Below are 225,845 nucleotides of genomic sequence, written 5' to 3'. Positions count from 1 at the left end.
TTCGTAGATTAGCGATGGCAGGCACAAGTTTCTGTATACCTCTCCGGTGCAGGATTAGACGCGGGGCCGCTAGTTGAGTTCAAATTACAACCTTTATTGCAGGCATCAACGCCGCGCGCAGGCTTTGCGCTAACAGCAGATGCGTGCCGCGGCCCCCGCTACGATAATTGGATCGGTCCCAATCGACCCATTGGCGAGGAGAACGCGATGTCCACCCGTACCCTGAACCTGGACGACACGCTGTATCGCTACCTGCTCGATGCGTCGCTGCGCGAGCATCCGGCGCTGGCCGAGCTGCGCGAGTTCAACCGTACCCATCCGCAGGCGTCGATGCAGATCGCACCGGAACAGGGCCAGTTCATGGCGCTGCTGGTGCGGCTGATCGGCGCGCGCCGCACCATCGAGGTCGGCGTCTTCACCGGCTACAGCGCGCTGGCGACAGCGCTGGCGCTGCCACCGGACGGCTGCCTGATCGGCTGCGACGTCAGCCGCGAATTCACGGACGTGGCGCGCGGCTTCTGGGAAAAGGCGGGCGTGGCGCACAAGATCGATCTGCGCATTGCGCCAGCGGCGGACACGCTCGACGACCTGATCGCCAACGGCGAGGCGGGCCGCTTCGACTTCGCCTTCATCGATGCCGACAAGGGCGGCTACGACGTCTACTACGAGCGCTGCCTGGCGCTGCTGCGCACGGGCGGGCTGATCGCGGTCGACAATGTCCTATGGGGCGGCGCGGTGGCGCGGCCCGCGCAGGATGCGGACACGGCCGCGCTCCAGGCGTTCAATCGCAAGCTGCATGCCGATGAGCGCGTCGACTTGTCGCTGGTGCCGATCGCGGATGGATTGATGCTGGCGCGCAAGCGCTGAACGGTCGCATGGGGAAGCGCGGGGACAGGTTGAATGCCCCGCTGCGATCGGGCACATTTGACATCGTTCAAGGATTTGTCATGGGCGCCGCCAGATAATGAAATGTACCGGCTGCCGCAGCACCGGCTGCCGCAGGAGTCGCGGGCGGCTGCGCCGGCCCGCTTGTTTCGCATGTCCCATCCATCCGACGGCAGGCTCCACGACAAGGAGGCGCAATGCGGTATTTCATTACCGGAGCGACCGGCTTCATCGGCAAACGGCTCGTCAGGAAATTGCTCGAGCGCGAGGGCAGCGAAGTGTATTTCCTGATGCGCGAGGCCAGCGCGGACAAACTGCCCGCCCTGCTTGCGTTCTGGAATCCGCAACGGGCCAGCGCGATTCCGGTGCGCGGCGACGTGCGCGCCCCCGGCCTTGGCATCGATGCCCGCGAGGCAGCCGCGCTCGCCGGCGGGATCGACCACTTCTTTCATCTGGCGGCGATCTATGACCTGAAGGCCGCCCCCGAGGCACAGATCGTCACCAACGTCGACGGCACGCGCCATGCGGTGGAACTGGCCAATGCGCTGCAGGTGAAGCATTTTCACCACGTGAGCTCGATTGCCGCCGCCGGCCTGTACGAGGGCATGTTTCGCGAAGACATGTTCGACGAAGCCGAGCATCTCGATCATCCGTATTTCTCCACCAAGCATGCGTCCGAAAAAATCGTGCGCACCGCCTGCGCCGTGCCGTGGACCGTGTACCGGCCCGGCATGGTGGTGGGCGACTCCCGCACCGGCGAAATGGACAAGATCGACGGCCCGTACTACTTCTTCAAACCGATACAGCGCCTGCGCCGCCTTTTGCCGCAATGGATGCCGGCCATCGGCATCGAGGGCGGGCGCATCAATCTCGTGCCGGTCGACTATGTGGTCGATGCGATGTGCCATATCGCGCACCAGCCGCGCGCCGGCGGTGAATGCTTTCACCTGACCGATCCGGCGCCGCTGCGGGTGGGCACTGTGCTCGACATCTTTGCGCGCTCGGCGCACGCACCTGCGCTCAGCTTGCGCATCAATGCCGCGCTGTTCGGGTTCGTGCCTGATGCCGTGGCGAAGGGCGTGATGGCCATGAAGCCGGTGCGCCGTTTGAAGGATGCGCTGATGCGCGACTTCGGCTTACCGGATGGCATCCTGCAGTTCGCGAATTATCCGACCCGCTTCGACAACCGCGAGGCCGCCAGGGCGCTCGAAGGCAGCGGCATTGCCTGCCCGCGCCTGGAGCAATACGCCGACCGGCTGTGGGATTACTGGGAGCGCAACCTCGATCCCGAATTGTTCGTCGACCGCAGCCTGCGCGGGCAGGTCGAGGGCAAGACGGTGCTGGTGACCGGCGGCTCCTCCGGCATCGGGCTGGCCACCGCCCGCAAGCTGGCCGAGGCCGGCGCCATCACGCTCATCTGCGGGCGCGACGCGGGCAAGCTCGCCGCCGCCCGGGAGACGATCCGGGCGCGCGGCCACGACGTGCTCACCTACCAGGTCAACCTGGCCGACGCTGCCGATTGCGAGCGCTTCGTGCAGACGCTCATCGCCAATCACGATGGCGTCGACATCCTGATCAACAATGCCGGGCGTTCGATCCGCAGGCCGATCGAGGCCAGCTTCGACCGGCTGCACGATTTTGAGCGCACCATGCAGCTGAATTATTTCGGCGCGTTGCGGATGACGATGGGACTGCTGCCGAAGATGATGGAGCGGCGCGCGGGACAGGTGATCAACATCTCGTCGATCGGCGTGCTGACCAATGCGCCGCGCTTTTCGGCCTACGTGGCGTCGAAGGCGGCGCTCGACGCATGGACGCTGTGCGCCGCCTCCGAATTCGCCGATGTCGGCATCAAGTTCACCACCATTAACATGCCGCTGGTGCGCACGCCGATGATCGCGCCTACCGGCATCTACCGCGACGTGCCGACGCTGTCGCCGGACGAGGCTGCCGATCTCGTGGTGCGCGCCATTGTCGACAAGCCGGTGCGCATTGCGACCCGTATCGGGCTGGCAGGTCAAGGGCTGCATACGGTGATGCCGCATGCGGCCCAGATCATCTTGAACACCGCGTTTCGCATGTTCGCGGACATGGAGCCGGCAGCCAAGGAAGGCGAGAAAGCGGCGCCCCCGCTGTCGGCGGAGCAGCGCGCCATGCAGCAGCTGTTGCGCGGCGTGCATTTTTAGCGGCGCGCATGCGCAGGAGCGCTCTTCGTGTCGTAAGCGCCGCGAACGCTTCGAGCCGAAGCGCGTGACGTCAACCACTCAACCCGGAATGCCATGCAACCCAGCCTGAAACCGTCACCGACAACACTGCGGAGCGCGATGATGAGCGTGATGTCCAGCGAGAGGGAGCCTCTGTCCTACATCGACGCCGCGTGGTTGCGCATGGACCGGCCCACCAACCTGATGATGATTTGCGGCATGCTGATGTTCGAGCAGCGGCTCGACCTGCGCCGCGTCAGGGACGTGATCGCCACGCGCATGCTGTGCTTTCACCGCTTCCGCCAGCGTGTGGTCGAGCATGGCGGCGAGCCATTCTGGGAAAACGACGCCGGATTCGATCTCGACTGGCACGTGCGCCACGTCGCGCTGCCGCGCACCGCGCGTGCGCTGGAGGAGGCGGTCAGCGACTTGGTCAGCACCCCGCTCGACCGCAGCAAGCCGATGTGGCAGTTCCACCTGATTGACGACCTGCACGGCGGCAGCGCGCTGGTGCTGCGCATTCATCATTGCTACGCCGATGGCTTCGCGCTGATCCACGTGCTTTCCAGTATGACCGATGCCGACCCCATGCTGCCGCATGACACGGCTGGCGACGTCGGCGCCGAGGACGCGCCGCGCGCGGCTTGGGAGCGCATTCTCGGGCCGGCCTCGGAAGCGGTGGGGGATGTGCTGCGCTCGGCCCAGTCGCTGGCCGGCATCGGCCGGCAATTGCTCGCCAATCCGCTGCAGCTCGCCGGCTATGCCCGCACCGGCATTGACCTGGCGCGCGAGGCAGCCTATATCGCCGCGATGAAGCCGGATTCGCCGACGCGCTTCAAGGGGGCGCTCGGCGTGATGAAGCGGGCAGCGTGGGCTGAGCCGCTGTCGCTGTTCGAGGTCAAGGCGATCGCCGAAGCGTACGCCTGTTCCGTCAATGACGTTCTGCTCGCCTGCGTCACCGGCGCACTGCGCAGCTATCTGTTGGAGCGCGGCGACACCGTCGATGACACCGACATGCGTGCGCTTGTGCCGGTCAACATGCGTCCGCCCGGGCCGCTCGTCGATCTGGGCAATCATTTCGGCATGGTGTTCCTGAACCTGCCGCTCGGCGTCGAGGACAGGACCGAGCGCGTGTTCGCGGTGAAACAGCGCATGGACGAGCTCAAGCACTCACAACAGCCCACCGTGGCGCTGGGCATCCTGATGAGCATGGGCATGGTGCCGGAAGTAATCAAGGAAAGGACGCTGGAAGCACTCGCGGCCAATGCCAGCGCCGTTGTCACCAATGTGCGCGGCGCGCCGGACGCGCGCTATTTCGCTGGCAGGCGCATCGCGCGCCAGGTGTTCTGGGTGCCGCAGTCGGGCGGCATCGGCATGGGCATCAGCATCCTGAGCTACGACGGCAAGGTTGATTTCGGTGTGATGACCGACGCGCGGCGCGTGCCCGACCCGGAGGCGATCGTCAGGCGTTTCGCCGCCGAATTCGAAGCGCTGCTGATCGGCGCCCTGCTGATGCCCTGGCCGCGGCATACAGCCGTTCCGCAGTCGCGCCGCGGCCGGCAAGGCGCGCGCCCCGATTAGCCGGGCGGAGCCGGGACGCGGCAGGCGCGGCCCGGCATGAAGCGTCAGCTGTGCAGTGTCTTTCCGTGCGTTGATGCCGCGCGCTGATGCGCAGGATGGTGGTTTGCCGCGTGGGGAAGCACCGTGCCGAGCACCTCGCCCGCGCTCTCGCTTGCGCCGATCAGGACTTCCTTGACCGTTTTCACCGCCATGCTGCCAATCCGGCCCGCTTCTTCGATGGCTCCCTCGGTGGCGCGCGCCGCCGCCTGCCCGACATTGCCGCCGGTTTCGGCCACGCCTTCGATGATGCCGTTCACCGCGCGCTTGGCGACCAGGCCGATATCGGCGCCGATCCCGGCCGCCTGATGAATCACCGAACGCACTGTTTCCGAGCCGGCGCCGATGACGTCGCCGCCGACTTCGTGCACACCCATCACGATGCCCTTGGCCACGCTCTTGGTGCTCATGGTCAGGCCGGTGCCGACCTGTTCTGCCGCACCGATGGCGCCTTCGACCACTTCGTGTATCACTTTCGTCAGCTGGGTCGCCGCGCCTCCGCCGGTCTTGAGTGCGTCGGAAACCGTGCTTTTGACGAGAACCACGATATCGGCCTCGATGCTGTTGAGCCCGGCAAGACGCCCGGCGATGCCTTCCTGGATGTTGTGCGCCGCATAGCCTTTCTGCCCCGCCTGTCCGTTTCCGGAGACGGTCGATACTTCCGTTGCTGCCTCGTTCTTGTGCGCGCTGCTTTCCCTGGTGTGTTTGGTCGTCATGTCGATTCCTTCATGTCGTATGTGGAAAGGCGCCAGTTGCCGGATGCGGAATCATTGCGCATCGTCGGCGTGGCTGGCGGCGGAGAAACGGAGTGAAGTGCGCCCGTCGATTGGTGCGGCGCACTCATACTCTCTTCTTCCGCGCCGCCGAAATCTTTGATCCAGGTCATCCGCGCCGGAATCAGTGCAGGGCGCGTTCGACATGCTTGATGGCTATGACGAATCCATGGGCAGCCAAGATAGGCGCGCTCTGATGGAGCGCAATGCAGAATGAGCGTGCGCGGTGCATCGTCTCTTCAGCAGAAACAGCAACGTTGGCGCATCGATATGAAACACGGATTCGACTTCGACTAACCGGACGGAAAAGAGTTATGACGAAAAAACTGCACGACGCGACACAAATCCAGGAAGTTGATTTCAAGGATGCCGTGCGCAATTCCGCACAACAGATCTGGCAAGCCGGACTGGGGGCTTTTTCCATCGCGCGCGACGAGGGCAGCGGCCTGCTCGCCAGGCTGATGAAGGAAGGCGCCAGCCTGCAAACGCGCACGCAGCGATTGGCCGGGCAAACAATTTCGGGCGCGATCGCCAGGATGAGCGAGACTCTCGGCAGGCAGACAGCCGTGCCGCTGGGGAAAATGGAAGAAGTGTTCGAGGAGCGTTTCACGCGCACGCTGCGCAATCTTGGCGTGCCGACCCAGGACGATCTGAAGGCCCTGACAGAGGAAATCGATGGCCTGTGCCAGTCGGTGACGGCCTTGTCGAACGCTGGCGCGCGCGGAAGGAGGACGGCCGCCAGGGGTAAGGAAAAAACTGTGAAGAGCGCCATGCGCAAATCGGCGGCCGGAAGCCGCGCCTGAGATATACCCGCGCTCCCCGGCGTACAATGGCACCCTTGCGCCAGGGGAGAATTTGTGAGCATCGATCTAGACACACCACAGCAGGCGGGCATTGCCGCGCAGGCAGCCACGCACGCGGTCGCCCGGAACGATGAGCCGCCGTTCTTCGCCGTGTCCCTCTTCAAGCTCGCCCTCATGTCCGTGTGCACCGCGGGCTTTTATGAACTGTACTGGTACTACCGGAACTGGCAGCGGATCAAGCAGCGCGAGGGCAGCCGCATCATGCCGTTCTGGCGCGCGTTTTTCTCCTTTTTCTTTTGTTACCAGTGCATTGCCAGGATCCGCGATCTTGGTAATGCCCGCGGCATGCCGATGCGCGCGCCGGCCGGCTTGCTGGCCGCGGGCTGGATCGTCACGACCATGCTGTGGAAGCTGCCCGACCCGTATTGGTGGGCATCGTCGCTGGCGGTGATCTTCCTGCTGCCGGCGCAGGCGCATGCCAACCGCCTCAATGCCGCCGCTTGCCCCGGGCATGAGCGCAACGCGCGCCTGAGCGCGTGGAACTGGCTGGTCGTGGCGCTCGGCGGCAGCTTCACGCTCCTCGCGCTGATCGGCACCTTCGTGCCTGAATAGGCGGTTGCCGGCCATCCTGTTGTATTTGAACCAAACGCGCGCGCCTAAGTAAGCGCCTATTGCACGCCCTCAAACCATCGCCGGTATGACGCGGCAAGATGGTCCATACGTGAATGTGCAATGGGCCGCAATGTCAGGAACCGCAATCAATTTCATGCTGCCGCGCCTGCGCGCGGCGACCGCCTGCGCGGCGCTGTCGCTGCTGCCGGCGGTGGCCGCCGCGTTCGGCTTCGACGATGTCGCCGCCAGAGCCCGCCAGCTGGCCGCCTCCTCCTACAAGGCGCCGCCGAAGAACATTCCGAAGAAGCTTGCCAGTCTCAGCTACGACCAGTACCGCGACATCCGTTTCGAGCGCGACAAGACATACTGGCGCAACGCGAAGCTGCCGTTCGAGCTGGCGTTCTTCCACCAGGGGATGGCGTTCGACAGCCCGGTCAAGATCCACGAAGTCGCCGGCAAGAGCGTGCGCGAAATCCGCTTCGATCCGAAATCCTTCCACTACGGCGCCAACGACCTCCATGCGAAGGACCTTGCCGGGCTGGGCTTTGCCGGCTTTCGCGTGCATTATCCGGTCAACACGCCGAAATACAAGGACGAGGTCCTGGTGTTCCTGGGCGCGAGCTATTTCCGCGCCATCGGCAAGGGCCAGGCCTACGGCTTGTCGGCACGCGGACTGGCGGTCGACACCGCGCTCAATTCCGGCGAGGAGTTTCCGCAATTCGTCGAGTTCTGGATCGAGCGGCCGGGCGCGACGGCAAAGGAGCTGACGGTATACGCGCTGCTCGATTCGCGCCGCGTCACCGGCGCCTACCGCTTCACGCTCAAGCCCGGCGCGGACACTGCCATGGATGTGACGGCGCGGCTCTACCTGCGCGAAAACGTCGCCAAGCTCGGCATCGCGCCGCTCACCAGCATGTATTTCTTCGGCGAGAACCAGCGCGCGCAGGTCGAGGATTATCGGCCGGAAGTGCACGACTCGGACGGCTTGTCGATTCAGTCCGGCTCCGGCGAATGGATCTGGCGCCCGCTGGTGAACCCGCGGCGCCTGCTGGTGACTTCGTTTGCGCTGACCAATCCGCTCGGCTTCGGGCTGATGCAGCGTGACAGGCGCTTCGGCAGCTACGAAGACCTGGAGGCGCATTACGAAGCGCGCCCCAGCGCCTGGGTCGAGCCCCAAGGAGACTGGGGGGCGGGACGGGTCGAGCTGGTCCAGATTCCGACGCCCGACGAAACCAATGACAACGTCGTCGCGTTCTGGGTCCCGGATACGCCTCCCAAGCCGGGGCAGCCCTACGATATCGCCTACCGGCTGTTGTGGCAGAAGGATGCCGAGCGGCGCCCGCCGCTGGCGTGGGCGACGCAGACGCGGCGCGGCCACGGCTGGCTGCGCAAGGCCGACGACAGCATCGCGCTGTCGGTCGACTTCGAGGGGCCGGCGCTGAAAAAGCTGCCCGACGATGCGCGCGTCGAGGCGGTCGTCAGCGCCGACGCCAACGCCCGGATCATCGAGGTGAATGCCTTCCGCAACCCCGCCGGCGGCGGCTGGCGCATGACGACGCGGCTGGCGCGCAACGATGACCGGAAACCGGTCGAATTGCGCGGTTACCTACGCAGTGCCAACAACACCCTGTCAGAAACGTGGAGCTACATCTTGCCCCCGGAGTGAGGCGCGCGCCGGCCGAAACGCACGCCCCCGAGGCGCTGTGCGAACGTTACCTGGGCCGACTGCCGCTATCGCCGCATGAACGCCGCGCACTCGCTGGAAGCATCGCGCCGCGCGCCGGTTTTGCCGCGCTGCACCGCGCGCTGGCCGGCGCACAGGCCGCGCATGCGACGAATGCCGACGCCGTTCACGCGTCGGTGCAAGCGCGCCTGCAGCTGGCATATCGCGCGCCCCGGACCGCTGCACAATCAGGTTCTCAGCCCGGTAATGTCCAGCGCCTGGTGGCCAGGCAGGATGGGAACACACCGCTGCCGTTTGCGCCGCCCGTCAACCGGGCGTCGATGGTGCCGCAGCCCTGGGGCGCGCTCAATCCGCTCGCGCGTTGGCTGCGGGCCGGCGGCAATGAGCGGCGAGCTGCGCGCGCGGGCGATGCGCCCGGCCCGCAGGGAGCATCGCCTCACAACGGCAATCTCCGGCGCGTCGCGCTGCTTGCGCTGATGCTCGCGCAAACCGGGATCGCGGCTTATTTCATGCGCGAGGTGTTGCCCTATCAGGGCGCGACGGCGGCCGAGGCGGCCATGCTGGTGCTCTTCGCGCTGCTGTTCTGCTGGGTGTCCGCCGGGTTCTGGACCGCGTTGGCGGGATTTATGGCGCTGGTGCGCGGCGACGACCGCTATCTCATCTCGCGCGCTCGCAATGACCGGGCGCCGATCGATCCGGGCGCGCGCACTGCGATCGTGATGCCGATCTGTAACGAGGACGTGGGGCGGGTGATGGCTGGCCTGCGCGCCACCTACGAATCGCTGCAGCGCAGCGGCGAGCTGGCGCGTTTCGACTTCTTCGTGCTCAGCGACAGCGGCAGCAGCGATATCCGCGCCGCCGAACTGGCGGCATGGGCCGGCCTGTGTCGCGCTGTCGGCGGTTTCGGCCGCATCTTCTACCGGCACCGCAAGCGCCGCGTCAAGCGCAAGAGCGGCAACATCGACGACTTTTGCCGGCGCTGGGGCAAGAACTATCGCTACATGATCGTGCTCGACGCCGACAGCGTTATGAGCGGCGCCTGCCTGGCCACGCTGGTGCGGCTGATGGAAGCCAACCCGGACGCCGGCATCATCCAGACCGCGCCGCGCGCCGCTGGCCGCGACACCCTGTATGCGCGCATCCAGCAGTTCGCCACGCGCCTGTACGGGCCGCTCTTCACGGCCGGACTGCATTTCTGGCAGCTGGGCGAGTCGCATTACTGGGGGCATAACGCGATCATCCGAGTCGCGCCCTTCATGCGCCACTGCGCGTTGTCGCCGCTGCCGGGGCGCGGCGCGCTGGCTGGCGAGATCCTGTCGCACGACTTCGTCGAAGCGGCGCTGATGCGTCGCGCCGGCTGGGGCGTGTGGATCGCCTACGACCTCGACGGCAGCTACGAGGAAATGCCGCCCAACCTGCTCGACGAACTCAAGCGCGACCGGCGCTGGTGCCATGGCAACCTGATGAATTTCCGGCTGTTCGCCGCCCGCGGCATGCACCCGGTGCATCGCGCCGTGTTCGTCACCGGCGTGATGGCATACCTGTCGGCGCCCTTGTGGTTCCTGTTCCTGGCGCTGTCGACCGGCCTGCTGGCGTTGCACACGTTGGTCGAGCCGCAGTATTTCGTCGAACCGCGCCAGCTGTTCCCCATCTGGCCGCAATGGCATCCGGAAAAGGCGCTGGCGCTTTTTTCCGCCACCGCCACGCTCCTGTTCCTGCCCAAGATACTGAGCGTGCTGCTGGCCTGCCGCGACGGCGCGCGCCAGTTCGGCGGGTGCGCTCGCGTGGTCGCCGGGGCTTTGCTCGAAATGCTGGTGTCGATGTTGATGGCGCCGGTGCGCATGCTGTTCCACACCCGCTTCGTGGCGGCCGCCTTTCTCGGCTGGGCCCTGCACTGGAAATCGCCGCCGCGCGCCGATTCGGAAACCACCTGGCGCGAAGCGTGCGGCAAGCACGGCCTGCACACGCTGCTGGGGCTGGCATGGGGCGGCACGGTGTACTGGCTCAACCCGTCGTTTCTTCCCTGGCTTTTGCCGATCGCGGGCGCGCTGGCACTGTCGGTGCCGCTGTCGGTGTTGTCGAGCCGGGTGTCGCTGGGGCGGCGCCTGCGACGCGCCGGGCTGTTCGTGACGCCCGAAGAAAGCGCACCGCCGCCGGAGTTGCGGGCGTGCGGCGAGCATCAGCGTGCGGCCGGCGAGCTGCCCGGCTTCATCGACGCGGTGGTCGATCCGGTCGTCAACGCGCTGGCCTGCGCGGCGGCCATGGCGCGCCCCGGGCTGCCGCCGGTGTTGCGGGCCGCGCGGGAGGCGCTGGCTCGCACGGCGCTGCGTGCCGGGCCGGACGCGCTCGACGAGAAGCAGAAGGCGGCGCTGCTGGACGACCCGTTGCTGTTATCGCAGCTGCACCATGACGTGTGGACCTGCGCCTATGCTCACGAGCGCTATCGCGTTGCGCAAGAAAAAGCTTGAAGCGCGAAAAGACGCGTTCGATTCCCGGGCACGCTCCTTGCAGGTCTAGCGTGGCATGAAGGAAGGCAGTGTCGATGAAAAACAGGCAGGCTCTGGCCAGATGGGTGCTGGCGGCATTGCGCAGGGCGGGGTGGGCGCCTGCGGGGCTGTTCGGCTTTTATCTGATCGCTTCGCTCGTATTCAACGCCTACCCCTTGTACTGGTGGCTCGACAGCGCGACACACTTCAGCGGCGGGGCGGCGCTGTCGTACTTCCTGCTCGACCTGTTCGACAGCGCGGACGATGTCATTGGCCATATACCGCGGCCGATCCGCATGACGCTGGTGTTTTCCTGCGTCGGTTTGGCCGCGATCTGCTGGGAGTTTTACGAGTTTCTTAGTGACTATTTTTTCGGCACGACCATGCAGTGGGGACTGGCGGATACCATGTCCGACCTGTTCTTCGGCTTGCTCGGCAGCGCCGCTTTCCTGGTGCAGCAACGATTGCGCGGGGTGTTCTCCCGCTTTGGGAAGCGCGCCGACGCAAGCAAGCGCGAGGCGCGCTGATCTTGCATGCAATCATGGCTACGCTTGCGCAAGCCGGCACACGCAGTCTTGTAGCGGAAGTGATCCGACCGTCAAGGTCAAAAACTTCAGGGATGCATGAAAACTATTCACGTATGCGGCCGGCGCCGGCCATGCAAAATCGATGGCACGCCGTTCGTGCGGTGACATGACAAGAACGTGCGCCGGCTTGACCGTGATCGGGCCGGACAAGACAACGAAGAGGACAAGTGATGTATTCGAAGCAAATTCTGACGCTGGATGAAGTGAAGGCAGTGGTTGCGGCAGCGGAAGCCGAGGCGAAGCGCAACGGCTGGGCGGTGACGATCGCGGTGGTGGACGATGGCGGCCATCTTCTTTCGCTGCAACGGCTCGACAACGCAGCGCCGATTTCCGCCAGCATTGCCGCTGCCAAGGCCCGCACCGCCGCGCTGGCCCGGCGCGAAACCAAGTTTCATGAAGACATGATCAACAATGGCCGCTTTGCATTCGTCACGGCGCCGGATGTGGAAGGCCTGCTGGAAGGCGGCGTGCCGATCCTGCATGAGGGCGCGTGCCTGGGCGCCGTCGGCGTATCCGGCGTGAAGGCGTCCGAAGACGCGCAAGTCGCCAAAGCGGGGATCGCGGCGCTGGGACTGTGAGGATGCGCAGGCATGGCCTGCGTCATCCCGTCATCATAGATGTCGCTGGCGTCAGTGGCGCGGGGAGAATTTCTCGGCGAGCTGGCGCAATTTCTCTGCGTGCTGGCGCTCGGCCTTGAGCGCTTCCTGCTGCGCCTTTTTCTGTTCCGCCGCTTTCTTGAATCGCGCCCGCAGAGTTTCTGCCGCATGGGTGCGATGGGTGTCGTCGACGTCGCCGGCGGGCGTGCCATCCAGGTTGAATCTGGAGACGGCTTTTTCCATCGATTTCAGATAGCGCGATGAACCGGTGTGAAGGCCGAGCGCGATCCGCAAGGTCTTTTTGTTCACGTCCGGCATCTGCGCAAGAAGCTGCTTGTCGATCCCGATGGCAAGCGGCTTGTTTTCGCGGAAGACCGGAAAATTCTCTTGAATCTGTTTCAGCAGCGCGCGCGCGGCATCGACTGCGTTAGAGGCGGTGGCAGGCATAGTCATTGACAATGATAGGAAGATAAAGCTCGCAGGGGCGGAAGAATACCACGATGGCGCCCTCCGCTTCGCCCGGAAATGGAATGGGGGCTTCGGTTTTGTCGGCAGCGCGTGCAAAATACACGGCATCGGCGCACAGGCCGGACTTTTTGCCGAGGGAGGAAGAATGACGAGATATCTTGTGTTCGCGCTTGCCGTGTTGAGCGCAGTTTCCGCCACTGCAGTGCCCGCTGCCTGGTACAAGTGGCGCAGCAAGCTCAACGGCACGGTCGTCTGTGCCCAGGTCATGCAGGGGGAATGGGAAAAAGCAGACGGTCCATTCAGGGACGCGCGCTGCGAAAGGCCGGGGCTGCCCGGCAGATGAACGCTGCGGCGGGAAAGCGCTGCGCCTTTCCGCCGCGTGCAGACGTTGGGCTTACTTCTCGACGAACGCGCGTTCGATCACGTAGTGGCCCGGATGGCTCATGTTGCCTTCCTTGAAGCCGAAGCTTTCCAGCACGGCGACCGTATCCTTCAGCATTGCCGGGCTGCCGCACAACATGAAGCGGTCGTTTTCCAGGTCCGGTTCCGGCAGGCCGAGTTCCTCGAACAGTTTGCGGCTTTCGATCAGGGTCGGGATGCGGCCCTGGTTCTTGAACGGCTCGCGCGTCACGGTCGGGAAATAGGCCAGCTTGTCGGACACCATCTCGCCGAAGAATTCATTGTTCGGCAAATCGGTGATGCGCTCCTGGTACGCCAGTTCGTGGATCTGGCGGCAGCCGTGCACCAGCACCACCTTCTCGAATTTTTCGTAGACGTCCGGGTCCTGGATGATGCTCATGAACGGTGCCAGGCCGGTGCCGGTGCCGAGCAGGTACAGGCGCTTGGCCGGCAGCAGGTTTTGCGTGAGCAGGGTGCCGGATGCCTTGCGGCCGACCAGGATGGTGTCGCCCGGCTGGATGTTCTGCAGGCGCGAGGTCAGCGGACCATCCTGCACCTTGATGCTCAGGAATTCGAGGTTTTCTTCGTAGTGAGGGCTTACCATGCTGTATGCGCGCATCAGCGGCTTGCCGTCGACCTGCAGGCCGATCATGGCAAACTGGCCGCTCTGGTAACGGAAGCTGGTGTCGCGCGTCGTCGTGAAGGAAAACAGGCGGTCGGTCCAGTGATGCACCGTCAACACCTTGGCTTCAAACATATTACTCATGGTTCGCCTTTCAGAAGCTAAAAGAATATTTCAAATAGATGATTATTTTAAAGCCTTCGGCACAGCGCGTCGCGGGCAACGCTGGGAGGTGTTGCTCCCATTATCAAAGCGTCAATTCTGTCCGAATGCGAGCTGATACAGGTATCAATGCCGCACAGATGCCCGTCGCTGAAAAACATACGCAGGCCGATATCGCTGATCGGCTCGATGCGGAATAACGCAACCGTGTTCCTCGTCGGCTTGCTGCTGTGGCGCCGGATTTCGCATTCGGCGCAGCGGCAGGACTAGCGCAAGGATTGGTGCGTTAATGTCGCGTGCTCGTCTCCCCCGCATCAGCCTGAGCGTGCGGGAAGCGGTATGCAGCGTGATTTCCGACGGCCACACCGGGATACCAGCGTGGCGAGGGCGGCTCAAACCCTGAACTATAGCAGAGTACGTTCCGAACTCCACGCGGTACCTGGCGCGGCATATATATATTTTGGCGATATGCTAATGCCGGCGGCGTCGGCGCTGCGGCCATGCCATTACCGGGTTTTGCCATGAAATGAAAAAGGCCGCCTGCCTCGCCGGCAGACGGCCTTCGACACATCCCGGGCAGCCTTAATTACTTTCCAGGAAAGTCCGCAGCCGGTCCGCGCGCGAGGCGTGGCGCAGCTTGTTCATCGCCTTCGATTCGATCTGGCGGATGCGCTCGCGGGTGACGTCGAACTGCTTGCCGACTTCTTCCAGCGTGGCGTCGCTCGCCATGTCGATCCCGTAGCGCATGCGCAGCACCTTCGCTTCGCGCGCCGGCAGCGAGTCCAGCACATCCTTGATCACGTTGCGCATCGATGCGTGCAGCGCGGCGTCGGCTGGCGACAGCGTGGAGCTGTCCTCGATGAAGTCGCCCAGCTGCGAGTCGCCGTCGTCGCCCATCGGCGTATCCATCGACACCGGCTCCTTGGCGATCTTCAGGATTTCGCGCACCTTCTTTTCCGGCATGTCCATCTTCTTCGCCAGCATCGCGGCGTCCGGCTCGGAACCGGTCTCCATCAGGATCTGGCGCGAGATGCGGTTCATCTTGTTGATCGTTTCGATCATGTGCACTGGCACGCGGATGGTGCGCGCCTGGTCGGCGATGGCGCGCGTGATGGCCTGGCGGATCCACCAGGTCGCATAGGTCGAGAACTTGTAGCCGCGGCGGTATTCGAACTTGTCCACCGCCTTGAGCAAGCCGATATTGCCTTCCTGGATCAGGTCGAGGAACTGCAGGCCGCGGTTGACGTACTTCTTCGCGATCGAAATTACCAGGCGCAGGTTGGCTTCCACCATCTCGCGCTTGGCGTTGCGCGCCTTCATCTCGCCGGTCGTCATCTGCTTGTTGATCTTGCGCAGTTCTGCCAGCGGCAGCGCCACGCGCGCCTGCAGGTCGCCCAGCCGCTTCTGGTATTCCTTCACCGCCGGGATGTGGCGGCGCAGCGTGACGGCATAGGCCTTGTCGCTGTCGGCTTCGGCATCGACCCAGGCCAGGTTGGTCTCGTTGCCCGGGAAAACCTTGATGAAATGCTCGCGCGGCATGCCGCACTTGTTGACCGCGATATCGAGGATCTGGCGTTCCAGGCGGCGCACTTCCTCGACCTGGGAGCGCAGCATGTCGCACAGCTTTTCCACCATCTTGGCGGTAAAGCGCATGCCGAGCAGGTCGGCGGTGATCGTCTGTTGCGCTTCGCGGTAGGCGTTGGAATGCGTGCCTTCCTGTTCGGCCACGGCGCGCATCTTGTCGAAATGCGCCGCGATCAGCGCGAAGCGCTCCAGCGCGGTCTTCTGCAGCTGCGCCAGCTGCTCTTCCGACAGGCTGGCCGCGCCGCTGCCGGACGTGCTGTCGTCTTCCTCGTCGTCGGCGGCGTCTTCGTCCAGTTCCTCGTCGTCTTCCTCGTCGTCGGCGGCGCTGGCGACAACGGCCGCCTCATCCGGCGTGGTCGGGTCGACCAGACCGTCGACCACGTCGTCGATGCGGATTTCGTCCTTCCTGATGCGCTCGACCTGCGCCAGGATTTCCTCGATCGCGGCCGGGCAGGCGGACACCGCCTGCATCATGTCGGTGAAGCCGGCTTCGATGCGCTGCGCGATCTCGATTTCGCCCTGGCGGGTCAACAGCGGCACGGTCGCCATCTCGCGCATGTACATGCGCACCGGATCGGTGGTGCGGCCGAAGTCGGCGTCCACGCTGGACAGCGCGGTGTTGACGGCCGCTTCCGCGTCGTCGTCGCTGACCGCCACCACGTTATCGGACAGCAGCAGCGTCTCGGCATCGGGCGCCTGGTCGTACACGGCGATGCCCATGTCGGACAGCGTGGCGATGATGCTGTCGAGCGTTTCCTGGCTGGTCGAGTCGTCCGGCAAGTGGTCGTGGATCTCGGCGTGGGTCAAAAAGCCGCGCTCCTTGCCGGCCTTGACCAGCGCCATGATCTGCTTGCGCCGCACTTCCATGTCTTCCGCGCTCATGCTGGCGCTCGTGGTCTTGCGCGCGCGCGAAGCCGCCGTCATTTCGGCGCGCTCCACCGCGTTGACCGCGGCCAGCTCGTCGTGTTCCGGCTGGTATTCGGACGGGCGGCGACCGCGCCGGCCCGGCACTTTCACCGCCGGCAGGGTGTAGCCGGAAGTGTCGATCTCGGCCGCTGTCGTGGCCGGTTCGGCGGCCGGCTTGTCCTGGCGCGGCGCGGCCTTGGTCCTGGCCGGTGTCGTTGCCGCGGGCGCTGCGGACGCCGCCGGTGCGGCCGGCGGCGCAATGCGCTCGGCCGCCGGCTTGGCCACGGTCCTGGGCACCGCTTTGCGTACCACCACGACTTTCGGCTTGGCCGCGTCGGGCGCAGCGGGTTCGCCACCGGCCGTCACGTTGCCGGTCGCCGGAAGCTCGGGCGCGGCCGTTTCCTTGGCGGGCGACAGCAGGCGCGAGCGCTTGGTGACGACGGTCACCTTGGTCGGAGGTTGCAGCGCATCGGCGGCGTGTTCGATGGTACGCGCCATGCCGGGCTCGACCGGCGTCGCCTCCGGCTTGGCAGTCTTTGCGGTTAGTGTCAGCGTTTTAACGGGTTTGGTCATTGCTTCAATCAATACAAGATGCGACGCACTGCATGAAGCCATGACAGCCATGCGACTTCAGCGGCGCAGCGGGCGCCATGCTGTTACTGGTGCGTCGGTCTTACTTGCTGGGGGTAATAATGTTGATCAATATCGAGGCAAATCTTGTGCTGTCACGGGATGAAGACATCCGGCAGCAGCAGCCCTGTATCCATGTCCATTGCGGCCAGCAGAGCAGGGGCGCGTATTATATATTGCTCTTTGCAAAAAGACTTGCGCGCCACATCAATGTCTCGCTTTACAACAGACGGCCGGCCGTCGGCAGGCTCGGCGGCTTCGGGCGATAATGCCGGATGCTGTGTTGTCACGTTCAATCAATGAAGGAAAGTATGAGCAAAAAGCCATCACGTACACTGACATTCAAGTGCCGCAAATGTTCGAAGCCGGTGACGGTATTTCTGCAAAAAGTCTCCGCCTGTTCCCATATCCAGCCGTATCAAGGCATCTGCGCCTGCGGCGAAGTGATGCGCCACGCCACCGGGCAAAAGGATGCGGTCGAATCGTATCTCGCTTCCGACGGCGACTGGTCGCACCACCATCATTGAATCGGCCGGGCATCGAGAGTTCAACATGAATGACAATCATTTTTCCGCGGATGACTGGCGGCGACTGCTGCGCCACATTGGCGAGGACCCGCAGCGCCAGGGTTTGCAGGATACGCCGGAGCGCGTCGATCGCGCCTGGAAGCACTGGACGTCCGGTTACGGCCAGGACCCGGCCGAGATCCTGAAAGTGTTCGAGGACGGCGCCGAAAAATACAATGAACTGATCGTGGTGCGCGGCATCCCGGTCTACAGTCATTGCGAGCATCACCTCGCGCCATTCTTCGGCAGCGCCACAGTCGGCTACACGCCGAACGGACGCATCGTCGGCCTGTCCAAGCTGACCCGGCTGGTGGAATGCTTTTCCAAGCGGCTGCAGGTGCAGGAACGGCTCACGATCCAGATCGCCGAAGCGCTCATGACGCATCTGCAGCCGCTGTCGGTCGGCGTGGTGATCCGCTGCCGCCACATGTGCATGGAAAGCCGCGGCATCCGCACGCCGGGACAGGAAACGGTCACCTCGGCGCTGCTGGGCGAGATGCAAACCAATTTCCCGCTGCGCACCGAATTCCTCGCGTTAGCAAGAGAGAAAGACTAGCCGGAGTCGATGTTGCATTCGGCGCACTGACGCGTCGCAGTTGCGCGACTTGTTGACATCACAGACCTTGTTGTGTGGAGGCATGGTTTCCATCAATTAAGATGAATCATGCAGGCGGCATCGGCCGCATACTCCAAGTGCCGCGACGCGGCATTCGCTTCCATTGAAAGGCGGGCAACATGGGCTGGTTTTCGCAAAGCCAAGAAAAATCGCTGCTGGGCCAGCTTCTGGTCAGGCAGAAGCTGATCTCCGAAGAACAACTGGCGCAAGCCATTGCGCAGCAGCGCAAGACCGGCCAGCGCCTGGGCGACATTCTCGCCGAGTGGAACCTTCTTACCCAGCACCACATCGAGCGTGCGCTGCGCAAGCAGCGCCAGCTGCGCCTGGCCGCCGCGCTCGTGACCGCCTTGGTCGCGCCGATCGAGGCGCTGGCAGTCGCGCCCGCCCCGGCCGCGCCGGTCAGCGTGCAAACCGCCGGGCAGGAGGGGCGCGGCGGCTTGCTGGCGCTGAGCGAGGACGATCTCGGTGAAATTGCGGCGCAGGGGCTCGACGACAGCCTGCTGCATCAGGTCCGGTCGAAAGACGGGGGCGTCAAGACGCTCGGAAAGCTGGTCACCGCGATGAATCCGGTGCTGGATTTCCTGGAAGCGGATACCACGATCAAGGACGTGGCGTACGATCCTGCCCGCGCCAGGACGACGGTCAATCCGGACGGCTCGATCACCTTGTCCATGCCCAGTTCGATCGGTGAAATCAATTTCGACAATATCCGCGTCAAGGGCGACACTTCCGGCGCGAGCTTCGGCAGCATTTCCATCAAGGCAATCGACTTCACCGGCACTACGCTGACAGTCGCCGCGCACAAATCCTCCAGATAGATCGAAGTCAAACGTCATGCCTCCCGCAGACGCACAATAAGAGCCTGATCGAAAGCAGGACTGCTCTGCGTAGGAGGTCGCCATGGACCAGGCAACAAGGGATTTCGTACAACGCATCATCGAGCACGCCAGGGATTTGACCCTGGCAACAATCCGGCCGGATGGATACCCGCAGGCCACCACGGTCAGCTACGCCAACGACGGATTGACCATCTACATCGGCATCGGCAAGAACAGCCAGAAGGCGAACAACATCCGCCATTGCAACAAGGTGTCGCTCACGATCAATGAGGACTACGAGGACTGGAACCAGATCAAGGGCGTGTCGATGGGCGCAACCGCCGAGATCCTGACCGATTCCGAAGAAATCAAACGTGCGACCGAGTGCATGCTCAAGCGCTACCCGCACATCTCCGAATGGGCACAGTCCGACGCCGCTTCCGATATCGTCCTGTTGAAGATCACGCCGCAGGTGATCTCGGTGCTCAATTATGAAAAAGGGTTCGGCCACACTGATCTGGTGACGGCGCCGTGACGGCAGCTGGCCGGATGACGCAGCATCTTCACGAGGGCATCGCACATGCATGAGCTGGAAGTGGACGTGGCCGTCATCGGCGCCGGCAGCGCCGGCCTGACCGCGTACAAGGCGGCGCGCTCGCACCACGACAAGCGCGTGGTGCTGATCGAAGGCGGCCCCTACGGCACTACCTGCGCGCGCGTGGGCTGCATGCCCAGCAAGCTGCTGATTGCTGCGGCCGAAGCGGCCCATGGCATGAGCGCGGCGCCGGCGTTCGGCGTATTCCCCGGCGCGGTGCGCGTCGACGGGCGCGCGGTCATGGCGCGGCTGCGCGCGGAGCGCGACCGCTTCGTCGATTATGTGGTCGCCGGCGTCGACCGCATCGACCCCGCCGACCTGCTGCGCGGCAGCGCGCGCTTCCTCGATGCCGCGCGCCTGCAGGTCGGTGAGCACACCCTCGTGCATGCGCGCAGCGTGGTGATCGCGACCGGCTCCAGCCCGCACGTGCCGCCCAAACTGGGCGCGGCGGGCGAGCTGCTGGTGGTCAACGACGACGTCTTCGCATGGGACGATCTGCCCGAGTCGGTCGCGGTGGTCGGCACCGGCATCATCGGGCTCGAAATCGGGCAGGCGCTGCAGCGGCTGGGCGTGCGCGTGACGCTGTTCGGGCGCGGCGGCAAGGTCGCGCAGCTGGCCGATCCCGCCGTGCTCGCCGCCGCAGTCGGCGCATTCCGGCAAGAGCTCGACCTGCGCCTGGACACGGAATTGCTCGACGTGCGGCGCGACGGCGGGCAGGTGACGATCCGCTCGCGCGGCGCCGACGGCAGCGAGCGCAGCGACTCGTTTTCATTGCTGCTGGCGGCGGCCGGGCGCGTGCCCAATCTGCGCCCGCTGTGCCTCGAGCGCACCGGCATTGCGCTCGACACGCGCGGGTTGCCGCTGTTCGATGCGCATACCATGCAGTGTTGCGACAGCACTATTTTCATCGCCGGCGACGCGGACAACGAAAGGCCGCTGCTGCACGAGGCGATCGACCAGGGGCGCATCGCGGGCGACAACGCGGCGCGCTATCCCGATGTGCGCCCGGGCCTGCGCCGCACGCCGCTGGCCATCGTCTTTACCGACCCGCAGATCGCCAGCGTCGGCCAGGGCTGGCGCAGCCTGCGGCCGGGCAGCTTCGCGGTGGGCTCGGTGTCGTTCGACAACCAGGGCCGCAGCCGGGTGATGCGGCAGAACCGCGGGTTGCTGCGGCTGTACGCCGAGCACGGTTCGGGGCGCCTGCTGGGCGCCGAAATGGCCGGGCCGCGCGCCGAGCACCTGGCGCACCTGCTGGCCTGGGCCTGCCAGAGCGGCATGACGGTCGAGCAGATGCTGCAGATGCCGTTCTACCATCCGGTGATCGAGGAGGGATTGCGCAGCGCGCTGCACGATGCGCAGGACAAGCTGTTGAAGGGTGAGCCGGAAATCGAGCACTGCACCGACTGCACGCCGGGCATGTGACGCCGCACTGCGGCCAGGATGAGGGGCGCCGGTCCCGCCGGCGCATCAAACCGGCCGTGAGGGCCGTGATCAGGCCGTGATCAGGCCGACCAGATGTTGCCGCGCAACGTCGAACTCGCGCCGCAGGCCGGCAAGGAGCACTCCGGCGCCATCCAGCGTACCCTCGCGTCCGAGCCGTTCCAGCTCCATGCAGTGCTTGCGCATGCGCTGCGCGCCGAGATTTTCTATGCTCGACAGGAAACGGTGGGCCGCCGACACCAGGTCTTCGGCGCTGTTGGCGGCAAGCGCATTGCCGATGTTTTCCAGGTGCTTGGGCGAGTCGTTGATGAATAGCCGCACGATATCCGCCAGCAGCGTCGGATTGTTTTCATCCTGCAGCTCCACCAGCTGGTCGATGCGGCGGCGGTCGATGATGACGTCGTGTTCGCCGTCCTCGCTGGCAGCCGCCCCGGCCACGGAGGTCAGCACGTTGCGGATGTCTTCCAGCTCCACCGGCTTGGAGACGTAGGCATTCATGCCGGCGGCCAGGCATTTCTCGCGGTCGCCGGGCATCGCGTTGGCGGTCATCGCGATCACCCGCGGCGGGCCGTCGCCAAAACGCGCGCGCAGGCGGCGCGTGGCTTCCAGCCCGTCCATCTCCGGCATCTGCACATCCATCAATACGACGTCGTAATTCTGCCGTTCCAGCGCATCGAGCACCTCGACGCCGCTGGCCACCACGTCGGCGCGGTAGCCCAGGTGCGCCAGCAGCTGCTGCACCACTTTCTGGTTCACGGTGTTGTCTTCGGCCACCAGGATGGTGAGCGGCAGGGTTTCGGCCAGCTTGCCGGCGGGCGTGCGGATGGCTTGCGCCTGGCGCGGCTCGATCTGCATGGCGTGCAGCAGCGCGTCGAACAGCGCGGTCGGCTTGATCGGCTTGTTCAGGTAGGCGGAAAACTGGATCTTCGTCATCTGCACGTCGCGCGGCCGGGTCGCTACCGAGGTCAGCATGATCAGCGGCAGCGCCTGCGGGTCGCGGTACTTGCGGATTTCCAGCGCCAGCCCGAGGCCGTCCATTTCCGGCATGCTCATGTCGAGGATGGCGACGTCGAACGCGTGGCCGTGGCGCACGAAATCCATCGCTTCGATCGCCGAGGCCGCGGCGGACGGCACCATGCCCCACAGCAGCGCCTGTTTCACCAGGATGCGGCGGTTGGTGCTGTTGTCGTCCACGATCAGCACGCGCTTGCCGGCCAGCGCCGACGAGCGCTCCTGCAGGAAAGTGTGCGCCCACTGCGAGCCGGAGGCATCGGCCTGGATCGTGAAGTGGAAGGTCGAGCCGCTGCCGACGGTGCTGTCGACCCACATGGACCCGCCCATGACTTCGGCCAGGCGCTTGGAAATGGCCAACCCCAGGCCGGTGCCGCCGTACTTGCGGGTGGTCGACGCGTCGACCTGGGTGAACACCTGGAACAGTTCGGACAGCCGCTCCTGCGGAATGCCGATGCCGGTGTCGCGCACCGAGAACTGGATTTCGTGGCGCGGCTCGGCCAGTGCCGAGGCGGATACCGACACCACGACTTCGCCGTGATGGGTGAACTTGATGGCGTTGGACAGCAGGTTGACCAGGATCTGGCGCAGCCGGGTCACGTCGCCCACCAGCGAGGCCGGCACGCTGTCGTCGATGAAGTAGGCGAGGTTGATGTTTTTTTCGGAAGCGTCCGAGGCCAGCAGGTCGAGCGACTCTTCCACGCAGCGGCGCAGGTCGAACGGCTGGCGCTCGATGTCGAGCTTGCCGACCTCGATCTTGGAGTAGTCGAGAATGTCGTTGATGATGGTCAGCAGCACTTCGCTGGAGGCGCGGATGGTTTCCGCGTAATCGCGCTGCTCTTCGTCGATATGCGTGTTGAGCAACAGGCTGGTCATGCCGATGACGGCGTTGAGCGGCGTGCGGATTTCATGGCTCATGTTGGCCAGGAACATGCTCTTGGCCTGCATCGCCGCTTCCGCCTTTTCCTTGGCCTCGTGCAGCTCGCGCTCGTACGCCTTGCGCGCGGAGATGTCGCGCAGGATCACGGTATGGATCACGCCGCCGTCGACGGCGAGCCTGGAAATCGATGCTTCCGCCGGAAATTCGGAGCCGTCCTTGCGGATGGCGAAGATGGAGCGGCGCTCGGCCATCTTGCGCGCGTACTGTCCGGAGCGGTCGAAGCTGTCGATATGCTTGCCGTGGTCCGCGTGATAGCGCGGCGGCAGCAGCACATTCAGGTGCTGGCCGATCGCTTCCTGCTCGCTCCAGCCGAATACCCGCTCCGCGCCCTGGTTGAACAGGATGATGCGCTGCTTGCCGTCGACGCAGATGATCGCATCGTCAGCAATGCTGAGGATGCCATTCAGTTGCGCGGTGGTGAGGTTGGCGTTGGTCATGGGCGGGCGACGGACTATCAACTATTCCTCCGGCGTTTTCTCCAAAGGACAACAAGTCTCCATGTTATCCGGTTTTCAGCCGTCTTGTTTAGTACGTGCGCACAATGTGCATGTTATTGACACCGGCGTTGCGAGTGTGCTGAATTGATGTCATTTTATTCATAATCCGGGCTTTCTTCAAAATCGGCGCGTCGGCTGGCCATGTAGGCTTGCGGCGTGCTCGCGTATGGCAATCTCGATCGCGGCGCAGTAAGATCGAAAGACCGAGCCTGCCGGCGCACGCCGCCGGGGTATTGTTTTCCTGTTATAGCTTCCTTGTCTGGATCATGGACGAAATTAGCGCGCTGACGGTCATGTTCATCGAGCCCAGCACCAATGTGCGGACCAGTCTGCACAACATCTTCACGCAATGCGGGATCACGCACATCGAGCACGTGATGCGGGCTTCCACCGCCATCGGCATACTGCAGAAAAGGCCGTATGACATCATCCTGTGCGAATACGACCTGTGCGAAGGGCAGGACGGCCAGCAGTTGCTGGAAGACTTGCGCCGGCACCGCCTGCTGCCGCTGACCACCCTGTTCATGATGGTGACCGCCGAGCGCGGGCAGGGCAAGGTGATCAGCACCCTGGAACTGGCGCCGAACGAGTATCTGCTGAAGCCGTTTACCGCCCAGTCGCTGCTCGAGCGCGTGGGGCGCGCGCTGGAAAAGCGCGCGTTGTTCATGCCGGTCTACCGCGCCATGGAACATGGCGACCTGCTGCAGGCGATCGCCCGCTGCGAGCAGGGTGAACTCACGTCGCGGCGCCATGCGCTCGACTTTCGCTTCATGCGCGCCGGCCTGTACCTGCAGCAGGGCCGGCCGGCGCAGGCCGAAGCACTGTATGAAGAACTGTCCCGGACCAAGGCCGCCGAGTGGGGGCTGCTCGGCCTGGCCAAATCCTTGCACATGCAGCGGCGCCACGGCGAAGCCGAGGCGATCCTGACCGCGCTGCTGCAGGAAAACGGCAAGCTGTGGGAAGCCTATGACTGCCTGGCCCGGGTGCACGAGGCCGCCGGCCGCCTGGCGCAGGCCAAGCAGGTGCTGGCGGACGCTGTGGCGCTGGCGCCGCACACCGTGCGCCGGTTGCGCAAGCTCGGCCGGCTGGCGCTGGAAATCGGCGACGTCGACACGGCGCTGTCGGCATTCCAGGAGGTGGCGGGCAAGATACGCCATTCCCGCTTCCGCGATCCGGAAGACTATGTGCATCTGGTGCAGGCCCTGCTCGGAAAAGGGCGCGTGCATGAAGCCGGCGCGGTGGTGCACGAACTCGGCAAGTCCTTGAGCGACTTCAGGAAGACCGAGGCCTGCGGCGCCATCTCGTCGGCACTGATCCATGAGCACAACAGCGAAACCGAGCGCGCGCTGGAGCGCCTGGCGGAAGCGGTCGCGGCCTGCCAGGACAACGCCGGCTTGTCGAACGAGGTGAAGATGGTGCTGGCGCAAAGCTGCCTGAACAACGGCATGGAGGACGACGCATCCATGCTCATGCTGGACGTGATGAACAATGCCGCCGACGACCTTTCCATGGCGCGCGCCGTCGGCGCGCTCGAACGCGCCGGCCGCCAGGACCTGAGCCAAAGCCTGGCGCAGCAAAGCCGCCAGCAGGCGGCCGAACTCGCCGCGTCGTGCGAGGCGAAGATCGCGCAAGGCGATTACCAGGGCGCGGCGGAGCTCATGACGCGCGCCGCGCAAAAGATGGCGGACAATCCGGGCGTGGCGCTCAATGCCGCCGCCGCCGTGCTTGCCTGCATCGACCATGCCGGCTGGGACGACGAGCTGGGCGCGCAGGCGCACCGGCATATCGAAAACGCGCGCCGCCTGGACCCGGGTCTTCCAGGCCTGGGCGAACTGTCGGACCGCTATCGGGCGACGCTGAAGAAATTCAGCATCCCGTTCGAACACATGAGTGCGAAATCGCACATCCGCGCGTGGGGCGGCTTTTCGCAGTGACGGCGCCATGCGGCGCCTTCACGCCCACAAGTTCACCAGCGGACCCGCTTCCTCGATCAGGAATGCCTTGAACGCCTGCGCCGCCGGCGACAGCCGCTTCGACTGCAGGTGCGTCACATGCCAGTGGCGCAGCAGCGGCAAGCCCTCGATATCGAGCAGCGTCAGGTGGCCGGCCGCGAGCTCGTGGCGCACCGTGCGCAGCGACAGGAAACCGAGCCCCATGCCGGCCATGACCGCCTGCTTGATGGTTTCGTTGCTCGGCATTTCCATCACGACCGGCGGCGCGATGCCGTGCTCCTCGAACAGGTTTTCCATGCTGTGGCGCGTGCCCGATCCCTTTTCGCGCACCACGAATTCCTGGTCCGCCAGGATGGCGAGCGGCGCGCGCCGGCGGCGCGACAGCGGATGCTCCGGCGCGCTCACCACGCCGAGCGGATTGGTGGCGAAGGGCGTCGCGCTGCATTCGATATTGGCCGGCGCGCGCCCCATGATGACGAGGTCGACCTCGTTACGCGCGAGCATGCCGCTGATGATGTCGCGGTTGTGAATGTGCAGCGCGACCTCGATGCCGGGGAAGCGCTTGCGGAAGTTCACCAGCAGCATCGGCACGAAGTATTTCGCGGTGCTCACGATCGCCAGTTCGATGCGGCCCTTCTTCATCCCGACCCGCTGCGCCATCGCATCGTCCAGCTCCCTGAACTGCGCCATCGCCGCGCCCGCATAGCGGCGGAACTCCTCGCCGGCGTCGGTCAGGCGGATGCGCCGGCCGGCCTGTTCGAACAGCGCCACGCCGACCGCCTCTTCCAGCAGCCGCAGCTGCATCGATACCGCCGGCTGCGTCACATGCAGCTTTTCGGCGGCGCGCGACACCGACTGCTCGCGCGCGAGCATCAAGAAGATATCCAGCTGGCGAAGCGTGTATCTGCGCATCAACGTATAAGCCGCGGCTGATGAAAGCGAAATGAATCCTGATTGGACCTGATGGAGCTGCACTTATATAGTGAAACGCATCGGTTATCAAATTATTAACGCCAGGCATTGGCCTGAATCAGGAGAACGGGATGGGGCGCAACGACATTCATGAGCTGGCACAGGTCACCGATGCCAGGAAACGCTACGCGGCGGGCGTGCTGAAGTATGCCCAGATGGGCTACTGGGACGGCGACTACGCGCCCAAGGATACCGACATCCTGGCGGTGTTCCGCATCACGCCGCAGGATGGCGTGGAGCCGATCGAGGCCGCCGCCGCCGTGGCCGGCGAATCCTCCACCGCAACGTGGACCGTGGTATGGACCGACCGCCTGACCGCATGCGACATGTACCGCGCCAAGGCCTACCGGGTCGAGCCGGTGCCGAACAATCCCGGCCAGTATTTCGCCTACATCGCCTACGACCTGTCGCTGTTCGAGGAAGGCTCGATCACGAACGTGGCCGCCTCCATCATCGGCAACGTATTCGGCTTCAAGCCGCTGAAGGCGCTGCGCCTCGAAGACATGCGGTTTCCGGTCGCTTATGTCAAAACCTTCGCTGGCCCGCCTACCGGCATCATCGTCGAGCGCGAGCGGCTCGACAAGTTCGGCCGTCCCTTGCTCGGCGCGACCACCAAGCCCAAGCTCGGACTGTCCGGCCGCAACTACGGGCGCGTGGTGTACGAGGGCCTGAAGGGCGGGCTGGACTTCATGAAGGATGACGAGAACATCAATTCGCAGCCGTTCATGCACTGGCGCGACCGCTTCCTGTTCGTGATGGACGCGGTCAACAAGGCCTCGGCCGCAACAGGCGAGGTCAAGGGCAGCTACCTGAACGTCACCGCCGGCACCATGGAAGAGATGTACCGGCGCGCCGAGTTCGCCAAGGAGCTCGGCTCCGTCATCGTCATGATCGACCTGGTGGTCGGCTACACCGCGATCCAGTCGATGTCGCACTGGTGCCGCCAGAACGACATGATCCTGCACCTGCATCGCGCCGGGCACAGCACCTACACCCGCCAGAAGACGCACGGCGTGTCGTTTCGCGTGATCGCGAAATGGATGCGGCTGGCCGGCGTCGACCATATCCACGCCGGCACCGCAGTCGGCAAGCTGGAAGGCGACCCGCTGACGGTGCAGGGCTATTACAACGTCTGCCGCGATGCGCGGACTACGGTGGACCTGACGCGCGGCATCTACTTCGACCAGGACTGGGCGGCGCTGCGCAAGGTGATGCCGGTGGCGTCCGGCGGCATCCATGCCGGCCAGATGCACCAGTTGCTCGACCTGTTCGGCGACGACGTGGTGCTGCAGTTCGGCGGCGGCACCATCGGCCATCCGCAGGGCATCCAGGCCGGCGCCACCGCCAACCGCGTCGCGCTGGAAGCGATGGTGCTGGCGCGTAACGAAGGGCGCGACATCAAGGCCGAGGGGCCGCAGATCCTGCGCGACGCCGCCAAGTGGTGCAGTCCGCTGCAGGCCGCGCTCGATACCTGGGGCGAGGTCACGTTCAACTACACCTCGACCGACACCTCGGACTTCGTGCCCACGCCATCCGTCGCCTGAACCATACCAAGAGGACACCATGCGCATTACACAAGGCACCTTTTCCTTTTTGCCCGACCTGACCGACGAACAGATCGCCAAGCAGCTTCAATATTGCCTGGACAAGGGCTGGGCGGTCGGCATCGAATACAGCGACGACCCGCATCCGCGCAACACGTACTGGGACATGTTCGGCAACCCGATGTTCGACTTGCGCGACGCCGCCGGGATCATGATGGAGATCAGGAACTGCCGCCAGACTTTCCCCAACCATTACATCCGCGTCACCGCATTCGATGCCACGCATACGGTGGAGTCGGTGGTGCTGTCGTTCATCGTGCAGCGGCCGCGGGACGAGCCGGGGTTCAGGCTGGCGCGGCAGGAGGCGGCGGGGCGCACGCTGCGCTACGGCATGGAAAGCTATGCCGTGAACCGGGCGCCGGAAGGAGCGCGTTACTGAATTGCTGATGAACAGAGAGCGAACTTATGCAGCCGACATCCGATAACCCCGTCGCCGACCGCCTCGCCAGCTCCGGCGTCACCGAGCTGCTGGCGCAGCTCGACCGCGAGCTGATCGGGCTGGCGCCGGTCAAGGCGCGCATCCGCGACATCGCCGCGCTGCTGCTGGTGGACAAGCTGCGCGCCGAGCGCGGCTATGCGGCCGGCGCGCCCAGCCTGCACATGTGCTTCACGGGCAATCCCGGCACCGGCAAGACGACGGTGGCCATGCGCATGGCGGAAATCCTGCATCGCCTCGGTTATGTGCGCAAGGGGCAGTTGATCGCGGTCACGCGCGACGACCTGGTCGGCCAGTACATCGGCCACACCGCGCCCAAGACCAAGGAGGTGCTGAAGAAGGCGATGGGCGGCGTGCTGTTCATCGACGAGGCCTATTACCTGTACCGGCCAGAGAACGAGCGCGACTACGGCCAGGAAGCGATCGAGATCCTGCTGCAGGTGATGGAAAACAACCGCGAAGACCTGGTCGTGATCCTGGCCGGCTACAAGGACCGCATGGACCGCTTCTTCGAATCCAACCCCGGCATGTCCTCGCGCATTGCGCACCACATCGATTTTCCCGACTACCGGCGCGACGAACTGGCGCAGATCGCCGGACTGATGCTGGCCGAGATGCAGTATCGCTTCGACGACGCTGCCGCGGGCGTGTTTTCCGATTACCTGGAACGGCGCATGCGGCTGCCGCACTTCGCCAACGCGCGCAGCGTGCGCAATGCGCTCGACCGCGCGCGATTGCGCCATGCGTCGCGCCTGCTGGCCGAACGGGGCGCGGTCGATGACGATGCGCTGATCACGATCACCGCCGCCGACCTGCTCGCCAGCCGGGTGTTTCATCCTTCAACCGACCAATCCCTGACGCAGGAGGCTGCATGTTGCGAGCCCTGATATTCGATGTCGACGGCACGCTTGCCGATACCGAGGACGCGCACCGCCGCGCCTTCAACGCCGCGTTCGAGGAAGCCGGCCTGGACTGGCACTGGGACGAGGACATGTACACCCGTCTGCTGCAGGTGGCAGGCGGCAAGGAGCGCATCGCGCACTACTGGCGCATGCGCCATCCGGGCGCGGAATTGAATGGCAGGATCAGGGCGACGCTGGACGCGGTGCACGCGATCAAGACGAAGCACTACGAAGCGCGCGTGGGCGGCGGCAAGCTGCCGCTGCGTCCCGGCATGGAAAGACTGATCGACGAAGCGTATGCCGCCGGCATGCCGCTGGCGATCGCCAGCACCACCACGCCGGTCAACATCGACGCCCTGCTGCGCACGCCGCTCGGGGCCGACTGGCGCAAGTACTTTGTTGCGGTCTGCGACGCCGGCGTGGTGCCGAACAAGAAGCCGGCGCCGGACGTCTATTTCGCGGTGCTCGATGCGCTCGACGTGCCCGCCGCCGACTGCCTCGCGTTCGAGGATTCCGAGAACGGCTTGCGGGCCGCCATGGCCGCCGGTGTGCCGACCCTGGTCACGCCCACCGCCTATACCGCGATGCAGTCGTTCGACGGCGCGCTGCTGGTGCTGCCGCACCTGGGCGACCCCGACCAGCCGATGGCGCAGCGACTGCCCGGCACCGACCAGCGCTGGGCCGACCTGCCGGCATTGCGGCGCTGGCACGAGGGCGTGCTGTTCGAGGTGAGCTGAGCGTCTGCGGACCCGGGCAGGCGGATGCAGGGTGATGAAGACAAAACAACAATACCGATGGAGACGACGCCATGACTTCCGAGATACGGGTCACGCTGACCCAGTTCCTGATCGAGTCGCGCAGGCAGCACCCGCACGCCACCGGCGAATTCAACAGCCTGCTGCTCAACATCGCGCTGGTGTGCAAGCGCATCGCGCGCAAGGTGGCCGCCGGCGCCCTGCACGGCGCGCCGGGGGAAGCGCGCAAGACGCTCGGCGCGGCCAGCGGCGACATGTTCATCGAGGGGAACAACTGGGGCGGCAACCTGGCTGGCATGGCATCGGAAGAGATGGCGGCGCCGTACCAGATTCCGCGCTGTCATCCGCGCGGGCGCTACCTGCTGGTGTTCGATGCGCTCGACGGCGCGTCCAATATCGATGTCAACCTGTCTGTCGGCAGCATCTTTTCGGTGCTGCGCGCGCCCGACGCAGCGTCCAGCGACAGCACCAGCATCGTGACCGAGCAGGATTTCCTGCAGCCGGGAGCGCAGCAGGTCGCGGCTGGCTACGCGATCTACGGCCCGGCCACGATGCTGGTGCTGTCGGTGGGCGCCGGCGTGCACGGCTTCACCCTGTGCCCGCAGATGGGCGAATTCATGCTGACCCACCCGGGCTTGTCGATCCCGCCGGATACGTGCGAATTCGCGATCAATGCCTCCAACAGTCGCTTCTGGGAAGAGCCGGTCAAGCGCTATGTCAACGAGTGCATGGCAGGCAAGAGCGGGCGGCGCGGCATGGATTTCAACATGCGCTGGATCGCCTCGATGGTGGCCGAGGCGCACCGCATCCTGATGCGCGGCGGCGTCTTCCTGTATCCGCGCGACACCAGGGACGCGGCCATGCCGGGGCGCGTGCGCCTGCTGTACGAAGCCAATCCGATCGCCTTCCTGGTCGAGCAGGCCGGCGGGCGCGCCTCCACCGGCCGCCAGCCGGTGATGACGGTGCGACCCGAATCGCTGGGCCAGCGCGTCGGCCTGGTGTTCGGTTCGCGTCACGAGGTGGAGCGGATCGAGCGCTATCACCACACGTCGGCGGACGACTTGCCCAATCCGCTGTTCCGGGAGCGCAGCCTGTTTCGCACCGCCGTCTGACGAAAGAGCCCCATGTCCGAACGCTACCCCATCATCGCCATCACCGGTTCTTCCGGTGCCGGCACCACGTCGGTGACCCACACCTTCGAAAACATTTTCCGCCGCGAGAAGGTGACGGCCGCCATTATCGAAGGCGACAGCTTCCACCGCTACGACCGGCAGGAAATGAAGCTGCGCCAGGCCGAGGCGGAAAAAGCTGGCAACAAGAATTTCAGCCACTTCGGTCCCGACAACAACCTGTTCCACGAGTTGGAAGAACTGTTTCGCAGCTATGCGGAAAGCGGCAACGGGCGTTGCCGGAAATACCTGCACGACACCGAGGAAGCCGCGCCCTACGACCAGGACCCCGGCACTTTCACCCCGTGGGAAGACTTGCCGCAGGAGACCGACCTGCTGTTCTACGAAGGCTTGCACGGCGCGGTGGTGCATGGCGATATCAACATCGCGCAGTACCCGGACCTGCTGATCGGCGTGGTGCCGGTGATTAACCTGGAATGGATACAGAAGCTGTGGCGCGACAAGGCCAAGCGCGGCTATTCGACCGAGGCGGTGACCGACACCATCCTGCGCCGCATGCCGGATTATGTGAACTACATCTGCCCGCAGTTCACGCACACCCACGTCAACTTCCAGCGCGTGCCCTGCGTCGACACGTCCAACCCGTTCATCGCGCGCGACATCCCGGCGCCGGATGAAAGTTTCGTCGTGATCCGCTTCGCCAATCCCAAGGGGATCGATTTCCCGTACCTGTTGAACATGATTAACGATTCCTTCATGTCGCGCGCCAACACCATCGTCGTCCCGGGCGGGAAGATGGAACTCGCCATGCAGCTGATCTTTACACCGTTCATCTGGCGCATGATGGAGCGCAAGAAGCGGGCATTCTCTGCTTACTAGGAAACTCACGGACGATTTGGTGCCCTAAAGGCAGTGATCCTGTTCCTCGATTTCGACGGCGTATTGCATCCGTTTCACCGGCCGCAAGGCGCGCTGACGCGCCTGCCGGATTTCGAGCGCGTGATGCGCGACTATCCTGAGGTCGACATCGTGATTTCGAGTTCTTGGCGCGAGGGCTATACCCTGGCGGAGTTGCGGGGATTTTTCTCGGACGATATCGCTGCGCGCATCATCGACGTGACGCCGGTATTGCCGGCCGCCGGCCCCCTGTGTGTGCGGGAAGCTGAAATCGATGCATGGCGCAGCCTGCGCGGCCGCAGCACGGAGCCGTGGGTGGCGATCGACGATTGCGCATTGTTTTTCTCTCCCGGATGTGCCAATCTCATCCTGGTCGATCCCGCCCTCGGCTTTAACGCCGCCACCGAGCGCGCCTTGCGGGAGCGGCTGTCTTCCCACCCGTTCGCAGATACATGAAGAAACGAATCGTCGGCTTTCATCTGGACGATGAACAGCACTGGGTCGCCGAACTCGAATGCGGGCACAACCAGCACGTGCGGCATAACCCGCCCTGGACCAACCGTCCCTGGGTGATTTCGCCCGAGGGCCGCGCCAGGACGCTGGGCATGGAGCTGAACTGCAAGAAATGCGACGCCGGCGCGCCGCGCGACTGGAACTAGTTATTGGAACGAGTTATTGCGCCGGTTCCTTCCCGCCGCTGTCGCCGGGCGCGCTGGCGGCGGCCTCGGCCAGGTAGTGGTCGACCAGCGCGAAGAAACGGTCGTAGAACTGCACGGTCGGAATCGTTTCGCTGCCCACCTTGGCCAGCGAATCCTCGCTCGAGCCGAACGGCAGCGACAGCGAGCCCAGCGCGCTCACGCCGAGGCTGGCCGAATTGGACTGCTTCTTGACCACGTACTTGTCCTGCACCGCGTTGACGAACGCGGTCGCATCTGCGCCGTTTTCCCCGTCGGGCGCGCACACCACGTGAAACTCGATGACCACGTGCACGTCCATGCTCGGCTGGAAGTTCTTGTAGCCATCCACCTGTTCCGGCTGGCGCTTGCTGATCACGTAACCCTGGCTGAGCAGGGTGCGGCGCGCCGCTTCGCAGGTGGCGGCGGCCGACGCGTGGTAAGTGCGCGAAAACGTGTCGACCGTGTTGAACTCTTCATGCTGGTACACGGAAGCTTTTTTCGAGGTGGCGCAGCCGGAAAGCAGGCCCATCAGCACCATGCACAGGGCGGACGAACGGAGGAAAAACTGCCGCATCTTGTTTTGTCGTGAAAATTTGCCGGGAATGCGTGCCGTGGCAGCGCGAGGGCATTGGACCGTGGCGCTGTCGATGAAGTTGCATTAGGTAAAACATAAGGATACCTCAGAATCTGATTGGCGCCTTTGGGCAGCCTTGCCGCCGGCAAGCCGAACAGGCCCTAGCGCGCGTCCTCGACCAGGCGCAGCCGGTCGTCGAAACGCCACAGGCGTCGGATTTCGATCACGTCGTACCTGCGCCGCAGATCCGGCGGGAAGGCGTCGTGCCGCTCGAATGCCTGGATGATCCGGCGCACGGCGGCGTCGATTTCCGGCGCGCCAGCGCGTTCGATGGAAACGCTTTCGACGCTGCCGTCGCTGCGAAGGGCGACGGTGACCACGGATTCGCCGCGCAGCCGGCCCGGCGCGAACGCGCCGTCGGCGCGGTTGCCGTTATGCTCGACGGCCTGGCGCCAGCCGTCGATATACATTTGCAGCACGATATCGTCCGGGGCGCTGCCGAAGATGGACCGCCGGCGCGGCTGCTGCGGCGTGCCGGCCAGTTCGCTGGCTTCGCGCGCGTCGAGGCGGGTCAGGTCGATTTTTCTGTCCCGCTGGACTTGCATGGCAGCCATGTTGTCGTCGGAGAGCAGGAGCGGGCCATTGTCGGTTTCCTCAGGTGCGCCGCTGTTGCCCGATGAGGCGGTTTCCGGCGCCGGCGCTCGGGAGACGGGCGCTTGCCTGGGCGGCACCGCCGTGGCCTGCGCTGTTTCCGCGCGTACGGCCGACCCGTTGCCGGCTGCGGCAGCCTGCGCTGCCTGATCTCCCTGCTGGCGCTGCGCCTGCGCGGCGGCTTGCCTTGCCGCTTCATCGGCCTGCCTGCGTGCAGCCTGCTCTTGCGCGGCGCGTGCGGCTTGCTCCGCTTGCTGCCGTTGTGCCTCAAGTTCGCGGGCGCGCCGCGCGCTTTCCTCCGCCGCCAGCTGTTGCTCGCGCCGCAGCGCTTCTTCCTGCTGACGCTGCAGCGCTTGCCGGCGCGCTTCCTGCTCCAGCGCCAGGCGGTGCGCGGCTTCTTCTTCCCGCTGTTGCGCCTCCAGTTGCTGCGCATGCCGGATGGCTTCCTGTTCCTGCCGGCGCGCTTGCTCCTCCAACGCCAGCCGCCTTGCCTCTTCGTCCCGGCGTTGCAGCTCCAGTTGCTGCGTGCGCAGGAAGTCTTCTTCCTGACGGCGGCGTTCGTGTGCTTCAGCCTGGCGGCGCGCGTCCTCTTCCATCGCCTGGCGGCGTGCCGCGTCTTCCTGCCGCCGCGCGTTTTCTTCCGCCAGCCTGGCTTCTTCCCGCTGCCGGGCCATCAGGGCCGCCTCTTCTTCCTGCCGTTGCGCGGCCTGCTGGAGCGCGCGTTCCTCGGCCTGCCTGTTCGCTTCTTGTTCCATGGCGAGGCGTTGCGCGTCTTCCGCCTGCTGGCGCGCTTCCCTCTGTGCCTCCTCCTGCTGCGCGGCCAGCAGGGCGGCGCGTTCTTCGGCTTGCCGGAGGGCTTCTGCGTCTGGCCGCGCGGAAGCGTCTTCGCTGGCGAGCGGTTCGCTTGCGATGGGCGGCTCGTTAGCGGCCTGCGGCTCGCGTTCTTCCGGGAGCGGCATGGCGAATGTTTCCTGCCGCGGTAGGGCTTGCGCGATGACGGGCGGCTTGGGCCTGGCGTGCGCCGGCTTGCGCCGATGACGGCGCCGCTGGGCGACTTTCACGTCGGCGCGCGGCACTGGCTTGCCGGCGGGCTGGGCCGGCACGGGTGTCGCCATCGGCGGCACTGGTGGTGCCGCCGACTCAGGTGGGGGCAGGAGCTTCAGGGCTGGCGCGGTATCCGGCGGCGGGGGAAAGCGGGGTGGCGCGACGGGTGCCGCCAAGGCGTCGTTTGCCGGCGGGGCGGAAGGCGCAGGGAGCGCTTCGCTTGCCGGCGCGGGCGCGGGAGCTGACGCAGGCGGGGGACTGCGGCTGGTATCGGTCAGCCGCACTTGCAATTGCGGTGCCTGCGCCCGCCGCTCATTCCAGGGTAGTTCCAGTCCGGGTAGCCCCAGGCCGGGAATGCCGAAGCGCAGCGACAGGAGAAAGGCATGAAACAGGAGGGACAGTCCCAGCGCCAGCGCGAGGCGCGAGCGGGGCGGGTCGGCAGGCGGCGCGCCCGCGCGGATTGGCAGGAAGGCATCGTTCGGGGTCATCGGCAACCGCTGCGCTGGCCGGCGCTCATGCCATCGAAGCAGTGCTCAATTCGCCGAGGCACGGCGGGCGAGGTTTGACGGCGGCGAATCGGGATGCGGTTTCCCCCATGTTAGCTCCGTGGAAAGATGGACGTGCATGCGCGGCGCGCGACGGGCCGCATCAAGCTACCGTACCGAGCGGGGAAGCTTCATTCATTGTGAATGCGCAAACTGTGCGTTAGCGCGAGCCGGCGGACTGCCGGCTGGTTGCGGTACTTGAGGCGGAGGGCTGCTCAAGTACCGTGCATGTCAGCAATGACTTGCTGAAGTCAGGCGAGAGGAAAGAAGGGCGGTCAGGTTTCAGGATGCCGCGCGCAGAAAATCCGGCGTCAGCACTTTGGCCGATCCAGCCTGGATGGCATCGTTGGACAACATTTTTTTGGGAGAGACTTGCTTGCTGCGCACTCTTCTTGAAAAAGCGGTGATGAATGCCGCGTATCCATCCGATCCCGGGCGGATGCCCAGCTGTGCTGCCTTCACGACACCTGCTTCGATTGAGTCTTCCAAATCGTAGGCCTGGTCGCCCAGGTCCCAGGCTGACTCGTTGCGGTGTTCAAACTTCGGTTGCATGGTATTTCCTAACTACATGGATAAAATTCAACGCTCTCAGACATCTAATCAGACAATGGCGTCTGAGAACAAACTTTACCTCGGCGCATACGCCCATTCAATGATTGCTCGCAACAATGCAGAAAATGTCAGGGCCATACAACACGTCACGGTCATGGCAATTGCGTGCTTGCTAATAACATGCAGGGACATACACTAAAACAATGAAAGATTTTCCATCTCCTCCCGCGAGAAACGTCCTTGGCGAACCGCTGGTTCCCTGTTCTTTCGATCCGTTGACCGGCTTTTTCCGCGACGGCTGTTGCAAGACCACTACCGACGACGTCGGCACGCATGTCATCTGTGCGATCATGACCGAGGAATTTCTCGAATTCAGTCTGCGCCAAGGCAATGACCTGAGCACGCCGGTGCCGGAACTGGGATTTCCAGGCCTGAAGCCTGGCGACCAATGGTGCCTGTGCGTGTTGCGCTGGAGCGAGGCATATCTGGCTGGCGTGGCGCCTGATGTCGTTTTGGAAAGCACGAATTACAGCGCGCTGGACAGCCTGCCGCTGGAAGCCTTGCTGCGTTTCGATCACCGCCGGCGCAGCGCCGGATAAATCGCGGTAAATTTTTCAAGATGATTATTGCAACCCACTCCGGAAAGTTTCACGCGGATGATGTATGGGCGGTGACCGTGCTGGACATCCTCTTTCCCGGCTGCGAACTGATCCGCACGCGCGACCCGGAAAAAATCCGGCAAGCCGATTTCGCCGTCGACGTCGGCGGCATCTGGGACCAGCAGACCGGGCGCTTCGACCATCACCAGAAAGGCTTTAGCGGCACGCGCGAATCCGGCGTCGTGTATGCCAGCGCCGGACTGGTGTGGAAGGCCCACGGCGCGCGCTGCGTGGCGCAACTCGCGCACACGCATGCCGGGCACGCGCTGGCGGAAGAGACCGCGCAGCAGATGGCCTACGCCATCGACGCCGACCTGGTGCAGTACATGGACATGGCCGACACCGGCGCGGCCAAGAGCGCGCCGGGCGGCTATGGCTTGTCGGCGCTGATCTCCGGCTTCAATCCGACCTGGCTCGACGAGCAGCAGGCCGGCGGCGCAGCCGCCGCCGAGGACATGCGGCTGCGCCAGTTCCGCCGCGCGATGGCCTTCATGGCCGACATCCTGGTCAACGCGGTCAAGTTCCGCGTCGGCGGCCTGCTCGCCGTGCAGCAGGTGCGGCAAGCGGAACTGCTGGAGGGCGGGCGGGTGCTGTACCTGCCGAATGCCTCGCTGCCGTGGTCGTCGGTGGTGCGCAACGAAATGCCGGACGTGTTGTTCGTGCTTAGCCATAATCTCGCCGAAGACCGCTACATGGTGCACACCGTGCCCGCCGCCGCCGACAGCTTCAAGGCGCGCAAGGACTTGCCGGCCGCCTGGGCCGGCTTGCAGGGTGCGGAACTGGCCGCCGCCACCGGCGTGCCGGATGCCGGCTTTTGCCACAACGGGCGCTTCATCGCCGCCGCAAAGTCGTTCGCGGGCGCGCTGGCGATGGCCCGGCTGGCGCTCGCGGACAACGCCTGATCCTGCACGGCAAGTGCGCCGCGCGGAAAACACCGCGTGCCGCACAACATCGATCCATCCCGATGAAACCGCCGCCCTGGACGGATGTCAGAGACACTCCGGCGGCCGGTAGTCCAGTGGCCGCCCCCGGTTTCGCGGAGGATTACCATGAAGACATTGGAAGGCAAGCGCGGGCTGGTGGTCGGCATCGCCAACGACCAAAGCATCGCGTACGGCTGTGCGAAGGCATTCCGGGACGCCGGCGCCGAACTGGCCCTCACCTACCTGAACGACAAGGCGCGGCGCTACGTGCAGCCGCTGGCCGAGCAGCTGAAAAGTGCGCTGTTGCTGCCGTGCGACGTGCGCGAGCCGGGGCAGCTGGAAGCCGTGTTCGAGCGCATCGCCGGCGAATGGGGGCAGCTCGATTTCCTGCTGCATTCGATCGCCTATGCCCCGACCGAAGACTTGCACCGGCGCCTGGTGGAGAGTTCGCAGGAAGGCTTCGCGCTGGCGATGGACGTGTCCTGCCATTCCTTCATCCGCATGGCGCGCATGGCGGAGCCGCTGATGAAGAATGGCGGCTGCCTGTTGACCGTCACGTTCTACGGGTCGGAGAAGGTGGTGGAAAACTACAACCTGATGGGACCGGTCAAGGCCGCGCTCGAAAGCAGCGTGCGCTACATGGCGGCGGAGCTGGGCGACAAGGGCATCCGCGTGCATGCGCTGTCGCCGGGGCCGCTGAAGACGCGTGCCGCCTCGGGTATCGGGCGCTTCGACGAATTGCTCGACAATGCGCGCACGCGCGCGCCGGAACGCATGCTCGCGGGCATCGATGACGTCGGCAACGTGGCCGCCTTTCTGGTAGGCGACGGCGCGCGCCTGTTGACCGGCAATGTCGAGTATATCGACGGCGGCTATCACATCATGGGGTGACGCCGTGCTGCCATAGCGAGGCGCAGGTGCGGAGCAAGGGCGGGCCAGGCGTCGCCCGCGCCGTCAATGGAGCCGGGTGCCCGGGGACACCATCTTCCCCGGGTGACCCCGGTTTTCGCGGTACCACTGCTCGAAGGCGTCGCCCGACATCGGCATGCCAAAGTAGTAGCCTTGCGCCTGCGTGCAGCCATGCGCGCGGACGTAGTCGAGCGCGCTTTCGGTTTCGACGCCTTCGGCCACCACTTCCAGCTCCAGCGTGCGGCCAAGCGCGATCATGGCATTGGTCACCGCGCGGCTGACCGAATCTTTCTCCAGGGGGGAAACGAACGACTTGTCGATCTTGACCTTGTTCAGCGGCAGGCGCGCCAGATAGGCCAGGCTCGAATGCCCGGTGCCGAAATCGTCCAGCAGGATTTTCACGCCGAGCGCCTGCAGGCGGGACAGCACTTGCACTGCGTGGGTCACATCGTCCATCACCGCCGTTTCGGTCAATTCGACCTGCAAGGCATGCGTGTCGATGCCGTGCTCGCGTATCGTGCGCTCGAACCGGTCCGCGAAATCCCGGTCGCGGAATTCCACCACCGACACGTTCACTGCGATCGGAATCATGGGCAAGCCGTGTGCGAGCCATCTCTTGTGCTGCCGCGCCGCTTCGGCCAGCAGCCAGCGCCCGATCGGATTGATCATGCCGGTGGCTTCGGCCACCGGGACGAAGCGCTCCGGGCCGACATCGGTGTCGCTGCAGCGCAGCAGCGCCTCGACGCTGACCACGGCGCCGGTTTCCACGTCCAGCACCGGCTGGTAGTAGAGATGCAACGTCTCGTCGCGTAACGCGCTTTTCAACTGCGCTTCGATGCGGCTTTGCAGCTGGGTCGCTGCGGAATACTCCGACGAATAAAACTGGAAGTTGTTGCGGCCGGCCTGCTTGGCCTGGTACATCGCCAGGTCGGCATGGCTGATCAGCGTATCGATGTCCTGGCCGTCGTTGGGAAAGATGCTGATGCCGATCGACGCCGACAATGACAGCGCCAGTTCGCCGATCAGGTACGGCTCGTCGACGCGGGCGATGATCTGGCGCGCAATATCGGCGGCGGCCGCCTCGTTCCTGATTTCCTGCAGCAGCACGACGAATTCGTCGCCGCCGAGGCGGATCACGATGTCCTCGGTACGCAAGCGCTCGGCGAGCCGGCGGGCCACGTCCTGCAAGACCGCATCGCCGGTCTCATGATCGTGGGTGTCATTGATCGGCTTGAACCGGTCCAGGTCGAGGAACAGCACCGCGGCGCGCTGGCCGGTGCGCCTGTTGTGCGGCAACATATGGTTAGCATACTCGAACAGCATGGCGCGGTTGGGAAGCCCCGTCAGCGGGTCATGCAGCGAGGCGTGGCGTATCATCTCTTCCGCCCGCTTGCGGTCGGTGATGTCGGCGAAGACGATCGCCAGGCGGCGGCTGTTCGCTCCGCCAAGCCGGGTGGCCGATACGGCCAGCCAGCGGTCGGGCGATTTGATCGGCATCTCGAACTGCGCCGCTTCCCCGGTGCGCAGGACCCGTTCGCAATGCTCGTGCCAGATGGCGTCGACGTCGGGCATCAGTTCGTTCATGGTGCGCCCGCGCGGATCGCCGAGCGTGGTGTAGCGGTCGAACGCCGGATTGGTTTCGATGAAGCGCAGGTCGGCGATCTTCCCTTCCGCGGTCAAGATCGCTTCCATGATGAGGAAGGCTTCGCTCATCGAATCGAACAGCGCGCGCAGGCGCTCCTCGGAATCGCGCAGGGCGTCTTCGGCGCGCCTGCGCTCGGTAATGTCGCGAAACAGTATGGCCACCCGGCGCAGCGCGGGATGGTGGATGCGGAAGGCGTAGACCTCCCACCAGCGGCCCAGCGGCGTCGAATAATTCTCGAAACGGGCTGGCTCTCCTGTGAGCGCGACGTGTCCATATATGTCGAACCAGTGCTGTTCGTGGTCGGGGACAATGTCTCGTACCCAGCGGCCGACGGCGTTATGGATGCCGGTCTCGCGCTCGAAGGCCGGGCTGACTTCCAGGAAGCGGTAATCCACCGGCTTTTGCTCCGCATCGAATGCCATCTCGATCGTGCAGAAGCCCTGGTCGATCGCGTTGAACAGCGCAAGATAGCGTTCCTGCGCCTCGCGCAGTTTCGCCCCGGTCTTGGCACGCTCCGCCGTTTCCCAGATACGTTCGGCCAGGTCCGCAACCAGGGCGACCTCGTCGGCGGTCCATGCACGCGCGGCAGCCGTCTGTACGCCCAGGATGGCCGCCAGCTTGCCTTGCTTGATCAGCGGCACGCCGATGGTGCCGATGCAATAGATCGATGCATACGCTTGCTTCTCGGCCGGTGAGAACCTGGGATCGGCCTGGGTATCCGTGCAGATCAGCGGCAGGCCGGAGCGATAGGCGTCAAATACCCACTGGCCAAACTTGGGTACGGGAAAATTTTCTGGAGGCATGTGTGGCACGTCCCGCTCGAAGTTCCCGACGAATTCATAATGATCGTCCTTGAGCGGCGAGTAGAAGACGCGGTTGGCGTGCAGATGCTCGCCGAGCAGGCGGGCGCCCGCATTCTCGATCTCGGCCGGATCGTCGAGTCCTCGCAGGGCATCCACCACGCGCACGCGAAAGGCGTCACGGGCAGCCGCCGCCCGCAACGCGGCTTCGGCGCGCGATGCTTCCACCGCCATCCAGGTGCGCTCGGCGGTGTCCTGCGCCACCAGGACCTCTTCGGTGCGCCAGTGATGCGGCTTGGCACGGTGCAGGGCCAGCACCACCCGCAACGGGCCGGAGGGCGGCAGCGGCACCAGCAGCTCGGCGCGCACGCCGATGCTGTCGTAGGCTGCGGCGTGATTGCCGGTGCGGCGATCCAGCACGACATCGTCGATCGCCGTCACCGTCCCGCAGCGCAATGCGGCGATCATTTCGGGGCCGAAATCATCCATGGTATTTTTCGTGCCGGCCATACTGGCGACCCCCTCGGCAGTCCAATCGCGACGAATGAAGGCAGTGCCGTCGGAGAGGTCGACTTCGGCATACAGAACGCGCGAGACGCCGAGCCGCCGGCCAAGCAAGTCGATTGCCGCCGCGACGACATCGTCCGGCGACCCCGTCTTGCGCAACCGGTTCACGAGTTCGAGTTCGAAAGACTGGCGCTGCCCGGTCACGACTTGCTGAGTGGTTTCGATGATCGGATTAAAGACGCCGGCCACCTTTCCCTCATCGTCCCGGATGGGCAGCAGGGAATAGGTGAACCAGACCTTTTCACTGCCGTGGCGGCGTATCCGGAAAGGCATATTGATATGGAAGACCGGCTTGCCGTCCCACACCTGCTGCATTGCCGGCTCAAAATCCTGCCTGGCCTCCGGCCAGACTTCCCAGAATGGACGGGTCAGCGCCGAGGGATGCCTGTCCGCAAGTACTTCGATGAAGGCGTCGTTATAAAAGAAGCGAAGATCCGCGCCCCAGGCCAGGGAAGTCGGCTGGCTGGAATCGAGCATGAGCTGAATGGCGGTCTTGAGCGCGCTCGGCCATGAGTTTGGATTCCCAAGGGGAAACGTCGACCAGTCATGCGCGAGCAAAAGCGCCCGCACCTTGCCTTCACCGGCAAGGAAATCATATTGTTCAGGCGCCGAGGATCTTTGTGATGCATGCATCGGGCGAGGCCAATGAGTCAGTGTTACAGTCTGACCTATTGGCCGCGCAAAGATTCCTGTGCTTCTCCGCAAGCGTTACTACTGAATTGGCGGATGCGCTGCTTGCCCCCGGCGTTGCCGGTGCCGATGCCCTTCCTCAGTCCGCGCCCAGCCCGCGCACCAGTTGCGCGAGGACCTGATCGAAGCGTGCCGCGACCCGGTCACACCATGCGCGGTCGGCGCCTGCAAAGGCGGCCTTCATCTTGCGGCGCGCCCGCTCGCGCTCCGGCGGCGGCAGGCGGTGCGCGTTATTGTGATACCAGTGATCGGTGCGCAGGGCATTGAGCACGGCCAGCGGCGCGCAGGTGCCGAACTCCAGCCCGAGCGCGTAACTCTGCCCGCCGACGGCATGGTCGAATGCCGCCGTCAGATCGCCTTTCAGGGCCGCGCTGACCGAGTCGCCGCCGGCCATCGACCGGATGCCGCCGTCGAACCAGCGCGCCATCTTCCTGAAGTCGGCCGCGTCCGGGGGCAGGTAGCTGATGAGTTCGCCAGCGCCGCGCTTTCCCAGCCCGGTATGCAGGTCGAGCAGAAGGGCGCGCCGCCGGCCGCGGGCGAACGTGTTTACGATCTCTTCCCACACCAGGCGGCTGCGGGCCGGCGCCGCGCCGCCGAAGAACAGGCCGTCCGGATAGGCGTATTGCCCCGCCGTGATGGCGGCCTGCAGCGTCTTGCGGCGCGTGCGCGTGAGCGCGTGCGACAGCAGGCGGATTTCATTCCACCAGCCGCGCGGCAACGGCCGGAACCGGGTAAGCAGCAGGTCGTGGTAGGCCGCGTAGGCGGCGCCGGCCTCGCGCGTAACGGGAAAGTCGACGAAATTGCGGTTCAGGTCGATGCCTTCCGGCGTGACGCGCCGGTCGTGAAAAAATCCCCATGGATTGACCGCGTGCACCAGCAGATAGGCGAACCCGGAGCGGGCATGGCGCGCGGGATAGTCTTGCATGAAACGGAACTGGCAGGCCGCGCCCGCGTAGCCTTCCACGCCGTGCGTGCCGCTGGCGATGACGACCAGCACCGGCGCATCGGCCGCGCCGAGATAGGCGGTATCGGTAAATAGAGGCGGCGTGGCGCCTTGGGCCTCGTCGTGACGGAAGGCGCGCAGGTCGGCTCCGATGCGCGCGCCGAGTTCCCGGAAACGGTCGCGCGACTCCAGGTAGCTGCCGGGCAGCGACAGCGCAGGGGCATTTTCCGTGCGTGACGCCGCTTGCGGCGCGCCCGCCTCATCCATACGGCTTGGTATTGCTTTCGACGATGACTTCTGCCGCCGACAGATAGCCCTCGATCGGATCGACCGACTGCTCCCGGGCATCTCCGTGATGCTCGCGCGCCAGTTCCGGCGAGATGCGCTCCAGCAGGTCGAGCGGCAGCGATTCGGCGCAGGCTTCCACCGTCATGAACAGCGGATGCGACGATGGCGGATCGGCGCGCCGGATGTCGTCGGCCAGCGGCGCGAAGCGCTGGCGCGCCAGCTCCATCAGCGAGGCGCGCATGCGCGCCGCACTCGGATTCCACAGCGCGGTGTCGGCAAGGCTGGCATGGTCGATGACCGGGATTTCCTCGCTGGCGTTGCCGGCCCTGGCCAGCTTGAACGGATCGAAGCCGGCGCGCAGCGAATGCGCGAGAAAGCGTTCGTGGAATTCGGTATGCGGCACGCCGTCCAGCGCCAGTGCATGGAAGGAGGGACCGCAGCATTCGTTGTAGGCATGCGCGCCGTCCCTGGCCAAGGCTTCCAGCCGGGACCAGTCGAAGGCATCCGGCGCGTTTTCCCACTGTTCTTGCAAATCGGTAAAAGCGCCGATCAACCGGTTGATTTCGTCGGGGTCGTGGGAAGTCATGATGTGCGCCTGTTGCAGACTAAAACTGCTTTGGCGCTTTTGATGGCAAAACGTTCAGCGCCGCGATGACAGGATGATGCCGCCCACGATCAGCGCAAACGCCGCCGCGTGGTATGCATGCGGCAATTCCCCGAGAAACGCGGACGACAGCAGCGCAGCGAACAGCGGCGTCAGGTTGCTGAAGAAGGCGGCGATGTTCGGCCCGACGCGCTGCACGCCGGCGCCCCAGCAGCGAAAGGCGATCACCGCCGGCCCGGCCGCGACATACAGCAGCGCGGCCCCCAGCGGCCAGCTCCAGTGGATCCGCGCATCGGTCAGGGCCCACTCGCCGGCCGCGAACGCGCCCGACCACAGCACGCCGAAGGCGACCTGCGCCAGCAGGAAAGCGGCCCAGTTGGCGCGCAGAGCCGCCGGGTCCTTGTTCGGCCGCGCCAGCAGCCAGCTGTAGACCGACCAGGCGATGGTGGCGAGGATCATGAACAGGTCGCCCGGCACCAGGCGCAGCGCCAGCAATTGATGCCAGTCGCCGCGCGACAGCACCAGCAGCACGCCGGCGATCGACAGCGCCGCGCCGGCCACCTGGGTGCGCGACACGGACGCGCCAAAGAACAGGCGTCCGATCGCCAGCATCCACACCGGCATGCTGGCCGCCACCAGGGTCACGTTGATCGGCGTCGAGCTTTGCAGCGCCAGGTATTGCAGCGCGTTATACAAGCCGATGCCGAGCAGCCCCAGCAGCGCGAAGCGGCGGCGATACGTCCACAAGCCGCTGCCGGGACGAAAGACTGAGCCGGCCAGCGGCAGCAGGATCAGGAAGGCGATGGCCCAGCGCAGGAAGTTCAGCGTAATCGGCGGCACCAGCGCATGCACCATACGGCCGACGACGGCATTTCCCGCCCACAGCAGGGGAGGGATGACGAGCATCACAGCGGTGGAGAACGTGAGTTTGCGGGTCATGGATGGGGCCGGATGCCGTATACGTCTGCACGAATTCAAGAGAGCTTAAGAGGATACATAATTTCTGCATTGCACGTGACTGGCGGCCCCGGCCCAAACCCCCAGATCGCCGACAACGATGGCAAGGAAATTCTGTGCGCCATCCTGTACAAACCATCATGGTCATGCCTGGGAAGGCAGAGAAGTAGCGGCGCCGCACGGGAACGGCGATGGTTATTGCTTCCGATATCCATGCGTCAAATCAATTTACGTTGCGGCAAGTGCGTGGTAAAGTCGCGCGCTGTCTTGACCACCTACTGTTCCGCGCGCGACATGCATCTGCCTGACGCCCGGTTCTGACCATTCCATCTCCGCGCAACTGCCTGTACTTGTTTCCCGCTGAAAGGCGCCGCCCTCGTTTGCGCGGACACGCCTGCCGCTTTTCCCATTTATCTGCGAATATCATGAGTCAACACCCGCACAAACCGAGCCGCGACGGATTCACTTCCAGTTTCGGCGTTCTCGCCGCGACCCTGGGGTCGGCGGTCGGGCTCGGCAACATCTGGAAATTCCCCTATCTCACGGGCGCCAACGGCGGCGCCGGATTTTTGCTGGTGTACGTCCTGGCGACGCTGCTGGTCGGCTTGCCGGTGATGATCGCGGAAATCACGCTGGGCCGGCACGTCAAGGCCAATCCGGTCACGGCGCTGATCGCGCTGGCGCCGCCCAGGCAGCCATGGTGGCTGATCGGGGCGGCGGGCATGCTGGCGTCCTTCCTGATCATGTCGTTCTATTCCGAAGTCGTGGCCTGGGTGTTCGCCTATGTCTTCAAGGCGATCGGCGGCTCCATCCTGAGCAGCGACCGCAAGGTGACCGAAGCCGCCTTCGGCGCGCTCATCAGCGATCCGCTGCAATCCCTACTGTGGCAGTGGCTGGTCCTCGTCTGCATGGGCGGCATCCTGCTGCTCGGGGTGACCAAGGGTATCGAGGCCCTGACCAAGAAGCTGATGCCGCTGCTGTTCCTGCTCCTGCTGCTGTTGTGCGGCGTGAGCCTGTCGCTGGAAAAGGCCGCGCAAGGGCTGGCATTCCTGTTCCACCCGGATTTCGGCAAGATGACGGGGGCCGTGGTGCTGACCGCGCTCGGGCTGGCGTTCTTCAAGCTGTCGATCGGCATGGGCACGATGATGACCTATGGCAGCTATTTCCGGGACGACCAGAACATTCCGGTGACCACCTTCCGCGTCATGAGCGCCGACCTGTGCGTGTCGCTGCTGGCGGGCGTGGCGATTTTTCCGGCGGTATTCACCTTCGGCTTCGAGCCCGCGGCCGGGCCGGCGCTGGTGTTCATCACGATTCCCGCGGTGTTTTCGCAAATCCCGATGGGACAGGCGCTGATGGTGGTGTTTTTCGTCCTGGCCGCCATTGCGGCCACCGGCGCGATGCTCTCCCTGCTGGAGGTGCCGGTGCTGATCATCCACGAGCGCTTCGGCCTGACGCGCCCCAAGGCCGTGATGCTGACGCTCGCGCTGCTGGCTGTCATGGGCTCGACATGCGCGCTCACGAACAGCACGCTGGCGAACTTTAAATTGTTCGGCCTCAACATGTTCGACCTGTTCGATTTCGTGTCCTCGAACGTGATCCTGCCGGCCGGCGGGATTTTCGTGGCCCTGTTTGTCGGCTGGGTCTGGGGTTTCGACAGGTTCCGGACGGCGCTCTCGAACCGCGGACAACTGCACAACGAAGGACTTGCCCGCGCGGTATTCTTTTTGTTGCGTTACATCTCGCCGCTCCTGATACTGGCCGTGATGCTCAAAGGGCTGAACCTGTTCTGAGCGGGCCAGTGCGTAGCGTGGCGTGGGCTGAAAAATGAAAAGCCCGCGCACGCTGCGCGGGCTTGGTGGAGCGCTGTGGCTGCCTGAACTTACTTGGCGGGCGCGGAAGCCGTCTTTTCGGCGGCTGCAGGTTCGGCCTTGGCGGTCTTGCCCGCGTCGGCTGCTTTCGCCTGCTTATCCTTCTTCACGGCGTGCTTTGCCTGCTTCTTGGCGTGAACCTTCTTGTGTACCTTGGCCGGCTTGGCGGCTTCCGTTGCGGCGGGCGCGCTGGCGGCGGCTGCGCCGGCGGGAGCCGGAGTCGAAGCCGGGGCCTGTGCGTTGGCGAAACCGGCGATGGCGAACAGGGCTGCAATCAGGATGCTCTTTTTCATCTGGTACTCTCTTTCGGCGTTAAGGAAGACAAGGGAAACGTTCCCTTGTTATCTCCATTAACGGGCCGGGCCGGGCAATGATGACGGCGCTTACAGAATGTTGCAATTAGGTATAGACCGCCCGGAAGCGCCCTTGATGCCGGCGCTGCCGGACGCGGATAAAAAAACAGCCCGCGTGCGCGGGCTGTGGATGATGGCGTGCCGGTTCATCCGCGCCAGCGGGCGCTATTGAACAGCCGCAAGATCAACAGCAGCACGATGGCACCGATGGTGGCCGTAATGATGCTTCCCAATGTGCCGCCCCCCGCGCTCCAGCCCATGCGGCCAAACAGCCAGCCGCCGATATACGAGCCGATGACGCCGACGATCAGATCGCCCAGCAAGCCGAATGGCCCGCCGACAATCATGCTTGCCAGCCAGCCGGCGATCAAGCCGATGAACAAAAACCACAGCAGACTCATAGAACCTCCGGATATAAACGACTGTGACCGTTTGACAAGCTTTCTGGCGAACTGGTTCGAGCGATCTGCGCATTTGGCCGTTCGGACTTTCTTTACGTCTAAGCCCTGAGTTTTTCTCCGCCAAACGACTCGCGCAAGAAATCGATGAACAGGCGTACACGTGCCGGTACATAGCGACGCGATGGCCGTACGGCAAAAAGACCGGAGGAGGGCGGACTATACGTCGCCATCACTTGTCGCAGGCGGCCATCAGCGAGGGCATCTTCGACCACGAAGCGCGGCAGCAAGGTGATGCCCATTCCGCCAATGGCGCATTCTTTTAAAGCTTCGGCATTGTTCACCGACAGCAGGCTCTTGATCTCGGCGGCTTCGGCCGGGTCTTCGAAGAGAAATCCCCATTCGTCGCGCAGGCTCAGCAGGCTGTAATGCAAGCAGTAATGCTGCTTAAGCTCCTCCGGGGTGCGCGGTTCGCCATGCTTGTCCAGATAGCCGGGAGCGGCGCATAACACGCGCGCGATCGAGTCGATGCGCACCGCGACCAGCGACGAATCCGGCAAGGCCGTGCCGATGCGAATGGCGACATCGATCGCCTCGCCATGCAGATCGGTATAGCGGTCCTCCAGAAGCAACTGGACCTTGAGCGCCGGATGCCGCCGCATGAATTCCGGCAGCACCGGCGCGACCCGCTCGATGCCGAAACTCAAGGGCGCGGCCACCCGCATGATCCCCGTGGCGGCTTCCCGTCCAATACGCACCCGCTCCTCGGCTTCGCCTAGCAGTTGCATGACATTGACGACATCTTCGTAGAAGCGCCGCCCCGCTTCCGTGATGTCGATGCGGCGCGTGGTCCGGTTGATCAGCTGGCTGCCCAGGGCTTGCTCAAGCATGGCGATGCGCCGGCTGATGGCAGCGGTGCTGGCGTCCAGCTGTTCCGCGGCACGCACGAAGCTGCCGGTTTCGACGACGGCGACGAAGGCGCGCAGGGAGATGAGATCGTATTGTTCCACTTTGCGTAATTATGTTTCACGGAAAAGCTTATTTATTACGCCAGTTTAAACATTTAATCTAGCCCCATCAACTCAGTGGAGCACGAACAAATGGCCTTGCAATACCGACAAATCGATGGCGCTTCCTTGCATTACCTGCCTGCCAGTGATCGGCACCCGGCGGACACGTACTTCCATTTCTCATTCGCCAATTACTACAACCCGGAGAACATCAACTTCGGGGTGCTGCGCGTGCTCAATGACGATGGCGTGGTGCCGCACGGCGGCTTCGACAAGCACCCGCACCGCAACATGGAAATCGTCAGCTACGTCGTCAGCGGCAAGCTGACCCACTGGGACAGCGCCACCGATGTCGAAGACACGCTGGAGCGCGGCCATGTGCAGACGGTGAGCGCCGGAGCCGGCGTATGGCATTCGGAACTGAACAAGCATGACGAAGCGTGCCGTTTCCTGCAGATCTGGATCCTGCCGCCGGCCAACGGTCTGCCGGTCCGCTACGAAAACCATAAATTCGACGCATCGGATCGCCTGAACAAGCTGCTGCACATCGTCGGCAATCCTGCCAGCCGGGAGGACGCGCCGCTGCATCTGAACCAGGACGTCAATTTCTACGTGTCGGAAATGACCGATCTGGCGGCGCGGGTGTCCTTCTCGCTGAAAGCGGGCCGGCAGGCGTACATCAACAACTTTGAAGGCGCGGTGGACATCGACGGCGTCGCCACGCTGCACGAGCGCGATGCGCTGGAAATCATCGGCCCGGCGGAACTGACGTTTTCCCTCGCGGACAAGAGTGCGCACTTCATCATCATCGAAATGGCCGAGACTCGGGAACAGCACTGATTTGCGCTCCCAACGACAGGAGGAAAGCTCATGAAAAAGCACTACACCGGCCCTGCAAAGGCGCTGCACTGGCTCACCGCCGCGTTGATCCTTACCGCGTTTCCGCTGGGCGTCTACATGCATGACCTGAAGCTGAGCCCGGCCAAACTGCAGCTGTACTCGTATCACAAATGGATCGGCATGACGGCGCTGCTGATCGCGATCGTGCGCATCGCCTGGCGTTTCGCCAAGGGCGCGCCGGCGCCGCTGCCCGCACCCGCATGGCAGCACAAGGTGGCATCGCTGACGCACGGCCTGCTGTACGCGCTGATGTTCGCGGTGCCGCTGTCGGGCTGGCTGATGAGTTCGGCCAAGGGTTTTCCGGTCGTGTATCTCGGCGTACTGCCGCTGCCTGACCTGGTGGCCAAGAACGCGGAGCTGGGCGACCTCCTGAAAGAAATCCACGAGCTGTTGAATTTCGGCCTGATAACGCTGGTTAGCCTGCACTTGGCGGCGGCGCTCAAGCACCACTTCATCGACCGCGACGAAACGCTGGTGCGCATGTCGCCCCTGCCCAGCACCGCAAAGTAAGAAAGGACATTTCCATGAAACGCTTGATTCTCCCCGTGCTCGGCCTCGCCGCCTTCGCTGCCCATGCAATGCAGTTCAGCGATGTGCAGCCGGCCGGCAGCCAGATTACCTTCGTCTCCAAACAGATGGGCGTGCCGGTGGAAGGCCGCTTCGGCAAGTTCGCCGCGCAGGTCGCCTTCGATCCGGCCAGGCCGGAAACGAGCAAGGCACGCATCGACGTCGACCTCGCCAGCATCGATGCCGGCTCGGCCGACGCCAACAAGGAAGTGCGCGGCAAGAGCTGGTTCAACACCGCGAGCTATCCGACCGCCAGCTTTGTCTCCGGCAGCGTCAAGCCGCTGGGCGGCAACCGTTACGAGGTGCGCGGCCAGCTGAGCATGAAAGGCCGGACCAAGGACACCGTGGCCGTGTTCAATCTGAAACAGGACGGAAAGTCCGCCGTCTTCGAAGGGGCCTTCCCCTTCAAACGCAGTGAATTCGGGGTCGGCGAAGGCGCCTGGGCTGACCCGAGCGTCGTCGCCGACGACGTGCAGGTGCGCTTTCGCCTGCTTGCCAACGCCAAATGATTTTTGACCGCTTCTCAAGGAAACCATCATGAAAAAACTCGCACTGATCGCCATCGCTTCCGCATTCTCGGCTTCCGCCTTCGCCACGCCGGAAACCTTCACGATCGACAATACCCACACCTTCCCGCGCTTCGAGTACAACCATTTCGGCTACTCCACGCAGCTTTCCCGCTTCGACAAGACCACCGGCACCGTGGTGTTCGACCAGGCCGCCAGGACCGGCTCGGTGGATGTCACGATCGACATGAAGTCGGTCAGCACCGGCTCGCCGCTGTTCAACGAGCATATCCAGGGCGAGGATTTCCTCGATACCGGCAAGTACCCGACCGCCACCTTCAAGTCGACCAAGGTGGTGTTCAACGGCGACAAGCCGAGCAAGGTCGAAGGCAACCTGACCATCAAGGGCGTCACCAAGCCCGTCACGCTCAATGTCACGTCCTTCCACTCGATGGAGCATCCGATCGTGAAGAAGACCGCCATCGGCGCCAACGCCACGACGACGATCAAGCGTTCCGAGTTCAACGCCGGCAAATACGCGCCCTACGTCGGCGACGATGTGACCCTGACCATCGCGCTCGAAGCGATCAAGCAATAAGCATCCCCGAACGCGGCGGGTGTTCGCATCGCCTGCCGCCGGCGTGAATTGAATGCCGGCCGCTCGTCGCGGCTGGCAAGGAGAAGGAAGTGAGCGTCTATCTGCAAAATGGCGAGTGGCATCCAGGCTGGTATGACACGCGCGCCACGCACGGCGAGTTCCTGCGGCCCGCTGCGGTCTTTCGCGACTGGATCACGGCCGACGGTTCCAGCGGCTACCCGGCGCAGCCGGGACGCTATCACCTCTATGTCTCCCTGGCCTGCCCGTGGGCGCACCGGACCCTGATCGTGCGCGCGCTCAAGCGGCTCGAAGCCGTGGTGTCGGTGTCGATCGTCGAGCCGGTCATGTCGGAGCAGGGCTGGTGCTTCAGCGACACCCTGCCGGACCACGTCAATGGCTTTTCTTTCCTGCACCAGCTCTATACCGCCACGCAGCCCGACTATTCGGGCCGGATTTCGGTTCCGGTGTTGTGGGACAAGGTGCGCAATCGCATCGTGAACAACGAGTCGTCGGAAATCATCCGCATGCTCAACGGAGCGTTCAACCAATTCGGCGACGCGTCATTTGATCTCTGCCCGGAAGCATTGCGTGTCGAGATCGATGCGCTAAATGATTTCATTTACGAAAACATCAACAACGGCGTCTATCGCTGCGGCTTTGCCTCGACCCAGGCCAGCTACGAAAACGCGTTCCACAAGCTGTTCGCGGCGCTGGACCAGATCGAAGCATGGCTGGCCAACAGCCGCTATCTGGTGGGCGACCAGATCACGGAGGCGGACTGGCGTCTCTTTACCACGCTGGCGCGGTTCGACGCGGTCTACTACAGCCATTTCAAGTGCAGCCGCAACCGCATCGAAGATTTTCCGCACCTGTCGCGCTACCTGCGCGAGCTCTATCTCGTGCCGGGCATCGCGTCGACGGTCGATATCGACCATATCAAGCGCCACTACTTTATGAGCCATCCGCACATCAACCCGACCGGCATCGTGCCCGTCGGGCCGCGACTGAAATTCTGCGCCGACGCCGGCGCGCTTTGAAGAGAAATCATGAATACGTTTATCCGCCTGCACAGACTCCTAGCCCTTCTCGCGCTGGCCGCGAGTGTCGTTGCGTTTGCCTCACGCGCGCAGGCGCAGGAAGCGCCGGACGCGCTGGTCAAGCGCATCAGCCAGGACGTCATGGACGCCATCAAGGCCGACAAGGAACTGCAAGCCGGACACTACCGCCGCGTTCAGGAACTGGTGGAAAGCCGCATCCTGCCCTACGTCGATTTCGAGCGGACGACCGCCCTGGCCGTCGGCAGGTTCTGGCGCGAAGCCACGCCGGAACAGCGCACCCAGCTCACGAATGAATTCCGCAGCCTGCTCGTGCATACCTATTCGGGCGCGCTCTCCCAGGTCAGGGACCAGAAAATCGAGTTCAAGCCGCTGCGCGCCGATCCCGCCGACACGGAGGTGGAAGTGCGCTCGCAAGTCGTGCAGCCACGCAGCGAACCGGTACCGATGAACTACCGGCTCATCCGCACGGCAAACGGCTGGAAGATCTATGATGTCAACATCCTCGGCGCGTGGCTGATCGAAACCTACAAGGGGAACTTCGCCACGGAAGTGGCGCGCGGCGGGATCGATGGCTTGATTCGGACACTGGCGGAAAAAAACCGCAAGCTTGCCGACGGCAGCATGCGCGCGAAGAAGAACGCCGGCTAGCAAGGACAGGCGAGACCAGGGCGGGCACATCCATGCATCTCATTCTTCATCTGATCGAGCAGTACGGCGTACTCGTCGTGTTCGTCAATGTGCTGGTCGAGCAGCTCGGTGCGCCGCTGCCCGCCTATCCGACCTTGATTATTACCGGAGCGATGTTCGATCGCGGGCAGTATTCCGCGCCGCTGCTGCTGGCTACCGCCGTCCTGGCGGCGCTCGTCGCGGATTTTGTCTGGTATCGGGCCGGCAAGCGCTTTGGCAGGAAAGTGATGGCGGCGCTTTGCCGCATTTCCCTGTCGCCCGATTCATGCGTGCGGCAAACGGAATCGATTTATCGCCGGTGGGGCGCATCCTCGCTCCTGGTGGCGAAGTTCATTCCCGGTTTCGCCTCGATTGCCAGCGCGCTGGCCGGGACGACCAACACGCGGCCGGCGGTCTTCATTATGTTCGATTGCCTTGGCGCCGCCCTCTGGGCCGGCTCGGCCATCCTGCTCGGCTCGCTATTCAGCACGACCGTCGAGGACTTGCTGGCCACGCTCGAACAACTGGGCAAATGGGGCGCGTTTCTGCTGGTCCTGGCCCTGGCCGCCTTCGTCGCCAACAAGTGGTGGCAGCGCCGGCGCTTTCTCCATTCCCTGCGCATGGCGCGCATCTCGGTCGACGAGCTGGAGCGCCTGCGCCTGCAAGGCATCGCGCCGGTCATCGTCGACGTCCGCTCGGCGGACCTGCAGCAAACCGGCCGCATTCCGGGCGCGGTGGCGATTCCGGGCGACGGCATCGATACCTTCGCGCTCGATATTTCGCCGGACCAGGAAGTGATCCTGTATTGCGCCTGTCCGAACGAAGCGTCGGCCGCGGTCGTGGCCAAGCAATTGATGCAGAAGGGGTACAAGCGCGTGCGCCCGCTGGCCGGCGGCATCGAGGCGTGGATCGCGGCCGGGCACATCCTCGAACTGTAGCGCTGACCGGATCACGACCATGCGAGCTTCAACCGACATACCGTATTTCTTCAACCAGATGCCTTTGGCATATCTGGCCATTTAACCCACCAGGGAGATCCTCATGGCGAAAGTCCTCGTCCTCTACTATTCCACTTACGGTCATATTGAAACCATGGCGCAAGCCGTGGCTGATGGCGCGCGCTCGACCGGCGCCACCGTCGACGTCAAGCGCGTCCCGGAAACCGTCCCGCAGGACATTGCCAAGTCGGCGCACTTCAAGCTCGAGCAGGCCGCTCCGCTGGCCAGCGTCGCCGACCTCGAAAACTACGACGCGATCATCGTCGGCTGCCCGACCCGCTTTGGCCGCATGCCGTCGCAAATGGCCAGCTTCCTCGATCAGGCCGGCGGCCTGTGGGCGCGCGGCGCGCTGAACGGCAAGGTCGGCGGCGCATTCACGTCCACCGCGACCCAGCACGGCGGCCAGGAAGTCACGCTGTTCTCGCTCATTACCAATCTGCTTCACTTCGGGATGACGATTGTCGGCTTGCCTTACAGCTATCAGGGACAGATGACGCTGGATGAAGTGGCCGGCGGCAGCCCTTACGGCGCGACGACGATTGCCGGCGGACAGGGACAGCGCGCGCCCAGCGCGAACGAACTGGACGGCGCGCGTTTTCAGGGCAAGCTGATTGCCGAGACGGCAAACAAGCTGTTCCGGTAAGGGCAGAACGGCACATCGGTATCCGCTGCGGCGTATGCCAAGATGCAATACGTTGCCGATAACGGCTTTACGCGACCGGCGTAAAGCCGTTTTTCTTTTTTGCACGCATGTGCCCGCGCTACCACTTGGCAATCGCGAGCAGCTTCACCGAAGCGCTGCGCTCTGCCGGTATCTCGTTGACCAGGCGCCGGAACAGTACCAGCCGATCCGCAAAATCGGCGTCAGCCATCGATGAATTTTTCGCGCGCAGGAACCTTTTGCGGCATGTTGATACATATGTCATACAAGGCGTGTCGAACGGAGGGCATATGGCAACCAAAGTGCAAGTGGTGTTCTACAGCATGTACGGTCATATTTACAAGATGGCGGAGGCGGTGGCGGCCGGCGCCCGGGAAGTGAGCGATGTCGACGTGCAGCTATACCAGGTGCCGGAACTCGTGCCGGACGACGTGCTGGAAAAGAGCGGAGCGAAAGCGGCGCGCGCGGCCTTCGCGCAGGTGCCTTTCATCAAGCCGGAACAGCTGATGGAGGCCGACGCCATCATCTTCGGCACGCCTACGCGATTTGGCAACATGGCGGCGCAAATGCGCAATTTCCTCGACCAGACCGGCTCCTTGTGGATGAACGGCAGCCTGATCGGCAAGGTCGGCAGCGTCTTTACCAGCACCGCCAGCCAGCATGGCGGGCAGGAAACCACGATCACCAGTTTTCATACCACGCTGCTGCACCAGGGCATGATCGTCGTCGGCGCGCCATATTCCGAACAGCGCCTGCTCAACATGGATGCACTCAGCGGCGGCACGCCTTACGGCGCCACCACCATCACCGGCGGCGACGGCTCGCGCCAGCCGAGCGAGAACGAGCTGGCGATCGCGCGTTTCCAGGGCCGCCATGTCACGCAGATCGCCAAGAAACTGGCGATGGCGTCGCGCTAGGCCGTGAACCAGCCGGACAGCGCCCTCGACGTGCTCGTCGTGCCGCGCACGCGCGACCTGGGCGACGGCTTCGAAGTGCGGCGCGCCTTGCCCAGCGTCGAGCGCCGCATGGTCGGGCCCTTCGTTTTCCTCGACCAGATGGGGCCGCACGTCTTCACGGCGGGCAGCGGCCTGGACGTGCGCCCGCATCCGCACATCGGGCTGGCCACGCTGACCTATCTGTTCGACGGCGAAATCCTGCACCGCGACAGCCTGGGCAGCGTGCAGCCGATACGACCCGGCGAAGTGAACTGGATGACGGCCGGGCGCGGCATCGTGCATTCGGAACGCACCGCGCCGCAGATGCGCCAGCACGAATCATCCTTGTTCGGACTGCAGTGCTGGGTGGCGCTGCCGCGCGCGCAGGAAGAAACCGATCCGGACTTCGTCCATGTCGGGGCGGAGCAATTGCCGCTGGAAGCGGGCGAGGGCGTGGCCGCGCGCATCGTCGCCGGCAGCTATTTCGGGCGCCGCTCGCCGGTGCCGGCGCTGTCGGACATGGTGTTCGCCGATATCACGCTGCAGCCCGGTGCGACGGTGGCGTTGCCGCCCGAATACGACGAGCAGGCGGTGTACGTGGCGCAAGGACAGGTCGCTTGCGGCGCCGATGGCGTGTTCGACGCGGGCCGCCTGCTGGTGCTCAAGCCCGGCGCCGGCATCGCCTTGCAGGCAGCCGGCGGCACAGCCGCGCGCGTGGTGCTGGTGGGCGGCGAGCCGATGGACGGGCCGCGCTACCTTACCTGGAATTTCGTGTCGAGCTCGCCCGACCGCATCGAGCAGGCCAAGGACGACTGGCGGCAGCAGCGCTTCGCGATGGTGCCGGGCGAGAGCGAATTCATTCCCTTGCCCGACCTGCCGGGCAGGCCGGTGCATTATCCGTAAGCGCAGCGGCTTGCGGCTCGGCAAAAATTCTCATCCGGTCCGGCGCCGCCGATCCCTGGTACTGGTCCTTGATCAACTGCGCTCCCTTTTCGCCGATCATGATGCTGGGCGCGCAGGTGTTGCCGCCGACGAGAGTCGGCATGATGGAGGCATCGACCACGCGCAGGCCCGCAATGCCGCGCACGCGCAGCTGCGGGTCGACGACCGCCATCTCGTCGATGCCCATCTTGCAGCTGCCGACCGGGTGATAGTTGGTGTCGGCGCGCTCGCGCACGATGTCGCGCAGCTCGTCGTCCGTCCTGGCGTGCCCGGTATAGCGTTCCGCGCCGCGATAGCGGTCCAGCAGGGGCGAGGCAATGATCTGGCGGGCGATCTTGATGCCCTTGACGAACAATTCCAGGTCGTCCGGATGCCCGAGAAAGTTCGGATCGATCAGCGGCGCGTCGGCGGGATTGGCGCTGGCCAGCCCGACCCTGCCGATGCTCCTGGGGCGCAGCACCGTGACGATCACGCAAAAGCCGCGCACCATCACTTTCTTGCGGCCGTGGTCGTTGGTGATGCCGCGCGAAATCTCGATCTGCAGGTCCGGTGCCGGCAGCTCCGGCGCGCTTTTCAGAAAGCCGTTCACCTCGGCGAAATTGCTGGTCCAGATGCCGCGCCGCTCGCGGCGATAGGGCAGGATGCCCTTCAGTAGCGCCGCGCCGGTGGCGGGCCCCGTTGCGATCAGGTCGGGGTGGCTGGCCCGGTAATTGAGGTTGATGTCGAGATGGTCCTGCAGGTTGCGCCCCACGCCGGGCAGGTGATGCAGCACGGGGATGCCGTGCCGGCGCAGTTCCTCGCTATCGCCTATGCCGGACAGCATCAGCAACTGCGGCGACTGGAACGCGCCGGCACACACGACCACTTCCCTGCGCGCCCGGATCGTATGCGTTTTCCCGCCCTGGCGGTATTCCACGCCCACCGCGCGCCTGCCCTCGAACAGGATGCGCGTGGTGCAGGCATTCGTCTCCACCCGCAGGTTGCGGCGCGACAGATTGGGCGTGATGAACGCCTTGGCTGCGCTGCAGCGTTCGCCATTCTTTTGCATCACCTGGGTGTAGCCGATGCCTTCCTGCTGCGCGCCGTTGAAGTCGTGCGTATGCCGGAACCCCGCCTGCACGGCAGCGTCGATGCAGAGCTGGAAAAACGGCGACGGCGAGCGCAGATACGAGACATGCAGCGGCCCGTCATTGCCGTGATAGTCGGTGCGCAGGTCCGCGTTGTTTTCCGATTTGCGGAAATACGGCAGCACTTCGTCGTATGACCAGCCTGCATTGCCGAGCGCGGCCCAGTGATCGTAGTCGCGGCGATGGCCGCGCACATACATCATCGCGTTGATCGAGGAACTGCCGCCGAGCGTCTTGCCGCGCGGCTGATAGCCGCGCCGGCCGTTGAGCCCCGGCTGCGGCACGGTTTCGAAGGCCCAGTTGAACGCCCTGGTCGGCACCGTGAAGGCGAAGCCCAGCGGCACCTGGATGCGCCAGCTGTCGTCGCGCTTGCCGGCTTCGAGCAGGCATACGCTGACATTCGGATCCTCAGTCAGCCGCCCGGCCAGCGCGCAGCCGGCCGCACCCGCGCCCACGACGATGAAGTCTGCCTCTTGCATCTTGTCTCCTCTTGCCCGGCGATTTTTGTTTTATCGAGACAGTCACTGTAGCCAAATTCCATCCGTTTTACCTGACAAGGAAATGGAACCGCATACCTTGATCAAGGATATGGCTCGGGGTTACGTGGAGCATGCGCGCCTGAGCATGTTCGACATCGCCATGCTGCTCGGTTATACCGAACAGAGTGCGTTCACCCGCAGCTTCCGCCGGTGGGCCGGCAAGGCCCCCAGCCAGTACCGGCGCGTCAGGAGTTCTTCCCGCCGTTCCTTCGCTTCAGGATTTCGTTGCGCAGGCTCTCGAACTGCGCGCGCGTCTGGCTGGCGATGACTTGCGGGCCGATCGCCGGCGGCACCCAGACCGCCGGCACCGATTCGCTGTGATAGAGGATGCGCGTGCCGCCGCTGTCCGCCACCAGCCGGGTGGTCGCGTCGCCGGCCTTCAAGGTGCCGGCCACGGCATGCGAGCGGATTTCGCTGTCTTGCGTGAGCTCGATGTCGCGCACCGATTCGAACGGGAACGTCAGAGGCCCATACGAGACGTTGCCCTTCTGTTCGACGCGCACGCGGCCGCCGCTTCTCTCGACGATCTTGCTGGAGACGAGATTGGGGAAGAACTGCGCCATGTGGTCGTAGTCGGTGAGCACATCCCAGGCGTCGCGCGGCGGCGCCTGCACCGACATGCTCACGTCGACCAGCACCCGGTCGCCGCTTTTGCGCACATCGACGGTAATGTCGTCGTCCGGCGCGGTCGCGGCCATGGCCTGAAGAGCGCTGAACAAGAGCGCAATGGCGAAGAAATGGCGATGTCGTTTTTTCATGTCGTGCTCTGCTTCATACCTTGTTGCGTCGCTTGGACTGCTTGCCGGCAAAAATGTTGCACATCAAAACGATTTCCGGAACAACAAGAAAACGCTAATTACATGGAAATATCCGCTTAATTTACACGATTGGTTTGTCGGTGATCTCCGGTACATTGTTAAAATATTTCCTTAAAACAACTCTTAGAGCAACTTTACCGGGACGCAAGGGGCAGGCAGATGGAACATGACAAGTATTCCCAGATTGAAACGCTGACATTCCTCGAAGCCGGCGGCTTGCCGGTCACCGGCACGCTGATCGAGCAAATCGTCCACCTGCTCAATTCCAGCACCGTCTTTTCCGACATCATCATCCACCAGAACAGCCCGATCATGCTGCGCCAGCCGAAGCGCCTGGTGGCGGTGTCGGACACGCCGATCACGCGCGAGGAACTGGAAGAGTTCTTCGATGTGATCGAGCCCGACTGGGCCGACAAGATCCGGGACCGCGCGTTCGACCGTTCCAAGGACTTGCACAGCGCGCGCATCCGCGCCAACTGCTTTTCATTCCAGGGCAACAAGCGCCTGGGCTGCGTGATCCGCCGCTTTCCCACCGAACCGATCGCGCTCGACAGGATCGGCCTGCGCCCCTGCGCGCAGGATTTCGCCCGGCTCGACAATGGCCTGGTGCTCTTGATCGGCGACACCTGCCAGGGCAAGTCGACCACCATCGCGTCGCTGCTGGACCAGATCAACAAGAGCCGCTCCGGCCACATCATCACCATCGAAGATCCGGTGGAGACGCTCATCCCGCAGCGCAAGTGCATCGTCACGCAGCGCGAGGTCGGCATCGACGGCGACGTGGAAAGCTATTACCTGGGCGCGCTCGACGCCTTGCGCGAGCGGCCCGACGTGATCCTGATCGGCGAGATCCGCGACGCCGAAACGGCGCAGGAAACGCTGGCGCTGGCCGAATCCGGGCCGCTGGTGTTCGCCACGCTGCACGCGCGCTCCACCGAGCTCGGCCTGCAAAAGCTGCTGCGCCTTTTGGGCAATTCGGACGCGCAGGCACAGGCATTGTCGAACTGCCTGCGCGGCGTCATTTGCCAGGCGCTGCTGCCTTCGCAAAAGGATAATGCCTATCACCTGGCGAGCGAGTGCCTGACGGTCAATCCCGACGTCGCGCACCTGATCGAGACCCGCAACATCGGCGCCATTCGGCCGCTGCTGGAAAAGCTGGGCAAGGATGCGCAGTCCGGCTGCCACACGATGAACGATGAGCTCGCGGCGCTGCTGCGGGCAAAGAAAGTGAGCTTTGACGACGCGCGCCGGGCGACCACGGACCGGCTGAAGTTCGCGGAGATATTCGGCCAGACCGCGTAGCGCCGGACACGCGTTCAAGCGCCTGGCGGCCCGCTCATCCGGGCCGGCTCACAGCCGGCGTCATCTTTTCCGCGACTCCCTTTCCCTCGCCTGGGCATGGTGCAAGGCCATGCGTTTCTCTTTGGCGTTTTGCCAAAGATGTGCAGTGTCGGAAACTTTTACAGTTTCTTTAAGACAACGATTGATGGCTCGCAAAATATTGTTTGCATTCAAATAGTTACCAAAAATGAAAGATGCTGGCACTCAAAATGCTTTGATGTAACTGCGGTGCATGTATTGGCAGCAAACATCATCAAAACAAGAGACGAGGTATCAATGAAGAGTGCAACGTTACTGGGCTTGGGCGCATTGGCGCTGGCCCTGTCGGGCAGCGCCATGGCGGCGCCTTTCATCAACGGCGGCTTCGAGGATGGCAATACGAACGGCTGGGTGACCGGCGGCGCCGATCGCGGCGGCATATCCAACACCTCGCTCAACCCCGACAATGCCTTGCCGGGCGGTTCGTTGTACACGGGAGATTCGACCCGCTCGGCGATCATCGGCGCCGGCAGCGTCGATCCCGTTCTCGGATCGCTCCTGGGCAGCACGGTCTACAGCGGCAATTATTCGTATCGTATCGAGGATACCCGCTCCGGCGGCTATGCCTCGGCCATCAGCCAGCATGTGCAGAACTATACCGACGGCAGCATCTTCTTTGCCTGGAAGGCCGTGCTTGAAAACGGCGGCCACGACGAAAGCGAATCGGCGTTGTTCAAGGTCGTTCTGCGCGACGATACCACCGACACCGTGCTCATCAGCCGCGACTATGACGCGGGCCTGACCGGGGGCGGCGTGGACAGCCGCTTCTCGTCGTCCGGCGACCTGTTCTACACGCCGCTGTGGCAGATCGAGCAGCTCACGATCGACGCCGCGCTTTCCGGCCATGACTTCACGCTGTCGCTGCTGGCGGCGGATTGCGAGTGGAGCGGCCATACCGGCTATGCCTATCTCGACGGCTTCGGCGCCGTATTGCCGCCGTCGGGCAGGGTGCCCCTGCCCGGCACGCTGGCGCTCATGAGCCTGGGTCTGGCCGGCTTGGGCGCGATGCGCAAGCGCCGACAGCCCTGAGGCGCGTTCCGGGAATGCGGTCCGGCCGATGCGGTGTCGCCGCATCGGCTTTTTTATTCCACCTTGCCGTCGATCCAGTTCACCTTCGCGAACTTGCGATAAAAGAGTTCCGGCATCGGCACCACCTTCTTGCTGCGGTAGTTGAAGAATACGAAACCGGATTTCGCCATCGCCACCAGCGCGCCATCGCGCGGACGGGTGATGCGGAAGGTGATGTCGCCGCCATACTTGTTAAAGTCCATCACGCCGACCTCGAACAGCAGCTGGTCGCGCGCATGCGCCTCGGTGCGGTAGGTGGTGGCCAAGTCGGTGACGATGATGCCGGTGCCGTCGCCTTGCGTTTCCTCGATGCCGAACTCGAACAGGAAGCGCGCCCGTGCCTCCGAAATCATCGAAATCATAGAGTCGTTGCCGAGGTGGTTGGCGCCGTTGATGTCGGTCACGCGCACCGTGAGCTGGGTGGAATAGAGGTATTGGTCTTCGGGGAATTCAAGTTTCAGGCGGGCCATGGAAAATCTCGTGAGGTAAGCGCCGCGCGGCGCGGCGTGCGGGATTGTACCCGCCGCACGGCCATTAGAGGATGTGGTGAACCAGGGCAGGGGCGTTCGAACCCTAGAGGCGGGCGTCCTTCTTGAATTGCCTGGTCGCCGCGACCATCGCCACGAAGGCCTTGGTGCAGGGCGTGCCGTTGCCCAGCATCGCTTGCGCCTGTTCGTACTCGCCCAGGTTGATTTGCCGTACGACTTTTTCCAGCTCGGCATGAAAAGCGTCATGCGCTTCGACGCAGGGCGTATAGCTTTTCACCAGCGGGAACTTGCTTTCCGCTTCACCGTGCAGCCAGTTGCCGAGCGCACAGGCGTCGACCCTGGCGACGCCCTTGGCGTCGAGCTGATATTTGCCGGTGATCGCGGCGAGGAGCTTCGGCCTGATTTCTCCCTCCTTGGCCAGCGCTTCTTCCAGATTCATGTTGCCCTCGATATGACTTCGCGCGCTCCGCCTTCGGCTGGGCGCAGCGATGATGCAGGTTGAATAAATTTGCCTTGCGGCAAGCAAATCATCATAGCAGGCTCGTCGGCGAATGTAAGCCATGCCGACAATTCGAATGGCGATGCCCGGCATTGGAGCGCGCGGCGGTGGCCGAGCAAGGCTGTTTGCATTTTAAGACGACTGGTCATATAATTTTTCCATGGCACGCACTCCCGGAAAAACCGCTATCCCCACCCAGCTCATCGCCGCCGGCCGCGAGCTGTTTTCGCAGCAAGGCTACAACGCCACCGGCATCCAGCAGATCACTGACCTGGCGGGTGTGCCGAAGGGGTCGTTCTATAACCATTTCGACAGCAAGGAGGCGTTCGCCGCTGCCATCATCGACCAGTACGCCGAGCAGGTGGGGCAAAGCTGGGACGCCATGATGAGCGCGGCGCCGCCGCAACCGCTGGCGGCGATCGCCTATGCCTTCGATCAGATGATCGCGCACCACGAGCGCGCGCCCTGCTGGAAGGGCTGCCTGATCGGGAACTTCGCCGCCGAGATGGCCGAGTCCAGCGACCTGTGCCGCCAGCGCCTCGCCGCAGCCATGGCTGGCTGGCGCGCCAACCTGGCGGACCTGATGCGCGCCGCCCAGGAGGCGGGCGAGGTGCGCCGCGACATGGATGCCGCCGTGCTGGCCGCCCTCATGTGGGACGTGTGGGAAGGCGCGCTGCTGCGCATGAAGATCGAGCAGTCGGTGGCGTCCCTGCGCGAAAGCGTCGGCCTCATGCTGAACCAATTCCTTCGCCCGGCGTGATTGCCGGCCTTTTCCATCACTTCAACCGTGAGTCAAGCAACAACATGAGCAAACAGACCGAACCATTCCTCGCAGATGCCCTGTTCCAGCCAGTCAAATTGGGTCCGCTGGAGTTGAAGAACCGCATCGTCATGGCGCCGATGACGCGCAACCGCGCCGACCAGGGCAACGTGCCGGCCGAAATGACGATCGAGTATTACGCGCAGCGCGCATCGGTCGGGCTGATCATCGCCGAAGCGACCCAGGTGTCCGACACGGCGCAAGGCTACGCCAGCACCCCGGGCTTGCATACGCCGCAACAGATCGCGGAGTGGAAGAAAGTGACCGACGAAGTGCACCGCCGCGGCGGCAAGATCTTCGTGCAGCTGTGGCATACCGGCCGCATGTCGCATACCGCCTTCCAGCCCCACGGGCAGGCGCCGGTGGCGCCGTCGGCCATCGCCGCCCAGGCCAAGACCTATATCCCCGGCGTCGGCTATGCCGATACCTCGGTGCCGCGCGCGCTGGAGACCGACGAGATCGCCGGCGTGGTCGATGACTTCCGCACCGCCGCCGCCAACGCGATCAAGGCAGGCTTCGACGGCGTCGAAATCCACGGCGCCCACGGCTACCTGATCGATGCCTTCCTGCGCGACGGCTCCAACAAGCGGGTCGACCGCTACGGCGGCAGCATCGAGAACCGCGCCCGCTTCCTGCTGGAAGTGATGCAGGCCGTGGTCGGCGAGATCGGCGCCGAGCGCACCGGCATCCGCATTTCTCCCGTCTCGCCGGTAAACGACTCGTCGGAATCCGCGCCGCAGCCGCTGTTCGAGTACGTCGTGCGCGAGCTCGAAAAGCTGCATCCGGTCTTCATCCACGTGGTGGAAGGGCACACGGGCGGTCCGCGCGACAACGCGCCGTTCGATTACGAAGCCTTGCGCCGCCTGTATTCCGGCGTCTGGATGGTGAACAACGGCTACACCAAGGAGATGGCGATCGATGCGATCACCAGCGGCCGCGCCGACCTGGTGTCCTTCGGCCGCCCGCTGATCAGCAATCCCGACCTGGTGCGCCGCTTCCGCGAGAATGCGCCGCTCAATCCGCTGTTCGAGGATGCACCGCTGTACGGCGGTGTCGGTCCGCACGGCTACATCGACTATCCGGCACTGCCGGACTGAGCGAGCGGCGCGCCGGCCGCGCCCACCATGCCCGCCGCCCCGGGAAAACCGTGTCCATGGACACGGTTTTTTTTCGCCGGTCAGCAGCACCCCGGGCGGCGTCAAATCGTGCCGTCCGATTTCCAATTGTCGGGAAAACGCCTTTTCATTTCGAGAAAAACCTACTGCGCGTCATGGCGGCTGGAATTGCCATATGGAATGATGAAGCCTTTCCGATTGCTTGGCAGAGCATGGCATTGCTCTTGCTCTCGATAAACTTCAACTTGCCCCGAAGCCGAAGGGTATCGAATTTTTCTATTGAGGAAATGTAATGAATGCGTGGATGATTAGCGCAGCGATTGTCGTATTCGCCGTATTGACCCTGACTGCCCTGTTTTTCTTTGTCGTGACGCGCGGCGCGCTGGTAGTGCGCGCCATGGCGCCCGGCGTGCCGTCCGAAAGCGCGCATGTCTATCCGGTCTATTCCAACATGCGGCTCATCAAGGCCGTCGACTTCCAGCCGATTATCTCGGCCATCCTGCTGTTCCAGTACCGCCGCCTGGTCTCGAAGATCGTCGCCGACATCCGCCAGATGGACTTGAGAAACAAGAAGCTGCTGATCACGTCCTGCGCCTTCGGCAACGTCATTCCGCGCGTCGTGAAAGCGGCGGTGCAAAGCGGCGCCGAGCGCGTCATCATCGCCGACCTGATCGCCAACGAACTCGACCACGCCAAGGGCAAGCTCGCCGCCTACGCCGACAAGGTGGAGTACGTCGAGGAAAACGCCACCTGCATGCAGCAGGGCGACGGCGCCGTCGCCGCCAACGTCATCTTCTTCCTGCTGCACGAGCTGCCGCACCACCTGAAAGGGCAGGCGCTCAACGAGGCCGGACGCCTGCTCGAACCGGGCGGCAAGCTGTTCGTCGCCGAATTCCACCGTCCCAGCGTGCGCGTGCTGCGCGCGCTGAGCTGGGCCTACTTCAAGGTGTTCGAGCCGCTGGGCCTGGCGCTGTGGGATACCCACGATCCCGTCAGCCACCTGGAAAAAAACGGCAACTGGCGCTGCGAACGCAGCACTTACTTCTTCGGCAATTTCCAGATCATCTCCGCGACCAAGCTGTAAGTCCCGGTTTCCGTTCCGCCACCGATCGCCGCCGCGGCGGTCGGCGCCGGCATGCGCCAGTTTGCGCGCGCCTGGCATGCCTTTTCCGCTCCCGGTGTAGGATGTTGCCCACGCCCGGCATTATCCGGACGCGGTGCCGCCATCCGCTTCCTGCCGCCGGCGAACCAGGATGGAGACCATGCAGATGAAACCGCGCATCACCGTCATTACCCTCGGCGTCGACGACCTGGAGCGCGCGCTGCGCTTCTACCGCGACGGCCTCGGCCTGTCCACGCAAGGCATCGTCGGGCAAGAATTCGCCCACGGTGCCGTCGCCTTTTTCGACTTGCAGGCCGGCGTGAAGCTCGCGCTCTGGCAGCGCGCCAGCATTGCGCACGACACCGGCCTGGCGCAATCGCCCCCGAGTGCCACCGACCTGACTCTCGGCCACAACGTTGCGTCCAGGGAGGACGTTGACGGCGTGATGCGGCAGGCGCAAAGCGCCGGCGCCGTCATCGTCAAGCCGGCGCACGACACCTTCTGGGGCGGCTACGCCGGCTATTTCCAGGACCCCGACGGGCACGTGTGGGAAGTCGCATGGAATCCGCAATGGGCAGAACCGCAATGAGGCGCCCGCTCGCCCTGGCCGCGCTGATCGCGGTCACGATGATCGCGTTCGCCGGCAATTCCCTGCTGTGCCGCGCCGCGCTCAGGCACACCGCCATCGACGCGGCCAGCTTCACCACGATCCGCATCGCATCCGGCGCGCTCATGCTCTGGCTCCTGGTGCGCCTGCGCGGCGCGCGCCTGGCTGGGCATGGCAGCTGGCGGTCGGCCTTGGCGCTGTTTGCGTATGCCGCCGGCTTTTCCTATGCCTACCTCAGCCTGCCGGCCGGCACCGGCGCGCTGCTGCTGTTCGGCGCGGTCCAGGCCACCATGATCGGCTACGGCATCTGGAGCGGCGAGCGCCTGCGCGCCTTGCAGCTGCTGGGCCTGCTGCTGGCGCTCGGCGGGCTGGTCGGCCTCTTGCTGCCGGGTCTGGCGGCGCCGCCGCTGCAGGGCGCGCTGCTGATGCTGGCCGCCGGCGTCGCCTGGGGCATCTATTCGCTGCGCGGCAAAGGCGCGGGCGATCCGACCGCTGTCACGGCCGGCAATTTTTGCCGCGCGACGCTGCTTGCAGTTGCGCTCAGCCTCGCCATGGCGGGCGGCGCCCGGCTGGATGCGGCCGGCGCCGGTTATGCCGTCGCCTCCGGGGCGCTGACCTCGGGCCTCGGTTATGCGCTGTGGTACGCCGTGCTGCCGGCGCTGCGGGCGACGACGGCATCGACCTTGCAGCTCAGCGTACCGGTCATCGCCGCGCTGGGCGGCATCCTGTTCCTCGGCGAGCCCGTCACGCTGCGCATCGTGCTGGCGGCGGTGGCGATTCTGGGAGGAATCGCGCTGGTCATCCTGAACCGGCATCCATGACCTCGCTTCATCCTGCCCGCCGCCTGGTCTGCGCCCGCTGTCGCCGGGCGCAGCCGGCTTGCATCTGCCGCTGGGTGACGCCGGTGACGCATGCGGTCGAGGTGCTGGTGTTGCAGCATCCGCTGGAAGCCGGCCACGCCAAGGGCAGCGCGCCGCTGCTGCACCTGAGCCTGCCGCATAGCCGGATTGCCGTCGGCGAAACGTTCGACGAACAGGAGTTAAAGGCGCTGCTGCACGCGCCATTTGCGCAAGCGGCCGACCCGCATGCCCAGTCACGGCAGGCGATCCTGCTTTACCCCGACACGCCGGCGGGCGCCGCGCTGATGCCGTCGCCGCCCCTGGCTGGCGTGGCGCTGGATAATCCCGGCCGGCTGCGGCTGGTGGTGCTGGACGGCACCTGGCGCAAGAGCCGCAAAATGCTCTATGCCAATCCGCTGCTGCAAACGCTGCCGCGTCTGGCCCTGCATGACGCGCCGGCCTCGCGCTACCTGATCCGCAAGGCGCATGGCGCGCACCAGTTGTCCACGCTGGAAGCGGCATGTTACGCGCTGGTGCAGCTGGAAAGGGACGAGGCGAAATACCAGCCCCTGCTGGAGGCATTCAACGGCTTCGTGACGCAGCAGCTGGCTTTCCGCCCGCCGGCGCCGGCTCCGCACAGCTGCTAAGCTGAAGAGCGAACGCATTTTCCGCAACAGCGAGGAGGCCAACATGGCGATGAACAATGTCTATGCCGCGACCGAACCGGAACGCGCCCAAATCGATGGGCTCGCGGGTCCTGCCGTGCTCGAATTCGGCGCGCCCTGGTGCGGCTTCTGCCTGGCCGCGCAACCGCTGCTGACGGACGCCTTCGCCGCCCATCCGCAGGTGCAGCACATCAAGGTCGAGGATGGCAGGGGACGTCCGCTGGGCCGCTCCTACCGGGTCAAGCTGTGGCCCACGCTGATTTTCCTGGACAACGGCAAGGAAGTCGCCCGTCTGGTGCGCCCGGAGGACGCGCGCGCCATTCGCGAAGCGCTGGCGCAGATCGACCACGCCCGCTGAACGCAGTGCTCTTTCTCCTCTTCCTGGCGCCGGCAAGGTGGCATTGACCTTGCGGTGCCAGTTTCGATGTCACAAGCATAAACTTGAGAACCAACAAGATTTCTTGCTTGATACCTCGCTACTGTGACAAAGGTTAAGCCCACCGCTGCCTTCGATGGCGGTCGGCTTGATCCCCCACAGCAAAAACAATCCGAAAAGAGGAGACAAGCATGCACCGTTCATCTGGCCGCCGGCTGGCGGCCACCCTGCTATTGTCGTGCCTGCCGCTGGCGGCGCTGGCCGACGGCGTCAGCGTCAAGTTCGACCTGTCCGACCCGGCAGCCAGCCCGTTCCCGTCCAACCGCTTCACGGTGGCGGACTGGTCGCACAACACCTACCGCCGCGTCAACCTGCCCAAGCCCGATTGCGCGGTGCGTCCGAGCGACTGCGCCGACATCGACGTGATCAACACGCTCGACGGCTTTTCGACACAGCCGCGCATCACGATCCCGTTTACCGGCGATATCGACGTGGGCAGCGTCAACAGCGACACGATCTTCCTGCTGAACCTGGGCGACACCCTGACGCAGGCCGGCGCCGGCCAGAAAATCGGCATCAACCAGGTGCTGTGGGATCCGCAAACCCGGACGCTGGCCGTCGAGTCGGACGCCTTGCTCAACGAGCATTCGCGCTATTTGCTGGTCGTTACCGACGGCGTGCGCGATGCGAGCGGCAAGCCGATCAAGTCGCACGGCCTGGGCGACATGTTCGGCGCCGGGCAAAGCCGCGACAGCAGCGAGTACCTGCGCGAGCTGCGCGATGCGGCAAGTACGCGTCATGCCGGCAAGTACCACCTGGTGGCGGCCAGCCTGTTTACCACGCAAAGCATCAGCGCCGACTTGTATAAGATCATGCGCCGGATCAAGCAAAGCACGCCGGCGCCGGCCAGCTTCATGGTCGGCAGCAGCGCCGGCAACACGGTGCGCGCCGTGTTCCCGCTGCCCGGCATCACCGGCATGCAGTTCAACCGGCAGAATAAAGCCGCGCCCATACTCACGTCATCGGCTTTGCCGCTGGCGGCGCTGCACGTGGTCCCGGGCGCGGTCGGGCAAATCGCCTACGGGAGCTTCACATCTCCCGATTACCAGACCTCGGGCAAGTTCATCCCCGCCACCGGCACGCTGACCGGCCAGCCGCAGCAGCAGGGCAGCAATGCATTGATGTTCCAGCTGTTCGTTCCCGCCGGCGCCAAGCCGGCCGCCGGCTGGCCGGTGGCGATCTTCGGCCACGGCTTCACCGACAGCATGTACGGCGCGCCGTGGGCGGTCGCCTCGGTGCTCGCCTCGCGCGGCATCGCCACGCTGTCGATCAACGTGGTCGGCCACGGCGGCGGCGCGCTCGGCACGCTCACCGTGCAGCGCGCCACAGGCGAGCCGGTCACGATCAGCGCCGGCGGGCGCGGCATCGACCAGGACGGCAACGGCGTCATCGATTCGACCGAGGGCGTCAACGCCGCGCCGCCGCGCACCATCATCAGCAATCGCGACGGCCTGCGCCAGACCGTGATCGACATCATGCAGCTGGTGCGCGAAGTCGAGGTCGGCATGGACATCGACGGCGACGGCACGGCCGACCTCGATGCGCAGCGCATCTACTATGCGGGCCAGTCGTTCGGCGGCATCTACGGCACCATCCTGCTCGGCGTCGAACCCAACCTCAAGGCCGGCGTGCCGAACGTGGCGGGCGGTTCGATCGCGGAAGTGGCGCGGCTCGGCGGATTCCGTCCGCTGACCGGCTTTGCGCTGGCCACGCGCGTGCCGTCGCTGATCAACGTCGCCGATGCAAGCGGCATCGCGTTCAACGAGAACATCCCGTTGCGCAACCAGCCGCCGGTCGTCAACAACGTGCCCGGCGCAATGGCCATCGCCGAGCTGCTGGATCGCAACGAGTGGGTGCAGCAGGCGGGCAATCCGGTGGCGTACGCCCCCTTCATCCGCAAGCAGCCGCTGCCGGGCAATGCGGCCAAGCCGGTGCTGTTCCAGTTCGCCAGGGGCGACGGCACCGTGCCCAACCCGACCACGACCGCCATTCTGCGCGCCGGCGATCTGGCGGCCAATGCCGCGCTGTTCCGCAACGACCTGGCGGTCGCCGCGAACCCGGGCGTGCCGAAGAATCCGCACACCTTCCTGACCAACATCGGCGTCCCGGCCGCGGCGCCGTACGCGGTGGGTGCGCAGCAGCAGATGGCGGTGTTCCTCGCATCCGGCGGCGCCACGGTGATCGACCCGGACGGCGCCGGGCCGTTCTTCGAGGTGCCGGTCAATCCGCCGCTGCCGGAAGGGCTCAACTACCTGCCCTGACGACGGGGTGAAATGAACAAGGGCACGCGCAGCGTGCCCTTGTTACGTGCGCCGTTCGACGGCCGCGCTCAGGCCGTCGTATTGACGATATTGCCGGAGGATGTCACGCCCGGCAGATCGTTTTGCAGCGCCTGCAGGAACTTGTTCAGTGTCGCATTGCCGTTGCTCGCGCCGAGCGCGCTCAGCAAGCTGCTGAAGCTTTGCTGCAGCGACGACGGCGTGGAGTTCGTGGAGTCGCTGCTCGTGCTGTCGCTGCTCGATGACGACAGCTTCTGGATCAGGCTTTGCAGGTCGGACTGGATATTGCCCGGGCCGCCGTGATGATGGTGCCCGCCCTGCACTTGCGCGACGTCGCCGTTGCCGCTGTCCTGGCTGCCGTCGGCAGCTGTCTTCGACTCGCTTTGCGCATGCAGCGCGCCGATCAGGTTATGCATGAAGGCGCCGAACGCTTGCGCAATCGATTGCGAGTCAGCCGATGCGGTAGACGCGGTCGAAGAGGTGGAGGAGTCGGACGAAGATGACGTGCCGGTCGACGATGATGAACCGTCGCTCGAACTCTGGCCGGTCGCGCCGATATCGGACAGCGCCTGCATGATTGCATCGGCAAGTCCGCCTCCGGGTGGCGGTCCCGGCGGGCGGTTGCCCTGCACGTCGCCCGTTTCGCACTGGCCGCTGGCGCCGCTGGCCTGCTTCACGCCGCTGGTCTGGTTAAGCTGAAACACCGATAGCAGCGAACTGGAAATTCCACTAATTGTTGTCATGTTGACCTCCCTGATGATGGCTGTCCAAGGCCGCACATGCTGCCTTGCTGATGGAAATAACGTCGGCATGGCGGCCAGCCTGGTGCCGGAAGACGTAAAAGGTAAAGAAACGTTAAGCCCGCGCTGTTCAGTTCTCCCTAGCGCGCGCAACCTATTGTCGAGGCGCCGGGGGTAAAAGCCGGTAAAGGGAAGGTAAATTTGCGTAAAGAAGCCCTGTGCCGCCGCATGGCGCCTGCGTGCTCCGCTATCATTCGAGCGGATACGGGCAAGAAGGAATGTTCTGCAATGGCGAAAGTGTTATTGATCGACGACGACGCGGAACTGGTGGAACTGCTGAAGGAATATCTGGAACAGGACGGCTTCGAGGTCGCCGCCGCGCATGACGGCGAAACCGGCCTTGCGCATGCGCTGACCGGCGCCTTCGAGATCGCGGTCATGGACGTCATGATGCCGAGAATGAACGGTGTCGAGACCTTGCGCCAGCTGCGCGCGAAGAGTCCCCTGCCGGTGCTGATGCTCACGGCACGGGGCGACGACACCGACCGCATCCTGGGACTGGAGCTCGGCGCCGACGATTACGTGCCCAAGCCCTGCACGCCGCGCGAGCTGAGCGCGCGCATCCGCGCCATCCTGCGCCGCACCCAGGCGGCGGCCGGGCAGGTCGCGCCGCAACACCTGGCGGTGGGCGCGTTGCAGATGTGGCCGCAGCAGCGCCGCGCGCAATGGGAGGGCGCGCCGCTGGAATTGACGAGCACCGAGTTCAACCTGCTGGAAGTATTGGCGCGCAATGCCGGGCGGCCGGTCAGCAAGAACGAGCTGTCGGAAAAGGGGCTGGGCCGGCCGCTGGCGCGCTTCGACCGCAACATCGACGTCCACCTGAGCAGCCTGCGCCACAAGCTGGGAACGCTCGAGGACGGCCGCTCCTGCATCCAGACCGTGCATCGGCAGGGCTACCAGTTCATCAGGGAATAAGGTGTCATGAACTCACCCTCCATGGGCCGTCTGTTCTGGAAATTCTTCCTCTCCATCTGGGCCGCGCAATGCCTGGCGGTGCTGGCCATCAGCGCCAGCTTCTGGATCAAGGAACGCAGCCACGCGCGCCACGCCGAGGAATTCGACATGAGCCCGCCGGCCGCCATGATGCTCGACTCGGCGTCCGCCACCCTGCGCTTCGGAGGCACGCCCGCGCTGCAGGACCTGCTGCGTCAGGCGCACGGCAACCGGGTGTATGCGATCGACCAGCGCGGCAACGACATACTGAACCGCTTCGTGGATCGCGCGCTGCTGGATCATGCGCACCAGCTGATCGAGCAGGCCGATGGCCGGGCCCACGCGGTGCGCGTCGCCTTCGCCGCCGACGGCACGCGCTATCTGCTGTTCGTCCCGTGGAAGGAAAGATCCTTCGGCCCGGGCGGACCGCCGCCCGATTACCGCCGGCCGCCGCGCGACACGCTGCACTTTCCGACGATACCGATGCTGTTCACGATCCTGGCGAGCCTGGGCTCGGCGCTGCTGCTGGCCTGGTATTTCTCGAAGCCGATCAAGAGCCTGCGCGCCGCCTTCGATGCGGTGGCGTCCGGCGACCTGGATGCGCGGGTGGCGCCGGCGATGGGCAAGCGGCGCGACGAGCTGGCCGAACTGGGGCGCGACTTCGACCGCATGGCGGACCGCCTGCACAAGCTGGTGGACGGCCAGCGCCGCCTGCTGCATGACGTTTCGCACGAGCTGCGTTCGCCGCTGGCGAGGCTGCAGGCCGCCATCGGACTGGCGCGCCAACGGCCGGAACGCATCGACGCGTCGCTCGAACGCATCGAGCGGGAAAGCGTGCGCATGGACGGCCTGGTGGGCGAGCTGCTCACGCTGTCGCGCCTGGAAGCTGGCGTGGTGGGCTCCACCGAGGAAAGCGTGAACCTCGGCGAGCTGGTGGCCGACATCGTCGACGATGCGCGTTTCGAGGTGGAGCACGAGGGCAAGAACGTCGAGCTGGTGGACGGCGGACTTGCGATCGTCGCCGGCTATCCGGAGCTGCTGCACCGCGCGATAGAAAACGTGGTGCGCAACGCGGTCAAGCATACGGCCAGGGGTGGCGTCGTCGGCGTCGCGGTCCAATCGGATGCGGCTGCCGGATGGGCGCATGTCGTGGTGCGCGACCAGGGGCCGGGCGTGCCGGACGCGGAACTCGACAAGATCTTCCAGCCGTTTTTCCGCAGCATCCACCCGGGGAAGAATACCGACGGCTACGGGCTCGGGCTGGCGATCGCCAAGCGCGTGGTCGAGGCGCACCAGGGCCGCGTCAGCGCCAGCAATCAGAGCAATCAGGAAATGGGCGGCCTGTGCGTCGCCATCTCGCTGCCGCTGCAGCGCGAGCGCCACGAGCCGGCCGCCGGCCGGTGACACGCGGCAGCGCCATGAAAAAAGCCGCGCATCGCACGATGCGCGGCGAACCCCGTCAATGGGCACGGAGGGAGAAGTCGCTGGCGCGGGAAGGGGCCGCGCCGGGATGATTGTGCCGCGCGCGGCGGTGAAACCGCGTTAACGAGATGTAAATCCGGGTAAAGGCTGCTCCTGCATGCCGCCCGATTCCCGACCTCGGCGCTGTTTCGCGGCGCGCCTTACAATGCTCCGGGCGATGGCGATTTTGCCTTGGCCCGCATTCCATTCACTCGGACGACTCTGCCTTATGCCTATCTGGAAAAAAGAAAGAAGCCTGGAAGACCTGCAGAACTGGAACAGGAACACCGCCGCCGAGCGCCTCGGCATCGAATTCAGCGCCATCGGCGACGACTGGCTGGCCGCGCGCATGCCGGTCGATGCGCGCACCGTGCAGCCGTTCGGCATCCTGCACGGCGGCGCGTCGGTGCTGCTGGCGGAAACGGTGGGCAGTTGCGCCGCCAACCTGTGCGTCGATGAAGAACAGTCGTATTGCGTCGGCCTGGACATCAACGCCAACCATGTGCGCGGCGCGCGTGCCGGCTGGGTGACCGCCACCGCGCGGCCGTTTCACCTGGGGCGCACCACCCAGGTATGGGACATCCGGATCGTGGACGACGCCGGCCAGCCGATCTGCATCTCGCGCCTGACCATGGCGGTGGTCGACCGCCAGCGCTGATCAGAGCCGGTCGAGCGTGGCGCGATCCGGCTCGCCGCCGAAGTACTTGCGCAGGCAGGCATCGAAAGCGGAGTCGCCGCCCTCGGCTTGCGCGAACAGCGTCATCGACGAGTGGAATTTGAGATCGTCGGGATAGGGGAAGATGGCATCCGCCGAACGCCCCTCCAACGCCGCCACGATGGCGCTGCACTCGCGCAGCCGGGGGCCGAGCACCGGATGCGCCAGATAGGCGCGGGCTTCGTCCAGCGAAGAAATGGCGTAGCGCTGTGCCATCGCGCTGTGGCCCAGGCCCGCGATCTGCGGGAAGATGAACCACATCCAGTGGCTGCGCTTGCGGCCCGCGCGCAATTCGGCGCGGACGTCGTCGTACACCGGCTGCTGCGCATCGACGAAACGTTGCAGGTGGTACTGGTCGTGCATGACCTTGCCCCTCGAACTCTGTTTGAAAATTGCCGCGCGAACCGCTTTTCGCTCGCCAGGTCTTCAAACCGGCGCTCAGCTCGACAGCGGTCCTTTGCCCAGCACGCGCAGCAGCACTTCCTTGCCGTGCAAGCCCAGCTGCCGCTCCAGCTGTTCCCGGGCGAGATGCTCGGTGCCTTGCGGGCCGCTGGTGATGCGCTTGCCGGAAGACCGTTCGGTGATCGCCCAGCCGCCGCGCTTGTCGTACAGCCATGCATGCAGGATGAATTGCAATTCATCGAAGCCGGGCACGGCGATTTCCTCGCCCAGCAATTCCTGCGGCTGGCCGAACTCGTTTTGAATCAGAAATTTTTCCATCGTCACGTGCTCAAGAGCGTGTTTTTGCTTGGAGCCGGCCCGGCGGGGAAATGGTTCCCGCCGGGCCGGGGAGGGCAGGATTAAAACTCTTCCCAGTCGTCTTCCGCGCGGGTGCGCAATGCGGGCACCGGTTTCGGGCGGGCGGCCAGCGCCTTGCGTCCGGCGGCAGCCTGCGGCACGCGGCGCGCGGCCGGTTGTGCGGCGGCCGGTGCGACCGATGCTTTGGCCGCAGCCGTCGCGGTTGTCGCGCCGTCTTCGATCGAAAACACGCTCACCACGCGCGCCAGTTCTTCCGCCTGTTCCTGCAGGGAGCCAGCTGCCGCTGCCGCCTGTTCCACCAGCGCCGCGTTTTGCTGCGTGACCTGGTCCATCTGGGCAATGGCGAGGTTGACCTGTTCGATGCCGGCGCTTTGCTCCTGGCCGGCGGCCATGATCTCGCTCATGATGTCGGTCACGCGTTTGACGCTGTCGACGATTTCATTCATGGTGAAGCCGGCCTGGTTGACCAGCGCGCTGCCGGCGTCGACCTTTTCCACCGAATCGTCGATCAGCGCCTTGATTTCCCTGGCCGCCGCCGCGCTGCGCTGCGCGAGGTTGCGCACTTCGCCCGCCACCACCGCGAAGCCTCGGCCCTGTTCGCCGGCGCGCGCGGCTTCCACCGCGGCGTTCAACGCGAGGATGTTGGTCTGGAACGCGATGCCGTCGATGACGCCGATGATGTCGACGATCTTCTTCGACGAGTTGTTGATCGAGTCCATGGTTTCCACCACCTGCGCCACCACGTCGCCGCCCTTGACGGCGATGTCGGAGGCGGACACGGCGAGCTGATTCGCCTGGCGCGCATTGTCGGCGTTTTGCTTCACGGTGGCGGTCAGTTCTTCCATCGACTGCGCGGTCGTCGCCAGCGAGCTGGCCTGCTGCTCGGTGCGCGACGACAGATCCATGTTGCCGGCGGCGATTTCGCTCGACCCGGTGACGATGTTGTCGGTGCCGCGCCGTACTTGGGTGACGATGGTGGCGATACTATCGCGCATCGTCTTGACCGAATGCAGCAGGCTGGCGCTGTCGCCGGCACGCAGGTCGATGTGCGTGCTCAAGTCGCCTTGCGCGATGCGGCGCGTGATCTTCGCGGTGATATCCGGTTCGCCGCCCATCTGCCGGCGCATGCCGATGGCGATGACCATGCCGAAGCCGTACATGAGCGCGAGCAGCGCCAGCGCGGCGATGCCGAACACGAGCATGCGCGTATTGAGCGTTTCCTGCACCGAGTCCATGTACACGCCCGAACCGAGCACCCAGCCCCAGGGCGCGAAGCCCTGGATGTAGGCGACCTTTTCCGAGGGCTCCTCCTTGCCCGGCTTGGGCCAGCGGTATTCGAGGAAGCCTTCGCCTTTCTTGCCGATGTCCGCCATCTGGGCGAACAGCGGGCGGCCGTCGGGTTCCTTCTTGTCGGATAGATCGGAGCCTTCGAGCGCCGGTTGCATCGGATGCATCAGCATCACCGGCTTGAAGTCGTTGACCCAGAAATAGTCGTTGCCGTTGAAGCGCATGCCGCGCAGCGCCGCCAGCGCGTTTTTCTGTGCCTCCGCTTCCGGCATGGCGCCCTTGGCCGCCAGGTCGTGATAGTAGGTGATTACGCCGTAAGCGGTGGCGACCGCCTGGCGCACGTTGTTCTGCCGTTCTTTGAGGATCAATGTGCGTTCCGAGACAAGAACGATCGCGGTCATCACGACAATGCCGAGCATCGCGCTGAGGATGAGCAGCGTGACCTTTTTGGCCATGCTGAGAGATTGAATCAGGTTGATCATGCTTGTTTTCTTGCTAAGGTGGGCGAATACGGAGGCGTCGGGACGGCAAGCCAGGCGTGCTGGATGCCGGCCGCAACACCGCTATTACGGTTGGCGGCGGGGCGCACTTTATACAGGCGCGAAAAAATTTTCCGGGCAATGCCAGATGTGCAACGAATGCGCCGATGCCTGCGCCGGCAGTCTTGATGGTTTGCTATTTAGCCGAGGTTGCTGCAGGCCGCCAAAATTATTGCAACTCACCCCACAAGATTGCAACTGGCTTGTCGGCGGAAGTATTCGGGCTCGGGAATGGGGAATCTATCTGATCGGATCGTGCTGTCATCTTCCCTCAGATGCCCTGGCCCCTGTCGACGCAGTCGAGATGATTTGGGCTTGCGGCCCGGTCCCGCACATATTGTTCAAATTCAGGTAAAGGCAATGGGCGACCAAACAGATATCCCTGATAGAAGTAACAGCCCGCAGCGGAGAGGGCATCACGCTGTGCGTGAGTTTCCACCCCTTCTGCAATGACGGAAAGGCTCATGCTGTCTGCCAGGGCGACAATCGTCCTGGCAATGGCGGCGTCGTTGCTATCAATCAGGATATCCCTGACAAAACTACGGTCGATTTTGAGTTGGTCCAGCGGTAATCGCTTCAAGTAGGCAAGCGACGAATAACCGGTACCGAAATCGTCCAGCGAAAAACTGACGCCCTTGGCTTTCAGCGTCCCCATTTTGGTAATGACGCCTTCGATATCATCGACCAGGAGGCTCTCCGTGAGCTCGAGCTTGAGCCGGTGCGGATTGGCGCCGCTTTTTTCAATCACCGATAGCACCTGCTCCACGAAGTCGGGGCGGCGGAATTGGCGCGCACTGACGTTGACTGCGAGGGTGAGATGCGCGGTCGCCGCATGGCTAGCCCAGATGGAGAGCTGTCGGCACGCCATCTGCAACACGCAGGTACCAATGTGCTGGATCAGCCCGGTTTCCTCGGCTAGCGGGATGAATTCGCCCGGCGCGATCAATCCCCGCGTCGGGTGCTGCCAACGTACCAGCGCCTCGGCGCCCGTCACCTCGCCGCCCCTGCCGACCTGGACCTGGTAGTAAAGAGAAAATTGGCTTTCTTGCACGGCGAGGCGCAAGTCGTTTTCAAGGGCGGCACGTTGTGCGATCGAGGCTTGCATCTCCGGGTTAAAAAAGCGCAGGGTATTGCGCCCCGCCGCCTTTGCCTGGTACATCGCCAAATCGGCCTGTTTCAACAAATCCTCGACGCTGCCCTGGTGGTCCGAAAACAAGGTAACGCCAATACTCGCCGCGCTCGGATAGGCCCCCTCCTTCAGTTGAAAGGTCTGGTTGAAGGCGCCGAGGATATGTTCGCCCACGATTTCGGCCTGTTTGGCCGCTTCTACCGAGCACTCGCTCAAGTTCTCCAGCATCACCACAAATTCGTCGCCGCCCAGCCGGGCAACGGTGTCTCCCTGGCGTGCGCCGTGGAGCAAACGCTGTGCGACTTGTTGTAGCAACTGGTCGCCGACATCATGGCCCAGCGTATCATTGAGCATCTTGAAGTTATCCAGGTCAATGAACAGCAGGGCACCGTTCCGATGCGTACGCGTGCATGTGGCCAATGCCTGCTTTAGCCTGTCGAGCAGCAAACGGCGATTGGGGAGTTGTGTGAGCGGGTCATAGAAGGCGAGATTGCGAATGGCGTCTTCGGCCTCCTTGCGCGACGTCATGTCCGTCATCGTTCCGACGAAGTGCGTCAACGCATGCGAAGCGTTGTATACCGCGGTAATCGTCAGCCACAATGGATATTTCTCGCCATTTTTCCGGCGGTGCCAGAGGTCGCCTTGCCAGGTGCCGGTTTGGAGAATGCTTTCCTTTATCGCGGTATAGAATGCCGCGTTATCCGAATCCGAGCGCAGCGGCTGCGGCGTTTGGCCGACCGCTTCGGCGCTCGCATAGCCCGTGATTTCAGAGAACGCCCGGTTGACGCGCAAGATGACCCCTTTGGGGTCGGTAATGAACATCCCTTCCTGTGCTTCAAACGCGATCGCGGCAATTCGCAAGTCGATTTCGGCATGTTTACGGTCGGTGATATCGGCAATCACGCCCACCAGCCCGGTTTTTTCTCCGTGGGCATCGTAGAAGCGTTTCCCGGTCAAGGTGCCCCAGAATGTGGTCTGGTCTGCGCGATAGTAAAGGCGCTCCACCTCCGTCGACGCAAGGTTGCTGCTTAATAGATCAAGCATCCTTTGCCGCGCGATGTCCCGCTCTTCCGGGTGTACCAGGGCGACATATTCATTGCCCACCAAGGCATCGAGCGGCATCGCAAACATCTCCGCCATGCGCCGGTTGGCGTGGGTGATGCGCCCTTCCAAATCGACCAGGAAGATCGCCACACTCGAGGTGTCCAGAATCTGCGTGAGCATGGCTTCCCGCGCCGCAAGCTCCGTATTGGCGCGCACCAGCGCTTCAGTGCGCGCGCCAACCGTGTCCTCCAGGGCTCTGTTGATGGCGGCTAACTGTTCTGCGGACTGCGTTTGCCTCAGGCGGTCTAATCCACTATCGGCCAGCATGCTGGCGAGTGTCGCATAGAGGCGGATTACCGATTCGACATGCTCCCTGGACTGGACCGGCACCTTGGAAATCGCGTCCAAGTAGCGCGCCTCATCAAACCCGAATTGTCGTGCCTGATTGCGAAAGAAGTCGAGATCCGGCGCGTCGGTCAGGAATTGGCCGGTAAACACGTTGGCGACATGCTGCCCGTCCACGACAATCGGGGCTGCCGCGTCGACCAGTCCGTTTAGGCACCGATATATAGCGAACGGCATCCCCCGCGTCATATTTCCGGCAAGTAAAGTATCACTTTCCGTACAGCGCTTGCAGGTTTGCGTATGCACGCGATGGAATTTGACGCAGGCGTCCTGCCATCCAGCGTGCGCAATGATCACACCGTCGGTGTCAATTACCGCATTGGCAATCCCAATGATCTGGTGAAAGTTCTCCATGAGACTCTGCAGCTTTGGGATATCGACAAGGTCAGAGTATTTAATGCGTTCGGTCGTGCTCATGGATGGGGCGGCCTTTTGCGGTGGCGACAACGGCATCGCGTAAGTTGATGCCCGCAGTCATTTTACCTGAGCAGGGATGCCGCTTTGCACAGGAATGTGACGTGCAAAGTACTCCGGAAAACCACACCATGTGGACGATATTGATGCATGGCTGGTGCAACAAATCCGAAGCAAACGCCTTTAATGCGCTCCCTGCCTTTGGGCCACATAAAGCAGGCCGGGTACGACTCTTTTTTACTAGTCGATAATGATTAATCGTCATGGGCAACTGACCATGAGAAAGCGAACCCTCTGATCTTGGTGTTGTCCTATTCTCCACGGCGACATTTTGCCCCGGCAAATACGAGGTGGTTTGATGGATCAGCAGGCAGCGGGGCAGCATCCTGAGCGACGCCTATCAGATGCCGAGGCGGAAAAGGCCGCCGGCGCCTACCCACTTGCAACATCTGTGCTGCAAAACAGCAATGACTTGGTCGCGGCAGTGGATTCGGAGCTGCGCTTTGTCGCTCTGAATGCACCTTTTCGGCGCGAATTTGAATTGATTTTCGGCATTCCGGTGCAATCCGGTCAGCGATTGGGCGATATCCTCGCGCACTTGACCAACGACCGAGAAAGGGCGGCCGCCTTATGCCGACGGGCTTTAGCTGGCGAGTCGTTTCGGGTGGTTGAAGACTTTGGCGACGACAAACTGCTGAGAAAAAGTTACGAGCTAGCCTTTACCCCCATCTTCGATACCTATCACCAGCCAGTCTACGCCGCGCTTGTCATTCGTGATCTGACGATGAGCCGGGGCACTGAACGGCGCTTTGGGGCATTGCTGGAGACCGCCCCCGATGCGACGATCATCATGCGTTCGGATGGCACGATTGATCTGGCCAATGCGCATGCCGAACGCATGTTCGGATATGGCCGCCACAAGATGCTGGGGCTTCCGGTGGAAAGACTGATTCCGGAACGGTTTCGGGCACGCCATATCGCGCAACGCCATCAGTTTGCACTTCGCCCCGGAAACAGGCCGATGGGTAGCGGACGGACCGACTTGCTCGGCATTCGTGCCGATGGTTCGGAGTTTCCAGTCGAGATCAGCTTGAATTCACTCGATGTGGACGGCGAACCCATGGTGGTTGCCGCCATCCGTGACATGACGGTGCGTCAACGTGCCGAAGACCAGTTGCGCATGCTTTCAGCAGAACTGGAGCGGCGCGTGGCAGAGCGTACCGCCGAACTTGAACATGCGCACAAGACGTTCAAGACAACTTTCGAGCAGGCATCGGTCGGCATCGCCCATGTCGGCCTCGACGGGAAATGGATTCAGGTCAATCAAAATCTGTGCGACCTCGTTGGTTATGCCAAGGATGAAATGGCATTTCTTACATTTCAGGACATTACGCATCCGGACGACCTGGATGCGGACCTGAAGTTGATGTTTCAACTGCTGGCCGGGGAAATTTCGACTTATGCAATGGACAAGCGCTACGTGCGTAAGAACGGCGAGATTGTTTGGATTAATCTCAACGTGTCTCTCGTGCGGGACGGGCGCGGCGCGCCGGAGTATTTCATCTCGATAGTAAAGGACATCGGCGACCGCAAGCTTGCCGAGGCCGAGCTACAGAAAAACAAGGACGATCTTGAACTGGCTGTTTCAGCTACCGGGGTCGGCATTTTCGACTTTTATCCACAAACCGGGGAAGTGAACTGGAGCGCGGAGGTCAAGCGGCAGTATGGACTGGCACTGGACGCGCACATCGATTACCGCACTGTACTGTCCGGGATACATCCGGATGATCGGGCGCTGGTCGAAGCCGCGCTGCAACAGGCGATGCAGGATCCGGCGCATAGCTGTTTCGAAGTGGAGCATCGCATTATTCGGTTCGATGACAAACTGGAGCGGTGGCTTCAGGTGCGCGGCCAGTTTCTTTTCGATGGCGGCAGGCCATGGAGGTGCATCGGAACCTCGCTCGACGTCACGGAAAAAAACAGGCGGAAGAGGCGCTGCGGGAAAGCGAGCGCCATCTCAGGCTGATCTTCGACGCCACGCCGATCGGGATGGTCAGGCGAGCGGTCACCGGCGAAATCCGGGAGGCCAATGCCGCATTCCTGCGCCTGATCGGATACAGCCGTGATGATCTTCTCTCCGGGAGGCTCCGCTGGGATCGGTTAACGGCGCCCGAATATTTGGCGGTGGACCGAGAAGCGATGAGGCAAGCACTGCGGCAGGGGATTTCTGACATGTTTGAAAAGGAATACCTGCGCGCCAACGGCGAACGGGTACCCGTCCTGGTGGCATTCGCCAGCACTGGCGGCGTCAGTGACCTGGTGGGGTTTGTTCTCGACATCAGCGAACGCAAGCAAGCAGAAGAACGCATTCGGCAGGCGGCATTGCACGACCCCTTGACTGGATTGCCCAATCGCGGCTTGCTCGTCGACTGTGCCAAGCGCTTCTTCGCCCGCGCCAAACGCGCCAACTGTCACAGCGCCGTCTTGTTTGTCGACCTTGACCGCTTCAAGCCCATTAACGACAACTATGGTCACGAAGCGGGAGATGAAGTCCTGCGCGAGGTAGCCAGGCGTATTACCCGTTGCACGCGTGCCGACGACATGGCATTCCGGCTGGGCGGCGACGAATTCCTGTTACTGCTGCCGGAAATCGATAACGATGCCAACGCCGGCGAGGTGGCGCGTCACATGGCGGCCTGCGTGAACCGACCCTATCATGTCAACGGTCTTGAATTATCCATTTCCGCATCTGTGGGGATCAGCATCTACCCGCGTGACGGAGAGGAACTCGACATCCTCGTCAACAACGCCGATGCGGCGATGTACCAGGCAAAGCAAGCCGGACGTAACGGCATTCAGTTCTACTCTCAAGAATTGGCCGCAGAGTCGAAGTTGCAATCCCGCCTCGAAGAGCAAGTCAGGGCGGCGCTGGCCCATGACACGTTTGAACTGTTCTATCAGCCGGTGATTGACATGCGTACGTCTCACCTGATCGGCGTCGAGGCGCTGGTGCGCTGGCCGCATGCCGACATCGGCCCGGACCGGTTTGTGCCGATCGCGGAATCGACCGGCCAAATCAACCGGCTTGGCGAATGGGTGATTGTCGAGGCCTGCCGCCAACACAAAAAGTGGCTCGAACGGGGGCTGCCTGCGATTCCGATTGCAGTCAATGTGTCGGCTGTTCAACTACGCAACCATGACTTCGCGGAGCAGTTTGCCAACGTGATAGTGGATTGCGGGTTGAATATGGCTGCATTGCAGGTCGAAGTTACAGAAACCGCGCTCATGGAAAACCTTGACCGAGCGATCGAGGTCTTGATGCAATTGCGGCGGCTGGGCGTTAAGATCGCCTTGGACGATTTCGGTACCGGATATTCCAGCCTGAACTATCTGTCGCGGCTGCCGATCAATAAGATTAAGGTCGACAAATCGTTCGTGCAACGGCTTGGCCATGATACTGCCAGCCAGGCAATCACACAGGCAATCATCGCCCTGGGACGTTCGTTGAAGCTGGAAGTGGTGGCCGAGGGAATCGAGTCGGAAGCGACATTGCAATACCTGCGCAAGCAAGGGTGCAGCCATGCTCAGGGATACCATGTGTGCAAGCCGGTCGATGCCGAGACATTCGAGGCGTGGTATCAGGGGAACAGGACGACGTACGTGCATTAGCCGTGCATTGTCCTTGGAAACAGGCAGAGCGGCGGGAGCGGCAAGAACGCGCATGCAAAAGAAGCCGGGCCAAATAAATCCTGAATGTCTATTCCAGCGCTTTGCAGCAGCCGTGACGGACTACGCCACCGCCCGCACCGCCAGTTCGACGAAGGAATCGGCCAGGGCGGAGCGGTGGGTGTAATTCCTCGCGAGCATCAGCTGCGTTTTCGCCGCACGGTCCGCCAGCGGCAGGTAGCTCACGCCCTTGATGCGGATGGCGTTGAACGATTCGGGCAGGATGGCGATGCCGCAGCCGGATGCGACCAGGCCGATGATGGTCGACCCTTCGCGCGCCTGTTGCGCGATCTTCGGTTCGAAGCCCGCCTCGCGGCATAGCCGCAACACCAGCGACTGCACGCCGGTGCCGGCATCGGCGGAAAACATCACGAACGGCTGGTCGGCCAGCTCCTTGATGGCGACCGAGGTGCGCTTCATCAGCGCATGCCCGCTGGGCGCGACCAGCATCAGCGGGTCGTGCCGAAGCGGCGTGAGCGACACGTCGCGCGACAGCGACGCTTCCGGCGGGCGCAGGAAGCCGAGGTCGATGCGCTGCTCCCGGATCGCCTCCACCTGGCGCAGCGTCGGCATTTCCGCCAGTGACAGCGTCACGCGCGGGAACGCCTTGCGGTAGGCGTTGACCGCCTTGTTGAAGGCGGCGGTCAGCGGCGTCGACGAGGTGTAGCCGATGCGCAGCTCGCCGACTTCGCCCCGCTCGGCGCGGCGCGCCGTTTCCACCGCCTGTTCGGACAGCGCCAGGATGCGCCGCGCATCGTCCAGGAACAGGCGTCCGGCTTCCGTCAGCTTCACCCAGCGCCGCGTGCGCTCCAGCAGCCGCACGCCAAGCTCTTCCTCCAGCAGCTGGATCTGCTGGCTCAAGGGCGGCTGCCCGATATGCAGGCGCTCGGCGGCGCGGCTGAAATGCAGCTCCTCGGCGACGGCGACGAAGTAGCGCAGGCGGCGCAATTCCATTTTCTGTTATCTCGTTTCGATATAAAAACATCGACAAAGATATATTGGACTGAATAACTGCGCAAGCCTACCATGAGTTCTGTAACCCATCGGGCATCCATACCATGTCTACCTGTTCACCCGCGGCCGTAGCCGCATTGGCGGCGGCGCAAGATACGAAGAGCCATCTCAGGAACGCGAATCGCGCCGTCTTCCTTGGCGGCTTCGCGACCTTTGCGATGCTCAACTGCGTGCAACCCTTGCTGCCCCTGTTTACGGCCGAATTCCATGTGTCTCCGATGCACAGCAGCTGGGCGATGTCGATTTCCACGATCGCGCTGGCGGTGTGCCTGCTGCTGTCGAGCGTGATGTCCGACCGCCTCGGCCGCACCGCGACCATGACCGTCGCCCTGTTCGTTTCGGCTATCGCCACCATCGCCTGCGCCGCCGTCGGCGGCTTCGGGCAGCTGCTGGCGCTGCGCGGCATCCTCGGCGTCGCCCTGGCGGGCCTGCCGGCCGTCGCCATGGCCTACCTGACCGAGGAAGTCGAGGCGAAGTCGCTCGGCGCGGCCATGGGGCAGTACATCGCGGGGGCGGCGCTGGGCGGGATGCTGGGGCGGGTGGCCGCGTCCGTCTTGGCCGATCATTTTTCCTGGCGCGCGGCGATGGCCGTCATCGGCGTGGTCGCCTTGCTGATGGCATTCGAATTCCGGCGCAGGTTGCCGCCGTCGCGCAACTTCCGCCCGCGCGACATCGACTTTCCGGGAGCTGCTGCGGCGGCCGTGCGCCACCTGCAGGACGAGGGGCTGCCCAAGCTGTTCATGATCGCCTTCCTGATGATGGGCGCGTTTGTCGCCGTCTACAACTATCTCGGATTCCGTCTGCTCGATCCGCGCTTCGGCCTGAGCCAGACGGTGTTGAGCTTCATCTTCACGCTGTACGTGGTCGGCATGTTCAGTTCGGTGGCGATGGGCAAGCTGGCCGACCGCCTGGGGCGCCGGCAGGTACTGTGGATGGCGGTGGCGACGACGCTGGCGGGGCTGTTGCTGACGCTGGCCGACAGCCTGCTGGTGATCCTTCCCGGCCTCGCGCTGTTCACGTTCGGTTTTTTCGGCGCGCATTCGATTGCCAGTAGCTGGGTTGGCCGGCGCGCCACCGAATACCGCTCGCTCGCCTCGGCCATCTACCTGTTTTGCTATTACCTCGGCGGCAGCCTGATCGGACCGCTCGGCGGCGCGCTGTGGGAAGTCGACGGCTGGACCGGCATCGTCATCGTGCTGTCGGTGTGCATCGGCTTCTGCCTGCTGCTGGCCCTGAGTCTGCGGCGGCTGCCCCTGAAGACGTAGCAGGCAGTGATTTACCGCCGCCGCAGCGGATCAAGCAGGTGGCGCAGCGCATTGTGGTCCAGTTCATACATCAGCTCCAGCAGCCTGCCCAGCTCGCCCGCCGGGAAGCCTTCGCGCGCGAACCAGCCGAGATAATGGCCGGGCAAGTCGGCCAGCAGGCGGCCCTTGTACTTCCCAAAGGGCATTTCGCGCGTGACCAGCAATTCCAGGTGTTCGGGCCTCATGCTCGCATTCACCCGCGCAGATCGGCCACCGGATCGCGGCCGAATGAATCGCTCAACAGGTAATCCACCAGGCGCGCGGCGCCGTCGTCCGGCGCGGTGAGCGCGCCATCGCGCTTGAGCGCGTCGAAGCGCTCGCGCAGCGGGAACTGTTCCAGCGAGCTGGCGCGTATCTCGGCCTGCATGCCGGTGTCGATCACGCCCGGCGCCAGGCTGCAGATGCGCAGCGCATCGTTTTTGTCCAGCACCACCGCGCGCGCATGGTGGTCCAGCGCCGCCTTGGTGGCGCAATACACGCTCCAGCCGGGATAGGCATTGCGGCCCGCGCCGCTCGACACATGCAGGATGCGCCGCTCGCTGGCGCTTGCGGCCGTCGCCAGGGCGGCCGCAAGCATCATGGGCGCCGCCACGTTCAGGGCGACGGCGCGCGCAATCGCCGCCGGCTCCTGCATCGCCAGCGGGCCGACCGGCTGCACCGTGCCGGCATTGTTAATGAGAAGGACGGTATCGCAGTCGGCAACGAAGGCGCGCAACGCGTCGCCGGCCAGCCAGCGCGTGACGGCGGAGGTATCGGTCAGGTCGAGCTCGACTTGCCGCAGCGCCGCGCCGAAGCGGCTTTCCAGTTCCCGGTTGATGCCGCGCGCCAGTCCCAGCACGGGGATGCCGCGCGCCAGGAGTTGCGCCGCGACGGCCGCGCCCAAGCCACGGGTATGTCCGGTGAGTAGTGCTTTCATCATCCAGCCTCGTCAGGGTTGTGCATCGTATCGCGTGCATTGTACGTCCCGCATTCGGGAAAAATTCCGGTTTTCGGTAGCGATTCCCGGCTCGGCCAATAAATACGGGGGTGTGCGGGCAAGACTTTGTTGGAATTTTGCTTGAATGAAAGCGTTGATTACGCGAAACATGAGCGGAACGCTATATACTTGGCATCTGGCAACAGTTGCCAAATTCGCTTTTTAAAGGAGATGTAATGAACAAGGCAGAAATGATCGACAAAATCGCTGCAGACCACGAAGTCAGCAAGGTGAAAGCCAAGGAAATCGTGGAGCAGGTGTTCGGCTTTGTCGGTGCGGATCTGAAAAAGGAAGGCCGCTTCGCCTTCCCGGGCCTGGGCACGTTCACCGTCGCTCAGCGCGCAGCACGCTCCGGTCGCAACCCGGCCACGGGCGAAACCATCAAGATCAAGGCGTCCAAGAACGTGCGTTTCAAGGCAGCGCCGGCACTGAAAGACCTCGTCGCGAAAGTGAAGGTCAAGTAAGCGCATTTCCGGGAACGGCGTGCGCCGTTCCCGATTCCCCCCGATCCGGCGCATCAGGCGCGGATCGCACCGTCTTCCCCTGATCTCTTGCACTAAAGTCCGTCGGAAGATGTCGGTTTAACTCTTTGATTCTTCTAGTTACGAAGATGTCTTGCAGTTTGTAGTAAAGTCCGTCGGAGAGCCGCACTGAAAAAGCAAGGCACGCTCTCCAGAACGGTTGTCGTCGCTGTGACAGGAATACTTCGGTAACCGGACATGCTGGGCAAACCGTTGAATAGCAGCAATCGACCCAAAGCGGAAGTAGATGTTTCCCAAAAGCGATCGTTTAACGATGGCGGACCTGCGTACTGAGCACGTGGCCCTGAATGTGATGCACCGTGTGGTGGCGCGCACAGTCAACTGACAGCAGCGACAATAACAACCACGTCCATTACAACAACTTGCCTCTGCCGGCGATGTTCATTTCTTTCCTTCAAATCGGCGCCGGGCGGCTGCATGAAGCCCACCCGGAATGCCGTGGCGTTAGCTCGCCTTGCTGACCATGTAATCGATTGCCGCCTTGACTTCGTTGTCCTTGAGCGCAGCGTTGCCGCCCTTGGGTGGCATCATCTTGTAGCCACCAAGTGCGTGGGTGTACAGCGTGTCCTTGCCTTGCTTGATGCGCGGTGCCCATGCGGCCTTGTCACCGAATTTCGGTGCGCCGAGCACACCAGTGCCGTGGCAAGAGGCGCAGTTGGCTGTGAAAATTTTCTCGCCCAGCGCGAGATCGGCGGCGGAGGCCGATGCGGCGGAGGCGGCTCCTAGGATTGCGGCCGTCATCAATGGCAGGAACTTCGATGCGTTCATGTTTCTTTTCCTTTGCTACATGGTTAAAAAATTGACTGCAAAAAAATGGCATGGAATGGTCAATGCGACGGATGGTCCTGTGCCCCATCCGCGCAGCCAGGACGCTATGCTATCCATATTCGACTTGTTTCCGTTCGATCTAGCAGCGAGCACTTTGACATTGCAAAGTGGAAAATCATATCACAGCATGATATGCGTGTAAGCAATGTTTTTATCAATACGGATATGAAGAAAACAACGCCATCTCGTCCGGCAAAAATAAAGTCCGATCTCTATCGGAATTTCGCTATCAGTTGCGTCGCTTTTTGCGCTTAAGTGAAAGTGCAACGAAAGCAGAGGGCCTCACGCCATTGCAGTACCTGTTGATGCTACATGTGCGCGGCTTCCCTAGCCGCGACTGAGCCAGGGTCGGCGAGCTGGCGGAACGTCTTCGTCGATGCCGCCGCTAAAGACGTAGACGCCAGCGGCCTTAGCTTCATGGATCACGGCGTGCGCGTCGCGGCTTACCGCGTCCCACTCGCCATCGGGTACTACCATCGCCGCGCTGGGGAAAGAGATCAGGTACTTGGCCATGAAGCTTCATCTTTAGGATTGATGGTTGGAAACGCGTGAGCGGCCTGACTTATTGGATACCCAGTTAAGCAGTTGTCTGGGTTCCTCTGTATGGTATGCCGACGTCTGAACACTCTTCCATGGTACATCTGCTCGCTGCCTGGATGTGCTTCCCGTGATGACCAGTCTGCGTCTGGTTCCAGCCGGCCGGTCCTCGGCTGCGGGGCAGCGAGAACGACCCAAAGCGGACATCTCCTTAGGCCAGTAGGAATCTTTCAATACGGAGAAAGCGGGAAATAATGATAGCCATTCCCCCTTTACTGCACATCTTCCTTAATCTTGCGCTCCATTTCTGGGCTTATTTCGGTGGAGCGGGCGGGAAGCGTTGTCTTTCCTCGTTCACCATTGCGCGCAATGTCATCAAGGAGCAGTTTCATCTCAGCTATCTCTCGGACCTGAGATTCGATTATTCCGTCCGCCAACTTACGAACGCGGGGGTCACTAATGCTCGCCTTCCGTGCGTTGTTAATAGCTATTGAGTGATGGGGAATCATGGACTTCATGAAGCCTACGTCACTAATTAGCGTTTGGCTTCTGTTCATGGAAAGAAGGGTGATGCCGACAACCGCAGCCACGATGAGAACAACGATTTTGATTAGATTTCCTTTGTACATCGACCACATGAAACTCAGCATCACAATGGTCATGACACATCCCATCACTAATGATGCAACCAGCCGATTCATACTGAACGTTGCGTGATCAAGTGAATAGATTAACTGGTACATCAAGAAGAACATGATGACGACCGAGGTTACGATCATCGCTGCAAATTTACCCCAGCTCATGCCCATATCATGTTCTTGCTGATCCATCATCGCTCCTAATGTGAGTTCTTCACCTCAGAGGAATTGAGCCAGCAATAGTTCCAAAACATTAACGTGAATACTACGCAGCAATCTTTGGCTATTCAGTATGGTTTTGGTCCATCATGCAACGGTACTTCTACGTCGATGGGCGTCTCCTTCTGGCCGGTTGTTGCGCTTCTAAGGCGCAACGTCGATGCCTGCTTTACGCAGCCAAGCGGGCGCTTGAGGCGCCGACCACTTTGCATTCGAAAGTCGGGATGGCGAGACCATCGCACAATGCATCGACAGACTTTAGCGATTGCAGCCCATTTGCGACGGACTTTAAAAAATCCGACAGACTTTATTACTCGACGTCCCCCCTCCCGCCTAACCGAAATACCGACGCACGCGCTCTTCCAGCAGGCGCCGCGCATCTTCCTCGCTGCACCGCTCCAGGCAATTGAACACGTCGCGCGCAATCGGGCGGAATGCCGCCATGATGGCCGGATCGAAATGGGTCCCGGTATCCTTTTCCAGGATCGACATGGCCACCTCAAACGTCATCGGTTCCTTGTAGGGGCGCCGTGAGCAGAGCGCGTCGAACACGTCCGCGACGGCGAATATGCGCGCGGCCAGCGGGATGGCGTCGCCCGCCAGTCCGCGCGGATAGCCGGTACCATCCCATTTTTCATGATGGGAGGAGACGACTGCCCGCGCATCGTCGAGCCAGCCGATGCCGCCGACGATTTCCTCGCCCTGCGTCACATGCGTGTGCATGCGTTCGAGTTCTGCGGCGTCGAGTCCGCCGGGCTTGCGCAGGATTGCATCGGGAATGCTGATCTTGCCTATGTCGTGCAGAAAGCTGCCCACGATCAGGGACTGCATCGACTGGTCCGGCAAGCCGAAGCGTTCGGCGATGCGCGCGGCAATCCACGCGACCCGGAAGTTGTGCGCGCCGGTTTCGGAGTCGCGCTTGGCGATGGCGCGGCCGAGCGCCTCCATCATCGAAATGTGCGAATCGAGGATTTCGCGCGCCTTGCGCGCATTGTCGGCCGACAGGTGCACCACGACCGGATAGATGGCCGCGCCGCACAGCAGCGACGCGAGGCTGACCATCAGCGCGGCGCGCAGCGCATTGGCCAGCATCTGATCGCGCTGCCATGCCGGGATGACCCGCACGCCCTCAAAATACCCGGTGACCTCGCCGCCGCCGGATTTGCGCAGCGGCACGAAAACGCGCAGCACCCAGCGGCCGTCATTCAGCTTCAGGCTCTGGTAAGAGGGGGCGCCGTAATCGGGGCGTACGTGCTGCGGAAGCTGCGCCTCGACCGCCAGGCCTTCGGCGGTCATCGACAGCGCCAGCTTGTCGCCGCGCCGGTTGTAGATTTCGGCAATGTCGAACAGGCCGCCGGCCAAGGTGGCGGCAGCCTGGCTAGCGCGTGCGCCGGCATCCGGGCCGCCCAGTTCGACGGCGCCGAAATGATGCAGGAGCCGGCCCGATTCCTCCAGCGCCAGCGACACCGTGTCTTCCTCCGCGGTTTTCTGCGCGACGATCCAGGCCAGCGGGCTGGCCACGGCCGCCAGCAGCATGCTGACGATGGCGATCCGGACGGCGGTGCGCTTGTTGAATGCATTCATGCTTGTTCCGGCGCGTGTGGATAGCATGATAACGCTGAGCGCGGCAATCCGGCGATCCGGCGATCCGGCGGCATGCTGCACGATGGCTTTTGAGCACGACGTATCGCCTTGAATTCGGCGTGCTCGGCCGCCACTGCGCAGAATTCCAGTGAGCAGTTTTATTGCGTGGAGCAGGAATGCAGCAAAGCGTGCGTGAGGCTGCATGCCATCTTCGCGTGATGCTTTCCTGCATGAACGCAGAGGCGGCACAAAACATTGAGTTCACGCAGCGCTCACACCGGATTCCAGGCAATTGCAGCGATACCGAGACGCAGCGGACACGACAGGAATCGCGCATACCGATCAGGCGCTTGCGGTTTCCTGCGGATGAGTGAAAAAAGCATTGCGTGGGGCGCTCGGGAAACTCCTACTGCCGCCATTCGAGCGCTCTGCCCGTGCGAACTTCGCGCCGGGCGGTATGGGCAGCCGAGCCTGCCGCCAGGGCAGCGCTCGTCGAGCAGGCCGAAGATTACAGGGCCGGGATTAGCACCTTGTCGATCACGTGCACCACGCCATTGCTCGCCCGTACATCGGTGGCGACGATCTTCGCCGGCGTGCCGGTCGTGTCGCTGATGGTGGGCGGCGTGCCCGCGTTGATCACGATTGCCTGCGACGCGAGCGTCTGGATCGGCGCGCCAAACGGGATTTGCGACGCGAGGACTTGCCGGCCGAGCGCGTGATAGGTCAGCACGGTAGCCAGTTGCTGCGGCGTCAGGCCGGTCGGCGCGGCGGAGAAGGCCGCGTTGGTCGGCGCAAACACCGTGAACGGACCCGGACCGGAAAGGGTGTCCTGCAGGTTGGCGCTGACGACGGCGCCGGCCAGCGACGACAGCTGCGGATTGACCCGCGCCATCTGCACGATGTTCAGCACTCCAGGCGGCACCAGTACCTTGTCGATCACGTGGATCACGCCGTTGCCCGCTGCGACATCCGTTGCCGTCACATTCGCCGCCGTCAGCGCGGCGTCCGTGAGCGTCACGCCCGAGGGGCCGCTGCCGACCGTAACGGCGGCCGGCGCGCCGTCGAATTCATACAGCGTCGGCTGGGCCGGCTGCGCGGCGCGTAGCGCGGCCGCGTTCCTGGCAGCCGGAAGCACGTGGTAAGACAGGATGCTCTTAAGGGTGGCTGCAGGCAGCGCATCGACCATGGCGGCGGCGCTGGCAAAGCCGAGGCTGGTCGCGAGCCTGCCGAATGCGTCGTCGGTCGGCGCGAACACCGTCAGGCTGGCATTGGGATCGGCCAAGGCGCTTGCGAGGTCGGCCTTGGCTGCGGCTGCCAGCAGGGCGGTGAATCCGTTCGCGCCAGCGACCTTGTCGAGCGTGGGGGAAGCGCCGGCGGCCGGCGCGCTGGTCGCCGCCGGCGTGGCAGCCGTCACATTGTCCTCGCTGCCGCCGCAGGCGGACATCAGGGTGGCGGCCATAAAGATGCAGAAAAGCTTCACGAGTTTCATGGCAATCTCCTTGCAAAAGTGGCGGCCTGTTCAGGGCGGAGTGGAGGCGGCCGCCAGTCACTGAAGCATAGGAAGCGGGGTACAGCGCTATTTGATATTTCTCAAATGAGAAATCAGTTTGTCCATGACAAATGTGGATTGTAGGAGGCAGGAAATTACCTGTGGCGATGCCGTCTGCGCAACCGGAGCGCGACACAAAAAAGAAATGCCCGGCGCAAATGCGCCGGGCATTTCTCTATCTTTCCCGCTTCAGGAACGGGATAGCTTGCTGGCGCTGTAGAGCGCGTATAACGCGCTGAACCCGACCAGCGTATAGACCGCGCGCGACAGTGCGCTCATGTCGCCGAACAGCGCCGCTACCAGATCGGTGCCGAACAGTCCGACCAATCCCCAATTGATGCCGCCGACGACGAGCAGCGTCAGCGCGATCCAGTCCGCCGCGCCGAGACGGTTCGCCCGGGCCGGATGCGATGCGATGCGCCGGTCCGGCATGCGCCGCCGTTCCGGAATGTGGGTGTCTACTGTGCTTGCCATGATTGCCTCCTTGTGCCGTTGCAAAGACTGCGCACCGCTATTGCGCCCAGAATAGAAAGAAGCGCCGGTTTGCCGCTGCGCAGGTAAAGACACTGACCGCAATTAAGCGCGAACGTTCGACAAAACTGCGCATTTTGTCATGGACAAAGTCGACCTATAATGCATGAGGAGAAACGCGATCATACACTTCGGAAACCGAACGAAGCTGAGTGAAAAGAAATGCCGATACCCTCGCCTGACGCCTTGAACATCAGTGCCGTAGAACGGGAAACGGGACTGTCGAAAGACACCTTGCGCATGTGGGAGCGCAGGTACAACTTTCCCTTGCCGCAGCGCGATGCGCTCGGCGAGCGGCTGTACCTGCCCGAGCAGGTCGACAAGCTGCGCATGATCAAAAAGCTGATGGACCTCGGCCATCGGCCCGGCCGGCTGGTCGCCGCCGATATCGGCACGCTGCGCGCGATGGCGCAGCAGCGCCCCAAGGAGAGCGAGGAGAGCGGCTTGCGCGACGAGCGCGAAGACCTGCTGCACTATATCGCGCTGTGCAAGGCGCACCGGACGCAGGAAATGCAGCGGGAATTGACGCAATGCCTGCTGCGGATGGGGATGTTCCGTTTTGTTGTCGAGGTGCTCGCTCCGCTGACCGTGATGGTCGGCGACTACTGGGCCGGTGGGCAGCTGGCCGTCTTCGAGGAACATCTTTACACCGAGACGGTGCAGTTCGTCATGCGTAACGCGATTGGCGCGATCCCGGCAGCCGATGGCGCGGCGGTCCGTCCCCGTATCCTGCTGACCACCATTCCGCAGGAGTTGCACGGGATCGGCCTGCTGATGTCCGAAGCGATATTCGCGCTCGAAGGCGCCCGCTGCATCTCATTGGGCGTGCAAACGCCCGTCTCGGAAATCGTGCAGGCGGCGAAGGCGCAGGCCGCCGATATCGTGGCGCTGTCGTTTTCGGCTGCCGCCAGGCCAGCGCACGTGTTGCAGGCGCTGGCCGACCTGCGCGCGGCATTGCCGCCGGCAGTGGAAATCTGGACCGGCGGGCGCTGCGCGGTCCTCGCGCGCCGGCCGCCGGCCAACGTCCGGGTTCTGGAACTGCATGAAGCCCCGGGAGCGCTGACGCAATGGCGCAGAGGCCGCCTGGCGGGAACCTGACGTTCGCGCCTGGGGCCGCCTCAGCCCTGACCGCCGGAAGCGGCGCGCTCCATGGTGCTGTCGCCGTAGGGCGCGGCGCGAAATTCCGGCAACTGTTCCGCCTGTTCGGAGAATGCCTGCAGCGCCGGGAAGGACGCTGCGTCGAGCGCATCGGGCAGCATTTTCCGCGTGAAATGCCAGGCCACAGCCGTGCTGATGCCAGCCTGGTCGATCTCCGTGCTCGTTGCCGCCAGCGGACGGGCGCGCAGCTCCGCTTCCAGCGCCTCATAGGCCGCCATCAGCTGACCCTGCACCCGTTGCAGCCACGGCTCATGCAGCTTTTCGGCAGGCCGCAGGTTGTGCTCGTACACGATCTGCACGCTCTTTTCGCAGGCCGCCAACGCCAGGCCGATGACGCGCAACGCATGCCGGCGCTCGTCCGGATGGCGCGGCATGAGCGACTTGCGCGGCGCGGCCAGCGCTTCCGCATAGTCGAGGATCAGCGTGGAATCCATCAGCACGGTGCCGTCGTCGCACACCAGGGTCGGTGCCTTGACCACCGGGTTGATTTGCCGGAACTGGTCGAAGGTGCGGAATACCGAAATCGAGCGGTGTTCGAAAGGGATGCCGAGCAATTGCAGCGACACCGCCACGCGGCGGACATAGGGGGAATCGAGCATGCCGATGAGTTGCATGAGGTCTCCTGAAAGCGAATGGATCGATCAGCCGGGGCGCACCGGGCTGGCGGCGGCTTCTCCCACGACCGTGGTCCACGGGCGCACGCGCCAGGCGGTGATCAGGCCGTGCTTCACGTAGGGATCGGCAGCGGCAAAAGCTTCGGCGGCGGCCGGCGAATCGCCCTGGAACAGCAGCACCGCGCCGTCGAAGTTGTCCGACAGCGCACCGGCCAGCACCAGTTCGCCGCGCGCCTGGGCCTGCCACGCGAGTGCCAGATGCTCGTCGCGGAATTGCGCGCGCCGCTCGAGGTAATCCGGGGCGCAGTCGTAGCAAAGCAGATAGTGCATCGCAGTCTCCTTTCAACCAATAACAGGGATTAAAGATTCTTCATCCAGCCCAGCCCTTCAAGCGTACCCTTGGCCGGGCGGTATTCGCAGCCGAGCCAGCCATCGTAGCCGAGTTCGTCGAGCAGGCGGAACAGATAGCGGTAATTGACTTCGCCGGTGTCGGGCTCGTGCCGCTCGGGCACGCCGGCGATCTGGATATGGCCGACATGCGGCAGGTAGCGCCGCAGCTTCATCGCGATATCGCCCTCGACGATCTGCACATGGTAGAGATCCATCTGCACCTTCAGGTTGGCGGCGCCCACTGCTTCGCGGATCGCGTGTGCGTCGGCCTGGGTGTTGAGGAAATAGCCCGGCATGTCGCGCCGGTTGATCGGCTCGATCAGGACCGTGATGCCGAACTTCGCCGCTTCGGCGCAGGCATGGCGCAGGTTGTCGATGAAGGTGGCGAGGTGCTGCGCGGCGTCGGCATCGGGCGGCAGCAGGCCGGCCATCGCGTGCAGGCGCGGCGTGCCGAGCGCCTGCGCATAGGCGAGCGCGGTGGCGACTCCGGCGCGGAACTCGGCCTGGCGGCCGGGCAGCGAAGCCAGCCCGCGCTCGCCCGCCGCCCAGTCGCCCGGCGGCATGTTGAACAGCACGTTTTGCAGCCGGTGCGCCTGCAGTTGCGCAGCGATTTCCTCGGGCGCATGGTCGTAGGGGAAGAGGAACTCGACCGCCTCGAATCCGGCTTGTGCGGCGGCCGCGAAGCGCTGCAGGAAGGGCACTTCGTTGAACATCATCGTCAGGTTGGCGGCGAATTTCGGCACGGCGTTTTCCTTTGCTGTTGAACGTGGTTTCCGTTACTGATGTACTCTTGCTTTTTTGCGGGATGGCCCGCAAACGTACGGATTGAAACGTTTCATTTTGCCATGGCTGATATTTTGCCGATTGACGAAGACCCGCGTCCGATGCCGCCGGAAATGCCCGGCGATGACGAATGCTGCCGCAGCGGGTGCGATCCCTGCATCTTTGATTGGTATGCGCAGGAGATGGAGAGATACCGCGCCGAGTTGCAGGCGTGGGAGGCGCGGCATGCCGGCGGCAAGGCCGCCGCCGGCGCTTAGAGGGTATTTGCAGCCGACGCGCGGCGCGCGCAAGACCGCTGTGGACTACAGCTTCGCCGCCAGCTCCGCCCCTTCGCGGATGGCGCGCTTGGCATCCAGTTCCGCGGCCAGCGCCGCGCCGCCGATCAGGTGGAAGCGCGGCCCGCTGCCCTGTTCCTTGGGCATGAGCTCGGTCAGCGATTCCTGCCCCGCGCAGATCACCACGTTGTCGACTTCCAGCAGGCGCGGCTCGCCGTTGACCGTGACATGCAGGCCGGCGTCGTCGATCTTGCGGTATTCCACGCCGCCGATCATCTTGACGCCCTTGCGCTGCAGCGTGGCGCGGTGCACCCAGCCGGAAGTCTTGCCCAGGCCCGCACCCAGCTTGCCGACCTTGCGCTGCAAGAGATACACCTCGCGCACCGGCCGTTCCGGCGTCGGCTCGACCAGCCCGCCGCCGGTCGTCGCATTCAGGTCCACGCCCCATTCGCCCAGCCAGTGATTCAACGGCACCGGCAGCGGCACGTGCGGGTCGTGCAGCAGGAATTCGCTGATATCGAAGCCGATGCCGCCGGCGCCGATCACCGCCACGCGTTTGCCGACCGGCGCATTGCGCTGCAGGACATCCAGGTACGACAGCACTTTCGGATGGTCGACGCCGTCGATCTTCGGCGTGCGCGGCACGATGCCGGTGGCGACGATCACTTCATCGAAGCCCTGCTGCAGCAGTTCGTCGCGCGTGACCTTCTTGCCCAGCACCAGTTCGACGCCGGTGACTTCCAGGCGCCGCTTGAAATAGCGCAGCGTCTCGGCGAATTCTTCCTTGCCGGGGACGCGCATGGCGAAATTGAATTGCCCGCCGATGCGATCGCTGGCCTCGAACAGCGTGACGCGGTGGCCGCGTTCGGCGGCGACGGTCGCCGCCGACAGGCCGGCCGGGCCCGCGCCGACGACCGCGATGCGGCGGCGCTGCGCGGCCTTGACGTACACCAGTTCGGTTTCATGGCCGGCGCGCGGATTGACCAGGCAGGAGGCGCGCTTGTTGGAGAAGGTGTGGTCCAGGCAGGCCTGGTTGCAGGAGATGCACGTGTTGATCTCGTCGGCGCGGCCGGCGGCGGCCTTGTTCACGAATTCCGGGTCGGCCAGGAAGGGGCGCGCCATCGATACCATGTCGGCGTCGCCGGAAGCGATGATGTCTTCTGCTTCGGCTGGCATGTTGATGCGGTTCGATGCCACCACCGGGATCGAGATCTCGCGGCGCAGGCGTCCGGCCAGGCTGCGGAACGCGGCGCGCGGCACCGAGGTGACGATGGTCGGCACGCGCGCTTCGTGCCAGCCGATGCCGGTGTTGATGATGTTTACTCCCGCCTGTTCCAGCGCCCTGGCGACCGCCACCACGTCGTCCCAGGTATTGCCGCCCTCGACCAGGTCCAGCAGCGAATGGCGGTACATGATGATGAATTTCTCGCCGACAGTTTTGCGCACGCGCCTGACGATTTCCACCGGCAGGCGCATGCGGTTTTCGATGGTCCCGCCCCAGCGGTCGGTGCGCTGGTTGGTGCGCGCGCACAGGAACTGGTTGAGCAGGTAGCCTTCGCTGCCCATGATCTCGATGCCGTCGTAGCCGGCCTGCTTGGCCAGCTTGGCGCAGCGCGCGTAGTCGCGGATGGTTTGCTCGATGCCGGCTTCGTCGAGTTCCTTCGGCTTGAACTTGGAGATCGGCGACTTGACCGCTGAGGCCGAGACAACGAACGGCTGGTAGCCGTAGCGGCCGGCGTGCAGGATCTGCATGACGATCTTGCCGCCTTCCTGGTGCACCGCATCGGTGACGAGGCGATGATTGAAGGTATCGAAAATATTGCTCACCGTGCCGCCGAGCGGCAACAGCCAGCCCTGGCGATTGGGCGAGATGCCGCCGGTGACGATCAGGCCGACGCCGCCTTTGGCACGCTCGCGGAAATAGGCCGCCAGCTTCGGGTAATTGTAGAAACGGTCTTCCAGGCCGGTGTGCATCGAGCCCATGATGACGCGGTTCTTCAGGGTGGTGAAACCGAGATCGAGCGGTGCGAGCAGGCGCGGGTAGGTCTGGGTAGTCATGGGTCTCCGTGTGGTCGGTGATGGGCGGCGCACGGCGCCTGAGTCGATCCAGTCTACCGGATGTTGCATTTGGTTCAGTAGTGGCTATCCACTAAACGTTATCAATCATGCATGTCATCCGACTCGGTTTGATCGGCCACAGACATGCGCGTGTTTTCGCCGTCGCCGCCGCAATGTTTGGCCAGGGCTTGGTCTAATCACGTTCGAGAGATGAGCGATCTCCGGACCGGAAAATATCCGCGCTGACAGCGCACAGGAGGAATCACGATGAAACGCACAGCATCGGCCGTCTGGACCGGCGGCCTCAAGGATGGCAAGGGCAGCCTCTCCAGCCAGAGCGGCGTGCTCAAGGATACGCCGTATGGCTTTCGCATGCGCTTCGAGGACGAGCCGGGAACCAACCCGGAGGAATTGATCGCGGCGGCGCACGCCGGCTGCTTCACCATGGCGCTATCGGCGCAGCTGGGCGAGGCGGGCATGGTGGCGGAGCGCCTGAGTACGGAAGCGGCAGTGACTTTGGAGAAGAAAGACGATGGATTTTCGATTACGGCGATTCATCTGGCTCTGGCTGCGAAAATTCCTGGCGCAGACCGTCAGGCGTTCGATGCGGCGGTCGACAAGGCGAAAACGGGCTGCCCGGTGTCCAAGCTCCTTAATGCGCAGATCACGCTCGACGCCAAGCTGGAAAGCTAGGCTGCCGCCGGGCGACGACGGATCGCAGAAGGCGGCGGCCCTGCCGCTTCCTCCCCGCATTTTCCGTTTTCAGGCGTGAATGCGCTCAGTCGGCGGACTTGAGCAGATCGCCGTATTCCGGATGCTTGCCAATGTAGCCGGCCATGAATTCGCACACCGGGACCACTTTCTTTTGCCGGGTCCGGATGTCGTCCAGCGCCTGCCTGGCCAGGGCCGAGCCATAGCCTTTGCCGCCGTGTTCGGGGCTGACTTCGGTGTGGATCAGGACGACGGCGTCGTTCTCCTGGCGGTAGTCGGCGAACGCGACGACCTGGCCGGCGTCGACCAGTTCGTAGCGCTGCTTGTCGGTATTGTTCTGGAGCGTGGCGCGATTCATATTTTTTCCGGAGCGGGGTTGGCGGGATGGGAACCCGTTATTGTAGCGATGAATGCGTGACCCGGCCGGATGCCGGCGCGCCGGCGCCCGCTCACACAATCCGCTTCACACGGTCACGCCGCCGCTCGGCCCGGCCGAGCTGCATTCCGCATGTTCGCAGGGGCATTGCTCGCTTTGCTCTTCCGGATTCGCATGCGCGCGTTTGCATTCTTCCGAGCAATAGCGCTGGCCGGCGGGGACGGCGCAGGGGCAACTCGGCAGCGCGCATTTGTCTTCAGCCTGTTTCGTGGGCATGGCGTTCTCCTTGCAGGGATGGCATCGGTCCGACCGGTACACCTTACGCCGTACGCCGCGGCCGGCTCTGAGCTATGGCAAGTCAATCACCTGCCAGGTAATGGTTCCTGGTCTTCCTTCGGATAACATGGCAAGCACAAGATAAAAATTCCGAGGAGACGTTACATGCAAAGCACCGAAACCACCGCCTACCGCATCTGCCCGCTGTGCGAAGCCTGCTGCGGGCTGGAACTGAAAATCAGCGACAACAAGGTCGTCAGCATTCGCGGCCACGACGCCGATGTGTTCAGCCGCGGCTATATCTGCCCCAAGGGCGCGGCGCTGAAAGACTTGCACGAGGACCCGGATCGCCTGCGCACGCCGTTGATCAAGCGCGACGGCCGCTTCGTCGAGGCGAGCTGGGACGAGGCGTTCGCCGAAATCGCGCGCCGCCTGCCGCCCATCGTGCGGGAACATGGCAGCGACGCCGCCGCGCTGGTGGTCGGCAACCCGGCGGTGCACAAGATCGGCCTGATCAATTACGTGCCGCGCCTGGCGAAGGCGCTCGGCACGCGCAACATCTTTACGGCATCGACGCTCGACCAGATGCCCAAGCAGCTGTCGGCCGGCCTGATGTTCGGCCACTGGCTGAGCATTCCGGTGCCGGACATCGAGCGCTGCGATTACTTGCTCGTGCTCGGCGCCAACCCGATGGTGTCCAACGGCAGCCTGTGGACGGTGCCGGATTTCCGCGGCAAGGCCAAGGCCATGCGCGCGCGCGGCGGGCGCCTCGTGGTGATCGATCCGCGCCGCAGCGAAACGGCGGCGGTGGCTGACGAACACCATTTCATCCGCCCCGGCGCCGACGTGTTCCTGCTGCTCGGGCTGGTGCATGCGCTGTTCGACGAACGGCTGGTGCGCCCGGGGCGGCTCGCGGAACATGTGAACGGGCTCGATGCGTTGCGCGACGCGGTGCAGGCGTTCGCGCCGGAACGCGTGGCGCCGCGCTGCGGCTTCGAGGCGGCCACCATCCGCCGGCTGGCGCGCGAGCTGGCCGCCGCGCCGCGGGCGGCGGTGTACGGCCGCATCGGCACCTGCACTCAGGAATACGGCACGCTGTGCAGCTGGCTGGTCGACGCGCTCAATGTCTTGACCGGCAATCTCGACCGCGAAGGCGGCGCGATGTTTCCCAAGGCGGCGGCATTTGCCGCCAACACCGTGGGCAAGCCCGGCAGCGGGCGCGGCATCGTCACCGGACGGCGCAAGAGCCGCGTGTCGGGCGCGCCGGAAGTGCTGGGGGAATTGCCGATGGGTTGCCTGGCCGAAGAAATCGAAACGCCCGGCGCCGGGCAGGTAAGGGCGCTCATTTCGGTTGCCGGCAATCCGGTGCTGTCGGCGCCCAACGGCGAGCGCCTCGCCGCCGCGCTTGATGCGCTCGACTTCATGGTCAGCGTCGACATCTATCTCAACGAAACGACGCGCCACGCCGACGTGATCCTGCCCGGCTCGTCGCCGCTGGAGGATGCGCACTACGACACGGCCTTTCCGCAGTTTTCTTACCGTAACCATGCGCGCTACAGCAGGGCGGTGCTGGCGCGTGCGCCGGGCCAGCCGCCCGAGTGGCAAATTCTTTTGCGCCTGGCCGCCATCGCGCAAGGGCTGGGCGCAGAAGCGGATGTGCTGGCGCTGGATGACGCCCTGTTCGCCGAGGATGTGCGGCGCACCGCGGGCGAGCATGCCGGCGCGATCCTGGCGGCGCTGGCGCACCTGAAGGGGCCGGAACGACAGCTCGACTATGCGCTGCGGCTGGGGCCGTACGGCGACCTGTTCGGGCAAAAGCCGGACGGTCTCAACCTGGCGAAGCTGAAGGCGGCTCCCGGCGGCATCGACCTCGGTCCCTTGCAGCCGCGCATTCCGGAAGCTTTGCGCACCGTGTCGGGCAAGATCGAGCTGGCGCCGGCCATGCTGCTGGACGACTTGCAGCGGGTGGCGGTAGCCCTGGCGCAACCGGCGCCGGGACTAGTTGTCGTCGGCCGCCGGCAGGTGCGCTCGTGCAATAGCTGGATGCACAACCTGCCTGTCCTTGCCAAGGGGCCGTTCCGCTGCACGGCGCTGGTCCATCCGGACGATGCGCAGCGGCTCGGATTGCAGGAAGGCGGCATGGCGCGCCTTGCCGGCGGCGGACGGACGCTGGAGGTGCAGGTGCAGCTCAGCGATGAAATGATGCCGGGCGTGGTGAGCCTGCCGCATGGCTGGGGACACGACAAGCCGGGAACGCGCATGACGCTGGCCGCCGAGCGGCCGGGCGCCAACCTGAACGTGTTGCTGGACGAAACCCTGCGCGATCCCTTGTCGGGCAATGCCGTGCTCAGCGGCATTCCAGTGGAGATGCAAGCGATCAACTGACGCTGGAAATTGTCCCGCCGCCGGGAACCAATCGTTGATTAGCGATCAATGGGATATACAACAACAAGGAATCCCCGATGCCAGAACGAATTCTTGGCGGGACAAAAGTCCTCGCGCTGATCGCCGACCCGGCGGCGCAGGCGCGCTCTCCCGGGCTGGCGAATGGCTTGCTGCACCGGCGCGAGCCGTTCGGGCCGTTCGCGCTGTTGCCGATGCAAGTGTCGTATGCGGCGCTGGCCGATGTTCTGGCCGGCTTGCGCCAGATCCGCGACTTCGCCGGCGCGATCGTATCGATGCCGCACAAGGTCCATATCGTGCCGCTGCTCGATGAAATCACGCCGCAAGCGCAACAGGTCGACGCGGTAAATGTCATCCGAAAATCGGACGACGGCAGGCTGACCGGCACCGTCCTCGATGGCGAAGGATTCGTCGGCGGCCTGAAGCGCAGCGGGCACCGCATCGAAGGCGCGTCCTGCCTGCTGGTCGGCGCCGGCGGCGCCGCCTCGGCGATCGCGTTTGCTCTCGCCAAGTACGGCTGCGCCTCGCTGCGCATCGTCAACCGCACCGCAGCCAAGGCGATCTCCCTTGCCTCGCGTATCCGTCACGTCTTCCCGCAGGTAGAGGTGCAGTCCGGCATAGCGGCCGAGGGCGAGTTCGACCTGGCGATCAACGGCACGTCGTTGGGCATGGATGCGAACGATCCGCTGCCGATCCCGGAAGCGGTCGTGTCCCGCTCGGCGGTCGTGGCCGACTGCGTGATCGCGCCGGAGATGACCCGGCTGCTGGAAACGGCGAAGGGCCACGGCTGCGCGATCCAGAGCGGAGCGCCGATGCTGGCGGCGCAGATGGACATGATGCTGGAGTTTATGGGCGTCGAGTGAGGCGAGGACAGCAGCGATTGCGGTGACGTCAGCGTTGCGCCAGCAAGTGCACGAAGCGCTGCGCGAACTCCTGTTCGCCGCCGGCCTGCTGCTGTACCTGCGCGCCACGAGGGCGGCGGATGCGATTGGAAAATGGGCGTTGTGGGCGCTGGCGGCGTTTCTGGTAGCGATCCAGGCATCCGACGCCGTCGGCCCGCCGCCGCCCAGCGTCGGCGCCCTGGCCTGGGTCGCGCAGGCGCAATGGCTGCTGGTGCTGTGGGGCTATTGGATCGACCGGCACCGGCTGCCGGTCCGTCACTCGCTCAGTGACGCTTGACGACGATGACCGTGCCGCCGCGGTCGAGGTCGCGTATGTCCACGGTCCCGACGGTGGCGCCGGTCGAGTCCCGTATCGTCGTGCTGCGGTTGACGTTCTCGTGCGGAATGCGGATCACCGTCACGCCATTGGTATCGCTGATAACGCCGGGAGTGGTCGGGTTGAAGATCATGCTGGTGAACCTGATCTGCATGTCCAGCACCGCCAGCAGGGGGGATAACGGCGGATTGAGCAGGGTCGCCAGATCGCCGAGCATCGACACGGCGTTGCCGCCCGCCGCAAACTTGGACTCGTGGTCGAACAGGCGATCCGACGCCACCTGCGGCATGATGAAACCCTGCGCCGACACCTGCGACAGCTCCGGGTCGGTCATGCGGTGAAATACGTCTTGCCATGCGTGGGCCGGTGCGGCGACCGCCGGCGCGTAAATGAACAGCGGGGCGAGCAGGCTGCCGGCGAGCAGTGCGGCCGGCAGTCGGTAAGGCGACTTCTTATAGCATTGTTGTAGCCATCCCATAATATCTCCATCGGTGAAGAATCATGTCTGCGCTCTAACGTCGCTATGAGCTCCCTGGCTTGGCGAATCGGGAAAGGTGCGTGGGGATTGCGGCCGCGCGCAATATGCGGTCGTCGATTGGACAGGGTTCGATCGGCAAGAAATCCCGCTATCGCAAGAATGCATTCATAGTATTGCGCTACATCGAATTCCTCGGGGAACTCGCGCAAGGGATCGATGCTGTCGAATGACTGCAATGCAAAACCCGCACGGGCCAGCGCACTCGGCGCACACAGCGCACATCGTGCCGGCTTCGGGCTTACAATCATCCATCACCGTCCTGCGCCGATGGACACTTCCCCGGAAGGTGCGAACACGCCATGACCATTCACCTCAAGCGCGCCTATGATGCGCCCGCACCCGGCGACGGCACGCGGATTCTCGTGGACCGCCTGTGGCCGAGGGGCGTCGCCAAGGCCGAGGCGCACATCGATCTCTGGCTCAAGGAAGTCGCGCCCAGCGCGGCGCTGCGCAAGTGGTTCGGGCACGATCCGCAAAAATGGGACGAGTTCCGGGAGCGTTACCGCGCCGAACTCGCGCAGAATCCCGAGCCCGTCGCGCAACTGCTCGCGCTGGCACGCAAGGGCGTCATCACGCTCGTCTACAGCGCGAAGGATACGGAGCACAACGATGCGGTCGTGCTCAAGGCCTACCTCGAACATGTGAAAAAGCACGGCTAGCCGCCAGACATGCGTCATGGTCCCGTCGTCGCACGGCATGACGCCATTCCCGTTCTTCAAACGATCGCTTTCATGAAGCGGTTTAGCTTGGGCTATCTGCACGAAGCCAACACGCTAAAGGCAGCCGCCATGACAGTAACGACAGCGCCCAACGCATAGCGACCAGAATAGCCTTCTACGTTCTTGTTAAAAAGAAACGTTTCCGAATTACAATTCCTATGACCACCGCAGACAATGGCGGTTCAGTCCACCACGCTTATCTGCCGCCTCGGCTTGGGCGGATATGACTCGCAAGTCCCGGATTGTTTAACCGTCGAAGCAACCCAGAAAGGAAACTTAAATTGATCGCTAAATTCGCACCGTGCGTTACCGTGGCAGTAGCCTCGCTGTTAGCCACGCAGATTGCATATGCAGGGGATTTCAACGTCGCCTGTTCGTATAAGAACGACAATCTCCAGAGGTGCGCTTCTGTGATAGCCGATATTGTTACGGATAAATTCATCGCGAAATTTCCTGCAACTAAATATCAAATCTTTGTTCACTCCAACATCATGAGTTTTACTAACGGTGGCTATTCGGCGTATGCAATTGCAGGAGTCGTCCCTAAGAATTCCGGCCAATTCCCTATGAATAGGTTTGCCAACACAAACATCAATGGCACCGACAAGAAGTTCAGCGCTGTGGAACTCGCCAACTACGAGTTGGAGACCTACCGTTCTGCAGTAAAGAGCCTGATGGAACAGTGCGAGATATCGCCGAGCTGCGATGTCTATATCCCGAGAGAGACGAAATAGGGCGTAATAGGTTTAAGTAAAACAGCCCAATGAATCATTCCGCCGGGGCTGTCAGAAACACAGCGAGAACAGGGGCAGGTCTTGCAACCCGACATACGTGTGATTGCAAGACCTGCCCCTGTTTTCTCACTACTTGCTTGCCGCAAGACGAATGCCAAGGAAAAAAATATGTGGGGTCAGACTCGATTTAATGATTAATCGAGTCTGACCCCACATACCTTGGGAATGGGTGATTGCCCGCTGAGCGAAAGCGGGGCGGACTAAGAATATGTGGCTCTTTCGAACATGGAAGGAGAAGCGGCAATTCTGGCCGCGATAGCGACTGGCGAGTTGGCATACAAAATTTATGATCGCGAATGAATGTAAAGGGTGTGGTCTAACGCGTAGTTCCACTCCGACGCGCGAGTGCACCAGCGGACACAGCCGTTAATTTTTCCTTCAACGATAGGGGGATCTATGCTCTCCAGATTCGTTATTGCAATATCGCTGTTCTGGGCAACCACTCTTTCGTTTGCTCAAGAACGTAATGTCGATGTGGTTGACAAAGTGATCGCCGGCTTGTTTGAGAAACAAAGCGGAAAATTCCTTTGCCTATCGCAAAATGAGTCGCATGCAGCGATCCGCGCCACGGTGATGAAAAGCTTGAAAGGCGTCGACCTCAACCTCAGGGACAAGGCTACGGAAGACACCATTTCGAAGGTAATTTACACCAAGTTCCCATGTCCTTTCTCGCCCGATCGGCCAGAGTTGCGGCCGGCGAAAACTGCCGACGTCACAGGAGCCTGGCTGTTTCCTGAAGCATCTCAACGATACCGGTACGGCCCGAAATCCCCATTATGGGAGTCCCGAGCGGGCCTTCCTCCAATCAGATGCGAGGGAATTTTCTATGGCCCAAACGGCAGAATGGCACTCGATCAAGCCGTCGGGGATGCTGCCTGCCCCACCTTCGAGAAATTGAAGAAAATGGAAGCCCAGGCCAAGGGGGAGGCATGGTCCCTTATCCGGGATGGCCGCATGCGAGTAGGCAGAACTGACGCCCCCAATGATTTTGAGGAATGGGACATCTTTGTCGTCAAGACGAATTTTGATTTTTCTGGAACGAAGTTTCGTAAGGGCGACCTGGTCGAGTACCGCAGGCGTGAAAAAGGTAATGAATTCAATGTGGCGACGATGTTTCGCCACCTGCAGAAAATGCCATAAAGATTAACTTCCTGTTCAACGCCAGCATGCCAGCGTGCGAATCAATGCGGCGACGATCGTCTGCTTTCTGGAGCGGCGCACTTCCGGTCCGGGGCGTACTGAAGCGGGTGTGTGCCGTCCAGAAATGACTGCTCGGCACCAGCTACCTGTCATTCGAATTCATGTGGGAGACTACCGAGACCGGCCATCAGTAGCTCTTCGGTTCAACAACTTGGCGCCTCATTGCATATATTCGCCTACTTGGCGCGCCATCGGTCGGTCGATAGGAGAGTCGACACCACGTCCGCCCTTGTTCAGCACGTGGACATATATCATTGTTGTTGACACATCCGCATGCCCCAGAAGCTCCTGCACGGTCCTGATGTCATATCCTGCTTCTAGCAGATGGGTGGCGAAACTATGCCGTAGGGTATGCGTGGAAGCCGGTTTCGTCAGCTTGGCCGCGATGACCGCCTGCTTGATCGCGCGTTGAATGGTTTGCTCGTATACGTGATGCCGCCGGACGACACCACTGCGCGGGTCGGTCGATTCGTGATCGGACGGGAAAACCCAGAACCATCCCCATTGGGTTCCTGCTGCCGGGTACTTACGCTCCAGTGCGCCAGGCAGCATGACTCTATTCCGTTTATTTAGTCGATCCTCTTCATAGAGCAATTTGGCTTGGGCAATTTGTTCACGAAGCGGTGCAACTAATGCCAGCGGCAACATCGTGATGCGATCCTTGCCTCCCTTTCCCTGTCGCACAATAATCTCTCGCCGCTGGAAGTCAACGTCCTTCACCCGCAACTGAGCGCACTCCATCAGGCGCATTCCCGTGCCGTATAACAGTCGGGCAATCAAGCCATAGACGCCGGACATTTGGGCAAAGATCATTTCCACTTCCTGCCGGGTCAGGACCGTCGGCCGCCTGGCCGGCTTCTTGGGGCGGCTGATGCCGTCAATCCACGGCAACTCGATCTTCAACAGCTTCTTGTAGAGAAAGAGCAATACACAGAGCGCCTGGGTATAGGTAGCACCGGCGACCTTGCGTTCATTGAACAGGTACGACATGAAGGCCTGGATTTCCGGTGCACCCATATCCATGGGATGGCGCAGGCCATGAAAGCGGATATACCATCGCGCCCAATAGACGTAAGCACGTTCAGTGCGGACACTATAATGACTGTCACGAATGCAACGACGCAGCTGATCAAGCAACTTTGGCGGCTGTGATGGAGCAAGAGTGGATGTGACGTCTTTCACGATTATTTATTACTGTTTATTTATACAGTATCGTGCCAAACGCAGGACCGGCGCGGCTTGCGAGGGATCAAACCAAAATGCTTATCAGCCTGTGTTCATGCTTATCAGCTCACCCTGTCCGTATAAGTACCAGTTGGGCGCCATGAAACCCGAGCGCGTTCTTACCGTTAACGATTACTACGACGGTCCCCGTCTAGGCATTGCCGAGGTAAACGGTATCCCGCATATCTACGAGGCCGAGTTCGACCACAGCACCGACGAATATGGAGATACCTATTTTGTTTCCCCAGTGAGCGATGAACTTCTCGCGCTTGTTCTTGAAGACTGGGCTATCTGGCTACGCTGGAATGCGGCCTACAAGCGCAATGAAGTAACTATTGAATCGCATCCGGCGCTTCCCCACGAACGTGCCCGTCATGAGCAACTCAAGACAGCAATTGGCAACCGTATCAGGAGTGATCCCAATAACCGTGCCTATTTGAGGGCACGTTTTGGCTACGTCGCAGCGCAAGGAGATTGGGATGGAACAACCGTGGAGTGGAGGAAACCATGACGCCCAACAATTCGGTCCAGGGGACAGTCGGCCAGCTACGCTGTCCGCCTGCCCCTGACCTCCGTCGTTAAACCACCCATTGAAACTGCCATGTCAGCCATTCGTCGAATAGAGCTACCGCCAGAGGCCTCGCTCCACCGCTATAGACAGAATGGTTCGTACACCGACTGCTATCACATGGATGTGCCTCGCATTGTCTCCTTCAAAGAGTACGTTGCGACGTTTTACACCACCCCATTATTCAAGGTGGAAAGGTACATCCTTGCGCTACTGGCGAGCAGACCATCTTCCGATGCGGGAGCGCTGGAGCTAGCCAGTGGCACGTCATCTAACTTTGCAGTGTGGAGCGTGGAGGATCGCAAGCCCGACCAACTGTTGTTGCGCGATTTTCTTGGCCGCACGCGGTCCTGGCTCATGGCGGCACCACTTGGCGCACGAGCGACCCGGCTCTATTTCGGCTCAGCGGTCGTGCCGTTGTCTCGTTCTTCCGAAGGCGCAGCGTCTTTCGGCTTTGCCTTCCACGCTTTTCATGGTTTTCACCACTTCTACACGAAGGCGTTAATGAGCGCCGCCCGATCAAGGTTGGCGGCGACGTCAAGCGAGCGTCGTTAAACAAAGCGTTGAATGGCCGCTTCCCGGCTTGTCGAAAGACAATCGCTATTCCTGCTTCGGCGGCAATTCGGTCGGCTTGACCTCGACCGGCGCCACGCCTTGTTCATCCATGTCGAGCTGCCTGGCTACCTTGGGAGAGACGTCGACGATGCGGCCATCCACGTAGGGGCCTCGGTCCCTGATTTCGACGTGGGCGCTTTTGCCGTTTTCCAGGTTGGTGACCTTGGCCTTGGTTCCTAATGGCAAAGTTTTGCTGGCGGCGATGTTGGCATCCGGATTCATCGGCGTGCCGTCCGCCATCTTCTTGCCGGCAAGCTTGTGACTGTAATAGGAAGCCTTGCCCTTGCGCGTCTTGCCCGAGCGGTCGGTGGCTGGTGTGGCGGCCTTTTTCGCTTGCTGCTTCTGGGGTTGCGGCGCTTCGGCGGCGAGGGCGTTTGCAGCGATGCAGCAGGAACACAGCAGCGCCAGCGGGAGGATGTTTCGCATCGACATATTCATTTTCTTTGGCGTACTGATGCAGGGAAAGTTGCGCCGGAAAATGCTTGCGCGTTGCAAGAGCGAGGAAGCAGCCGGCGCATCCATTCGACGCCGGCGCGGGTAGATAAGTTTCTAAAATTCCAAGCGGACCGCTGGTGGCGCCGCCTGGGCTTCTACGCGGTCAGCCGTCGTTCGCTGCCCTTCGGGCCGATTTCGTGCACCAGCACGCCCGCGCCTTCGGGGGCGGCGCTGCGCCAGGCTGCGGCCTCGATGGCGCGGCTGGCGTCCTGGTAGCCCTGGTCCCAGCGCCACTGGATCGAGCCCTTCGAGAAATTCAAGTCTTTCGACGCCATCTGCCAGTCGCGCCCGGCATAGGCCAGGCGCACGATGTGCATGGTGGTGTCGACGCCGACCTTGTCGAGCTCCTGGCGTTCTTCCGCGCTCAACTGGTCGTCGGGCACCTTGGCGCGCAGCATGCGTACCAGCCGCCGCAGCTTGTGTCCGCGCAGGTAGGCGTCGATGTGCCGCCGCGACCGCGACGCGTACAGCACGTCCTTCTGGCGCGTGTGCACCTGTTCGATGCTGACCGGCTCCGGCCCTTCCGCGCTCCACAGGTCGACCATGAAGCAGATCGTGTCGACGTGCGGTTCGTCGGCCAGCACCGATTCCAGCGGCGTGTTCGAATACAGGCCGCCGTCCCAGTACAGCTCGCCATCGATGCGCACCGGCGGAAAGCCGGGCGGCAGGGCGCCGCTGGCCATGACGTGCCGGATGTCGATCGGGTGGTGCGCGGTGTCGAAATTCTCCAGGCGGCCGCAGGTGACGCGGATCGCGCTCACCGTCAGCCGCACGCCGCTCGTCCGGTTCAGGCACTCCAGGTCGACCAGGCGCGTGAGCGTCGCTTCCAGCGCGGTCGTGTCGTAAAAACTGGCGTCTTCCGGCGGCACCACCAGGCCGGCGGCGAACGGATTCATCCAGCGCAGCGCATAGAAGCCCGGCACGCCGCGCGCCACCGAGTCGAGCGTGGTCAGCCAGGTGTTGAAGCGCCGCGCCGCGTCCGGTACCTGGTGCATGTCGAGCAGGTCGCTGTGCGCGATCGTGTCCCAGAATTCCTTCAGGCGCGGCAGGCGCTTGTCGCGTTCGTTGCCCGCGATGATGGCGCCGTTGATCGCGCCGATCGAGGTGCCCACCACCCAGTCCGGCGTCAGCCCGTGCTCGTGCATGGCCTGGTACACGCCGGCCTGATAGGCGCCGAGCGCGCCGCCCCCCTGCAGCACCAGCGCCACGCGCGGGCGCGGTGTGACTGTCAACGTCGATTTCGCATTCATTGGTTCGCCATTGCTCGTGGTTTTGTGAGGTAGGCAGGTGCAAGCCGCGATTGGTTCCCGTCGCCGCGGCATGCGCGCCGCAATTGCCCGGGGACGATGCCGCGCGCACATTGTCAAGGATTTGACATTCACGGCGGCGAGGGCGGGCGCACAATGGTGTTGCGCCGCAGTAAAGCATATTTCTAGTGCGCACCTATAATCGAATTCCACCTATAAAAACAGCAGAGACAATGAACACCACGCACTTTCCCCATTGGCCCGCCGGGCTGCCGTATGCCATCAGCACGCCCGACACGAGCGTGTATGCGAACCTGGATATTTCCGCGCGCCGTTATCCGGACCGGCCCGCGATCATTTTCTACGATACCGTGCTGAGCTATGCGCAGGCGCACGCGGAGGTGCTGGCGCTGGCCGGCTATCTGCAGAACGCGTGCGGCGTGAAGCGCGGCGACCGCGTGCTGCTGAACATGCAGAACAGCCCGCAATTCATCATCGCCTACTACGCCATCCTGCGCGCCGACGCGATGGTGGTACCGGTCAATCCGATGCTGATGACCGACGAGCTGCGCCACTACATCGACGACAGCGGCGCCAAGGTGGCGATCGTGTCGCAGGAAATCTTCGCGCGCACCGCCCCGCTGGTCGGCACCACCGGCCTGGCGCACGCGATCGTGGCGACCTATTCCGACTACGCAACGGCTGAAACCGACCTGGCCGTGCCGGATTTCGTGCGCGCCCCGCGCGAGGTGCCGGCCATGCCCGGCGTGGTGGCGTGGCGCGATGCGCTCGGCCAGAAGCAGGCGCCGCGCGCGCACGAGGCCGGCCCCGATGACCTGGCCTGCATGCCATACACCTCGGGCACCACCGGCAAGCCGAAGGGCTGCGTGCATACGCACCGCTCGGTGATGTTCAACGCGGTGGCCAGCCCGACCTGGTCGGCGCCGGTGGTGCCGGACCATGTCACGCTGGCGGTGCTGCCGTTCTTCCACGTCACCGGCATGCAGTCGGTGATGAACGCGATGATCTACTGCGGCGGCGCCATCGTCGTGCTGCCGCGCTGGGACCGCGACGCGGCCGGGCAGTTGATCACGCGCTACAAGGTCACCACCTGGACCCTGATCCCGACCATGATGATCGATTTCCTGTCCAACCCGCGCCTGCCGGAATACGACATCTCCGGGCTGCGCCGCGTGTCCGGCGGCGGCGCGGCGATGCCGGCGGCGATCGCGCAAAAGATGCTGGAGCTGACCGGACAGACCTACATGGAAGGCTACGGCCTGTCGGAGACGATGGCGGCCACCCACATCAATCCGCCGCAGCGCATGAAGCAGCAGTGCCTGGGCATCCCGGAACTGAACGTCGATTCGCGCATCGTCGATCCGGTCACCTTCCAGGAACTGCCGCAGGGCGAGGTGGGCGAAATCTGGATCCACGGCCCGCAAGTGTTCCAGGGCTACTGGAACGATCCGCAAAAGACCGCCGAGGCCTTCGCCGAGCTCGACGGCAAGCGCTTCTTCCGTTCCGGCGACCTGGGCTACATGGACGAGGACGGATTCTTCTTTTTCACCGACCGCTTGAAGCGCATGATCAACGCCTCCGGCTTCAAGGTGTGGCCGGCCGAGGTGGAATCGACGATGTACCAGCATCCGGCGGTGCAGGAATGCTGCATCATCGCCGCGCGCGATCCGTATCGCGGCGAAACGGTGAAGGCGGTGATCGTCAGGCGCCCCGGCGCCGACGCCTCCGAGGAAGAGATCATGCGATGGGCGCATGAAAAGATGGCCGCCTACAAGGTGCCGAAGCAGGTGGAATTCGTCGACGCGCTGCCGAAGTCGGCCACCGGCAAGGTGATGTGGCGCGCGCTGCAGGAGAAGGAGTTGGCGAAATAGCCAGATACGATCTTCTTTAAAAAGGCAGGGCGCGGGCCCTGCTTTTTTTTGCGTGCGCCACTGTGTCAGCTTTTAGCACCGCTGTCCCATATTGCACCAGTGCGCCGCGGAGCGGCCCGCGCACGGCGCTCGAAATCCAGTGGCACGCTCCTTGCCTCGACGTGGTGACCCAATTCACTAAAACGTTAAGGAGGCAACATGAAAATCTCTCTCACCCTGTGCTCGCTGGCCGTCGTGCTGTCCGCTGCCGCGATGCATGCTCCGCCCGCCGCCGCGCACGGCGACGTCACGCCCCAGCCGGTCGACACCAAGTCCCTGCCGCAGCTGGGCGAAGGCTGGCGCGACGAGAACCCGTTCCGCGGCAATACGGAAGCCATCCGCATCGGCAGTTCCGCTTTCAACCAGAACTGCGCGCGCTGCCACGGCATCGAGGCGATCTCCGGCGGCATCGCGCCCGACCTGCGCAAGCTCGACCGCGACTGCATGGGCCAGAAGAATGAAACGAAGCGCCAGGACTGCTTCAAGGAGATCGACCAGTATTTCCTGACGTCGGCCCGGCACGGCAAGGTGCGCAACGGCGCGGTCTACATGCCGCCGTTCGAAGGCACGCTGAGCCAGGAAGCGATGTGGTCGATCAAGGCTTACCTGGAAACGCGGCGCGAGACGAAGTAAGCGCCGCATGCAGGGAAGGCGGCGCGGGATGCACGCCCGCGTCCCTGCCGCGCCGGCAAAGACCGCGCGCCGCCGAACCTTCTGAATAAACCAACAATACCGGAGACAACCATGAAACCCTTTCCCAGGCGCTCGCTGCTGCTTTCGCTCTTCTGCGCCCTGAGCCTGTGCGCGCAGGCCGCCTTCGCCGACCTCGACCAGCTGCGCCACGCCGGCGTGCTCAAGGTGGCCGTCTACAACGACATGCAGCCCTTCTCCGGCAAGAGCGGCGGCATCGACGTCGATTTGGCCAATGCCTTGGCCAAGAAGCTCGGGCTGCGCGTGAACCTGCTGCCGTTCGACGCCGGCGAAAGCCTGAACGACGATTTGCGCAACATGGTGTGGAAGGGCCACTACCTCGGCTACGGCCCGGCCGACGTGATGATGCATGTCCCGGTCGACAAGGCGCTGATGGCCGAAAACAGGAAGGTGTCGATCTTCGCCCCGTACTACCGCGACCGCGTGCGCCTGGTGCGCAATGCGCAGGCGATCCCCGAGTGCGCAGCGGCCGACTGCCTGGTCGGCAAGCGGGTCGGCGCCGAGAAGGTGTCGATCGCCGCCATGGTGCTGCTGGGCGAGCAGGACGGCAAGCTGCGCGACAGCGTGAAAATCTACGACACCGCTGCCGCCGCGCTGGCCGCGCTGAAGGCCGGCGAGCTCGACGCGGTGCTGGCCAACCAGTCGGAGATCGAGTCGGCGCTGCGCGGCGACCCCGGCTATCCGCTGTCGGACCTGTTCTTTGCGCGCCTGCCGCGCCAGGGATGGGTGGTCGGGATGGCGGTGCGGCAGGACGACGTCGAGCTGGCGCGGGCGCTGCAGAGCGCCGTCAACGAACTGGAAGCCTCCGGCGAGATGGCGCAGATTTTCGCAAGGTACGGCGTGCGGCAGGTAAAACCCTGAGCCTGCTTCACGTGCCGCAAGGCCTGCCCGGCGCATCGCCCGGCAGGCCTTTTGTTATTTGCGCCGTGTTGCTGCAGTTTGGAGCAGCGTCCGCCGAACTGCGCAAAAACATGACAGCTGCCGGCGCCATGCTGAACGCCGTGTGGCGCAGGGATGCGCCAAACGGCTTGCGCACGGGCGCTGCATGCCAATCCATGCCGATGGAAGCGACATGGCACGCCTATTGCGAAGGACAGGCTGTTCCGTCAACGCACGGAACATCCCCATCCCCTATTTGACCATCGGAGGCCGACATGACATTCGCACAGGACAGTACAACCGGCGGCAGGGCGACGGCCGCAGCACGCTGACCTAGACCGCAGCGGGACAGATATGGCACACACGACACCGTCCAGAGTGGTGGCCACCGAGGCCGCCGTTCAACTGATCGATACCTTGATGCGGGTCTACGGCCCGCTGATCTTTTTCCAGTCCGGGGACTGCGCCGAAGGCGGCTCGCCGATGTGTTATCCGGCGGGCGAATTCAGCATCGGGCAGTCCGATGTCTGCCTCGGCGTGTTGCACGGATCGGCGTTTTATGTCGGACGCGACGACGCCGAGTATTGGCTGCATACGCAGCTGATCGTCGACGTCCTCGATGGCGCCGGCGGCATGTTTTCGCTGGAGAACGGAACCGGGAAAAGGTTTTTCGTCCGGACCCGGCCGTTCTCCGACGAGGAGTGCGAACGGCTGGCGCGGCAGGCGGCGCGCGAGTGCGTGCGCCAGTAGTTTGAGCATTCTTTCACTACAACAAGGAGGAGCAATGAAAACGAAGAAATCCAATCCGATCCGATGGTCCGTGCTGGCGGCGCTGGTTGTCGCCGGCGGCGCGCAGGCGGCCGGCGTCACCGACGCGATGATCGAGGGCGACGCCAGGAGCGGTAAAGAGGTGCTGAGCTGGGGCATGGGCCAGCAGGGCCAGCGCTTTTCGCCGCTGACCCAGATCAACGCCAAGACCGTCTCGCGCCTGGTGCCGGCGTGGTCTTTCTCGTTCGGCGGTGAAAAGCAGCGCGGCCAGGAGTCGCAGCCGCTGATCCACGACGGCGTCATGTTCGTCACTGCGTCTTACTCGCGCATCTACGCGCTCGACGTCAAGACCGGCCAGAAGCTGTGGAAGTACGAGCACCGCCTGCCGGAAGCGATCATGCCCTGCTGCGACGTGGTCAACCGCGGCGCCGCGCTGTACGACAACCTCGTCATCTTCGCCACGCTCGACGCCCAGCTGGTCGCGCTCGACCAGAAGACCGGCGAGGTGGTGTGGAAGGAAAAGATCGACGACTACAAGGCCGGCTACTCGAACACCGCCGCGCCCTTGATCGCCAAGGGCTTGCTGCTGACCGGCGTGTCCGGTGGCGAGTTCGGCATCGTCGGCCGCGTCGAGGCGCGCAACCCGCGCACCGGCGAACTGGTGTGGATGCGCCCGATGGTGGAAGGCCACATGGGCTACAAGTACGACAAGGACGGCAAGCAGATCGAGAACGGCATCACCGGCACCACCAACAAGACCTGGCCGGGCGAGCTGTGGAAGACCGGCGGCGCGGCCACCTGGCTGGGCGGCACCTACGACCCGAGCACCGGCCTGGCCTACTTCGGCACCGGCAACCCGGCGCCGTGGAACAGCCACCTGCGCCCCGGCGACAACCTGTATTCCTCGTCGACGGTGGCGCTCGACGTCGAGACCGGCCAGATCAAGTGGCATTACCAGACCACCCCGCACGACGGCTGGGACTTCGACGGCGTCAATGAATTCGTCACGTTCGACATGAACGGCAAGCGCATGGGCGGCAAGGCCGACCGCAACGGCTTCTTCTACGTGATCGACGCGAAGAACGGCAAGCTGGAAAACGCCTTCCCGTTCGTGCGCAAGATCACCTGGGCCACCAGCATCGATCTCAAGACCGGCCGCCCGAACTACTCGCCGACCGGCCGCCCGGGCGACCCGACCAAGGGCAGCGACGGCAAGAAGGGCGAATCGGTGTTCTCCGCGCCGTCCTTCCTTGGCGGGAAGAACCAGATGCCGATGGCCTACAGCCCGAAGACGCAGATGTTCTACGTGCCGGCCAACGAGTGGGGCATGGAAATCTGGAACGAGCCGATCAGCTACAAGAAGGGCGCGGCCTACCTCGGCGCCGGCTTCACCATCAAGCCGCTGCATGAGGATTACATCGGCGCGCTGCGCGCGATCGACCCGAAGAGCGGCAAGATCGTGTGGGAAGCGAAGAACAATGCGCCGCTGTGGGGCGGCGTGATGACCACCGCCGGCGACCTGGTGTTCTACGGCACGCCGGAAGGCTACCTGAAAGCGCTCGACGCCAAGACGGGCAAGGAATTGTGGAAGTTCCAGACCGGCTCCGGCGTGGTTGCGCCCCCGATCACCTGGCAGGAAAACGGCACGCAATACGTGGCGGTGGTATCCGGCTGGGGCGGCGCGGTGCCGCTGTGGGGCGGCGAAGTCGCCAAGCGCGTGAACTTCCTGGAGCAGGGCGGTTCGGTCTGGGTGTTCAAGCTGTCATCAATTTAAGTTTCAGGGGCCTTGTCTCCCCCTCCATCTCGCGGAACGCGGATCGTCTTCCACTGCTTTCGTTGAGATCTTTGGGCCGGCGGTGCAAATCGCCGGCCTTTTTTATTGGTGAACGGGCTGGTGCGGGGGCGCGTTCTTGGGGGCGGCCGGACTTGTTCAGCACGGCCTGCAAGCAAGCGTGGAAAATTTTTGATGAGGCAATCGACGCATCTACGCTTCGTAGAATGCGGAAGGAAAAGCGCCTGGGCGCATGAAGTTGATGGGGCTGGGCTAGTGCGGGTACTGGGGTGATACGCAGGTGAAGTGCAAATCCGATACCACAGGGCACGATGCAGACATGACGGCCGGCTGTAATAGACCGTTCTTCAGTCATTGCCAAGCCTCAGTGAATGACAGATTCCGACCCAAACGCGCCATTGCCAGCCCCTAAAAGCGGCCATTCGCCTGCAGAGTCAATGAGAAGCCTTATATTGACTACGGAACCGAGGTCGATTCACTTTTGCAGATTAGCTTTAAATCAATGGACGTGCTTGTAGATGCCCGGACGCTTATTGCAGATGTGCTCGGTCGGCGTTTTCGCGGTACCGGCGGCTTTACTCGGTGAAAAAGACTGACCGTGGACACACCATCATATGCATCACTTAAGCGGTCCTTTTCAATTCCAGAAGTACCTTTTGCTCAATGAAATCGGCAAACACCTGTTTGCCGGTTCTGCCGCCATATTTCTTCGCAACCCGATTCCACCAAGGCATCCCTGCATGGGGTACGTGCCCACATAGTACGTTCCGCAAATTCAAAAAATTCGGCACTTCAAATTTTTTTGCATTTCGGTACGCGAGCGAACTGCAGAAAATGACGATATCAGGACTAATCGCGTGGACCACTGCTCGGAAAACCTCGTTCGCCACCTGCGCGTCTTGTTGGTGAACCTGAATGGAGTCTCCGTTAGTATCGGCCGGCCGTTGAAAGTAATTCATGAATGCTACTTCCGTGAAGGCATTGGCTGGACAAGGGGAAAATAGACTGCTGGTACGCAATGCGCTATCGATGTTCCGGTAGAGAATTGCTTCTTTTTTTCGCCACTTGTTTTTGATGCCATTGGAAATAATGTCTCGCGTCCAAAAACCTTTTGAGGTTTCAGTATCCACCCCGGCATACCATTTAGCTGGATCTAGGTGAAACTTAAATTCCCGCCCTACATAATGACTCTCAGCCACCAGCAATACTTTGCAACTCTGGAAGGGTAACCATTTCCTATCCAGGGACGCATTCGATCATAGCGACGATAGTGCTCAATTTTGTCTAAAAGATGGTCGTATTCGAGGGTATGCAAATTGGGATCAGTGCTCATACATGTAACTCAGCTTCGTTCACATGTGATTGCACCATCTGAGTCAGTGTTTGGACCGCGTTTCGAAAAACATCGACCATAGGCTTATCCCCATGACTTTTCTCGAAATCGGCAAGATCGACCACCAATGTCGGGAGGTCCAAGCTGTTCAAGTCTTGGACAGCCTGCTGCGCAATCCTACGTCGTTCTCCCTCGATACTGAATGGAGCAGTTGCTGCGACGACTACAGGGATACTGCGCTCTTTCATCCGCTTGGCAAGAACTGCCGCAGATACTGTGCCAGTTACTCCTCCAAGGCCAACGACGAGAATGAGACACTCAGGTTTTCCAATTGCGGCTTCCAATTCCGGCAGGGATTCCTCGACTGCTTTGCGCACTATCGAAGGATTGAACGCCCTCTGCGCCGCCCCGTTCGTGGCCCCCAGAGCAATACATTGGAAATTCTCATACTTAGAAAGCGCTTTGACGTCCGTATTCGCCAGCACGATTTCTGTATTTAGTGGTACGTACATCTGGGTCGCCATAGATGAGCCTGCTCCGCCCAGTCCTAAAATCATCACATTTCCCATGCTCTCCCCGCAGAGTTATATCTACATTCTAGCGCTATGCAGGTTCAGTCTCCCCTGCATTGATCTGCCACCCAAAATTAGCAACGTCGGCTTTTGGCGGTCATCGGGCTACGTCGACAGGCCGGTATTGGCCGGGACCAGATGGTGCCTCTCTCGCCTCAAGTGTCTGATTCCCGGCAAATTACAGACCAAAGTGCTTGGTGTCCCACTGACTACGTGGCGAACCTCAACCATTGAGCCCTGGTACCCGTGTCGATCATCTGGCAGGCGCGGCACCTGCTGCTGCCGGTTCCACGCCTGCGGTATCTCTTCTATCTTTATCAAGGGAACCGCCGCCACCACGCTAGTGACGCGACGAGGCAGGCACGCTAAAAAAGATACATCGTCACCCGATCATCGACATTAGCGAGCTGCGTTGGCTGCTTAAAGCTCAGTATCCGGCGCGCACCGTTGAAACGCTTCTTCCAGTAAGCCAGGTCCAACGCATCCACGCGCACCTTCGCGCCCGAGCGGGGCGCGTGGATGAACTTGTTGCCGCCTAAGTAGATACCGACGTGGGAAAACGCACGCCGCAATGTGTTGAAGAACACCAGGTCGCCCGGTTGCAGCTGGTCGATGTCAACTTTCTCTCCCACCCGACTGATCTCAGCCGCGGTGCGCGGCAGCTCCTGCGCTGCCGTGTCGTGGAAGACGTAGTCCACCAGGCCGCTACAGTCAAAGCCGCGCCCCGGAGACGTGCCGCCGAAGCGATATTTGCTTCCTACTAGGGCGAGGGCGCGCGCCGTGATCTCATGCGTCGGCCCGCTCATGTCAGCGGCAGGTTGCGCGGTGCTGGCCCCGGAAGAGGACAGATCGGCACTGTGCGCGCTGGCGACCAGACAGCAGGCAAGGAGAAAAGTGACGCTACGCATGGGTGTTCCCGGGATGCTCTGATGGTTCGTAAATCTTGGAAGCATTGGAGCGTAGTGGAAACCGTGTTATTGCGTCAAAACCAATAAGGTAAGGATTTGTTTCCATGCATGAAACGGCCGACGCCCAGCGGGAACCAAACGGGTCTGGTGGCCAACGTCCGTCGATGCCGGCTCGATGCGTTGGGCATCCACCCATTCACTCGTCGGCTTCAGTGGCGCGGTGCAGCCCTAGCCCCGGCCGGGTGTTCCGGCCTGCGCCAACCCAAGGCATATCTTTCTTTTGAAAGGCGGTTCATCCGCTTATTGAGGAACAGTCCACTCATGGCCGGTAGTGCCTGGAAGGCACGCTTGAGGAGACGGCAGCTATCGGCTGCCTTTCAGACGACCACTAGAGCGGGATGAAGGAGAACTGCCGACCCAAATCGGCCGGTCGGCCTTAACGATAGCGGTCATTCTCGGCTCGATTCAACATCTGAATCTGGCCGCATTTTCTGCGCCATTTCTATGCCGTCGTCACGACTGCGGGTCGAACCCGAAGACACGCAGCTCCTGGTCGCAGCGGCAAGCCGTCGCGAAGCGCGTGGCCCACGCGACGGCTTCCTCGCGCGAGGGCAGTTCGAGCACGGTGAAGCCGCCATTGAGCGGGGGAGCCCACGGGTAGCCGCCCTCGGCGACCGTGCCGTCGGCCGAAACAAGCGCGGGCGGAACGTCTTCGTCGATGCCGCCGCTAAAGACGTAGACGCCAGCGGCCTTAGCTTCATGGATCACGGCGTGCGCGTCGCGGCTTACCGCGTCCCACTCGCCATCGGGTACTACCATCGCCGCGCTGGGGAAAGAGATCAGGTACTTGGCCATGAAGCTTCATCTTTAGGATTGATGGTTGGAAACGCGTGAGCGGCCTGACTTATTGGATACCCAGTTAAGCAGTTGTCTGGGTTCCTCTGTATGGTATGCCGACGTCCGAACACTCTTCCATGGTACATCTGCTTGCGGCCGATCTCGCTGCCTGGATGTGCTTCCCGTGATGACCAGTCTGCGTCTGGTTCCAGCCGGCCGGTCCTCGGCTGCGGGGCAGCGAGAACGACCCAAAGCCGCCTCCCGGCAAGTGGGGAAGCTGCCGTTCAATGTAGCTAGCGCTGACCGACACGCTTGCGTGGCAGCGTCGAGCGGCAGGTTAAAGTGTTTCATCACCACTTCCCAGTGAGTTGAATTAAGCGAAGGAATACGACCACTGCCGCCTGCAGCGCATCCGCAATTTGCAGGAAACGCAGTCCGCCGTGCACGGCCAATCGCGGCTACCAAGTTGGCAAATCATCATCTTGCATAGATTTCAACTGGGACATTTTGTCTCGATGTATGGAATTTGCTTTTAAGTAGAATGCCTCAGAACGTGCAGCAGGATCATACTTGCATGGCTTTTCGCTGACGTTTCAGATGGTTTGAACAAAAAAGAAGCTGTTGAAGCAGCGTTTTGAGGTAATGCTCTTCACGATAGATAGTGCCAAGTAATAGCCTGGAAATACTCAAAATCATGGATTGGTTCCCTATAGTCGCCGGTACGTTCAAGGTTCTCGCGTTAGGCACGGGCATGTTCTTCGCCATCAAGTGGCATTACGATCAAGGACCGAAGGAGATGGACAAGCGCGCGTTGCTACGCGCGGGCGGCAAGGTGGCCGCAGTCTTCATGCTATCGCTCCTGGGCCTGGTGCTCGTCACCTTCGTCCTTGCCAGAAGGCTCGGTTTGGACTTGACCTTCCCTTAATGGAAAGAATAGTCGGCCGATATCCAGTGATGCGGCAGCCACTCCCCGATGCAGCTATTGGGCAGCGTCGGCAGGCGGGGCAGAGCGGAGCGGGTCTGCTCGGTGGCATTGGATTTAGATGTCTATCTTTATTACGAACCTTGCGTTCGTCGGACAACCAGAACTTGTCACTTCATCGAAGATGGCAATCTTCCTCGCGCCGCTGACAGCAGGGGGCAGGCTACCTTTGGCTCCAGGCATTCGGGAAACCGCTTGCTTCAGATGACGAAGTCGAAGCCATGGATTTCGAACAGCAATCTTGACGTGGGGTAGCTGTCCGCTTTCGGCCGTCTATCGTCTTTCCTTGCCATCTTTCTTCGTCGATCTGCTTGCTGAACGTAACCGGACACCGAAGACCTGCCTGCAAAATTGCTCTCGCCCATTGCAGGCAATCAACACGTCCCTATGACGAGGGAGTACAGTCTCCTCTCTCGCTGGTATTCGCGCCCTCGATAGAGCGGGCAACAGATCACGAAGCCGCGGGTAATTCAGGGAAAGTTTCGTTGTGCAACACATTAATTACATCTACACTGAGCAGCGTCGACGTCGTGGAGGATAAGGTATGTCATTGAAAAATCTGATGGTTCACCTGGATCAAAGCGAGCGTACTTCTTGCAGGCTGGCTTTGGCCGTATCGCTTGCGCGCATGCACCAAGCGCGCCTGGTTGGGGTGTTTGGGCAGCTGGCGCAATCGCAGAGCGTAGGCGTGGTGTCCTCTTGGCCCACCCCGGAATACGCCGCCGCCGCAGAGGCGAGCAAGGCTGCATTTGAGGCAGCCGCGGCCGGCTTGCCGCAGGCCGAGTGGCACGACATTAATCGCGGCAGCGAAGCTGAAGTGGTGCGACGGATGACAGATTGGGCGCGCCACGCCGACCTTGTCATCATGGGGCAGAATGACGACAAGATCAGCCCTAGTGTTCCTGCCGATCTGACCGAAGAAGTCGTGCTTAATGCCGGACGCCCCGTACTGATTATCCCTTACATCGGCAAGTTCACCGAAGTCGGCAAACGCCCGCTCGTTGCATGGAGCAATGTGCGTGAGGCGGCCCGTGCACTCAACGACGCACTGCCATTGATGGAAGGGTGTGAAAAGGCGACCGTCATGTCGTTTGCCACCAACGCGGAAGAGGGACGCAGCGCATGCGATCATGTCATTCGCCATCTGGCCTGCCACGATATCCAAGCCCAATCGCAAGTCATGCTGGTCACTGACATCGGCATCATGGACATGCTGCTCAACGCAACCACCGACCTTGCGACAGACCTGCTCGTCATGGGCGCCCAGGGACATATCGGATTGCCGTTTATGAGTCGCGGCGCTGGAACCCGCTACATACTCAGGCACATGACCGTACCAGTGCTCATGTCCAATTAAGCGTTTGAGTTCGTCGGGGGAACAGAGATTTCAAGGCAGCTGTTCCCATCCGACGCAAGCAGGCGTGAGAGGTCGCACTGCTTGCCCGCCGGGTAGTTTCCGGGGGCGCGATGGACTGCATCGTCCACTTCGATTCCGAGGTGCATGGTGTGCACTAAACCGGCGGCTGCTCACCATCCATCTGCGATTGTGAATCAAGGAGCGGAGCCAGCGCCCCGTTATTTTGCTTTCGCCTTGCGATCAGGCGTGGAAGAATCCACGGTGGTAGCTTAACAGGCGGCGTGCGATCGTTGCTTCCTGTACGCGCTGGGCACGCGGCGAAAGATGCTGCTCGGCCTCTGCCCGCAGGGCGGCTTTCTCTTTCATTAAGAAATAGCAGCGCAGGCCGACGCCGGCAACGGCGACGCCGAGGGACAAAAATTCGAGATATTCCATGGCGGGCTCCAAATCATTGATACGTTGGAAACCAGAATACGGACTTCCGGGCAGCAATGCCAATTCAAAGCTGGGATAGCCAACATTTCCTCGGTGAATATCTGTATGTGAGGTAGGGGACAGCCTTCAGTGATTGCAAGACCGGCTTTACGCACAGATAAAAATAGGGGGCACGGGTTGGATGTGTAGAGAGCAGTAAGCCTGCCTAAGGCTTGGCCAGTCCGGCGCGAAACTGAAGGTAGTCGGCCGCGACTTTCTCGTCGCGTTCTATCATCGGCAAGTGGCCGACGTTGGGCAGGATAATCACTTGCGAGCGTGGCAGCAGTTTATGCAGGATCGCGGCGCTGTCAACATGCAGCGCGCGATCTTGCTCACCCCATACGATCAGGGTCGGCGTTTGCAGTCCCGCGACACGCTTTTCGAGCGTATTGTCATTCTTGGTTTGCTCAAAAATACGCGCATGCAAATCGTAATTGACGATGCTTTCCTGCGCGATCACGTTCTTCACAAAGCGCGGAATATAGGGCGGATCGCTCATCACGAAGCTGAACAGGCGCGCAAACTCTTCCTCGTTTTTCGGCAGCAGCGTGTTTTTCCCGCTGCGCTGCATGCTTTTTGCCAGGTCGCCGGGCGGGGCGCTCCACACGCCAGCCGGTGCCAGCAGCCACAGGCTGCCGACTTGATCCGGATAAAGCGATGCATAGGTCAGCGCGATCTGCCCGCCCATCGAGCTGCCGCCCAGGTGCAGCTGCTTGATGCCGAGAGCCTGTGCCAGCGCATGCAGATTGCCGGCTTGCGAAAGGGCCGTATAGTCGGCTTGTGGCGGGTGCGACGATTCGCCAAAACCGATCTGGTCCGGCACGATCACGTGGTAGCGGGGCGTCAGGTGGCGCGCCACGCGCGTGAAGTTATCCTTGTCCGCGCCAAAGCCGTGCAACAGCATCAGCGGCTCGCCTTGCCCGCCTTCGAGATAAACGTAGTGCAAACCGTTGGGCAAGTCGATTTCCTTGCGGACCATGCCGGAACGGGAGCGGTCGAGGTCGAGCAGAATGGCGGTGGCGCGTTCCGGTGCGAAGTGGGTGAAGGCGAACACGCAGGCCATGAACGCGGTCAAGGCCACTAGAGTAAATTTCAGTATGCGCATGTGACAGTTCCTGTAAGCGAAATTATCGATGTAATGGAGGGTGTTGAGTGGCGGCCATTCTGGTCAGGTCTTGTAATCCACTATATGCGTGATTGCAAGACCTTATCCCGTCCTCTGCTCTGGCGCGCGGAGTGAAGACGATCAGCAAGATACCCCGGATGGTTTCAACGTCGGCGGTGTGCTCGACCAACAAGTTGAACTACCTAAAATTGACTTCATCGGATTGTTTCTGAATTCACCCGCCTTTGTGCTTCATATTCGTTCCTCACTTGGCGCTTGCAGTCGTATTTTTGTTGGCCGTCGTATTTATCGCACTGACGCTCGGCCTGATATTGAAATGACTTATTCACTTCATTTGTGGCCTCACTTAGGGTTTGAAGACGAACACTACCGCAAGCAGCCAAAAGATGCAGGCAGCAAGGAAATAGAAAAAGAATGCGTGATTTCATGAAGCGTGCTTTCAGAAAAGATGGAGCAACCAGAAATGATGAAACGAAGCGGATGTCATGACGCAGCCCAACATTGAAATTCAGTGGCCGCCGAAGGCGATTTGCTGGAATGATGGGATGGGCCTCATCGCCTAGAAACGAAGGTCAAAATAGAACAGCGGAACCTCCTGCTTTCGCATTCGATGCAGTGTCCACACTGTGTATCCAGAGAGTAAGGCAGACATGAGGTGCGGATTTCCTCCTGCCAATTCATACTGGTCGATGTCATTCCCAGCATAACCATCGACTCCTCGAATCTTCGTGTAGTAGTGCGTTACGTGAATCAAATTTGAAATCACGGATGTGCCAAGAATCGCCTGTGCATACGGTGAACCACGAAGCCCTTTGTGCTGCAGCACAAGCTCCCCTGCCAGGTTTGCTGCGGCGAGGCCAGAGATTGCGACAAGTCTCTCCTGGCCTTGAGTGAGGGGGGGAGCGAAATTGCCTGAGGTCTGTCCACTGAAGATCGTTCCGCGTCGCGGCACTTCAATGGTGATGTCGGATGCGCCCAGGGCTTTGTAGACCATCGCGTGGCCTGCTTCATGGATGTAGATGCTGCTGTAGATGCCGGCGACAGATTCGAGTGCATTCAAAATGTCTTGCTCCAGAGCGAAGGCACTGCACGGAAGAAGCAGAAGAAGTGGGAGAAGTATGCGTCGCATTAACTGATTTTTTGGGGGTAATTGTTATTTCTACGGACAGGATTCGCCGTTATGTACGGCACTCTGCCGTTACGCGCGGCGACCGACTCACCGCGACAGCCTGTTTCGCTCAAAAGAAATGCCGATATGAAACCTCCCAAGCCTTGCGTAAAGGTGAAGCGCCGTAATCACTGAACAAATCGCCACTATCGACCTGACATTGCCAGGTGATTTCATCGTGCGTCCAACGGTAGCGGAGCTCAATCCAGGAAAGGCGACTGTGATCATCACTGTTGCGGCGGACCATCGCCGCCAGATCAAGATGGTTGACCAGCATGTCCTGCCAAGTCGCATAGAAGAACGCTGCATGGCGTGTCGGCATTTCCTGCGCCGATTGCGCAAACTGGCGATAACGGACGTAGGCTGGCAGTGACACCCTCGGCAGTGCATCCCACTGCGCCTTTTCAAGGCCGGCGCCGTTGTACTGATATTCAAAGGTCAGTGAGAGTTTGTGGCTGGTGGTGTAGGTCAGGCCGGTCGCAATGCGGTTGCGGAATGCCTTGTCCCCGTCTTGACCCAAGGCTTGCGCCAGCAGCAGCGGACTGCGTCCGCCTGACCATTCGAAATAGGCCACCGTCGCGTCATTGATCAGCTTGGTCAGATTCATGCCGAACTGCGGCGAGGCACCCTGATTCTTGTACAGCAGCCACTGCGGGTGCAGATCTTCGCTGATCCGCTTGCTGAAGATCAGCAGGCCGCGGTCGCGCTGATTGGTCGCTCCCCAGTCGGGCAGGTAAGCAGGGGAACTGGGAGGATCGCTCAATGCGGGGGAATACAGCGCCGTCAGCGAGGCGCCGTCCCACAGCATCTGCCCGCGCAGCATTGCGCTGCCCTGACGGTTTTTCTTGATGATGGTCGGATCGACCGACACAGGCGAGCGCAATGCGCCTTCGCGGAAGAAGTCGGTCGGGTTGTAGCCGAAAGCTACGCCGGAATACTGATTGACGTAGCCAAGATCGACGATAACGTCGTTGCGCTGCTGCCAGCTGAGGTACGCTTCCTTCAGCGTGTTAATCGATTTTCGCTGCTCGAACCGATGCTGCCAGCCGACGTCGACCCGGTCGGCCAGCATGGCGCGCAGTCCGGACGCCAGCGTCGCGTCGGCCTGCAAGTCGACCGACAGGCGCTGGGTGGAGCGATCCTCTTCGGCGAGCGCGGTGTTACGAATTTGCGCGTGTGCAGCCGCCCCCTCAACAAACAACTGCCAGACCCGTGCGCTCTCGGCTGCCTGATGCGCGCTGCCGGGCAGCGACAAGGCTGCCTCATCCGGGTCTTCCGCCCAGGATGCGCCGGCCAGCAGCGCCAGCGCCAACGCGAATGCCGGCCGCACGGCTATTCAGGCTTGAAGCGCGGCAGATAGTCGCGCTGCAGCCAAGCCTCGGGCACCTCTCGCTCTGCCCAATTGGTAAAGCGCAGCACCGTTACCCACTGCGGATCCAGGCCGTCGATGATCACGGTTTCGGTCGGCCGCTCGGCTCCCAACTGCTTTTCGTACTGGCGGTAATAGGCGGTTTTCAGCAGCCGATTGCTTTCGCTGTAGAAGCGGGACTTGACCGGGCGATTGCTGGAGGTGTCGATCCACACTTCGATGTGGTAATAGGTCACGTCCGGCTTGATCGCCTCGAGCGCCAGCTTGTGGCAGTTCCGCTTCTGCCGGTCGCCGTCCAGCACCTCCTCTTCGCCCACCAGCGTGGCACGATAATCCTTGGCGAGATTGAAGGTGACGACGTCGCCGTTCGCCGCCTGGCCAAGCAGGCGCTGCTGCGGTGAAATCCGGATGCTGGCCTTGTTGGCCGGATCGTAGAACCACAGGTCGTTGCCCGACTTTAGCATCAGCTTGTTGGCGTCCCGCGCCGGGGCGACGAAGCGGATCAGGCTGCGAAACTGACCGCTGTCCTTGTCCGCCTTTGAATACACGGCGAGCGTACTGACGTCGGTCTGCTTGCCGTTGCGGTACTCGGTCAGCGTCGTCGTCAAACCGAACGGATGATCGGGATTGCGGACGGCGTCGCTGGCCGCAAGGATTTCCTGCGCGCCGGGTTTGGCACATGCGGTGCCGGTACTGAATCCCCAAACCGCAAACAAGACAGCGCTTATAAATTGCCGCTTTTTCATATCGCGTTATTCCCTTGGATGGTCTGAATCAAGGAGAGTGGAGCTCTATACGTGGCGCAACGCATCGACGATGTTGAGCTTTGCAGCACGGTTGGCCGGCCACCAGGCGGAAATGACGGTCACGATGGCCAGGCTGATCGCCGTGCCAAACATCAGCTTGTTGTCGCCCCATACCCGCACCATGACCGGGTATTCGTACGAATACCCGGGCGGCGCCCAGGTCATGCCGCTGTGATTGATCACATAAGCAATCGGCAAGGCGATGGCGATACCCGATACCGCGCCGATCAGTCCCAGCAGCACACCTTCGCAGACGAACAGGCTGCGGATGCCGCCGCGCCGCTGGCCGATGGCGCGCAGGGTGCCGATTTCGGTCGTGCGCTCGACCACCGCCATGCTCATCGTGTTACCGACCGTGAACAGCACGATCACGTAGATCAGGATCGAGATGAAGCCGAATATCGAGTCGAAGAACTGGATGACCTGCTTGTAGATCGGCGTCAGCGTTTCGTAGTCCAGGATTTCGAGCGGCATGCCCTTGAACTCGGTTGCAAGCAATCGTTCGAGGCGCGCTCTCGCGGCTGGAATCTGCGCAGTATGAGCCAGCTGGAGCTGGATCGCCGTTACCTGCGGGGCGGCGCCGCCGAAGACCAGGCGCTGCGCCTGGTCCAGATGCATGACGATCAGCGAGTCGTCGATTTCCTTGACGCCCCAGTTTTCCGCCCGTGCGACGTTCAGTCCGGTGACGTTGGGCGCACCGCGCACGTTCGCCGCCAGCAGTTCGATATGGGTGGCGTCGGCACGCGGCGCATTGGCCTGTTCGAGCGCCGACAAGACCGCGATGTCAGCCGGCGCGTCAGGCGCGTTGCCGCTCACGCTGCCGGAAGCGCCAACCTCTTCCGCCGACGGGCAGTCCTTGAGCTTCAGCGGCGCGCACATTTGCAGCAGCCGTGCGACGCCGGTGCCGATGACCGCCGAATCGGACGGCGTGCCGGCCAGAGCAATCGGGGGCGCATAACTCAAGCTGCCGTAATCGTCCCACTTGCGCATCTTGTTCTGGTCGTCCGCCATCACGCCGGCAGCGACAACTCCTTTCGATACGCCATTCGAGAAATTACCCGCAATGCCATTCAGCCGCAGGCTAGGTGTAACAACCACCAGCATCGGCTGCAATACCGGGTCCTTCTTTACCGCATCGATGATGCGCTGATAATCCGAAATGCCGTAAGCCACCGGATTACCGCTGCCATACAGGAAATAGCCTTTGTGCTGAATCTGCAGATGGCCGTGGTATTGCACGTAACCGGTCTGGGTAGCGAGAATCGCGTTACGCGCATAGCCGCCGAAGATCAGCATCGACACCAACCCAACCACCATCGCCGACAAGGTCGTCAACGAGCGACGCCGATTGCGCAATAAATTGCGCAGTGCGAGTGAAAATACCATCATGCAAACCTTTCCGGCGCCGCCGCGCGCCGCTCGATACCCGTGATGCGGCCGTCACGAATAAACACTGCATCGTCGGCCTCTGCCAACACCTTGGGATCGTGGGAGGAAAAGACGAACGACACCTTGTGCTCATGCTGCATCTTGCGCATCAAGGCAATGATGGCCGCGCCGGTCTCACTGTCGAGGTTGGCAGTCGGCTCGTCAGCCAGCACCAGCTGCGGCGACGTAGCCAGCGCGCGCGCAATAGCCACACGCTGCCGCTGGCCGCCGGAAAGCTGCCCGGGCCGGTTGCCAGCCTTGTTCGCCAACCCCACTGCGTCCAGCAAAGCCATCGCGCGCTGCTTGCGCTCCCGTGCCGGTATCTTGGCCAATAGCAGCGGGTATTCGACGTTTTCATATGCCGTCAATACCGGCAACAGATTGAAGTTCTGGAAAATGAAACCGAGATGGCGCACGCGGAAATCGGACAATTCATTATCCGACATGGCATTGACCGAACGCGCACCAAGAATGATCTCGCCGGCATCAGGGCGATCGATGCAGCCGATCATATTCAGCAAGGTAGTCTTGCCACTACCGGATGCCCCGGAGATGACCGTAAAGCAGTTAGGACGGATGTCGAGATTGACGCCTGCCAGGGCCGGCACGGTGATCGCACCCATGCTGTAGGACTTATTAACCTGCTTGAGAATAACTGAACTCACGATTCTCCTTTCAACATGGCGCTTGAGACATAACTCAACCTGTTTTACAGGTATGGCTTCTTGCCCAAAAATTGTCATTTACGCCCATATCTTCGTGGACAAACAGTTTTGCCTATAGAACAATTGCGACATGTTCCTACTTAGTTTGATTGCCAAACAGCCAATCAACCAGATTGTCGTGAACGAAATTCAAACATTGCCTAACGCTCAATTACCCGCTTCGCATCCGGATTCCCGCCCCTCCACGGCATTTTTCCTGCCGCGCGTATCGCTATCCGGTTGTGTACTCGGTGTCGTTATACGGGACACGCGTCACCTCACACTTACCGACGCCCAGCGCTACAACTATTTCCCGGCAACCCCGATGTGCACACTCACCTGGTTCTTCGAGGGATGCGGGAACATGGTCGAGCCGCCGCAAGAGGGGGCGCCCGGAGCAATGCTGCCGAATCTGATATTCAGCGGCCCCTTCCAGACTCCGCCGGTAAGCTGGAATCCGGGGCCGGTGCATGTAATGATGCTGGTGCTGTATCCGGAAGCGGTGACCGCTCTGACAGGACGCGACATGAGTGCCTATCTTGATCAGACGGTGCCGGCCGAAGAGGTGCTTGATTCCAGGTGGCTCGAGTTATGCGAAGACGTATTTCGCGCGCCAAGCGATGCCGACCGTTTCGCGCTGATTCAAGAGCGGCTCGACGCTTGGTGGCAGTCGGTTCGACCGGCAGGAGCTCCGGCCGGTAATCTGATGGAAGACTGGTTCCGCGCCATCACGCTGCGGGCGGCAACCTCCGGTTTTGGCCGGAGCGTTCGTCAAGTGGAACGGCGAATCCGGGCGTGGACAGGGCAAACGCATCGTGAACTTCAGCACCTGATTCGGATTGAACGCTTGTATTTCAATGCGCTATCGGCGCGTGAGGAAGGCAAGATCGACTGGGCCGGAATGGCGGATGACGCCGGTTTCTCGGACCAATCGCACATGAGCCGTCAGTTGCGCCGTCTTACCGGATTCCCGCCTGCACAGATTATGCGATTGATTGAAGAAGACGAGGCATTCTGGCCCTATCGGGTACTGGCGGAACGACGGTCGTCTTTTAGCAAGGCCATCTCCGGCGCCTCGAAACATTCAGCCCACAATTGACCGCTTTCTGGGATTAATCAGTAGCGATGACCGTCTGCAAACAGCCGGATGAACCTAATCGAAGTTTATGAGGCGCCGGCAGCTTTACGCGCAGTTGCCGACCTTCGCCTGCTGGCCATGAACTGGAGCAGTCGACCCAAATCGGCCGGTCGGCCTTGCCGATAGCGGTCATTCGCAGTGCAATTCAACGCCGAGCTAACCGGCCCGCAAATCAGCCGCGAAGCGGCAGCTTTTGTTGCGTGTCTGGGTTCAGCGTCAAGTTGTATGTTATTTCTACGGACAAAGTGGCTTCCCTCTTTTCTCGTCTGGCTGTTGAAGGAGCACCGCGACCAGCTTCTCATCAATTTTAGAAGCGGTTTCGATGCGATCCTCCGGCAATTCCTTCCAGTTATCGTCCAAAAAGCGCGTGTGAGTACACAAAACAACTTCGATAGAACGGCCATCTTTCAGCGACTTCGCCTGAATCGTGTAAGGACCAATCCTTGCACCACCCAGATTTTTGAAATGCTCGCCAAGGCGCACTTCTGCATAAGCTGAATCAGAGAGCTTCAGCGTAGAAGTCAAAAATTCCCTCACGTCAGGTTGCTGCTTCAGCAAAGCATCCAATTCCTCGCTGCCCAAGGTGCCTCCCGCTAAGGCAGGACGGATTAGCGTCGCAAGAAGCAATATGCAATTGAGCGAGTACCGGAGCATGGCCGTTACATACGACTTCAAATAGGTAGGAAAAAATTTCTGTGTAACCTGGCATGCCATCCGCCTATCCCGGCTTGCCGGTTTGCCTGAATCCCTTGCCACGTCTGCCTTGCGGCCGCATACTGTATATCCATACAGAAACCCATTCCAAGCCACCAAAGCTGCTCGACCAGGTAAGAAGTTGCATTCGTGACTAGCATTACAGCTTACGTACCGAGGAGGCCCATGTCTACTGGATCCGATGGTATATCCGGTTCCATGCAATGAAACATCCCATGGACATGGGGGGATGACATCAAGCGCTTCCTGTCGTACCTGACCAATGAGCGCCAGGTCAGTGTCTCCACCCATAAGCAGGCGTTGTGTGCATTGCTGTTTCTGTACAAGCAGGTGCTGCAGACCGACTTTCCATGGATGGATGACATCTACCGCCTCAGCCGGCCGCCACGTCTGCCGACTGTACTGACGCCGTGGGAAGTGTCCGCCGTCTTCGACGAAATGAAGGGGCCGCATGCACTGATGGCGCGTCTGATGTATGGCACCGGCATGCGCCTGATGGAGTGCATGAGCTTGCGGGTCAAGGATATCGATTTCGGTCGGCGGGAAATCCTCATGCGGGAGAGGAAGGGGCGCAAGGATCGCGTGACTATGTTGCCGATTGCGCTGGCGGGACCGTTACGCGAACAAATCGAGTATGCCAAGGAGCTCTACAGCGCAGATCGCGCGGATGGTCGGCCGGGAGTGATGCTGCCTGATGCGCTCGAGCGCAAATACCCGAAGGCCGGGGCGCAATGGGGCTGGTTTTGGGTATTCCTCTCCGATCACGAATCGACCGATGCTCCGGCGTTGTGCGACGTCATCACATGTACGAGCAGACGTTCCAGCGAGCAGTCAAGCGTGCAGCAGAAGCAGCCAGGCTGACGAAGCGAGTGACGTCCCACACTTTCCGCCATTCGTTTGCCACGCACTTGCTGGAATCGGGATATGACATCCGGACGGTGCAGGAACTGCTTGGACACAGCGACGTGTCGACCACGATGATTTACTTACATGTGCTGAATCGTGGTGGACGGGGCGTTGTTTCGCCTATCGACAACATGAAGTAGCCAGCTTGGGCGAACGACCGCTTTGGAGCTTTACAACGCAGGGGGAAATGACCACTTATAGCCGATGGCGCCTGCGGAACCGCACGATAGCTGCCCTAGCTATCGTGCGATTTGCTGCTCCACAATCGTCGTCGGCTAACATCAAACTTCCCGCTGCTCGGCAATTTCAAGCGCATCGTCCACTTCGATTCCGAGGTACCTGGTCTGGGCTGCTGCCGGATCAGTGAGGCCATAGCATATATGGCAACTAAACTTGATCTGGATCATGGATGGAAGAAGATTGATTTATATCATTACGACCTGTGATCTCCTTGATCTCGCTAGCGCGGCTGCCACAATCACCGCGACTGCCGGAGGTAATACGCCCAACCTCACATTCCTCCTTGGGCGCTCTACTACCATTAGAGAAAGCAATGCGCACCAACCTGCCAGTTACTCAGCGTGAAGTCGAGATAAGCGACGGTGCCATGCTGGTTTCGACCACCGACGCCCAAGGCCGCATCACCCACGCCAATGCCGTTTTCGTTGCTGTCAGCGGCTACGACTATGACGAACTGCTAGGGCAGCCACACAACCTGGTGCGCCATCCCGACGTGCCGCCAGAAGCGTTCCGCGACATGTGGTCCACGATCGGCCGCGGCCGCCCCTGGTCGGGTGTGGTGAAGAACCGCTGCAAAAACGGTGACCACTACTGGGTGCTGGCAAATGTGACCCCGGTGGTCCGTAACGGCAAAAATGTCGGCTATATTTCGGTACGGACCAAGCCTACTCGCGCGCAGATCGCCGAGGCCGAAGTCCTGTACCAGCAACTCCGCAGTCCCGGAAATGGCGGGCCACGCCTGCGCCTGCATGCCGGCGGCGTACGCAAGGTGGGCTGGCGCGACTGGCCCCAGCGCGTGTTCCGCCTGTCGCTGACCCAACGCATGGCCGTGGCGCTGGGCCTGTGGCTATCGGCCCTGCTGGCCAGCCACCTGGCCGCAGCCGGCACGACCTTCGGGCCGGTGCTCGACGCCGCCGTACTGCTGCTGGGCGCAGCCGGTGTGCTCAGCTGGTTCCACTGGGTCGTGGCCGAGCCCCTGAAGCACTGTACCAATCTGGCTGCGCGCATCGCCGGCTGCAATCTGGAGGGCGACATATCCGCCGACATGCGCCACCCGATCGGCAAGCTGATCCGAAACATTCGCCTGATTAATCTGAACATGCAGGCGATCGTCGAAGATGTGCGCGCGGAAGTGTCGAGCATCACGGCAGCCGCCGAGGAAATTGACCAGGGCAGCAACCACTTGGCCGAGCACTCGGAAGAACAGTCGTCCAGCGTGGAGCGGACCGCGTCGGCCATGGAAGAGATCACCTCGGTGGTGCAGCAAACAGCCGGCGCGGCGCGGCAGGTGGAAAACAATACGCAGGAAGTCAGTCGCACGGCCAGTACCGGCGGCGCCTCGGTGGCAGACCTGGTGAAGACCATGAAATCGATTAACGACGCGTCAGGGCGGGTGACTGAAGTCATCAAGGTGATCGAGAGCATTGCCTTCCAAACCAACATCCTCGCGCTGAATGCGGCGGTGGAGGCGGCGCGGGCGGGCGAAATGGGCAAGGGCTTTGCCGTGGTTGCCGGTGAAGTGCGCGTCCTGGCCAACCGCAGCGCCGAATCGGCCAAAGAGATTCGCGCCTTGATCACGACCTCCAGCGATCAGGTCGACCAAGGTTCGCACCATGTCCACTCGGCCGCAGAGATCATCAACTCTATGGTGCGCTCCGTATCGGACGTAACCACCCTGGTGCAGGAGATTACGCACGCGGCCAACGAGCAATCGATGGGCGTGAGCGAGGTCAATCGCGCCATCAGCGACATCGAACGCACCACCCAGCAAAACGCCGCCTTGGCTCAGCAAAACGCCACCACCAGCAAACGTCTTAAACAACAGGCCGGTACGCTGCACCGTGCGGTACAGATCTTCCGCCGCTGATCGCTGCCTCCTGGCATCCGATCCCAAGCCCCGCTCAGCCAGGGCTCCCGCGAGCATTTTAGAACTCATTTCATCAATCCTGGTCTGCGCGAATTTCGGGCAAAGCAGAGTCTGAAATGGCAAGCCGGTAGCTTCTACAGATGAATAATGGGCAATGCGTTCACCCCTAATCGAGAGGCCGCTATTGGCCGGTAGGGTTTGGTCGGCACTCGTGAGGCACCGGCCGCTATCGGCTGCCTTTCAGACGACCATAAGGGCGGGATGAAGGAGAACACCCGCCCCTTAGCTGCCTTTCGGAAAGGTGGAAAGCCGCCATTCACATGTTGAGTAACCAGCTGCGAAGCAGCCTGAGTTCCGCTACACCCTAAGCCGCATTACCGCTCGGTTGTTGAGGTGGAGAAGGCTGATGATCGACTCGGTCAAGTGTAGGATCAAGGCATGCCCAGCCAGGTGCGCTTGAAGACCATATATTCATGCTTGGCTTAATGGATGAAGGATCATCGAAATTACCTGCGCGCACCACTCTAAACTGCGGGCGAGCCGATGAGATCCCGAAAAGATGAGTGCCACAGGTTGGGCAGAATTGCTGTGCGATTTGATTGCCACTGTCGGCGGTTTTGATGTATTCGGAAAGAGACCCAGAAATTTCGAGTGCTGCAGCGGACACAAGAACATTCACAGTTCCGTTGGCGGCAAGATGCTGGCAGTCACGGCACCAGCATACTCTGGTTGCTAATGGCTCTGAGGTCAATTTAAAGATAACCGAACCGCAAAGACAGCGTCCCTTCCTTTCCGTCATTTTCTCTTCCTTTTTTATAAGTTTGATGCCTAACGTTTAAGGTAACAAGCGGCATAGCCGCCTTTGTTCACCGACATGTTATGTTGGAATTAGCGATATTCGAGTCTCTGAACCCGCGCTAATAAATCGCTCATTGACGAAACCAGAGCATAGAACAAGCTCTTTTAGAATTTCTGAGGACTGCTCGCAAAACTTCTCTGCACCCTCTAATTCGAGTTCAAGTATGTCGCCGGGCTTAACGACAACCTTTGACATTTTGGCCTCTGGATCATCTATATACGACATGCAGTCAATCCACGCATTCATATTCCTGCCATAGAACCCTGGAAAACCCATCACTTCAAAAAAAACCTCGTGGAAGGCCTCCCAGTCTTTGATTTGGTCGAGGTCAATTTTCACACGCAACGCAAACACTCCTTTGCAACATAACTGGTACTTATACGGACAGGGTGAGCTGATAAGCACGGAGAGCAGCTGATAAGCAAATTCGATCGTTCCTCCGAAAGCCGCACCCACTCTACGTTTGGCTCAATACTGTATAAAAATACAGTGATAAATAATTGTGAAAGACGGCAGCTGGGCAGCGTCCAGAAACAGCGCATCCTGCCACGGGAATGTTGCCAAAGCAATACCGAATACGTGGGAGGAGTGAATGTCCGGAAATGGCAGGTTGTCGCCTGTTGTCAATCTCCTGAGAAGGGCTGCTTTGCGTGCAAGGGCGGACGAAAGCGCTCGTGATCCTGGCCGCGGTGGCTGGTTCACTCGCTGTGTTCGGAGTTCGCGTTCATCGTCCCCGCTCGGTCTTGTCGCTGGAACTGCGGCAGATCGCCAAGATGGCGGGGCATACAGCGTACAGAATATGTAAGGAATATTCATATTCCTCGACCAATAATCAGCGCTGCTCCCGGCTTGGTCGAAGGATAACCATGATGAACAATCCACGCAGGAATTTATTGGCTCTTTTTGCCGTCGGTTCCGGAATGGCCGCAATTCGCAGATTGCTTCCCGTCCCGGCGGCACAGGCGGCGGAGCACTATGAAGTAAGGCACACCGATGCAGAGTGGCGCAAGCTGCTGAATCCGGCCCAGTACCATGTACTGCGTCAAGCCGGCACGGAAGCGCCATTTTCCAGTCCGCTTGATCATGAAAAACGTGCGGGCGAATTTACGTGCGCCGGTTGCGCACTACCGCTGTTTTCGTCCCAAACCAAGTTCGACAGCGGCACCGGGTGGCCGAGCTTCTGGCAGCCGCTGGAGAATGCCGTTCGCACGCGCACCGACTCCGCATTCGGCATGGCGCGCGTCGAAGTCCTATGCCGCCGGTGCGGCGGTCACCTCGGCCACGTGTTCAATGACGGGCCGCCACCTACCGGCTTGCGCTATTGCATGAACGGTATTGCGATGAACTTTACGCCAAAAAGCCAGCCCTGACTCATATGCATGTGTCACTTTTCTGGAGCAGGAACATGACATCGAAGAGCAACGATTTTTCAAGGCCGGTTCGGCCTTTGATCGGCAAGGGGGCTAGCCTGCTCGCGGGATCGGTCGCGGTGGCGGCCTTTGCGTATTCCATGGGCGGCGCCAGCGCCGAGAACGCAGTGCAAATCCCGCCGCCGGCCATCGATGTCCCGGTAAAGACTGGAGATGCTCAGGATACGGCTGTATTCGCCGGCGGCTGTTTCTGGGGCGTCCAGGCAGTATTTCAACATACCAGGGGCGTCTTGAACGCGGTATCGGGATACGCCGGCGGCAAGAAAGAAACGGCTGATTATTCAAGTGTCAGCACCGGAAACACGGGACATGCCGAATCTGTCCTCGTCACTTATGACCCCAGGCAGATTTCCTATGGCAAGTTGTTGCAGATTTACTTTTCCGTTGCACACGATCCGACCCAACTCAACAAGCAATTTCCAGATAGCGGGACGCAGTATCGCTCAGCCATTTTCTACAAGAATGCCGATCAAAAGCGGGTCGCAGAACAGTACATCAGGCAACTGGATGCGGCGCACGTGTATCACGACAAGATCGTGACCCAACTCGCTCCTTTCACAGCTTATTATCCTGCGGAGGACTATCACCAGGACTACGCGACGCTGCATCCGGAATCGGGCTATATCGCGCGATTCGATTTGCCGAAAATCGCCGACCTGAAGCGCCTGTATCCCGAGCAGTATCGGGAAACTCCGGTCCTGGTTGCTTCGCAACACGGTGCGCGAGCATCTTCGGGGAAATAAACGGGGAGCTGAAAAGCGTCAAAGAAAGCTCGGTGCGTTCACCACCGCCTGCACGCGCCGTCTCATCAGGGCGCGCCGAACGCGTATCCCGCAATTCCCCCTTCGGGATGCCATGCCCGAGTCACATTGGCAGTAGCATCTGTGTCTAAGCGAAATAAAACCGGAGCGCTTTACGCGCGTTGCCCGGTATGATGTCGTTCAGCCTGCTCTTTGTGCCGATCCGCCCCAGAACCGTCTTCTTCGGAAGAGAGTTCATCACCGTTGAATACACTCTGCATCGCAATGTCTTTCCAAAAAAAGCGCGCCCACCCGGTCGCCGATCTCCATGCCGTCATTGAAGAGTACGAGGAGCCATTGTCTGGCGCCCGCCATATCCATGTGGCCACAGACGATGACGAAATGGCGTTTCTCGTTGCCTTCCCTACGCTGCCGCAGTCGAGCGACGGCCGTGCCCATATTCTTGAGCACATGGCGCTGTGCGGTTCGCAACGCTACCCGGTCAGGGACCCGTTTTTCAGCATGGCCAAGCGCTCGATGGCCACGTTCATGAATGCGTTCACTTACCCGGACCGCACCGTTTATCCATTCACCAGCCAAAACAAGACGGACTTTTTCAACTTGCTTGACGTCTATCTGGACGCCACGTTTTTCCCAACCCTGGATTACTGCGACTTTCTGCAAGAAGGCTGGCGATTGACATGGGCGCAGGATCGATTGTCGCTGCAAGGGGTGGTGCTGAACGAAATGCGGGATGCGTTTGCGGACCCGGTGCGCGCACTGGATCACGGCATCAGCCAGCATCTTTTCGAGGGCACTACTTATGCGGTGGAGTCGGGCGGCGACCCGCTCGAGATTCCCGATCTGACGTATGCCGATCTGAAAGCCTTTCACGCCAGCCACTATCATCCATCGCAGGCGATTTTCATGACATCCGGACGCGTCGACGTGGCGGCCGTGCAAGCCATGATTGCCGACCAAGTGCTGGCGCGCGTGCCGGGACGCCAGCCACGGTTGCAGCCGCCGCTGGCAACGCCATGGACGGCGCCGCGCACGGCGCACATCGTCACGCCGGCGCAGGAGGGGGCGGAAAACGAATACGGGTTCCAGTTTTCCTGGCTGCTGGGCGAAGCGGCCGATCCGCCGTCTTTCTTTCGGGCCAGTCTGCTGGAAGCAGGCTTGCTGGGCGATAGTTCGTCGCCGCTGATGCGCGCGATGGAATCGGCGGGCTTCGGTTACCCATCCTCCTTCAATCACCTGGAATCCGGCGTCCGGCAAATGATTTTGCATGTCGGGATGGAAGGATTGAAGAAAAACGCGATGGCGAAGGCAAGAAAACACCTCTGGTCCGCGCTGGAACAAGCGTCGGAAACCGGCGTGCCGGTCGCCATGTTGAAGGCCGCGCTGCGCAATATCCGTTTCGACCAGCGTGAAATCAATGGTGGCGATGTGCCGTACGGATTGCACCTGCTGCTGTCGGCGTTGCCGACTGCCATGATGGGGCGCGATATCGTCGATGCGTTCGACGTCGAGCCGTTCCTGCGCCAGCTCGATGCGGACATTTCAGACCCGCAGTTTTTCAAGGGCATGGTCAAGGAACTGATGGCTTCCCCGGCTCGCCTTGAAGCGACCGTGTTTGCCGATGCGGGCTTTGCCGCCCGCCGCGCTGAACGCGAGGAGCACCGGCTGGCGGAGCTGGCCGCGAGCATGAGTGCGCAAGAACGTGCGCGGATCGAGCGGGAATCGGCGGATCTGCTGGCACAACAGAGAAAGCATGTCGACAAGAGCGCGCTCCCGCGCATTGCGCCGTCCGCCGTTGCACGGACGGCGAAACCGAGCGTGCCGGTTCCGGATGAGCACGAGAAAGTCGTTGTTCTGGAGGCCGCCACCAATCGCATTGCCTATGCGTCCGTCCTGTATGACGTGTCCGATTTTACCGAGCCAGAATGGCACTGGCTCGGCCTGTATGCGGGATTGTTGCCGCAATTGGGCGTCGCCGGGATGGGCTATGAAGCCGGCAGCGCCTGGCGCCAGGAGATGGCGCCGGACTTCACGATCGATGTGGCGGCCAGCCAGCCGATCGCCGCGGACAAGCCGCTGCAAATCTTTGTGGAATTCTCTGCCAAGGGCTTGCAGGAAGAACACGATAATCTTGCGAGCTTGCTTCTGAAGTCGATTCACGCCCCGTGCTTTGACGAAGTCGAGCGCATGGCATTCCTGATCGACAGTCATGTGCACGACGTGCATAACGACCTGGCGGTGAAGGGCGATACGTATGCGGCGCTGTGGGCGACCGCGCCGCTGTCGAAGAATGAGCGCTTCAAGAATGTGATGGATGGGGCGGCTGGATTGCCTTTCTATCGCTTGTTGCGGCAACAGATCGCGCATGAAAACGGCATGCGGGATATCGCGGGGCGGTTGGCGGCACTGCACGCGAAAATCATCGCCAGCCCCGCGTACGTCATCGTCGCGGCAGACGGTGCCCCGGCATCCGCGCTGGCGCGGCTGCTGGCGCCGGCCATTCCCGCGACGCCGCGTGCGATGGCGGCGCCGGATCGCTGCGATGCCGGCGCCGGGCCGATGGCCAATACCGTGCTGCGCGCGGCAGCGCAGGTCAATCACTGCTGTTCAGCATGGCTCGCGCCCAAGCTCGGGCATCCGGATGCCGCTGCCTGCGCCGTCCTGGCGGAGTGGCTGACCAATGAAGTATTGCACCGCGCCATACGCGAAGAAGGCGGCGCCTACGGCGCCGGAGCGACATTCGACGCCACGACCGGGATTTTCCGGATGCTGTCCAATCGCGATCCGCGCCTGCTAGGCACCTATGCCGATTTCGATGCGGCGATCGACTACGTGCTTGCAGCCGACATCACGCAGGAAAGTATCGAAGAAGCGATCATTTGCGTGATCCGGGACCTGGACAGACCCCAGCCGCCGCACCGGGAAGCGATGCAGTCGTGGTCGCGCAAGCGCCTCGGCATCACCGACGACATGCGCAACCAATTCCGTACCGGCGTTTTGAATTGCACGGCAAATAACATCCGCAAGGCCGCGAAAACTTGGCTGCAGCGCAGGACGGCAAGCCGCTGCGCGTTTGCGGGAGACGCGACCACCGACTGCGGTGGGATGCAAGCAATGCATCTGGCGCAATTGCTGGAATGATCCCGCTAATGTGCCACCGTCCCAAAATGGGACAGCCGCTGTTATGAAATGCAACAGCCTGTCCCACCGTCACATCCGGTAGCGCACGCCGATGGACACGGTACGCGGCGAGCCGGGTGCCACGAAACGCGCGAGATCGGCGCCGTCCGTGCCGGCATGCGGTTGCGCCAGCCTGCCGCCGGGGAACAGGTCGACCGCCAGCGCGCCATAGGTTTCGTAGCGGCGGTCGAACAGGTTGCTGACACCGCCGAATAGTTCCCAGCGGCCCTCGCTCTTGTAACTGAAGCTGGCATTGAAGAGGGCGTAGCCGCGCACGTTCCAGTCGGTGTGCAGCCCGTCCTCGTTACCCTGCGTAACCACGCTCGACAGCGCCAGCATGCTGCCGCCCACGGTCAGGCGCGGCGTCGCGTGCCAGTTGGCGCCGGCCTTGAAGGTATGGCGCGGCAGGCCGGCGATGCGCGTGCCCGGCGCGACCGGCACGCTGCGCTCGCCGTAGAACAGCACGCCGCGCGCGTCGTAGGTCGCGTCCAGGAAGCTGTAGCCGGCAAACGCGTCGACGGTCCCGAGGCGCGCCGTGGCCGAGATATCGACGCCCTGGCGCTGCGTGCGTTCGAAGTTGGCGAAATAGCCTTGCGTGCCGCTGGTGAGGAACAGGATGTCGTCGCGGTTGACGCTGCGGAAAACCGACAGCGTCAGCGTGTCGCGGCGCCCGGAATGCAGTCGCACGCCGGCTTCCGCGGTGCGCGACACCACCTGCTTCAGATACGGGTCGGACTGCAGGCCGACCGGCAGGCGGCAGGGATGCTGCGGGTCGGCGCAGCCGAGCTCGATGACGGTCGGCACGCGGTTGCTCTGGCCGAGGTTGGCAAACAGCGCCACCGCGTCGCTGACGGCATGCACCGCGCCCAGCGCGGGGTTGAAGCTGGTGTAGATGAAGCGTTCCTGCGCCTGCCCGGCGATGGTGTTGCTTACTTCCACCCGGTTCAGGCGGGCCGAACCGGTCAGCGCGGTCTGCCTGCTCGCCTGCCAGGTATCGCTCGCATACAGCCCCAGCGCGGTGGAGCGGCCCGTCACCGCCGCCTCCTGCTCGACGTCGGACTGCGGATCGGCGATCACGCCGCGGTCGGTGCCGAACCAGCCGTCCTGCTGCGTCTGGCTGTAGCGCATCAGGCTGGCGTCGACGGCGGCGCCCAGCAGCAGCTGGTGCCGCTCCAGGTAGCGCGTCAGGTTCAGGCTGGCGCCGGCGCTGCGCTGGCGCGTGGCCGCCATGTTCAGCGAGGCTGGATGCAGGGCGCCTGCGCTGTCGCGGTCGTAGGGGCAGGACTGCGGTTCGCGCGCGCTGCCGTCGGCGTTGAAGCCGGCCGCGCAGCGTTCGACATAATCACTGTACGTGTTGCTGACGTCGCCATTGACGCTGTCGCGCCGGCTGTGGCGCAGGTAGGCGGTGAGCGCCAGCTCGGTGGCGTCGTCGGGCGCGTGGCGCAGGTTCAAGCCGGCTTGCGTGAGCCGGTTTCGGGTGCGGTCCGGGTAGGTGTAGGCGGCCGCGCGGTCGCTCTCGTACAGGCCGCTTTGCTGTGCGCCGTCCTGCTGGCGATAGCTCGGCAACAGGCCGTTGCCGTGCAGCCGGCTGGTGCCGTGCAACAGCGACAGCTCCCACGAGGTCGTGCCCTGCCTGCCGCCCAGCTTGGCGAACAGGTTGGCGAGGCTGCCGCCGGAATGGTCGCGCCAGCCGTCTTCCTCGAACAGGGTGGCTGCGATGAAGCTGTGCAGCCCGTTGTCGTGCTGCGCGCCATGCGCCAGGTCGAGCTGCCGGCGGCCGTGGCTGCCGGCGCTCAGTTCGGCCGACAGGCCGGGGTGCGTGCGGCCCGACTTTGTGGTGAAGGCGAGCGTGCCGCCGAGGGTGTTGAGCCCGTACAGCGGATTGGAGCCCGCCACCAGCAGGGTGTCGTCGAGCGCCGCCTGCGGCAGCAGGTCCCAGTTGACCACGTCGCCGAACGCTTCGTTGATGCGCACGCCATCCAGGTAGACCGACAGGCCCTGCGCGGTGCCCAATGTCGGCGAGGCCCTGAAGCCGTGGAAGCTGACATCGTTGAGGAAGGCGTTGCCGGCGATCTCGTTGGTGTTGACGCCGGTCAGGCGGCGCGCCATGACCTCGGTGATGTCGCCGCCTGCCTCGCGCCGTTCGGCGGCGGACATGCGCTGCACGCTGTACGGCAGGCGCTCGGTTTCGATGCCCAGCCCCGGCGGGATGGCCGCGGCGCTGACCACCAGCGCCGGCAGCGTGGTGTCGCCCCGGGCGGCGGGCGCGGCCGCCATCGCACCGAGCAGGCTGCACGCGACGGCTGCCGCGCGGCGAACGTGTTTGCGCTGGTTCATGAAGTGTCTCCCCTTGTTGTTTGATGATCGATGCGGACGTGACATGCGCAAATTCCGTTCCGGCCCGATGCCGGAGCAGTGGCATGCAATTTGCTGAGCTGAAGCCGGAGACATCAAACAGACCGAGAAGGCGAACATGAACAAACTGATATGGGGAGGAGCCGCCCTTTCCGCCGGCGCGCTCCTGCTGCCGCAGGCACAGGCGCAGCAAGACCGGCAGCTCGAACCGATCGTGGTGTCGGCCAGCCGCACCGAGCAGACGCGCTTCGACGCCCCCGCGTCGATCGACGCGGTGCAGGTCGATCCGCTGACGGCGGCTTCGCCGCTGGTGAACATGTCGGAGCTGCTGCCGGCCACGCCCGGCATCCAGATCCGCGAGCGGCAAAACTATGCACAGGATTTGCAGCTGTCGGTGCGCGGTTTCGGCACGCGTTCCACCTTCGGCGTGCGCGGCGTGCGCATCCTGGTCGACGGCATCCCGGCCACCATGCCCGACGGGCAGGGGCAGGCGGCGACCGCCACGCTGACCTCGACGCGCCGCATCGAGGTGCTGCGCGGCCCGGTTGCCCAGTTATATGGCAATGCCGCCGGCGGCGTGGTGCAGGTCTTCACCGAGGACCCGCCGCTGGCGCCGGCCGCGCCGTTCGCGCGCGCCTCGCTCGGCGCCGGCAGTTACGGGCAGCGCCAGCAGGACGTCACGCTGGGCGGCGGCGCCGCCCAGCTCGGCGCGCTGGTCGACGTGTCCCATTACGACACGGACGGCTACCGCGACCACAGCGCCGCCGAGCGCACCCAGGCCAACGCCAAGATCCTGTGGCGCCCGTCGTCCTCGACCACGGTGACCGGCATCGCCAACGTCTTCCGCCAGCCGCTGGCACAGGATCCGCTCGGGCTCACGCATGCTCAGTTCGAAAGCAATCCGCGCCAGGTGGCATCGGTGGCAAAAACCTTCGACACGCGCAAGACGATCGAGCAGCAGCACGCCGGCATCGTCGTGGCGCACAAGCTCGACGCGGTCGACAGCATCGATGCGCGCGTCTATGGCGGCACGCGCCAGGTGATGCAGACGCTGTCCTTCAGCGGCAGCGCGGCCAATTCCGCCGGCGGCGTGGTCGACCTCGACAACAGCTATCGCGGCGCCGGCCTGTCGTGGACGCACGCCACCCGCGTCAACAACCTGCCGCTGAACTGGACCATCGGCGTGGAAGCCGACGACCTCGACCAGACGCGGCGCGGCTTCGTCAACAACAACGGCGTGGCCGGCGCTTTGCGGCGCGACGAGCTCGACGGCGCCAGCAACGTCGACCTGTTCGGCCAGGCCGACTGGACGTTCGCACCGCAATGGAAGGCCAGCGCCGGCGTGCGCGCCAGCCGCGTGCGGCTGTCGGTCGACGACCACTTCGTCACCAGCGCCAGCCCCGACGACAGCGGCAGCGTCGAATACCGCAATACCAGCCCGGTGCTGGGCCTGACCTGGTTCGCCAGCGACAGCTTCAACGTGTACGGCAACCTCGGACGCGGCTTCGAGACGCCGACCCTGACCGAGATCGCCTACCGCGCCGGCGCCACCGGTCCCAACCTCGCATTGCGCCCGTCGCGCAGCACGCAGGGCGAGATCGGCATCAAGTGGCGCTTCGGCGCGCACAGCCTCGATCTGGCGCTGTTCGACGCGCAAAGCGACGATGAAATCGTGCCGCTGACCACCGACAACGGACGCTCGATCTACCAGAACGTCGACAAGGTCGAGCGCCGTGGCCTGGAGGCGAGCTGGCGCACCGACGCCGGCCGGTTCGGCACGCAGCTCGCCTACACGCTGCTCGACGCGCGCTTTCGCGAAAGCTACACGAGCACCCAGAACGGCACCGTCGCGGCCGGCAACCGCCTGCCCGGCGCACCGCTGCACAGCCTGTTCGCCCAGCTTGAATACCGCCCTGTGCCGAAGCTGACTACCGCCGTCGAGATGCGCATCGAGAGCAAGGCCTATGTCGACGACGTCAACAGCGACGCCGCGCCCGGCTACGCCGTGTTCAACCTGCGCGCCGGCAAGGAGTTGCGCGCCGGCCCGGCCACCTGGTACCTGTACGGGCGTCTCGACAACCTGTTCGACCGCAATTACGCCGGCTCGGTGATCGTCAACGATAGCAACCGGCGCTTCTTCGAGCCGGCGGCCGGGCGGCGGCTGTTTATCGGCTTGCGCGCCACGCTGTAGCCGCGACGACGCCGCGCGCTTCACCACAACAATGAAGGAGACAACATGACACCGCTCGTGCGTAGCATGCTGGGCACGGCAGCCGCATTGCTGCTGGCTGCAGGAACCGCCTCGGCCGCGCCTTTCGCCTACGTGCCGAACGAAAAGTCCGGCACCATTTCCATCATCGACACGCAAAGCGACAGCGTGGTCGCGACCGTTGCCACCGGCGGCAAGCCGCGCGGCATGGCTGTCGGCGCCGACGGCGCGATGCTGTACGTGAGCGACAGCGGCAGCAACGCGCTCCTGGTGGTCGACCTCGGCAAGCGCGCCGTCGTCGACCGCATCGCGCTGCACGAGTCGCCCGAGGGCGTGGGCATCTCGCCCGACGGGCGCTGGATCGTGGTCGCCAGCGAAATCAGCAACAGCGTCGCCTTCGTTTCGTCGGCCACGCGCACGCTGGCGTTCAGCGTGCCGACCAGGGGCAAGAATCCCGAGCACGCCGATTTCAGCCCGGACGGGAAATGGCTTTACGTCAGCGCCGAGGAAGCCGACACGGTCGACGTGATCGACGTGGAACAGCGCGCCCAGGTCAACGCCGTCACCGTCGGCCGGCGCCCGCGCGGCATCGGCTTCACGCCCGACGGCCGCCGCGCCTACGTGGCCGCCGAGATCGCCGGCACCGTGTATGCGATCGACACGGCGTCGCAGCAAGTCATCGCGCGCATCGCATCGGGCAACTACAGCAACGGCGTCACCATTCATCCGGACGGCAAGACCGTCTACGTATCGAACGGCAAGGACGGCACCGTCAGCGTGATCGATACCGCCGACAACAAGCTCGGCGCCACCATCCCGGTCGGCAAGCGGCCGTGGAACATGGCGATCACGCCCGACGGCGCCAAGCTCTACGTCGCCAACGGCCGGTCCGGCTCGGTGTCGGTGATCGATACCGCGTCGCGCCAGGTAATCAGGGAAATCAGCGTGGGAGAACTGCCATGGGGCGTAGTCATTCGTTGAGTTCGCCGGCGGCGTACGGCCTTTCCGCCGCCGCGCCGCGCTACAGCCTGCCTGCCATTGCGCTGCACTGGCTGATGGCGGCGCTGCTGCTGGCGCAGATCGCCATCGGCCTGTACATGGTCGGCCTGCCCAAGCGCACGCCGGCGGTGGCCTATTACTACGGACTGCACAAGTCGCTCGGGCTGCTGGCGTTCATGCTGGTCATGGTGCGCCTGTGGTGGCGCGGCAGGGCGCTGGCGCCGCGCGGCGACGGGCTGCATTTCTCGGCCTTGCAGGAAAAGGCGGCCCAGGTTTCGCATCGCCTGCTGTACGCCTGCATGGTGCTGATCCCGCTGGCAGGGTATCTGGCCTCCAGTTTCGGCAAGCATCCGGTGCGCTTTTTCGGTTACGCGCTGCCGCAGACCGGTTGGGAAAATCCGCTGCTGCAAGCATTTTTCCGTCAGTTCCATGCCGCGCTGGCATGGCTGTTGTGCGCGCTGATCGCGGTGCACGTGCTGGCGGTGGCGCGCCATCTGCTGACTTCCGGCGGCCTGGTCCTGCGGCGCATGCTGCCGCATATTGAACGCTAGAGGAAGCCAGTGAAAGCGATGAACTGGTCGAGAGCATGCGCCGGCCGGCGCCGGATCGCTGCGTTCATCCTGACGCTTGCCGCCTTCGCAAGCGTGTGCGTGCCGGCCGCAGCCGGCGTGCTGACGCGCGACATGCTGGAAAAGAAATTCCCGTCGCCGCTGATGATCGGCCAGAAGGATGACGCCATTCCCGTGTGGCCGGTGTTCCGCCAGAACGGCACCGCGACCGAGCTGGTCGGCTATCTGTTCGAGTCGATCGACTTCGCCGCCGTGCCCGGCTTTTCCGGCGTGCCGCTCAACCTGCTGGTGGCGCTCGATGCCGGCGGCGGCTTTCTCGACGTGCAGGTGATCTCGCACCACGAACCGGTCTTCCTCGACGGCCTGGGCGAGGCGCCGCTGCACAGGTTCGTCGGCCAGTACCGCGGCTTGTCGCTCAAGCAGAACATCGCGATCGATACAGCGCGACGCGACGGCGCCCGAGCGGACGGCGGCACCGTCCATATCGACGGCGTGGCAAAAGCCACCGCCTCGGTGCGCATCATCAATCAGAGCGTGCTGTCGGCGGCGCTGAAGGTCGCGCGCAAGAAGCTCGGCTTTTCAGGCCTGCGCGATCCGGACCAGATCGCCCGCGTGCGGCAGGACGTGAACGAAGCGCTCGACGCGCGAGCCCTGGCCGCCGAGGGGGTGTTCAAGCCGCTGGTGCTGCGCAACGCCGACGTGGAAAAGGCGTTCGCGGGAACGGCCGGCGCCGGCCTCGACGAGCGGGCCGCCGCGCATCCCGGCGAGCTGTTCGCCGACATGCGCTTCGCCTACGTGTCGGTGCCGTCGATCGGCCGCAGCCTGCTCGACGACGCCAGCTGGGCCCGGCTATCCGAGCGGCTGGAGCCGGGCGACCATGCCTTGCTGGTGCAGTGGCGCGGGCGCTACGGACCGGTGTCGGACGATTTCGTCGCCGGCACCGTGCCGGACCGCCTGATCCTGGCGCAGGGCGGGCTGCCGATCGAGATGCGCGACATGGACCTCGACCTGTCCTTGCGCCGCAATGAAGACGCGCCCGTGTCGACGAAGGTATTTCGCGTGATCAGCCAGGCCGGGCTCGACCCCTCGCAACCGCTCGATTTCGCGCTGCGCGTCACGCGCCTGAAAGGAATGATTTATCCGGAGCGCATCGGCCAGGACTTCGTGCTCAGCTATCGTCTGCCGCAGCGTTTTTATACCGTGCCGGACGGCGACGGCAAGTCATGGCTGCCGGTCTGGAAGCAGCGCTGGCGGGAAATCGCGCTCGTCGCGGCAGCGCTGGCAATCCTGTTTATTGCCCTGGCTAGGCAATCCGCGCTGGTGGCGAGCGCGCGCCGCCTTGCGCTGTTTCGCAACATTTATCTCGCCTTTACGCTGCTGTTCATCGGCTGGTATGCGCAGGGCCAGCTATCGATAGTCAACATCACCAGCGTCCTGCAGGCAGTGAAGGAAGGGCGCGGCCTGGGCTTTTTGCTGTACGACCCGGTCTCGGTCGTGCTTTGGGGCGGCGTGCTGGTGTCGCTGCTGATCTGGGGGCGCGGCACCTTTTGCGGCTGGCTGTGTCCGTTCGGCGCGCTGCAGGAATTTTCCGCGAAGCTGGGCCGATGGCTGCGCCTGCCGCAGCTGCGGCTGCGTAGCGCCGCCGACGCCAGGCTCAAGTCGCTCAAGTACGTCGTGTTGGCTGCCGTCGCCGGCAGCGTCTTCGCGGCGCCCGCCGCCACCGACCGGCTGGTCGAGTTCGAGCCGTTCAAGACCGCCGTCACGCTGCTGTTCGTGCGCTCCTGGCCGTTCGTGCTGTACGCGGCGGGGCTGCTGCTCGCCGGCGCCGTCTGCTACAAGTTTTTCTGCCGCTATCTGTGCCCGCTCGGCGCCGGTCTCGCGCTGCTCGGGCGCGTGCGGCTGTTGCCGTGGCTCGCGCGCCGCGCGCAATGCGGCAAGCCGTGCCAGACCTGCCGCCACCGCTGCGCCTATCAGGCTATCCGGCAGGACGGCGCGATCCGCTATGACGAATGCTTTCAGTGCATGGATTGCGTGGCGATCTATCACGACGACGGCAGGTGCGCGCCGCTGATGCTGGAAAAGAAGCGCGGCGCTGTCATTCCGATACGGCAGGTTTGAACAGGAGCCAAGATGCAGCGTCGAAAATTTCTGTCGGCAGGGATCGGGGCGCTGGCGGCCGGCGCCTTCCGCTCAAGCCGGGCGAGCGCGCCCGGTGCCTTCGAATCCGGCCTAGAGCTCGCGCCGGGGCGGCGGCTGTTCCGCGGCGCAGACCTGGCGTTCGGGACCACGGTCACGATCCAGCTGGTGCATGACAGCGAACGCGACGCGCGCCTGGCCATCGAGGATGCGTTTTGCGCCGCGCGCAACATCGATCGCCTGCTCAGCATCTACCGTCCCGGCAGCCAGGTCTACGAACTGAACCGCACCGGCAGCCTGCTGCGGCCCGATCCGCACCTGCTCACCGTGCTGTCGGAATCGCGCCGCCTGGCGCAGCTGAGCGGCGGCGCGTTCGATATCACGGTGCAGCCGCTCTGGTTCGCCGCAGCCGCCGGCGGCGACCGGCGCGCGGCGCTGGCGCTGGTCGGTGGCAGCCTGCAGTTCGACCGGCACCAGGTGCGGCTGCCGCGCGCCGGCATGTCCATCACGCTCAACGGCATCGCGCAAGGCTATGCGACCGACCTGGCGCTCGACGCGCTGCGCGCGCGTGGCATCCGCGACGCTTTGGTCGACATCGGGGAATTTTCCGGTATCGGTCGGCGCACTCCACAACAGCCCTGGCGCATCGGCATCCAGGACCCGCGACATCGCGACCGCCTGCTCGGCACGATGCCGCTCGAGGCGCGCAGCCTGGCGACCTCGGGCGATTACGAGACGACGTTCAGCGCCGATTTCTCGCGCCACCATATCGTCGATCCGGCCAGTGGCGAATCGCCTCCCGAACTGGCCAGCGTGACGGTCGCCGCCCCCAGCGCCATGCTGGCGGACGGCTTGTCGACGGCGCTGATGGTGCTCGGCACGGAGCGGGGCCTGCGGCTGGTGCGCGAGCTGCCGGGTGTCGACGCGCTGTTTGTCGACAAGGCCGGCGCCCGGAGGCAGTCTGAAGGATTTCAGTGGACGGCGACATGAGAAGGGCTTGCCCGGTCCGCAACCGGGCCGGACACCGCCGCACGACGGCTGGATGTCATTGCCGATTCCGCTTGCGACGGATGGGCAGGCCGCAAGGTTAAAATCGGCTTGGGCTCCCTTGCTTTGTTTTGCGCGACCAATCATTAATCAGACGATGATCACTCTTTATCACTGCATGTCCGCGAGATCGTTTCGCCCGCTCTGGATGCTGGAAGAGCTCGGGCTGCCTTACGAACTCAAGATGCTGCCGTTTCCGCCGCGTGTCTTTGACAAGGGATACCTGGCCATCAATCCGCTTGGGACCGTGCCCGCACTCCTCGACGGCGAAAACCGCATGACGGAATCGGCCGCGATGTGCCAGTACCTGGCAACGCGCTTGCCGTCGAAGGCAATGGACGTCTCGCCCGGCGAGCCCGGTTATGCGGCATATCTGAACTATCTCCATTTCGGTGAAGCGACGCTGACATTCCCGCAGACGCTGCTGTTGCGGTATGCCTATTTCGAACCTGCCGAGCGCAGGAATACGCAGGTGGTGAATGATTACACCAAGTGGTTCCTGGCACGCTTGCGGACCCTGGAACCCTTGCTCAGCCAGCATGGCTACCTGGCTGCGGACCGGTTCACCGCTGCCGATGTCTCGGTGGGTTACGCGCTTCTGCTGGCGCAGCATCTGGAGCTGACTGCGGGATTTACACCGGCGGTCCTGGACTACTGGGAGCGTTTGAAGGCGCGCGGCGGATTTGTACGTGCCATGGCGGCACAGCATGAGGCTGCCTTGGCCCAGGGTATCTCTACAATGCCGGCGCCGGATTTGCGCCCGTCCGGCCAATGAAAAGTTGACCGCACGCCGTCGACGCGCGACCCGGGCTGCCACGATTTGTACAAGATCGATGCGTGACGTATGATCCTCGGCTGTTCCAGCTATCGCCCGCTTGCCTGGCGGCGCATATCCATCGTGCTCACGTCTCTTGCCTCAACTTCCACGGCGCGGACCGGCAATGTCGCCGGCATCCTTGCCATCCTTCTCTGGAGCGCCACGGTCGGCCTGTTCCGCAGCATCGGCGAAGCGCTTGGCCCGGTCGGCGGGCCGGCGGTGATCTTTACCGTCAGCGGCGCGCTGGTGGTCCTGTTTACCTGGTTTCCCGCCGTCCGGACGATCGACCGCAGATACCTGCTGGTCAGCGGCCTGCTCTTCGTCGCCTATGAAATCAGCCTCGCGCTTGCCATCGGCTATGCGCACGACCGCAGCCAGGCGATGGAAGTGGGCATGATCAATTACCTCTGGCCCAGCCTGACCATGCTGTTCGCGGTGCTGCTGCGCCAGCAATTGGCTTCTTTCCGTCTGCTGGCGCCGGGCATCGCGCTGGCGTTCCTGGGCATCGTCTGGGTCATGAAAGGCAATGATGCGTTTTCCGCGGCCCGGCTCGCGGACAATTTCGCGGACAACCCGCTCGCCTATGCGCTTGCATTCCTGGCGGCTTTCCTCTGGGCGGCGTACTCCGTGCTGTCGCGCCGCTACGGCAACGGCAAGAGCGCGGTGGGACTCTTCCTGCTGGCCACGGCCGGCGTGTTGTGGTTTCGCTATTTTCAGAGCGAGCAGCCGCCGATGCACGTCAGCCTGCCGGCAGCGGTACAGGTCATGGTGCTCGGCACCTTCACCGCCACCGCCTACAGCGCCTGGGACGTCGGCGTACAGCGCGGCAGCATCGGATTGCTGGCGGTGCTTTCCTACTTCACCCCGGTCCTGTCGAGCTGCCTGTCGAGCGTCTGGCTTGGCGTCACGCCGTCCTGGACATTCTGGTTTGGGGTGGCGATGGTGACGACCGGCTCGCTGATGTCGTGGTGGTCGACCCGCCTGCCCGGGCGCCGTTGACGGGGCAATACTCTCGGAATCAGGCGATATTTCGCTGTTCAATCACCATCCAATACAGTGCCGGAAGCGCCTTCCTTTTGCGTGGCAGGCGCCTTTCTGCTCCGGCACGAATCAAATGCCGGCATGCTGCGCTTTTCACCTCGCTTTTCAAGGCTTCCCCCTCTGAGCTTTGACCGCCTGCGCGGCATGCACCGGCTTGCTTGCGGGACGATCTGATGCGGTGTTTTTTGCGTGTTCTGAATCTGTTTTTTGCATCGTTAAAGTCTGACAATCAGGTGCAATGGACAGGGATTACGACCTGCGTGCCCGGCTCCATCCCTACCCAGCAGATAACGATCATGAGTCAACCCGCCCAGACAGTGTCAGTCGTGAAGATGTACGCGCCACGCGAGCAGATCTATGCGAGAGCGGCGAACGGTGTGTATGCCAACTGGCGCTGGGCCGGCGTCTGGCTGACGCAACTGGTCTTCTATGGGCTGCCGTGGGTACCGTGGAACGGGCGCCAGGCAGTCCTGTTTGATCTCGCCGCGCGCAAGTTCTATTTGTTCGGCATCGTGCTATGGCCGCAGGATCTCATCTACCTGGCCTTGCTGCTGATTATTGCCGCCTTTGCGCTCTTCCTGTTTACCGCCGTGGCCGGCCGCGTCTGGTGCGGATTCTCCTGTCCGCAGACGGTATATACGGAAATATTCATGTGGTTTGAGCGCAAGATCGAGGGGGAGCGCAGCGCCCGCATGCGGCTGGACCGGCAACCGTGGTCGATTGCCAAGTTTTCGAGGAAGGCCGCCAAGCACGCCGTCTGGGGATTGTTTGCGTTGTGGACGGGGTTCACGTTTGTCGGCTATTTCACGCCGGCCCGCACGCTCGCGCTCGAGACCGCCGCCTTGGCGCTCGGGCCGTGGCAGTCGTTCTGGATTCTGTTCTACGGCTTCGCCACCTACGGCAATGCCGGCTGGCTGCGCGAACAGGTCTGCCGCTATATGTGCCCCTACGCGCGCTTTCAGAGCGCGATGTTTGACGCGGACACGCTCATTGTCAGCTACGACCAGAAACGCGGGGAGCCGCGTGGCGCCCTGGCGAAGACTGCCGCGAAGAGCGCGGCGGCGGGGGACTGCATCGATTGCTCCATGTGCGTGCAAGTCTGCCCGACCGGTATCGATATTCGCAAAGGATTGCAGTACGACTGCATCGGCTGTGCCGCCTGCGTCGATGCGTGCAATTCGGTGATGGACAAGATTGGCGCGGCGCGCGGCCTGATCCGCTTTACCACGGAAAATGCCCTGCGCGCCAATCTTGCCCCCAGACAGATCGCCGGTCGCGTACTGCGCCCGCGCGTGCTCATCTACACAGGCATCCTCGTGCTGGTAATGGGGGCATTCTGGGGCGCGCTGCTTATCCGCACGCCCCTGAAAATGGATGTCATTCGCGACCGTGGCGCAATGGGGCGCGAGGTGGAGGATGGCATGATCGAAAATGCATTCCGCCTTCAGATCATGAGCACCGACGAGCGCGCGCACCGGTACAAGATTTCAGTGGCGGGGATTGACGGCATTTCCCTGGCGACGCAGGACGAGGTTCAACTTCAAGGGGCGGAATCGCGCGTGGTCCCGGTGACGGTCCGCATTCCGAAGGATAAAGGAAAGGCGGGCTCCAACGCCGTGACATTTGGCTTGCAGGCGCAGGATGACGAGCGGTTGCAAGTGCAAGAAAAGGCAGTGTTTTTCGTGCCTCGCTAAGGCCTTGTATTCGATAGCAAAGCAGTGACATAAAGGACGTTCAAGATGATGATGGAAGCGACTTATGCTCCCGGGCATGCGCCGGCAGACGCGCTGCGCAAACCGGCACGCATGCCGGAACCGAACGCGCGGCAACTGCCGGGACGCATACCGGGGAACAAGGGGATCTGGGTCGGCATCACCTGCGAATTCGTCGAGTTCGCGTTGATGTTTTCGGTGTACTTCATCGCCAGGTATCACTACCCGGACGCGTTCCGGCAGGGGCCGGAGCTGATCTGGACCACGGCTGGCGCGATCAATACGCTGATCATGGTGAGCAGCAGCTTTTTCGTGGCTTGTTCGCTCGCCTCGGTCAAGAACGCGGAAATTCACCGCGCCAGGTTCTGGCTGGCGGCAGCCATCGTGACGGCGCTGGGCTATCCCATCGTCAAGCTGCTGGAAGTCGACTGGAACCTGGCGCACGGCATCGACGGCAAGGCCGGGATTTTTTATACCGTCTATTACTACCTGACGTTCAACCATCTCGTCCATGCGTGCTGGGGCATCCTGGGCATGTGCTGGGCATTCTTCAGGCTGTCGACGAACGCGTACTCGGCAGAACAGCATGACGGGCTCGAAGCGCTGGCCTGTTACTGGCACGCGACCGACATCATCTGGCTGGTCCTGTTTCCGCTGTTTTACGTATTGGCTTGAACATGAATCGAACTGAAAAAAAATCGCTGCCGGTGCCGGCCTGGCTGGCCCTGCTTGCGCTCACCGGCATCAGCCTGGTATTGGGGCAGAAGGTCGGCCATGCCTCCTGGATGCCTGTCGTTGTCGCCGCCGTCATCTGGGTCAAGGGCACCGTGGTCGCGCGATACTTCCTTGAATCCGGGAGCGCGCATCCGTTCATTGCCTGGCTGCTGCGCGTTTTCGTGGCCATTGCGCCGGCCGCATTGCTGCTCACGACGCTGCTCGAAAAATAATCGGTGCAAGCGGACCGAAGAAAGGAGCTAAAGCGCCTGAATAAGGAATGGCAGGAAAAAGGCGGTGAGAATGCCCGCCAGCCCCATCGCCAGCCCGGCGAATGCGCCCATCTCCTGGCTGATCTGCAGCGCCCTGGACGTGCCGATGCCATGCGCCGCCACGCCAAGGGCGAAGCCGCCCGCATCTGCGTCCGGAATCTTCAGCCCGCGCAGGATGATCTGCGCCATACAGGTGCCAAATATCCCGGTAAGCATCACCAGCGCGGATGTCAGCGAAGGGGAACCGCCGATCTTTTCGGTAACGCTCATCGCGATAGGCATCGTGACCGATTTCGCCGCCAGCGACAAAACCGTCGGGCGCGACGCTCCCAGTAATGCGCCCGTTCCCATCGCGACCGCGGCGGATGCGGCGGACCCGGCTGCCGCCGCGAACAGAAGCGCAAGCCAGTTGCGCCGGATGGCCTTCACCTGCCGGTATAGCGGAACCGCCAGTGCAACCGTGGCGGGACCGAGCAGGAAGTGGATGAACCGGACGCCGTCGGAATACGTCTGGTAGGGCGTGCCGGTGAGCCTTAGCACCGCCACGAGGATGGCCACGGATACGACCACGGGGTGAAGCAATGGAGTGAATCCGGCCCTTGCGTAAATGGCCTGCGCAAGCTGGTATGCAAGCAAAGTCGCCAGCAGCCATATCAGCGGCGAGGACGCCAGGAAGGACCAGAGGGTAGCCGGCGCTGCCGTCATTTTCTGAAGCGCCGAACGACGAATGCCGTGATCGCTATCGATACGGCGGTGCTGCTTGTCAGTGCAACGGTGATGGGAATCCATTCTTTGGCAATGCGCTCCATATGCAGCATGATGCCTACGGCGGCCGGGACGAACAGCAAGGTCATGTAACCAAGGAACCGGGTCGAGAATGTCGTCAGGCTCTGGTCTTCCGTGTCTCGCGCCAGCAGATGGAAAAACAGGAACATCATGCCGATGACAGGCCCTGGTATCGGGAGCGAGAGCTCGTATGCGACCGCCTCGCCCAGCGCCTGGAACAGGAGCAGCTTGATGAGGCTATTCATCATCGGAAGGCGATCTTCTGCGCGCCCGACATGTAGCGCGTCGGATCCGTAACGCCAGGGTTCCAGTATCGATTCATCGTCGTGGTTATTGGGGGTATTTGAACGGAATGCTCGAGGGGAGGGCCGCCCTGCGAACAGATTCCCTCGTTTGCGGGAGGCAGGAAGCGCCAGCCATTTCTCAGATGCTTTGCCAATGTAAAAAACGAGATTGGTAACGGTCAGTATGCGCCAACGCGTCGCTAAAAAACAGGATCAGAAACTGCCTAAAAAAGCAGATCAGAATTATTTTGAACATTCAGAAATTCTTGCTCGCTCCTGTACTTCGAGAGCTCTGCTATGGTGAAATGGAGCCATAACAAGGTGATGCGGAGCAGGAAAGCTTTGCTCCCATTTGCCGTATCAAGAGCGGCACATCGGAAAAGCTCATTTCTGCAATGAATACAAGGTTTTTATGAAACGCTATGAAGCGCTCGCCGAGGAAATTGCTCAGTCCATTCGCACCGGAGTGATGAAGCTGGGCGATCGCCTCCCCTCGGTTCGGCAGGCAAGTACGAGTCGCGGGGTCAGTCCCTCTACGGTCTTCGAGGCGTATTACCTTCTGGAGGCGCGAGGGCTGATCCGCGCGCGCGAGCGCTCCGGCTATTACGTGACCGCAGGGGCAAAATCGCTTCCGCCCGAACCGGACATTTCTTCCCGGCCGCTTGGGGACTCGACGAATGTCGACGTCAGCCAGCTGGTTTTCGATGTGCTCGAGTCGCTCAAGACGCGCGACGTCATTCCGTTTGGCTCAGCGTTTCCGAGCCCGTTGCTGTTTCCTCTGCAGCGGCTTGCACGTTCGATGGCTAGCAGCGTGCAGGAGATGGACCCGTGGGGCACGGTCGACGATCTGACGCCGGGCAATGCCGCGCTGCGCCGTCAAATCGCATTGCGCTACCTGGCTGACGGGCTGCACATACATACCGATGAAATCGTGATCACCAATGGCGCGCTGGAAGCGCTGAACTTATGTCTTCAGGCTGTGGCACGGCCCGGCGACTGCATCGTCATCGAGTCTCCGACCTTTTATGCGGCGCTCCAGGCGCTGGAACGCATCGGCCTGAAGGCGATCGAGGTGCCCACGCACCCGCGCGAAGGTGTCGACCTGGAAGCGATGGCTCTCGCGTTGGAACGTCACAAACCGAAGGCATGCTGGCTGATGACGAACTTCCAGAATCCGCTTGGCAGCTCGATGCCCGATGAAAAAAAGCAGGCGCTGGTTGAGCTGCTGGCCTCCCACGATGTGCCGTTAATCGAGGATGACGTGTACGGAGAGCTTTATTTTGGAAGCAGGCGACCCGTTTCCGCGAAAGCCTTCGATACCAAGGGGCTGGTCATGCACTGCTCCTCGTTCTCGAAATGCCTGGCGCCCGGCTACCGGATCGGGTGGGCTGTCCCCGGGAGATTTACCCAGCGCGTGGCGCGCTTAAAGGTCACCACGACGCTGTCCGCATCGGCCCCCGCGCAGGCCGCGCTTGCCGACTACCTGGCCAAGGGAGGATACGACAAGCATTTGCGCCAGCTGCGTCACGCGTTATCGGTGCAACAAAGCGCGATGGTGCAAGCCGTCGCGCGCCACTTCCCCAAGGGCACGAAGGCAACCCGTCCGAGCGGTGGATATTTCTTGTGGATAGAGCTGCCCGGAAAAATAAACACGCTTGAAATTCATAGGCAAGCTCTCTCGCTGGGAATCAGCATCGCGCCGGGGCCGATGTTTTCCGCGCATCGCGGATTTACGAACTGCCTTCGTCTTAACTATGGCCATCCGTGGGATGAGCGAGCGGAGGCGGCGTTGACGACTCTCGGTCGGTTGATCGCCGCAAACATGGATGCAAAAAATAGCCGCTCGTTCTAACGGAATCCGCCGCCGTATCTGGCTGACTGTGTGCCCCTTCGAAAACAGCGGCAGCTGACCGCTGCGCGGCTCTTAAATCACTGATTCCCTGCAGGTGCCGCTCCCGGTCCTGCACCCGCGCCTCGCCCCGGCCCCATGCCTCCCCGTGGCCCCATTCCTCGCCCGCGATGGGAACGGCCGGAAGGCGCATCTGGCAAGGTGACGCCTCGTTCCTTGGCCCGTGCCTGCATTTCCTTATGGTGCTCGGTCCGCAAGCGCTCTCGCTCTGCAGAAGTTTTTGCCGCGCGCATTTTCTCCCGGTAGGCGGCCCGCTCATCTGCAGTCATTAACTGGCTTCCGTAGATCGTGTCTGCCCGGCGCTTTGCCTGCTGGCCTGCTGAATTTGCAGAAGCGCTCGGTGAGGCGTTGGCGGCGCCTGTTGTCTGCCCAGATGCGATCAGCGGCGCCAAGGCGGCGACGCACATGAGAGCTCGAATGAAGTGACGAGACGGCATAATTTCCCCCTCAATAAATTCCGCTAAATGGCGGCTGTCCAAGAATGGCCCAGCTGGACACGATTTTGAATGACTTCGGTCAAGCGACGTAAAAGTCGGCTTCACTCGAGAGAGAAAGCCGGAAAGTATCTATCGTTGGTTCAGGTTAGGTTTCTTGCCGTGCTGGAGTTGTTCATCTGCTTGGCTTCTTAATGGAGTGGAAGCACGAGTGCGCTGCATTCTTTATCGCACGGCCTGCCTAACCCTGCGGTACAGATTCCACTTTCGCCTGTTCGGATATGACCTGGATGTGACGAGGTAATACCAGCTGCGCAACCATCCCGGCTTCCTCACGCGTCAGTAGCCGGAACTCGCCACCGAAGCGCTTAGCGATGGCTTCCACGATCGAAAGGCCAAGGCCGCTTCCGTGACCGGTTCCTTTGCGCCAGAAACGTTGGGCTGCGCGCGTACGATCGGCCTCGTCGAGGGCAGTTCCCTCGTCGAGGACGGAAAAACAGACCGATTCGGCCGAAGCGCTTATATGAAGCTTTACCGGTGATCCGGGCGGCGAGTACCGTAATGCATTGTCCAACAGGTTACGCAGGGCCGTGGCAATGAGTGTGGGCGACGCCAAAACGCCGATATCGCCATCCTGCGGATCTTGCACGAGACGGTTTTTTAAACCTGCGGGAATTTGGTCAATCGCCAGCCTCGCTATCTCTTTGGCTGTCGCCGTTTTCTCACCGCCAAATGCGAAGGGACCTTCGACGCGGGCCAATGTCAGCAATTGTTCCAGCGTGTGCTGCAGGCGTTGCACACCGGTTTCCGCATGTTCCAGGGAGACTGCATTCTGCTCGCCGGAAGTCAGGCGCGCGACCTGGAGATGCGTTTTGATGGCGGTGAGCGGCGTTCGCAATTCATGCGCCGCGTCCCCGGTAAAGCGCCGTTCACGCTCGATGGCACTCTGCGTCCTGTCCAGCAGCTGATTGATTGTCTGAACCAAGGGGGCAATTTCCGCTGGCAGCTTTGCGACAGGCAGCGGGTCCGTGGCATTAGGATTGCGCACCGCAAGAGCCGCGCGTATGGTGTCGAGCGGAGCCAGACCGCGTCGTATTCCAAGCCACAGCACGATCAGGCTGCCCAGCATTGCGATCACAAAAGGTATGGCCATCGCCAGCAAGATCCTGAACAACAGTGCTTGCCTCTTGTCGACCCGATCGGCCGTGGTGACGCGCTTGCCGCCTTGATCGAGCGTGTAGCTTCGCCACAGTTCTCCGCGCATCATGCGTGTGCTGTACCCGTTCGTTACCATGCCCAGTTCGGGAGGGCTGTTCTGGGTACGGGCCACGAGTCCGCCGTGCATCAGCCGTACTTCGCAAGCCACCCCATCCTTGGCCACGAGATCGAGCACGCTTTGCGGCGCGGTGGGGCCGGGGGCTGGCGTGTCCGGCAATTGCGCGACCAGTGCGGCAACCATGCGGGCGGATGCCGCAAGGCGTTCGTCCAGCGCAGCGCGGAAATTGCTCCGCACGTCGAGGAACATCCAGACGGATGCGGCGCTCCAGAGAATGGTGAAAGACAGTCCGATGATGACCATGAGGCGCAGGCGTAATGTCATGTCGCGGCTTCTCCCAGCCGGTAGCCCACCCCGCGTACCGTTTCGACGATGTGCGGTCCCAGTTTGCGACGCAGATGATGAATGTGGACATTGATCGCGTTGCTCTCGACCGCTTCGCCAAAGCCATACAGGCTATCCTTGACCTGCTCGGCGGTCAGTACCCGCTTCGGATTGCTCAACAGCGCTTCGAGCAAGGCCAGCTCGCGGCGGGATAGCTCGACTGCAGCCCCGTCAAGCGTCACTTGGCGGCTGTCCGCATCAAAACACAGCGCACCGTGCCGGATCACATTGGTGCTGCGTCCCGCAGTACGACGATGCAATGCCTGCAGCCTGGCGACAAGCTCGTTCAGGTCAAATGGCTTCAATAGATAGTCGTCCGCACCCGCCTGAAGCCCGGATACGCGATGTTCAACTGCATCGCGCGCAGTCAGTATCAGGATTGGCAGAGCGTGGCCGACGCGGCGCAGACGTTCCAGCAGCACCATTCCATCCTCGTCAGGCAGGCCAAGGTCGAGCACCACAATGTCGAAGTGCCCGGCCGCGATCGCTGCCTGCGCAGCCGAGGAAGAGTTGACATGGTCAACGGTCATCCCGTGCAAGCGGAGTCCCGCAGTGATCCCGCTCGCTACGAGCGCATCGTCTTCAATCAACAAAATATGCATGAGCTAATTTGAGCTGAGTCAAGGATTCAGTATGAGCCCGCGCGATTAAGCGGATGTTAACGTTGCCTTAATCCTTGCTGCATAGCATCGTTAAAGGGAGGTCCATCGAGGCGGCAGGTAATTATCCCGCAACTGTGCCCAAGGGCGCCGGCAGCGATGTCATGTTGGCCGGTAGTTCATCTGGTGCCGGTGTGGTTGCTTTTATCGCCACTGCATGCGCTTCCTGGAAAACATGTTAAAGAGGAAATTGATCATGAAACTGAGCCAAACGGTTTTGTCCATTGCCGGCATCATCTTGGCTTTCGCCGAACCGGCCAGTGGCGCGAATGCGGATGCTGCGTTGATCGCGCGTGGCAAATACGTGGCGCAGCTCGGCGACTGCGTGGCCTGCCACACTGCGCCAAACGGGCGGGAAATGGCGGGCGGCCTTGAACTCAAGACGCCGATGGGCACGATATATTCGACCAACATCACGGCGGATCGTGAAACCGGCATCGGCAAATATTCCTTTGAGCAATTTGAGCGGGCGATGCGAAAAGGCATCGCCGCAGACGGCCACAATTTGTACCCCGCAATGCCTTATCCGTCCTACGCGAAGATGAGTGACGAGGACATGCGTGCACTGTATGCGTACCTGACGGCAGGGCTGCCGGCGGTGCGGCAGCCTAACAAGCCGGCGCAGATGCGCTGGCCGTTCAGCATGCGTTGGGGTTTGTCGCTCTGGAACTGGGCATTCCTGGAGAATCAACCGTTCAAGCCCGATCCGGCAAAAGACGCGGCCTGGAACCGGGGTGCATACCTGGTGCAGGGGCTGGGACATTGCGGTGCCTGCCACACGCCGCGCGGCATTGCTTTTCAAGAAAAGGCAATGAGCGATGCCGGCTCCAGCGGCAAGCATTTTCTTGCCGGTGAAACGGTTGAGTCGTGGCGCGCGCTCAGTCTGCGCAATTTGTGGACCGTGGAAGACACGGTGCAGCTGCTCAAGACAGGGCAAAACCGGTTTGCTACCGTATCCGGGAACATGGCCGACGTCATTCATCACAGCACGCAGCATTTCTCGGATAGCGACTTGACTGCGATTGCGACTTACCTGAAATCGCTGCCGCCCGGCGAAAATGAACTGCCTATGTCATCGAAGCCGATTGCTCCGGCAACAGTGGCGTCAAAAGCGCCGAGCGGCTTGTACACAATGCGCGGCGGCCTTGGTTACACGCAGTTTTGCGTGGATTGCCACCGCCCGGACGGTGCCGGTGTAAAGAACATGTTCCCTCCGCTTGGCGGCAATCCTTCTGTGGCGTCAGCAGATCCGACCACGCTTTTGCACATCATGCTGACAGGCTGGAAAACCGCCGAGACGACTGCGCATCCACGCGTTTATACGATGCCTGGATTTGCGCGGCTTGCGGACCAGGAAATTGCCGAAATCCTGAGTTTCGTGCGCAAGAGCTGGGGCAACCAGTCCGCTCCGGTCACGGCGGCGCAGGTGAAGAAGATGCGCGCGGAGTTGAATCCGAAACCCGTCGACTCGTCGAAGTTCGACACCCCGCGCCTGGCCGACATGCTCGCGACGCCGAACGCAGACCAGCTTGTACGCGGCATGCGACTGCATCTTGAAACCAAGGCCTTGTTGCCGAATAACGTAGGCAATTCGCTGAACTGCACCAGTTGCCACCTGAATTCGGGGACAGTCGCCGACGGGTCACCGTTTGTCGGTGTGTCCGCCTTCTTCCCCAGCTACGCACCGCGCGCCGGAAAGATCATCACGTTAGAGGAGCGTATCAACGGGTGCTTCAAGCGTTCGATGAACGGCAAGCCCATCCCGGCCGATTCCGCGGAGATGAAGGCCATGGTCGCTTACTTCGACTGGATGAAACGGGAAACCAAACCGGGCGACAAGGTGGCCGGGCGCGGTGTCGGCAAGATAGATCCGGCCATCAAGCCGAATGTCGAGAATGGCAAGCAGGTGTACGCGAAACAGTGCGCGGTCTGCCATGGGGAAAACGGAGAGGGCTTGAAGCGTGAGGACGGCACGCCCGTGTTCCCGCCGCTCTGGGGCGACCAGTCCTTCAATATCGGCGCCGGCATGGCGCGCACGTATACCGCGGCGGCATTCGTCAAGAGGAACATGCCGATCGGCTTCCATGACAAGTTCCCGTTGGGGCAAGGTGGCCTGTCGGATCAGGATGCGGTCGATGTTGCCGAATATTTCTCGCACCAGCCGCGCCCGGACTTCCCGGACAAGGTCAAAGACTGGCCGAAGGACAAGAAACCGGCCGATGCACGTTATTAATGGATCTGGCTTCCACGCCGGTCAGTTCTCTCACGCAGCGGGACGCGCCCGGGACTCGCAGCGGGAGAGTCCCGGCCCGCGGCATCCCCATGCGCCTCATTTAATACTTCCTTAATTTAGCGCATATATCCTTGCAAGGTGAACTACCTGCAAGGATATTCATGCCGCGCTTTGGTCCGCAAAAAAAGGCTTCGACTTCATCATCAGGTGTCACCGCGTTCCAGTGGGAACGGCCTGGCTGCGTCATCCAGTCGGCGGCATGATGGATACGATAAGCCTGGGGCCATTCGTGCTTCCCGCCGCATTACTTCTGATTATCGGTGCGATGGCCGCGAGCCTTGCGGCCGGCTGGTGGGCCGGGAAATCCCGAGGGATTGATGTCGAGCCGAGCCTCTGGAAAATACTCGTGGCGTCCCTCGTCGGAGCCCGGGCGGCATTCGTTTTTCTTTACTCCGATCTGTACGCTAAATCTCCCTGGAGCGTCCTCGACATCCGTGACGGCGGTTTCGTCGTGTCCGCTGGCTTACTGGCACTGATCGTGTCCAGCGCCTATTTCATACACCGTCAACGGGCAGCCTGGATACCGCTGCTGAATGCAGTAGTAACCGGCACCGCCTTCTGGGGTATGGGTCTGGCCGCGTTAACACTCGCCAAAGCCGCGGTGCAGGAGCTGCCGCGCATCGAGTTGGCGCGACTGGGAGGCGGCACGGTCCCGATCAATTCCTTCATTGGAAAACCCCTGGTCATCAACATGTGGGCGACGTGGTGCCCTCCATGCCGGCGCGAAATGCCGGTACTGCGCGATGCTCAAGGCCATTACAAGGATATTGTTTTTATATTTGCCAATCAGGGTGAAGCCGGCGACACGGTAACCCGGTATCTCCAATCCGAGCGACTCTCCCTCGATAACGTGTTGCTGGATGCCACGATGAGCGTGGGGCGTGAGACAGGTTCGCTGGCATTGCCGACCACCTTGTTCTTTAATGAAAAGGGCGTGCTCGTTGGGCGGCGGGTGGGAGAACTGTCCGCGGCCAGTCTGTCCGACAGGCTCCGCTCGCTGCGCTCCGATTCGCCGCGGTAGCGCACATCATTCGGCGGATGGAGGGAGACTTATGGAGCAACGGCCAATGGCACTGCGCATACTGATTCACGCCCCGACGCCAGCATCGCTGGTCCGTGCCAGAAATAATGCAGCCAACCTGCTGCGCGAAGCGCCCGATGCGCAAGTCCGCATTATTGTTAATGCAGAGGGCGTCAGCGCAGCACTGGATTCACCGAGATCGGATACCGACCATCTAACGCTGGTGTGCGCAAACACCTTGCGGAAATTGGGACGTACGGCGCCGGAGCCACTGCAACCTGTCGCAGCCGCGATTCTTGCCATCGCAGAAATGCAGCGCGATGGCTGGAGTTATATCCGTGCATGAACGGTGCCCGCCAGGGTGAACATGCAAGCAAGAAAACAAAATAATAAATTGGAGGATGACAACGATGAATGGAAGCTTCATCAATAGATACCACTATTCGAATCGAACATCTGCCGCCCGCGCAATTCCGGAGCTGCCATCGAGGGAGGCAATGATCGCGAACCGCCATTTCCGATTTCCTCAATGGCTCTCCGGTATTGTCGGCATAACTGCCATGGCGGTATTCCCTGTCCTCTCCCACGCGCAGAACAATTTGGGTGCATCGATTGTTGCCAACGGAAACTCTAACGGGGTGCCGGCCTGCGCCAGCTGCCACGGCGTCAACGGCGAAGGCAATGCCGCCGGAGGATTTCCCCGGCTCGCCGGCCTCGGCGCAACCTATCTCGAATCGCAGCTGAACCACTTCGCAGACGGAACGCGGAAGAATGTGGTGATGGAACATATCGCGAAGCAATTGGCTGTGGACGAACGTAAGGCGGTCAGCGCGTATTTCGCCGGGCTGCCCGTGGCGCCCGCCGTCGCGCTCTCCGATGAGAAGCTGAAGGAGCAGACCGGCGCATGGCTTGCAACCCGCGGGGGCTGGGATGACACTCTGCCTGCATGCGTGCAGTGCCACGGACCCGGCGGTGTCGGAGTCGGAGACGCGTTTCCGGCAATTGCAGGGCAGTCGATCGATTACATCGCGGCCCAACTGCACGCCTTCAAAAACGGCACCCGATCCGGCGGGCCAATGAATCTGATGAGGGCCGTCGCGCAAAAACTGTCGGATGCCGATATTGCCGCCGTCTCCAGGCACTTCGGTGCTGCTTCCGCAGTTGCTTCGCAAACCTCACCTGCCCGGAGGGAAAAGTGACGAAATTGTTTTTCCCTGTATCGAGGGCGAGCCTTCTGGCACTGGTCGTGTTTGCGGCGAGCCAGCCAGAATCTGTAGCCCAGTCCAAACCGGCGGCAGCCGCGCCTGGCCGCGTCACTGTTTTCAATCCGCCATCCGCCGGCAGCATCCCCGACGATGAGTTCGGCAAGATAGTGCGGCAAGGTGAACAAATCTTCATTGATACTCAAAAAAATGCCAGCCAATTCGTCGGTAACAGTCTTAACTGCGTGAACTGCCATCTCGACGCCGGCCGCAAGGGAAATGCCAGTCCGCTGTGGGCGGCATACATTTCGTATCCGGCTTACCGCAGCAAGAACAAGCATGTGAACACGTTTGCCGAGAGATTGCAGGGATGCTTTCGCTTCAGCATGAACGGCAAGGCGCCTGCGCCCGGCGATCCGACACTCGTCGCGTTGGAAACCTATGCGTACTGGCTGGCGACCGGGGCGCCGGTAGGGGGAACTGTGGAGGGACGCGGTTATCCCGAAGTGGCGAAACCTGCCCAGCCGGCAGACTATGCCCGTGGAGAAAAGGTCTATCAGCAGAAATGTGCGCTTTGCCACGGCGCTGACGGGCAAGGGCAAGCCAGTGCCGGCAAGACCGTATTCCCACCGTTGTGGGGTGACAAATCCTTTAACTGGGGCGCCGGCATGCATGACACCAAGAATGCTGCTGGCTTTATCAAGGCGAATATGCCGCTGGGATTGGGCGGGACACTGACGGATCAGGAAGCGTGGGACGTCGCCCTGTTCATGGATAGCCATGAAAGGCCGCAGGACCCGCGCTTCAATGGCTCCGTTGAGGAAACGAGAAAGAAATACCACGATTCGCCAAGCTCAATGTACGGCAAAAGCGTGAACGGACACGTATTGGGGGCGAAATAGGCGGAGCGCAAATACGCGAGTCCATGAGTCGGCGAGAATCGGGATTCTGCTTTTTCGCCGGCAGCCTTTATGCGCCGGCACTTCGCAGGTTTCGTTGTAAAACGCTGGAAATTTTCAGGAGGCTGTATGTTGCGTTCATCTTTATCGGCGGCTCTTTTAGGTTCGATGCTGGCATTGGGGAGCGCCGCGCCCTCGGTCATGGCGCAGGCAAATTCACCTGGTGCTTCGTCCACGACGACCAGGCACCGTGTCGTGTTTCAAGTCAGTGATGGCGACGCGGGAAAATGGGAGCTGGCGCTAAATAACGTAAAGAACCTGCAGAAAGAAGCCGGCAACGACAAAGCCACGATTGAAATCGTCACTTATGGCCCGGGAATCGGCATGTTAAAGCGCGATTCCAAGGTGGCCCAGAAAATCCAGGACGTGGTGTCGTCGGGCGTCAAAGTTGTGGCATGCGAAAACACCATGAGTGCAATGCGTTTGACCAAGGACGATATGCTGCCCACTATTGGATATGTCCCCTCCGGGGTTTTCGAAGTAATGAAAAAGCAGGAAGAGGGCTACGCCTACATCCGCCCGTAGCCTCGCGCCGTGCAGGAATGACCCAGGGCCTGGATAGCGCATATCCGGCCTCTCAAGCAGCGCTGCCTTGGCGCGCAGGAACTGCTTGCGGTACAGGACATTGGCTTCCCCCCGACGGATTCACGGACACGTTGCGCATATGTGCATAAGCTGCACAGAGCCTCATCGACCGGGTGTGAGGGAAGCACACGTCTGCGGCATTTCTCTGCCTTTCTCTTAATGGCGTCTTAATCGCCGACCTCTACACTTCACCTGCCGAACACAGTTGAAATGAGCTGCACGATCGCTGGCGGAGTGCGTCTGCACTGCGTTCGATCCAAATTCAAAGTAACCGGCCGGCCAAAACGACGCCCGCGAAATGTAGCGTGCGCTGCGATTGAAATCCACTGACCTCCACTTGTTGAACAGGCATCATATGCATCATTTCATGAAGAGATTAAAAAATAAACGGCTTTCAAAACTGCCCGCTGCTCTTGCACTTTTGGTTGCGCTGTCGGGCGGGGTAACAGCGGCATGGGCCGCTGAACCTTACCCCAAGGTGATCCAGGGCGCGGTTGACAATGGCGTGAAAGTGGTCAAGACCTTCCCCGCGCCTTCCGGCCTCACCGGGTGGGTATTGACGGAAGGAGGGCGGTATTCGATCGTGTTCACCACGGCGGACAAAAAGAGCCTGCTGATGGGCGCGCTCATTGACGAAAACGGCGAAAACCTGTCTGCACAATACGCTGAAAAATATGTTCCGAAACCCGATCTGGGAAGCCTGTATCGGGACCTGGAAAAGGCCGCCTACGTTGTTGAAGGTACTGACAGGAATCCCAGAAGCGTCATTTACATCTTCGTTGATGCCAACTGCCCGTTTTGTCACCTTGCATGGAAGGCGTTGCAACCATATGAAAGAGCAGGCCTGCAGGTGCGCTGGATTCCAGTGGCCACATTGACGCCGACCAGTATGCCCAAGGCGATCGAAGTGATGACCGCATCGGACAAAACTGCCGCCTTCCGCAAGATGGAGGAAAACCACGGAAAGAATTTGGCACCTTCTCCCAAGGCGGCGGAGTCAGCCAATCCGGCAGTCGCAGCAAGCATCCGGAAAAACGGCGAGCTGATGGAAAAATTCAGAATCTCAGGAACTCCGGGGCTGATCTGGAAGGACAAGCAGGGGAAGATTAATGTAAAAGGCGGAATGCCAAGGCTGTCCGAGATCCCGATGATTACCGGATTGCCGGAACAAAAAATCACAGATTCCGACCTGGAACGGTTTCGTTAATGGCTTGAACCAAACACTGCGTCCGGCAGGGCCTGCATCGTCGTTCGACGTCCGCGTCATTGCGGCGGACGTCTTCGCCGCAGCCTGATCACTTAAGCTGGATTAGCCGCCATAAATGCGCAGCAGCAGCCACGACGGCAAGCCGAGGTAGAGCGCTGCGAGGCCGAAGCGTTCAAGCCAGCGCCGCACCTCCGTTGCCTGTACCGGTCGCAACAGGACCGCAAGCAGCGTGCCGGTTTCAATCGCTGCACGCAGGGCCGCGGCGCTCAGCACGACAGCAATTGCCCAAGCGGCCCACCAGAGCGAGAAGGCAGTGAGATAAGCTTTCAGGCCGAACATGATGTACTCGCCGAGGCCGCTGCCGTAGGCAATGTGCTGGTGCAGGCTGTAAGCCGGGATGGCGAGCACGATGGGGAGCAGAACGAACTTCGCCAATGGATGGTCGAGGCGCCCGCGCCGGACCGCGAGGCGGGCTTTCGCATACGCTGTTTCACGCGAGGATGCCCTGATCTGCTTCGGCATCCCGCCCGGGGAAGCCAGCGCCCGGGCCAGTGCGGTCGCGTCGGCGAGCGCAAGCCCATACCGCCAGCGTTCGCCCGACACCAGCCGCAGCGATGCGCCGGGGCCGGGGACAGGCAGGCTCCATGGCTCGATGGCGACGATGTCCCGTAGCGCGAGCTGTACACGCTGCGCGCCGCGTGCCAATACGAGCGCGCCATGTTCGATCGAGGCCCGTGCGGAAAACGCATACAGCACGCACCACGAAGCGGCCTCGGGGATCATGAAGAAGCCGGCGAAAGTGCGGATTTGGGCCAGCGTGTGCCCACGCAAGGCCTCGCTCGTCAGCATTGCCGAACACATCCAGAGCAAACTTCCGCGCGCGAAGACGCGCAACAGGCCGGCGGCGAGCCGGGCAGCGGGCGGCAACACGGCGACGGTGACGGGGAATGTCATTGCCGCAGCCGGTTCCGGCGCCTCTTCCGCTCTGTGCGCGCGCACCCAGGAAAATGCCGCCGCCGCTGCCAGCAGTACTAGGAAGGCGGTGCCCGCGAGACCGACCCAGTTACCCAGGCTGACCATGAGCGTACGCGGAGGCGGTGCGGCGGGCACGCTGCCCACCACCAGCATGCGTTCGCCCTTGCGCGCACCTGCCAGCACCGTGCCGGTGGCGTCGATCACCGCGCTGTAGCCGTTCTGGGTGACGCGGAATTGCGGCAGGCGGGTTTCGATGCTGCGGAATGCCGCGGCGGCATGAAGCAGTTCCATGCCCGGGCCGTCGGTGAACCAGGAATCGTTCGACATGGTCAGGATGGCCTGCGCGCCGAGCCGCGCGCCATCAATGGCGAGGCCGCTATCCATGCCGTCGAGGCAGATCATCGGCAGCACCGGAATCTCGCGGCCGTCGGCCAGGCGCAGGGGGAACACGCGTGCGCCGGTGCCTGGTTGCCAGTTGCCGGTCCACGGCAGCCAGCGCCGCAGCGCGGGCCCATCGAGCCAGGCGGGCACGTACTCGGTGAGCGGGAACAGGCGCGTCTTGCGGTAGTAGCCCAGGAGGCCGGTGCCGGGCTCCACGAACGCGGCGGCATTGTATTCGCCGTCCGCGTCGAGATCGTAAGTCCCGAACACGAACGGCACCCCGGCGGAATTGACGATGGAGAGGATCTCGCGGTCGAAGTCGGCGCCGGCCTCGCTTTTGGGGTGTCCAAACGTGGTGGGGTACACCGTCTCCGACCATAGCACCGCGTCCGCGCGCTGGCGCATGACGGCGTCGTAGGTCATCGCGAAGTGCGTGTCGAGCACCTCGCGCACGACCGCGCGAGCGCCTTTCTCCTGGCGCTGGCGTTCATAGTCGACGATGTTGGACTGGATCATCCCGATGCGCAGCGGCTCGCCGGCGGGTGCAGGCAAAGTCGAGAGCCTGGCCAGGCCGTAAGCCGCCAGCAGCAACGGCACCAGCGCGGCAAGCGCCAGCGGTCTGGCGATCGCGCGAATGCCGCCGGCGCGGCGCGCCACGGCCGCCGCGACACCCTCGTTCGCCAGCAGCAGCATGACCGTGAGGCCTGCGGCGCCGCCGACGTCGGCGGCCTGGCGCAGGAGCCGGGACGGATAAAGTCCGTAACCGAATGTGTAGTCGAGCAGGTCGCCGAGTAGCTTGAACGTGAGCCATTCCGTCGCGACCCAGGCCGCGGCGCCTGCGAACGCGACCAGAACTGGCCGGTACCGGCGGCCGGCCAGATGGCGCACCAGCGCAAATGCAAGGAATTGTGGCAGGAACAGCGGTGCGGCGAGCAGCAGCAAGGCCACGCCGGCGGCTGATCCTATCTGCGTATAACTGCCGATCGCGGCCCCGAACCAGGCGCAGGCCGCCGCGGCGAAGGCAACCGACATGGCCCAGGCACAGAGCAGCTTGCCGGCGAGCGTGCGGCTCGCGTCGAGCGCACGCAACCACGGCACGAGGAACACGAAGCCCAGCAGCCAGCCGGCGCCGCCACGGGCGTACAGGCCGGACATGACTGCAGTGGCGAGAATGCCGGCTGAAATGCGCGCGGCGGAATGGATCGAGGGTGGCATGGTGTTCAGCGCCCGCATCACTGCGGTTCCAATGGTGCGGGGATCACGATGCGCCGAATCGGCAGGCCGGGCGGAGCATGTTCCGGCGGCACGACGCGATCCTTGGGAATCGCGATCGGTTGGTTGGCGGCATCGACAAACTGGTAGTCCGGCGAGTACATCAGGATCGGCTCAATGCGCTGGCCGTCGTCGGTCGCCTGGTAATGGCGGACGTAGCCCGGCGGGAGCTCAAAATCCTCGGGCACCGCAAGCCCGACCAGGGGCGGGCGGGTACCCGGCGGCGAAAAGGCACCGAGGCCGGTATAGATACCGGCCTGGTGCAGGCGCTCGATTACCTCTGGCATCGTCGGCTTCTCGCCGCGGGCAACGTAAAACGAGAGATCGCGCGTCGGGTCTGCATCTCCCTCCGCATTCGCCTCAGGCATGCGCTGCGATACATCTTGCGGGTCTTGCGCCGGCGAAGGCAGCGGTGGCGGCGTCCAGGTGACGAACGTGGCGCTCGACGCTGACGACGATGGCGATGATGCCCGCGGTGTTGCCGCTTTGCCGTTCTCGTCGGGTGACATCAACAGAAAGAGGCCGACTGCGGTCAGCCCAAGTGCAATCGCGAGATAGCCGAGAGAGGGACGCCAGCCGCGCCGGGCGGAGGCCGGGTCGGTCAGTGGCTGGCCGGAGCGGCGTGGCGTTTTCATGGCTTATTGCTCCTTCGCCTCAGGGCGCTGACGGATCGAAGACGGACAAGCCCCAGCCGAGCCGCTCGTGGCCGTACTGGTTCCAGATCGGGCTCTTACCGTCCGTAAACGACGTGTAGCGGGGAGCGCCCGAGCCGGTGCTGCCGCCAAACAGGCCGGCCGTGATGGTGCCGCCGGTGTAGGTCGGGTGAGTGTCATCGGACTGGATGTAGTCATAGCTGGTGCCCGCGGATACGAAGTGCGTGTTGGCGTCGCGGATCGTCGAGCGCAGCGTCGTGGTGATGCGGTTGACGTAGCTCGCCTCGCTCTCGCCCGCGACATAGCGCAAGGCGTCCGAGTCGATCTGGCCGTCGCCGTTGCTGTCGTAGTCGGCCCCCATGTACTGAGCGAACGTATCGGCGCATGCGAAGCCCTTTTGCCGCGCAAAGTCGCACATCGCCCAGTTCATCTTGGCAATGTAAGGCAGGAGGGTATTTTGAATGTTCACCGTAGTGCCCGTCGATGCACTCTTGCAGGAGCTTTGCACATTGTCGGCGGCATAGCCGGGGTAATGCAGGTTCGAGATGACCTTCAGCTTGGTGCCGGCATACGCATTGGCGTTAATGTAATCCATCGCCTTCGCCACGTAAGTCTTGCAGTTGTTCACGGCCGTATCCAGCCCGCTGGTATCGCAGGTACCGGTCTGATTCTTGAAGGCCGTGCGCGCCTGCAAACCATCGTTGCCGCACATCTCGAAGGCGACCACGCGGGTGGTGCTGCTTTGCATGTAAGACGCCTCGGCCACGATCTTGTTATTGTAGACGTCCGAGGCTACCGCGCCAGACTTCGTGCGGCGCACTTGTTCGATATCGGCATTCCACAATGCTGACAGGTACTCCGATTGCACCACCGGGCCGGCGTACTTCGCCGCGCTGGTCGTGGAGCCGTTGTAGCCGGCGAAAATCGAGTCGCCGTAGGACACGACGCGGTACTTGGTCGTGGTGCCGGACCGATCGATGGTCCAGGAAGCGTTCTGGTTCAGGGTGCTGGCCGCCGCCTCGGATCCTACGGCCAGTAGAGCAAGGACAGGCATCATCCTTCGCACCGCGGTGCGAAATCGTGTGTTCATGTTTGTCTCCTATTAAGTAGAAATTTTTCTTCGTTACCTGACAGACTGGACCTCACCATGAATCACCGCTGTCGCTGAACTACACGAACAAATGATTTTGATAAGCTCCACGATGGAATATATGTGAATGAAGTTTGCCCACCACTGTGCTTCCCTATGTTGAAGCGGGCCGGGTGACATTCATCAATTGACTTTGCGGGCCAAAGGATGTCGTAAAGATAGACGGAGTGAAGCTGTCAGTGATATGTGCGCTTGGCGCGCGTGATCATGGCGGATGCCGCTGAGGTGATATTGAAACGGGTAGCCGTTGGCAGACTAGTTTTTCGATTGCGGAGCGCAGGATTCGGGCGCGCGTTTTTATAAGATTGTCGCCACTTCGCGATCACGATATGCGCTTCGCGGCGCGTCGCAAGCCATTCCGGACACGCCTGCATGCGCCGCTTTTGTACGAACTACCTCGTGCATTTATCTACGACGCGAACAGCAAGCTAGCGCGGCTTTCGTCTTGGTTTAGGGGAGCATGGGACGGGTTAGATAGTCCTGCGCTCATTCTGATAGCCGTAGGAAGTGATTATGCCGGCGCCTTACTTAACAGATTTGCGATGGCGAGTGCGGACCTGCGGGAGAGTTGGCAGAACTGTTTCAGGTCAGCCTTGCCAAGGTGGAGAATGCGCGGCGACGCTATCGGCGTACCGGCGATGCGGCACCGAAAACCCCTGAATTGAAACCCCGAGGTTTGCTTGATTTGGCCACACGGCAGAAGCTGGCACGCTGGGTGCAGGAGCAACCGGATGTGATGCTGGCGGAGTTGCAGGTACGGTTGGCTCAACAGTGCCATAAAGTGCAAACTGCGCTAGTGCCACGCGAGGAGGCGCGGCGCCGCCTCTCCGAGATGCTCGCTTTGCGCGACGAACCCGTCGAGTATCTGAGCTCGTTACAGGGAATGGTGATTCAGGAAAAGCCGGATTAGTCGTCGCACGCCTCTGGCGATGCCTGCCCTTGCAATTGCTGTCGGCCACCGCTTCGGGCTGGCGCCGGAAAAATCGAACTGGCGAAATGCATGCAGTCTAACGTCTACCTTCTGCAATTTACGGGGTATCCCATATTGAACCGCATTGACGTTACTCGGAGGCAGCATGAAGAAGCTATCGTTGGCACTATTTATTTCATTACTCGGGGCAAGCGCTGCAACATACGCACAAGGCAGTGACAGCGCACCGGCAGCGGCTGAGCGCGGGACGAGCGGTTCGACGAGTCCCGACCGCCCGGCGGAGGCTGGCTCCTCCACCGGAACGTCATCCGGAAGCAGCCTGCCGGCAGGACCGTCTTCCGGCGCGACCGGGGAGCGCGGCAGTGTGGGCAATACCGAATCCGGCTCGTCGTCGAGTACAGGTTCGATGGGCGCTGCCGGCCCGGGGGCTGCAACGAACGAATCGGGCAGCTCCGGCGGGACAGGCATGTCCGGAACCGGCGCCTCCGATAATAGTGAGTGGAGCAAGGATACCGAGGAAAAGCGTCGTGAACGCGGCTCCATTGGTTTAAGGCCCGGAGAAGCGCCGCCCGTGCCGGGTTCAGGCACGGGGGGAGGGGGCAGCCGTTAAACTGCCGGCGCGAGCGGGATGCATGCTCGCGCCGCCATCTTTGCAGTCAGGAATCGGCATCCCACACGCTTTTGTAAAACGCGAACTATTGGCTGGATGGGCTGGCTCACGTCGGCCAGTCGAATATCAGGAAGCCAGCCAATAGCCGCCAGCTTACTGAACGGAATACAGATCCTGTTCTACCTTGCGCATCTCGACGGGTTGATGCTCCTTTACACAATGTTCGACATCGGCGACAGCAAGATAGGCTTCAAACGCGTCCGCCTTCCATACTGCATCGAATGTATAAATCGTGGAATCCACCTGAACTTCCTTGGTCGTCAAACGAACAGTTGCCATTAGTCACCATTAAGTGTGGTTGATAAAAAATGAAGGGATACGAACATCAATCGCCGCGATAGTTCCCTCGGCCAGTTCCTCAAAGACACTGTGCGTCCGCCCCTTTCGCGTTGCCTTTCAAACTTTTTGATCGGTAAATACAGTTTTGAACTATCGCTTAACTGCGCAACCTAATTAAGCATATGTAGCAACTTTGGAAAGGAGTTCGTCATGAACAAGGATCAAGTCAAAGGTGCGGTGAAAGACGCTGCCGGCAAAGTGCAGCAAAAGGCTGGCGAAATGACTGGCAGCACACAACAGCAAGCCAAAGGTGTTGAAAAGCAAGCTGAAGGCAAGACCCAAAAGGTTGCCGGCGACGTGAAAGACGCTGTACGCAAGCACTGACCCGCGAAAGCCGATATGGCAACCAGCCCGCCATTACGGCGGGCTTTTTCTTGCCTTGCCCCGAAAATCCGTCGCCGGACCGATTGCGCCGCGCATTAAGAGAAGGATTTGTTTTCTTTTGAGGATGAGCTAATATTCGTCCGCAATATAAAAATCCGCCTCAAGGGGTAGAGAGAGACACGAGCCCGCACGCCAAAAGCGTTCCGGGCTTTTTTGTTGGTTGTTCCTGTTATTTATAGCGTGAATATCTGTTATTCGATAAATGAAGCGGACAGCTCACTCATATGTGAGTATTATTCTTCCTGTCTCCTCCAACTCTCCTTGAATTGGATTTAACCCGCGAGCCGCAAGGCTAGCGGGTTTTTTTTCGCCTGGCCGCTAATCTGACAGCCGGATTCCCGATGCAAATTCATACTGAAGAACCAGGCGTCGGCGCCTGAATCAGCTTGTTCTTTGTGGCGGGTTGTAAGCGATTACTTCGGCGCAAGTGCATAGCCAGTTGCGGGATGGCATCCCGCTTGCGCAAGTACGCAGTCACTTCGGCCGAGATGCCTGCCGGCATCCCTTACCTCCTTGGCGATGCCAATACCGGGACCATCGCTGCGACACCTCTCCGGATCGATTCCTCGCTGAATGCCGAAAACCCCATCACCAGTCCCGCTGGAGCCGGCTGGTTCATGCGGTAGAAGGAAATGGGGCGCGCCTCTATGCCCCATTGCACCAAGGCCGTTGCCATGGCACGGTCGTCGGCATGTTCGGGCAGGAGAGCGGTGGCGTCGAGCCCGGTGGTGATCGGCAGGACCGTCAGCAAGCCGTCGAGTCGCGCCTTGCACTCCTGCTGGAAGCAGGCGGCGCGCTCGCCGTAGAGCAGGCGCATCTGGCGCAGGTGGCGTGCGAAATGGCCTTCGGCGATGAACGTGGCAAGGACCGCCTGCTGGAAGACCGGGGTGTGGCGAAACGTGAGCGAGATGGCCGAGGCGAAGGCGTCGGCGAGCGCGTCCGGCACAACCACGTAGGCAATGCGCAACGAGGGGAAGAGCAGCTTGCTGAAGGTGCCCATGTAGATCACGCGGCCATTGCGGTCCAGGCTTTTCATCGCCGGCAGCGGCGCACCTTCGAAACGGTATTCGCCATCGTAGTCGTCCTCGATGATCATTGCGTTGCAGGCATCGGCCCAGGCCAGCAACGCCAGCCGGCGCTCCAGCGGGAGCGTGCCGCCGAGCGGCGACTGGTGTGCGGCGGTCACATAGGCCAGCCGGACATCCGGCGCCGCCGGCAGCGCGTCGGTGCACAAACCGTTTTTATCTACCGGCATGCCCCGCACCTGCGCACCGGTCAGCGCGAAGAGCCGCGCCGCCCCCGGATAACCGGGGTCCTCGACCAGCACGGTGTCGCCCGCGTCGAGCAAGAGGCGGCTACATAAATCCAGCGCCTGCTGTGCGCTGGCAAGGATCATCACTTGCTCGGGCCGGCAGAAAATGCGCTGCGAGTAGCGCAGATGTTCTGCAATGGCCTGGCGCAGCGGAAGATAACCGGCCGGATCGCCATGGCCCATGTCGTCGGGGCGGACCGAGCGGCTGTGGTGATTCGACAGACGATGCCAGGTAGTGTGCGGAAAGGCGCCCAAATCAGGCTGGTTGGGACTGAACGGCCGGGGCAGCACCGCACCGTCGCGCGACAGGAAAGGACTGTCGGCAAGCAGGCGTCCCTGGCGCGAAAGCCGGACCAGGGTTGGCGGCACGTTGCGCGCGGCCGATGCCGCGGCCGTCGCGATGGGCAGCGAGGACGATACCGTTGTGCCGCTTCCCGTGGCGCCGGCAAGGTAGCCTTCGGCGATCAACTGGTCATAAACGCTCACCACGGTGCCGCGCGAGATACCCTGCTGACGCGCGAAATCGCGCGTTGACGGCAGACGCTGGCCGGCTGGAATGCGTCCGGAAAGGATAGCTGCCCGCAGTTCCCCGCACAGCCAGCGTTGCAGGGTGACGTCTTCGGGCCGCGGGCCCAGCACGAGTTCCAGATCTCCAGCGCGTTTCATCGATAAGTGGACTAATTAGATAGTCGATAAATGGATATTGGAATCGTACCACTTGCTGGCTACGATACTTCCTCCTGAATAAAGGATTTTCTTTAAGCACTATTTGAATGGACACCATGGAACAACGATTTGATATCGGAAAACTGATCCCCGACGGCTACAAGGCCATGTTCGGCCTGCATAGCTACGTGCAGAACGCCGGCCTCGACCTCGGCCTGCTCGAACTGGTCCGCTTGCGCGTATCGCAAATCAACGGCTGTGCGTTCTGCATAGCCATGCATGTGCCGCTTGCGCGCAAGTATGGCCTCAGCGAGAACCAGATCCACTTGGCCGCAACCTGGAAAGAGGCGCCGGTGTTCGATGCCCGTCAGCGCGCCGCGCTGGCGTGGGCGGAAGCGGTCACCGCGCTGAGCGGGCAGGAAGTGCCGGATGCGGTCTACGACCAGGTGAAGGCGCATTTCAGCCAGCAGGAGATCGCCAACCTGACGCTGTGCATCGCCGAGATCAATAGCTGGAACCGTCTCATGGTCGCCTCGCGCACACCGCCGCTGCTGTAGTAAGCCAACCGTAATGGTCGTGCGCTATCGGACGGGCGGGCGCTAGGGCGGTAACAGCGCGGCGCCGGCGGCGGCCAGCACCGCGCGGTTCAAGCGATCGAGCAACCCTGACGCCGCGCGTACATGTTGCCAGTGCAGCGGCACGTCCAGCGGGGTGTTCGGCACCAGCTCAACGAGCGAGCCATCCTCAAGATGCGGTGCGATCAGTGCCTGCGGATGCAGCCCCCAGCCCATGCCGGCCACTGCCGCGGTCACGAAGGCTTGCGGCGAGGGCAGCGTGTGCCGGGGAAGCTCGACATGCCGGTGGCACAAGCGCCGCGCCCAGCGCGCCTGCAACTCGTCTTTGGTGCTGAACACCAGGCTGGGCGCCTGCGCCAGGCTGCCGGCGCGCACCCCGTCGGGAAAATGGCGTCGCACGAACGCCGGGCTGGCGGCCGCCAGGTAGCGCATGGAGCCCAGCGGGCGGCTGTTGCAGCCTGCGGCGGGACGGGCCGTGGCCGTCACGGCGGCCAGCACGGCGCCGCTGCGCAACCATTCGGTGGTGTGGTCCTGGTCATCCACCGCCACTTCCATCAGCACGGGATTTTCCGCAGCGAAGGCGGCGATGGGCGGGGCTGCCCAGGTCGCAAGGCTGTCGGCATTCACCGCAATGGGCAGCGCCACACGTGTCTCCCCCTGCTGGGCAAGCGTCGGCAGCGTCCCTTGCAACTCCTGTTCGAGCAGCCGCACGCGGTCGACGTGCTGGCACAGGCGCCGCCCCGTTTCGGTGGCGCGGCAGGGCTGATCGCGTATCACCAGCGCGCAGCCGATGCGCTCCTCCAGCAGCCGAATGCGCTGCGAAATCGCCGATGGCGTCACATGGAGCGCGCGAGCCGCACGCTCGAAGCTTCCCTCACGAATCACGGCAGCCAATGCACAGAGCGCGGAGTAATCCAGCATCGGATAAGTAAAACTAAACTGAATGAAGAAAAGATAGTTTGTCTTCATTGGCGGGCGCTGGCAAGCTCGGCGCATGATGATCTCGCCCGCCGCCTCTCTGCCGTTATCCGTTTTCCTCCAAGGCCTGGCCCTGAGCCTCGGGCTCATCGTGGCCATCGGCGCGCAGAACGCCTTCGTGCTGCGCCAGGGGCTGCGCCGCGAGCACGTGGGCAGCGTGGTGCTGTTCTGCGCCATGGCGGACGCCTTGCTGATTTCCGCGGGTGTCATGGGCATGGCCCGGGCACTGGGGGAAAGCCCCGGCCTGGCGCGCGCGCTGGCGCTGGCCGGTGCCGTCTTCCTGGCGGCATACGGCTGGCAGGCGCTGCAGCGTGCGCGGCGTTCCCAACAATTGCTGGCGACCGAGGGCAGGGCGGGAATCAGCCGGGGCGCCGCATTGGCTCAGGCGATGGCCTTCACGCTGCTCAACCCCCATGTGTACCTGGATACCTTGCTGCTGGTGGGAAGCATCGGAGCCCAGCAACCGGCGGCGCTGCGCGGCTGGTTCATCGCCGGCGCAAGCTGTGCCAGCCTGTTCTGGTTTGTGCTTCTGGGATTCGGCGCGCGCTGGCTGGCGCCCTGGTTTGCCCGGCCGAGGGCCTGGCAAGTACTGGATGCCCTGATCGGCATGACCATGTTCATGCTGTCTGCCCTGCTGGTGCGTCACGTCATCACGGGATTTTGAGGCGCTCGCCTGGGCGGCAGGCAGAAGCAGATGTTCGGAGATACGACTCCGGGCGCCGGTTTCGGGCCGCCCCGGAGCGACAGAGGAAAGCTGTCGCACCCCGGGGCGCAGCAGGGGCGAAAATCAGGCTTGCTGCTTGAGCGAAGCCATGTCGATGACGAACCGGTATTTCACGTCGCTCTTGAGCATGCGCTCGTAGGCCGCATTGATGTCCTGGATGCGGATCATCTCGATGTCGGACACGATGCCGCGCTCGCCGCAGAAGTCCAGCATCTCCTGCGTCTCGGCGATGCCTCCGATGAGGGAACCGGCCAGTCGGCGCCGTCCGAAGATCAGGTTGAACACTTGCGGCGACGGATGCGGCGAGGCCGGCGCGCCGACCAGCGTCATGGTGCCGTCGCGCTTGAGCAACTCGAGAAAAGGATCGAGCGAATGCGGCGCGGCCACCGTATTCAGGATGAAGTCGAAGGAATTGCGATGGGCCCGCATTTCGTCCGCATTCTTCGATACCACCACCTCGTCGGCGCCGAGCCGCTTCGCATCCTCGCGCTTGCCCGGCGAGGTCGTGAACAGCACCACATGCGCGCCCATCGCGTGCGCCAGCTTGATGCCCATGTGCCCGAGGCCGCCGAGCCCGACGATGCCTACCTTCTGCCCGGGCCCGACCTTCCACTGGCGCAGGGGCGAATAGGTGGTGATGCCGGCGCAGAGCAAGGGCGCGGCGCCGGCCGGGTCGAGGTTGTCCGGGATGCGCAGCACGAACTTGTCGCGCACGACGATGTTGCTGGAATAACCGCCGTAGGTCATGCCGCCGCTGTGCATTTCTTCGCCATTGTAGGTGCCGACGAAACCGTTTTCGCAGTATTGCTCCAGGCTTTCGGCGCAGGCGCTGCAGTGCTGGCAGGAATCCACCATGCAACCCACGCCGACCAGGTCGCCCGGCTTGAATCGCGTGACCTGATCTCCGACCGCGGCAACGCGGCCGATGATTTCATGGCCGGGCACGACCGGATAGACGGTATTGCCCCATTCGTTGCGGGCGGTGTGCAGGTCGGAGTGGCATACTCCGCAGTACAGGATATCGATCTGCACATCGTCGGGGCGCGGATCGCGGCGTTCAAAATCGAGTTTGCTGAGCGGTTCGCGGGCGCTGGTGGCGCCATAGCCGGTCGAGGTAATCATGGTTGTATCCTTTCAATATGCATGGTTGGCGAGCCGAGGTTCCGATGTGCCGGATCATGATTTCACAATGACGTGCGACATCGATCGCTCCTCATTGGTTTCCTGGCCCCGCCAGGTATTGCTCATCCGAGACTTTCTCCATCCAATCGACAACCTTGCCGCGAGCGCGTCCTGGATCGCGATATGGGTCATGGCGGGGCCGCGAATTACGCCTTAACAATGGCTTTGGCTTTTCGCACATCGAGCCCGGCGACGGAGCGGGCTACGCCATTCTTCGTGGCGACCAGCTCCGCAAGGATCGACAACGCGATTTCCGGCGGCGTCTTGCTGCCGATGTAAAGCCCGGCGGGGCCATGCAGGCGGCTGACTTCCTCCTCGGTCATGTCGAAATGCTGCATGAGGCGCTCGCGGCGCTTTTGATTGTTGCTGCGGGAACCGATGGCGGCGACGTAAAAGGCCGGGGAACGCAGCGCTTCCATCAAGGCCAGGTCATCCAGCTTGGGATCATGGGTCAGCGCAATGACCGCCGTGGAGCGGTCCGGGGCCATTGCATGCACGACGTCGTCGGGCATGTCGCGCACCAGCCTGGTCCCCGGCACTTCCCATGACCGCGTGTATTCCTCGCGCGGATCGCAGACGGTGATGTCGAAGCCCAGGCCCAGCGCCACTTCGCAAAGATAGGCGCTGAGCTGGCCGGCGCCGATGACGAGCAGGCGGTAGCGCGGGCCGAACACCATCCTCAGCGTCTCGCCGTCGAAGTCCACCGGGTCGGCACGAATGGTCGCGCCAAGCTCGACGCGGCCCGAGGCAAGATGCAACTCGCGCCGCACCAGGTCGCGCCCATGCAGCGCATCGAGCAGTGCACCGAGCCTGGTGCCGGCCCCCACGCGTTCGATGACCAGCTCCAGCGTTCCTCCGCAAGGCAGGCCGAAGCGGTGGGCCGTTTCCGCGTCGACGCCATAACGCACCGGGAATGCCGCGCGGCCGCCGAACAGCTTGTCGAGGCTGCCGGACTGCACGCTGGCGATCAGGTCATCCTCGATGCATCCGCCCGACACCGATCCGGCGACCTGCCCGTCGGCGCGCAGGGCCATCAGGGAGCCCGCCGGCCTCGGCGACGACCCCCATGTCTTTGCGACCGTGACCAGCGCGACGCCATGCCCGGCTTCCGCCCAGGCATGCGCCTGCTTCAGTACGGCGATATCGGCTGTATCCATTGCCCCATCATACTTTCAATTCATCGGCACGGAGCGGCAGGCGGCGCACGCGCTTTCCTGTCGCCGCGGCGATCGCGTTCGCGACTGCCGGCGCCACCGGCGGCACGCCCGGTTCGCCGATGCCGGTCGGCTTTTCAGCAGAGGGCACGATGTGCACCTCGACTGCGGGCATCTCGTCGATGCGGATCGGCGTGTAGTCGTGGAAATTCGACTGCTCGACCACGCCGTCCTTGAGCGTGATCGCGCCGTGCAGCATCGCCGACAAGGCAAAGCCGACCGAGCCTTCGACCTGCGAGCGCACATTGTCGGGATTGACGGCGATGCCGCAATCGACCGCGCAGACGATGCGGTCGACCTTGACGCGGCCGTCCGGCTTGACCGTCACCTCGGCCACCTGGGCGACATAGCTGCTGAACGATTCGTGCACCGCCACGCCGCGCCCGCGCCTGTCGCCGTCGGTGCCCTTGGCCAGCGGCGTTCCCCAGCCGGCCTTGCCGGCGGCGAGTTTCAGCACGCCGGCATGGCGCGGATGGCGTTCGAGCAGCGCCAGGCGGAAGGCCACCGGGTCCTGGCCCGCCGCGGCGGCGACTTCGTCGAGAAAGGTCTCGGTCGAATACGCCGTGTGCGTCGAGCCCACCGAGCGCCACCATAGCACCGGCACGTGAATCTCCTCGGGCGTGTGCAGGTCGACCAGCATGTTCGGGATGGCATAGGGCAGGTTGGCGGCCCCTTCGACCGACACGGCGTCGATGCCGTCCTTGACCATGGCTGCGAACGGCGAACCGGCCAGGATCGACTGGCCGACAAGCCGGTGACGCCAGCCGACCAGCCGCCCTTGCGCATCGAGCGCCGCTTCGAGCGCGTGATGGAATGCGGGCCGGTAGTAGCCTGCCTTCATGTCGTCTTCGCGCAGCCATACCAGCTTGACCGGCGCGCGGCCGTTGATCGCCTTGGCAATGCTCGCCGCTTCCAGGACGTAGTCCGAATCCTTGCTGGCGCGCCGGCCGAAGCTGCCGCCGGCGTACAGCATGTTCAGCGTCACCTGTTCCGGCTTGAGCCCGAGCAGCGCGGCGACCTTCATCTGGTCCATGGTCTGTCCCTGCTCGCCGTTCCAGATTTCGCAGCCGTCCTTCTTCAATTGCACGACGCAATTCATCGGCTCCATGGCCGCGTGCGCGAGGTAGGGGAAATCGTAAGCCGCGCGCAGCACGCGTGCCGGCGAGGCGAACGCGGCGTCGGAGTTGCCTTCCTTGCGCGCGACCGCGCCGGGCGATTTCGCCAGCTCATGGTAGCGCGCAAAGATTTCATTCGTGCCGAGCTTGAAAGCGTTCGACTCGTCCCACTCGACCTGCAGCGCGTCGCGCCCCTTTTTCGCGCTCCAGGTATCCTTCGCCAGCACCGCCACGCCGGTCGGAATGGCGACCACATCCACGACGCCTTTGACGGCCTTCGCGCGGGCGGCGTCGAAGGATTTCACCCTGGCGCCGAAGCGCGGCGGATGGGCGACCACGGCGGTCAGCATGCCGGGCAGATGGACATCCTGGGTGAAGCGTGCCTGGCCGGTGATCTTGGCGGCAGTATCCTTGCGCGGCGCGCGCTTGCCGATGAGCTTGAAGTCCTTGGCATCCTTGAGCTTGACCTCGCCGGGCACCGGCTGCTGCGCCGCCGTCTGCGCCAGCTGGCCGAAGCTTGCCTTGCGCTGCGAACGCGCATGCATGACGATACCCTCGCTCACGCCGATCTCGTCGGCCGGCACCTGCCACTGTTTCGCCGCCGCGGCGACCAGCATGGCGCGCGCCGAAGCGCCGGCGCGGCGCAGCTGCTCCCACGAGTTCGCGATCGCGGTGCTGCCGCCGGTACCCTGCGCCGGCCCCCACAGCAGGTTGTTGTAGCGCTTGGCGTCGGCCGGCGCGCCTTCGACGCGCACCTGCGGCCAGGCGGCATCCAGCTCTTCCGCCACGATGGTGGCCAGGCCGGTGTAGGTGCCCTGGCCCATCTCGATGTGCTTGGAAATCACGGTCACCGTGTTGTCGGCGCCGATACGCAGGAAGGCGTTCGGCTCGAAGGGCTGCGCGCCGGGAGCCGCGGCCGCGTGCGCCATGTTCGGCAGGTAGACGGCCAGAGTCAGTCCGGCGGCCCCCTGGAGGAAGCGGCGGCGGCTTTCGTTCTCGATGCGGGTCGTGTTCGTCATTGCGTCTCCTTCAAGTGAGCGATTGCGCCGCCTCGTGGATGGCGGCACGGATGCGGACATAGGTGGCGCAACGGCAGATATTGCCGGCCATGGCATGGTCGATGTCGGCGTCGGACGGCTTGCGGTTCTTCTCCAGCAAGGCCACGGCACTCATGATCTGGCCCGACTGGCAGTAGCCGCACTGCACGACGTCGAGCTTTTGCCAGGCGTCCTGTACCGCCTTGGCGACGCGCACGCTACTCGTACCCTGGCTCACCCCTTCGATCGTGACGACTTTCTTGCCTGCGGCGGCCGACACCGGCGTGCTGCACGAGCGCACCGGCTGGCCGTCCAGGTGGACGGTGCAGGCGCCGCACAACCCCATGCCGCAACCGTATTTCGTGCCGGTCATTTGCAGCGTATCGCGCAGCACCCATAGCAGGGGCGTGTCGGGGTCGGCATCGACGCGGGTCGCGCGGCCGTTGATGTCGAGTGTGATCATCGGTGACTCCTGGTGGAGGAAGAAAGGGGATGAATTGCATTCTCGTCGCCATGGTGCTTCATCTGTTAGCACGATCCTGTCAGCTTTTTGCCTAATCCTACGAGGCTCGCGACAGATGGATAAAGGTGGATTACCATCGGCGTGTATCGACTCAGGAGTTCCCGTGAAACTGCACGCCGCCATGCCTCCCCAGAAAATCGAAGAGATCGACGCGCTGCGCCGGCCGCTCGCCGAGGCTGTTGCGCGATGGACCGACGGTGTCAACCAGCTGAACACGATCATCCCGAACCTGATGTTCTTCCGGCGTGAAGAACCGACCCAGCCGGCCAATTGCATGGTGGAACCAAGCGTCGCGCTCGTCGTCCAGGGCGCCAAGAGGGCCTTGCTTGGTGACAATGTCTATGACTATGACATCAGGCGCTTCCTGATCACCTCGCTCGACCTGCCGGCCATGATGCATATCGTCGAAGCCAGCCGCGACAAGCCCTACCTTGGCGTGATGCTCAAGCTCGACCTGCACGTGGTGGCGGAGCTGATGATGCAAAGCGGAATGCCGCCGCCGCCCGAGCATGCGTCCGACCGCGGCATGGTGCTCGGTGAAACCACGCCGCATCTGCTCCACGCATTCAGGCGCTTGCTGGACTTGCTCGACGACCCGGCCTCCATTCCGGTGCTCGCGCCGCTCATCCAGCGTGAAATCTGTTATCGCCTGCTGATGAGCGACCAGGGCGCGCGCCTGTGGCAGATCGCCTCGGTGGGCAGCCAGAGCCACCGGATCGCCCGCGCCATCGATTGGTTGAAGTCGCACTTCGCGCATCCGCTGCGCATCGAGGAGCTCGCCGCCCATGTGCAGATGAGCGCCTCCAGCTTCCACCATCACTTCCGCCTGCTCACCGCGATGAGCCCGCTGCAGTTCCAGAAGTGGCTGCGCCTGAACGAAGCGCGCCGCCTGATGCTGGCGGATCATCTGGATGCCTCCACTGCCGCCTTCCAGGTGGGCTACGAAAGCCCCTCGCAGTTCAGCCGGGAATACAGCCGGCTGTTCGGAACGCCGCCGCGGCGCGACATCGACAACCTGCGGCGCTTGTCCGACACAGGCACCGGAATGGCGCCGCTGCAGTCCGCTGCGCTGTCCTGACTTCCCGGCACCGCATTTCCAAGAACCGCTCTCCTTAACGTTGGTCAAAAGATAAAACTGCGGCCGCGCGGAATCGCCTTGCCGGTGCGCGGTCGCTTTTTCATGAGGAGAGTTCCATGAAGGTAAACACACCCGTGCTGCTGGCCGGCCTTGCGTTTGCATTGTTGGCCGGCTGCGAAAGAGCGCCGGGACCGAAGACTTCGGGCGTTGATCCAATATCCGGTTCCTCGCCCAAGGACTCGCCCGCGCCTCCCGGCGGGTCGGTCGCGTTGCCGCCCGATAAGATACCGCCGTCGGACGCCTCGTTGTCGGCGGCAGCTGACAGCAAGGGGCAGAGCGGGGATGCCAACAGCCCGACGCAGGCCAATCCATCCGCGCTGCAAAAATCGCAGGAGCAGGGAGCCATGCCGCAATCCGGGCAGGTCAACAATCATTCAGTGCCGGAAACCACGGGCACAACCAAGTAAGGCTTCATTGTTGCTTTGCTGATGGAAAGAAAAGCTGCTGCCCGTTGACGCGGAACGAGGCGATGCGTTGTTGCCCGGCTTCGGAAGTGATCCACCGGATCAATTGCATCGCACCAGAGAAGTTGACGTCTTTGTGACTGGACGGGTTGACCGCGATGATGCCGTACGGATTGAACATGCTGGGGTCGCCTTCGACCGCAATCGCCAGTCCCGTGCGCGCCTTGTAGGTCGTGTAGGTTGCCCGGTCGGTGAGCGTATAGGCTTGCAGTTCGGCCGCCATGGTCAGCACTTCGCCCATCCCTAAGCCGGCGGACACATAGGCGGCGCCTTCGGGCTTGACGCCCGCTTCTTTCCAGTAGCGCTGTTCCATCTGGTCGGTGCCCGAGTTATCGCCGCGCGAGATGAAGCGTGCCTTTGTCTGCACGATTTTCCGGAATGCTTCCAGGACGTTCTTCATGCCCCGGATTCCCGCTGGGTCGGAATCCGGACCGACGACAATGAAATCGTTGTACATCACGTCCCTTCGTTCCACGCCGTATCCCTGCGCGACGAACTGGTCTTCGGCCGGCCTGGCGTGCACGAGCGTCACGTCGACGTCGCCGTTCTTCGCCAGCTCCAGCGCCTTTCCGGTGCCGACCGAAATGACGTGTACCTTCAGCCCCGACTGCGCTTCGAACGCCGGCAGAAGGTAGTTCAGCAATCCGGAATTGTCCGTGCTGGTCGTCGTGGAGAGCTTGAGAACCTGCTGTGCCAGCCCGTGCGGCGCAATCCACGATAGGGTGGCAGCCAGTATTATGTGCAACAACTTCTTCATGTACCTTCCTTTCTATCAGACGACTTTCCGGAGGCGGTTTTGCCGCGCCTGCAAGCGGCCGTCGCGCAGTTTCAACCTTTCCACGTTGGGCAGGGCAATCAGGTCGCGGTCATGGCAGGCCATGACGACGGTGCTCCCCACGGCGGTCAGCGAGGGGATCAGCGCGATCACCTGTTCCCGTGCCGCTCCGTCCAGGTTCGCGGTCGGCTCATCCAGCAGTAGGAGTTTGGGATGGAGCACTTTGGCGCGTGCCAGGGCAACGCGCTGTTTCTCGCCGCCGGAGAGCGTGGCCGGCTTGCTTTTGCGCAGGTGTTCCACGCCCGCCCATTGCATCGCCTCGTCGACGCGGCGCGCCGCCTCGTCGCGCGCGATGCTGCGCGCGTTCAAGCCGTAAGCGATGTTGTCCGCGACCGAGGTCGAGAACATGACCGGATGCTGGTGCACATAGACGACCGCTTCGCGCAGAAGCGCGGGGTAGGGCGCGAGGGATGTCGCGGTTCCGCGGAAGCTGACGCTGTCGGCCTCTGCGCTTTCCAGACCCGCGAGAATGCGCAGCAAGGTGCTTTTGCCGGTGCCATTCAACCCGGTCAGAACATAGGCGGCCCCTTCGCGCAGCACCAGGCGGTCGATCTCGAACAGCAGACGCTCGCCGAACCGTTTTTTCAAGCCGTCGACGCAGAGCAGCGCAGTCATGCCGTTCCCTTCGCCATTTGGGGATCGCCTTGCGCGAACATTAGCCCCGCATTGATCAGCAGCGCGATGGCGATCAGCACGATGCCCAAAGCAATCCCCTGCGCGAACTCGCCCTTGCTGGTCTGCAGCGCGATGGCAGTGGTCATGGTGCGCGTCTCCCCCGCGATATTGCCGCCCACCATGATCGCGCATCCCACTTCGGAAATGACGCGGCCGAAGCCGCTGATAATGGCGGCCATCACGCCGAAGCGGGCTTCATGCAGGACGGTGCGCATCGCGCCCCAGCGCGAGGCGCCAAGCGTGACGGCGGTTTCCGCGATGCGCGGGTCGGCGGACTGGATGGCGGCGAGCGAGAAGGCGACCAGCACCGGCAAGGCGATCAGGACCTGCCCGGCGACGATGCCGCTCTGGGAAAAGAGCCAATGCAGGCCGCCCAGCGGACCCTGGCGCGACAGCACCAGGTACAGCAGCAGGCCGATCAGCACGGTGGGCAGCGAGAGCGAGGCTTGCACCAGCCAGATGACGACGCGCCGGCCGCGAAAGGAGCTGGTGGCGATCGCATGGCCGGCGACCACGGCGAGCGGCGTCGACAAGACGAGCGCGACCAGCGTGGTTTTCAGCGACACCCAGATGATTTGCCAGAGCTCGGCATCTCCGGACAGCAGGAGGGCAAAGGCGGCCCGGATGGCGTCAAGCATAGGCATCGTCGGAGGTACTGCCGGCTACGCGACGCGCAGCACGTCGGCCAGATGGGGTTCCATGATGAGCCGATTCTTCCCGGTCAGCGCCAGGAAGTGCTTTCCGGTGCAGCGTGCAAGCAGGGTCATGCCCAGCCTGTCGGCTACCATGTGCCCCATCTGCGTGGTGCCCGAGCGCGACAGCAGGAAAGGCATGCCCATCTGCGCGCCCTTGATCACCATCTCGGAAGTCAACCGGCCGGTAGTGTAAAAGACCTTGTCCTCGCCGCTCAATCCATCGAGCCACATGCGGCCGGCGATGGTATCCACGGCGTTGTGGCGCCCCACATCCTCGATGAAATACAGCAATTCGCCGTCGCCGGTGAACAAGGCACAGCCATGCACCGAGCCGGCCTGCTTGTAGATCGACTGATACGCGCGCACCGTATCGACGATCCGGTACAGCACCGATTGGCGCAGGCGGGCGTCGGGCGCCAGCGTGATGCGGTCGATGTCATCCATCAGCCCGCCAAACACCGATCCCTGGCCGCAGCCCGTGGTCACGACTTTCTTCGCCGTTCTTTCCTCGATGTCTGCAATGCCGCCGGCGGTCTTGACCGCAACCGCTTCCACCTCCCAATCGACCGTAATCGATTCGACGTCCTCCAGCGACTTGACCAGGCGCTGGTTACGCAGGTAGCCGAGAGTCAGCGCTTCCGGCGCGCTGCCCAGCGTCATCAGCGTGACCAGTTCCCGCTTGTCGACGTAGACCGTCAGCGCGCGCTCGGCGGGAATCGAGATCGTGGACAGCCGCCCTCGCTCATCCATCGCCTCCACCTCGCGGGTAAGGGGAGCATGGGCGTTGGTCATGGTCGGACGGCGGGGCATGGCGGGCTTTCGTGTCGGTGGAATAAATTTATTTCTTGGCCGGGGCTGCAGCCGCGGCGGCGGGAGCGGCTGCAGCTGGCGCATTGGGCGCATTGGGTGCACCAGCCGCAGGCGCAGCGGCCACGCTTGATGCGCCAGGTACATATGGCCCGGGGTCCGTGCAGGGTGGCGTTTCCATGGTCGGTTTTCTGGCGCCTTCCTTGCTCTTCAGGTACTGCTTGGCGACGCGATCCTGGGCCAGGCACAACTTGTAGGCGGCAACCTTGTCGCTCCACGCTGCCTTGTCCTTGGCGGCCGCCGCGGCCGCCGCCGCTTCCGGCGTCGGCGGTGGCAGTTTCGCCAAGGCGTTTGCCGCGCCGAGCGCCAGGATCGTCGTCAATACGAATGCGAATGCGGTGCGCATCAGGTCCTCCTTCAGGCGTTGATCGGCGCAGGCGCATCGCCGGGACGCGGCTGCGTGCGCACACGCGGGATTTCGCCGCTTTGCACCTGCTCGTACCACAGGTCGTGGTGTTCCTTGGCCCAGGTGTCGTCGACATATCCGTGGCGCATGGCGTCGTAAGCGCCTTCCATGCCGAGCGTGCCGAGATAGATGTGGCCGACCGCTCCGGCCGCCATCAGCGTGGTCCCCAGCAGGTGGACGATGTGGGCGATCTGCATGTTGCCGCGCGTGTAGGCAATGCCGGGAACCAGCATGTCGAGCACGAAGCCGGAGGCGCTGATGATGAGCCCGAGCAGCGTCAGGCCGCCCCAGAACCAGATTTTTTCGCCGGCGTTGAAGCGCCCGGCGCTCGGCTCCGTGCCGCTGAACAAGCCGCCAAAATGCCGCAGCCAGCGCACGTCTTCCCTTATCGGGAAATTGTCGCGCACGAACAGGACGAAGACGACGACGGTCGACACCGCAAATACGGGGCCGACGAAGTTATGCACGGTCTTCAAGGCGTAGGTCAGCCAGCCGAACAGAGTGTGCCCGGTCAGGGGCAGCAGCAGGTAGCGCCCGAAGAGCATGATCAGCCCGGACACGGCAAGGGTCACAAAGCTGATCGCGACCGTCCAATGCGCCGTGCGCTCCATCGGCGTAAACCGTTCGATCCGCCTGCCGGTGGGCGGCTCCTTGTTGCGGATCTTGCCGAAGACGAAGTACAGGATGGTCACTACCAGCAGCGCCGCCAGGATGATGCCGGCGCCGATGGCGGTGAGCGGCCCGTTGCGGTACTGGCGCCACGCCTCGCCCGCGGTCAATGCCTTGTCCTGACCGAGGAATCGTGCCTTGGGCTGGATCAGCACGCCGGACTCCAGTCCGGGCAGGCTGGAATAGTGGCGCTCGCCTTGCTTGACGGCCCGCCATACCGGCGCGTTGTTGCCGGGCTGGGCGCGCGAGCGCTCTGCCTGGTTTTGCTTGAGGATGTCGACGGACTCCACGTTGGGCACACCGGCGGCCGGCGGCGCCTGCGGAGCTGGATTCGGCGCGGGCGCCGCCGGCTTCGCCTCCTGTGCCCACGCCATGCCCATGGCCAGCGTCATGGACAAGGCAAGGCTGGAAATCCATTTGATCATGATGTCGTTCCTCCTGGCGCCCGGTTGGCCTTTCGGTCCCCATGCCTGTGCGCCTGACCTTAATTCGTCTTCACATACTCGTTTTGCATTTGCCCGCGGGACCGGATCTGGTTTTCCCAGCTCCCCTGGTTGCCGGGTGTCCAACCCTTCACGACATACGGGTCCTTCGCGCCTTGCCAGGGAGCCGTGTCGTGCCGGTTGGTGTTGCCGGTTGTCTTGGTCTGGTCGGGCTCGCCGCAGCCGGCGAGCAGCGCGGCGGCGGCAACGAGAAGCAGGGTGATCGGTTTCATGATTTTTTCCCGGTTTGCGACGCGTCCTGGCTGGGAGTTTTGCCATAGGCGGTGCCCCATCCCCAGACTTCGCTGCCCTTGCCGCGATGAATGACTCGGTTGCGAAAGATGTCTGCCACCACGTCGCCATCGCCGCCGAGCAGCGCCTTGGTCGAGCACATTTCGGCGCAGGCCGGCAGCTTTCCTTCCGCCAGCCGGTTGCGGCCATACTTTTCAAACTCGGCCTGCGATCCGTTTTCTTCCGGCCCGCCGGCGCAGAACGTGCATTTATCCATCTTCCCGCGCAGGCCGAAGGTACCCTTCGACGGAAACTGCGGTGCGCCGAAGGGACAGGCGTACGCGCAATAACCGCAACCGATGCACGCGTCCTTGTTATGCAGCACCACGCCCTCGTCGGTGCGGTAGAAGCAGTCCACCGGGCAGACCGCCATGCAGGGTGCGTCGGAGCAATGCATGCAGGCCACCGAAATCGTCTTTTCCTGCCCGACCACGCCATCGTTGATCGTGACCACGCGGCGTCGGTTGACGCCCCATGGAACCTCGTTCTCGTTCTTGCACGCGGTCGCGCAGCTGTTGCATTCGATGCAGCGCTCCGAGTCGCAAATGAATTTCATCCTTGCCATGTCGCCTCTCCGTCACGCGGTGTAGCGTTCGATGTTGCAGATGGTGGTCTTGGTTTCCTGCATCATGGTCACCGAGTCATACCCGTAGGTCGTCGCGGTATTGACCGCCTCGCCGCGCACCACCGGCGCCGCGCCCTCGGGGTAATACTCAAGCAGGTCCCTGCCTTGCCACCATCCCGAGAAGTGGAAGGGCATGAACGCGGTATCGGGGCCGACGCGCGGTGTCACCAGCGCCTTGACCTTCAGGCGCGCGCCGGTCGGCGTGGACAGCACCACGTACTCCCCGTTGCGGATGCCGCGATCCGCCGCCGCCTTGGGATTGATCTCCACGAAGGCGTCCTGCTGCAATTCGGCCAGCCAGGGATTGGAACGCGTCTCCTCGCCGCCGCCTTCGTATTCCACGAGCCGGCCCGAGGTCAGGATGATCGGGAATTTCTCGTGCAATTTTTCTTGCACGTTCTTCTGCTGCACCGACTTGTACAGGGTGGGCAGGCGCCAGAACGCCATCTTGTCGTCATGCGTCGGATACTTGGCGACCAGGTCCGGCCGGGTGCTGTAGAGCGGCTCGCGGTGCAGCGGCACCGGGTCGGGGAAGTTCCAGACCAGCGCGCGCGCCTTGGCGTTGCCGAACGGATGCACCCCGTGCACCTTCAGGCAGACGCGCTGGATGCCGCCGGACAGGTCGGTTTTCCAGTTCTTTCCTTCGGCCGCCTTTTTCTCTTCATCCGTCAAGTCGTCCCACCAGCCGAGCTTTTTCAGCAGGACATGGTCGAACTCCGGGTAGCCGGTGGTGATGTCCGAGCCGACCGAGTGCACCCCGTCCTCCGCGAGCAGATTGACGCCGTCGCGCTCGACGCCGAAGTTGGCCCGGAAGCAGCCGCCGCCATCCATCACATGCTTCGTGGTGTCATACAGGTTGGCCGAGCCCGGGTGCTTGAGTTCCGGCGTGCCGTAGCAAGGCCAGGGCAGGCCGAAGTAGTCGCCCGTCAGGTCGTAGCCGGTCGCCGGGTCCTTGCCGCCCTTGCACCTGAGCGTCTTCACGTCGAACAGGTGCATGTTGCGCATGTGCGCCTTCAGCCGCTCCGGCGACTGGCCGGTATACCCGATGGTCCATGTTCCGCGGTTGATTTCGCGCAGCATGGACTCCGGCTCCGGTTCCATCATGCCCCCCTTGCCGGGAACCAGTTTCAGCTTGGCCACCAGCTCCTTGCCGAAGCCGAGCTTGTCGGCCAGCTGGTACATGATCATCTGGTCGGTGCGCGACTCGAACAGCGGCTCGATCACGCGTTCCCGCCATTGCAGCGAACGGTTGGACGCGGTCACCGAACCGGCGGTCTCGAACTGCGTCGCCGCCGGCAGCAGATAGACGGCGCGATTCGGATTGAGCTGTTGCCCATCCACCTTCATCGCGGCCATGGCCGCCGTCGCCGATGGATACGGGTCGATGACGACGAGCAGATCGAGCTTGTCCATCGCCTTCTTCATCTCCAGCCCGCGCGTCTGCGAGTTGGGCGCGTGACCCCAGAACACCAGTCCCCTGACGTTCGGGCCCTGGTCGATCAATTCGTTCTTTTCCAGCACGGCGTCGATCCAGCGCGACACGGTGGTGCCGGATTTTTCCATCAGCGCCTGCGACGGGTACTGTTTCTTGATCCATTCATAGTCCACGCCCCAGACTGCCGCCCAGTGCTTCCATGCGCCGGTGGACAGGCCGTAGTAGCCCGGCAGGGAGTCGGGGTTCGGCCCCACGTCGGTCGCGCCCTGGACGTTGTCGTGCCCGCGGAAGATATTGGTTCCGCCGCCGGAAACGCCGACGTTGCCGAGCGCCAGTTGCAGGATGCAGGAGGCGCGCACCATCGCGTTGCCGATCGTGTGTTGCGTCTGGCCCATGCACCAGACGACCGACGACGGGCGGTTCCTGGCCATCGTTTCCGCCGCCTTCTTCACTTCCGCTTCCGGCACGCCGCACGCATCCTCGACCTTGTCCGGCGTCCACTTCATGACTTCTTCGCGGACCTTGTCCATGCCGTACACGCGGTCGTTGATGTACTTCTTGTCTTCCCATCCGTTCTGGAAGATGTGGTACATCATCCCGTACAGGAAAGGAATGTCCGAGCCGGAGCGGATGCGGATGTAGTGGTCGGACTTGGCTGCGGTCCGCGTATAGCGGGGATCGACGACGATGATCTTGGTGCCGGTTTCCTTGGCATGCAGCATGTGCAGCATGGAAACGGGATGCGCTTCGGCGGCGTTGGAACCGATATACATGATCGCCTTGGCGTTCTGCATATCGTTGTAGCTGTTCGTCATCGCGCCATAGCCCCAGGTATTCGCGACGCCAGCCACGGTGGTGGAATGGCAAATGCGCGCCTGGTGGTCGGTATTGTTGGTCCCGAAGAAGGAAACGAACTTGCGCAGCAGCGCCGACTGTTCATTGTTGTGCTTGGAGGAACCGATGAAGAACATGGCGTCCGGGCCGCTCGTCTTGCGGATGTCGAGCATGCGGGCAGAGATTTCGTTCAAGGCCTGATCCCAGCTGATGCGCTGGTATTTCCCGTTGACCAGCTTCATCGGGTACTTGAGCCGGTACTCGCCATGCCCGTGCTCGCGCAGGGCCGCACCCTTGGCGCAGTGCGCGCCGAGATTAATCGGGGAATCGAAGACCGGCTCCTGCCGGACCCAGACGCCGTTTTCGACCACGGCGTCGACCGCGCAGCCCACCGAGCAATGCGTGCATACGGTGCGCCGGACTTCGAGTTTCTTGCCGTCCGCCGGCTTGTCGTCGGCCGCGCCGGCCTGCTGGATGAGATTAAGCTGCGATACGGCGATACCGGCGCCGATGCCGATGCCCGAGCGCTTCAGGAAGCTGCGCCTGTCCATGGTAGGCAGCGTCCGCGAGAGGCTGTCGGCGAGGCTGGAGCTGAAGCGAGCGGGCGAGCGCTGCCCTGACTGCCCTTTGCGAGTCAACAACATGGTCATCTCCGCAATCAATCAAATAGTGGTGGTGCGGTAGTACTTCTTGATGTGGTCGGTCAAGCGGTAGCTGTCGCCTTGCGCTTCCTTCGCGGCCTCGGCGGCGCGGGGGAGGGGAGGGCTGGAGGATGCGAGCTTGGCGGCTACTCCGGCTGCCGCGGCTCCGCCCAATACGGCGAAGAAAGTTCTCCGCGCGATCTTGGATTGCTGGGACATGATTGTCTCCTTTGGTAGGAATACCCGCGAGGAATCTGCGTTACCTCTGCATCAGATCAAGTTAGCACAGTTATGGTGCATAAGATTGATCGGTCACAAGTCCTTATGCCATGTCGAAAGCTTGCGTTTCGACTTCGAAAAAATGTTTTGCCAGACGCGCAACTTCAGAATAAAAAACGGCCTGCGGATGCTGCATGATGACGTCGCACATCTCGCCTGCCCACGGTTGGAGGTGCGTGCCGAAGAAGCGCTTCTGCGTATCGAGGCTGCTCTGTTCGGCATCCTCGGACAGGATCAGGTAGCGCATGACGTCGCACACGGCGGCAATGTGGTCTTCGCTTTCCGGCATGCTGTCGCTGCGCTGCAATCGCAACGCGTCGAGGTCGCTGCGCAAAGCGGCAAGCGGCTTCTCCATCAAAAAACCGGATAGATAGAACGAGGCGTACAGCATGATTTCCGGTTTGCCGACGCCGATGAACAGCGACTCGTACTCGTCCCGGACCTTCTCTGCCTGTGCTTCCCCGCAGGTGGCGGCGAGATCGTTCCATGTCCGTTGCAGCACGCCGTCGCCGGACGAGGGCGCCTGCGCGATGGCGTCGAGCAGATCCTGCGCTGGCGGCCCATAGAACAGGCGGGCCAGCAGGGCGTACAGCTCGGCGCGCGCAATTTCCTCGCCATAGTCGGGCGCTTCGAACCTGAGGGCTTGGGTGGAAACAGATGTCATCGACGCTTTTCCTTCTCGGCAAGGTCCTTCCAAAAATTACCGTTTCAATTCGAGGATGCTCATTTCCTGCTTGTTCTGCATCATGTCCACCACGCGGCAGTCCGCGCACATCTTGATGCGCTCCAGGTTGCCGGCGAAGGCGCCATGGGTGGCGAGCTTGGCGAGCATGTTTTCCATCATCTGCAGCGTGCCGAATGGTGTGCCGCAGCGGATGCAATGGAAAGGCTGCGCTTCATTCAGCACGACGCGCTGCCGCGCACGCTCGTCGAGCAGCAGGCGCGGGGTGAGCGAAATCGCGCTTTCGGGACAGGTCTTTTCACACAGGCCGCACTGCACGCAGTTCTTCTCGATAAACCGCAGTTGAGGCAGGTTCGGGTTATCGATCAGCGCCGATTCCGGGCACGCGCCGACGCAGGACATGCATAGCGTACAGGCCGAAGTGTCGACGGCAACGGCGCCATACGGCGCACCGGCCGGCAAGGGGATGTCCGTGACAGGAACGGGCGCATGACGCAGCAAATGCTCGAAGGCGAAGTCGAGGGTGGCGCGTTTGTCCGCGGCGACGTGGTAGAGCGCCGGCTTGGCCGGAACGGACGCGGGCCTTGGCCGCTGCAATTCGCTGTCCAGATCGAGCGCGCTTGCGGCGCGCAACAGCTCTATATGGCGCCCTTCATAGCCGAGCGCGGCAAGAATGGTTTGCGCGATGCCGATTTGCTGTTCCAGGGCATCGATGTACTGCGGCGCTTCCTCGTCCGTCGTCAGCACAAGGATGTTGGAGGCGCCGTAGGCGATGGCAGTGAGCCAGACATCGATGCCAACCGCCGCGACATGGTGCATCTCGACAGGAATGACGCGCGCGGGCAAGCCCAGCGCCGTGCCCGTGCCCGCAAGCCGCCCCAGCGCATCGATCAGTTCCGCGCCGCGTTCCTGGCTGTGGAGCAACAAGGCTGGCTGCTTTCCTCCGGCTTTCAGGTAGGTGCCGAGCAGCGTCCGCAGGCGCTGGCCGAGGTCGGATGCGCGCGGATAGGCATACGTCAGCGCGCCCGAAGGGCAGACCGTCGTGCACGCGCCGCAGCCCGCGCAGAGCTGCGCATTGACCTTGATATGGTCGCCGTCGTGGCTGATCGCGCCGGCCGAGCAAATATCGATGCAGGCGTTGCACCCGGTCTTTTTGTTGCGGCTGTGCGCGCACAGCTTTTCCTTGTAGGTAAAGAATTTGGGCTTGCTGAATTCGCCGACCAGTTGCGTCAGTTGCAGGGCGTGCTCGGCCTGCCTGACCGCATCCTCGCCGGGGGCGAAATAGCCCTGGGGCGGCTGGTGGAGCGTGATCAGCGGCCGCTCTGACAGGTCGAAGATCAGGTCGAATTCCTTCTCCCGGTCGGCGTCGACGCGGTCGAAGTCGATTGCGCCGATCGCGCTGCATGCCTTGACGCAGTCCCGATGCGAGGTGCAGGCGGACAGCTCGATCTGGTAACTGAGATCGATCGCGCTTTCCGGGCACGCCTCGATGCAGGCGTTGCAGCGCGTGCATGATTCGAGATCGATCGGATTGGACTGCCGCCAGCGTACCCTGAACGCGCCCAGCCATCCTTCAATCCGTATGCGCTCTCCCGAGAAAGTGGGATAGCGCCGCTCCAGCATGGCATCGCCGCCGAAGCCCGAGGTCAACAGGACGCTGACGTCGAGTTGCGCGGACAGCCGTTTTGCCCACGGCATCACTCGTGACGACGGACCGATCAGCAGGACGTTTCCATTGGATATGTAGCCGACCGACGGCACCGGCTCCGGTTCAGGCAAGGCGGCGGCGGCCAGCAGGGCGGCCATCTTCGGCAACGCCTGTTTCGCCTGCGCGCCCCAGCCGCCCGTTTCCCGGATGTTCACGAAGCGAATCGGCGCCGTTGCCTCGCGTTGTTCGGCCAGCTCGGAAAACAGGGCGCGTTCCTGGGTGCAGCCCACGACGACCTGATCGTTGCCCTGCAGCTCATCGAGATAGGCGCTCACTTCGCGACGGCACAATTGCGAGACGACCGGCAGCGCCGGCGTGCCGAGCGCGGCGCCCAGCGCGTTGCCGGCCGACGCATCGAGCGGCATGGTGCGATTGCAGTTACATATCTTGAAGCGGGTCGTCATGGCTGTTCTGTTCCTTCGCGGGAGGCGGGACGTCGAGTGTTGCATCGCGTGTTAACAAGTCGTCGGCCACCATCGCATTGTCGTGATCCTCGCCTTGAGCGGTGCTGTCCTGCGGCTCCGCCAAGTGGTTTTCGCGTTGCGCCAGCGGGTCCAGCAACGCTTGCGCGTGGTTGAGCGTGGCAAGGATTGCGGCAGGAATCGGCGTGAACGCGTGGTAGTCCTCGATATAGACGTCCAGGCCATCCATCACATTGAATCGCGGATCGGCAAACAGTTTTTTCATTGCCGAACGGCGGATCTGCTCGTCAACGCCGCGCGCCACGAATGGCGTGAAGTCCGAATCGGGCGTCAGGCGCGCGACCTCGTCGAGCGAAGGCGGCGGGCGCGCCGGCTCCTGCGCCTGCACTGCCGCTGCGTCGCCGGTTCCTTCCGTGGCATGTCGGTTCGCGGCAGCTTCCGCGTTCCGTTGCGACCAGCGGGCGAAAAAGCTTTCAGCTTCCATGGCAGCCTCCTTCCGCGCGCGCCATTTCCGCCACTGCCGCGCCGCCCTCGAAGGAAGGCTTGCGCCGTTTCTTCTTCGGTTCCGGACGATAATGCTCCTGCACGAATGCCGCCATGCGCGCGATGATCGCAGGGGAAGCCGGCAGGGCATCCACCTGCTCTCCGCCATCCATCAGGCGCGCGGCTTCGTTGTAGGACAGCGTGACTTGCTTGGGCACCGCGATCTCCTGGCCGTCGCGTGTCTCCAGGCGCCACATGACGAACCAGCAGGGAGCCGGCGTATCAATGTTCAGGAAATAGCCTTCGGCTTCATCGAGGTAGAGGCTGACTTGAAAACCGCCGAACAGCCAGCGGGCGTCCGACGCATCGTCGCGCAGGCAGCGATACCCGATGTCAGCGAGAAGATCGTCCGCTGCCACTTCGACCGGTTTCCACTGGAAGGGCTGCCATCGATTGGCAATGGGGACGCGCTGCATCACCACTGCAACCGCAAGGGAATCTGTCTCCGGATTTGTCTCCATTTGCTCCGCCAGCGCTCGTGGCGCTTGTCCTGTGTGGGAACATATCTTTTAATACTGCGCCAAAAAAAGCGCGAGCGCAGCCTTTTTTGCATGCGTATTTGATGAATGCCGAATGGAATGTGATGAAGGGTTGTCGCACATCATTAGTGCTGCATGGCGCCAACCGCCAGGAGCCCGTGCGGCGCTACAATTTTCCGACTCACGATCCATCGTCTAGCGAGCGAACAATGTCGATTGCACCTTCTCGCATTACCGGGCTGGTTCTTGCCGGCGGTCGCGGCTCCCGCATGGGCGGTGTGGACAAGGGCTTGCAGACTTTTCGCGGCGCACCGATGGTGTTGCACGCGATACTGCGCCTGGCGCCCCAAGTCGGGACGATCGTCATCAACGCGAATCAGAACATCGGCCCTTACGAAGGCTTCGGCTATCCAGTCTGGCCGGATCAATTGGGTGGCTTTGAAGGGCCGCTGGCCGGCCTGCAAACCGGACTCGCGGGGTGCGAAACGGAATACCTCGTCACGGTGCCGTGCGACTCGCCATTCTTTCCGGAAAATCTCGTGGCCACGCTCGCCGACGCGCTCGTTGCTGCGAACGCCGACATCGCCGTCGCCGTCACGCAGGAAGACGAGCGGCGCACGCATCCGGTTTTCTCGCTCATGAAAGCGAGCGTGCTGCCCAGCCTGAGCGCATTCCTGCAGGAGGGCGGCAGAAAAATCGAGAAGTGGTATCGCTCGCTGCGGTTCGTCGAAGTGATGTTTCCCGACGCGAGTGCCTTTCGCAATATCAATACCGTGGAAGAATTGCGCCGCTTCGAGGACTCCTGACTCCTGCGCAATTCGTCCTATCGCGTCCAGTTTCCGGCTCTACGGCCTCGCCGGTTTTTTCCGATGCCGACCCAGGCGCCTTGCACCGCACGAAGCGGCCGGCGCCGTCAGCACAGCTTGCGATAAATCGTGTTGCGCGAAATGCCGAGCGCGCGCGCGGTGGCCGATACGTTGCCGCCGTGCGCCTGCAGCGCCTTCTGGATCACAGACAGTTCGACGTCGCCCAGCGTGGTATTGGCCGGGAGAGCGTCGGCGGCCAAGGGCGGGGGACTGTCCTTCTTCATGCTCTGCACATCTTCGAGGAAGTCGTCCGGCAGGTGCTCGAGCCGGATTTCGCCGTCGTCGCCGGTCATCACCATGGCCGTGCGCAGTAGGTTGGTGAGCTGGCGGAAGTTGCCCGGCCAGTTATGCTGCTGGAACAGCTGCATCACGTCCGGTGCGACATGATAGCGGCGGCCGTTGGATTCGCAGGCGAGCAGCTTGTTGACCACCAGCTCGAAGTCGCTGCGCTCGCGTACCGGCGGCAGCTTGACTACCAGGCCGTTGAGGCGATAGTACAGGTCTTCGCGGAATTCGCCCTTGGCGATCATGTCGCGCAGGTTGCGGTGCGTGGCGCAGATCAGCGCGACATTCACCGGGATCGACTTGGCGCTGCCCAGCGGCGTGACCATGCGCTCCTGCAGCACGCGCAGCAGGCGCGCCTGCAGGTTCAGCGGCATGTCGCCGATCTCGTCCAGGAACAGCGTGCCGCCGTTGGCTTGCAGGATGCGGCCGATCGAGCCCTTCTTGCGCGCGCCTGTGAAGGCGCCGTCCTCGTAGCCGAACAGTTCGGATTCGATCAGCGTTTCCGGGATCGACGCGCAGTTGACCGCCACGAAAGGCCCGTTCGCGCGCGGCGAATCGTTGTGGATCGCCTGCGCCAGCAACTCCTTGCCGGTGCCGGTTTCGCCGTTGATCAGGATCGGGATGTCGCGGCCGTTGACCTTGGTGAGCTTGCCGATGATGGCGGCGACCTGCGGGTCGCCCGTGTTCAGGTAGCGCAGGCTGGACAGGCGCCGTCCGCCATCGTCCTGCGCCTGCTCGGCGCGCCGGGGCGGCGGCGTGCTGGCTGCCGGCGCGCGCACCAGTTCGGCGCCGCAGATGGTGCTGTTGGACAGGCGCACCGATGCCTTGGCGTACACGCGCACGCCGCTGGGCAGGCACATCTGCAGCAGCTCGGGGGCGGCGGTGCGGTAATGATCGAGCAGCGCGGACACACCCAGGCCGAACAGGGAGTTGAGCGTATGAACAGACAGCGCTTGCGGAGACAGTCCGAGATTGAACAGCGCGCTGCGGTTGGCGGACACGAAACGCCCGCCAGGCGTAAACGACACGATGCCTTCCATGAGCGTGCCGATGAATTCCGGCTGGGTGTGGAAATGCAGCGTAATGCCGTCCTGGTAGGCGGCGGTAAACAATTGATTCTCGATCATCTGGGCCGACATGCGCACCAGCGCCATCGTGTGGCGGTGGAAGCTCTGGCGGTCGCCGGTCACGTCCAGCACGCCGATCACCGCGCCGCGCGGGTCGAAGATCGGCGCGGCCGAGCAGGTCAGGATGTGATTGGCGCGCAGATAATGTTCGTCGGCATGCACCAGGGTCGGGATGCCTTCGGCAATGGCAGTGCCGATCGCGTTGGTGCCGCGCTTCTGTTCCGACCATGCCACGCCGGCGGTGAGCGCGACGCGGTTGGCCTTTTCCAGGAAGTCGTCGTCGCCCAGGGTATGCATGATCACCCCTTGCGCATCGGTCAGGATCACCATGTTGTGGGTATTGATGATCTGTTCGTACAGCGTCTCCATCACCGGCAGCGCGTACTTGTACAGCGCGCGGTTGTGCTCGATGACGAGCGACAGGTCGGAATTGTTCAGAGGGGCAAATTCCGGATTGTCGGCGCTGCCCAGGCCGTAGGCGGCGGAGCGCCGGTGGGATTTTTCGACCATGGCGCCGCGCTCGTCCGTGGCAAGTGCGCCGAAGCGCGCTGCGCCCGGCACCGCGGCAGGCGTTGCCATTTGTGCAAATGCTTCGCCGAACGCGGCCGGCGTGCCAGCTTTTACCTGTTCCAACTCCGTCTCCTTTGCGGCATGTGGCCGCGTTATTGCTCGCCAAGTTGCTCCATTTTGGAACACTGTGTCGTTTTGAAACAGGACACCTGTGCCATCCGGTCGCGTCTTGATTGCAATTATTTTGAGGCGCGCATGAATCGATCATACGCGCATTTACCATGCATTTTTATGTTTATGTCGTTGCCGGATGCGGATTTAGCCAGATTATCAGTTCCCGCTGTGTCATGCGTCCGCACCGGCCAGGATATCTCAGCAAAAGTCATTCCTTCTGCCAAGCCGGCCGGCCCGGCAGGGCGGGATTGCGTAAGAAATTGTTGGATGGAAATTAATTGGTCGGCAAGTGCCGGCCGCCCGCTTCCTGCGGGCTGGCGGCCACGAACTCTCCTTTCCAGCGCACCGCGCAGTCCGGGCAGGTGAACTCGTCGGGAATGGCGCTCCACGGCGTGCCGGGCGGGTAGCCTTCGCGCGGTTCGCCGGCTTGTTCGTCATAGATGTAATTGCATACGGGACAGGAGTAGTAGGTCATGACGCCTCCTGGCTGGACTGTCGCGCCGTCAGGCCATGACGAGCCATCAGCCGCGCACGCCGCTTCGGATCGAAATTGATGCGCGCCGGATCGCGCCCGACCGCCTGCAGCAGCCGCCGGTCCATGATCCAGAACCACAGTGGCGGAATATAGGCCACCACGAACATGCCGAAATAGCCGTTCGGCAGTTGTGGCACATCGTCGAAATGGCGCAGCGACTGGTAGCGCCGCACCGGATGTGCATGATGGTCGGAATGGCGTTGCAGGTGGAACGTGGCCCAGTTCGAGAACAGCTGGTTGCTGTTCCAGGAATGGTGCGGCTGGCAGGGCTCGTAGCGGCCGTTGGCGAGCTTGCGGCGCAGCAGGCCGTAGTGCTCGATATAGTTGGCCGAGGTAAGCTGGAAATTGCTCCAGAAGGCTGCTGCCAGCATGAACGGCAGCGCATGCCAGCCGAGCCAGGCGATCATCAGCGCGAAGAACACCAGCGTGAGCAAGAGCGGCTGCAAGATGTCGTTGTGCAGCGACCACACCGGTTGGCCGCAGCGCTGCAGGCGGTCCCTCTCCAGCAGCCATGCGCGCTGCAGCGCGCCCGGCATTTCGCGCAGCACGAAACGGTAAATCGGCTCGCCCATGCGTGACGAGGCCGGATCTTCCGGCGTGGCGACGTCGCGATGGTGGCCGCGGTTATGCTCGATGTAGAAATGCCCGTAGCCGGTCATCGCCAGTACGACCTTTGCCAGCCAGCGTTCGGTGTCGGCGCGCTTGTGCCCCAGCTCGTGGCCGAGGTTGATGCCGTAGCCGCCGATGCCGCCGGTGGCGATGATGCCCGCCAGCTGCGCATGCCACGGCAAGTCGTGCGTGGTGAAAAACCAGACGCCGAAGATGAATCCGCCCCACAGCAGCGGCACCAGCGCATACGTGACGTAACGGTAGTAGGTGTCTGCTTCCAGTGCCGGCACCATCTCCTCGGGCGGATTGCTGCGGTCGCGGCCGAGCGCCAGGTCGATCACCGGCAGCAGCACGTAGCTGAGCACGACCGGCGCCCACAGCACGAGCGGGTCGTGCCACAGGTAGTAGAGCAGGGGGCCTGCGCCGTTAAGTGCCGGCATCAGGAGCGACAGCAGCCAGGCGTAACGTTTCGAGTCGCGATAGCCGGCCGCGCCGGCCGGCGGTGAGAGTGTCTCCATGATGTCCTTCTTGTAATATTTGGAGGACACAGCATCTCCTGATATAGCGCAGCCGCACACCGCAAGAACTGGCAATTTTTCGTCAAAATGTGACAGCATGAAAAGCGGTGCGCTGTCATGGCCATGCGCAGCCCCGCGCCATCATTCAATTTCAAACTTGAAACAATGACCGTTCCCGCCCATTGGGTTCAGCCCGCCGTTCATCCCGCCTATGCGCGGCTGCTGTGCATGCATCTGCGCAAGCGCGGCGTGGAATTGTCGCGCCTGCTGTCCGGTACCGGCCTGACCTGGCCGCAGCTGCTCGACGCCAGCCGCTCGCTGAGCTTTGCGCAGATGCGCCGCCTGATCCTGTCTGCGCTGGAGTTGAGCGGGTCGCCGCTGCTTGGCATGGAAATCGGTGCATCGGTGCCGGTTTCCGCGCACGGCCCGGTCGGCTACGCAGCCATGGCCAGCAAGGATGTGGGGCAGGCGCTGGACGTGATCGTGCGCTATTCGGTCTTGCGCGCCAGTATGCTCGATATGCGCCTGCTCACCGGCGGGCCGGTGGCGTGTCTGCAGATACGCGAGCGCTTCGACCTGGGCGACGTGCGCATTCCGATCCTGGAAGGGACCTCGGTGCTGCTGGTGCAAGTGCTCGAAGCGCTGGTCGGCGATGCGCTGGGCGAGCTGGAATACCGGGTGCCGTATCCGGCCGCTCCCTGGCATGCCGCCTATGCGTCGCGCTTTTCCGGCACGATCGTGTTCGACGCCGCCTGCATGGAGATCCGTTTCCCGGGCGCGCTCCTGGCCGCGCCCTGCCTGACCGCCGATCCGCTGGCCTATGCCGCCGCGCTGCGCGACTGCGAGCAAGCGCTCGCCCAGCGCGGACCGGGCGGCGACCTGGCGCAGCAGGTGCGCGCGCGGCTGGCGGCGCGCGAAGGCGATTACCCGGGATGCGACGGCATGGCGGACGAACTGCACATGTCGGCGCGCACCCTGATACGCAAGCTCAAGCAGTGCGGCACCAGCTATCAGGCATTGCTCGACGAAGTGCGCAAGGAGCGCGCGCAATGGTTCCTGCGGCATACCGGCTTGCCGGTCGAGACCATCGCCGAGCGGCTCGGCTATCTCGATACATCCAATTTCGGCCGCACCTTCCGCCGCTGGTTCGGCGTTTCGCCCAAGGAGTTTCGCGCCGGGGCGCAGGCACAAGCCCGTGGCGGCCCGCCGCACGACTGATACTGCGAAGGCCGTGGTGTTGTCATCTTCGCAGCGCGCGATGATGGCGTGCGTTGGAATTTCGCGTCGCTCGCCCGTGAAATGGAAATACTGCTTGCCTAGCCCGCTGATGTAGTAGCAATATTGATTTATATCAATTTTTTACATTCATCCTGCTTCGATACAAAGAATGCACCCGTTGGACAGCGGCAGCGTTCTTCCTGTGTGCGGCAACAGACCTTTCGCAAGTGACAAATGAATAATTCCAGCATGAAAGTCGGCACGCGCCTCGCACTCAGCTTTGGCAGCGTGTGCATCCTGTTAGTCGTGATTATTGCCATCGGCCTCGTCAAACTGCGCGAGCTGAACGCGGCCACGTCGGGCATCATCAAAGAGCGCTGGCCCAAGATCGAAATGGCCAGCGACATGCAGGCGCAAACCGACCGCATCGCGATCGCACTGCGCAACATGATGCTTACCGATAGCAAGGATGACCGCCAAAAACAGGCGCAAGACATCGCCGACGCGCGCAAGGCGACCGCCTCCGACGTCGACAGGCTGGAGAAGGTGATTGTCCTGCCGAAAGGCAAGGAATTGCTCCAGAAGGTGAAGGATGCGCGCACCGCCTACATCGCCGGGCAGGAAAAGCTGATCGCGCTGATCAACCAGGAGCAGGCGGCGGAAGCAAGAACTTATCTGAGCAATGAGCTGCGCCCGACACTGAAAAGCTACAAGGAAGCGCTCAGCAACATGATCCAGTTCCAGGTCGAACTGATGGAGATTGCCGGACGGGACGCGGACGAGGCGCATGGCAGCGCGCGTACGCTGATGGTGGTGCTGGGGCTGGCGACGGTGATGCTGGCTGCGCTGATCGGCTTCGCGATCACGCGCGGCCTGCTGCGCCAGCTGGGCGGCGAGCCGGAGTACGCCGCAGCGATCGCCGGGCGCATCGCCGATGGCGACTTGACGGTCGACGTCGAACTGCGTGCGGGCGACCAGAGCAGCATGCTGTATGCCATGAGCAAGATGCGCGACAACCTGGCTTCCATCGTGGCCCAGGTACGCTCCGGCACCGACATGATCGCCAACGCTTCCGGCGAGATCGCGGCCGGCAACCTCGACCTGTCCTCGCGCACCGAGCAGCAGGCCAGCTCGCTGGAGGAAACCGCCTCCTCGATGGAAGAGCTGACCTCCACCGTCAAGCAGAACGCCGACAACGCACGCCAGGCCAACACGCTGGCCAGCTCGGCGTCCGGCATCGCGCAAAAGGGCGGCGCGGTGGTGGCGGAGGTGGTGGACACGATGGGCGCCATCAACGACTCGGCCAGGAAGATCGTCGACATCATCGGCGTCATCGATGGCATCGCGTTCCAGACCAATATCCTGGCGTTGAACGCCGCGGTGGAAGCCGCGCGCGCCGGCGAGCAGGGACGCGGCTTTGCCGTGGTGGCGTCGGAAGTGCGCAACCTGGCGCAGCGCTCGGCGTCGGCGGCCAAGGAAATCAAGGCCCTGATCAACGACTCGGTCGACAAGGTCGACAGCGGCGCGCGGCTGGTCGACCAGGCCGGCGCCACCATGCAGGAAATCGTCGAGAGCGTGCGCCGCGTCACCGACATCATGGGCGAGATCAGCGCCGCCAGCCACGAGCAAACCGCCGGCATCGAGCAGATCAACCAGGCCATCGCGCAGATGGACGAAGTCACCCAGCAGAATGCCTCGCTGGTGGAGCAGGCCGCCGCCGCCTCGGAAGCGATGCAGGAACAGGCGAGCAACCTGGTGCAGGTGGTGGGGGCATTCAAGATTGCCGGCACGCATGCGGTGGCAGCGCCAAAGGCCCGCGCCCCGAAACCGGCCGGACGGCCGCAGCCGGCCAGACTGGCCTCGGCAGCAATAACGACGCGTCGCGCGCCGGCCAAAGGCGGCGACGACTGGGAAGAGTTCTGACGTTCTGACGCCGGGCGCCTGAAACGGCGCCCGACCGGCATTTCACCCAGGGAATTGCCGGCCTTCCGCGCACGGCCGGAGCCGCACGCGTAAAATGGCGGCTCGCCGCCATTGCCTTCCGCACCATGACTATCCTGCTCGCCACCCTCAACGCCCGCTATTCCCATGCCGCGCTCGGCCTGCGTTACCTGCTCGCCAACATGGGCGACCTGCAGCAAGCCACGCAACTACATGAATTCGTGCTCGGCACCAAGCCCGCCGAGGTGGTCGAGCGCATTCTCGCCTACCGGCCGCGCATCGTCGGCTTCGGCATCTATATCTGGAACGTGGAAGAAATCGAGCGCATCGTCGCGCTGCTCAAGCGCGTCGCGCCCGAAGTCGTCGTGGTGCTGGGCGGCCCGGAGATTTCGCACGAAACCGCCGAGCGCAGCATCACACGGCTGGCCGACTACGTCATCACCGGCTGGGGCGACATCACGTTCGCCTCGCTGTGCCGCCAGATCCTCGACGGTCCCAAGCCGCTGATGAAGATCCACGCCGGCGCGCAGCCGCCGCTGGCGGAAATCAAGCTGCCGTACTCGCTCTACACCGACGACGACATCGCGCACCGCACGCTGTACGTGGAAGCCTCGCGCGGCTGCCCGTTCAAGTGCGAGTTCTGCCTGTCGTCGCTCGACAAGACGGCGTGGCCGTTCCCGCTCGACGCCTTCCTGGCCGAAATGGAAGCGCTGTATGCGCGCGGTGCGCGCCTGTTCAAGTTCGTCGACCGCACCTTCAACCTGAACATCAAGACCAGCCTGAAGATCATGCAGTTCTTCCTCGACAAGCTGGCCGCCGCACCGAACGATCCGGTGTACGCGCATTTCGAGCTGGTGCCGGACCACTTGCCGGACGCATTGAAGGAGGCGATCGTGCGGTTCCCGCCCGGGACGCTGCAGTTCGAGATCGGCATCCAGAGCTTCAACCCGGAAGTCCAGACGCTGGTCAGCCGTCGCCAGGACGACGAAAAGGCGGCCGCCAACATCCGCTGGCTGGGCGAGCATTCGCACGCCCACCTGCACGTCGACCTGATCGCCGGGCTGCCGGGCGAAGATCTCGACAGCTTCGCGCGCGGCTTCGACAAGCTGGTCGCGCTCGGCCCGCACGAAATCCAGTTCGGCATTCTGAAACGCCTGCGCGGCACGCCGATCATCCGCCACACCGACACCTACCAAATGGTGTTCGATCCCTACCCGCCGTATTCGATCCTCGCCAACGACCGCATCGACTTTGCGACGATGCAGCGGCTGGTGCGGTTTTCGCGCTACTGGGACATGGTCGCCAACTCGGGCCGCTTCGCGAACACGCTGCCGCTGATCCTGGCCGACGCGCCATTCGCCAATTTCATGCAGCTGTCGGACTGGCTGTACGCCAGGACGGACGCCACGCACCGCATCGCGCTGGAACGCCTGGTCGCGCTGATCGCCGAGTGGCTGGGCGCGCGCGGGATGGATGCCGCGATGGTGGAGGCCACGCTCGACAGCGACTACGCGGGACAGATGAGCAAGCGGCACCTGCGCATGAAGGCGCAGGCCGCAGGCAAGGCCGACGCGGCCGTGCAGCGGCAGGCGCGGCACTTGGCGGCGTGATGTAAAAAAGCGGCGGCACGCCGGCGCACCGTTCCGTTATCCCGCGCAAAGCTGTGCAAGAATTGCGCAATGGATAATCTTTCGCATTCGGTCGTCGGCCTGGCCGCCGGCGAATTCCTGCACCGCAGCCTGTTCGACGAAGCCACGCCGCAACAGCAACGCACACGCCGGCGCCTGCTTCTTTTTACCGGCTGGGCCGCCAGCAACTTTCCCGATCTCGACCTGCTCCTCACGCCGTTGCTGCCTGCGCCGCTCGGCTATCTTCTGCATCACCGCGGCCATACCCATACGCTGCTGTATGCCTTGCCGCAGGCGCTGCTGCTGTGGCTGCTGATACGGATGCTCTGGCCTTCGGCGCGCGAACTGCTCAAGCAAAGCGTCGCCGCGCGAACCGGCTTCCTGCTGATGCTGGCCCTCGGTTTTATGCTGCACCTGTCGATGGATTTCCTCAATTCGTACGGGCTCCATCCGTTTCACCCCTTCGATTCGCGCTGGTTCTACGGCGACATGGTGTTCATCGTCGAACCGGTGTTCTGGATGGCCTTCGGCGCGCCGATGATCATGCTGCTGCCGCGCCGTGCGCTGAAAATTGGTTTCATGGCCTTGCTGGCCGGCGTGCCGTTCTACTTTGCCGCGCGCGGCTTCCTGTCATGGGCGTCGTATGCGGCGCTGATGTCGATCGCCATGGCGACGGCCGTGTCGCAGCAGCGCGCCGGCGAGCGCGGCAGGAGGGGCCTGGTCCTGGCCATGGCCGTCGGCCTGGGCTTCGTCGCCGTGCAAGGCATGTCTTCCACGCGGGCGCGGGAGAATGTCGCGCAAGCCCTGCACGGTATCGACGCCGAAAGCCGGCTGGTCGACGCTGCCATGACGGCGTTTCCGAGCAATCCCTTTTGCTGGGCCTTCGTGTCAGTTGAAAGCAAGAGCGCAAACGGCAGCTACCGCCTGCGGCGCGGCGTCGTCAGCATCGCCCCCGGCATCGCGCCGGTGGCCGCCTGCCCGTCCAGCCTGTGGGAGGAGAGCGCGCACGCGCACCATGCGCCTGGAATCGTGTTGACATGGGAAGAGCGCGGCAGCCTGGAACGCTTGCGCCGGCTGAAAGCGGAAAACTGCTTTTTCGAAGCCTGGCTGCGGTTTGCGCGTGCGCCGGTCGTGAACGAGGCAACCGTCTTTGATGCACGCTACGGCACATCAACGCAGGGGAATTTCACGGCGATGGCGCTTGCGCACTCTGGCGATCGCGTCTGTACGGAATTTATTCCACGCTGGGACTATCCGCGTGCGGACCTTCTTGCCGCTCCCGCGCAGGCAGGACGCGGGCATTGAGCGGCGGCTTCGGCACGCTGTTAAATGCCGTGTTCCCGGCGCCAGGCGTCCAGCAGCTGCTGCGCCGGCTGATCGAGGGAGTCGAATGCAATGCTGTGGGCGCGCGTGAAAATCATCTTTGCATACACCGTCGCCAGCGCGTTGACTTCGGGCGACAACGCGCATTCCTCGCCATGCGACGGACGCAGCGCGCGCCAATAATTGATCGCCTGCTCCAGTTCTTGCAGAGAAATGTCCATGCGCCAGTGTACTTTTGCAGGCAACCGGAATCGGCCGCCGTGCCGCCGGTATGGGTGCCGCGCCAGCGCGCGGCACCCTCCAGGCATCAGAGCCGCTCGATGATCGCGGCAATACCCTGGCCGCCGCCGATGCACATCGTGATCAGACCGTAGCGCTTGCCGGTGCGGATCAGCTCGTACAGGCACTTGACGGTGATGATCGCGCCGCTCGCGCCCAGCGGATGGCCCAGCGCGATCGCGCCGCCGTTCGGGTTGGTGCGCGCCGGATCGAGATCCAGGCCCTTGCAGACGCCCAGCGACTGCGCCGCGAACGCCTCGTTCGATTCGATCACGTCCATGTCATTGAGCGACAGCCCGGCGCGCTTCAACGCCAGCTGCACCGCCGGGATCGGGCCGGTGCCCATGATCGACGGTTCCACGCCGGCCACCGCATACGACACCAGGCGCGCCAGCGGCTGCAATCCTGCCCGGGCGGCCGCGCCGGCTTCCATCAGCACGCAGGCCGCCGCGCCGTCGTTCAGGCCGGAAGCGTTGCCGGCGGTCACAGTGCCGCCTTCCTTCTTGAACGCCGGCTTCAGCTTGGCCAGCGACTCCAGCGTGGTATCGGCCTTCGGATGCTCGTCGGTGTCGAACAGCGTCACGCCCTTGCGGCCTTTCACTTCGACCGGCACGATCTGCGACTTGAAGTGGCCGGCGGCAACCGCTGCCAATGCCTTCTTCTGGCTTTCCAAGGCGAAGGCATCCTGCTCTTCGCGCGAGATGCCGTATTTCTCTGCAACGTTTTCCGCGGTAATGCCCATGTGGCCGGCGCCGAACGGATCCGACAGCGCGCCCACCATCATGTCGATCATCTTGAAGTCGCCCATGCGCTGGCCCCAGCGCGCAGCCGAGGTCAAATACGGCGCGCGGCTCATGGTTTCCACACCGCCGCCGATGGCGATCTCGGTGTCGCCCAGCTGGATCGCGTTGGCGGCAGTGACAATCGCCTGCAGGCCGGAGCCGCACAGGCGGTTCAGCGTCAGCGCGGCGGACTCCTTGGCCATGCCGGCGTTGATGCCGACCACGCGCGAAACATACATGTCGCGCGGCTCGCAATGGATCACGTTGCCGAACACGATCTGCCCGGCCTGCGCGGGTTCGACCTTGGCGCGCGCAAGCGCTTCCTTGACCGCGATCGCGCCCAGGTCGCAGGCGGAAAAATCCTTCAGCGAGCCGCCGAAAGTGCCGATTGCGGTACGCGCGGCGCCGACGATTACTACGTCCTTCGTATTTGCCATTTTGGGTCCTCTGTCGTTATGGATTGAAATGTGTGCTTGCGAGCCGACGATATCGGGGAAGCGGATTGCGTGACGAGCATAGCGAGATATCGACGAACGCATTTTGTCCGCCGATAAGGCGCGCAGCGGGCATGTCGAGGAGAGATGATACTCCGATTAAGACGGTCGTTCTATTCTGTGACGCCTGGCGGGGTCAGAAGCACAGCACGATCCGGTTCGCCAGGTCGAACACGAACCCCGGTCGCAGGTAGGCGGCGAACGCCAGCGCCAGCACCGCAATGAGCGCGGCGCCGAGCAGCAGGCGCTTGATGCGTTCGTGCATGGCTTCAGGCCACCGCGGCCAGCGGCTGGCGCTTGATCGCGCGCTCGTTGATCGGCAGGTTCACCAGTGCGGCGAACACGCCGAGCGCGAGCGTGATGCCCCACACCGTGTTGTAGTTACCTTGCTTGGTGAACAGATATCCGCCAAGCCACACGCCGAGGAAGCTGCCGACCTGGTGCGAGAAGAACACGAAGCCCGACAGCATCGACAGGTATTTCACTCCGAAAATCCCGGCGATGACGCCGTTGGTGAGCGGAACCGTCGACAACCACAGCAAGCCCATGGCGCCGGCGAACACATACACCGACCAGGGCGTGAGCGGGGCCAGCAGGAACAGCGCGATCACGATGGTGCGGCTGAGGTAAATGCTCGACAGCAGATAGCGCTTCGGCAAAAAGCCGCCGAGCTTGCCGGCGTAATAGGAACCGAAGATATTGAACAGCCCGATCAGGGCCAGCGCCACGACAGCCACGTTCGGGTCCAGGATGCCCTTGTCCTTCAGGTAGGACGGCATGTGCACGCCGATAAACACCAGCTGGAAGCCGCACACGAAATAGCCGGCCACCAGCAGCAGGAAGGGGCGGTAGGCGAACGCTTCGCGAATTGCTTCCCCCATGCTCTGCTGCGGGCCGCCGGCCTTTTCCATCGGCTGCTCGCGCAGGCCGAACGCCATCGGAATCATCACAAGCGCCACCAGCGCGCCGAGGATGTAGAACGCGCTCTGCCAGCCGGTGGAGGAGATCAGTTGCTGTTCGACCGGCATCATCACGAACTGGCCGAGCGAGCTGGCGGCCGAGGAAATGCCGAACGCCCACGAGCGCTTCACTTCCGGCGCGGTGCGGCCGATGATGCCGGAAACGGCACCAAACGCGGTGCAGGCCAGCGCCGCGCCGATCAGCACGCCGGAGCCGACCACGAAGGCGGTCGGCTCGTTGACCAGTGCCATCCATACCAGCCCGCCGACATACAGCAAGGCGCCGATAATCACTACCCGCGCGGTGCCGAAACGGTCCGCGGCCATGCCGGCGAACGGGCCGAACGCGCCCCACAGCAGGTTTTGCAGCGCCATGGCCAGCGAATAGGTTTCGCGCGTCCAGCCGTGCGCCTGCGAGATCGGCTGCAGCCAGAAACCGAAACCGTGCCGCACGCCCATGGCCAGCGTCAGCACCATGCCGCTGGCGATCAGGACGGTTTTCAGTTGCGGCGCGCGGGTGGCGGTCAGCATGACGGAACCTCGATGGTCAAAAAAGAGGAATCGAGTGTAGCGTAAAGCGAAAAAGCGTGTGGCCTGCCGGGTTGACCGGGCCACAAGCGTTGCCGCACAGGATACAGGCGCGGCCCGGCCCGGCCCTTACGGGCGCACGTCGCACAGTCCGCGCAACATCGCGTGCAGCGCGCGGCGCGCATCCGCCAGCGCCGCCTCGATTGCCGCTTCTTCGTCCGGCAGCGTCTGGACCGCGCTGTAAATCAAGCCCAGCACCAGCCAGGCGAGGCGTTTCGGATCGCCCGGACCGAACACGCCCGCCTGCTGCAAGTCTTCGATGACGCGCGTCATGGCGCCGTGCCCGTGCTGTTCGCGAATTGCCTGCCAGCCGCTGGCGCCGAGCACGGCCGGCGCCTCGACCAGTCCGATGCGGCGCAGGCCGGGATCGACGCCGGCGGCAAGCAAGGCATCGATGGCCGCGATGAAGCCGTCCCAGCTGCCGCCGCCTCGGGCGAGTGCGGCTTGCCGGGCGCGCATAGCCAACGCCACCATGCCGCATTCGAGTTCCACGGCGACGGCGGCAAACAAGCCCTTCTTGTCGCCGTAATGGTGATACAGCGCGCCGCTGGTCACGCCGGCCTGGACGCACAGCGCGCCGACCGAGGTCGCTTCATAGCCCAGCCGGGCGAACAAGTCCTTTCCCGCGGCGCGCAACGCTGCCTGCGTGGCAGCCGCATTCTCTTTTCTTCCGTCGCGTTTTTCTTCGGGGCGGGCGGCGTCGTGCGGCATTTCTGGAATGTTCTTTCTATTATCCGTTTTGACTGGCATAACGTAATTATGTATTGTTGCTTTTGCCATTTCAACCTGGAGCGCGTTCATGTTGCTTGTTGCCAAAATTCTTGCCGGTCTCGTACTGGCGATCCATGTCTATATCGTGTTGCTGGAAACCGTGCTGTTCAAGACGCGCGGCCGCAAGGCCTTCGGCCTGAGCGGTGCGCAGGCGGAAATTCTTGCGCCAGCCATGTCGAACCAGGGTTGTTACAACGGCTTCCTGGCGGCGGCGCTGGCAGTCGGCTTCATGCATCCCGACGTCGCCATTGCCCATGCATTTACTGTGTTCGGATTGGCATGCGTGACGGTGGCCGGCATCTGGGGCGCGCTTACCGTACAGATGCGCATCTTGTATGTGCAAACCGTGCCGGCTGCGCTCGCGCTGGCTGCGCTGTTCCTGGCGTAATCCGCATTCGCTTCAGCTGGCAGATGCGCGGCGAATGATGTCCGAAAACGGCTAGACGCTGGCCGGCCCGGCGCGTATAACGACTCCATGGAAAACACCATGGACAATCCGGCAGCCGGCGCTGCCACGCTCGATCGCGCCGCATGCTACCGCGCCCTGGCGGCGAAAGACACGCGCTTCGACGGCGTGTTCTTCACCGGCGTCAAGACGACCGGCATTTACTGCCGGCCGGTCTGCACCGTGAAGACGCCGCGCGAATCTTCCTGCCAGTTCTTCGGCTCGGCAGCCGCCGCCGAAGCCGCCGGTTTCCGGCCCTGCCTGCGCTGCCGCCCCGAACTGGCGCCGTACGCGCTGCAGCAAAATCTGGCGCACGCCGTTTGGCAGCGCATCGCCGGCGGCGCACTGAACGACGGTGACCTCGAGCGGCTGGCGCGGGAAGTCGGCTTGTCGTCGCGCCAGCTGCGGCGCGTGCTGCTGCAACACTTCGGCGTCACGCCGATCGAACTGGCGCAGACACAGCGCCTGCTGTTCGCAAAAAAACTGTTGCAGGAAACTTCCTTGCCTATGGCCGAAGTCGCGTATGCCGCCGGCTTTGGCAGCGTGCGGCGCTTCAACGCTTCGTTTTCGCAACGCTACGGCATCGCGCCGACAGCCATCCGGCGCGCCGTCGAGCCGGCCGCCGCCGGGCCCGCACCGCGCGCCGCGCTGACCTTGCGGCTTGCCTACCGGCCACCGTTCCAGTGGCAGCGCGTGGTCTCCTATCTTGCCGGGCGCGCCATTCCCGGCGTCGAGGCCGTGCTGGAGGAGAACGGGCAGCAAGCATACATGCGCAGCGTGCGCCTCGGCGAGCTGCAAGGCTGGCTGCGCGTGACGCATCAGGCGCGGCGCGCGCAACTGGAGGTCGAGGCGGACGCGGCGTTGGCGCCGCTGCTCATGCCTTTGCTCTCGCGCGTGCGCGCGCAATTCGACCTCGATGCCAATCCCGCCGTAATCGATGCGCACCTGTGCCGTGATCCGCTGCTCGCCGAGCGCATCGGGCGCTGGCCCGGCCTGCGCGTGCCCGGCGCGTTCGATGCGTTCGAACTGGCCGTGCGCGCGGTGCTCGGCCAGCAAGTCAGCGTAGCCGGCGCCACCACCTTGTCCGGCCGCCTCGTCGTCCGCTTCGGCGATGCGGCTGTCACGCCGTTCGCGCCGCTGACGCATCACTTCCCGCGCGCCGAAACGCTGGCGGCGGCTGCGGAAGACATCGGCGCGATCGGCTTGCCGCGCGCGCGCGCGCAGACGATCGCGGAACTGGCCCGGTTCGCCGCGCAGGGCGGATTGCAGATGCGGCCGGGCATCTGCCTCGACGAAGCCGTCGAGCGCCTGAAATCGGTGCGCGGCATCGGCGACTGGACCGCGCATTACGTCGCGCTGCGCGCCCTGCGCTTTCCCGACGCCTTCCCGGCCGGCGACCTCGGCTTGCAAAAGGCCGCGGCTGCAGACGGCGAGCGCCTCACCGAAAAACAACTGGCGGCGCGCGCCGCTGCCTGGTCGCCCTGGCGCGGCTACGCGGCGCTGGCCTTATGGATGGGATAAACATGATCTATTACTCCGAACATCGCAGCCCGCTCGGCACTCTTCTGCTTGCCGCGACCGAGCGCGGCTTGTGCGGGCTCTATTTCGAGCAGCACAAGTACTTCATCGGCCCGCAGGGATGGTGCAACGACGGCGCGCATCCCCACGTGCGCCGTGCCGCGCTTGAGCTCGACGAATATTTCGCGGGCCGGCGTCGTACGTTCGACGTCGCGCTGGACCTCGGCGGCACGCCATTCCAGCGTGACGTATGGGATGCGTTGCTGGCGCTGCCGTACGGCGCCACCACAAGTTACCAGTCGATTGCGCAGCGTATCGCCAGACCGAATGCGGTGCGTGCCGCCGGTACCGCTATCGGGCGCAATCCGGTGTCGATCATCGTGCCTTGTCACCGCGTGCTCGGCAGTTCCGGGGCGCTGTCCGGTTATGCGGGCGGATTGCCGCGCAAGCAGTTTCTGCTTGCCCACGAGCGTGCCGCTTGATGCGGCGGACGCGCGGGCGGAGGGTTGGCCATTAAGGCAAGGGCGTCCGCGGGCAAATCAGGAAATGGCCGCGCACCGGTTGTCGATCAGGTGCGCTATGCGGCAAGACGTAAACGTTGAACAGGGATCGTGCAAAGGGCTGGCAGCGCGGCATGCGGCAGGTAAAACAGTCTGCCTGGTCGGCGAGCCGCCATGCCGCATGCACTGGTAAAGGCTGTCCGACCAATTCGTTCCATGGCCTGCCGCCCGCCGGATGGATTGCTTATTGCGAGCTGCTGTCGCCGCCGCGTGCCGGTTTGGACTCGGTGCCGGGATTGGTCATGCCAGGGGTGCTGGTCGACGATCCGCTTGTGCCCGGCATGCTGCCGGAAGTGCCCGAGCTCGAATCGCTCGGTGCGGTCGTGCCGGTACCGCTCGGGTAGGTGCTCGATGAGCCGGAGCTGCTCGGATAAGTGCTCGACGAACCGGAGCCGCTCGGATAGGTGCTGGAAGAACCGGATGACGAACCCGACGCGCCGGAGGTATCGGAGGAGCCGGAAGCGCCTGAAGTCCCCGCGGTGCCGGACGAACCGGAACTGCCCGAGGCGCTGCTGCCTGTGGTGCTGCTGCCCGAGCTGCCCATGCTGGAGCCGGATCCGCCGGGCGAGCTGCATGCCGCCAGTACCAATGCACATGCTAAAGGGATAGTCCATTTCATCATGTAATTCTCCTGGAAAAATTGATTCGATAAAGCATGAAAAGCCCTTCATGCCATAGTTGCATGCATGCGATTCTGTAGAATCTGTCAACAAGCGAAAGTTCCGGAGCATGTTCATGTTGCTATCATCCGGAGAACGGTTTCGGCAGCGGCGATAAAAACTGGAAACGTTGCGTGTACAGCATTCATCGCGCCGTCGTCACGCCAGCGCGCGCCTGCTGTCAAAGGCCATGGCGGCGGGCTCACAATTTTCACCTTGAATAACAATATCTATGTCATCTCCTACCGAAGGTTCCACCAAAGCGATTTTTTATGCGCTCGGCGCAAACGGCGGCATCGCCCTCGCCAAGTTCGGGGCGGCGCTCTACACCGGTTCCGGCGCCATGCTGGCCGAGGCGATCCACTCGCTGTCCGACTGCACCAACCAGGTCTTCCTGCTGATCGGTCTGAAGGAAGCGAAAAAGCCTGCCAATGAATTCCATCCCATGGGCTATGGCCGAGTCGTGTATTTCTGGGCGATGATGGTGGCGCTGCTGTTGTTCTTCCTGGGCGGTGCGTTTTCCGTGATGGAGGGCATCAGCCACTTGCGGCATCCGGAGCCGCTCAGCAGCCCGCTGGTGGCGCTCATGATCCTCGGCGTATCGGTCGTGCTCGAAGGGTTTTCGCTGTATGGCGCGATGAAGGAAATCCGCAAGATCGCGCACGGCAAGCCGTTCATGCAGTGGTTCCGGGAGACGCGCCAGTCGGAGCTGATGGTGGTCGCCGGCGAAGATATCGCCGCGCTGTGCGGCCTGGCGCTCGCATTTCTCGCCGTGACACTGACGGTCGTCACCGGCAATCCGGTGTGGGATGCGGCCGGTTCGATCGGCGTGGGCTTACTGCTGATGGTGGTTGCCGTGTTCATCACGCGCGAAGTGAAGGCGATGATCACCGGCGAATCGGCTGCGCCCGAAGTGCATGCCGCCATCAAGGCGCATATCGAGGCGCGCCCGGAAGTCGAAAGCGTGCTGAACCTGATTACGCTGCAATGGGGCGAGCAGCTGATGATCGCGGTGCAGGCGAAGATGCGGTCGCAGCAGTCCGATCGGGCGCTGATCGACGCCATCAACGTGGTCGAGGAAAGCCTGCAGTCACGCTGGCCACAGGCGAAATGGTGCTTCTTCGAACCGGATATCGAAACGGGAAAGGACTGACGCGCAGTGCAGCGCGTCCCGTGGTTGCCTCTCGTTTGCCGGTTTAAGGCTTGGTCACCTGGTTGCCGATGACGCCGCCGAGGGCAGCTCCGCCGATCGTGCCCGCAGTGCTGCCGTTGGTGACAGCATTGCCGGCGGCTCCGCCAAGGACTGCACCACCGGCCGTGCCCAAGGTTTGGCGGCTCGGAGTGCCGCATGCTGTCAGCGAAACGGCGAATGCAAGCATGCATGCAACAGAGATCAAGCGACGTGAAGACATATTCCCTCCGGGTAAGTTAGGAATGACAGCGCACGCCGGTCAGCGCGCGTTTCACGATTTCAAATTGTTATTGTTCGACCGATTGCAATAGCATGAAGTTCCAGAAAGATATTGATTGCGAAGGATAAGCATGATCACGGGAAGTTGCCTCTGTGGCGCAGTGCGATACGAGTATGGCGGTGAATTCGGCACCATCACCGTGTGTCATTGCAGCGACTGCCGCAAGGCGCAGGGCAGTGCGAGCGTGGTCGCCGCGCCGGTCGAAGCGGACAAATTCCATTGGACGCAAGGGCGGGACATGATCAGCGAGTATGAATCTTCGCCCGGCAAGAAGCGTGCATTCTGTCGGCAGTGCGGCGCGCCGCTCTATTCGCGCAAGGATGACTCGCCGGGCTTGCTGCGGCTGCGGATGGGCACGATCGATACGCCGACCGATGCCAGGCCGGCTGCACATATTTTTGCGGCGAATTTGCCGGCATGGGCGGCGATGGACGATGCATTGCCGCGTTATGAAAGGCACGAGCCGGGACGCGACTGAAAACAAAAGGCCCCGGCTGGGCCGGGGCCTTTTCTTGCCTGTGGCGTTTTTGCACGCAGTGCTTTTACGCCGCTTTCTTGGCAACAGATTTTTTTGCCGCCGCTTTCTTCACCGCCGGTTTTTCGGCTGCTTTCTTCTCGGTCTTTGCCGGGGGCGATTCTTCTTCCTTGGCGGCGGCCTTGCCCTTGGCCGGCGCCTTTGCCTTGCGTTCCTCGAACTCGAAGCCGACCTTGCCGTTCTTGTCCCTCACCAGGAAAGCCTTGAACGGGCGGCGGGTGCGCTGCGAAATGAAGCCCGGCAGCAGATCGGTCTTGCCTTCGTTGAGCAGCTTGGCCATCTGCTCCGGCAGGATTTCCTGCTGCAGGATGATACGTCCGCTGCGGAAATCGCAGGCCTTCGGCTTGGCGACGGTTTTTTCGCAGACGTAAGCCAGCCCCATCTCGTACACATTGCTGCCGCACTTCGGGCACGGTCCCAGCGGCGTCTGTTCGGAGAAATCGACGCCTTCGCCTTCTTCCCCTTCGTCCTGACTCTGGCCGAAGTCGAATTCCAGCTTGTAATTGTTGATGTCTTCGTCGCGCACGATTTTCAGGATCGCGGCAAACGGACGGCCCATCTTCGAGCGGAAGCCCTGCAGCGGGCCGATCTCGCGCTTGGCCAGCAATTCCTCGACTTCCGCGATTTCGAACTGGCGGCTGCCCGGCACTTTGCTCATCGAAAATTCGCATTGCGTGCAAGCGAAGCGCCGGTAGTTTTCCTTCACTATGCCGCCGCAGTTCGGGCAGGGCGTCTTCAGCGTCGCATAGTCGCCGGGGATGGTGTCGTTGTCGTATTCCTTCGCGCGCTTGACGATAATCTGGGTCATCTGCGCGATCTCGCGCATGAATTCTTCGCGGCTGATCTTGCCGCGCTCCATCTGCGACAGCTTGTATTCCCATTCGCCGGTCAGCTCCGGCAGCGTCAGTTCGTCGACGCCCAGACCGCGCAGCAAGGTCATCAGCTGGAATGCCTTCGCGGTCGGGATCAGCTCGCGTCCTTCGCGCAGCAGGTATTTTTCGTTCAACAGGCCTTCGATGATGGCCGCGCGCGTGGCCGGCGTTCCTAACCCCTTGCCGGCCATCGCCTCGCGCAATTCCTCATCGTCGACCAGCTTGCCCGCGCCTTCCATCGCCGACAGCAGCGTCGCTTCCGTATAGCGCGCAGGCGGTTTCGTGACCAGGCCGTTGGCGGTGACCTTGTCGGTCTTGACCGTTTCGCCCTTGGCGACCGGCACCAGCGTGCCGGCGTTTTCCTTGTCCTCGTCGTTCGCCGCTTCCTTGCCGTAGATCGCCAGCCAGCCGGCGTTGGTCATCACCTTGCCTTCGGTCTTGAAGGTGTGGCCGGATACCTCGGTAAAGCGCGTGGTGACCAGGTATTCCGCTGCGGGGAAGAACACCGCCATGAAGCGGCGCGTGACCATGTCGTACAGCTTCTGTTCAGGCTCCGACAGGTTCTTCGGCTGCTGCCCGGTCGGGATGATCGCGAAGTGGTCGCTGATCTTCTTGTTGTCGAAGATGCGCTTGTTCGGCTTGACCCAGTTGTTCTTCAGGATCTGCTTGGCGAACTGGTGGTAGTTGTTGTTCTCCGCGACGACTTCCAGCGTCTGCTTCACCGTGTTCAGATAATCTTCCGGCAGGTGGCGCGAGTCGGTACGCGGATAGGTGAGCACCTTGTGCTTTTCATACAGCGCCTGCGCCAGCGCCAGCGTGTTCTTGGCGGAGAAGCCGAAGCGCGAATTCGCCTCGCGCTGCAGGCTGGTCAGGTCGAACAGCGCGGGCGCCAGTTGCGTTGCCGGCTTCGATTCTTCGGTGACGGTGCCGGGTTTGCCGCGGCAGGCGGCGACGATCGATTCCGCAGCGGCCTTGCTCCACAGGCGCTCCGCCTTTTTCTCCGGATCGGCCTCGTCCTTCTTGAACTTGGTGTCGAGCCAGCGACCTTCATACACGCCGGCGGCGCACACGAATTCGGCGCGCACTTCCCAGTAGTCGCGCGGCACGAAATTCTTGATCTTTTCCTCGCGCTCGACCACGATCGACAACGTCGGGGTCTGCACACGACCCACCGTGGTGAGATAAAAGCCGCCTTCCTTCGAGTTAAACGCGGTCATCGCGCGCGTGCCGTTGATGCCGATCAGCCAGTCGGCTTCGCTGCGGCAGCGCGCGGCATCGGCCAGCGGCAGCATCTCGCGGTCTTCGCGCAGATGCGCAAAACCGTCGCGAATGGCGCCCGGCGTCATCGATTGCAGCCACAGACGCTTGATCGGCTGCTTGGCTTTCGCGTATTGCACGATCAGGCGGAAAATCAGTTCACCCTCGCGTCCCGCGTCACATGCGTTGACGAGGGATGTGACATCCTTGCGTTTCAGCAGCTTGTTCAGCACCTTCAGGCGCGATTCGGTTTTCGCAATCGGGTTCAGCGCGAAGTGCGGCGGAATCATCGGCAAATGCGTGAAGGTCCATTTGCCGCGCTTGACGTCGTATTCCTCCGGCACGGCAATTTCGACCAGGTGGCCGACGGCGGAAGACAGCACGTACTCGTCGGATTCAAAGTACTCATCGTGCTTGGTGAAGCCGCCGAGCGCCTTCGCGATATCGTTCGCGACAGAGGGCTTCTCTGCGATGATGAGGGTCTTAGTCATAACGGTGTTCTCGAAAGGGGGGCAAACAGGCGCGCGATATAAAATATGCAACCATGCTAGGCATGCGGTTGCTTAATTACAAGCCTCGCTAATATATAGCAAGTATCTGGAATCCATCTCCCAAATATCAATGTGGGCCGGCAAGCTGGCGTGGCGCCGCCACCTTATGCGACGGTCAAGTTTGCTGCAAGTTCACCAACATTTGTCGGACGACTTCGGTTTAGCGGCCAATGATAAGCGTGTTGCGGCGGAATCCGCAAGCGAGGAGACGGTGAAACCGGCAGGGAAGATAGGCTTGGCTGTTCGATAACAGCCGGATGGGAGTGAAATCGAACTAGTGCAGCAGGCGCGGCTCGGCGTCTTCATCGTCTGAAAACAGCTCGTCGAAGATCAGGCCGTCCGGTTCCTTACCCTGACTCCACAGGACCAGCAGCACGATGACTTTCAGCTTGTCGAGCGAAACCTGGGTCTCGCTGATGGCAAGGGCGCGTTCGATCACAATTTCGCGCTGGATCGGGCTGATGACCTTGGCCGCTTCCAGGAACTGCAGGAAGCCCACGCCGTCGGTGCCGAGCACATCGGCTTCCTGCTGCGCATAGATGCGTATGCCGTCGGAAAATGCTGTCTGCTGCGGAAAACGGTCGGAATATTCGTTGGTCGCTTCTGCCAGGTCGGTCAGCCAACCCAGCGCCTTGGAAATCTCTTCTTCCTCGAAACCGACTGCGGACAATTTTTTTACCAAGGCTTCCGAATCCGGGCAGGCTTCAGGCCGGTAATAGGTTTCGTAGAGATAAACGAGAACGTCAAACATGATTCTACTGTAGCGTTAAGGCCGTCTTCATACAAGCTACGCGACGACCGGGTTGTGAATAACTGACACTCTCGTGATGAATCCTTTCTTGTCTTTCTACACGAGTTTAATCAAGAAAAGATGTGCCAAGCCCAGCGACAGTACAAAATGGGTTGATGCCCTATGTAGAAGCATATCTCAAAACCAAAGATGCGCACAACGTGAAATGTATCAGGATGTGGCAAGGCGCCTGACCAGCCCGCCCGGCAGCATTTCGATGTGGCCGTCCAGTTCCAGCGTTAGCAATTCGGCATGCAATGCGGCGATATCCAGTTCGCAGCGTGCGGCGAGCGTGTCCAGATCGGCTGGATCGTGACCCAATGCTTTCAGCACGCTGGAAGCGATGCCGACGGCAGGCAACGCTGCCGAGGCCGGCGCGGGTTGCAGCGACCCGGGATGCTTGAGTTCATCGAGCACGTCCTGCGCCGATTCGACCAGCTTGGCGCCTTGCTTGATCAGCAGATGGCAGCCCTTGGACAAGGGCGAATGGATCGAGCCCGGGATCGCGAACACGTCGCGTCCCTGTTCGGCAGCCAGGCGCGCGGTGATCAGCGAGCCGGACTGCGCGGCCGCTTCTACCACGAGCACACCTTGCGCCAGCCCGGAAATGATGCGGTTGCGGCGCGGGAAATTGGCCGACATGACCGGCGTGCCGAGCGCGTATTCGCTGACGATGCAGCCGCCTTCGGCAATCATGTGCGCCAGCGCGCGGTTGCGGGTGGGGTAAATGATGTTCGCGCCGGTGCCGATGACCGCTACAGTCGATCCGGCGCCGCGCAGGCCCCCGTGGTGCGCCGCCGCGTCGATGCCGAGCGCCATGCCGGAGATGATGGTGAGACCCGCCTGGCTCAGTGTTTCGGAAAATTTCTCTGCATTGCTGATGCCCTGTGCGGTGGCATTGCGGCTGCCGACCACGGCCAGAGCAGGGCTCGACAGCAAATCGGTCCGTCCCTTGACGTACAGGATACACGGCGGGTCGGTGATATCGAGCAGGGCTTGCGGATAATCGGTGTCGGCCAGCGTCAGCACGCGGTTGCCAGGCTGCTCGGCCCACTCCAGCGTCCTGTCCGTCAGCGTCCTGATACCGTCCGACACGGGCGCGAGCAGGGCTTCGGCCACGCGCTCGGACACTACCTCGCGCAGCGCTGCGTGGCTGGCTGAAAAAATATTCTGCGGCAGTCCGAAGGCGGCGAGCAGCTTGCGCGCTGTCCCGCTCCCTACGCCCGGCGTGCGTTCCAGGCGCAGCCAGTGCGCGAGGTCATCGGTCCAGGCGGGGTGCGTCATCCGGCGGCTTAGTCCGCGGCTTCCTGATCGGGCGACTTCGCGACATCGCCGACCTGCACGCTATCGGTTACTTGCATGACCAGGCCGTAGGAGATGTTGTCGAAGACGCGGAACACGAACAGGCTGCCGTACTGTGTGTCCGGGAGCTTGACCTGTTTCTTGCCGAAGGAACCGATCGACCACGAGCTGTTGTCGGTCTTGTCGATCACGACGCGGCCCAGCCGGTACAGTTCGAGCACGGTGCCCAGGTCGACGCCATCCTTTTGGCCGCGGTTGATGCTGACGATCTGGTTCTGGCCGGCTTGCGACACGCCGCCATAGACCGACACGATGCGGGCGTCGAGCGCTTTTTCCGGCGGGTGCGGCACATAGTTGAGAATCGGCGAGGGCGGCACAGGCAGCAGGCGGTCGCCGACGCCCATTTCCTGCTTGACGCTGACCACCTTGAAGCTGTGCGCTTCGTCGGGCGTCTTGGCGGCACGATCGAGCTTCACCGTGCCGAGATAGGCAGCTTCATAGGCAATAACCGCGTTGGTCACCGGGTCTTTCAGCGGTGTGCCGGGACGAAACACCTGGAACGAGGTGCCGCCCTTCAGGTCGCCGCGCACATACGCGGTGTCGTTCTTGCCGAGGATGACGCGGCCTTCCTGGGTCGCCATGATGCGCGGCGTATCGTTCAACCCCTTTTCTTCGACAACCACCGGTTGCGACAGGAAAGGCTCGATGACACCCGACGGAATCGACGGTACGGCCAGCTTTCCCAGGCCTTCGGTGCGGATTTGCGGCTCCAGGCGTACGGTCGGGATGCCGCCGGTATTCGCATCGCCGGTTCCCGGCTTGTTCAGGCTCAGGCGTCCAGTCTTGCGGTCGAAATAGACGATTTGCCCGGGATAGATCCAGTGGGGATTGCGGATGTCTTCCTTGTTCATGCCCCAGACCTGGGGCCAGCACCATGCATGCTTGAGGAACTTGCCGGAAATGTCCCACAGCGTGTCGCCGCGCACCACCACGTGCTGGTCCGGCGCGTTCGGCAAAAAGGCGCAGCGCGATCCATTTCCCGCTTCATCGTTGGTGGCCGCCAATCCGTGGGCGGAGGCGAAAGCGAGAATGAGAGCGGCTGTGCTAAACTTTTTCATGATCTGTCCAGTGAGCGTGCGGCCGGTATTCAAATGATTCTTGGCGCCGCAGCGTATTGTCAGTGTGCGAAGAGTTGACAGCAAAAACTTGTCAAAGTGAATCAAATTCTGCACATAAATCTTTGAACTAGCAAGAGAAACGACACTCTTATCCTGTCGCATTGTTGTACAAAAGCCGTATGTCTTTATTAAATATCCTGCGTTATCCCGATCCCCGCTTGCAGAAAGTGGCCAAGCCGGTCACCGTGTTCGACGAGCGTTTGAAGCGGCTGGCAGCCGACATGGCCGAGACCATGTATGACGCGCCGGGCGTCGGTTTGGCGGCAACGCAGGTGGACGTGCATGAGCAGCTGGTGGTGATCGACACGTCGGAAACGCATGACAATCTGCGCGTGTTTATTAATCCGGAAATCGTCTGGGCCAGCGAGGAAAAGCAGGTGTATGACGAAGGCTGCCTGTCGGTGCCCGGCATTTACGACGGCGTCGAGCGGCCGGCGCGGGTGCGGGTGCGGGCGCTCGACCTCGACGGCAAGGCATTCGAACTCGAGGCCGACGGCTTGCTCGCGGTATGCATCCAGCATGAAATGGATCATCTGAAAGGCAAGGTATTCGTCGAATACCTGTCGCCCCTGAAGCGCAACCGCATCAAGACCAAGCTCCTGAAGGAAGAGCGGGAAATGGGCCGCGACCGCAAGCGTGCCGTGGCCGGCGCCCGTTGACGATGCGTTAACGACGCTGCAGTGATGGGGGTACAATCCTCCCCCATGAAAATCATCTTTGCCGGTACCCCCGAATTCGCCGCAGCCGCGCTCGCTTCCCTGCATGGAGCGGGCTTTGAGATTCCCCTCGTCCTGACCCAGCCTGACCGCCCGGCCGGCCGCGGCATGCAGCTGCAGGCTTCCCCCGTCAAGCAGTTCGCCCTAGCGCACGACATTCCCGTCGCGCAGCCGGTGTCGTTGCGGCTGGACGGAAAATATCCGCAGGTTGCGCAAGAAGCGCATGAATTGCTGAAGGCGACGCCGCACGATGCAATGGTCGTTGCCGCCTATGGTCTGATCCTGCCGCGCAGCGTGCTCGACATCCCCAGATACGGTTGCATCAATATTCACGCATCGCTTTTGCCGCGCTGGCGCGGCGCGGCGCCGATTCATCGCGCCATCGAGGCCGGCGACACCGAAACCGGGGTGACCATCATGCAGATGGAAGAGGGGCTCGACACCGGCCCGATGCGCCTGATCGGACGCGTGCCGATTGCCGCCGACGACACGACCGGCAGCCTGCACGACAAGCTGGCTGCGCTTGGCGGTACATTGATTGTGGAGGCGCTGCGCCAGCTGGAGCGCGGCGCATTGCCGTGTACGCCGCAACCCGAAGCCGGTGCCAACTATGCGGCCAAGATCAGCAAGGAAGAAGCGGCGCTGGACTTTGCGCAACCGGCGCAAGTGTTGGCGCGCAAGATCCGCGCATTCAATCCCTTCCCGGGAGCTTCGGCAGCGTTCAACGGCGTGCCGATCAAGCTGTGGCGTGCCGAGCTTGTGCCAGGCACATCCGGCAAGGCGCCCGGCCAGGTGCTGGCCGCCTCGTCCCAGGACGGCGTCGTTGTCGCGTGCGGCGAAGATGCGCTGCGCCTGACCGAGTTGCAGAAGCCAGGCGGCAAGCGCCTGCCTGTGGCGGAGTTTCTCAAGGGGTTTGCCATGCAAGGCGGCCGCTTCGAGTGAGCGGAATCCATCGGATATTGTTTCGTTGCAACAAAATATGGCATTACGATATCTGCTGACGT

222 protein-coding genes and 2 pseudogenes are annotated in these 225,845 nt (G+C 62.8%); 121 read left to right on the top strand and 103 right to left on the bottom strand.

Features of this window, described 5'->3' with window-relative positions:
• The first annotated feature begins 207 nt into the window (after positions 1–207).
• The 3 genes from FAY22_RS16650 (at position 208) to FAY22_RS16640 (ending at position 4,670) form a co-directional block, all read left to right on the top strand.
• On the top strand, positions 208–867 hold the full coding sequence (locus tag FAY22_RS16650; protein WP_146331247.1) for a class I SAM-dependent methyltransferase: 660 nt from the start codon (positions 208–210) through the stop codon (positions 865–867).
• A gap of 215 nt (positions 868–1,082) precedes the next feature.
• Positions 1,083–3,071: an SDR family oxidoreductase gene (locus FAY22_RS16645; RefSeq protein ID WP_146331246.1), complete on the top strand. Its 1,989-nt coding sequence runs from the start codon at positions 1,083–1,085 to the stop codon at positions 3,069–3,071.
• A gap of 93 nt (positions 3,072–3,164) precedes the next feature.
• Positions 3,165–4,670, top strand: a complete 1,506-nt coding sequence (locus FAY22_RS16640) for a wax ester/triacylglycerol synthase family O-acyltransferase (RefSeq protein WP_146331245.1) — start codon at positions 3,165–3,167, stop codon at positions 4,668–4,670.
• 44 nt (positions 4,671–4,714) lie between these two features.
• On the opposite strand, the gene FAY22_RS16635 is transcribed toward FAY22_RS16640, so the two are convergent.
• Together FAY22_RS16635 and FAY22_RS22025 are read right to left on the bottom strand one after the other, a co-directional pair.
• Positions 4,715–5,422, bottom strand: a complete 708-nt coding sequence (locus FAY22_RS16635) for a hypothetical protein (protein ID WP_146331244.1) — start codon at positions 5,420–5,422, stop codon at positions 4,715–4,717.
• Positions 5,419–5,592, bottom strand: a complete 174-nt coding sequence (locus FAY22_RS22025) for a hypothetical protein (RefSeq protein WP_168204863.1) — start codon at positions 5,590–5,592, stop codon at positions 5,419–5,421. The genes FAY22_RS16635 and FAY22_RS22025 overlap by 4 nt, the downstream gene beginning before the upstream one ends.
• Positions 5,593–5,793: 201 nt before the next feature.
• Here FAY22_RS22025 and FAY22_RS16630 point away from each other — a divergent pair, with 201 nt between their 5' ends.
• The 6 genes from FAY22_RS16630 (at position 5,794) to FAY22_RS16605 (ending at position 12,229) form a co-directional block, all read left to right on the top strand.
• Positions 5,794–6,282, top strand: a complete 489-nt coding sequence (locus FAY22_RS16630) for a phasin family protein (protein WP_168204862.1) — start codon at positions 5,794–5,796, stop codon at positions 6,280–6,282.
• 54 nt (positions 6,283–6,336) lie between these two features.
• Positions 6,337–6,894: a hypothetical protein gene (locus FAY22_RS16625; RefSeq protein ID WP_146331242.1), complete on the top strand. Its 558-nt coding sequence runs from the start codon at positions 6,337–6,339 to the stop codon at positions 6,892–6,894.
• 154 nt (positions 6,895–7,048) lie between these two features.
• Positions 7,049–8,560: a glucan biosynthesis protein G gene (locus FAY22_RS16620; RefSeq protein ID WP_146333497.1), complete on the top strand. Its 1,512-nt coding sequence runs from the start codon at positions 7,049–7,051 to the stop codon at positions 8,558–8,560.
• A complete protein-coding gene (mdoH, locus tag FAY22_RS16615) occupies positions 8,533–11,046 on the top strand; it encodes a glucans biosynthesis glucosyltransferase MdoH (RefSeq protein ID WP_146331241.1) in 2,514 nt (837 codons plus the stop codon). Before FAY22_RS16620 ends, mdoH begins: the two co-directional genes overlap by 28 nt.
• Positions 11,047–11,120: 74 nt before the next feature.
• Positions 11,121–11,591: a hypothetical protein gene (locus FAY22_RS16610; protein ID WP_146331240.1), complete on the top strand. Its 471-nt coding sequence runs from the start codon at positions 11,121–11,123 to the stop codon at positions 11,589–11,591.
• Positions 11,592–11,821: 230 nt separating this feature from the next.
• Positions 11,822–12,229, top strand: coding sequence for a heme-binding protein (locus FAY22_RS16605; protein WP_146331239.1), 408 nt, complete (start codon positions 11,822–11,824; stop codon positions 12,227–12,229).
• 51 nt (positions 12,230–12,280) lie between these two features.
• Here FAY22_RS16605 and FAY22_RS22695 read toward each other — a convergent pair whose 3' ends face one another.
• The 5 genes from FAY22_RS22695 to FAY22_RS16575 form a co-directional block, all read right to left on the bottom strand.
• Complete coding sequence (locus tag FAY22_RS22695; RefSeq protein WP_371417303.1) at positions 12,281–12,982, bottom strand: ProQ/FINO family protein; 702 nt, start codon at positions 12,980–12,982, stop codon at positions 12,281–12,283.
• Between the two features lie 127 nt (positions 12,983–13,109).
• Positions 13,110–13,880, bottom strand: a complete 771-nt coding sequence (locus FAY22_RS16590) for a ferredoxin--NADP reductase (RefSeq protein ID WP_040041811.1) — start codon at positions 13,878–13,880, stop codon at positions 13,110–13,112.
• A gap of 47 nt (positions 13,881–13,927) precedes the next feature.
• The gene (locus tag FAY22_RS22690) at positions 13,928–14,140 is read right to left on the bottom strand and encodes a hypothetical protein (RefSeq protein WP_146333495.1); all 213 of its coding nucleotides are present in this window, start codon (positions 14,138–14,140) and stop codon (positions 13,928–13,930) included.
• A 340-nt stretch (positions 14,141–14,480) separates the two neighbouring features.
• Complete coding sequence (rpoD, locus tag FAY22_RS16580; RefSeq protein ID WP_210411839.1) at positions 14,481–16,961, bottom strand: RNA polymerase sigma factor RpoD; 2,481 nt, start codon at positions 16,959–16,961, stop codon at positions 14,481–14,483.
• Between the two features lie 152 nt (positions 16,962–17,113).
• Entirely contained in the window at positions 17,114–17,308 is a 195-nt protein-coding gene (locus tag FAY22_RS16575; RefSeq protein ID WP_146331236.1) for a hypothetical protein, read from the bottom strand.
• Positions 17,309–17,329: 21 nt separating this feature from the next.
• On the opposite strand from FAY22_RS16575, the gene FAY22_RS16570 reads away from it, so the two are divergent.
• The 5 genes from FAY22_RS16570 (at position 17,330) to FAY22_RS16550 (ending at position 21,035) form a co-directional block, all read left to right on the top strand.
• On the top strand, positions 17,330–17,545 hold the full coding sequence (locus tag FAY22_RS16570; protein ID WP_146331235.1) for a hypothetical protein: 216 nt from the start codon (positions 17,330–17,332) through the stop codon (positions 17,543–17,545).
• A gap of 25 nt (positions 17,546–17,570) precedes the next feature.
• The gene (gene folE, locus FAY22_RS16565) at positions 17,571–18,140 is read left to right on the top strand and encodes a GTP cyclohydrolase I FolE (RefSeq protein WP_146331234.1); all 570 of its coding nucleotides are present in this window, start codon (positions 17,571–17,573) and stop codon (positions 18,138–18,140) included.
• Between the two features lie 179 nt (positions 18,141–18,319).
• Complete coding sequence (locus FAY22_RS16560; protein WP_146331233.1) at positions 18,320–19,018, top strand: hypothetical protein; 699 nt, start codon at positions 18,320–18,322, stop codon at positions 19,016–19,018.
• Between the two features lie 82 nt (positions 19,019–19,100).
• Positions 19,101–19,553 (top strand): pyridoxamine 5'-phosphate oxidase family protein, encoded by a 453-nt coding sequence (locus FAY22_RS16555; RefSeq protein WP_146331232.1) that lies wholly within the window; start codon positions 19,101–19,103, stop codon positions 19,551–19,553.
• A 45-nt stretch (positions 19,554–19,598) separates the two neighbouring features.
• On the top strand, positions 19,599–21,035 hold the full coding sequence (locus FAY22_RS16550; RefSeq protein WP_146331231.1) for a dihydrolipoyl dehydrogenase: 1,437 nt from the start codon (positions 19,599–19,601) through the stop codon (positions 21,033–21,035).
• A 69-nt stretch (positions 21,036–21,104) separates the two neighbouring features.
• Here the strand turns inward: FAY22_RS16550 and FAY22_RS16545 are convergent, their stop codons facing one another.
• Positions 21,105–23,441 carry a response regulator gene (locus tag FAY22_RS16545; protein ID WP_146331230.1) on the bottom strand — a complete coding sequence of 779 codons (2,337 nt, stop codon included), beginning with the start codon at positions 23,439–23,441 and terminating at the stop codon, positions 21,105–21,107.
• Between the two features lie 326 nt (positions 23,442–23,767).
• On the opposite strand from FAY22_RS16545, the gene FAY22_RS16540 reads away from it, so the two are divergent.
• Complete coding sequence (locus FAY22_RS16540) at positions 23,768–25,435, top strand: response regulator (RefSeq protein WP_146331229.1); 1,668 nt, start codon at positions 23,768–23,770, stop codon at positions 25,433–25,435.
• Positions 25,436–25,453: 18 nt separating this feature from the next.
• On the opposite strand, the gene FAY22_RS16535 is transcribed toward FAY22_RS16540, so the two are convergent.
• A complete protein-coding gene (locus FAY22_RS16535) occupies positions 25,454–26,326 on the bottom strand; it encodes a LysR family transcriptional regulator (protein WP_246860770.1) in 873 nt (290 codons plus the stop codon).
• A 170-nt stretch (positions 26,327–26,496) separates the two neighbouring features.
• Between FAY22_RS16535 and FAY22_RS16530 the strand changes: the two genes are divergently transcribed.
• From FAY22_RS16530 to FAY22_RS16495, 8 genes are all read left to right on the top strand, one after another.
• Positions 26,497–27,969: a form I ribulose bisphosphate carboxylase large subunit gene (locus FAY22_RS16530; protein ID WP_146331228.1), complete on the top strand. Its 1,473-nt coding sequence runs from the start codon at positions 26,497–26,499 to the stop codon at positions 27,967–27,969.
• A 19-nt stretch (positions 27,970–27,988) separates the two neighbouring features.
• Positions 27,989–28,408, top strand: coding sequence for a ribulose bisphosphate carboxylase small subunit (locus FAY22_RS16525; protein ID WP_146331227.1), 420 nt, complete (start codon positions 27,989–27,991; stop codon positions 28,406–28,408).
• Between the two features lie 26 nt (positions 28,409–28,434).
• Entirely contained in the window at positions 28,435–29,352 is a 918-nt protein-coding gene (gene cbbX, locus FAY22_RS16520) for a CbbX protein (RefSeq protein WP_146331226.1), read from the top strand.
• Complete coding sequence (locus FAY22_RS16515; protein WP_146333493.1) at positions 29,340–30,104, top strand: HAD family hydrolase; 765 nt, start codon at positions 29,340–29,342, stop codon at positions 30,102–30,104. Before cbbX ends, FAY22_RS16515 begins: the two co-directional genes overlap by 13 nt.
• 71 nt (positions 30,105–30,175) lie before the next feature.
• Complete coding sequence (locus tag FAY22_RS16510) at positions 30,176–31,234, top strand: class 1 fructose-bisphosphatase (protein WP_146331225.1); 1,059 nt, start codon at positions 30,176–30,178, stop codon at positions 31,232–31,234.
• A gap of 12 nt (positions 31,235–31,246) precedes the next feature.
• Complete coding sequence (locus tag FAY22_RS16505) at positions 31,247–32,131, top strand: phosphoribulokinase (RefSeq protein ID WP_146331224.1); 885 nt, start codon at positions 31,247–31,249, stop codon at positions 32,129–32,131.
• A 33-nt stretch (positions 32,132–32,164) separates the two neighbouring features.
• Complete coding sequence (locus tag FAY22_RS16500; protein WP_146331223.1) at positions 32,165–32,605, top strand: HAD domain-containing protein; 441 nt, start codon at positions 32,165–32,167, stop codon at positions 32,603–32,605.
• Positions 32,602–32,808: a DUF3565 domain-containing protein gene (locus FAY22_RS16495; RefSeq protein ID WP_146331222.1), complete on the top strand. Its 207-nt coding sequence runs from the start codon at positions 32,602–32,604 to the stop codon at positions 32,806–32,808. Before FAY22_RS16500 ends, FAY22_RS16495 begins: the two co-directional genes overlap by 4 nt.
• A 13-nt stretch (positions 32,809–32,821) precedes the next feature.
• On the opposite strand, the gene FAY22_RS16490 is transcribed toward FAY22_RS16495, so the two are convergent.
• The 3 genes from FAY22_RS16490 to FAY22_RS16480 all read right to left on the bottom strand — a co-directional run bounded on the left by FAY22_RS16490 (position 32,822) and on the right by FAY22_RS16480 (position 36,192).
• Positions 32,822–33,400 carry a DUF2242 domain-containing protein gene (locus tag FAY22_RS16490; RefSeq protein ID WP_146331221.1) on the bottom strand — a complete coding sequence of 193 codons (579 nt, stop codon included), beginning with the start codon at positions 33,398–33,400 and terminating at the stop codon, positions 32,822–32,824.
• Between the two features lie 161 nt (positions 33,401–33,561).
• Entirely contained in the window at positions 33,562–35,583 is a 2,022-nt protein-coding gene (locus FAY22_RS16485) for a hypothetical protein (RefSeq protein WP_146331220.1), read from the bottom strand.
• Between the two features lie 339 nt (positions 35,584–35,922).
• The gene (locus FAY22_RS16480) at positions 35,923–36,192 is read right to left on the bottom strand and encodes a hypothetical protein (protein WP_146331219.1); all 270 of its coding nucleotides are present in this window, start codon (positions 36,190–36,192) and stop codon (positions 35,923–35,925) included.
• A gap of 203 nt (positions 36,193–36,395) precedes the next feature.
• On the opposite strand from FAY22_RS16480, the gene FAY22_RS16475 reads away from it, so the two are divergent.
• From FAY22_RS16475 to fabI, 3 genes are all read left to right on the top strand, one after another.
• Positions 36,396–36,791 carry a DUF2237 family protein gene (locus FAY22_RS16475; protein WP_146331218.1) on the top strand — a complete coding sequence of 132 codons (396 nt, stop codon included), beginning with the start codon at positions 36,396–36,398 and terminating at the stop codon, positions 36,789–36,791.
• Between the two features lie 77 nt (positions 36,792–36,868).
• Positions 36,869–37,753, top strand: a complete 885-nt coding sequence (locus tag FAY22_RS16470; RefSeq protein ID WP_246860541.1) for an MYG1 family protein — start codon at positions 36,869–36,871, stop codon at positions 37,751–37,753.
• 147 nt (positions 37,754–37,900) lie between these two features.
• On the top strand, positions 37,901–38,665 hold the full coding sequence (gene fabI / locus FAY22_RS16465; protein ID WP_146331216.1) for an enoyl-ACP reductase FabI: 765 nt from the start codon (positions 37,901–37,903) through the stop codon (positions 38,663–38,665).
• 63 nt (positions 38,666–38,728) lie between these two features.
• Here fabI and FAY22_RS16460 read toward each other — a convergent pair whose 3' ends face one another.
• The 4 genes from FAY22_RS16460 to FAY22_RS16445 all read right to left on the bottom strand — a co-directional run bounded on the left by FAY22_RS16460 (position 38,729) and on the right by FAY22_RS16445 (position 45,159).
• On the bottom strand, positions 38,729–42,172 hold the full coding sequence (locus tag FAY22_RS16460; protein WP_168204861.1) for an EAL domain-containing protein: 3,444 nt from the start codon (positions 42,170–42,172) through the stop codon (positions 38,729–38,731).
• A gap of 292 nt (positions 42,173–42,464) precedes the next feature.
• Complete coding sequence (locus tag FAY22_RS16455; RefSeq protein ID WP_168204860.1) at positions 42,465–43,595, bottom strand: DUF2817 domain-containing protein; 1,131 nt, start codon at positions 43,593–43,595, stop codon at positions 42,465–42,467.
• Positions 43,588–44,202: a hypothetical protein gene (locus FAY22_RS16450; protein ID WP_146331213.1), complete on the bottom strand. Its 615-nt coding sequence runs from the start codon at positions 44,200–44,202 to the stop codon at positions 43,588–43,590. Before FAY22_RS16450 ends, FAY22_RS16455 begins: the two co-directional genes overlap by 8 nt.
• A 54-nt stretch (positions 44,203–44,256) precedes the next feature.
• Positions 44,257–45,159, bottom strand: a complete 903-nt coding sequence (locus FAY22_RS16445; RefSeq protein ID WP_146331212.1) for a DMT family transporter — start codon at positions 45,157–45,159, stop codon at positions 44,257–44,259.
• A gap of 443 nt (positions 45,160–45,602) precedes the next feature.
• Here FAY22_RS16445 and FAY22_RS16440 point away from each other — a divergent pair, with 443 nt between their 5' ends.
• Positions 45,603–46,970, top strand: a complete 1,368-nt coding sequence (locus FAY22_RS16440; protein WP_146331211.1) for a sodium-dependent transporter — start codon at positions 45,603–45,605, stop codon at positions 46,968–46,970.
• Positions 46,971–47,059: 89 nt separating this feature from the next.
• Here FAY22_RS16440 and FAY22_RS16435 read toward each other — a convergent pair whose 3' ends face one another.
• The 3 genes from FAY22_RS16435 to FAY22_RS16425 form a co-directional block, all read right to left on the bottom strand.
• Positions 47,060–47,341 (bottom strand): hypothetical protein, encoded by a 282-nt coding sequence (locus FAY22_RS16435; protein WP_146331210.1) that lies wholly within the window; start codon positions 47,339–47,341, stop codon positions 47,060–47,062.
• 206 nt (positions 47,342–47,547) lie between these two features.
• Positions 47,548–47,802: a GlsB/YeaQ/YmgE family stress response membrane protein gene (locus tag FAY22_RS16430; RefSeq protein ID WP_146331209.1), complete on the bottom strand. Its 255-nt coding sequence runs from the start codon at positions 47,800–47,802 to the stop codon at positions 47,548–47,550.
• Between the two features lie 98 nt (positions 47,803–47,900).
• Complete coding sequence (locus FAY22_RS16425) at positions 47,901–48,809, bottom strand: LysR family transcriptional regulator (RefSeq protein ID WP_146331208.1); 909 nt, start codon at positions 48,807–48,809, stop codon at positions 47,901–47,903.
• A 90-nt stretch (positions 48,810–48,899) separates the two neighbouring features.
• Here FAY22_RS16425 and FAY22_RS16420 point away from each other — a divergent pair, with 90 nt between their 5' ends.
• The 10 genes from FAY22_RS16420 to FAY22_RS16375 all read left to right on the top strand — a co-directional run bounded on the left by FAY22_RS16420 (position 48,900) and on the right by FAY22_RS16375 (position 56,601).
• A complete protein-coding gene (locus tag FAY22_RS16420) occupies positions 48,900–49,649 on the top strand; it encodes a pirin-like bicupin family protein (protein ID WP_146331207.1) in 750 nt (249 codons plus the stop codon).
• 30 nt (positions 49,650–49,679) lie between these two features.
• Positions 49,680–50,219, top strand: coding sequence for a cytochrome b (locus tag FAY22_RS16415; protein ID WP_146331206.1), 540 nt, complete (start codon positions 49,680–49,682; stop codon positions 50,217–50,219).
• A gap of 14 nt (positions 50,220–50,233) precedes the next feature.
• Positions 50,234–50,785 carry a YceI family protein gene (locus tag FAY22_RS16410; RefSeq protein WP_146331205.1) on the top strand — a complete coding sequence of 184 codons (552 nt, stop codon included), beginning with the start codon at positions 50,234–50,236 and terminating at the stop codon, positions 50,783–50,785.
• 28 nt (positions 50,786–50,813) lie between these two features.
• Positions 50,814–51,380 (top strand): YceI family protein, encoded by a 567-nt coding sequence (locus FAY22_RS16405; protein WP_146331204.1) that lies wholly within the window; start codon positions 50,814–50,816, stop codon positions 51,378–51,380.
• A gap of 89 nt (positions 51,381–51,469) precedes the next feature.
• A complete protein-coding gene (locus FAY22_RS16400) occupies positions 51,470–52,417 on the top strand; it encodes a glutathione S-transferase family protein (protein WP_246860540.1) in 948 nt (315 codons plus the stop codon).
• A 9-nt stretch (positions 52,418–52,426) separates the two neighbouring features.
• Positions 52,427–53,086: a phospholipid-binding protein MlaC gene (locus FAY22_RS16395; RefSeq protein WP_146331203.1), complete on the top strand. Its 660-nt coding sequence runs from the start codon at positions 52,427–52,429 to the stop codon at positions 53,084–53,086.
• Positions 53,087–53,118: 32 nt separating this feature from the next.
• Positions 53,119–54,042, top strand: coding sequence for a DedA family protein/thiosulfate sulfurtransferase GlpE (locus tag FAY22_RS16390; RefSeq protein WP_146331202.1), 924 nt, complete (start codon positions 53,119–53,121; stop codon positions 54,040–54,042).
• 103 nt (positions 54,043–54,145) lie between these two features.
• A complete protein-coding gene (gene wrbA, locus FAY22_RS16385) occupies positions 54,146–54,745 on the top strand; it encodes an NAD(P)H:quinone oxidoreductase (RefSeq protein WP_146331201.1) in 600 nt (199 codons plus the stop codon).
• A 308-nt stretch (positions 54,746–55,053) separates the two neighbouring features.
• Entirely contained in the window at positions 55,054–55,680 is a 627-nt protein-coding gene (gene wrbA / locus FAY22_RS16380) for an NAD(P)H:quinone oxidoreductase (RefSeq protein ID WP_146331200.1), read from the top strand.
• A gap of 3 nt (positions 55,681–55,683) precedes the next feature.
• Entirely contained in the window at positions 55,684–56,601 is a 918-nt protein-coding gene (locus FAY22_RS16375; protein ID WP_146331199.1) for a pirin family protein, read from the top strand.
• Here the strand turns inward: FAY22_RS16375 and FAY22_RS16370 are convergent.
• Positions 56,555–58,246: a GMC family oxidoreductase gene (locus FAY22_RS16370; protein WP_146331198.1), complete on the bottom strand. Its 1,692-nt coding sequence runs from the start codon at positions 58,244–58,246 to the stop codon at positions 56,555–56,557. The genes FAY22_RS16375 and FAY22_RS16370 overlap by 47 nt on opposite strands.
• Between FAY22_RS16370 and FAY22_RS22685 the strand changes: the two genes are divergently transcribed.
• Positions 58,227–58,574, top strand: coding sequence for a helix-turn-helix domain-containing protein (locus FAY22_RS22685; RefSeq protein WP_146331197.1), 348 nt, complete (start codon positions 58,227–58,229; stop codon positions 58,572–58,574). The two genes, FAY22_RS16370 and FAY22_RS22685, sit on opposite strands and share 20 nt — an antisense overlap.
• On the opposite strand, the gene FAY22_RS16360 is transcribed toward FAY22_RS22685, so the two are convergent.
• On the bottom strand, positions 58,492–59,064 hold the full coding sequence (locus tag FAY22_RS16360; RefSeq protein ID WP_146331196.1) for an SRPBCC family protein: 573 nt from the start codon (positions 59,062–59,064) through the stop codon (positions 58,492–58,494). The two genes, FAY22_RS22685 and FAY22_RS16360, sit on opposite strands and share 83 nt — an antisense overlap.
• A 219-nt stretch (positions 59,065–59,283) precedes the next feature.
• Between FAY22_RS16360 and FAY22_RS16355 the strand changes: the two genes are divergently transcribed.
• Together FAY22_RS16355 and FAY22_RS16350 are read left to right on the top strand one after the other, a co-directional pair.
• Positions 59,284–60,426 carry a type IV pilus twitching motility protein PilT gene (locus FAY22_RS16355; protein ID WP_146331195.1) on the top strand — a complete coding sequence of 381 codons (1,143 nt, stop codon included), beginning with the start codon at positions 59,284–59,286 and terminating at the stop codon, positions 60,424–60,426.
• 315 nt (positions 60,427–60,741) lie between these two features.
• Positions 60,742–61,533: a PEP-CTERM sorting domain-containing protein gene (locus FAY22_RS16350; RefSeq protein ID WP_146331194.1), complete on the top strand. Its 792-nt coding sequence runs from the start codon at positions 60,742–60,744 to the stop codon at positions 61,531–61,533.
• Between the two features lie 53 nt (positions 61,534–61,586).
• Here FAY22_RS16350 and FAY22_RS16345 read toward each other — a convergent pair whose 3' ends face one another.
• Positions 61,587–62,042, bottom strand: coding sequence for a thioesterase family protein (locus FAY22_RS16345; RefSeq protein ID WP_146331193.1), 456 nt, complete (start codon positions 62,040–62,042; stop codon positions 61,587–61,589).
• Between the two features lie 103 nt (positions 62,043–62,145).
• On the bottom strand, positions 62,146–62,499 hold the full coding sequence (locus FAY22_RS16340) for a CZB domain-containing protein (RefSeq protein ID WP_168204858.1): 354 nt from the start codon (positions 62,497–62,499) through the stop codon (positions 62,146–62,148).
• A gap of 220 nt (positions 62,500–62,719) precedes the next feature.
• Here FAY22_RS16340 and FAY22_RS16335 point away from each other — a divergent pair, with 220 nt between their 5' ends.
• The 9 genes from FAY22_RS16335 to FAY22_RS16295 all read left to right on the top strand — a co-directional run bounded on the left by FAY22_RS16335 (position 62,720) and on the right by FAY22_RS16295 (position 70,404).
• A complete protein-coding gene (locus tag FAY22_RS16335) occupies positions 62,720–63,319 on the top strand; it encodes a TetR/AcrR family transcriptional regulator (RefSeq protein ID WP_146331191.1) in 600 nt (199 codons plus the stop codon).
• A 44-nt stretch (positions 63,320–63,363) separates the two neighbouring features.
• On the top strand, positions 63,364–64,476 hold the full coding sequence (locus FAY22_RS16330; protein ID WP_146331190.1) for an alkene reductase: 1,113 nt from the start codon (positions 63,364–63,366) through the stop codon (positions 64,474–64,476).
• Positions 64,477–64,532: 56 nt separating this feature from the next.
• A complete protein-coding gene (locus FAY22_RS22180) occupies positions 64,533–64,787 on the top strand; it encodes a hypothetical protein (protein ID WP_146331189.1) in 255 nt (84 codons plus the stop codon).
• Complete coding sequence (locus FAY22_RS16320) at positions 64,787–65,578, top strand: class I SAM-dependent methyltransferase (RefSeq protein ID WP_146331188.1); 792 nt, start codon at positions 64,787–64,789, stop codon at positions 65,576–65,578. The genes FAY22_RS22180 and FAY22_RS16320 overlap by 1 nt, the downstream gene beginning before the upstream one ends.
• A 184-nt stretch (positions 65,579–65,762) precedes the next feature.
• Positions 65,763–66,185: a VOC family protein gene (locus FAY22_RS16315; RefSeq protein WP_146333491.1), complete on the top strand. Its 423-nt coding sequence runs from the start codon at positions 65,763–65,765 to the stop codon at positions 66,183–66,185.
• The gene (locus tag FAY22_RS16310; RefSeq protein WP_210411838.1) at positions 66,182–67,024 is read left to right on the top strand and encodes a DMT family transporter; all 843 of its coding nucleotides are present in this window, start codon (positions 66,182–66,184) and stop codon (positions 67,022–67,024) included. The genes FAY22_RS16315 and FAY22_RS16310 overlap by 4 nt, the downstream gene beginning before the upstream one ends.
• Positions 67,021–67,689: a tRNA-uridine aminocarboxypropyltransferase gene (locus FAY22_RS16305; protein ID WP_146331186.1), complete on the top strand. Its 669-nt coding sequence runs from the start codon at positions 67,021–67,023 to the stop codon at positions 67,687–67,689. Before FAY22_RS16310 ends, FAY22_RS16305 begins: the two co-directional genes overlap by 4 nt.
• 43 nt (positions 67,690–67,732) lie before the next feature.
• Positions 67,733–68,065, top strand: coding sequence for a thioredoxin family protein (locus tag FAY22_RS16300; RefSeq protein ID WP_146331185.1), 333 nt, complete (start codon positions 67,733–67,735; stop codon positions 68,063–68,065).
• 209 nt (positions 68,066–68,274) lie between these two features.
• Positions 68,275–70,404 (top strand): Ig-like domain-containing protein, encoded by a 2,130-nt coding sequence (locus tag FAY22_RS16295; protein WP_146331184.1) that lies wholly within the window; start codon positions 68,275–68,277, stop codon positions 70,402–70,404.
• A 68-nt stretch (positions 70,405–70,472) separates the two neighbouring features.
• Here the strand turns inward: FAY22_RS16295 and FAY22_RS16290 are convergent, their stop codons facing one another.
• The gene (locus FAY22_RS16290; RefSeq protein WP_146331183.1) at positions 70,473–71,165 is read right to left on the bottom strand and encodes a hypothetical protein; all 693 of its coding nucleotides are present in this window, start codon (positions 71,163–71,165) and stop codon (positions 70,473–70,475) included.
• Positions 71,166–71,450: 285 nt separating this feature from the next.
• On the opposite strand from FAY22_RS16290, the gene FAY22_RS16285 reads away from it, so the two are divergent.
• The 3 genes from FAY22_RS16285 to FAY22_RS16275 all read left to right on the top strand — a co-directional run bounded on the left by FAY22_RS16285 (position 71,451) and on the right by FAY22_RS16275 (position 74,274).
• On the top strand, positions 71,451–72,137 hold the full coding sequence (locus FAY22_RS16285) for a response regulator transcription factor (protein WP_146331182.1): 687 nt from the start codon (positions 71,451–71,453) through the stop codon (positions 72,135–72,137).
• Positions 72,138–72,143: 6 nt separating this feature from the next.
• Positions 72,144–73,559 carry an ATP-binding protein gene (locus FAY22_RS16280; protein ID WP_246860539.1) on the top strand — a complete coding sequence of 472 codons (1,416 nt, stop codon included), beginning with the start codon at positions 72,144–72,146 and terminating at the stop codon, positions 73,557–73,559.
• A gap of 286 nt (positions 73,560–73,845) precedes the next feature.
• Positions 73,846–74,274 (top strand): hotdog fold thioesterase, encoded by a 429-nt coding sequence (locus tag FAY22_RS16275; protein WP_146331181.1) that lies wholly within the window; start codon positions 73,846–73,848, stop codon positions 74,272–74,274.
• Here the strand turns inward: FAY22_RS16275 and FAY22_RS16270 are convergent, their stop codons facing one another.
• From FAY22_RS16270 to FAY22_RS16255, 4 genes are all read right to left on the bottom strand, one after another.
• Positions 74,275–74,694: a DUF1810 domain-containing protein gene (locus FAY22_RS16270; RefSeq protein ID WP_146331180.1), complete on the bottom strand. Its 420-nt coding sequence runs from the start codon at positions 74,692–74,694 to the stop codon at positions 74,275–74,277. It lies immediately after the preceding gene.
• Positions 74,695–74,769: 75 nt separating this feature from the next.
• The gene (locus FAY22_RS16265) at positions 74,770–75,051 is read right to left on the bottom strand and encodes a hypothetical protein (RefSeq protein ID WP_146331179.1); all 282 of its coding nucleotides are present in this window, start codon (positions 75,049–75,051) and stop codon (positions 74,770–74,772) included.
• Between the two features lie 80 nt (positions 75,052–75,131).
• Positions 75,132–76,859 carry a methyl-accepting chemotaxis protein gene (locus FAY22_RS16260; RefSeq protein ID WP_146331178.1) on the bottom strand — a complete coding sequence of 576 codons (1,728 nt, stop codon included), beginning with the start codon at positions 76,857–76,859 and terminating at the stop codon, positions 75,132–75,134.
• A gap of 328 nt (positions 76,860–77,187) precedes the next feature.
• Positions 77,188–79,911 carry an EAL domain-containing protein gene (locus tag FAY22_RS16255; RefSeq protein ID WP_168204857.1) on the bottom strand — a complete coding sequence of 908 codons (2,724 nt, stop codon included), beginning with the start codon at positions 79,909–79,911 and terminating at the stop codon, positions 77,188–77,190.
• 355 nt (positions 79,912–80,266) lie between these two features.
• Between FAY22_RS16255 and FAY22_RS16250 the strand changes: the two genes are divergently transcribed.
• On the top strand, positions 80,267–81,934 hold the full coding sequence (locus tag FAY22_RS16250; RefSeq protein ID WP_146331176.1) for a PAS domain S-box protein: 1,668 nt from the start codon (positions 80,267–80,269) through the stop codon (positions 81,932–81,934).
• A complete protein-coding gene (locus tag FAY22_RS16245) occupies positions 81,847–83,577 on the top strand; it encodes a bifunctional diguanylate cyclase/phosphodiesterase (protein ID WP_146331175.1) in 1,731 nt (576 codons plus the stop codon). The genes FAY22_RS16250 and FAY22_RS16245 overlap by 88 nt, the downstream gene beginning before the upstream one ends.
• Positions 83,578–83,697: 120 nt before the next feature.
• Here the strand turns inward: FAY22_RS16245 and FAY22_RS16240 are convergent, their stop codons facing one another.
• Entirely contained in the window at positions 83,698–84,588 is an 891-nt protein-coding gene (locus tag FAY22_RS16240; RefSeq protein ID WP_146331174.1) for a LysR substrate-binding domain-containing protein, read from the bottom strand.
• Between the two features lie 104 nt (positions 84,589–84,692).
• Between FAY22_RS16240 and FAY22_RS16235 the strand changes: the two genes are divergently transcribed.
• Entirely contained in the window at positions 84,693–85,913 is a 1,221-nt protein-coding gene (locus FAY22_RS16235; protein WP_146331173.1) for an MFS transporter, read from the top strand.
• An 11-nt stretch (positions 85,914–85,924) separates the two neighbouring features.
• Here FAY22_RS16235 and FAY22_RS16230 read toward each other — a convergent pair whose 3' ends face one another.
• Together FAY22_RS16230 and FAY22_RS16225 are read right to left on the bottom strand one after the other, a co-directional pair.
• The gene (locus tag FAY22_RS16230; RefSeq protein WP_146331172.1) at positions 85,925–86,137 is read right to left on the bottom strand and encodes a DUF3820 family protein; all 213 of its coding nucleotides are present in this window, start codon (positions 86,135–86,137) and stop codon (positions 85,925–85,927) included.
• A gap of 8 nt (positions 86,138–86,145) precedes the next feature.
• Complete coding sequence (locus tag FAY22_RS16225) at positions 86,146–86,871, bottom strand: SDR family oxidoreductase (protein ID WP_146331171.1); 726 nt, start codon at positions 86,869–86,871, stop codon at positions 86,146–86,148.
• 233 nt (positions 86,872–87,104) lie between these two features.
• On the opposite strand from FAY22_RS16225, the gene FAY22_RS16220 reads away from it, so the two are divergent.
• Positions 87,105–87,392: an HU family DNA-binding protein gene (locus FAY22_RS16220; RefSeq protein WP_146331170.1), complete on the top strand. Its 288-nt coding sequence runs from the start codon at positions 87,105–87,107 to the stop codon at positions 87,390–87,392.
• 522 nt (positions 87,393–87,914) lie between these two features.
• On the opposite strand, the gene FAY22_RS16215 is transcribed toward FAY22_RS16220, so the two are convergent.
• Positions 87,915–88,238, bottom strand: coding sequence for a cytochrome c5 family protein (locus FAY22_RS16215; protein WP_146331169.1), 324 nt, complete (start codon positions 88,236–88,238; stop codon positions 87,915–87,917).
• A gap of 242 nt (positions 88,239–88,480) precedes the next feature.
• On the opposite strand from FAY22_RS16215, the pseudogene FAY22_RS22410 reads away from it, so the two are divergent.
• Positions 88,481–88,636 (top strand): annotated as a pseudogene (locus FAY22_RS22410) (MarR family transcriptional regulator); the annotation flags it as partial.
• On the opposite strand, the gene FAY22_RS16205 reads toward FAY22_RS22410, so the two are convergent.
• The 5 genes from FAY22_RS16205 to FAY22_RS16185 form a co-directional block, all read right to left on the bottom strand.
• A complete protein-coding gene (locus tag FAY22_RS16205) occupies positions 88,626–88,811 on the bottom strand; it encodes a hypothetical protein (protein ID WP_371417302.1) in 186 nt (61 codons plus the stop codon). The pseudogene FAY22_RS22410 and the gene FAY22_RS16205 sit on opposite strands and share 11 nt — an antisense overlap.
• Before the next feature lie 296 nt (positions 88,812–89,107).
• Positions 89,108–89,665 (bottom strand): DUF305 domain-containing protein, encoded by a 558-nt coding sequence (locus tag FAY22_RS16200; protein WP_146331168.1) that lies wholly within the window; start codon positions 89,663–89,665, stop codon positions 89,108–89,110.
• 360 nt (positions 89,666–90,025) lie between these two features.
• A complete protein-coding gene (locus FAY22_RS16195) occupies positions 90,026–91,276 on the bottom strand; it encodes an HD-GYP domain-containing protein (protein ID WP_146331167.1) in 1,251 nt (416 codons plus the stop codon).
• A 508-nt stretch (positions 91,277–91,784) separates the two neighbouring features.
• Complete coding sequence (locus FAY22_RS16190) at positions 91,785–92,765, bottom strand: fasciclin domain-containing protein (RefSeq protein WP_246860538.1); 981 nt, start codon at positions 92,763–92,765, stop codon at positions 91,785–91,787.
• A 249-nt stretch (positions 92,766–93,014) separates the two neighbouring features.
• Positions 93,015–93,299, bottom strand: a complete 285-nt coding sequence (locus FAY22_RS16185; protein WP_246860537.1) for a DUF378 domain-containing protein — start codon at positions 93,297–93,299, stop codon at positions 93,015–93,017.
• A 219-nt stretch (positions 93,300–93,518) separates the two neighbouring features.
• On the opposite strand from FAY22_RS16185, the gene FAY22_RS16180 reads away from it, so the two are divergent.
• Positions 93,519–94,454 carry a MerR family transcriptional regulator gene (locus FAY22_RS16180; protein WP_146331166.1) on the top strand — a complete coding sequence of 312 codons (936 nt, stop codon included), beginning with the start codon at positions 93,519–93,521 and terminating at the stop codon, positions 94,452–94,454.
• Between the two features lie 20 nt (positions 94,455–94,474).
• Here the strand turns inward: FAY22_RS16180 and FAY22_RS16175 are convergent, their stop codons facing one another.
• From FAY22_RS16175 to otnI, 3 genes are read right to left on the bottom strand one after another with little or no spacing between them, the layout of a single operon-like run.
• Positions 94,475–95,128, bottom strand: a complete 654-nt coding sequence (locus FAY22_RS16175; RefSeq protein WP_146331165.1) for a glutathione S-transferase family protein — start codon at positions 95,126–95,128, stop codon at positions 94,475–94,477.
• Between the two features lie 27 nt (positions 95,129–95,155).
• Positions 95,156–95,458, bottom strand: coding sequence for a YciI-like protein (locus tag FAY22_RS16170; RefSeq protein ID WP_146331164.1), 303 nt, complete (start codon positions 95,456–95,458; stop codon positions 95,156–95,158).
• 29 nt (positions 95,459–95,487) lie between these two features.
• Complete coding sequence (otnI, locus tag FAY22_RS16165) at positions 95,488–96,261, bottom strand: 2-oxo-tetronate isomerase (protein WP_146331163.1); 774 nt, start codon at positions 96,259–96,261, stop codon at positions 95,488–95,490.
• Between the two features lie 102 nt (positions 96,262–96,363).
• Here otnI and FAY22_RS16160 point away from each other — a divergent pair, with 102 nt between their 5' ends.
• Positions 96,364–96,558 (top strand): oxidoreductase-like domain-containing protein, encoded by a 195-nt coding sequence (locus FAY22_RS16160; RefSeq protein ID WP_246860536.1) that lies wholly within the window; start codon positions 96,364–96,366, stop codon positions 96,556–96,558.
• Between the two features lie 45 nt (positions 96,559–96,603).
• Here FAY22_RS16160 and FAY22_RS16155 read toward each other — a convergent pair whose 3' ends face one another.
• The gene (locus tag FAY22_RS16155; protein WP_146331162.1) at positions 96,604–98,634 is read right to left on the bottom strand and encodes an NADPH-dependent 2,4-dienoyl-CoA reductase; all 2,031 of its coding nucleotides are present in this window, start codon (positions 98,632–98,634) and stop codon (positions 96,604–96,606) included.
• Between the two features lie 267 nt (positions 98,635–98,901).
• Between FAY22_RS16155 and FAY22_RS16150 the strand changes: the two genes are divergently transcribed.
• Positions 98,902–99,327: an OsmC family protein gene (locus tag FAY22_RS16150; RefSeq protein ID WP_146331161.1), complete on the top strand. Its 426-nt coding sequence runs from the start codon at positions 98,902–98,904 to the stop codon at positions 99,325–99,327.
• An 85-nt stretch (positions 99,328–99,412) separates the two neighbouring features.
• Here FAY22_RS16150 and FAY22_RS16145 read toward each other — a convergent pair whose 3' ends face one another.
• Together FAY22_RS16145 and FAY22_RS16140 are read right to left on the bottom strand one after the other, a co-directional pair.
• The gene (locus FAY22_RS16145) at positions 99,413–99,703 is read right to left on the bottom strand and encodes a GNAT family N-acetyltransferase (protein WP_146331160.1); all 291 of its coding nucleotides are present in this window, start codon (positions 99,701–99,703) and stop codon (positions 99,413–99,415) included.
• Positions 99,704–99,808: 105 nt separating this feature from the next.
• Positions 99,809–99,997 (bottom strand): hypothetical protein, encoded by a 189-nt coding sequence (locus FAY22_RS16140; protein ID WP_146331159.1) that lies wholly within the window; start codon positions 99,995–99,997, stop codon positions 99,809–99,811.
• Between the two features lie 165 nt (positions 99,998–100,162).
• Here FAY22_RS16140 and FAY22_RS16135 point away from each other — a divergent pair, with 165 nt between their 5' ends.
• From FAY22_RS16135 to FAY22_RS16125, 3 genes are all read left to right on the top strand, one after another.
• Entirely contained in the window at positions 100,163–102,382 is a 2,220-nt protein-coding gene (locus FAY22_RS16135) for a molybdopterin-dependent oxidoreductase (protein WP_146331158.1), read from the top strand.
• A 77-nt stretch (positions 102,383–102,459) separates the two neighbouring features.
• Positions 102,460–103,263 carry a shikimate dehydrogenase gene (locus FAY22_RS16130; RefSeq protein ID WP_146331157.1) on the top strand — a complete coding sequence of 268 codons (804 nt, stop codon included), beginning with the start codon at positions 102,460–102,462 and terminating at the stop codon, positions 103,261–103,263.
• Positions 103,264–103,285: 22 nt separating this feature from the next.
• Positions 103,286–103,579, top strand: a complete 294-nt coding sequence (locus tag FAY22_RS16125) for a hypothetical protein (RefSeq protein ID WP_146331156.1) — start codon at positions 103,286–103,288, stop codon at positions 103,577–103,579.
• Here the strand turns inward: FAY22_RS16125 and FAY22_RS16120 are convergent.
• Positions 103,566–104,096: a hypothetical protein gene (locus FAY22_RS16120; RefSeq protein WP_146331155.1), complete on the bottom strand. Its 531-nt coding sequence runs from the start codon at positions 104,094–104,096 to the stop codon at positions 103,566–103,568. The genes FAY22_RS16125 and FAY22_RS16120 overlap by 14 nt on opposite strands.
• A gap of 80 nt (positions 104,097–104,176) precedes the next feature.
• Between FAY22_RS16120 and FAY22_RS22020 the strand changes: the two genes are divergently transcribed.
• From FAY22_RS22020 to FAY22_RS16105, 4 genes are all read left to right on the top strand, one after another.
• Positions 104,177–104,326, top strand: coding sequence for a hypothetical protein (locus tag FAY22_RS22020; protein ID WP_168204856.1), 150 nt, complete (start codon positions 104,177–104,179; stop codon positions 104,324–104,326).
• A gap of 129 nt (positions 104,327–104,455) precedes the next feature.
• On the top strand, positions 104,456–104,815 hold the full coding sequence (locus FAY22_RS16115; RefSeq protein WP_146331154.1) for a DUF488 domain-containing protein: 360 nt from the start codon (positions 104,456–104,458) through the stop codon (positions 104,813–104,815).
• 341 nt (positions 104,816–105,156) lie between these two features.
• Positions 105,157–105,609: a hypothetical protein gene (locus FAY22_RS16110; RefSeq protein ID WP_146331153.1), complete on the top strand. Its 453-nt coding sequence runs from the start codon at positions 105,157–105,159 to the stop codon at positions 105,607–105,609.
• Between the two features lie 456 nt (positions 105,610–106,065).
• A complete protein-coding gene (locus FAY22_RS16105) occupies positions 106,066–106,809 on the top strand; it encodes a hypothetical protein (RefSeq protein ID WP_146331152.1) in 744 nt (247 codons plus the stop codon).
• A gap of 219 nt (positions 106,810–107,028) precedes the next feature.
• On the opposite strand, the gene FAY22_RS16100 is transcribed toward FAY22_RS16105, so the two are convergent.
• Positions 107,029–108,051 (bottom strand): integron integrase, encoded by a 1,023-nt coding sequence (locus tag FAY22_RS16100; protein WP_146331151.1) that lies wholly within the window; start codon positions 108,049–108,051, stop codon positions 107,029–107,031.
• A gap of 142 nt (positions 108,052–108,193) precedes the next feature.
• On the opposite strand from FAY22_RS16100, the gene FAY22_RS16095 reads away from it, so the two are divergent.
• Together FAY22_RS16095 and FAY22_RS16090 are read left to right on the top strand one after the other, a co-directional pair.
• On the top strand, positions 108,194–108,604 hold the full coding sequence (locus tag FAY22_RS16095) for a hypothetical protein (protein ID WP_146331150.1): 411 nt from the start codon (positions 108,194–108,196) through the stop codon (positions 108,602–108,604).
• Positions 108,605–108,694: 90 nt separating this feature from the next.
• Positions 108,695–109,216 carry a hypothetical protein gene (locus FAY22_RS16090; RefSeq protein ID WP_146331149.1) on the top strand — a complete coding sequence of 174 codons (522 nt, stop codon included), beginning with the start codon at positions 108,695–108,697 and terminating at the stop codon, positions 109,214–109,216.
• A gap of 45 nt (positions 109,217–109,261) precedes the next feature.
• Here FAY22_RS16090 and FAY22_RS16085 read toward each other — a convergent pair whose 3' ends face one another.
• Positions 109,262–109,702, bottom strand: coding sequence for a septal ring lytic transglycosylase RlpA family protein (locus FAY22_RS16085; RefSeq protein ID WP_146331148.1), 441 nt, complete (start codon positions 109,700–109,702; stop codon positions 109,262–109,264).
• A gap of 164 nt (positions 109,703–109,866) precedes the next feature.
• Complete coding sequence (locus FAY22_RS16080) at positions 109,867–111,021, bottom strand: patatin-like phospholipase family protein (protein ID WP_146331147.1); 1,155 nt, start codon at positions 111,019–111,021, stop codon at positions 109,867–109,869.
• A 230-nt stretch (positions 111,022–111,251) separates the two neighbouring features.
• On the opposite strand from FAY22_RS16080, the gene FAY22_RS16075 reads away from it, so the two are divergent.
• The 5 genes from FAY22_RS16075 (at position 111,252) to FAY22_RS16055 (ending at position 117,081) form a co-directional block, all read left to right on the top strand.
• Positions 111,252–112,910, top strand: coding sequence for a long-chain fatty acid--CoA ligase (locus FAY22_RS16075; protein WP_146331146.1), 1,659 nt, complete (start codon positions 111,252–111,254; stop codon positions 112,908–112,910).
• Between the two features lie 198 nt (positions 112,911–113,108).
• Positions 113,109–113,582, top strand: a complete 474-nt coding sequence (gene pedF / locus FAY22_RS16070) for a cytochrome c-550 PedF (protein ID WP_146331145.1) — start codon at positions 113,109–113,111, stop codon at positions 113,580–113,582.
• A 111-nt stretch (positions 113,583–113,693) separates the two neighbouring features.
• Positions 113,694–114,521, top strand: coding sequence for an ABC transporter substrate-binding protein (locus tag FAY22_RS16065; RefSeq protein ID WP_146331144.1), 828 nt, complete (start codon positions 113,694–113,696; stop codon positions 114,519–114,521).
• A 372-nt stretch (positions 114,522–114,893) separates the two neighbouring features.
• Complete coding sequence (locus tag FAY22_RS16060) at positions 114,894–115,289, top strand: DUF779 domain-containing protein (RefSeq protein WP_146331143.1); 396 nt, start codon at positions 114,894–114,896, stop codon at positions 115,287–115,289.
• 34 nt (positions 115,290–115,323) lie between these two features.
• Positions 115,324–117,081: a PQQ-dependent methanol/ethanol family dehydrogenase gene (locus FAY22_RS16055; RefSeq protein WP_146331142.1), complete on the top strand. Its 1,758-nt coding sequence runs from the start codon at positions 115,324–115,326 to the stop codon at positions 117,079–117,081.
• A 641-nt stretch (positions 117,082–117,722) separates the two neighbouring features.
• On the opposite strand, the gene FAY22_RS16050 is transcribed toward FAY22_RS16055, so the two are convergent.
• The 4 genes from FAY22_RS16050 to FAY22_RS16035 form a co-directional block, all read right to left on the bottom strand.
• Positions 117,723–118,229, bottom strand: a complete 507-nt coding sequence (locus FAY22_RS16050; RefSeq protein ID WP_146331141.1) for a hypothetical protein — start codon at positions 118,227–118,229, stop codon at positions 117,723–117,725.
• A gap of 199 nt (positions 118,230–118,428) precedes the next feature.
• On the bottom strand, positions 118,429–119,001 hold the full coding sequence (locus FAY22_RS16045) for a hypothetical protein (protein ID WP_146331140.1): 573 nt from the start codon (positions 118,999–119,001) through the stop codon (positions 118,429–118,431).
• A gap of 368 nt (positions 119,002–119,369) precedes the next feature.
• Positions 119,370–119,912, bottom strand: a complete 543-nt coding sequence (locus FAY22_RS16040) for a C40 family peptidase (RefSeq protein ID WP_246860535.1) — start codon at positions 119,910–119,912, stop codon at positions 119,370–119,372.
• A 513-nt stretch (positions 119,913–120,425) separates the two neighbouring features.
• Positions 120,426–120,731 (bottom strand): YciI family protein, encoded by a 306-nt coding sequence (locus tag FAY22_RS16035; RefSeq protein ID WP_246860534.1) that lies wholly within the window; start codon positions 120,729–120,731, stop codon positions 120,426–120,428.
• A gap of 712 nt (positions 120,732–121,443) precedes the next feature.
• On the opposite strand from FAY22_RS16035, the gene FAY22_RS16030 reads away from it, so the two are divergent.
• A complete protein-coding gene (locus FAY22_RS16030) occupies positions 121,444–121,674 on the top strand; it encodes a hypothetical protein (protein WP_146331137.1) in 231 nt (76 codons plus the stop codon).
• Between the two features lie 601 nt (positions 121,675–122,275).
• Positions 122,276–123,088, top strand: coding sequence for a universal stress protein (locus FAY22_RS16020; RefSeq protein WP_210411837.1), 813 nt, complete (start codon positions 122,276–122,278; stop codon positions 123,086–123,088).
• A gap of 240 nt (positions 123,089–123,328) precedes the next feature.
• Here FAY22_RS16020 and FAY22_RS16015 read toward each other — a convergent pair whose 3' ends face one another.
• On the bottom strand, positions 123,329–123,523 hold the full coding sequence (locus FAY22_RS16015; RefSeq protein WP_146331136.1) for a hypothetical protein: 195 nt from the start codon (positions 123,521–123,523) through the stop codon (positions 123,329–123,331).
• A gap of 205 nt (positions 123,524–123,728) precedes the next feature.
• Positions 123,729–124,667, bottom strand: coding sequence for an alpha/beta fold hydrolase (locus FAY22_RS16010; protein WP_146331135.1), 939 nt, complete (start codon positions 124,665–124,667; stop codon positions 123,729–123,731).
• 88 nt (positions 124,668–124,755) lie between these two features.
• Here FAY22_RS16010 and FAY22_RS16005 point away from each other — a divergent pair, with 88 nt between their 5' ends.
• A complete protein-coding gene (locus FAY22_RS16005; RefSeq protein ID WP_146331134.1) occupies positions 124,756–125,118 on the top strand; it encodes a hypothetical protein in 363 nt (120 codons plus the stop codon).
• A 129-nt stretch (positions 125,119–125,247) separates the two neighbouring features.
• Here the strand turns inward: FAY22_RS16005 and FAY22_RS16000 are convergent, their stop codons facing one another.
• The 5 genes from FAY22_RS16000 to FAY22_RS15980 all read right to left on the bottom strand — a co-directional run bounded on the left by FAY22_RS16000 (position 125,248) and on the right by FAY22_RS15980 (position 130,124).
• Complete coding sequence (locus FAY22_RS16000) at positions 125,248–125,748, bottom strand: hypothetical protein (RefSeq protein ID WP_146331133.1); 501 nt, start codon at positions 125,746–125,748, stop codon at positions 125,248–125,250.
• Between the two features lie 178 nt (positions 125,749–125,926).
• Entirely contained in the window at positions 125,927–127,168 is a 1,242-nt protein-coding gene (locus FAY22_RS15995; protein ID WP_146331132.1) for a hypothetical protein, read from the bottom strand.
• Positions 127,169–127,188: 20 nt separating this feature from the next.
• Positions 127,189–127,971 (bottom strand): outer membrane lipoprotein-sorting protein, encoded by a 783-nt coding sequence (locus tag FAY22_RS15990; protein WP_146331131.1) that lies wholly within the window; start codon positions 127,969–127,971, stop codon positions 127,189–127,191.
• A 45-nt stretch (positions 127,972–128,016) separates the two neighbouring features.
• Positions 128,017–129,420 carry an ABC transporter permease gene (locus tag FAY22_RS15985; protein WP_146331130.1) on the bottom strand — a complete coding sequence of 468 codons (1,404 nt, stop codon included), beginning with the start codon at positions 129,418–129,420 and terminating at the stop codon, positions 128,017–128,019.
• Entirely contained in the window at positions 129,417–130,124 is a 708-nt protein-coding gene (locus FAY22_RS15980; protein ID WP_146333485.1) for an ABC transporter ATP-binding protein, read from the bottom strand. Before FAY22_RS15980 ends, FAY22_RS15985 begins: the two co-directional genes overlap by 4 nt.
• Positions 130,125–130,254: 130 nt before the next feature.
• Between FAY22_RS15980 and FAY22_RS15975 the strand changes: the two genes are divergently transcribed.
• A complete protein-coding gene (locus tag FAY22_RS15975; protein WP_146331129.1) occupies positions 130,255–131,262 on the top strand; it encodes an AraC family transcriptional regulator in 1,008 nt (335 codons plus the stop codon).
• Positions 131,263–131,535: 273 nt separating this feature from the next.
• On the opposite strand, the gene FAY22_RS15970 is transcribed toward FAY22_RS15975, so the two are convergent.
• On the bottom strand, positions 131,536–131,883 hold the full coding sequence (locus FAY22_RS15970) for a hypothetical protein (protein ID WP_146331128.1): 348 nt from the start codon (positions 131,881–131,883) through the stop codon (positions 131,536–131,538).
• Positions 131,884–132,083: 200 nt separating this feature from the next.
• Here FAY22_RS15970 and FAY22_RS22175 point away from each other — a divergent pair.
• Positions 132,084–133,061 (top strand): annotated as a pseudogene (locus FAY22_RS22175) (integron integrase).
• Positions 133,062–133,474: 413 nt separating this feature from the next.
• Positions 133,475–135,028, top strand: coding sequence for a PAS domain-containing methyl-accepting chemotaxis protein (locus FAY22_RS15950; protein ID WP_146331125.1), 1,554 nt, complete (start codon positions 133,475–133,477; stop codon positions 135,026–135,028).
• 364 nt (positions 135,029–135,392) lie between these two features.
• Here the strand turns inward: FAY22_RS15950 and FAY22_RS15945 are convergent, their stop codons facing one another.
• Together FAY22_RS15945 and FAY22_RS15940 are read right to left on the bottom strand one after the other, a co-directional pair.
• Complete coding sequence (locus FAY22_RS15945) at positions 135,393–135,827, bottom strand: GFA family protein (RefSeq protein ID WP_146331124.1); 435 nt, start codon at positions 135,825–135,827, stop codon at positions 135,393–135,395.
• A gap of 78 nt (positions 135,828–135,905) precedes the next feature.
• The gene (locus FAY22_RS15940) at positions 135,906–136,226 is read right to left on the bottom strand and encodes a barstar family protein (protein WP_210411836.1); all 321 of its coding nucleotides are present in this window, start codon (positions 136,224–136,226) and stop codon (positions 135,906–135,908) included.
• A 530-nt stretch (positions 136,227–136,756) separates the two neighbouring features.
• On the opposite strand from FAY22_RS15940, the gene msrB reads away from it, so the two are divergent.
• The 3 genes from msrB (at position 136,757) to FAY22_RS15925 (ending at position 141,219) form a co-directional block, all read left to right on the top strand.
• Positions 136,757–137,257: a peptide-methionine (R)-S-oxide reductase MsrB gene (gene msrB / locus FAY22_RS15935; RefSeq protein ID WP_146331123.1), complete on the top strand. Its 501-nt coding sequence runs from the start codon at positions 136,757–136,759 to the stop codon at positions 137,255–137,257.
• A gap of 35 nt (positions 137,258–137,292) precedes the next feature.
• Positions 137,293–138,060 carry a peptide-methionine (S)-S-oxide reductase MsrA gene (gene msrA / locus FAY22_RS15930; RefSeq protein ID WP_146331122.1) on the top strand — a complete coding sequence of 256 codons (768 nt, stop codon included), beginning with the start codon at positions 137,293–137,295 and terminating at the stop codon, positions 138,058–138,060.
• A 282-nt stretch (positions 138,061–138,342) separates the two neighbouring features.
• Positions 138,343–141,219 carry an insulinase family protein gene (locus tag FAY22_RS15925; RefSeq protein WP_146331121.1) on the top strand — a complete coding sequence of 959 codons (2,877 nt, stop codon included), beginning with the start codon at positions 138,343–138,345 and terminating at the stop codon, positions 141,217–141,219.
• 69 nt (positions 141,220–141,288) lie between these two features.
• On the opposite strand, the gene FAY22_RS15920 is transcribed toward FAY22_RS15925, so the two are convergent.
• Positions 141,289–143,595 (bottom strand): TonB-dependent receptor, encoded by a 2,307-nt coding sequence (locus tag FAY22_RS15920; RefSeq protein ID WP_168204855.1) that lies wholly within the window; start codon positions 143,593–143,595, stop codon positions 141,289–141,291.
• A gap of 136 nt (positions 143,596–143,731) precedes the next feature.
• Between FAY22_RS15920 and FAY22_RS15915 the strand changes: the two genes are divergently transcribed.
• The 10 genes from FAY22_RS15915 to FAY22_RS15870 all read left to right on the top strand — a co-directional run bounded on the left by FAY22_RS15915 (position 143,732) and on the right by FAY22_RS15870 (position 155,090).
• The gene (locus tag FAY22_RS15915; RefSeq protein ID WP_146331119.1) at positions 143,732–145,804 is read left to right on the top strand and encodes a TonB-dependent receptor; all 2,073 of its coding nucleotides are present in this window, start codon (positions 143,732–143,734) and stop codon (positions 145,802–145,804) included.
• A 45-nt stretch (positions 145,805–145,849) separates the two neighbouring features.
• The gene (locus tag FAY22_RS15910) at positions 145,850–146,803 is read left to right on the top strand and encodes a beta-propeller fold lactonase family protein (RefSeq protein ID WP_246860533.1); all 954 of its coding nucleotides are present in this window, start codon (positions 145,850–145,852) and stop codon (positions 146,801–146,803) included.
• A complete protein-coding gene (locus FAY22_RS15905; protein ID WP_146331118.1) occupies positions 146,782–147,372 on the top strand; it encodes a cytochrome b in 591 nt (196 codons plus the stop codon). The genes FAY22_RS15910 and FAY22_RS15905 overlap by 22 nt, the downstream gene beginning before the upstream one ends.
• Before the next feature lie 18 nt (positions 147,373–147,390).
• Positions 147,391–149,508, top strand: a complete 2,118-nt coding sequence (locus FAY22_RS15900; RefSeq protein WP_146331117.1) for a 4Fe-4S binding protein — start codon at positions 147,391–147,393, stop codon at positions 149,506–149,508.
• Between the two features lie 12 nt (positions 149,509–149,520).
• Positions 149,521–150,516: an FAD:protein FMN transferase gene (locus FAY22_RS15895; RefSeq protein WP_146331116.1), complete on the top strand. Its 996-nt coding sequence runs from the start codon at positions 149,521–149,523 to the stop codon at positions 150,514–150,516.
• A 154-nt stretch (positions 150,517–150,670) separates the two neighbouring features.
• Complete coding sequence (locus tag FAY22_RS15890; RefSeq protein WP_146331115.1) at positions 150,671–151,348, top strand: glutathione S-transferase family protein; 678 nt, start codon at positions 150,671–150,673, stop codon at positions 151,346–151,348.
• Between the two features lie 69 nt (positions 151,349–151,417).
• Positions 151,418–152,389 (top strand): aromatic amino acid DMT transporter YddG, encoded by a 972-nt coding sequence (yddG, locus tag FAY22_RS15885; protein ID WP_146331114.1) that lies wholly within the window; start codon positions 151,418–151,420, stop codon positions 152,387–152,389.
• Positions 152,390–152,727: 338 nt separating this feature from the next.
• Positions 152,728–154,125 (top strand): cytochrome c oxidase accessory protein CcoG, encoded by a 1,398-nt coding sequence (gene ccoG, locus FAY22_RS15880; protein WP_146333482.1) that lies wholly within the window; start codon positions 152,728–152,730, stop codon positions 154,123–154,125.
• A gap of 45 nt (positions 154,126–154,170) precedes the next feature.
• A complete protein-coding gene (locus tag FAY22_RS15875) occupies positions 154,171–154,818 on the top strand; it encodes a cytochrome c oxidase subunit 3 family protein (protein ID WP_210411835.1) in 648 nt (215 codons plus the stop codon).
• Between the two features lie 2 nt (positions 154,819–154,820).
• Positions 154,821–155,090, top strand: a complete 270-nt coding sequence (locus FAY22_RS15870; protein WP_146331113.1) for a hypothetical protein — start codon at positions 154,821–154,823, stop codon at positions 155,088–155,090.
• A 27-nt stretch (positions 155,091–155,117) separates the two neighbouring features.
• Here FAY22_RS15870 and FAY22_RS15865 read toward each other — a convergent pair whose 3' ends face one another.
• Both FAY22_RS15865 and FAY22_RS15860 read right to left on the bottom strand, forming a co-directional pair.
• Positions 155,118–155,834, bottom strand: coding sequence for an LrgB family protein (locus FAY22_RS15865; RefSeq protein ID WP_146331112.1), 717 nt, complete (start codon positions 155,832–155,834; stop codon positions 155,118–155,120).
• Positions 155,831–156,163 (bottom strand): CidA/LrgA family protein, encoded by a 333-nt coding sequence (locus tag FAY22_RS15860; protein ID WP_146331111.1) that lies wholly within the window; start codon positions 156,161–156,163, stop codon positions 155,831–155,833. Before FAY22_RS15860 ends, FAY22_RS15865 begins: the two co-directional genes overlap by 4 nt.
• Before the next feature lie 448 nt (positions 156,164–156,611).
• Between FAY22_RS15860 and FAY22_RS15855 the strand changes: the two genes are divergently transcribed.
• Positions 156,612–158,051 carry a PLP-dependent aminotransferase family protein gene (locus tag FAY22_RS15855; RefSeq protein ID WP_146331110.1) on the top strand — a complete coding sequence of 480 codons (1,440 nt, stop codon included), beginning with the start codon at positions 156,612–156,614 and terminating at the stop codon, positions 158,049–158,051.
• Between the two features lie 732 nt (positions 158,052–158,783).
• Here FAY22_RS15855 and FAY22_RS15845 read toward each other — a convergent pair.
• Together FAY22_RS15845 and FAY22_RS15840 are read right to left on the bottom strand one after the other, a co-directional pair.
• Positions 158,784–160,142: an ATP-binding protein gene (locus FAY22_RS15845; RefSeq protein WP_146331109.1), complete on the bottom strand. Its 1,359-nt coding sequence runs from the start codon at positions 160,140–160,142 to the stop codon at positions 158,784–158,786.
• Entirely contained in the window at positions 160,139–160,804 is a 666-nt protein-coding gene (locus FAY22_RS15840; RefSeq protein WP_146331108.1) for a response regulator, read from the bottom strand. Before FAY22_RS15840 ends, FAY22_RS15845 begins: the two co-directional genes overlap by 4 nt.
• Before the next feature lie 253 nt (positions 160,805–161,057).
• Between FAY22_RS15840 and FAY22_RS15835 the strand changes: the two genes are divergently transcribed.
• From FAY22_RS15835 to dsbG, 7 genes are all read left to right on the top strand, one after another.
• A complete protein-coding gene (locus FAY22_RS15835) occupies positions 161,058–163,094 on the top strand; it encodes a c-type cytochrome (protein ID WP_146331107.1) in 2,037 nt (678 codons plus the stop codon).
• A 259-nt stretch (positions 163,095–163,353) separates the two neighbouring features.
• Positions 163,354–164,175, top strand: coding sequence for a TlpA disulfide reductase family protein (locus FAY22_RS15830; RefSeq protein ID WP_146331106.1), 822 nt, complete (start codon positions 163,354–163,356; stop codon positions 164,173–164,175).
• 46 nt (positions 164,176–164,221) lie between these two features.
• Entirely contained in the window at positions 164,222–164,521 is a 300-nt protein-coding gene (locus tag FAY22_RS15825; RefSeq protein WP_246860532.1) for a hypothetical protein, read from the top strand.
• Between the two features lie 64 nt (positions 164,522–164,585).
• Positions 164,586–165,374 (top strand): c-type cytochrome, encoded by a 789-nt coding sequence (locus FAY22_RS15820; RefSeq protein WP_246860531.1) that lies wholly within the window; start codon positions 164,586–164,588, stop codon positions 165,372–165,374.
• Positions 165,371–166,279 carry a c-type cytochrome gene (locus FAY22_RS15815; protein ID WP_246860530.1) on the top strand — a complete coding sequence of 303 codons (909 nt, stop codon included), beginning with the start codon at positions 165,371–165,373 and terminating at the stop codon, positions 166,277–166,279. Before FAY22_RS15820 ends, FAY22_RS15815 begins: the two co-directional genes overlap by 4 nt.
• 126 nt (positions 166,280–166,405) lie before the next feature.
• Positions 166,406–166,861, top strand: coding sequence for a DsrE family protein (locus FAY22_RS15810; RefSeq protein WP_146331103.1), 456 nt, complete (start codon positions 166,406–166,408; stop codon positions 166,859–166,861).
• A gap of 427 nt (positions 166,862–167,288) precedes the next feature.
• Positions 167,289–168,128 (top strand): thiol:disulfide interchange protein DsbG, encoded by an 840-nt coding sequence (gene dsbG / locus FAY22_RS15805; protein WP_168204854.1) that lies wholly within the window; start codon positions 167,289–167,291, stop codon positions 168,126–168,128.
• A 102-nt stretch (positions 168,129–168,230) separates the two neighbouring features.
• Here dsbG and lnt read toward each other — a convergent pair whose 3' ends face one another.
• Genes lnt through FAY22_RS15790 form a run of 3 tightly spaced genes read right to left on the bottom strand, consistent with a single transcriptional unit; the run spans position 168,231 to position 172,499 of the window.
• Positions 168,231–170,717 (bottom strand): apolipoprotein N-acyltransferase, encoded by a 2,487-nt coding sequence (gene lnt, locus FAY22_RS15800; RefSeq protein ID WP_246860529.1) that lies wholly within the window; start codon positions 170,715–170,717, stop codon positions 168,231–168,233.
• Positions 170,717–171,391: a hypothetical protein gene (locus tag FAY22_RS15795; protein ID WP_146331101.1), complete on the bottom strand. Its 675-nt coding sequence runs from the start codon at positions 171,389–171,391 to the stop codon at positions 170,717–170,719. Before FAY22_RS15795 ends, lnt begins: the two co-directional genes overlap by 1 nt.
• A gap of 19 nt (positions 171,392–171,410) precedes the next feature.
• Positions 171,411–172,499 carry an SGNH/GDSL hydrolase family protein gene (locus FAY22_RS15790; protein WP_146331100.1) on the bottom strand — a complete coding sequence of 363 codons (1,089 nt, stop codon included), beginning with the start codon at positions 172,497–172,499 and terminating at the stop codon, positions 171,411–171,413.
• Positions 172,500–173,127: 628 nt separating this feature from the next.
• Here FAY22_RS15790 and FAY22_RS15785 point away from each other — a divergent pair.
• Complete coding sequence (locus tag FAY22_RS15785) at positions 173,128–173,469, top strand: hypothetical protein (RefSeq protein WP_146331099.1); 342 nt, start codon at positions 173,128–173,130, stop codon at positions 173,467–173,469.
• Between the two features lie 784 nt (positions 173,470–174,253).
• Here the strand turns inward: FAY22_RS15785 and FAY22_RS15780 are convergent.
• Positions 174,254–174,439, bottom strand: a complete 186-nt coding sequence (locus tag FAY22_RS15780; protein ID WP_146331098.1) for a hypothetical protein — start codon at positions 174,437–174,439, stop codon at positions 174,254–174,256.
• A gap of 210 nt (positions 174,440–174,649) precedes the next feature.
• On the opposite strand from FAY22_RS15780, the gene FAY22_RS15775 reads away from it, so the two are divergent.
• A complete protein-coding gene (locus tag FAY22_RS15775; protein ID WP_146331097.1) occupies positions 174,650–174,823 on the top strand; it encodes a CsbD family protein in 174 nt (57 codons plus the stop codon).
• A 565-nt stretch (positions 174,824–175,388) separates the two neighbouring features.
• Here the strand turns inward: FAY22_RS15775 and FAY22_RS15770 are convergent.
• The gene (locus tag FAY22_RS15770; protein WP_146331096.1) at positions 175,389–176,861 is read right to left on the bottom strand and encodes a PLP-dependent aminotransferase family protein; all 1,473 of its coding nucleotides are present in this window, start codon (positions 176,859–176,861) and stop codon (positions 175,389–175,391) included.
• Between the two features lie 116 nt (positions 176,862–176,977).
• Between FAY22_RS15770 and FAY22_RS15765 the strand changes: the two genes are divergently transcribed.
• A complete protein-coding gene (locus FAY22_RS15765; protein ID WP_146331095.1) occupies positions 176,978–177,418 on the top strand; it encodes a carboxymuconolactone decarboxylase family protein in 441 nt (146 codons plus the stop codon).
• 42 nt (positions 177,419–177,460) lie between these two features.
• On the opposite strand, the gene FAY22_RS15760 is transcribed toward FAY22_RS15765, so the two are convergent.
• A complete protein-coding gene (locus tag FAY22_RS15760) occupies positions 177,461–178,357 on the bottom strand; it encodes a LysR family transcriptional regulator ArgP (RefSeq protein WP_146333477.1) in 897 nt (298 codons plus the stop codon).
• 73 nt (positions 178,358–178,430) lie between these two features.
• Between FAY22_RS15760 and FAY22_RS15755 the strand changes: the two genes are divergently transcribed.
• Positions 178,431–179,078, top strand: coding sequence for a LysE/ArgO family amino acid transporter (locus tag FAY22_RS15755; protein ID WP_371417301.1), 648 nt, complete (start codon positions 178,431–178,433; stop codon positions 179,076–179,078).
• A gap of 123 nt (positions 179,079–179,201) precedes the next feature.
• Here FAY22_RS15755 and FAY22_RS15750 read toward each other — a convergent pair whose 3' ends face one another.
• The 4 genes from FAY22_RS15750 to FAY22_RS15730 form a co-directional block, all read right to left on the bottom strand.
• Complete coding sequence (locus tag FAY22_RS15750; protein ID WP_146331094.1) at positions 179,202–180,260, bottom strand: NAD(P)-dependent alcohol dehydrogenase; 1,059 nt, start codon at positions 180,258–180,260, stop codon at positions 179,202–179,204.
• 206 nt (positions 180,261–180,466) lie between these two features.
• Positions 180,467–181,477: an XdhC family protein gene (locus FAY22_RS15740; protein ID WP_146331093.1), complete on the bottom strand. Its 1,011-nt coding sequence runs from the start codon at positions 181,475–181,477 to the stop codon at positions 180,467–180,469.
• Between the two features lie 7 nt (positions 181,478–181,484).
• The gene (locus tag FAY22_RS15735; RefSeq protein WP_146331092.1) at positions 181,485–183,668 is read right to left on the bottom strand and encodes a xanthine dehydrogenase family protein molybdopterin-binding subunit; all 2,184 of its coding nucleotides are present in this window, start codon (positions 183,666–183,668) and stop codon (positions 181,485–181,487) included.
• A 10-nt stretch (positions 183,669–183,678) separates the two neighbouring features.
• Complete coding sequence (locus FAY22_RS15730) at positions 183,679–184,149, bottom strand: (2Fe-2S)-binding protein (RefSeq protein ID WP_146331091.1); 471 nt, start codon at positions 184,147–184,149, stop codon at positions 183,679–183,681.
• A 181-nt stretch (positions 184,150–184,330) separates the two neighbouring features.
• On the opposite strand from FAY22_RS15730, the gene FAY22_RS15725 reads away from it, so the two are divergent.
• Together FAY22_RS15725 and FAY22_RS15720 are read left to right on the top strand one after the other, a co-directional pair.
• Positions 184,331–185,287: an AraC family transcriptional regulator gene (locus FAY22_RS15725; RefSeq protein WP_146333475.1), complete on the top strand. Its 957-nt coding sequence runs from the start codon at positions 184,331–184,333 to the stop codon at positions 185,285–185,287.
• Between the two features lie 116 nt (positions 185,288–185,403).
• Complete coding sequence (locus FAY22_RS15720; protein ID WP_146331090.1) at positions 185,404–185,754, top strand: hypothetical protein; 351 nt, start codon at positions 185,404–185,406, stop codon at positions 185,752–185,754.
• A 4-nt stretch (positions 185,755–185,758) separates the two neighbouring features.
• Here the strand turns inward: FAY22_RS15720 and FAY22_RS15715 are convergent, their stop codons facing one another.
• The 14 genes from FAY22_RS15715 to FAY22_RS15650 all read right to left on the bottom strand — a co-directional run bounded on the left by FAY22_RS15715 (position 185,759) and on the right by FAY22_RS15650 (position 198,361).
• Positions 185,759–186,568 (bottom strand): substrate-binding domain-containing protein, encoded by an 810-nt coding sequence (locus FAY22_RS15715; protein WP_146331089.1) that lies wholly within the window; start codon positions 186,566–186,568, stop codon positions 185,759–185,761.
• 15 nt (positions 186,569–186,583) lie between these two features.
• Positions 186,584–187,261, bottom strand: coding sequence for an energy-coupling factor ABC transporter ATP-binding protein (locus FAY22_RS15710; protein ID WP_146331088.1), 678 nt, complete (start codon positions 187,259–187,261; stop codon positions 186,584–186,586).
• Positions 187,258–187,965: an ABC transporter permease gene (locus FAY22_RS15705; RefSeq protein WP_146331087.1), complete on the bottom strand. Its 708-nt coding sequence runs from the start codon at positions 187,963–187,965 to the stop codon at positions 187,258–187,260. Before FAY22_RS15705 ends, FAY22_RS15710 begins: the two co-directional genes overlap by 4 nt.
• Before the next feature lie 18 nt (positions 187,966–187,983).
• On the bottom strand, positions 187,984–188,826 hold the full coding sequence (locus FAY22_RS15700; protein ID WP_146331086.1) for a formate dehydrogenase accessory sulfurtransferase FdhD: 843 nt from the start codon (positions 188,824–188,826) through the stop codon (positions 187,984–187,986).
• 28 nt (positions 188,827–188,854) lie between these two features.
• Positions 188,855–189,229, bottom strand: coding sequence for a hypothetical protein (locus tag FAY22_RS15695; protein ID WP_146331085.1), 375 nt, complete (start codon positions 189,227–189,229; stop codon positions 188,855–188,857).
• Positions 189,230–189,240: 11 nt separating this feature from the next.
• A complete protein-coding gene (locus FAY22_RS15690) occupies positions 189,241–190,383 on the bottom strand; it encodes a formate dehydrogenase subunit gamma (protein WP_146331084.1) in 1,143 nt (380 codons plus the stop codon).
• A gap of 59 nt (positions 190,384–190,442) precedes the next feature.
• On the bottom strand, positions 190,443–190,673 hold the full coding sequence (locus FAY22_RS15685) for a hypothetical protein (RefSeq protein ID WP_146331083.1): 231 nt from the start codon (positions 190,671–190,673) through the stop codon (positions 190,443–190,445).
• Positions 190,670–191,296 (bottom strand): formate dehydrogenase FDH3 subunit beta, encoded by a 627-nt coding sequence (gene fdh3B / locus FAY22_RS15680; protein ID WP_146331082.1) that lies wholly within the window; start codon positions 191,294–191,296, stop codon positions 190,670–190,672. Before fdh3B ends, FAY22_RS15685 begins: the two co-directional genes overlap by 4 nt.
• A 12-nt stretch (positions 191,297–191,308) precedes the next feature.
• Positions 191,309–194,269, bottom strand: coding sequence for a formate dehydrogenase subunit alpha (locus FAY22_RS15675; RefSeq protein WP_146331081.1), 2,961 nt, complete (start codon positions 194,267–194,269; stop codon positions 191,309–191,311).
• Between the two features lie 18 nt (positions 194,270–194,287).
• Positions 194,288–194,485 carry a hypothetical protein gene (locus FAY22_RS15670; RefSeq protein ID WP_146331080.1) on the bottom strand — a complete coding sequence of 66 codons (198 nt, stop codon included), beginning with the start codon at positions 194,483–194,485 and terminating at the stop codon, positions 194,288–194,290.
• A gap of 103 nt (positions 194,486–194,588) precedes the next feature.
• A complete protein-coding gene (locus tag FAY22_RS15665; RefSeq protein WP_146331079.1) occupies positions 194,589–195,209 on the bottom strand; it encodes a molecular chaperone in 621 nt (206 codons plus the stop codon).
• Between the two features lie 36 nt (positions 195,210–195,245).
• Positions 195,246–197,339 carry a 4Fe-4S binding protein gene (locus tag FAY22_RS15660; protein ID WP_146331078.1) on the bottom strand — a complete coding sequence of 698 codons (2,094 nt, stop codon included), beginning with the start codon at positions 197,337–197,339 and terminating at the stop codon, positions 195,246–195,248.
• Positions 197,314–197,841: a DUF3306 domain-containing protein gene (locus FAY22_RS15655; protein ID WP_146331077.1), complete on the bottom strand. Its 528-nt coding sequence runs from the start codon at positions 197,839–197,841 to the stop codon at positions 197,314–197,316. Before FAY22_RS15655 ends, FAY22_RS15660 begins: the two co-directional genes overlap by 26 nt.
• Positions 197,831–198,361 carry a DUF3305 domain-containing protein gene (locus FAY22_RS15650; protein ID WP_146331076.1) on the bottom strand — a complete coding sequence of 177 codons (531 nt, stop codon included), beginning with the start codon at positions 198,359–198,361 and terminating at the stop codon, positions 197,831–197,833. The genes FAY22_RS15655 and FAY22_RS15650 overlap by 11 nt, the downstream gene beginning before the upstream one ends.
• A gap of 227 nt (positions 198,362–198,588) precedes the next feature.
• Between FAY22_RS15650 and mobA the strand changes: the two genes are divergently transcribed.
• Positions 198,589–199,185, top strand: a complete 597-nt coding sequence (mobA, locus tag FAY22_RS15645) for a molybdenum cofactor guanylyltransferase MobA (protein ID WP_146331075.1) — start codon at positions 198,589–198,591, stop codon at positions 199,183–199,185.
• A 107-nt stretch (positions 199,186–199,292) separates the two neighbouring features.
• Here the strand turns inward: mobA and FAY22_RS15640 are convergent, their stop codons facing one another.
• From FAY22_RS15640 to FAY22_RS15630, 3 genes are all read right to left on the bottom strand, one after another.
• Positions 199,293–201,236 carry a sigma-54-dependent Fis family transcriptional regulator gene (locus FAY22_RS15640; protein WP_146333474.1) on the bottom strand — a complete coding sequence of 648 codons (1,944 nt, stop codon included), beginning with the start codon at positions 201,234–201,236 and terminating at the stop codon, positions 199,293–199,295.
• A 379-nt stretch (positions 201,237–201,615) separates the two neighbouring features.
• On the bottom strand, positions 201,616–201,816 hold the full coding sequence (locus FAY22_RS15635; RefSeq protein WP_146331074.1) for a rubredoxin: 201 nt from the start codon (positions 201,814–201,816) through the stop codon (positions 201,616–201,618).
• The gene (locus FAY22_RS15630) at positions 201,813–203,033 is read right to left on the bottom strand and encodes an alkane 1-monooxygenase (RefSeq protein ID WP_246860528.1); all 1,221 of its coding nucleotides are present in this window, start codon (positions 203,031–203,033) and stop codon (positions 201,813–201,815) included. Before FAY22_RS15630 ends, FAY22_RS15635 begins: the two co-directional genes overlap by 4 nt.
• Positions 203,034–203,168: 135 nt before the next feature.
• Here FAY22_RS15630 and FAY22_RS15625 point away from each other — a divergent pair, with 135 nt between their 5' ends.
• The 4 genes from FAY22_RS15625 (at position 203,169) to FAY22_RS15610 (ending at position 209,095) form a co-directional block, all read left to right on the top strand.
• On the top strand, positions 203,169–204,221 hold the full coding sequence (locus tag FAY22_RS15625) for an AraC family transcriptional regulator (protein ID WP_168204853.1): 1,053 nt from the start codon (positions 203,169–203,171) through the stop codon (positions 204,219–204,221).
• Positions 204,222–204,455: 234 nt separating this feature from the next.
• A complete protein-coding gene (locus FAY22_RS22600; RefSeq protein ID WP_146331072.1) occupies positions 204,456–206,144 on the top strand; it encodes a methyl-accepting chemotaxis protein in 1,689 nt (562 codons plus the stop codon).
• Between the two features lie 125 nt (positions 206,145–206,269).
• Positions 206,270–207,772: a B12-binding domain-containing radical SAM protein gene (locus FAY22_RS15615; protein ID WP_146331071.1), complete on the top strand. Its 1,503-nt coding sequence runs from the start codon at positions 206,270–206,272 to the stop codon at positions 207,770–207,772.
• A 69-nt stretch (positions 207,773–207,841) separates the two neighbouring features.
• Positions 207,842–209,095 carry a metal-dependent hydrolase gene (locus FAY22_RS15610; RefSeq protein ID WP_146331070.1) on the top strand — a complete coding sequence of 418 codons (1,254 nt, stop codon included), beginning with the start codon at positions 207,842–207,844 and terminating at the stop codon, positions 209,093–209,095.
• Between the two features lie 20 nt (positions 209,096–209,115).
• On the opposite strand, the gene FAY22_RS15605 is transcribed toward FAY22_RS15610, so the two are convergent.
• From FAY22_RS15605 to FAY22_RS15590, 5 genes are all read right to left on the bottom strand, one after another.
• Positions 209,116–209,334: a DUF3717 domain-containing protein gene (locus FAY22_RS15605; protein ID WP_146331069.1), complete on the bottom strand. Its 219-nt coding sequence runs from the start codon at positions 209,332–209,334 to the stop codon at positions 209,116–209,118.
• Positions 209,335–209,420: 86 nt separating this feature from the next.
• Entirely contained in the window at positions 209,421–210,611 is a 1,191-nt protein-coding gene (locus FAY22_RS15600; RefSeq protein WP_146331068.1) for an acetyl-CoA C-acyltransferase family protein, read from the bottom strand.
• A 193-nt stretch (positions 210,612–210,804) separates the two neighbouring features.
• Complete coding sequence (locus FAY22_RS22545; protein ID WP_256377335.1) at positions 210,805–210,933, bottom strand: hypothetical protein; 129 nt, start codon at positions 210,931–210,933, stop codon at positions 210,805–210,807.
• A 4-nt stretch (positions 210,934–210,937) separates the two neighbouring features.
• Positions 210,938–212,158 (bottom strand): MFS transporter, encoded by a 1,221-nt coding sequence (locus tag FAY22_RS15595; RefSeq protein ID WP_146331067.1) that lies wholly within the window; start codon positions 212,156–212,158, stop codon positions 210,938–210,940.
• 126 nt (positions 212,159–212,284) lie between these two features.
• The gene (locus tag FAY22_RS15590) at positions 212,285–212,926 is read right to left on the bottom strand and encodes a TetR/AcrR family transcriptional regulator (RefSeq protein WP_168204852.1); all 642 of its coding nucleotides are present in this window, start codon (positions 212,924–212,926) and stop codon (positions 212,285–212,287) included.
• Positions 212,927–213,014: 88 nt separating this feature from the next.
• On the opposite strand from FAY22_RS15590, the gene FAY22_RS15585 reads away from it, so the two are divergent.
• The 6 genes from FAY22_RS15585 (at position 213,015) to FAY22_RS15560 (ending at position 217,321) form a co-directional block, all read left to right on the top strand.
• Positions 213,015–213,374, top strand: coding sequence for a DUF1304 domain-containing protein (locus FAY22_RS15585; protein WP_146331065.1), 360 nt, complete (start codon positions 213,015–213,017; stop codon positions 213,372–213,374).
• A 99-nt stretch (positions 213,375–213,473) separates the two neighbouring features.
• Positions 213,474–214,952, top strand: coding sequence for a DNA-3-methyladenine glycosylase 2 (locus FAY22_RS15580; protein WP_146331064.1), 1,479 nt, complete (start codon positions 213,474–213,476; stop codon positions 214,950–214,952).
• A 2-nt stretch (positions 214,953–214,954) separates the two neighbouring features.
• Positions 214,955–215,431, top strand: a complete 477-nt coding sequence (locus FAY22_RS15575) for a methylated-DNA--[protein]-cysteine S-methyltransferase (protein WP_146331063.1) — start codon at positions 214,955–214,957, stop codon at positions 215,429–215,431.
• A 152-nt stretch (positions 215,432–215,583) separates the two neighbouring features.
• Positions 215,584–215,853, top strand: coding sequence for a hypothetical protein (locus tag FAY22_RS15570; RefSeq protein ID WP_146331062.1), 270 nt, complete (start codon positions 215,584–215,586; stop codon positions 215,851–215,853).
• Between the two features lie 60 nt (positions 215,854–215,913).
• Positions 215,914–216,135 carry a hypothetical protein gene (locus FAY22_RS15565; protein WP_146331061.1) on the top strand — a complete coding sequence of 74 codons (222 nt, stop codon included), beginning with the start codon at positions 215,914–215,916 and terminating at the stop codon, positions 216,133–216,135.
• A 265-nt stretch (positions 216,136–216,400) separates the two neighbouring features.
• On the top strand, positions 216,401–217,321 hold the full coding sequence (locus tag FAY22_RS15560) for a cation diffusion facilitator family transporter (RefSeq protein ID WP_146331060.1): 921 nt from the start codon (positions 216,401–216,403) through the stop codon (positions 217,319–217,321).
• A gap of 43 nt (positions 217,322–217,364) precedes the next feature.
• On the opposite strand, the gene FAY22_RS15555 is transcribed toward FAY22_RS15560, so the two are convergent.
• A complete protein-coding gene (locus tag FAY22_RS15555) occupies positions 217,365–217,580 on the bottom strand; it encodes a glycine zipper 2TM domain-containing protein (RefSeq protein ID WP_146331059.1) in 216 nt (71 codons plus the stop codon).
• Between the two features lie 130 nt (positions 217,581–217,710).
• On the opposite strand from FAY22_RS15555, the gene FAY22_RS15550 reads away from it, so the two are divergent.
• Positions 217,711–218,118, top strand: a complete 408-nt coding sequence (locus FAY22_RS15550; RefSeq protein WP_146331058.1) for a GFA family protein — start codon at positions 217,711–217,713, stop codon at positions 218,116–218,118.
• Positions 218,119–218,182: 64 nt separating this feature from the next.
• On the opposite strand, the gene FAY22_RS15545 is transcribed toward FAY22_RS15550, so the two are convergent.
• The 4 genes from FAY22_RS15545 to FAY22_RS15530 all read right to left on the bottom strand — a co-directional run bounded on the left by FAY22_RS15545 (position 218,183) and on the right by FAY22_RS15530 (position 224,065).
• The gene (locus FAY22_RS15545; RefSeq protein ID WP_146331057.1) at positions 218,183–220,795 is read right to left on the bottom strand and encodes a DNA topoisomerase III; all 2,613 of its coding nucleotides are present in this window, start codon (positions 220,793–220,795) and stop codon (positions 218,183–218,185) included.
• 334 nt (positions 220,796–221,129) lie between these two features.
• The gene (locus FAY22_RS15540; RefSeq protein ID WP_146331056.1) at positions 221,130–221,606 is read right to left on the bottom strand and encodes a DUF494 family protein; all 477 of its coding nucleotides are present in this window, start codon (positions 221,604–221,606) and stop codon (positions 221,130–221,132) included.
• A gap of 210 nt (positions 221,607–221,816) precedes the next feature.
• Positions 221,817–222,929, bottom strand: coding sequence for a DNA-processing protein DprA (gene dprA / locus FAY22_RS15535; RefSeq protein WP_146331055.1), 1,113 nt, complete (start codon positions 222,927–222,929; stop codon positions 221,817–221,819).
• 8 nt (positions 222,930–222,937) lie between these two features.
• The gene (locus FAY22_RS15530; RefSeq protein WP_146331054.1) at positions 222,938–224,065 is read right to left on the bottom strand and encodes a LysM peptidoglycan-binding domain-containing protein; all 1,128 of its coding nucleotides are present in this window, start codon (positions 224,063–224,065) and stop codon (positions 222,938–222,940) included.
• A gap of 179 nt (positions 224,066–224,244) precedes the next feature.
• Between FAY22_RS15530 and def the strand changes: the two genes are divergently transcribed.
• Positions 224,245–224,784: a peptide deformylase gene (gene def / locus FAY22_RS15525; RefSeq protein WP_146331053.1), complete on the top strand. Its 540-nt coding sequence runs from the start codon at positions 224,245–224,247 to the stop codon at positions 224,782–224,784.
• A gap of 45 nt (positions 224,785–224,829) precedes the next feature.
• Positions 224,830–225,783 carry a methionyl-tRNA formyltransferase gene (gene fmt, locus FAY22_RS15520; protein ID WP_146331052.1) on the top strand — a complete coding sequence of 318 codons (954 nt, stop codon included), beginning with the start codon at positions 224,830–224,832 and terminating at the stop codon, positions 225,781–225,783.
• The last annotated feature ends 62 nt before the right edge of the window (positions 225,784–225,845 follow it).

Origin of the sequence: Noviherbaspirillum sp. UKPF54 (assembly GCF_007874125.1) — a bacterium.
GTDB lineage: Bacteria > Pseudomonadota > Gammaproteobacteria > Burkholderiales > Burkholderiaceae_D > Noviherbaspirillum.
This window is presented reverse-complemented; position numbering and strand designations above follow the sequence as displayed.

Bases quoted from the DNA above. Each gene is read 5' to 3' on its own strand.
- FAY22_RS22545 (WP_256377335.1), bottom strand. From the start codon at position 210,933: ATGCACGAACGCATCAAGCGCCTGCTGCTCGGCGCCGCGCTCATTGCG.
- FAY22_RS16305 (WP_146331186.1), top strand. From the start codon at position 67,021: ATGACCTCGCTTCATCCTGCCCGCCGCCTGGTCTGCGCCCGCTGTCGC.
- FAY22_RS16130 (WP_146331157.1), top strand. From the start codon at position 102,460: ATGCCAGAACGAATTCTTGGCGGGACAAAAGTCCTCGCGCTGATCGCC.
- FAY22_RS15890 (WP_146331115.1), top strand. From the start codon at position 150,671: ATGATCACTCTTTATCACTGCATGTCCGCGAGATCGTTTCGCCCGCTC.
- FAY22_RS16340 (WP_168204858.1), bottom strand. From the start codon at position 62,499: ATGAATCTGGAAGAAGCGCTGGCCAAGGAGGGAGAAATCAGGCCGAAG.
- FAY22_RS16320 (WP_146331188.1), top strand. From the start codon at position 64,787: ATGAATGCGTGGATGATTAGCGCAGCGATTGTCGTATTCGCCGTATTG.
- FAY22_RS15690 (WP_146331084.1), bottom strand. From the start codon at position 190,383: ATGATCAAATGGATTTCCAGCCTTGCCTTGTCCATGACGCTGGCCATG.
- FAY22_RS15635 (WP_146331074.1), bottom strand. From the start codon at position 201,816: ATGACCTACTACTCCTGTCCCGTATGCAATTACATCTATGACGAACAA.
- FAY22_RS15790 (WP_146331100.1), bottom strand. From the start codon at position 172,499: ATGAACACACGATTTCGCACCGCGGTGCGAAGGATGATGCCTGTCCTT.
- FAY22_RS15610 (WP_146331070.1), top strand. From the start codon at position 207,842: ATGGATAATCTTTCGCATTCGGTCGTCGGCCTGGCCGCCGGCGAATTC.
- FAY22_RS16510 (WP_146331225.1), top strand. From the start codon at position 30,176: ATGACTTCCGAGATACGGGTCACGCTGACCCAGTTCCTGATCGAGTCG.
- FAY22_RS16555 (WP_146331232.1), top strand. From the start codon at position 19,101: ATGGACCAGGCAACAAGGGATTTCGTACAACGCATCATCGAGCACGCC.
- FAY22_RS16315 (WP_146333491.1), top strand. From the start codon at position 65,763: ATGAAACCGCGCATCACCGTCATTACCCTCGGCGTCGACGACCTGGAG.
- lnt (WP_246860529.1), bottom strand. From the start codon at position 170,717: ATGCGGGCGCTGAACACCATGCCACCCTCGATCCATTCCGCCGCGCGC.
- FAY22_RS16020 (WP_210411837.1), top strand. From the start codon at position 122,276: ATGTCATTGAAAAATCTGATGGTTCACCTGGATCAAAGCGAGCGTACT.
- FAY22_RS15950 (WP_146331125.1), top strand. From the start codon at position 133,475: ATGCGCACCAACCTGCCAGTTACTCAGCGTGAAGTCGAGATAAGCGAC.
- FAY22_RS16065 (WP_146331144.1), top strand. From the start codon at position 113,694: ATGAAACCCTTTCCCAGGCGCTCGCTGCTGCTTTCGCTCTTCTGCGCC.
- FAY22_RS22685 (WP_146331197.1), top strand. From the start codon at position 58,227: ATGAAGTCTGCCTCTTGCATCTTGTCTCCTCTTGCCCGGCGATTTTTG.
- FAY22_RS16360 (WP_146331196.1), bottom strand. From the start codon at position 59,064: ATGAAAAAACGACATCGCCATTTCTTCGCCATTGCGCTCTTGTTCAGC.
- FAY22_RS16220 (WP_146331170.1), top strand. From the start codon at position 87,105: ATGAACAAGGCAGAAATGATCGACAAAATCGCTGCAGACCACGAAGTC.
- FAY22_RS16455 (WP_168204860.1), bottom strand. From the start codon at position 43,595: ATGGATGAGGCGGGCGCGCCGCAAGCGGCGTCACGCACGGAAAATGCC.
- FAY22_RS16345 (WP_146331193.1), bottom strand. From the start codon at position 62,042: ATGGCCCGCCTGAAACTTGAATTCCCCGAAGACCAATACCTCTATTCC.
- FAY22_RS15865 (WP_146331112.1), bottom strand. From the start codon at position 155,834: ATGACGGCAGCGCCGGCTACCCTCTGGTCCTTCCTGGCGTCCTCGCCG.
- FAY22_RS15580 (WP_146331064.1), top strand. From the start codon at position 213,474: ATGGACAATCCGGCAGCCGGCGCTGCCACGCTCGATCGCGCCGCATGC.
- cbbX (WP_146331226.1), top strand. From the start codon at position 28,435: ATGCAGCCGACATCCGATAACCCCGTCGCCGACCGCCTCGCCAGCTCC.
- FAY22_RS15755 (WP_371417301.1), top strand. From the start codon at position 178,431: ATGATGATCTCGCCCGCCGCCTCTCTGCCGTTATCCGTTTTCCTCCAA.
- FAY22_RS16480 (WP_146331219.1), bottom strand. From the start codon at position 36,192: ATGCAACCGAAGTTTGAACACCGCAACGAGTCAGCCTGGGACCTGGGC.
- FAY22_RS16410 (WP_146331205.1), top strand. From the start codon at position 50,234: ATGAAACGCTTGATTCTCCCCGTGCTCGGCCTCGCCGCCTTCGCTGCC.
- FAY22_RS22025 (WP_168204863.1), bottom strand. From the start codon at position 5,592: ATGACCTGGATCAAAGATTTCGGCGGCGCGGAAGAAGAGAGTATGAGT.
- FAY22_RS16285 (WP_146331182.1), top strand. From the start codon at position 71,451: ATGGCGAAAGTGTTATTGATCGACGACGACGCGGAACTGGTGGAACTG.
- FAY22_RS16415 (WP_146331206.1), top strand. From the start codon at position 49,680: ATGAAAAAGCACTACACCGGCCCTGCAAAGGCGCTGCACTGGCTCACC.
- FAY22_RS16155 (WP_146331162.1), bottom strand. From the start codon at position 98,634: ATGACTACCCAGACCTACCCGCGCCTGCTCGCACCGCTCGATCTCGGT.
- FAY22_RS16045 (WP_146331140.1), bottom strand. From the start codon at position 119,001: ATGGGAAATGTGATGATTTTAGGACTGGGCGGAGCAGGCTCATCTATG.
- FAY22_RS15820 (WP_246860531.1), top strand. From the start codon at position 164,586: ATGAATGGAAGCTTCATCAATAGATACCACTATTCGAATCGAACATCT.
- FAY22_RS15945 (WP_146331124.1), bottom strand. From the start codon at position 135,827: ATGACGGAAAGGAAGGGACGCTGTCTTTGCGGTTCGGTTATCTTTAAA.
- FAY22_RS16205 (WP_371417302.1), bottom strand. From the start codon at position 88,811: ATGGCCAAGTACCTGATCTCTTTCCCCAGCGCGGCGATGGTAGTACCC.
- FAY22_RS16485 (WP_146331220.1), bottom strand. From the start codon at position 35,583: ATGACCCCGAACGATGCCTTCCTGCCAATCCGCGCGGGCGCGCCGCCT.
- msrB (WP_146331123.1), top strand. From the start codon at position 136,757: ATGAACAATCCACGCAGGAATTTATTGGCTCTTTTTGCCGTCGGTTCC.
- FAY22_RS15810 (WP_146331103.1), top strand. From the start codon at position 166,406: ATGTTGCGTTCATCTTTATCGGCGGCTCTTTTAGGTTCGATGCTGGCA.
- FAY22_RS16395 (WP_146331203.1), top strand. From the start codon at position 52,427: ATGAATACGTTTATCCGCCTGCACAGACTCCTAGCCCTTCTCGCGCTG.
- FAY22_RS16175 (WP_146331165.1), bottom strand. From the start codon at position 95,128: ATGCAACTCATCGGCATGCTCGATTCCCCCTATGTCCGCCGCGTGGCG.
- FAY22_RS16605 (WP_146331239.1), top strand. From the start codon at position 11,822: ATGTATTCGAAGCAAATTCTGACGCTGGATGAAGTGAAGGCAGTGGTT.
- FAY22_RS15615 (WP_146331071.1), top strand. From the start codon at position 206,270: ATGACTATCCTGCTCGCCACCCTCAACGCCCGCTATTCCCATGCCGCG.
- FAY22_RS16430 (WP_146331209.1), bottom strand. From the start codon at position 47,802: ATGAGTCTGCTGTGGTTTTTGTTCATCGGCTTGATCGCCGGCTGGCTG.
- FAY22_RS16475 (WP_146331218.1), top strand. From the start codon at position 36,396: ATGAAAGATTTTCCATCTCCTCCCGCGAGAAACGTCCTTGGCGAACCG.
- FAY22_RS15830 (WP_146331106.1), top strand. From the start codon at position 163,354: ATGATGGATACGATAAGCCTGGGGCCATTCGTGCTTCCCGCCGCATTA.
- FAY22_RS16335 (WP_146331191.1), top strand. From the start codon at position 62,720: ATGGCACGCACTCCCGGAAAAACCGCTATCCCCACCCAGCTCATCGCC.
- FAY22_RS15675 (WP_146331081.1), bottom strand. From the start codon at position 194,269: ATGTTGTTGACTCGCAAAGGGCAGTCAGGGCAGCGCTCGCCCGCTCGC.
- FAY22_RS15715 (WP_146331089.1), bottom strand. From the start codon at position 186,568: ATGAAGAAGTTGTTGCACATAATACTGGCTGCCACCCTATCGTGGATT.
- FAY22_RS16260 (WP_146331178.1), bottom strand. From the start codon at position 76,859: ATGATCAACCTGATTCAATCTCTCAGCATGGCCAAAAAGGTCACGCTG.
- FAY22_RS16040 (WP_246860535.1), bottom strand. From the start codon at position 119,912: ATGCGTAGCGTCACTTTTCTCCTTGCCTGCTGTCTGGTCGCCAGCGCG.
- FAY22_RS16215 (WP_146331169.1), bottom strand. From the start codon at position 88,238: ATGAACGCATCGAAGTTCCTGCCATTGATGACGGCCGCAATCCTAGGA.
- FAY22_RS16280 (WP_246860539.1), top strand. From the start codon at position 72,144: ATGAACTCACCCTCCATGGGCCGTCTGTTCTGGAAATTCTTCCTCTCC.
- FAY22_RS16255 (WP_168204857.1), bottom strand. From the start codon at position 79,911: ATGAGCACGACCGAACGCATTAAATACTCTGACCTTGTCGATATCCCA.
- FAY22_RS16390 (WP_146331202.1), top strand. From the start codon at position 53,119: ATGCATCTCATTCTTCATCTGATCGAGCAGTACGGCGTACTCGTCGTG.
- FAY22_RS16150 (WP_146331161.1), top strand. From the start codon at position 98,902: ATGAAACGCACAGCATCGGCCGTCTGGACCGGCGGCCTCAAGGATGGC.
- FAY22_RS15700 (WP_146331086.1), bottom strand. From the start codon at position 188,826: ATGCCCCGCCGTCCGACCATGACCAACGCCCATGCTCCCCTTACCCGC.
- FAY22_RS15575 (WP_146331063.1), top strand. From the start codon at position 214,955: ATGATCTATTACTCCGAACATCGCAGCCCGCTCGGCACTCTTCTGCTT.
- FAY22_RS16650 (WP_146331247.1), top strand. From the start codon at position 208: ATGTCCACCCGTACCCTGAACCTGGACGACACGCTGTATCGCTACCTG.
- FAY22_RS16355 (WP_146331195.1), top strand. From the start codon at position 59,284: ATGGAACATGACAAGTATTCCCAGATTGAAACGCTGACATTCCTCGAA.
- FAY22_RS16620 (WP_146333497.1), top strand. From the start codon at position 7,049: ATGCTGCCGCGCCTGCGCGCGGCGACCGCCTGCGCGGCGCTGTCGCTG.
- FAY22_RS16630 (WP_168204862.1), top strand. From the start codon at position 5,794: ATGACGAAAAAACTGCACGACGCGACACAAATCCAGGAAGTTGATTTC.
- FAY22_RS16635 (WP_146331244.1), bottom strand. From the start codon at position 5,422: ATGACGACCAAACACACCAGGGAAAGCAGCGCGCACAAGAACGAGGCA.
- fmt (WP_146331052.1), top strand. From the start codon at position 224,830: ATGAAAATCATCTTTGCCGGTACCCCCGAATTCGCCGCAGCCGCGCTC.
- folE (WP_146331234.1), top strand. From the start codon at position 17,571: ATGAATGACAATCATTTTTCCGCGGATGACTGGCGGCGACTGCTGCGC.
- FAY22_RS15900 (WP_146331117.1), top strand. From the start codon at position 147,391: ATGAACTGGTCGAGAGCATGCGCCGGCCGGCGCCGGATCGCTGCGTTC.
- FAY22_RS15735 (WP_146331092.1), bottom strand. From the start codon at position 183,668: ATGACGAACACGACCCGCATCGAGAACGAAAGCCGCCGCCGCTTCCTC.
- FAY22_RS15655 (WP_146331077.1), bottom strand. From the start codon at position 197,841: ATGGAAGCTGAAAGCTTTTTCGCCCGCTGGTCGCAACGGAACGCGGAA.
- FAY22_RS16160 (WP_246860536.1), top strand. From the start codon at position 96,364: ATGGCTGATATTTTGCCGATTGACGAAGACCCGCGTCCGATGCCGCCG.
- FAY22_RS15595 (WP_146331067.1), bottom strand. From the start codon at position 212,158: ATGCTGACCGCCACCCGCGCGCCGCAACTGAAAACCGTCCTGATCGCC.
- pedF (WP_146331145.1), top strand. From the start codon at position 113,109: ATGAAAATCTCTCTCACCCTGTGCTCGCTGGCCGTCGTGCTGTCCGCT.
- FAY22_RS15705 (WP_146331087.1), bottom strand. From the start codon at position 187,965: ATGCCTATGCTTGACGCCATCCGGGCCGCCTTTGCCCTCCTGCTGTCC.
- FAY22_RS15640 (WP_146333474.1), bottom strand. From the start codon at position 201,236: ATGGCAACGCCTGCCGCGGTGCCGGGCGCAGCGCGCTTCGGCGCACTT.
- FAY22_RS15725 (WP_146333475.1), top strand. From the start codon at position 184,331: ATGCCTCCCCAGAAAATCGAAGAGATCGACGCGCTGCGCCGGCCGCTC.
- FAY22_RS16035 (WP_246860534.1), bottom strand. From the start codon at position 120,731: ATGGTAGTACCCGATGGCGAGTGGGACGCGGTAAGCCGCGACGCGCAC.
- FAY22_RS15975 (WP_146331129.1), top strand. From the start codon at position 130,255: ATGTTCCTACTTAGTTTGATTGCCAAACAGCCAATCAACCAGATTGTC.
- ccoG (WP_146333482.1), top strand. From the start codon at position 152,728: ATGAGTCAACCCGCCCAGACAGTGTCAGTCGTGAAGATGTACGCGCCA.
- FAY22_RS16550 (WP_146331231.1), top strand. From the start codon at position 19,599: ATGCATGAGCTGGAAGTGGACGTGGCCGTCATCGGCGCCGGCAGCGCC.
- wrbA (WP_146331201.1), top strand. From the start codon at position 54,146: ATGGCGAAAGTCCTCGTCCTCTACTATTCCACTTACGGTCATATTGAA.
- fabI (WP_146331216.1), top strand. From the start codon at position 37,901: ATGAAGACATTGGAAGGCAAGCGCGGGCTGGTGGTCGGCATCGCCAAC.
- FAY22_RS15585 (WP_146331065.1), top strand. From the start codon at position 213,015: ATGTTGCTTGTTGCCAAAATTCTTGCCGGTCTCGTACTGGCGATCCAT.
- FAY22_RS16435 (WP_146331210.1), bottom strand. From the start codon at position 47,341: ATGAAAAAGAGCATCCTGATTGCAGCCCTGTTCGCCATCGCCGGTTTC.
- FAY22_RS15530 (WP_146331054.1), bottom strand. From the start codon at position 224,065: ATGAAAAAGTTTAGCACAGCCGCTCTCATTCTCGCTTTCGCCTCCGCC.
- FAY22_RS15665 (WP_146331079.1), bottom strand. From the start codon at position 195,209: ATGACATCTGTTTCCACCCAAGCCCTCAGGTTCGAAGCGCCCGACTAT.
- FAY22_RS15695 (WP_146331085.1), bottom strand. From the start codon at position 189,229: ATGCGCACCGCATTCGCATTCGTATTGACGACGATCCTGGCGCTCGGC.
- FAY22_RS16540 (WP_146331229.1), top strand. From the start codon at position 23,768: ATGGACGAAATTAGCGCGCTGACGGTCATGTTCATCGAGCCCAGCACC.
- FAY22_RS16185 (WP_246860537.1), bottom strand. From the start codon at position 93,299: ATGGCAAGCACAGTAGACACCCACATTCCGGAACGGCGGCGCATGCCG.
- FAY22_RS15545 (WP_146331057.1), bottom strand. From the start codon at position 220,795: ATGACTAAGACCCTCATCATCGCAGAGAAGCCCTCTGTCGCGAACGAT.
- FAY22_RS16445 (WP_146331212.1), bottom strand. From the start codon at position 45,159: ATGACCCGCAAACTCACGTTCTCCACCGCTGTGATGCTCGTCATCCCT.
- FAY22_RS15985 (WP_146331130.1), bottom strand. From the start codon at position 129,420: ATGATGGTATTTTCACTCGCACTGCGCAATTTATTGCGCAATCGGCGT.
- FAY22_RS16235 (WP_146331173.1), top strand. From the start codon at position 84,693: ATGTCTACCTGTTCACCCGCGGCCGTAGCCGCATTGGCGGCGGCGCAA.
- FAY22_RS16310 (WP_210411838.1), top strand. From the start codon at position 66,182: ATGAGGCGCCCGCTCGCCCTGGCCGCGCTGATCGCGGTCACGATGATC.
- dsbG (WP_168204854.1), top strand. From the start codon at position 167,289: ATGAAGAGATTAAAAAATAAACGGCTTTCAAAACTGCCCGCTGCTCTT.
- FAY22_RS15605 (WP_146331069.1), bottom strand. From the start codon at position 209,334: ATGGACATTTCTCTGCAAGAACTGGAGCAGGCGATCAATTATTGGCGC.
- FAY22_RS15990 (WP_146331131.1), bottom strand. From the start codon at position 127,971: ATGAAAAAGCGGCAATTTATAAGCGCTGTCTTGTTTGCGGTTTGGGGA.
- FAY22_RS15825 (WP_246860532.1), top strand. From the start codon at position 164,222: ATGGCACTGCGCATACTGATTCACGCCCCGACGCCAGCATCGCTGGTC.
- FAY22_RS16195 (WP_146331167.1), bottom strand. From the start codon at position 91,276: ATGAATGCATTCAACAAGCGCACCGCCGTCCGGATCGCCATCGTCAGC.
- FAY22_RS16190 (WP_246860538.1), bottom strand. From the start codon at position 92,765: ATGAAACTCGTGAAGCTTTTCTGCATCTTTATGGCCGCCACCCTGATG.
- FAY22_RS16330 (WP_146331190.1), top strand. From the start codon at position 63,364: ATGAGCAAACAGACCGAACCATTCCTCGCAGATGCCCTGTTCCAGCCA.
- FAY22_RS16640 (WP_146331245.1), top strand. From the start codon at position 3,165: ATGCAACCCAGCCTGAAACCGTCACCGACAACACTGCGGAGCGCGATG.
- FAY22_RS16170 (WP_146331164.1), bottom strand. From the start codon at position 95,458: ATGCACTATCTGCTTTGCTACGACTGCGCCCCGGATTACCTCGAGCGG.
- FAY22_RS16080 (WP_146331147.1), bottom strand. From the start codon at position 111,021: ATGAATGCGAAATCGACGTTGACAGTCACACCGCGCCCGCGCGTGGCG.
- FAY22_RS16275 (WP_146331181.1), top strand. From the start codon at position 73,846: ATGCCTATCTGGAAAAAAGAAAGAAGCCTGGAAGACCTGCAGAACTGG.
- FAY22_RS15600 (WP_146331068.1), bottom strand. From the start codon at position 210,611: ATGGCAAATACGAAGGACGTAGTAATCGTCGGCGCCGCGCGTACCGCA.
- wrbA (WP_146331200.1), top strand. From the start codon at position 55,054: ATGGCAACCAAAGTGCAAGTGGTGTTCTACAGCATGTACGGTCATATT.
- fdh3B (WP_146331082.1), bottom strand. From the start codon at position 191,296: ATGGCAAGGATGAAATTCATTTGCGACTCGGAGCGCTGCATCGAATGC.
- FAY22_RS16085 (WP_146331148.1), bottom strand. From the start codon at position 109,702: ATGCGAAACATCCTCCCGCTGGCGCTGCTGTGTTCCTGCTGCATCGCT.
- FAY22_RS16120 (WP_146331155.1), bottom strand. From the start codon at position 104,096: ATGGGATGGCTACAACAATGCTATAAGAAGTCGCCTTACCGACTGCCG.
- FAY22_RS16015 (WP_146331136.1), bottom strand. From the start codon at position 123,523: ATGGAATATCTCGAATTTTTGTCCCTCGGCGTCGCCGTTGCCGGCGTC.
- FAY22_RS16525 (WP_146331227.1), top strand. From the start codon at position 27,989: ATGCGCATTACACAAGGCACCTTTTCCTTTTTGCCCGACCTGACCGAC.
- def (WP_146331053.1), top strand. From the start codon at position 224,245: ATGTCTTTATTAAATATCCTGCGTTATCCCGATCCCCGCTTGCAGAAA.
- FAY22_RS15660 (WP_146331078.1), bottom strand. From the start codon at position 197,339: ATGACGACCCGCTTCAAGATATGTAACTGCAATCGCACCATGCCGCTC.
- FAY22_RS16350 (WP_146331194.1), top strand. From the start codon at position 60,742: ATGAAGAGTGCAACGTTACTGGGCTTGGGCGCATTGGCGCTGGCCCTG.
- FAY22_RS15840 (WP_146331108.1), bottom strand. From the start codon at position 160,804: ATGCATATTTTGTTGATTGAAGACGATGCGCTCGTAGCGAGCGGGATC.
- FAY22_RS16140 (WP_146331159.1), bottom strand. From the start codon at position 99,997: ATGCCCACGAAACAGGCTGAAGACAAATGCGCGCTGCCGAGTTGCCCC.
- FAY22_RS15650 (WP_146331076.1), bottom strand. From the start codon at position 198,361: ATGGAGACAAATCCGGAGACAGATTCCCTTGCGGTTGCAGTGGTGATG.
- FAY22_RS15775 (WP_146331097.1), top strand. From the start codon at position 174,650: ATGAACAAGGATCAAGTCAAAGGTGCGGTGAAAGACGCTGCCGGCAAA.
- FAY22_RS16610 (WP_146331240.1), top strand. From the start codon at position 11,121: ATGAAAAACAGGCAGGCTCTGGCCAGATGGGTGCTGGCGGCATTGCGC.
- FAY22_RS16055 (WP_146331142.1), top strand. From the start codon at position 115,324: ATGAAAACGAAGAAATCCAATCCGATCCGATGGTCCGTGCTGGCGGCG.
- FAY22_RS15905 (WP_146331118.1), top strand. From the start codon at position 146,782: ATGGGGCGTAGTCATTCGTTGAGTTCGCCGGCGGCGTACGGCCTTTCC.
- FAY22_RS15685 (WP_146331083.1), bottom strand. From the start codon at position 190,673: ATGAAACCGATCACCCTGCTTCTCGTTGCCGCCGCCGCGCTGCTCGCC.
- FAY22_RS15670 (WP_146331080.1), bottom strand. From the start codon at position 194,485: ATGTCCCAGCAATCCAAGATCGCGCGGAGAACTTTCTTCGCCGTATTG.
- FAY22_RS16135 (WP_146331158.1), top strand. From the start codon at position 100,163: ATGCAAAGCACCGAAACCACCGCCTACCGCATCTGCCCGCTGTGCGAA.
- FAY22_RS16240 (WP_146331174.1), bottom strand. From the start codon at position 84,588: ATGGAATTGCGCCGCCTGCGCTACTTCGTCGCCGTCGCCGAGGAGCTG.
- dprA (WP_146331055.1), bottom strand. From the start codon at position 222,929: ATGACGCACCCCGCCTGGACCGATGACCTCGCGCACTGGCTGCGCCTG.
- FAY22_RS16530 (WP_146331228.1), top strand. From the start codon at position 26,497: ATGGGGCGCAACGACATTCATGAGCTGGCACAGGTCACCGATGCCAGG.
- FAY22_RS15750 (WP_146331094.1), bottom strand. From the start codon at position 180,260: ATGATTACCTCGACCGGCTATGGCGCCACCAGCGCCCGCGAACCGCTC.
- FAY22_RS16535 (WP_246860770.1), bottom strand. From the start codon at position 26,326: ATGCTCGCGCGCGAGCAGTCGGTGTCGCGCGCCGCCGAAAAGCTGCAT.
- FAY22_RS15855 (WP_146331110.1), top strand. From the start codon at position 156,612: ATGAAACGCTATGAAGCGCTCGCCGAGGAAATTGCTCAGTCCATTCGC.
- FAY22_RS15920 (WP_168204855.1), bottom strand. From the start codon at position 143,595: ATGAACCAGCGCAAACACGTTCGCCGCGCGGCAGCCGTCGCGTGCAGC.
- FAY22_RS16405 (WP_146331204.1), top strand. From the start codon at position 50,814: ATGAAAAAACTCGCACTGATCGCCATCGCTTCCGCATTCTCGGCTTCC.
- FAY22_RS16200 (WP_146331168.1), bottom strand. From the start codon at position 89,665: ATGGATCAGCAAGAACATGATATGGGCATGAGCTGGGGTAAATTTGCA.
- FAY22_RS22180 (WP_146331189.1), top strand. From the start codon at position 64,533: ATGGACACGGTTTTTTTTCGCCGGTCAGCAGCACCCCGGGCGGCGTCA.
- FAY22_RS16300 (WP_146331185.1), top strand. From the start codon at position 67,733: ATGGCGATGAACAATGTCTATGCCGCGACCGAACCGGAACGCGCCCAA.
- FAY22_RS15555 (WP_146331059.1), bottom strand. From the start codon at position 217,580: ATGTCTTCACGTCGCTTGATCTCTGTTGCATGCATGCTTGCATTCGCC.
- FAY22_RS16440 (WP_146331211.1), top strand. From the start codon at position 45,603: ATGAGTCAACACCCGCACAAACCGAGCCGCGACGGATTCACTTCCAGT.
- FAY22_RS15845 (WP_146331109.1), bottom strand. From the start codon at position 160,142: ATGACATTACGCCTGCGCCTCATGGTCATCATCGGACTGTCTTTCACC.
- FAY22_RS15870 (WP_146331113.1), top strand. From the start codon at position 154,821: ATGAATCGAACTGAAAAAAAATCGCTGCCGGTGCCGGCCTGGCTGGCC.
- FAY22_RS15570 (WP_146331062.1), top strand. From the start codon at position 215,584: ATGCGGCAGGTAAAACAGTCTGCCTGGTCGGCGAGCCGCCATGCCGCA.
- msrA (WP_146331122.1), top strand. From the start codon at position 137,293: ATGACATCGAAGAGCAACGATTTTTCAAGGCCGGTTCGGCCTTTGATC.
- FAY22_RS15625 (WP_168204853.1), top strand. From the start codon at position 203,169: ATGACCGTTCCCGCCCATTGGGTTCAGCCCGCCGTTCATCCCGCCTAT.
- FAY22_RS15835 (WP_146331107.1), top strand. From the start codon at position 161,058: ATGAAACTGAGCCAAACGGTTTTGTCCATTGCCGGCATCATCTTGGCT.
- FAY22_RS16145 (WP_146331160.1), bottom strand. From the start codon at position 99,703: ATGAATCGCGCCACGCTCCAGAACAATACCGACAAGCAGCGCTACGAA.
- FAY22_RS22695 (WP_371417303.1), bottom strand. From the start codon at position 12,982: ATGACCTGGGCACAGACGACCGTGCCGTTGAGCTTGCTGCGCCACTTG.
- FAY22_RS16090 (WP_146331149.1), top strand. From the start codon at position 108,695: ATGTCAGCCATTCGTCGAATAGAGCTACCGCCAGAGGCCTCGCTCCAC.
- FAY22_RS16545 (WP_146331230.1), bottom strand. From the start codon at position 23,441: ATGACCAACGCCAACCTCACCACCGCGCAACTGAATGGCATCCTCAGC.
- FAY22_RS15895 (WP_146331116.1), top strand. From the start codon at position 149,521: ATGCAGCGTCGAAAATTTCTGTCGGCAGGGATCGGGGCGCTGGCGGCC.
- FAY22_RS15730 (WP_146331091.1), bottom strand. From the start codon at position 184,149: ATGATCACACTCGACATCAACGGCCGCGCGACCCGCGTCGATGCCGAC.
- FAY22_RS16225 (WP_146331171.1), bottom strand. From the start codon at position 86,871: ATGATGAAAGCACTACTCACCGGACATACCCGTGGCTTGGGCGCGGCC.
- FAY22_RS15765 (WP_146331095.1), top strand. From the start codon at position 176,978: ATGGAACAACGATTTGATATCGGAAAACTGATCCCCGACGGCTACAAG.
- FAY22_RS15540 (WP_146331056.1), bottom strand. From the start codon at position 221,606: ATGTTTGACGTTCTCGTTTATCTCTACGAAACCTATTACCGGCCTGAA.
- FAY22_RS16115 (WP_146331154.1), top strand. From the start codon at position 104,456: ATGACCATTCACCTCAAGCGCGCCTATGATGCGCCCGCACCCGGCGAC.
- mobA (WP_146331075.1), top strand. From the start codon at position 198,589: ATGTCGATTGCACCTTCTCGCATTACCGGGCTGGTTCTTGCCGGCGGT.
- FAY22_RS15590 (WP_168204852.1), bottom strand. From the start codon at position 212,926: ATGCCGCACGACGCCGCCCGCCCCGAAGAAAAACGCGACGGAAGAAAA.
- FAY22_RS16245 (WP_146331175.1), top strand. From the start codon at position 81,847: ATGGAGGTGCATCGGAACCTCGCTCGACGTCACGGAAAAAAACAGGCG.
- FAY22_RS16095 (WP_146331150.1), top strand. From the start codon at position 108,194: ATGAAACCCGAGCGCGTTCTTACCGTTAACGATTACTACGACGGTCCC.
- FAY22_RS16030 (WP_146331137.1), top strand. From the start codon at position 121,444: ATGGATTGGTTCCCTATAGTCGCCGGTACGTTCAAGGTTCTCGCGTTA.
- FAY22_RS15760 (WP_146333477.1), bottom strand. From the start codon at position 178,357: ATGCTGGATTACTCCGCGCTCTGTGCATTGGCTGCCGTGATTCGTGAG.
- FAY22_RS15860 (WP_146331111.1), bottom strand. From the start codon at position 156,163: ATGATGAATAGCCTCATCAAGCTGCTCCTGTTCCAGGCGCTGGGCGAG.
- FAY22_RS16265 (WP_146331179.1), bottom strand. From the start codon at position 75,051: ATGGAAAAATTTCTGATTCAAAACGAGTTCGGCCAGCCGCAGGAATTG.
- FAY22_RS15550 (WP_146331058.1), top strand. From the start codon at position 217,711: ATGATCACGGGAAGTTGCCTCTGTGGCGCAGTGCGATACGAGTATGGC.
- FAY22_RS15770 (WP_146331096.1), bottom strand. From the start codon at position 176,861: ATGAAACGCGCTGGAGATCTGGAACTCGTGCTGGGCCCGCGGCCCGAA.
- FAY22_RS15795 (WP_146331101.1), bottom strand. From the start codon at position 171,391: ATGAAAACGCCACGCCGCTCCGGCCAGCCACTGACCGACCCGGCCTCC.
- FAY22_RS16270 (WP_146331180.1), bottom strand. From the start codon at position 74,694: ATGCACGACCAGTACCACCTGCAACGTTTCGTCGATGCGCAGCAGCCG.
- FAY22_RS16420 (WP_146331207.1), top strand. From the start codon at position 48,900: ATGGCCTTGCAATACCGACAAATCGATGGCGCTTCCTTGCATTACCTG.
- yddG (WP_146331114.1), top strand. From the start codon at position 151,418: ATGATCCTCGGCTGTTCCAGCTATCGCCCGCTTGCCTGGCGGCGCATA.
- FAY22_RS15720 (WP_146331090.1), top strand. From the start codon at position 185,404: ATGAAGGTAAACACACCCGTGCTGCTGGCCGGCCTTGCGTTTGCATTG.
- FAY22_RS16075 (WP_146331146.1), top strand. From the start codon at position 111,252: ATGAACACCACGCACTTTCCCCATTGGCCCGCCGGGCTGCCGTATGCC.
- FAY22_RS16570 (WP_146331235.1), top strand. From the start codon at position 17,330: ATGAGCAAAAAGCCATCACGTACACTGACATTCAAGTGCCGCAAATGT.
- FAY22_RS15740 (WP_146331093.1), bottom strand. From the start codon at position 181,477: ATGGATACAGCCGATATCGCCGTACTGAAGCAGGCGCATGCCTGGGCG.
- FAY22_RS16180 (WP_146331166.1), top strand. From the start codon at position 93,519: ATGCCGATACCCTCGCCTGACGCCTTGAACATCAGTGCCGTAGAACGG.
- FAY22_RS15925 (WP_146331121.1), top strand. From the start codon at position 138,343: ATGTCTTTCCAAAAAAAGCGCGCCCACCCGGTCGCCGATCTCCATGCC.
- FAY22_RS16370 (WP_146331198.1), bottom strand. From the start codon at position 58,246: ATGCAAGAGGCAGACTTCATCGTCGTGGGCGCGGGTGCGGCCGGCTGC.
- FAY22_RS15710 (WP_146331088.1), bottom strand. From the start codon at position 187,261: ATGACTGCGCTGCTCTGCGTCGACGGCTTGAAAAAACGGTTCGGCGAG.
- FAY22_RS16250 (WP_146331176.1), top strand. From the start codon at position 80,267: ATGGATCAGCAGGCAGCGGGGCAGCATCCTGAGCGACGCCTATCAGAT.
- FAY22_RS15875 (WP_210411835.1), top strand. From the start codon at position 154,171: ATGATGATGGAAGCGACTTATGCTCCCGGGCATGCGCCGGCAGACGCG.
- FAY22_RS16450 (WP_146331213.1), bottom strand. From the start codon at position 44,202: ATGACTTCCCACGACCCCGACGAAATCAACCGGTTGATCGGCGCTTTT.
- FAY22_RS15780 (WP_146331098.1), bottom strand. From the start codon at position 174,439: ATGGCAACTGTTCGTTTGACGACCAAGGAAGTTCAGGTGGATTCCACG.
- FAY22_RS16105 (WP_146331152.1), top strand. From the start codon at position 106,066: ATGCTCTCCAGATTCGTTATTGCAATATCGCTGTTCTGGGCAACCACT.
- FAY22_RS16645 (WP_146331246.1), top strand. From the start codon at position 1,083: ATGCGGTATTTCATTACCGGAGCGACCGGCTTCATCGGCAAACGGCTC.
- FAY22_RS16490 (WP_146331221.1), bottom strand. From the start codon at position 33,400: ATGCGGCAGTTTTTCCTCCGTTCGTCCGCCCTGTGCATGGTGCTGATG.
- FAY22_RS16295 (WP_146331184.1), top strand. From the start codon at position 68,275: ATGCACCGTTCATCTGGCCGCCGGCTGGCGGCCACCCTGCTATTGTCG.
- FAY22_RS16060 (WP_146331143.1), top strand. From the start codon at position 114,894: ATGGCACACACGACACCGTCCAGAGTGGTGGCCACCGAGGCCGCCGTT.
- FAY22_RS15560 (WP_146331060.1), top strand. From the start codon at position 216,401: ATGTCATCTCCTACCGAAGGTTCCACCAAAGCGATTTTTTATGCGCTC.
- rpoD (WP_210411839.1), bottom strand. From the start codon at position 16,961: ATGACCAAACCCGTTAAAACGCTGACACTAACCGCAAAGACTGCCAAG.
- FAY22_RS16495 (WP_146331222.1), top strand. From the start codon at position 32,602: ATGAAGAAACGAATCGTCGGCTTTCATCTGGACGATGAACAGCACTGG.
- FAY22_RS16460 (WP_168204861.1), bottom strand. From the start codon at position 42,172: ATGCTCGATTCCAGCCAGCCGACTTCCCTGGCCTGGGGCGCGGATCTT.
- FAY22_RS16010 (WP_146331135.1), bottom strand. From the start codon at position 124,667: ATGCGCATACTGAAATTTACTCTAGTGGCCTTGACCGCGTTCATGGCC.
- FAY22_RS16590 (WP_040041811.1), bottom strand. From the start codon at position 13,880: ATGAGTAATATGTTTGAAGCCAAGGTGTTGACGGTGCATCACTGGACC.
- FAY22_RS16230 (WP_146331172.1), bottom strand. From the start codon at position 86,137: ATGAGGCCCGAACACCTGGAATTGCTGGTCACGCGCGAAATGCCCTTT.
- FAY22_RS22600 (WP_146331072.1), top strand. From the start codon at position 204,456: ATGAATAATTCCAGCATGAAAGTCGGCACGCGCCTCGCACTCAGCTTT.
- FAY22_RS16505 (WP_146331224.1), top strand. From the start codon at position 31,247: ATGTCCGAACGCTACCCCATCATCGCCATCACCGGTTCTTCCGGTGCC.
- FAY22_RS16560 (WP_146331233.1), top strand. From the start codon at position 18,320: ATGGGCTGGTTTTCGCAAAGCCAAGAAAAATCGCTGCTGGGCCAGCTT.
- FAY22_RS15910 (WP_246860533.1), top strand. From the start codon at position 145,850: ATGACACCGCTCGTGCGTAGCATGCTGGGCACGGCAGCCGCATTGCTG.
- FAY22_RS15915 (WP_146331119.1), top strand. From the start codon at position 143,732: ATGAACAAACTGATATGGGGAGGAGCCGCCCTTTCCGCCGGCGCGCTC.
- FAY22_RS16290 (WP_146331183.1), bottom strand. From the start codon at position 71,165: ATGACAACAATTAGTGGAATTTCCAGTTCGCTGCTATCGGTGTTTCAG.